At 60.8% G+C, this 218,100-nt stretch carries 227 protein-coding genes and 5 pseudogenes (1 of these 232 only partly in view); 133 read left to right on the top strand and 99 right to left on the bottom strand.

Going from position 1 to position 218,100, the window contains the following annotated elements:
* The first annotated feature begins 178 nt into the window (after positions 1 to 178).
* From AB8B33_RS11720 to AB8B33_RS11685, 8 genes are all read left to right on the top strand, one after another.
* Complete coding sequence (locus tag AB8B33_RS11720) at positions 179 to 709, top strand: dihydrofolate reductase family protein (protein WP_439015492.1); 531 nt, start codon at positions 179 to 181, stop codon at positions 707 to 709.
* A 229-nt stretch (positions 710 to 938) separates the two neighbouring features.
* Positions 939 to 2,102: an acyltransferase family protein gene (locus AB8B33_RS11715; RefSeq protein ID WP_439015491.1), complete on the top strand. Its 1,164-nt coding sequence runs from the start codon at positions 939 to 941 to the stop codon at positions 2,100 to 2,102.
* Positions 2,103 to 2,321: 219 nt separating this feature from the next.
* Positions 2,322 to 7,661 carry a DUF4082 domain-containing protein gene (locus AB8B33_RS11710; protein ID WP_439015490.1) on the top strand — a complete coding sequence of 1,780 codons (5,340 nt, stop codon included), beginning with the start codon at positions 2,322 to 2,324 and terminating at the stop codon, positions 7,659 to 7,661.
* A 47-nt stretch (positions 7,662 to 7,708) separates the two neighbouring features.
* Complete coding sequence (locus tag AB8B33_RS11705) at positions 7,709 to 8,941, top strand: GTP-binding protein (protein WP_439015489.1); 1,233 nt, start codon at positions 7,709 to 7,711, stop codon at positions 8,939 to 8,941.
* A 67-nt stretch (positions 8,942 to 9,008) separates the two neighbouring features.
* Positions 9,009 to 9,317 carry a hypothetical protein gene (locus AB8B33_RS11700; RefSeq protein WP_113325782.1) on the top strand — a complete coding sequence of 103 codons (309 nt, stop codon included), beginning with the start codon at positions 9,009 to 9,011 and terminating at the stop codon, positions 9,315 to 9,317.
* 42 nt (positions 9,318 to 9,359) lie between these two features.
* Complete coding sequence (locus AB8B33_RS11695; protein WP_310386245.1) at positions 9,360 to 11,504, top strand: peptidase domain-containing ABC transporter; 2,145 nt, start codon at positions 9,360 to 9,362, stop codon at positions 11,502 to 11,504.
* The gene (locus AB8B33_RS11690) at positions 11,501 to 12,943 is read left to right on the top strand and encodes an HlyD family type I secretion periplasmic adaptor subunit (protein WP_439015488.1); all 1,443 of its coding nucleotides are present in this window, start codon (positions 11,501 to 11,503) and stop codon (positions 12,941 to 12,943) included. Before AB8B33_RS11695 ends, AB8B33_RS11690 begins: the two co-directional genes overlap by 4 nt.
* A 228-nt stretch (positions 12,944 to 13,171) precedes the next feature.
* Entirely contained in the window at positions 13,172 to 13,531 is a 360-nt protein-coding gene (locus AB8B33_RS11685; protein WP_439015487.1) for a hypothetical protein, read from the top strand.
* Positions 13,532 to 13,710: 179 nt separating this feature from the next.
* Here the strand turns inward: AB8B33_RS11685 and AB8B33_RS11680 are convergent, their stop codons facing one another.
* Positions 13,711 to 14,403, bottom strand: a complete 693-nt coding sequence (locus tag AB8B33_RS11680) for a hypothetical protein (RefSeq protein WP_439015486.1) — start codon at positions 14,401 to 14,403, stop codon at positions 13,711 to 13,713.
* 192 nt (positions 14,404 to 14,595) lie between these two features.
* On the opposite strand from AB8B33_RS11680, the pseudogene AB8B33_RS11675 reads away from it, so the two are divergent.
* Positions 14,596 to 14,874: pseudogene (locus AB8B33_RS11675) on the top strand (TetR-like C-terminal domain-containing protein); the annotation flags it as partial.
* Between the two features lie 292 nt (positions 14,875 to 15,166).
* The gene (locus AB8B33_RS11670) at positions 15,167 to 16,084 is read left to right on the top strand and encodes a DUF1003 domain-containing protein (RefSeq protein ID WP_439015485.1); all 918 of its coding nucleotides are present in this window, start codon (positions 15,167 to 15,169) and stop codon (positions 16,082 to 16,084) included.
* A 21-nt stretch (positions 16,085 to 16,105) separates the two neighbouring features.
* On the opposite strand, the gene AB8B33_RS11665 is transcribed toward AB8B33_RS11670, so the two are convergent.
* The 3 genes from AB8B33_RS11665 to AB8B33_RS11655 all read right to left on the bottom strand — a co-directional run bounded on the left by AB8B33_RS11665 (position 16,106) and on the right by AB8B33_RS11655 (position 17,397).
* A complete protein-coding gene (locus tag AB8B33_RS11665; RefSeq protein ID WP_439015484.1) occupies positions 16,106 to 16,483 on the bottom strand; it encodes a hypothetical protein in 378 nt (125 codons plus the stop codon).
* Positions 16,484 to 16,694: 211 nt separating this feature from the next.
* A complete protein-coding gene (locus AB8B33_RS11660) occupies positions 16,695 to 17,015 on the bottom strand; it encodes a DoxX family protein (protein ID WP_439015483.1) in 321 nt (106 codons plus the stop codon).
* Position 17,016: 1 nt separating this feature from the next.
* On the bottom strand, positions 17,017 to 17,397 hold the full coding sequence (locus AB8B33_RS11655; protein WP_439015482.1) for a DUF4267 domain-containing protein: 381 nt from the start codon (positions 17,395 to 17,397) through the stop codon (positions 17,017 to 17,019).
* 118 nt (positions 17,398 to 17,515) lie between these two features.
* On the opposite strand from AB8B33_RS11655, the gene AB8B33_RS11650 reads away from it, so the two are divergent.
* Positions 17,516 to 18,127: a TetR/AcrR family transcriptional regulator gene (locus AB8B33_RS11650; RefSeq protein WP_439015481.1), complete on the top strand. Its 612-nt coding sequence runs from the start codon at positions 17,516 to 17,518 to the stop codon at positions 18,125 to 18,127.
* A 39-nt stretch (positions 18,128 to 18,166) separates the two neighbouring features.
* On the opposite strand, the gene AB8B33_RS11645 is transcribed toward AB8B33_RS11650, so the two are convergent.
* On the bottom strand, positions 18,167 to 19,765 hold the full coding sequence (locus AB8B33_RS11645; RefSeq protein ID WP_439015480.1) for a GMC oxidoreductase: 1,599 nt from the start codon (positions 19,763 to 19,765) through the stop codon (positions 18,167 to 18,169).
* 399 nt (positions 19,766 to 20,164) lie between these two features.
* Between AB8B33_RS11645 and AB8B33_RS11640 the strand changes: the two genes are divergently transcribed.
* Entirely contained in the window at positions 20,165 to 20,713 is a 549-nt protein-coding gene (locus AB8B33_RS11640; RefSeq protein WP_439015479.1) for an isochorismatase family protein, read from the top strand.
* Positions 20,714 to 20,860: 147 nt separating this feature from the next.
* Positions 20,861 to 20,944: pseudogene (locus tag AB8B33_RS11635) on the top strand (IS5/IS1182 family transposase); the annotation flags it as partial.
* A 13-nt stretch (positions 20,945 to 20,957) separates the two neighbouring features.
* On the opposite strand, the gene AB8B33_RS11630 reads toward AB8B33_RS11635, so the two are convergent.
* Positions 20,958 to 21,950, bottom strand: a complete 993-nt coding sequence (locus AB8B33_RS11630; protein WP_113321287.1) for an ornithine cyclodeaminase family protein — start codon at positions 21,948 to 21,950, stop codon at positions 20,958 to 20,960.
* Positions 21,951 to 22,087: 137 nt separating this feature from the next.
* Here AB8B33_RS11630 and AB8B33_RS11625 point away from each other — a divergent pair, with 137 nt between their 5' ends.
* On the top strand, positions 22,088 to 22,549 hold the full coding sequence (locus AB8B33_RS11625) for an Lrp/AsnC family transcriptional regulator (RefSeq protein WP_024324002.1): 462 nt from the start codon (positions 22,088 to 22,090) through the stop codon (positions 22,547 to 22,549).
* A 200-nt stretch (positions 22,550 to 22,749) separates the two neighbouring features.
* Here AB8B33_RS11625 and AB8B33_RS11620 read toward each other — a convergent pair whose 3' ends face one another.
* Positions 22,750 to 23,553, bottom strand: coding sequence for a phosphodiester glycosidase family protein (locus AB8B33_RS11620; RefSeq protein ID WP_439015478.1), 804 nt, complete (start codon positions 23,551 to 23,553; stop codon positions 22,750 to 22,752).
* Positions 23,554 to 23,651: 98 nt separating this feature from the next.
* Here AB8B33_RS11620 and AB8B33_RS11615 point away from each other — a divergent pair, with 98 nt between their 5' ends.
* Both AB8B33_RS11615 and AB8B33_RS11610 read left to right on the top strand, forming a co-directional pair.
* Positions 23,652 to 24,008, top strand: coding sequence for a hypothetical protein (locus tag AB8B33_RS11615; RefSeq protein ID WP_113321290.1), 357 nt, complete (start codon positions 23,652 to 23,654; stop codon positions 24,006 to 24,008).
* Between the two features lie 127 nt (positions 24,009 to 24,135).
* Positions 24,136 to 24,558, top strand: a complete 423-nt coding sequence (locus AB8B33_RS11610) for a cupin domain-containing protein (RefSeq protein ID WP_439015477.1) — start codon at positions 24,136 to 24,138, stop codon at positions 24,556 to 24,558.
* Positions 24,559 to 24,665: 107 nt separating this feature from the next.
* On the opposite strand, the gene AB8B33_RS11605 is transcribed toward AB8B33_RS11610, so the two are convergent.
* Positions 24,666 to 25,850, bottom strand: a complete 1,185-nt coding sequence (locus AB8B33_RS11605; RefSeq protein ID WP_439015476.1) for a serine hydrolase domain-containing protein — start codon at positions 25,848 to 25,850, stop codon at positions 24,666 to 24,668.
* A 62-nt stretch (positions 25,851 to 25,912) separates the two neighbouring features.
* On the opposite strand from AB8B33_RS11605, the gene AB8B33_RS11600 reads away from it, so the two are divergent.
* Positions 25,913 to 26,530, top strand: coding sequence for a TetR/AcrR family transcriptional regulator (locus AB8B33_RS11600; RefSeq protein ID WP_439015475.1), 618 nt, complete (start codon positions 25,913 to 25,915; stop codon positions 26,528 to 26,530).
* Positions 26,531 to 26,885: 355 nt separating this feature from the next.
* On the opposite strand, the gene AB8B33_RS11595 is transcribed toward AB8B33_RS11600, so the two are convergent.
* Positions 26,886 to 27,260 carry a hypothetical protein gene (locus AB8B33_RS11595; RefSeq protein ID WP_113321294.1) on the bottom strand — a complete coding sequence of 125 codons (375 nt, stop codon included), beginning with the start codon at positions 27,258 to 27,260 and terminating at the stop codon, positions 26,886 to 26,888.
* A gap of 287 nt (positions 27,261 to 27,547) precedes the next feature.
* On the opposite strand from AB8B33_RS11595, the gene AB8B33_RS11590 reads away from it, so the two are divergent.
* The gene (locus tag AB8B33_RS11590) at positions 27,548 to 27,853 is read left to right on the top strand and encodes a hypothetical protein (RefSeq protein WP_439015474.1); all 306 of its coding nucleotides are present in this window, start codon (positions 27,548 to 27,550) and stop codon (positions 27,851 to 27,853) included.
* A 13-nt stretch (positions 27,854 to 27,866) separates the two neighbouring features.
* On the opposite strand, the gene AB8B33_RS11585 is transcribed toward AB8B33_RS11590, so the two are convergent.
* A complete protein-coding gene (locus AB8B33_RS11585) occupies positions 27,867 to 28,379 on the bottom strand; it encodes a GNAT family N-acetyltransferase (protein ID WP_439015473.1) in 513 nt (170 codons plus the stop codon).
* 140 nt (positions 28,380 to 28,519) lie between these two features.
* On the bottom strand, positions 28,520 to 29,005 hold the full coding sequence (locus AB8B33_RS11580) for a GNAT family N-acetyltransferase (protein ID WP_439015472.1): 486 nt from the start codon (positions 29,003 to 29,005) through the stop codon (positions 28,520 to 28,522).
* A gap of 420 nt (positions 29,006 to 29,425) precedes the next feature.
* Here AB8B33_RS11580 and AB8B33_RS11575 point away from each other — a divergent pair, with 420 nt between their 5' ends.
* From AB8B33_RS11575 to AB8B33_RS11555, 5 genes are all read left to right on the top strand, one after another.
* The gene (locus AB8B33_RS11575) at positions 29,426 to 29,635 is read left to right on the top strand and encodes a cold-shock protein (protein WP_007819041.1); all 210 of its coding nucleotides are present in this window, start codon (positions 29,426 to 29,428) and stop codon (positions 29,633 to 29,635) included.
* Positions 29,636 to 29,763: 128 nt separating this feature from the next.
* A complete protein-coding gene (locus AB8B33_RS11570; protein WP_113321298.1) occupies positions 29,764 to 30,054 on the top strand; it encodes a cold-shock protein in 291 nt (96 codons plus the stop codon).
* A 28-nt stretch (positions 30,055 to 30,082) separates the two neighbouring features.
* Complete coding sequence (gene rpsU / locus AB8B33_RS11565) at positions 30,083 to 30,331, top strand: 30S ribosomal protein S21 (RefSeq protein WP_007819039.1); 249 nt, start codon at positions 30,083 to 30,085, stop codon at positions 30,329 to 30,331.
* Between the two features lie 39 nt (positions 30,332 to 30,370).
* Positions 30,371 to 30,577 (top strand): hypothetical protein, encoded by a 207-nt coding sequence (locus AB8B33_RS11560; protein WP_113321299.1) that lies wholly within the window; start codon positions 30,371 to 30,373, stop codon positions 30,575 to 30,577.
* A gap of 279 nt (positions 30,578 to 30,856) precedes the next feature.
* On the top strand, positions 30,857 to 31,252 hold the full coding sequence (locus AB8B33_RS11555) for a hypothetical protein (RefSeq protein WP_439015471.1): 396 nt from the start codon (positions 30,857 to 30,859) through the stop codon (positions 31,250 to 31,252).
* A 222-nt stretch (positions 31,253 to 31,474) separates the two neighbouring features.
* On the opposite strand, the gene AB8B33_RS11550 is transcribed toward AB8B33_RS11555, so the two are convergent.
* On the bottom strand, positions 31,475 to 32,536 hold the full coding sequence (locus AB8B33_RS11550) for a class I SAM-dependent methyltransferase (protein WP_439017238.1): 1,062 nt from the start codon (positions 32,534 to 32,536) through the stop codon (positions 31,475 to 31,477).
* A gap of 522 nt (positions 32,537 to 33,058) precedes the next feature.
* Between AB8B33_RS11550 and AB8B33_RS11545 the strand changes: the two genes are divergently transcribed.
* Entirely contained in the window at positions 33,059 to 33,553 is a 495-nt protein-coding gene (locus AB8B33_RS11545; RefSeq protein ID WP_439015470.1) for a BA14K family protein, read from the top strand.
* Positions 33,554 to 33,614: 61 nt separating this feature from the next.
* On the opposite strand, the gene AB8B33_RS11540 is transcribed toward AB8B33_RS11545, so the two are convergent.
* The gene (locus tag AB8B33_RS11540) at positions 33,615 to 33,806 is read right to left on the bottom strand and encodes a DUF6494 family protein (RefSeq protein ID WP_439015469.1); all 192 of its coding nucleotides are present in this window, start codon (positions 33,804 to 33,806) and stop codon (positions 33,615 to 33,617) included.
* Between the two features lie 153 nt (positions 33,807 to 33,959).
* On the opposite strand from AB8B33_RS11540, the gene AB8B33_RS11535 reads away from it, so the two are divergent.
* Positions 33,960 to 34,187 carry a hypothetical protein gene (locus AB8B33_RS11535; RefSeq protein WP_113295669.1) on the top strand — a complete coding sequence of 76 codons (228 nt, stop codon included), beginning with the start codon at positions 33,960 to 33,962 and terminating at the stop codon, positions 34,185 to 34,187.
* A gap of 12 nt (positions 34,188 to 34,199) precedes the next feature.
* Here AB8B33_RS11535 and AB8B33_RS11530 read toward each other — a convergent pair whose 3' ends face one another.
* On the bottom strand, positions 34,200 to 34,577 hold the full coding sequence (locus AB8B33_RS11530) for a winged helix-turn-helix transcriptional regulator (RefSeq protein ID WP_439015468.1): 378 nt from the start codon (positions 34,575 to 34,577) through the stop codon (positions 34,200 to 34,202).
* A 124-nt stretch (positions 34,578 to 34,701) separates the two neighbouring features.
* Between AB8B33_RS11530 and AB8B33_RS11525 the strand changes: the two genes are divergently transcribed.
* Positions 34,702 to 35,286 carry a glutathione binding-like protein gene (locus AB8B33_RS11525; RefSeq protein ID WP_439015467.1) on the top strand — a complete coding sequence of 195 codons (585 nt, stop codon included), beginning with the start codon at positions 34,702 to 34,704 and terminating at the stop codon, positions 35,284 to 35,286.
* A gap of 89 nt (positions 35,287 to 35,375) precedes the next feature.
* On the opposite strand, the gene AB8B33_RS11520 is transcribed toward AB8B33_RS11525, so the two are convergent.
* From AB8B33_RS11520 to AB8B33_RS11510, 3 genes are read right to left on the bottom strand one after another with little or no spacing between them, the layout of a single operon-like run.
* Complete coding sequence (locus tag AB8B33_RS11520) at positions 35,376 to 35,816, bottom strand: RidA family protein (protein WP_439015466.1); 441 nt, start codon at positions 35,814 to 35,816, stop codon at positions 35,376 to 35,378.
* 10 nt (positions 35,817 to 35,826) lie between these two features.
* The gene (locus tag AB8B33_RS11515; RefSeq protein ID WP_439015465.1) at positions 35,827 to 36,720 is read right to left on the bottom strand and encodes an NAD(P)/FAD-dependent oxidoreductase; all 894 of its coding nucleotides are present in this window, start codon (positions 36,718 to 36,720) and stop codon (positions 35,827 to 35,829) included.
* Positions 36,713 to 36,928, bottom strand: a complete 216-nt coding sequence (locus AB8B33_RS11510; RefSeq protein WP_162748203.1) for a hypothetical protein — start codon at positions 36,926 to 36,928, stop codon at positions 36,713 to 36,715. The genes AB8B33_RS11515 and AB8B33_RS11510 overlap by 8 nt, the downstream gene beginning before the upstream one ends.
* Positions 36,929 to 37,001: 73 nt before the next feature.
* On the opposite strand from AB8B33_RS11510, the gene AB8B33_RS11505 reads away from it, so the two are divergent.
* From AB8B33_RS11505 to AB8B33_RS11495, 3 genes and pseudogenes are all read left to right on the top strand, one after another.
* Entirely contained in the window at positions 37,002 to 37,649 is a 648-nt protein-coding gene (locus AB8B33_RS11505) for a TetR/AcrR family transcriptional regulator (RefSeq protein ID WP_113325720.1), read from the top strand.
* Between the two features lie 35 nt (positions 37,650 to 37,684).
* Positions 37,685 to 38,548 carry a class I SAM-dependent methyltransferase gene (locus AB8B33_RS11500; protein WP_439015464.1) on the top strand — a complete coding sequence of 288 codons (864 nt, stop codon included), beginning with the start codon at positions 37,685 to 37,687 and terminating at the stop codon, positions 38,546 to 38,548.
* A gap of 91 nt (positions 38,549 to 38,639) precedes the next feature.
* Positions 38,640 to 38,924: pseudogene (locus AB8B33_RS11495) on the top strand (helix-turn-helix domain-containing protein); the annotation flags it as partial.
* A 202-nt stretch (positions 38,925 to 39,126) separates the two neighbouring features.
* Here AB8B33_RS11495 and AB8B33_RS11490 read toward each other — a convergent pair.
* The gene (locus tag AB8B33_RS11490) at positions 39,127 to 39,558 is read right to left on the bottom strand and encodes a RidA family protein (RefSeq protein WP_439015463.1); all 432 of its coding nucleotides are present in this window, start codon (positions 39,556 to 39,558) and stop codon (positions 39,127 to 39,129) included.
* 84 nt (positions 39,559 to 39,642) lie between these two features.
* Here AB8B33_RS11490 and AB8B33_RS11485 point away from each other — a divergent pair, with 84 nt between their 5' ends.
* The 3 genes from AB8B33_RS11485 (at position 39,643) to trpS (ending at position 42,601) form a co-directional block, all read left to right on the top strand.
* Entirely contained in the window at positions 39,643 to 40,362 is a 720-nt protein-coding gene (locus tag AB8B33_RS11485) for a helix-turn-helix transcriptional regulator (protein ID WP_439015462.1), read from the top strand.
* 245 nt (positions 40,363 to 40,607) lie between these two features.
* Positions 40,608 to 41,012 (top strand): PAS domain-containing protein, encoded by a 405-nt coding sequence (locus tag AB8B33_RS11480; RefSeq protein WP_439015461.1) that lies wholly within the window; start codon positions 40,608 to 40,610, stop codon positions 41,010 to 41,012.
* Positions 41,013 to 41,584: 572 nt separating this feature from the next.
* The gene (gene trpS, locus AB8B33_RS11475) at positions 41,585 to 42,601 is read left to right on the top strand and encodes a tryptophan--tRNA ligase (protein WP_439015460.1); all 1,017 of its coding nucleotides are present in this window, start codon (positions 41,585 to 41,587) and stop codon (positions 42,599 to 42,601) included.
* A gap of 105 nt (positions 42,602 to 42,706) precedes the next feature.
* On the opposite strand, the gene AB8B33_RS11470 is transcribed toward trpS, so the two are convergent.
* Both AB8B33_RS11470 and AB8B33_RS11465 read right to left on the bottom strand, forming a co-directional pair.
* Entirely contained in the window at positions 42,707 to 43,819 is a 1,113-nt protein-coding gene (locus AB8B33_RS11470; protein ID WP_439017237.1) for an alpha-hydroxy acid oxidase, read from the bottom strand.
* A gap of 281 nt (positions 43,820 to 44,100) precedes the next feature.
* On the bottom strand, positions 44,101 to 45,042 hold the full coding sequence (locus AB8B33_RS11465; protein ID WP_439017236.1) for an NmrA family NAD(P)-binding protein: 942 nt from the start codon (positions 45,040 to 45,042) through the stop codon (positions 44,101 to 44,103).
* A gap of 73 nt (positions 45,043 to 45,115) precedes the next feature.
* Between AB8B33_RS11465 and AB8B33_RS11460 the strand changes: the two genes are divergently transcribed.
* Positions 45,116 to 45,925, top strand: a complete 810-nt coding sequence (locus tag AB8B33_RS11460) for an AraC family transcriptional regulator (protein ID WP_310388599.1) — start codon at positions 45,116 to 45,118, stop codon at positions 45,923 to 45,925.
* A gap of 9 nt (positions 45,926 to 45,934) precedes the next feature.
* Here AB8B33_RS11460 and AB8B33_RS11455 read toward each other — a convergent pair whose 3' ends face one another.
* Positions 45,935 to 46,819 carry a LysR family transcriptional regulator gene (locus tag AB8B33_RS11455; RefSeq protein ID WP_310388596.1) on the bottom strand — a complete coding sequence of 295 codons (885 nt, stop codon included), beginning with the start codon at positions 46,817 to 46,819 and terminating at the stop codon, positions 45,935 to 45,937.
* Between the two features lie 175 nt (positions 46,820 to 46,994).
* Between AB8B33_RS11455 and AB8B33_RS11450 the strand changes: the two genes are divergently transcribed.
* Complete coding sequence (locus tag AB8B33_RS11450; protein WP_310388594.1) at positions 46,995 to 47,453, top strand: DUF3237 domain-containing protein; 459 nt, start codon at positions 46,995 to 46,997, stop codon at positions 47,451 to 47,453.
* 82 nt (positions 47,454 to 47,535) lie between these two features.
* Here AB8B33_RS11450 and AB8B33_RS11445 read toward each other — a convergent pair whose 3' ends face one another.
* From AB8B33_RS11445 to AB8B33_RS11435, 3 genes are all read right to left on the bottom strand, one after another.
* Entirely contained in the window at positions 47,536 to 48,111 is a 576-nt protein-coding gene (locus AB8B33_RS11445; protein ID WP_310388592.1) for an AAA family ATPase, read from the bottom strand.
* A 194-nt stretch (positions 48,112 to 48,305) separates the two neighbouring features.
* The gene (locus tag AB8B33_RS11440; protein ID WP_439015459.1) at positions 48,306 to 49,040 is read right to left on the bottom strand and encodes a phosphotransferase; all 735 of its coding nucleotides are present in this window, start codon (positions 49,038 to 49,040) and stop codon (positions 48,306 to 48,308) included.
* Between the two features lie 132 nt (positions 49,041 to 49,172).
* On the bottom strand, positions 49,173 to 50,165 hold the full coding sequence (locus tag AB8B33_RS11435) for an NADPH:quinone oxidoreductase family protein (protein WP_439015458.1): 993 nt from the start codon (positions 50,163 to 50,165) through the stop codon (positions 49,173 to 49,175).
* Between the two features lie 63 nt (positions 50,166 to 50,228).
* On the opposite strand from AB8B33_RS11435, the gene AB8B33_RS11430 reads away from it, so the two are divergent.
* The 5 genes from AB8B33_RS11430 to AB8B33_RS11410 all read left to right on the top strand — a co-directional run bounded on the left by AB8B33_RS11430 (position 50,229) and on the right by AB8B33_RS11410 (position 54,309).
* On the top strand, positions 50,229 to 50,921 hold the full coding sequence (locus AB8B33_RS11430) for a TetR/AcrR family transcriptional regulator (protein WP_439017235.1): 693 nt from the start codon (positions 50,229 to 50,231) through the stop codon (positions 50,919 to 50,921).
* Between the two features lie 177 nt (positions 50,922 to 51,098).
* On the top strand, positions 51,099 to 51,803 hold the full coding sequence (locus AB8B33_RS11425) for a GntR family transcriptional regulator (protein ID WP_439015457.1): 705 nt from the start codon (positions 51,099 to 51,101) through the stop codon (positions 51,801 to 51,803).
* A gap of 85 nt (positions 51,804 to 51,888) precedes the next feature.
* Entirely contained in the window at positions 51,889 to 52,413 is a 525-nt protein-coding gene (locus AB8B33_RS11420; protein ID WP_439015456.1) for a flavin reductase family protein, read from the top strand.
* A 10-nt stretch (positions 52,414 to 52,423) separates the two neighbouring features.
* Entirely contained in the window at positions 52,424 to 53,905 is a 1,482-nt protein-coding gene (locus AB8B33_RS11415) for a 4-hydroxyphenylacetate 3-hydroxylase family protein (protein WP_439015455.1), read from the top strand.
* Entirely contained in the window at positions 53,902 to 54,309 is a 408-nt protein-coding gene (locus AB8B33_RS11410) for a cupin (RefSeq protein ID WP_439015454.1), read from the top strand. Before AB8B33_RS11415 ends, AB8B33_RS11410 begins: the two co-directional genes overlap by 4 nt.
* A 206-nt stretch (positions 54,310 to 54,515) precedes the next feature.
* Here the strand turns inward: AB8B33_RS11410 and AB8B33_RS11405 are convergent, their stop codons facing one another.
* Positions 54,516 to 55,493: a LysR family transcriptional regulator gene (locus AB8B33_RS11405; RefSeq protein ID WP_439015453.1), complete on the bottom strand. Its 978-nt coding sequence runs from the start codon at positions 55,491 to 55,493 to the stop codon at positions 54,516 to 54,518.
* Positions 55,494 to 55,605: 112 nt separating this feature from the next.
* Here AB8B33_RS11405 and AB8B33_RS11400 point away from each other — a divergent pair, with 112 nt between their 5' ends.
* The 3 genes from AB8B33_RS11400 to AB8B33_RS11390 all read left to right on the top strand — a co-directional run bounded on the left by AB8B33_RS11400 (position 55,606) and on the right by AB8B33_RS11390 (position 59,259).
* The gene (locus tag AB8B33_RS11400) at positions 55,606 to 56,001 is read left to right on the top strand and encodes a nuclear transport factor 2 family protein (protein ID WP_439015452.1); all 396 of its coding nucleotides are present in this window, start codon (positions 55,606 to 55,608) and stop codon (positions 55,999 to 56,001) included.
* 374 nt (positions 56,002 to 56,375) lie between these two features.
* The gene (locus AB8B33_RS11395) at positions 56,376 to 58,835 is read left to right on the top strand and encodes an arylsulfatase (protein WP_439015451.1); all 2,460 of its coding nucleotides are present in this window, start codon (positions 56,376 to 56,378) and stop codon (positions 58,833 to 58,835) included.
* Positions 58,836 to 58,845: 10 nt separating this feature from the next.
* Entirely contained in the window at positions 58,846 to 59,259 is a 414-nt protein-coding gene (locus AB8B33_RS11390) for a hypothetical protein (RefSeq protein WP_439015450.1), read from the top strand.
* Positions 59,260 to 59,404: 145 nt separating this feature from the next.
* On the opposite strand, the gene AB8B33_RS11385 is transcribed toward AB8B33_RS11390, so the two are convergent.
* From AB8B33_RS11385 to AB8B33_RS11375, 3 genes are read right to left on the bottom strand one after another with little or no spacing between them, the layout of a single operon-like run.
* The gene (locus AB8B33_RS11385) at positions 59,405 to 59,587 is read right to left on the bottom strand and encodes a hypothetical protein (protein WP_310386241.1); all 183 of its coding nucleotides are present in this window, start codon (positions 59,585 to 59,587) and stop codon (positions 59,405 to 59,407) included.
* Between the two features lie 33 nt (positions 59,588 to 59,620).
* Positions 59,621 to 61,051: a DUF1254 domain-containing protein gene (locus tag AB8B33_RS11380; RefSeq protein ID WP_439017234.1), complete on the bottom strand. Its 1,431-nt coding sequence runs from the start codon at positions 61,049 to 61,051 to the stop codon at positions 59,621 to 59,623.
* Between the two features lie 55 nt (positions 61,052 to 61,106).
* Positions 61,107 to 61,700, bottom strand: a complete 594-nt coding sequence (locus tag AB8B33_RS11375; RefSeq protein WP_439015449.1) for a hypothetical protein — start codon at positions 61,698 to 61,700, stop codon at positions 61,107 to 61,109.
* An 83-nt stretch (positions 61,701 to 61,783) separates the two neighbouring features.
* Here AB8B33_RS11375 and AB8B33_RS11370 point away from each other — a divergent pair, with 83 nt between their 5' ends.
* The 3 genes and pseudogenes from AB8B33_RS11370 (at position 61,784) to AB8B33_RS11360 (ending at position 63,153) form a co-directional block, all read left to right on the top strand.
* Entirely contained in the window at positions 61,784 to 62,797 is a 1,014-nt protein-coding gene (locus AB8B33_RS11370) for an AraC family transcriptional regulator ligand-binding domain-containing protein (protein WP_439015448.1), read from the top strand.
* A pseudogene (locus tag AB8B33_RS11365) lies at positions 62,794 to 63,059 on the top strand (integrase); the annotation flags it as partial. The gene AB8B33_RS11370 and the pseudogene AB8B33_RS11365, both read left to right, overlap by 4 nt.
* A 4-nt stretch (positions 63,060 to 63,063) precedes the next feature.
* Positions 63,064 to 63,153, top strand: coding sequence for a hypothetical protein (locus AB8B33_RS11360; RefSeq protein WP_439015447.1), 90 nt, complete (start codon positions 63,064 to 63,066; stop codon positions 63,151 to 63,153).
* A gap of 326 nt (positions 63,154 to 63,479) precedes the next feature.
* Here AB8B33_RS11360 and AB8B33_RS11355 read toward each other — a convergent pair whose 3' ends face one another.
* Entirely contained in the window at positions 63,480 to 63,926 is a 447-nt protein-coding gene (locus AB8B33_RS11355) for a MarR family transcriptional regulator (RefSeq protein ID WP_113323498.1), read from the bottom strand.
* A 68-nt stretch (positions 63,927 to 63,994) separates the two neighbouring features.
* On the opposite strand from AB8B33_RS11355, the gene AB8B33_RS11350 reads away from it, so the two are divergent.
* Together AB8B33_RS11350 and AB8B33_RS11345 are read left to right on the top strand one after the other, a co-directional pair.
* Positions 63,995 to 64,396 carry a VOC family protein gene (locus AB8B33_RS11350; protein WP_439015446.1) on the top strand — a complete coding sequence of 134 codons (402 nt, stop codon included), beginning with the start codon at positions 63,995 to 63,997 and terminating at the stop codon, positions 64,394 to 64,396.
* 304 nt (positions 64,397 to 64,700) lie between these two features.
* Positions 64,701 to 65,186 (top strand): RidA family protein, encoded by a 486-nt coding sequence (locus AB8B33_RS11345; protein WP_439015445.1) that lies wholly within the window; start codon positions 64,701 to 64,703, stop codon positions 65,184 to 65,186.
* 147 nt (positions 65,187 to 65,333) lie between these two features.
* Here the strand turns inward: AB8B33_RS11345 and AB8B33_RS11340 are convergent, their stop codons facing one another.
* Positions 65,334 to 66,329: a cupin domain-containing protein gene (locus AB8B33_RS11340; RefSeq protein ID WP_439015444.1), complete on the bottom strand. Its 996-nt coding sequence runs from the start codon at positions 66,327 to 66,329 to the stop codon at positions 65,334 to 65,336.
* Between the two features lie 201 nt (positions 66,330 to 66,530).
* Between AB8B33_RS11340 and AB8B33_RS11335 the strand changes: the two genes are divergently transcribed.
* Entirely contained in the window at positions 66,531 to 67,301 is a 771-nt protein-coding gene (locus AB8B33_RS11335) for an alpha/beta fold hydrolase (protein ID WP_439015443.1), read from the top strand.
* A gap of 117 nt (positions 67,302 to 67,418) precedes the next feature.
* Here the strand turns inward: AB8B33_RS11335 and aac(6') are convergent, their stop codons facing one another.
* The 3 genes from aac(6') to gltS form a co-directional block, all read right to left on the bottom strand.
* Positions 67,419 to 67,862: an aminoglycoside 6'-N-acetyltransferase gene (gene aac(6') / locus AB8B33_RS11330; protein WP_439017233.1), complete on the bottom strand. Its 444-nt coding sequence runs from the start codon at positions 67,860 to 67,862 to the stop codon at positions 67,419 to 67,421.
* A 50-nt stretch (positions 67,863 to 67,912) separates the two neighbouring features.
* Positions 67,913 to 68,935 carry an alpha/beta hydrolase family protein gene (locus AB8B33_RS11325; protein WP_439015442.1) on the bottom strand — a complete coding sequence of 341 codons (1,023 nt, stop codon included), beginning with the start codon at positions 68,933 to 68,935 and terminating at the stop codon, positions 67,913 to 67,915.
* 188 nt (positions 68,936 to 69,123) lie between these two features.
* Positions 69,124 to 70,329, bottom strand: a complete 1,206-nt coding sequence (gene gltS / locus AB8B33_RS11320; protein ID WP_439015441.1) for a sodium/glutamate symporter — start codon at positions 70,327 to 70,329, stop codon at positions 69,124 to 69,126.
* A 409-nt stretch (positions 70,330 to 70,738) separates the two neighbouring features.
* Here gltS and argS point away from each other — a divergent pair, with 409 nt between their 5' ends.
* Positions 70,739 to 72,442 (top strand): arginine--tRNA ligase, encoded by a 1,704-nt coding sequence (argS, locus tag AB8B33_RS11315; RefSeq protein ID WP_439015440.1) that lies wholly within the window; start codon positions 70,739 to 70,741, stop codon positions 72,440 to 72,442.
* Between the two features lie 319 nt (positions 72,443 to 72,761).
* On the opposite strand, the gene AB8B33_RS11310 is transcribed toward argS, so the two are convergent.
* A complete protein-coding gene (locus tag AB8B33_RS11310) occupies positions 72,762 to 73,133 on the bottom strand; it encodes a COG4315 family predicted lipoprotein (RefSeq protein WP_007797316.1) in 372 nt (123 codons plus the stop codon).
* A gap of 464 nt (positions 73,134 to 73,597) precedes the next feature.
* Here AB8B33_RS11310 and AB8B33_RS11305 point away from each other — a divergent pair, with 464 nt between their 5' ends.
* Positions 73,598 to 73,978, top strand: a complete 381-nt coding sequence (locus tag AB8B33_RS11305) for a pentapeptide repeat-containing protein (RefSeq protein WP_439015439.1) — start codon at positions 73,598 to 73,600, stop codon at positions 73,976 to 73,978.
* A gap of 470 nt (positions 73,979 to 74,448) precedes the next feature.
* Here AB8B33_RS11305 and AB8B33_RS11300 read toward each other — a convergent pair whose 3' ends face one another.
* Both AB8B33_RS11300 and AB8B33_RS11295 read right to left on the bottom strand, forming a co-directional pair.
* Positions 74,449 to 75,675 (bottom strand): NAD(P)-binding domain-containing protein, encoded by a 1,227-nt coding sequence (locus tag AB8B33_RS11300; RefSeq protein ID WP_439015438.1) that lies wholly within the window; start codon positions 75,673 to 75,675, stop codon positions 74,449 to 74,451.
* A 195-nt stretch (positions 75,676 to 75,870) separates the two neighbouring features.
* The gene (locus tag AB8B33_RS11295) at positions 75,871 to 76,527 is read right to left on the bottom strand and encodes a glutathione S-transferase family protein (RefSeq protein ID WP_439015437.1); all 657 of its coding nucleotides are present in this window, start codon (positions 76,525 to 76,527) and stop codon (positions 75,871 to 75,873) included.
* A 390-nt stretch (positions 76,528 to 76,917) separates the two neighbouring features.
* Between AB8B33_RS11295 and napE the strand changes: the two genes are divergently transcribed.
* The 9 genes from napE (at position 76,918) to AB8B33_RS11250 (ending at position 84,008) form a co-directional block, all read left to right on the top strand.
* The gene (gene napE / locus AB8B33_RS11290; RefSeq protein WP_029868513.1) at positions 76,918 to 77,127 is read left to right on the top strand and encodes a periplasmic nitrate reductase, NapE protein; all 210 of its coding nucleotides are present in this window, start codon (positions 76,918 to 76,920) and stop codon (positions 77,125 to 77,127) included.
* 10 nt (positions 77,128 to 77,137) lie between these two features.
* Positions 77,138 to 77,638: a ferredoxin-type protein NapF gene (locus AB8B33_RS11285; protein ID WP_439015436.1), complete on the top strand. Its 501-nt coding sequence runs from the start codon at positions 77,138 to 77,140 to the stop codon at positions 77,636 to 77,638.
* Complete coding sequence (locus AB8B33_RS11280; protein WP_310388564.1) at positions 77,631 to 77,912, top strand: chaperone NapD; 282 nt, start codon at positions 77,631 to 77,633, stop codon at positions 77,910 to 77,912. The genes AB8B33_RS11285 and AB8B33_RS11280 overlap by 8 nt, the downstream gene beginning before the upstream one ends.
* A complete protein-coding gene (gene napA, locus AB8B33_RS11275; protein WP_439015435.1) occupies positions 77,887 to 80,391 on the top strand; it encodes a periplasmic nitrate reductase subunit alpha in 2,505 nt (834 codons plus the stop codon). The genes AB8B33_RS11280 and napA overlap by 26 nt, the downstream gene beginning before the upstream one ends.
* Positions 80,361 to 80,870: a nitrate reductase cytochrome c-type subunit gene (locus AB8B33_RS11270; protein WP_439015434.1), complete on the top strand. Its 510-nt coding sequence runs from the start codon at positions 80,361 to 80,363 to the stop codon at positions 80,868 to 80,870. The genes napA and AB8B33_RS11270 overlap by 31 nt, the downstream gene beginning before the upstream one ends.
* Positions 80,867 to 81,574, top strand: coding sequence for a NapC/NirT family cytochrome c (locus AB8B33_RS11265; RefSeq protein WP_439015433.1), 708 nt, complete (start codon positions 80,867 to 80,869; stop codon positions 81,572 to 81,574). Before AB8B33_RS11270 ends, AB8B33_RS11265 begins: the two co-directional genes overlap by 4 nt.
* 309 nt (positions 81,575 to 81,883) lie before the next feature.
* A complete protein-coding gene (locus AB8B33_RS11260; RefSeq protein ID WP_439015432.1) occupies positions 81,884 to 82,246 on the top strand; it encodes a DUF2200 domain-containing protein in 363 nt (120 codons plus the stop codon).
* Positions 82,247 to 82,353: 107 nt separating this feature from the next.
* Positions 82,354 to 83,280, top strand: coding sequence for an alpha/beta fold hydrolase (locus AB8B33_RS11255; protein WP_439015431.1), 927 nt, complete (start codon positions 82,354 to 82,356; stop codon positions 83,278 to 83,280).
* 221 nt (positions 83,281 to 83,501) lie between these two features.
* Entirely contained in the window at positions 83,502 to 84,008 is a 507-nt protein-coding gene (locus AB8B33_RS11250; RefSeq protein ID WP_439015430.1) for a hypothetical protein, read from the top strand.
* Between the two features lie 249 nt (positions 84,009 to 84,257).
* Here AB8B33_RS11250 and AB8B33_RS11245 read toward each other — a convergent pair whose 3' ends face one another.
* Positions 84,258 to 84,458 carry a hypothetical protein gene (locus AB8B33_RS11245; RefSeq protein WP_439015429.1) on the bottom strand — a complete coding sequence of 67 codons (201 nt, stop codon included), beginning with the start codon at positions 84,456 to 84,458 and terminating at the stop codon, positions 84,258 to 84,260.
* 12 nt (positions 84,459 to 84,470) lie between these two features.
* On the opposite strand from AB8B33_RS11245, the gene AB8B33_RS11240 reads away from it, so the two are divergent.
* The 3 genes from AB8B33_RS11240 (at position 84,471) to AB8B33_RS11230 (ending at position 85,725) form a co-directional block, all read left to right on the top strand.
* Complete coding sequence (locus AB8B33_RS11240; RefSeq protein WP_439015428.1) at positions 84,471 to 84,674, top strand: hypothetical protein; 204 nt, start codon at positions 84,471 to 84,473, stop codon at positions 84,672 to 84,674.
* A gap of 216 nt (positions 84,675 to 84,890) precedes the next feature.
* Positions 84,891 to 85,355 (top strand): GNAT family N-acetyltransferase, encoded by a 465-nt coding sequence (locus AB8B33_RS11235; protein ID WP_439015427.1) that lies wholly within the window; start codon positions 84,891 to 84,893, stop codon positions 85,353 to 85,355.
* A 64-nt stretch (positions 85,356 to 85,419) separates the two neighbouring features.
* Positions 85,420 to 85,725, top strand: coding sequence for an MliC family protein (locus tag AB8B33_RS11230; protein WP_439015426.1), 306 nt, complete (start codon positions 85,420 to 85,422; stop codon positions 85,723 to 85,725).
* 78 nt (positions 85,726 to 85,803) lie between these two features.
* Here the strand turns inward: AB8B33_RS11230 and AB8B33_RS11225 are convergent, their stop codons facing one another.
* Entirely contained in the window at positions 85,804 to 86,664 is an 861-nt protein-coding gene (locus AB8B33_RS11225) for a LysR family transcriptional regulator (protein WP_439015425.1), read from the bottom strand.
* A gap of 82 nt (positions 86,665 to 86,746) precedes the next feature.
* Here AB8B33_RS11225 and AB8B33_RS11220 point away from each other — a divergent pair, with 82 nt between their 5' ends.
* Positions 86,747 to 87,718 (top strand): quinone oxidoreductase family protein, encoded by a 972-nt coding sequence (locus AB8B33_RS11220; protein ID WP_439015424.1) that lies wholly within the window; start codon positions 86,747 to 86,749, stop codon positions 87,716 to 87,718.
* A 60-nt stretch (positions 87,719 to 87,778) separates the two neighbouring features.
* Here the strand turns inward: AB8B33_RS11220 and AB8B33_RS11215 are convergent, their stop codons facing one another.
* On the bottom strand, positions 87,779 to 88,312 hold the full coding sequence (locus AB8B33_RS11215) for an RBBP9/YdeN family alpha/beta hydrolase (protein ID WP_439015423.1): 534 nt from the start codon (positions 88,310 to 88,312) through the stop codon (positions 87,779 to 87,781).
* A gap of 103 nt (positions 88,313 to 88,415) precedes the next feature.
* Between AB8B33_RS11215 and AB8B33_RS11210 the strand changes: the two genes are divergently transcribed.
* Positions 88,416 to 88,892, top strand: a complete 477-nt coding sequence (locus AB8B33_RS11210; RefSeq protein WP_439015422.1) for an Lrp/AsnC family transcriptional regulator — start codon at positions 88,416 to 88,418, stop codon at positions 88,890 to 88,892.
* A gap of 156 nt (positions 88,893 to 89,048) precedes the next feature.
* Here the strand turns inward: AB8B33_RS11210 and AB8B33_RS11205 are convergent, their stop codons facing one another.
* On the bottom strand, positions 89,049 to 89,249 hold the full coding sequence (locus tag AB8B33_RS11205) for a hypothetical protein (protein WP_113323520.1): 201 nt from the start codon (positions 89,247 to 89,249) through the stop codon (positions 89,049 to 89,051).
* Positions 89,250 to 89,918: 669 nt separating this feature from the next.
* Here AB8B33_RS11205 and AB8B33_RS11200 point away from each other — a divergent pair.
* Positions 89,919 to 91,067: a helix-turn-helix domain-containing protein gene (locus tag AB8B33_RS11200; RefSeq protein ID WP_439015421.1), complete on the top strand. Its 1,149-nt coding sequence runs from the start codon at positions 89,919 to 89,921 to the stop codon at positions 91,065 to 91,067.
* 300 nt (positions 91,068 to 91,367) lie between these two features.
* On the top strand, positions 91,368 to 91,817 hold the full coding sequence (locus AB8B33_RS11195; RefSeq protein WP_310388537.1) for a DUF4168 domain-containing protein: 450 nt from the start codon (positions 91,368 to 91,370) through the stop codon (positions 91,815 to 91,817).
* 193 nt (positions 91,818 to 92,010) lie between these two features.
* Here the strand turns inward: AB8B33_RS11195 and AB8B33_RS11190 are convergent, their stop codons facing one another.
* Positions 92,011 to 92,775, bottom strand: coding sequence for an alpha/beta hydrolase family protein (locus AB8B33_RS11190; RefSeq protein WP_439015420.1), 765 nt, complete (start codon positions 92,773 to 92,775; stop codon positions 92,011 to 92,013).
* A gap of 147 nt (positions 92,776 to 92,922) precedes the next feature.
* Between AB8B33_RS11190 and AB8B33_RS11185 the strand changes: the two genes are divergently transcribed.
* Positions 92,923 to 93,477 carry an NUDIX hydrolase gene (locus AB8B33_RS11185; protein ID WP_439015419.1) on the top strand — a complete coding sequence of 185 codons (555 nt, stop codon included), beginning with the start codon at positions 92,923 to 92,925 and terminating at the stop codon, positions 93,475 to 93,477.
* 213 nt (positions 93,478 to 93,690) lie between these two features.
* Here the strand turns inward: AB8B33_RS11185 and AB8B33_RS11180 are convergent, their stop codons facing one another.
* On the bottom strand, positions 93,691 to 93,939 hold the full coding sequence (locus AB8B33_RS11180; protein WP_439015418.1) for a hypothetical protein: 249 nt from the start codon (positions 93,937 to 93,939) through the stop codon (positions 93,691 to 93,693).
* A 188-nt stretch (positions 93,940 to 94,127) separates the two neighbouring features.
* The gene (locus AB8B33_RS11175) at positions 94,128 to 95,723 is read right to left on the bottom strand and encodes a serine hydrolase domain-containing protein (RefSeq protein WP_439015417.1); all 1,596 of its coding nucleotides are present in this window, start codon (positions 95,721 to 95,723) and stop codon (positions 94,128 to 94,130) included.
* A 279-nt stretch (positions 95,724 to 96,002) separates the two neighbouring features.
* Here AB8B33_RS11175 and AB8B33_RS11170 point away from each other — a divergent pair, with 279 nt between their 5' ends.
* Positions 96,003 to 96,479, top strand: coding sequence for a GNAT family N-acetyltransferase (locus tag AB8B33_RS11170; protein WP_439015416.1), 477 nt, complete (start codon positions 96,003 to 96,005; stop codon positions 96,477 to 96,479).
* 86 nt (positions 96,480 to 96,565) lie between these two features.
* On the opposite strand, the gene AB8B33_RS11165 is transcribed toward AB8B33_RS11170, so the two are convergent.
* Entirely contained in the window at positions 96,566 to 97,312 is a 747-nt protein-coding gene (locus tag AB8B33_RS11165; RefSeq protein ID WP_439015415.1) for a glucose 1-dehydrogenase, read from the bottom strand.
* A gap of 106 nt (positions 97,313 to 97,418) precedes the next feature.
* Between AB8B33_RS11165 and AB8B33_RS11160 the strand changes: the two genes are divergently transcribed.
* Entirely contained in the window at positions 97,419 to 97,763 is a 345-nt protein-coding gene (locus AB8B33_RS11160) for an ArsR/SmtB family transcription factor (protein WP_439015414.1), read from the top strand.
* A 59-nt stretch (positions 97,764 to 97,822) separates the two neighbouring features.
* Here AB8B33_RS11160 and AB8B33_RS11155 read toward each other — a convergent pair whose 3' ends face one another.
* The 5 genes from AB8B33_RS11155 to AB8B33_RS11135 all read right to left on the bottom strand — a co-directional run bounded on the left by AB8B33_RS11155 (position 97,823) and on the right by AB8B33_RS11135 (position 101,563).
* Positions 97,823 to 98,473 (bottom strand): LysE family translocator, encoded by a 651-nt coding sequence (locus tag AB8B33_RS11155; RefSeq protein ID WP_439015413.1) that lies wholly within the window; start codon positions 98,471 to 98,473, stop codon positions 97,823 to 97,825.
* Positions 98,474 to 98,599: 126 nt separating this feature from the next.
* On the bottom strand, positions 98,600 to 99,322 hold the full coding sequence (locus tag AB8B33_RS11150) for an HAD family hydrolase (RefSeq protein ID WP_439015412.1): 723 nt from the start codon (positions 99,320 to 99,322) through the stop codon (positions 98,600 to 98,602).
* Positions 99,323 to 99,422: 100 nt separating this feature from the next.
* Complete coding sequence (locus AB8B33_RS11145; protein ID WP_439015411.1) at positions 99,423 to 100,175, bottom strand: SDR family oxidoreductase; 753 nt, start codon at positions 100,173 to 100,175, stop codon at positions 99,423 to 99,425.
* A gap of 136 nt (positions 100,176 to 100,311) precedes the next feature.
* Positions 100,312 to 100,716: a cupin domain-containing protein gene (locus tag AB8B33_RS11140; protein WP_439015410.1), complete on the bottom strand. Its 405-nt coding sequence runs from the start codon at positions 100,714 to 100,716 to the stop codon at positions 100,312 to 100,314.
* Positions 100,717 to 100,816: 100 nt separating this feature from the next.
* Positions 100,817 to 101,563 carry an SDR family oxidoreductase gene (locus AB8B33_RS11135; RefSeq protein WP_439015409.1) on the bottom strand — a complete coding sequence of 249 codons (747 nt, stop codon included), beginning with the start codon at positions 101,561 to 101,563 and terminating at the stop codon, positions 100,817 to 100,819.
* Between the two features lie 281 nt (positions 101,564 to 101,844).
* Here AB8B33_RS11135 and AB8B33_RS11130 point away from each other — a divergent pair, with 281 nt between their 5' ends.
* Complete coding sequence (locus AB8B33_RS11130) at positions 101,845 to 102,198, top strand: ArsR/SmtB family transcription factor (protein WP_439015408.1); 354 nt, start codon at positions 101,845 to 101,847, stop codon at positions 102,196 to 102,198.
* Positions 102,188 to 102,685, top strand: a complete 498-nt coding sequence (locus tag AB8B33_RS11125; RefSeq protein ID WP_439015407.1) for an SRPBCC family protein — start codon at positions 102,188 to 102,190, stop codon at positions 102,683 to 102,685. Before AB8B33_RS11130 ends, AB8B33_RS11125 begins: the two co-directional genes overlap by 11 nt.
* A gap of 96 nt (positions 102,686 to 102,781) precedes the next feature.
* Here AB8B33_RS11125 and AB8B33_RS11120 read toward each other — a convergent pair whose 3' ends face one another.
* The 6 genes from AB8B33_RS11120 to AB8B33_RS11095 all read right to left on the bottom strand — a co-directional run bounded on the left by AB8B33_RS11120 (position 102,782) and on the right by AB8B33_RS11095 (position 107,346).
* Entirely contained in the window at positions 102,782 to 103,165 is a 384-nt protein-coding gene (locus AB8B33_RS11120; RefSeq protein WP_113323535.1) for a VOC family protein, read from the bottom strand.
* 320 nt (positions 103,166 to 103,485) lie between these two features.
* Entirely contained in the window at positions 103,486 to 104,205 is a 720-nt protein-coding gene (locus AB8B33_RS11115) for a hypothetical protein (RefSeq protein ID WP_310388510.1), read from the bottom strand.
* A 12-nt stretch (positions 104,206 to 104,217) separates the two neighbouring features.
* Positions 104,218 to 104,637, bottom strand: coding sequence for a GlcG/HbpS family heme-binding protein (locus AB8B33_RS11110; RefSeq protein ID WP_439015406.1), 420 nt, complete (start codon positions 104,635 to 104,637; stop codon positions 104,218 to 104,220).
* Positions 104,638 to 104,643: 6 nt separating this feature from the next.
* On the bottom strand, positions 104,644 to 105,363 hold the full coding sequence (locus AB8B33_RS11105) for a hypothetical protein (protein WP_439015405.1): 720 nt from the start codon (positions 105,361 to 105,363) through the stop codon (positions 104,644 to 104,646).
* A gap of 27 nt (positions 105,364 to 105,390) precedes the next feature.
* Positions 105,391 to 106,221: an alpha/beta fold hydrolase gene (locus tag AB8B33_RS11100; protein WP_439015404.1), complete on the bottom strand. Its 831-nt coding sequence runs from the start codon at positions 106,219 to 106,221 to the stop codon at positions 105,391 to 105,393.
* Between the two features lie 141 nt (positions 106,222 to 106,362).
* Entirely contained in the window at positions 106,363 to 107,346 is a 984-nt protein-coding gene (locus tag AB8B33_RS11095) for an MDR family oxidoreductase (protein ID WP_439015403.1), read from the bottom strand.
* Positions 107,347 to 107,467: 121 nt separating this feature from the next.
* Here AB8B33_RS11095 and AB8B33_RS11090 point away from each other — a divergent pair, with 121 nt between their 5' ends.
* The gene (locus tag AB8B33_RS11090; protein ID WP_439015402.1) at positions 107,468 to 107,878 is read left to right on the top strand and encodes a winged helix-turn-helix transcriptional regulator; all 411 of its coding nucleotides are present in this window, start codon (positions 107,468 to 107,470) and stop codon (positions 107,876 to 107,878) included.
* 195 nt (positions 107,879 to 108,073) lie between these two features.
* Positions 108,074 to 109,897, top strand: coding sequence for a TPR end-of-group domain-containing protein (locus AB8B33_RS11085; RefSeq protein ID WP_439015401.1), 1,824 nt, complete (start codon positions 108,074 to 108,076; stop codon positions 109,895 to 109,897).
* 115 nt (positions 109,898 to 110,012) lie between these two features.
* On the opposite strand, the gene AB8B33_RS11080 is transcribed toward AB8B33_RS11085, so the two are convergent.
* The 3 genes from AB8B33_RS11080 to AB8B33_RS11070 form a co-directional block, all read right to left on the bottom strand.
* Positions 110,013 to 111,281, bottom strand: coding sequence for a hypothetical protein (locus AB8B33_RS11080; RefSeq protein WP_439015400.1), 1,269 nt, complete (start codon positions 111,279 to 111,281; stop codon positions 110,013 to 110,015).
* Positions 111,282 to 111,491: 210 nt separating this feature from the next.
* Positions 111,492 to 112,559, bottom strand: coding sequence for a D-alanine--D-alanine ligase family protein (locus tag AB8B33_RS11075; RefSeq protein ID WP_439015399.1), 1,068 nt, complete (start codon positions 112,557 to 112,559; stop codon positions 111,492 to 111,494).
* 77 nt (positions 112,560 to 112,636) lie between these two features.
* Positions 112,637 to 113,257, bottom strand: a complete 621-nt coding sequence (locus AB8B33_RS11070; protein WP_439015398.1) for a C39 family peptidase — start codon at positions 113,255 to 113,257, stop codon at positions 112,637 to 112,639.
* A gap of 133 nt (positions 113,258 to 113,390) precedes the next feature.
* Here AB8B33_RS11070 and AB8B33_RS11065 point away from each other — a divergent pair, with 133 nt between their 5' ends.
* The 3 genes from AB8B33_RS11065 to AB8B33_RS11055 all read left to right on the top strand — a co-directional run bounded on the left by AB8B33_RS11065 (position 113,391) and on the right by AB8B33_RS11055 (position 115,736).
* Positions 113,391 to 114,908, top strand: a complete 1,518-nt coding sequence (locus AB8B33_RS11065; RefSeq protein ID WP_439015397.1) for a PLP-dependent aminotransferase family protein — start codon at positions 113,391 to 113,393, stop codon at positions 114,906 to 114,908.
* A gap of 181 nt (positions 114,909 to 115,089) precedes the next feature.
* A complete protein-coding gene (locus AB8B33_RS11060; RefSeq protein ID WP_113323545.1) occupies positions 115,090 to 115,344 on the top strand; it encodes a type II toxin-antitoxin system VapB family antitoxin in 255 nt (84 codons plus the stop codon).
* Entirely contained in the window at positions 115,341 to 115,736 is a 396-nt protein-coding gene (locus AB8B33_RS11055) for a type II toxin-antitoxin system VapC family toxin (RefSeq protein WP_439015396.1), read from the top strand. The genes AB8B33_RS11060 and AB8B33_RS11055 overlap by 4 nt, the downstream gene beginning before the upstream one ends.
* 123 nt (positions 115,737 to 115,859) lie before the next feature.
* On the opposite strand, the gene AB8B33_RS11050 is transcribed toward AB8B33_RS11055, so the two are convergent.
* Positions 115,860 to 118,472, bottom strand: coding sequence for an autotransporter family protein (locus tag AB8B33_RS11050; protein ID WP_439015395.1), 2,613 nt, complete (start codon positions 118,470 to 118,472; stop codon positions 115,860 to 115,862).
* A gap of 380 nt (positions 118,473 to 118,852) precedes the next feature.
* Entirely contained in the window at positions 118,853 to 119,209 is a 357-nt protein-coding gene (locus AB8B33_RS11045) for an antibiotic biosynthesis monooxygenase (protein WP_439015394.1), read from the bottom strand.
* A 115-nt stretch (positions 119,210 to 119,324) separates the two neighbouring features.
* Here AB8B33_RS11045 and AB8B33_RS11040 point away from each other — a divergent pair, with 115 nt between their 5' ends.
* Entirely contained in the window at positions 119,325 to 120,212 is an 888-nt protein-coding gene (locus AB8B33_RS11040; protein ID WP_310388489.1) for a LysR family transcriptional regulator, read from the top strand.
* 72 nt (positions 120,213 to 120,284) lie between these two features.
* Here AB8B33_RS11040 and AB8B33_RS11035 read toward each other — a convergent pair whose 3' ends face one another.
* Positions 120,285 to 120,755 (bottom strand): hypothetical protein, encoded by a 471-nt coding sequence (locus AB8B33_RS11035; RefSeq protein WP_037071742.1) that lies wholly within the window; start codon positions 120,753 to 120,755, stop codon positions 120,285 to 120,287.
* 193 nt (positions 120,756 to 120,948) lie between these two features.
* Here AB8B33_RS11035 and AB8B33_RS11030 point away from each other — a divergent pair, with 193 nt between their 5' ends.
* The 3 genes from AB8B33_RS11030 (at position 120,949) to AB8B33_RS11020 (ending at position 122,586) form a co-directional block, all read left to right on the top strand.
* Positions 120,949 to 121,146 carry a hypothetical protein gene (locus tag AB8B33_RS11030; RefSeq protein ID WP_439015393.1) on the top strand — a complete coding sequence of 66 codons (198 nt, stop codon included), beginning with the start codon at positions 120,949 to 120,951 and terminating at the stop codon, positions 121,144 to 121,146.
* Between the two features lie 140 nt (positions 121,147 to 121,286).
* Positions 121,287 to 121,937, top strand: coding sequence for a pyridoxamine 5'-phosphate oxidase family protein (locus tag AB8B33_RS11025; RefSeq protein WP_439015392.1), 651 nt, complete (start codon positions 121,287 to 121,289; stop codon positions 121,935 to 121,937).
* 79 nt (positions 121,938 to 122,016) lie between these two features.
* Positions 122,017 to 122,586 carry a GNAT family N-acetyltransferase gene (locus tag AB8B33_RS11020; protein WP_439015391.1) on the top strand — a complete coding sequence of 190 codons (570 nt, stop codon included), beginning with the start codon at positions 122,017 to 122,019 and terminating at the stop codon, positions 122,584 to 122,586.
* A 102-nt stretch (positions 122,587 to 122,688) separates the two neighbouring features.
* Here the strand turns inward: AB8B33_RS11020 and AB8B33_RS11015 are convergent, their stop codons facing one another.
* Both AB8B33_RS11015 and AB8B33_RS11010 read right to left on the bottom strand, forming a co-directional pair.
* Positions 122,689 to 123,684 carry an alpha/beta hydrolase gene (locus AB8B33_RS11015; RefSeq protein WP_439015390.1) on the bottom strand — a complete coding sequence of 332 codons (996 nt, stop codon included), beginning with the start codon at positions 123,682 to 123,684 and terminating at the stop codon, positions 122,689 to 122,691.
* 166 nt (positions 123,685 to 123,850) lie between these two features.
* On the bottom strand, positions 123,851 to 126,610 hold the full coding sequence (locus AB8B33_RS11010) for an ATP-binding protein (RefSeq protein ID WP_439015389.1): 2,760 nt from the start codon (positions 126,608 to 126,610) through the stop codon (positions 123,851 to 123,853).
* A gap of 376 nt (positions 126,611 to 126,986) precedes the next feature.
* Here AB8B33_RS11010 and AB8B33_RS11005 point away from each other — a divergent pair, with 376 nt between their 5' ends.
* A complete protein-coding gene (locus AB8B33_RS11005) occupies positions 126,987 to 128,225 on the top strand; it encodes an alpha-D-ribose 1-methylphosphonate 5-triphosphate diphosphatase (protein ID WP_439015388.1) in 1,239 nt (412 codons plus the stop codon).
* Positions 128,226 to 128,351: 126 nt separating this feature from the next.
* On the opposite strand, the gene AB8B33_RS11000 is transcribed toward AB8B33_RS11005, so the two are convergent.
* Entirely contained in the window at positions 128,352 to 130,844 is a 2,493-nt protein-coding gene (locus AB8B33_RS11000; RefSeq protein ID WP_439015387.1) for an arylsulfatase, read from the bottom strand.
* A 263-nt stretch (positions 130,845 to 131,107) separates the two neighbouring features.
* On the bottom strand, positions 131,108 to 131,710 hold the full coding sequence (locus tag AB8B33_RS10995) for a TetR/AcrR family transcriptional regulator (protein WP_439015386.1): 603 nt from the start codon (positions 131,708 to 131,710) through the stop codon (positions 131,108 to 131,110).
* Between the two features lie 77 nt (positions 131,711 to 131,787).
* Here AB8B33_RS10995 and AB8B33_RS10990 point away from each other — a divergent pair, with 77 nt between their 5' ends.
* Positions 131,788 to 132,675 (top strand): alpha/beta fold hydrolase, encoded by an 888-nt coding sequence (locus AB8B33_RS10990; RefSeq protein WP_439015385.1) that lies wholly within the window; start codon positions 131,788 to 131,790, stop codon positions 132,673 to 132,675.
* Between the two features lie 224 nt (positions 132,676 to 132,899).
* Here the strand turns inward: AB8B33_RS10990 and AB8B33_RS10985 are convergent, their stop codons facing one another.
* Positions 132,900 to 133,418, bottom strand: a complete 519-nt coding sequence (locus AB8B33_RS10985) for a YybH family protein (protein ID WP_439015384.1) — start codon at positions 133,416 to 133,418, stop codon at positions 132,900 to 132,902.
* A gap of 126 nt (positions 133,419 to 133,544) precedes the next feature.
* On the opposite strand from AB8B33_RS10985, the gene AB8B33_RS10980 reads away from it, so the two are divergent.
* On the top strand, positions 133,545 to 134,510 hold the full coding sequence (locus AB8B33_RS10980) for a LysR family transcriptional regulator (RefSeq protein ID WP_439015383.1): 966 nt from the start codon (positions 133,545 to 133,547) through the stop codon (positions 134,508 to 134,510).
* Positions 134,511 to 134,553: 43 nt separating this feature from the next.
* Here AB8B33_RS10980 and AB8B33_RS10975 read toward each other — a convergent pair whose 3' ends face one another.
* Positions 134,554 to 135,888 carry an MFS transporter gene (locus tag AB8B33_RS10975; RefSeq protein ID WP_439017232.1) on the bottom strand — a complete coding sequence of 445 codons (1,335 nt, stop codon included), beginning with the start codon at positions 135,886 to 135,888 and terminating at the stop codon, positions 134,554 to 134,556.
* A gap of 179 nt (positions 135,889 to 136,067) precedes the next feature.
* On the opposite strand from AB8B33_RS10975, the gene AB8B33_RS10970 reads away from it, so the two are divergent.
* The 3 genes from AB8B33_RS10970 (at position 136,068) to AB8B33_RS10960 (ending at position 138,563) form a co-directional block, all read left to right on the top strand.
* Positions 136,068 to 136,967 carry a LysR family transcriptional regulator gene (locus AB8B33_RS10970; RefSeq protein ID WP_439015382.1) on the top strand — a complete coding sequence of 300 codons (900 nt, stop codon included), beginning with the start codon at positions 136,068 to 136,070 and terminating at the stop codon, positions 136,965 to 136,967.
* Positions 136,968 to 137,195: 228 nt separating this feature from the next.
* A complete protein-coding gene (locus tag AB8B33_RS10965) occupies positions 137,196 to 137,591 on the top strand; it encodes a hypothetical protein (RefSeq protein WP_439015381.1) in 396 nt (131 codons plus the stop codon).
* A gap of 45 nt (positions 137,592 to 137,636) precedes the next feature.
* Complete coding sequence (locus tag AB8B33_RS10960; protein ID WP_439015380.1) at positions 137,637 to 138,563, top strand: AraC family transcriptional regulator; 927 nt, start codon at positions 137,637 to 137,639, stop codon at positions 138,561 to 138,563.
* A gap of 34 nt (positions 138,564 to 138,597) precedes the next feature.
* On the opposite strand, the gene AB8B33_RS10955 is transcribed toward AB8B33_RS10960, so the two are convergent.
* The gene (locus tag AB8B33_RS10955; protein ID WP_439015379.1) at positions 138,598 to 139,392 is read right to left on the bottom strand and encodes a metallophosphoesterase; all 795 of its coding nucleotides are present in this window, start codon (positions 139,390 to 139,392) and stop codon (positions 138,598 to 138,600) included.
* A gap of 264 nt (positions 139,393 to 139,656) precedes the next feature.
* Here AB8B33_RS10955 and AB8B33_RS10950 point away from each other — a divergent pair, with 264 nt between their 5' ends.
* A complete protein-coding gene (locus AB8B33_RS10950; RefSeq protein WP_439015378.1) occupies positions 139,657 to 140,292 on the top strand; it encodes a glutathione S-transferase family protein in 636 nt (211 codons plus the stop codon).
* A gap of 181 nt (positions 140,293 to 140,473) precedes the next feature.
* On the opposite strand, the gene AB8B33_RS10945 is transcribed toward AB8B33_RS10950, so the two are convergent.
* Both AB8B33_RS10945 and AB8B33_RS10940 read right to left on the bottom strand, forming a co-directional pair.
* The gene (locus tag AB8B33_RS10945) at positions 140,474 to 141,310 is read right to left on the bottom strand and encodes a CPBP family intramembrane glutamic endopeptidase (protein WP_439015377.1); all 837 of its coding nucleotides are present in this window, start codon (positions 141,308 to 141,310) and stop codon (positions 140,474 to 140,476) included.
* 432 nt (positions 141,311 to 141,742) lie between these two features.
* A complete protein-coding gene (locus AB8B33_RS10940; RefSeq protein ID WP_439015376.1) occupies positions 141,743 to 142,870 on the bottom strand; it encodes an alpha/beta hydrolase in 1,128 nt (375 codons plus the stop codon).
* Positions 142,871 to 143,756: 886 nt separating this feature from the next.
* On the opposite strand from AB8B33_RS10940, the gene AB8B33_RS10935 reads away from it, so the two are divergent.
* From AB8B33_RS10935 to AB8B33_RS10920, 4 genes are all read left to right on the top strand, one after another.
* Positions 143,757 to 145,376, top strand: coding sequence for a DUF1254 domain-containing protein (locus AB8B33_RS10935; protein ID WP_439015375.1), 1,620 nt, complete (start codon positions 143,757 to 143,759; stop codon positions 145,374 to 145,376).
* 130 nt (positions 145,377 to 145,506) lie between these two features.
* Positions 145,507 to 146,889: a DUF1254 domain-containing protein gene (locus AB8B33_RS10930; protein ID WP_439017231.1), complete on the top strand. Its 1,383-nt coding sequence runs from the start codon at positions 145,507 to 145,509 to the stop codon at positions 146,887 to 146,889.
* Between the two features lie 274 nt (positions 146,890 to 147,163).
* A complete protein-coding gene (locus tag AB8B33_RS10925; RefSeq protein ID WP_439015374.1) occupies positions 147,164 to 147,664 on the top strand; it encodes a GFA family protein in 501 nt (166 codons plus the stop codon).
* Positions 147,665 to 147,993: 329 nt separating this feature from the next.
* The gene (locus AB8B33_RS10920) at positions 147,994 to 149,103 is read left to right on the top strand and encodes a sulfite oxidase (protein ID WP_439015373.1); all 1,110 of its coding nucleotides are present in this window, start codon (positions 147,994 to 147,996) and stop codon (positions 149,101 to 149,103) included.
* A 67-nt stretch (positions 149,104 to 149,170) separates the two neighbouring features.
* Here the strand turns inward: AB8B33_RS10920 and AB8B33_RS10915 are convergent, their stop codons facing one another.
* Complete coding sequence (locus tag AB8B33_RS10915) at positions 149,171 to 150,067, bottom strand: LysR family transcriptional regulator ArgP (protein WP_439015372.1); 897 nt, start codon at positions 150,065 to 150,067, stop codon at positions 149,171 to 149,173.
* Between the two features lie 100 nt (positions 150,068 to 150,167).
* On the opposite strand from AB8B33_RS10915, the gene AB8B33_RS10910 reads away from it, so the two are divergent.
* From AB8B33_RS10910 to AB8B33_RS10900, 3 genes are read left to right on the top strand one after another with little or no spacing between them, the layout of a single operon-like run.
* Positions 150,168 to 150,776, top strand: coding sequence for a LysE/ArgO family amino acid transporter (locus AB8B33_RS10910; RefSeq protein WP_439015371.1), 609 nt, complete (start codon positions 150,168 to 150,170; stop codon positions 150,774 to 150,776).
* A gap of 43 nt (positions 150,777 to 150,819) precedes the next feature.
* Positions 150,820 to 151,455, top strand: coding sequence for a LysE family translocator (locus AB8B33_RS10905; protein WP_439015370.1), 636 nt, complete (start codon positions 150,820 to 150,822; stop codon positions 151,453 to 151,455).
* A 14-nt stretch (positions 151,456 to 151,469) separates the two neighbouring features.
* Positions 151,470 to 152,372 carry a dihydrodipicolinate synthase family protein gene (locus AB8B33_RS10900; protein ID WP_439015369.1) on the top strand — a complete coding sequence of 301 codons (903 nt, stop codon included), beginning with the start codon at positions 151,470 to 151,472 and terminating at the stop codon, positions 152,370 to 152,372.
* Positions 152,373 to 152,572: 200 nt separating this feature from the next.
* Here AB8B33_RS10900 and AB8B33_RS10895 read toward each other — a convergent pair whose 3' ends face one another.
* A complete protein-coding gene (locus tag AB8B33_RS10895; protein ID WP_439015368.1) occupies positions 152,573 to 153,496 on the bottom strand; it encodes an NADP-dependent oxidoreductase in 924 nt (307 codons plus the stop codon).
* Positions 153,493 to 153,960: an ester cyclase gene (locus tag AB8B33_RS10890; protein ID WP_113322116.1), complete on the bottom strand. Its 468-nt coding sequence runs from the start codon at positions 153,958 to 153,960 to the stop codon at positions 153,493 to 153,495. The genes AB8B33_RS10895 and AB8B33_RS10890 overlap by 4 nt, the downstream gene beginning before the upstream one ends.
* Positions 153,961 to 154,056: 96 nt before the next feature.
* On the opposite strand from AB8B33_RS10890, the gene AB8B33_RS10885 reads away from it, so the two are divergent.
* From AB8B33_RS10885 to AB8B33_RS10875, 3 genes and pseudogenes are all read left to right on the top strand, one after another.
* Entirely contained in the window at positions 154,057 to 154,995 is a 939-nt protein-coding gene (locus AB8B33_RS10885) for a LysR family transcriptional regulator (protein WP_439015367.1), read from the top strand.
* Positions 154,996 to 155,285: 290 nt separating this feature from the next.
* Positions 155,286 to 156,293, top strand: a complete 1,008-nt coding sequence (locus AB8B33_RS10880) for an MBL fold metallo-hydrolase (RefSeq protein ID WP_310388438.1) — start codon at positions 155,286 to 155,288, stop codon at positions 156,291 to 156,293.
* A gap of 239 nt (positions 156,294 to 156,532) precedes the next feature.
* Positions 156,533 to 156,640 (top strand): annotated as a pseudogene (locus AB8B33_RS10875) (LysR family transcriptional regulator); the annotation flags it as partial.
* Between the two features lie 87 nt (positions 156,641 to 156,727).
* On the opposite strand, the gene AB8B33_RS10870 reads toward AB8B33_RS10875, so the two are convergent.
* Genes AB8B33_RS10870 through AB8B33_RS10860 form a run of 3 tightly spaced genes read right to left on the bottom strand, consistent with a single transcriptional unit; the run spans position 156,728 to position 161,925 of the window.
* Positions 156,728 to 159,769 carry an efflux RND transporter permease subunit gene (locus AB8B33_RS10870; RefSeq protein WP_439015366.1) on the bottom strand — a complete coding sequence of 1,014 codons (3,042 nt, stop codon included), beginning with the start codon at positions 159,767 to 159,769 and terminating at the stop codon, positions 156,728 to 156,730.
* A 12-nt stretch (positions 159,770 to 159,781) separates the two neighbouring features.
* Positions 159,782 to 160,852 (bottom strand): efflux RND transporter periplasmic adaptor subunit, encoded by a 1,071-nt coding sequence (locus AB8B33_RS10865; RefSeq protein WP_439015365.1) that lies wholly within the window; start codon positions 160,850 to 160,852, stop codon positions 159,782 to 159,784.
* Positions 160,849 to 161,925 carry an efflux RND transporter periplasmic adaptor subunit gene (locus tag AB8B33_RS10860; protein WP_439015364.1) on the bottom strand — a complete coding sequence of 359 codons (1,077 nt, stop codon included), beginning with the start codon at positions 161,923 to 161,925 and terminating at the stop codon, positions 160,849 to 160,851. Before AB8B33_RS10860 ends, AB8B33_RS10865 begins: the two co-directional genes overlap by 4 nt.
* A 103-nt stretch (positions 161,926 to 162,028) precedes the next feature.
* Between AB8B33_RS10860 and AB8B33_RS10855 the strand changes: the two genes are divergently transcribed.
* The gene (locus tag AB8B33_RS10855) at positions 162,029 to 162,646 is read left to right on the top strand and encodes a TetR/AcrR family transcriptional regulator (protein ID WP_439015363.1); all 618 of its coding nucleotides are present in this window, start codon (positions 162,029 to 162,031) and stop codon (positions 162,644 to 162,646) included.
* Between the two features lie 89 nt (positions 162,647 to 162,735).
* On the opposite strand, the gene AB8B33_RS10850 is transcribed toward AB8B33_RS10855, so the two are convergent.
* Entirely contained in the window at positions 162,736 to 163,086 is a 351-nt protein-coding gene (locus tag AB8B33_RS10850) for a DUF2200 domain-containing protein (RefSeq protein ID WP_113322109.1), read from the bottom strand.
* A 61-nt stretch (positions 163,087 to 163,147) separates the two neighbouring features.
* Positions 163,148 to 164,113 (bottom strand): MBL fold metallo-hydrolase, encoded by a 966-nt coding sequence (locus AB8B33_RS10845; RefSeq protein ID WP_310388425.1) that lies wholly within the window; start codon positions 164,111 to 164,113, stop codon positions 163,148 to 163,150.
* 537 nt (positions 164,114 to 164,650) lie between these two features.
* Between AB8B33_RS10845 and AB8B33_RS10840 the strand changes: the two genes are divergently transcribed.
* Together AB8B33_RS10840 and AB8B33_RS10835 are read left to right on the top strand one after the other, a co-directional pair.
* Entirely contained in the window at positions 164,651 to 165,394 is a 744-nt protein-coding gene (locus AB8B33_RS10840; protein ID WP_439015362.1) for an SDR family NAD(P)-dependent oxidoreductase, read from the top strand.
* Positions 165,391 to 166,299 (top strand): RNA polymerase sigma factor, encoded by a 909-nt coding sequence (locus AB8B33_RS10835; protein ID WP_439015361.1) that lies wholly within the window; start codon positions 165,391 to 165,393, stop codon positions 166,297 to 166,299. The genes AB8B33_RS10840 and AB8B33_RS10835 overlap by 4 nt, the downstream gene beginning before the upstream one ends.
* A gap of 170 nt (positions 166,300 to 166,469) precedes the next feature.
* On the opposite strand, the gene AB8B33_RS10830 is transcribed toward AB8B33_RS10835, so the two are convergent.
* Positions 166,470 to 168,176, bottom strand: a complete 1,707-nt coding sequence (locus AB8B33_RS10830) for an adenylate/guanylate cyclase domain-containing protein (protein ID WP_439015360.1) — start codon at positions 168,174 to 168,176, stop codon at positions 166,470 to 166,472.
* Positions 168,177 to 168,587: 411 nt separating this feature from the next.
* Between AB8B33_RS10830 and AB8B33_RS10825 the strand changes: the two genes are divergently transcribed.
* The 3 genes from AB8B33_RS10825 to AB8B33_RS10815 all read left to right on the top strand — a co-directional run bounded on the left by AB8B33_RS10825 (position 168,588) and on the right by AB8B33_RS10815 (position 171,612).
* Positions 168,588 to 168,926, top strand: a complete 339-nt coding sequence (locus AB8B33_RS10825) for a hypothetical protein (RefSeq protein WP_439015359.1) — start codon at positions 168,588 to 168,590, stop codon at positions 168,924 to 168,926.
* A 158-nt stretch (positions 168,927 to 169,084) separates the two neighbouring features.
* Positions 169,085 to 169,438, top strand: coding sequence for an antibiotic biosynthesis monooxygenase family protein (locus AB8B33_RS10820; protein WP_113322103.1), 354 nt, complete (start codon positions 169,085 to 169,087; stop codon positions 169,436 to 169,438).
* A 167-nt stretch (positions 169,439 to 169,605) separates the two neighbouring features.
* Positions 169,606 to 171,612, top strand: a complete 2,007-nt coding sequence (locus AB8B33_RS10815; RefSeq protein WP_439015358.1) for an ABC transporter ATP-binding protein/permease — start codon at positions 169,606 to 169,608, stop codon at positions 171,610 to 171,612.
* Positions 171,613 to 171,678: 66 nt separating this feature from the next.
* Here AB8B33_RS10815 and AB8B33_RS10810 read toward each other — a convergent pair whose 3' ends face one another.
* Together AB8B33_RS10810 and AB8B33_RS10805 are read right to left on the bottom strand one after the other, a co-directional pair.
* Complete coding sequence (locus tag AB8B33_RS10810) at positions 171,679 to 172,305, bottom strand: cysteine hydrolase (RefSeq protein WP_439015357.1); 627 nt, start codon at positions 172,303 to 172,305, stop codon at positions 171,679 to 171,681.
* 350 nt (positions 172,306 to 172,655) lie between these two features.
* Positions 172,656 to 172,802 carry a hypothetical protein gene (locus AB8B33_RS10805; RefSeq protein WP_162748123.1) on the bottom strand — a complete coding sequence of 49 codons (147 nt, stop codon included), beginning with the start codon at positions 172,800 to 172,802 and terminating at the stop codon, positions 172,656 to 172,658.
* 444 nt (positions 172,803 to 173,246) lie between these two features.
* On the opposite strand from AB8B33_RS10805, the gene AB8B33_RS10800 reads away from it, so the two are divergent.
* On the top strand, positions 173,247 to 173,684 hold the full coding sequence (locus tag AB8B33_RS10800; RefSeq protein ID WP_439015356.1) for a VOC family protein: 438 nt from the start codon (positions 173,247 to 173,249) through the stop codon (positions 173,682 to 173,684).
* Positions 173,685 to 173,763: 79 nt separating this feature from the next.
* Here the strand turns inward: AB8B33_RS10800 and AB8B33_RS10795 are convergent, their stop codons facing one another.
* The gene (locus AB8B33_RS10795; protein ID WP_439015355.1) at positions 173,764 to 174,648 is read right to left on the bottom strand and encodes an AraC family transcriptional regulator; all 885 of its coding nucleotides are present in this window, start codon (positions 174,646 to 174,648) and stop codon (positions 173,764 to 173,766) included.
* Between the two features lie 301 nt (positions 174,649 to 174,949).
* Here AB8B33_RS10795 and AB8B33_RS10790 point away from each other — a divergent pair, with 301 nt between their 5' ends.
* Positions 174,950 to 175,420, top strand: coding sequence for a nucleoside deaminase (locus tag AB8B33_RS10790; RefSeq protein WP_113324838.1), 471 nt, complete (start codon positions 174,950 to 174,952; stop codon positions 175,418 to 175,420).
* A gap of 14 nt (positions 175,421 to 175,434) precedes the next feature.
* Here AB8B33_RS10790 and AB8B33_RS10785 read toward each other — a convergent pair whose 3' ends face one another.
* Positions 175,435 to 177,255, bottom strand: a complete 1,821-nt coding sequence (locus AB8B33_RS10785) for a heavy metal translocating P-type ATPase (RefSeq protein WP_439017230.1) — start codon at positions 177,253 to 177,255, stop codon at positions 175,435 to 175,437.
* A 518-nt stretch (positions 177,256 to 177,773) separates the two neighbouring features.
* On the opposite strand from AB8B33_RS10785, the gene AB8B33_RS10780 reads away from it, so the two are divergent.
* The 3 genes from AB8B33_RS10780 (at position 177,774) to AB8B33_RS10770 (ending at position 182,904) form a co-directional block, all read left to right on the top strand.
* Positions 177,774 to 179,006 carry an HlyD family secretion protein gene (locus AB8B33_RS10780; RefSeq protein ID WP_439015354.1) on the top strand — a complete coding sequence of 411 codons (1,233 nt, stop codon included), beginning with the start codon at positions 177,774 to 177,776 and terminating at the stop codon, positions 179,004 to 179,006.
* Complete coding sequence (locus tag AB8B33_RS10775; RefSeq protein WP_439015353.1) at positions 178,988 to 180,982, top strand: glycosyltransferase; 1,995 nt, start codon at positions 178,988 to 178,990, stop codon at positions 180,980 to 180,982. The genes AB8B33_RS10780 and AB8B33_RS10775 overlap by 19 nt, the downstream gene beginning before the upstream one ends.
* 161 nt (positions 180,983 to 181,143) lie before the next feature.
* Positions 181,144 to 182,904, top strand: a complete 1,761-nt coding sequence (locus AB8B33_RS10770; protein WP_439015352.1) for an adenylate/guanylate cyclase domain-containing protein — start codon at positions 181,144 to 181,146, stop codon at positions 182,902 to 182,904.
* Between the two features lie 85 nt (positions 182,905 to 182,989).
* On the opposite strand, the gene AB8B33_RS10765 is transcribed toward AB8B33_RS10770, so the two are convergent.
* Positions 182,990 to 183,562 (bottom strand): TetR/AcrR family transcriptional regulator, encoded by a 573-nt coding sequence (locus AB8B33_RS10765; RefSeq protein ID WP_439015351.1) that lies wholly within the window; start codon positions 183,560 to 183,562, stop codon positions 182,990 to 182,992.
* A 155-nt stretch (positions 183,563 to 183,717) separates the two neighbouring features.
* Between AB8B33_RS10765 and AB8B33_RS10760 the strand changes: the two genes are divergently transcribed.
* Positions 183,718 to 184,287, top strand: a complete 570-nt coding sequence (locus AB8B33_RS10760) for a DUF308 domain-containing protein (protein ID WP_439015350.1) — start codon at positions 183,718 to 183,720, stop codon at positions 184,285 to 184,287.
* A gap of 180 nt (positions 184,288 to 184,467) precedes the next feature.
* Here AB8B33_RS10760 and AB8B33_RS10755 read toward each other — a convergent pair whose 3' ends face one another.
* Together AB8B33_RS10755 and AB8B33_RS10750 are read right to left on the bottom strand one after the other, a co-directional pair.
* Complete coding sequence (locus AB8B33_RS10755) at positions 184,468 to 185,436, bottom strand: ornithine cyclodeaminase family protein (protein WP_439015349.1); 969 nt, start codon at positions 185,434 to 185,436, stop codon at positions 184,468 to 184,470.
* 258 nt (positions 185,437 to 185,694) lie between these two features.
* The gene (locus AB8B33_RS10750; RefSeq protein ID WP_439015348.1) at positions 185,695 to 185,910 is read right to left on the bottom strand and encodes a hypothetical protein; all 216 of its coding nucleotides are present in this window, start codon (positions 185,908 to 185,910) and stop codon (positions 185,695 to 185,697) included.
* 264 nt (positions 185,911 to 186,174) lie between these two features.
* On the opposite strand from AB8B33_RS10750, the gene AB8B33_RS10745 reads away from it, so the two are divergent.
* The 4 genes from AB8B33_RS10745 (at position 186,175) to AB8B33_RS10730 (ending at position 189,526) form a co-directional block, all read left to right on the top strand.
* Positions 186,175 to 187,338: a M20 aminoacylase family protein gene (locus AB8B33_RS10745; RefSeq protein WP_439015347.1), complete on the top strand. Its 1,164-nt coding sequence runs from the start codon at positions 186,175 to 186,177 to the stop codon at positions 187,336 to 187,338.
* Positions 187,339 to 187,549: 211 nt separating this feature from the next.
* Positions 187,550 to 187,723: a hypothetical protein gene (locus tag AB8B33_RS10740; RefSeq protein WP_439015346.1), complete on the top strand. Its 174-nt coding sequence runs from the start codon at positions 187,550 to 187,552 to the stop codon at positions 187,721 to 187,723.
* 366 nt (positions 187,724 to 188,089) lie between these two features.
* A complete protein-coding gene (locus AB8B33_RS10735) occupies positions 188,090 to 189,016 on the top strand; it encodes a PhnA-like protein (protein ID WP_439017229.1) in 927 nt (308 codons plus the stop codon).
* 24 nt (positions 189,017 to 189,040) lie between these two features.
* Positions 189,041 to 189,526 carry a YciE/YciF ferroxidase family protein gene (locus AB8B33_RS10730; protein ID WP_113184288.1) on the top strand — a complete coding sequence of 162 codons (486 nt, stop codon included), beginning with the start codon at positions 189,041 to 189,043 and terminating at the stop codon, positions 189,524 to 189,526.
* 83 nt (positions 189,527 to 189,609) lie between these two features.
* On the opposite strand, the gene AB8B33_RS10725 is transcribed toward AB8B33_RS10730, so the two are convergent.
* Both AB8B33_RS10725 and AB8B33_RS10720 read right to left on the bottom strand, forming a co-directional pair.
* Positions 189,610 to 190,188 carry a TIGR00730 family Rossman fold protein gene (locus AB8B33_RS10725; protein WP_310388379.1) on the bottom strand — a complete coding sequence of 193 codons (579 nt, stop codon included), beginning with the start codon at positions 190,186 to 190,188 and terminating at the stop codon, positions 189,610 to 189,612.
* A 123-nt stretch (positions 190,189 to 190,311) separates the two neighbouring features.
* On the bottom strand, positions 190,312 to 191,607 hold the full coding sequence (locus AB8B33_RS10720; protein WP_439015345.1) for a sensor histidine kinase: 1,296 nt from the start codon (positions 191,605 to 191,607) through the stop codon (positions 190,312 to 190,314).
* A 260-nt stretch (positions 191,608 to 191,867) separates the two neighbouring features.
* Between AB8B33_RS10720 and AB8B33_RS10715 the strand changes: the two genes are divergently transcribed.
* Both AB8B33_RS10715 and AB8B33_RS10710 read left to right on the top strand, forming a co-directional pair.
* Positions 191,868 to 192,794, top strand: coding sequence for a LysR family transcriptional regulator (locus tag AB8B33_RS10715; RefSeq protein ID WP_439015344.1), 927 nt, complete (start codon positions 191,868 to 191,870; stop codon positions 192,792 to 192,794).
* A 125-nt stretch (positions 192,795 to 192,919) separates the two neighbouring features.
* The gene (locus AB8B33_RS10710) at positions 192,920 to 193,492 is read left to right on the top strand and encodes an EF-hand domain-containing protein (protein ID WP_439015343.1); all 573 of its coding nucleotides are present in this window, start codon (positions 192,920 to 192,922) and stop codon (positions 193,490 to 193,492) included.
* Between the two features lie 60 nt (positions 193,493 to 193,552).
* Here AB8B33_RS10710 and AB8B33_RS10705 read toward each other — a convergent pair whose 3' ends face one another.
* The 4 genes from AB8B33_RS10705 to AB8B33_RS10690 all read right to left on the bottom strand — a co-directional run bounded on the left by AB8B33_RS10705 (position 193,553) and on the right by AB8B33_RS10690 (position 198,099).
* Positions 193,553 to 195,937 carry a calcium-binding protein gene (locus tag AB8B33_RS10705; RefSeq protein ID WP_439015342.1) on the bottom strand — a complete coding sequence of 795 codons (2,385 nt, stop codon included), beginning with the start codon at positions 195,935 to 195,937 and terminating at the stop codon, positions 193,553 to 193,555.
* A 234-nt stretch (positions 195,938 to 196,171) separates the two neighbouring features.
* Complete coding sequence (locus tag AB8B33_RS10700) at positions 196,172 to 196,486, bottom strand: hypothetical protein (RefSeq protein WP_439015341.1); 315 nt, start codon at positions 196,484 to 196,486, stop codon at positions 196,172 to 196,174.
* A 15-nt stretch (positions 196,487 to 196,501) separates the two neighbouring features.
* A complete protein-coding gene (locus tag AB8B33_RS10695; protein ID WP_162748055.1) occupies positions 196,502 to 197,161 on the bottom strand; it encodes a L,D-transpeptidase in 660 nt (219 codons plus the stop codon).
* Positions 197,158 to 198,099, bottom strand: coding sequence for an ABC transporter substrate-binding protein (locus AB8B33_RS10690; RefSeq protein ID WP_439017228.1), 942 nt, complete (start codon positions 198,097 to 198,099; stop codon positions 197,158 to 197,160). The genes AB8B33_RS10695 and AB8B33_RS10690 overlap by 4 nt, the downstream gene beginning before the upstream one ends.
* A gap of 465 nt (positions 198,100 to 198,564) precedes the next feature.
* Here AB8B33_RS10690 and AB8B33_RS10685 point away from each other — a divergent pair, with 465 nt between their 5' ends.
* The gene (locus AB8B33_RS10685; protein WP_439015340.1) at positions 198,565 to 199,350 is read left to right on the top strand and encodes a YdcF family protein; all 786 of its coding nucleotides are present in this window, start codon (positions 198,565 to 198,567) and stop codon (positions 199,348 to 199,350) included.
* Between the two features lie 44 nt (positions 199,351 to 199,394).
* Here AB8B33_RS10685 and AB8B33_RS10680 read toward each other — a convergent pair whose 3' ends face one another.
* Entirely contained in the window at positions 199,395 to 201,323 is a 1,929-nt protein-coding gene (locus tag AB8B33_RS10680; protein WP_439017227.1) for an adenylate/guanylate cyclase domain-containing protein, read from the bottom strand.
* A gap of 223 nt (positions 201,324 to 201,546) precedes the next feature.
* Here AB8B33_RS10680 and AB8B33_RS10675 point away from each other — a divergent pair, with 223 nt between their 5' ends.
* The 4 genes from AB8B33_RS10675 to AB8B33_RS10660 all read left to right on the top strand — a co-directional run bounded on the left by AB8B33_RS10675 (position 201,547) and on the right by AB8B33_RS10660 (position 204,966).
* Positions 201,547 to 202,344 (top strand): glycosyltransferase family 25 protein, encoded by a 798-nt coding sequence (locus AB8B33_RS10675; RefSeq protein ID WP_439015339.1) that lies wholly within the window; start codon positions 201,547 to 201,549, stop codon positions 202,342 to 202,344.
* 111 nt (positions 202,345 to 202,455) lie between these two features.
* Positions 202,456 to 202,986, top strand: a complete 531-nt coding sequence (locus AB8B33_RS10670; protein WP_113323846.1) for a GNAT family N-acetyltransferase — start codon at positions 202,456 to 202,458, stop codon at positions 202,984 to 202,986.
* A 32-nt stretch (positions 202,987 to 203,018) separates the two neighbouring features.
* Positions 203,019 to 203,567 carry a GNAT family N-acetyltransferase gene (locus AB8B33_RS10665; RefSeq protein WP_162748054.1) on the top strand — a complete coding sequence of 183 codons (549 nt, stop codon included), beginning with the start codon at positions 203,019 to 203,021 and terminating at the stop codon, positions 203,565 to 203,567.
* Positions 203,568 to 203,778: 211 nt separating this feature from the next.
* Entirely contained in the window at positions 203,779 to 204,966 is a 1,188-nt protein-coding gene (locus AB8B33_RS10660) for an arabinose transporter (protein WP_439015338.1), read from the top strand.
* A 289-nt stretch (positions 204,967 to 205,255) separates the two neighbouring features.
* On the opposite strand, the gene AB8B33_RS10655 is transcribed toward AB8B33_RS10660, so the two are convergent.
* Positions 205,256 to 205,720 carry a hypothetical protein gene (locus AB8B33_RS10655; protein ID WP_439015337.1) on the bottom strand — a complete coding sequence of 155 codons (465 nt, stop codon included), beginning with the start codon at positions 205,718 to 205,720 and terminating at the stop codon, positions 205,256 to 205,258.
* On the opposite strand from AB8B33_RS10655, the gene AB8B33_RS10650 reads away from it, so the two are divergent.
* The 4 genes from AB8B33_RS10650 to AB8B33_RS10635 all read left to right on the top strand — a co-directional run bounded on the left by AB8B33_RS10650 (position 205,719) and on the right by AB8B33_RS10635 (position 207,741).
* Complete coding sequence (locus AB8B33_RS10650) at positions 205,719 to 206,273, top strand: alpha/beta hydrolase (RefSeq protein WP_439015336.1); 555 nt, start codon at positions 205,719 to 205,721, stop codon at positions 206,271 to 206,273. The two genes, AB8B33_RS10655 and AB8B33_RS10650, sit on opposite strands and share 2 nt — an antisense overlap.
* Positions 206,274 to 206,358: 85 nt before the next feature.
* A complete protein-coding gene (locus AB8B33_RS10645) occupies positions 206,359 to 206,568 on the top strand; it encodes a hypothetical protein (RefSeq protein ID WP_439015335.1) in 210 nt (69 codons plus the stop codon).
* Positions 206,565 to 206,882: a hypothetical protein gene (locus AB8B33_RS10640; protein WP_310388348.1), complete on the top strand. Its 318-nt coding sequence runs from the start codon at positions 206,565 to 206,567 to the stop codon at positions 206,880 to 206,882. Before AB8B33_RS10645 ends, AB8B33_RS10640 begins: the two co-directional genes overlap by 4 nt.
* A 358-nt stretch (positions 206,883 to 207,240) precedes the next feature.
* A complete protein-coding gene (locus tag AB8B33_RS10635) occupies positions 207,241 to 207,741 on the top strand; it encodes a hypothetical protein (RefSeq protein WP_439015334.1) in 501 nt (166 codons plus the stop codon).
* Between the two features lie 116 nt (positions 207,742 to 207,857).
* On the opposite strand, the gene AB8B33_RS10630 is transcribed toward AB8B33_RS10635, so the two are convergent.
* Positions 207,858 to 208,511, bottom strand: a complete 654-nt coding sequence (locus tag AB8B33_RS10630) for a hydrolase (protein WP_439015333.1) — start codon at positions 208,509 to 208,511, stop codon at positions 207,858 to 207,860.
* A gap of 154 nt (positions 208,512 to 208,665) precedes the next feature.
* Here AB8B33_RS10630 and AB8B33_RS10625 point away from each other — a divergent pair, with 154 nt between their 5' ends.
* Both AB8B33_RS10625 and AB8B33_RS10620 read left to right on the top strand, forming a co-directional pair.
* Positions 208,666 to 209,559 carry a LysR family transcriptional regulator gene (locus AB8B33_RS10625; RefSeq protein ID WP_439015332.1) on the top strand — a complete coding sequence of 298 codons (894 nt, stop codon included), beginning with the start codon at positions 208,666 to 208,668 and terminating at the stop codon, positions 209,557 to 209,559.
* A 147-nt stretch (positions 209,560 to 209,706) separates the two neighbouring features.
* On the top strand, positions 209,707 to 210,123 hold the full coding sequence (locus AB8B33_RS10620) for an ASCH domain-containing protein (protein WP_439015331.1): 417 nt from the start codon (positions 209,707 to 209,709) through the stop codon (positions 210,121 to 210,123).
* 99 nt (positions 210,124 to 210,222) lie between these two features.
* On the opposite strand, the gene AB8B33_RS10615 is transcribed toward AB8B33_RS10620, so the two are convergent.
* Positions 210,223 to 211,032 carry an SDR family NAD(P)-dependent oxidoreductase gene (locus AB8B33_RS10615; RefSeq protein WP_439015330.1) on the bottom strand — a complete coding sequence of 270 codons (810 nt, stop codon included), beginning with the start codon at positions 211,030 to 211,032 and terminating at the stop codon, positions 210,223 to 210,225.
* 48 nt (positions 211,033 to 211,080) lie between these two features.
* Here AB8B33_RS10615 and AB8B33_RS10610 point away from each other — a divergent pair, with 48 nt between their 5' ends.
* Positions 211,081 to 211,512 carry a winged helix-turn-helix transcriptional regulator gene (locus AB8B33_RS10610; protein WP_439015329.1) on the top strand — a complete coding sequence of 144 codons (432 nt, stop codon included), beginning with the start codon at positions 211,081 to 211,083 and terminating at the stop codon, positions 211,510 to 211,512.
* Positions 211,513 to 211,724: 212 nt separating this feature from the next.
* Here the strand turns inward: AB8B33_RS10610 and AB8B33_RS10605 are convergent, their stop codons facing one another.
* Entirely contained in the window at positions 211,725 to 211,937 is a 213-nt protein-coding gene (locus AB8B33_RS10605; protein ID WP_007818490.1) for a cold-shock protein, read from the bottom strand.
* Positions 211,938 to 212,847: 910 nt separating this feature from the next.
* Here AB8B33_RS10605 and AB8B33_RS10600 point away from each other — a divergent pair.
* The 3 genes from AB8B33_RS10600 to AB8B33_RS10590 all read left to right on the top strand — a co-directional run bounded on the left by AB8B33_RS10600 (position 212,848) and on the right by AB8B33_RS10590 (position 215,753).
* Entirely contained in the window at positions 212,848 to 214,530 is a 1,683-nt protein-coding gene (locus AB8B33_RS10600) for an arylsulfatase (RefSeq protein WP_439015328.1), read from the top strand.
* A 263-nt stretch (positions 214,531 to 214,793) separates the two neighbouring features.
* Entirely contained in the window at positions 214,794 to 215,393 is a 600-nt protein-coding gene (locus tag AB8B33_RS10595) for a J domain-containing protein (RefSeq protein WP_244430578.1), read from the top strand.
* 144 nt (positions 215,394 to 215,537) lie between these two features.
* Positions 215,538 to 215,753: a hypothetical protein gene (locus tag AB8B33_RS10590; protein ID WP_113325484.1), complete on the top strand. Its 216-nt coding sequence runs from the start codon at positions 215,538 to 215,540 to the stop codon at positions 215,751 to 215,753.
* Positions 215,754 to 215,762: 9 nt separating this feature from the next.
* Here the strand turns inward: AB8B33_RS10590 and AB8B33_RS10585 are convergent, their stop codons facing one another.
* Positions 215,763 to 216,041 carry a hypothetical protein gene (locus AB8B33_RS10585; RefSeq protein WP_439015327.1) on the bottom strand — a complete coding sequence of 93 codons (279 nt, stop codon included), beginning with the start codon at positions 216,039 to 216,041 and terminating at the stop codon, positions 215,763 to 215,765.
* A 367-nt stretch (positions 216,042 to 216,408) separates the two neighbouring features.
* Positions 216,409 to 216,759: a hypothetical protein gene (locus tag AB8B33_RS10580; protein ID WP_007818485.1), complete on the bottom strand. Its 351-nt coding sequence runs from the start codon at positions 216,757 to 216,759 to the stop codon at positions 216,409 to 216,411.
* A 362-nt stretch (positions 216,760 to 217,121) separates the two neighbouring features.
* Here AB8B33_RS10580 and AB8B33_RS10575 point away from each other — a divergent pair, with 362 nt between their 5' ends.
* From AB8B33_RS10575 to AB8B33_RS10565, 3 genes are all read left to right on the top strand, one after another.
* Positions 217,122 to 217,415: a hypothetical protein gene (locus tag AB8B33_RS10575; protein ID WP_439015326.1), complete on the top strand. Its 294-nt coding sequence runs from the start codon at positions 217,122 to 217,124 to the stop codon at positions 217,413 to 217,415.
* Complete coding sequence (locus AB8B33_RS10570) at positions 217,412 to 217,726, top strand: ATPase inhibitor subunit zeta (protein ID WP_439015325.1); 315 nt, start codon at positions 217,412 to 217,414, stop codon at positions 217,724 to 217,726. The genes AB8B33_RS10575 and AB8B33_RS10570 overlap by 4 nt, the downstream gene beginning before the upstream one ends.
* Positions 217,727 to 217,958: 232 nt before the next feature.
* Positions 217,959 to 218,100: the 5' portion of a dienelactone hydrolase family protein gene (locus tag AB8B33_RS10565; RefSeq protein ID WP_439015324.1), read on the top strand. 695 nt of this gene lie beyond the right edge of the window; 142 of the gene's 837 nt are visible here — the first part of the coding sequence; its start codon is at positions 217,959 to 217,961; the stop codon falls past the right edge of the window.

Below are 218,100 nucleotides of genomic sequence, written 5' to 3'. Positions count from 1 at the left end.
AATATATGCGATTCGCATACATATTGCAAGATGCCGTTTGATCGCGCCGCCCGCACGACGGGTTTCATTCGCATTCCCGAAACCGATTGCGATTTAAAACCGGTCGAGTTATCCTGCAGCTGATTGCATGACGCAACCAGAATGGCGCCGGCGCGGCGCCCGTGAGGAGGAAGAGGACATGGCCAAGCTTGTTTACGGAAAGAACGTGTCACTGGACGGCTACATCGACCATCAGGCGTTTGCGCCCGGTCCCGTGCTCTTCCGTCACTTCGTCGAGAGCGTGCGGGGCGCGGCAGCCATCGTTTACGGTCGCCGCATGTACGAGATCATGCGTTATTGGGATGACGACCACGCTGAGTGGGACGAGGCGGCACGCGATTTCGCGGCGGCGTGGCGGGGCCAGCAGAAGTGGGTCGTGTCGCGCTCGCTGAGCTCGGTCGGCCCCAATGCCACGCTTGTCGGGGAGGGGCTCGAAACGGTCCTACGCGGGTTGAAGGACCGGCTTGCCGGGGTGGTCGGCATTGGTGGATCGGTCCTGGCGCGAAGCCTGACCGAGCTGGGTCTTATCGATGAATATCAGCTCTACTTCCATCCCGTCGTGCTCGGCCACGGCACGCCATTCTTCGCCGCCCCCCGGCCGCGGCTGCGCCTTGTGGCCAGCGATCGCATCGACGAGGACGTGATCAGGCTGACCTACGTTCCGGCCTGAGGGCAGGGCGCGAGCCGGACGAAAAAAGCGAAGATTGCTCGCCTCGATACGCCCGAAGCGCGGCAGACTGTCTGAAAATATACCGCACAAGGTGTGTTTTTAGGCGGGTCTTGCTAACTTTTCGTTGAAAAAATCATGTTTAGGATGCATCCGGAATTATTACTCCATCGCCGTGGTTGTGCTTCACCGGCTGGCTGGAGGGCGTAAGGCTCGGTTTTCCGGAGGGGCGATGAAGAGCTTTGGCGAGGTGCTGGCGGGCTATCAGGGCCTTGCTCCAGGTTTCAATTTCCTGCGCCTCGCGCTGGCGCTTACCATCGTTTTCTATCATGTCGTCATTGCTGACGGCTACTGGGATGCCGGCACCGGCCCTTTCCTGTGGTTCTTCGAATACAGTCTGGTGCCGATGTTTTTCGCCTTGAGCGGCTTCCTGATCACGGCCAGCGCCCAGCGGCTCGACCTCGCAAATTTCCTGCTCAATCGCGCGCTCCGCATCGTCCCCGCGCTCGCGGTCGATATCCTGATCTGTGCCTTCATCATCGGCCCGGCCGTCACCACGCTGCCGCTTGGCGAATACTTCACTGATGCAGGCTTCTTTGCCTATCTCATGAACATCATCGGCGCGATCCATACCGAACTGCCCGGCGTCTTCACAGGCAACCCGACCCCGCAGGTCAACGGTGCGCTCTGGACCATTCCCTGGGAGATCATCTGCTACACCATCATGTCGGTCATGATGATCACAGGTGTGGTGCGGCGGCCGGCGGCGACTTTCCTGCTGCTTGCGGGTTACGTCTTTACCGGCCTTGCAGTCGAGCATTTCATGCCCGCCGGGGCTCAGAACGGTTCGACCCTTCATGCGCTGTTCGTCAGCCGCGGCGCCCAACTCGTCACGGCCTTCCTCAGCGGCATCCTTGCCTATCAGCTGCGCGACCGGATCCCGATGAGCAGGATGGCGCTTTATGCCTGCATCGCCATTGCGCTGACCGCCATGATCGTGCTCGACACGAGGGCGACCCACAGCGTCGCCAACCGGCTGATCCTGATCCCCGTTCTAACCTACATCACCATCCATGCCGGCCTGTCGCGCCTGCCGCTGCCGAAAAGTCTTGAGCGCGGCGATTATTCCTACGGCGTCTATCTTTACCATGTGCCGTTCATCCAGCTCGCGATCTTCCTGGCGCCGTCGGTCTTCGTCGGCACAGTTCCTGGCGTCGTCATGCTGACGGCGGTAACGGTCGCCGTCGTTCTCTGCGTCGCCGCAGTCTCCTGGCACCTCATCGAAAAGCCCGTCCTGTCGCTGAGGCGCTTTGCGCTGACGGGCAGGGTGACCGGCGCCGGAGAAAGCCGGGCGGCGATGGCGCCTGCCGCGGCCTTGGAAGGGTCGAGCCGGTAACGGCAACCCGAATTCCCCTCAACCTTCACAGGCAAACCTGCTGCCATGCCAACCCGCCATGCCGAGGGGTCATCATATGGGCGTAGGGGGCACCACCCGCATACCCCTGATTGCTGTCGTTCGTTCCCATGCGAAAGCTGCCAGAATGCATATCTTGAAATGCTGCTTCATGGGGCCGGTTGAGGGGCAGGTCCAGGAGGCGGGTGGACGGGAAGGGGGATGCCGCTTATGCGGAGAATTCGCGTTAGTAACCTTGAGTATCTGAGTACATTTGGTGGAGCGTTGAGTATCTGTCGTGCACCCTCAGCCTGGAGCGCAGTGCTGGGAACCGCGACGGTTGTGTCATCAGCGAGTACCGATGGTTCCCTAAGCTTTGCCAGTCAGCGCAGCTTCGCCACTCCCGACGGCGCCGCCGTCCCGTCCTCCTTCGCAAGTCCGTCTTCCTTTCTCGGGAATATCATGCAGCCTGCCGCGCTGATCTCATCGGGCGGCGTGCAGACTGCCTCGATACCGCCGACGGCGATATCAGCGCCTTCGGGCGACGGCGGCACGCAGGATACGTCCACCAAGACGGCGTCGATCCTCCCGGCGCTGCAGACGACGACCACGACAAAAGAGCGGACCGTGCTCGGCCCGGACCCGTACCAGGAGGCTGCTACGCTGCCGTCGGCGCCCGTGCTGACGGGCATTACCAGCGATGCCGGCACGGCAGGCCCTACCACGTCTCCGACCGATCCTGCCGCCGGTTCCGGCACGACGTCGTTACTCCTTCAGACCTCGATAGCCTCCATCTCGGTGCAGCCGAGCGAGAGCGTTTCCGCCGAGACCCCCGTGGGATCGGTGGCGCTCGCAGCGCCGGCCGCTGCGGCTGCTGCTGCGCCGACGCTCAACAAGATCGCGCTCGAGAACATGAAGCAGGGCAACCCCATCAGCGAATGGGGACTGGAGGGCGATGGCAACGGCACCATCCAGGGCTTTGCCACCGAAATCAGCACCAATATCGGCCAGACGGTCGATTTCAAGATCGCCACGGATTCCACCCATTACCGCATCGATATCTATCGCATGGGCTATTATGGCGGGGCCGGCGCGCGCAAGGTGGACTCGATCGAGAAATCGCTGACCACGGCGCAGATCCAGCCGCACCCGATCGTCGACATGTCGCTCGGTCTCATCGATTGCGGCAACTGGTCGGTATCGGCCAGCTGGCAGATCCCTGGCGATGCCGTCTCGGGCGTCTATTTCGCCAAGCTGGTGCGCGAGGACGGCACCGAGGATGCAAGCATCATCCCGTTCGTCGTGCGCGACGATGCCTCGACCAGCAATATCGTCTTCCAGACCTCGGATACGACATGGCAGGCCTATAATGCCTGGGGCGGCGCCAGCCTCTATTATGGCGAAGTGCCGGTCGATCCCGCCGACATGATCGGCTACCTGCCGCCAAACTGCAGCTGCGGCCTGCAGGCCATCGGCCGCGCCTCGGCGGTCAGCTATAACAGGCCGATCATCACCAATACGAGCCCGATCGGCGGTTCGCACGATTACATTTTCGGCGTCGAATCCTCCGCCATCTCGTGGCTGGAGCAGAACGGCTACGACGTGTCCTATATCTCGGGCGTCGATGCGACGCGCAACGGCGCGCTGCTGCTCAACCACGATGCCTATCTCTCCGTCGGCCATGACGAATACTGGTCTGCCGAACAGCGCGCCAATGTCGAGGCAGCCCGCGATTCCGGCGTCAACCTCGCCTTCTGGAGCGGCAACGAATGCTACTGGAAGGTTCGCTGGGAGAGCAGCATCGACGGCAGCGGCCAAGCCTACCGCACCATGGTCTGCTACAAGGAAACCTGGGGCACGAGCTCGGATCCGAGCGGTGTCGGCACCGGTACCTGGCGCGATCCGCGCTATGCCGATCCGGGGCAGAAGCCGGAGAATGCGCTGACGGGCACGATGTTCCAGGTGGACAGCTACCGCCAGGATACGATCTCCATCCCCTACGACTATTCGAACCTGCGCTTCTGGCGCAATACCGATGTTTCCCAGCTGAATGAAGGCGATACCTACAATCTGGTGCAGAACCTGCTCGGCTACGAGTGGGATTCCGATGTCGAGAACGGCTTCCGGCCGGATGGTCTCGTCAACCTGTCGCTCTCGTCCATCTCGGTAGAAACCTATCTGCGCGATTACGGCGCGACGGTCGGTTCCGCCGTCGCCACCCACAGCCTCACCATGTACCGGGCCGCAAGCGGCGCGCTCGTCTTCGGCGCAGGCACCGTCTTCTGGTCCTGGGGGCTCAGTGATAACCACCAGGGCCCGACGACATCGACCGATCGCAACGTCCAGCAGGCGATGGTCAACATGTTCGCGGACATGGGCATCCAGCCGACGACGCTCGATGCGAGCCTGATCCTTGCGACCCAATCGACCGACACGCTGAAGCCGACCTCGTCGATCTCGTCGCCCATCATCGGAGCAAGCTTCCTCGAAGGCCAGCACGTCACGATCACGGGCACGGCGCAGGATTTCGGCGGCGGCATCATTGCCGGCGTGGAAGTCTCCACCGATGGCGGCCAGCACTGGTTCAAGGCCACCGGCCGCGAGAGCTGGAGCTATAACTGGGTCGTCCAGGCAAGCGGCACTTACACCGTCATGTCACGCGCTGTCGATGACAGCGTCAATCTGGAGGCGCCATCGACCGGCAAGCAGGTCACCGTCACGCTGCCCGGCACGCAGGGCCTATGGACGCTTGCGGAAAAGCCGGCGACCGAAGTGGCGATCGATCGCGATCCGGTCGAACTCGGCCTGCGCTTCCAGGCGACGACCGCAGGTTCCGTGCAGGGCATCCGCTTCTACAAGGGCTTCTACAATATCGGCGATCATGTCGTCAGCCTCTGGTCCAGCGACGGGACGCTGCTGGCAACGGGCGTATCGACGAATGAATCGCTCTCCGGCTGGCAGACGGTGATGTTCTCCTCGCCGATCCAGATTGCGGCCGGCACGACCTATGTGGCCTCCTATCACAGCAACGGCTTCTACTCCGTCACCGACAATTATTTCGGTAGCGGCAGCACCTATGCCAGCGGCGCGCTGAAGGCCGTCGATGGCGGCGGGGCCTATGCCTATAGCGACAATGCCGGCACATTCCCCGGCCTCAGCCCCGGCGGGTCCAACTATTGGGTGGACGTGGTCTTCGATGCCGGACCCAACAGCGTGCCAGTTGCCGGCGACGACAGCGGCCTGACGATTTCCCGCAACGGCACGCTGACGATCTCCATCGCCACGCTTCTGGCAAACGATACGGATGCCAATGGCGATGCGATGACGATCAGCGCCGTCGGCAATGCGCTCAACGGCACTGTTACCCTCAACAAGCAGAACGGCACGATCATCTTCACGCCGGCTGCCAATTATTCCGGTCCGGCAAGCTTCAGCTATACACTGTCGGATGGACGCGGCGGCACGGATCAGGCCAATGTCAGCCTCACCGTCGATCCGGGTCCGGCCGGCCAGTCGCTGTTTGCCGCCAATGAAGGGCCGACGGGCGGCAGCATCCAGGAAAATTCGCCGCTCGAACTCGGCATGAAATTCACGGCCTCGGTGAGCGGCACAATCACCGGTATCCGCTTCTACAAGGCTGCCGGCGATACCGGGCCGCATACCGGCTCGATCTGGTCGGCGAGCGGCACTCTGCTTGCGACGATCAGCTTTGCGGATGAATCGGCCTCCGGCTGGCAGACCGCGGCATTCTCCAACCCGCTGCAGATCACGGCTGGCACGACCTATGTCGCCTCCTACCACACGACCGGCAGCTATGTGGCGACATCGGGCTATTTCAACTCGGCCCATACGAACGGCGCGCTGACGGGCCTTGCAGGCGCCAACGGCGTCTATTCCTACGGATCGGGCACGACATTCCCGACGTCCAGCTACCAGTCGTCGAACTATTGGGTGGATGTCGTCTTCAATCAGTCGACGACCAACACGGCGCCGGTCGCCGCCAATGACAATGGCTATACGACCTATTCCAACACCGCGCTTTCGATTGCCGCAGCAAGCCTGCTTGCAAACGACCATGATGCCGATGGCGATCCGCTCAGCATCACCGGCGCCAATGGCGCGGTCAACGGCACGGTGACGTTCAACAGCCAGACGAACAGCGTCACCTTCACGCCTGTTACCGGCTATACGGGCGTCGCAAGCTTCACCTATTCGGTTTCGGACGGGCATGGCGGCACATCGTCGGCAACTGTCAGCCTGACCGTCAATTCGCAGCCCGGCGGCGGCACGACATCAAGCCTGTTCACCAGCGCCGACACGTCGGGCGTTACCGCCGCCAATGACGCCAACTCGGTCGAGCTCGGCGTCAAGTTCATCGCTTCCGCCAATGGCCAGATCACCGGGCTCACCTATTACAAGAGCGCCCAGGATACCGGCACGCATGTCGGCTCGCTCTGGACGGCGAGCGGCCAACTCCTTGGGCAGGCAACCTTCATCAACGAGACGGCGAGCGGCTGGCAGACGGTTTCCTTCACGCAGCCGATCAACATCACCGCCGGCACCACCTATGTGGCGAGCTACCATTCCAACGGCTTCTATTCGGCAACGGCAAACTACTTCACGACAGACTATACGAGCGGTGCGCTGACGGCGCCGGCAAGCACGGTCAGCGGCGGCAACGGCGTCTATGCCTATGGCACGGGCAGCCTGTTCCCGAACTCTTCCTACAATGCCAGCAATTACTGGGTCGACGTGCTCTATAAGCAGGGCGCGCAGAATACGGCTCCGGTCGCCGCCAATGACAGCGGCTTTACGACAAACACAGGCACGCCTGTTACCATCCAGGCCTCGGCACTCACTGCCAATGACAGCGATGCCGATGGCAATACGATCTCGATCACCGGGGTCAGCGGTGCGGTCAACGGCACGGTTTCCTTCGACAGCCAGGCGCAGACCGTCACTTTCACGCCGACGGCGGGATATTCGGGGCCGGCGAGCTTCAGCTATGCCATTGCCGACGGGCAGGGCGGCACGGCATCAGCTGAAGTTTCGCTCGCCGTCAACAACCCGGCTGCAGGACCGGAGCAGAACCTCTTTGCCGCCAATGCGACACCCTCGGTCATCTCTGTCAACGACAACCAGCCGGTCAATCTCGGCATGAAATTCCAGGCCGATACGGCAGGCTGGATCACCGGCATCCGCTTCTACAAGGGGGCCGACAATACAGGCCCGCACAACGGCTATCTGTGGACGGCTTCGGGCACTCTGCTCGGCAGCGTCACCTTCAACAACGAGACGGCCAGCGGCTGGCAGACCGCGCAGCTTACCCAGCAGGTCGCGATCCAGGCGGATACTACCTACGTCGTTTCCTACTCGACCAACGGCAACTACTCGGCAACAGGCAATTACTTCGGCAGCGAGGTGACGAACGGCGACCTCAAGGCGCTTGCCGGCAATAACGGCGTCTATGCCTACGGATCGGGCGGGCTGTTCCCGACGAGCAGTTACAACAGCACAAACTACTATGTGGACGTGGCGTTCAAACCGCAGCTCGCGGCGTAAAGCCTGCGAGGATGTAAGGCCAAGCATCGTAAAGGATGATCATATCGATGATGCGTGCAGACAACAGATTGCCGGTTACGGTTCTCGCCGGGTTTCTCGGCGCCGGCAAGACGACTGTCCTCAATCATGTACTGAGTAATCGTGAGGGTCGTCGGGTTGCTGTCATCGTCAACGATATGAGCGAGGTCAACATCGATGCGGACCTCGTGCGCGAGGGGGGTGCAGACCTCTCGCGCACGGACGAGACGCTGGTGGAGCTCACCAATGGATGCATCTGTTGCACCCTGCGCGACGATCTCCTGAGCGAGGTACGCCGGCTCTCCGCTGCCGACCGTTTCGATTATCTGCTGATCGAGGGCACCGGCATTGCCGAGCCGCTGCCGGTCGCAGCCACCTTCTCCTTCCGCAACGAGAGCGGCGCGGCACTCTGCGACGTGGCAAGGCTCGACACGATGGTCTGCGTCGTCGATGCGGTCAATCTTCTCGCCGATTACCAGAGCGCCGAGTTTCTTGCCGATCGCGGCGAAAGGCGTGACGGGGACGATGAGCGCAAGCTCGTCGAACTTCTCGTCGAGCAGATCGAATTTTCCGACGTCGTCATCATCAACAAGGCAGGCGAGGTGCCGCCCGCAATGCTCGCCGAGGTTCGCCAGGTCGTGGCGGCGCTCAATCCGGATGCCCGCGTCATCGAGGCGGTCTTCGGCCAGGTGCCGCTTGGCGCGATCATGGATACCGGCCTCTTCAGCGAGGCGAAGGCCGCTCGCCATCCTCTCTGGCACAAGGAGCTCTTCGGCTGGGGCGACCATGTGCCGGAGACCGAGGAATACGGCATTGCAAGCTTCGTCTATCGCAGCCGCCGGCCTTTCGATCCCGCGCGGCTCAGCGATTTCCTCGACAGGAAATGGCCGGGCCTCATTCGCGCAAAGGGCCATTTCTGGCTGGCGACAAGGCCTGATGAGATCGGCCTGCTGTCCATTGCCGGCACGCAATGCCGCATCGATACCAGGGGTTTCTGGTGGGCATCCGTGCCGAGGGCGCAATGGCCGCGTTATCCGCAGTTCCGCCAGCTGATCGACAGGCACTGGGACGATGTCTGGGGCGACCGCCGCCAGGAGCTCGTCTTCATCGGTTCCGGCTTCGACAGGCACGCCATCTGCAGTGCGCTCGACGATTGCCTTGCCGGGGAGGAAACGGGCTTCGATCCGGAGATTGCCACCGGACTTCGGGATCCGTTTCCGCCATGGCAGCACGCACATATGCATGCGCATTCAAAGAGTTAGAGCGTCCTAATGGACGTAAGACGCCCTAAGGTGAACGTGTTTTGATTATCAACCAGAGGAGAGAACAATGAGCAGCGAACTTTATGCAGACGGTATCGGCGAAATCACCATCACGGGCACGATCGTGCGCATCGACCTGATGTCGCTGTCGGCGACCGACCGCGATGCCAACAACAATCCGAAGCCGGTCTTCCGCCAGCGCATCATCATGCCGGTCGACGCCTTCGCCAATGCGGTCGATCTCATGCAGAAGGCGCTTGGCGGCCTGGTCGAGGCGGGTGCGGTTCGCCGGATCGGCGATATGTCGGCTGCCGCTGCCGCCGATATCCAGGCGGCGCAGGCCGGCGGGTCGAACGCTTCGCCGAACTTCAACTGATCAACAACTATCGCCTCGGTCTCGTATTGTTTCGGGTGGGCCATGAGTGGTTTTCTGCATACCAACCTGCATTGTCTTGCGCTCGTCGCACGTCATCACGGCGTCGATCTTTCTCCTGAGCGGCTGCAGCACGATTATGCTGTCGGCAACGATCCCGTTGCCGTGCGGCAGCTCTTGCGCATGGCAAAGGACGCTGGCCTGAGGGCCAAGCATCTCGATCTCAACTGGCGAAGCCTGTTCCAGCTCGGCGAGGCCTTCCCGGTGCTGGCCGAACTCAACAACGGCAACTGGGTGGTCATCGCCGGCGCTGTCGGGGAGGGCGAGGAGGAGAGAATCCGGGTTCTCGACCCACTTTCCTCGCGCGCCGAGGTGATCATGCTCAGCGAAGAGCAATTCGCCAGGGCCTGGCTCGGATCGGCGATCCTGCTGAAGCGTAATTATCGCATGTCCGATGAGGACCGGCCCTTCGGCTTCCGCTGGTTCGTCCCTGAGATCATCAAGCAGCGAAGCTTCTTCCGCGATGTCGCGCTCGCCGCCTTCGTGCTCTACGGCCTGGGGCTGATGACGCCGATCTTCTTCCAGCTCGTCATCGACAAGGTGCTCGTGCACCAGAGCTATGCGACGCTGACGGTTCTGACCGTCGGTATCGGGATCGCGCTGATCTTCGATGCGACCTTCAGCTTCCTGCGCCGCTATCTGCTGCTCTACGCCACGAACAGGATCGACATCCGCGTCGCCACCCGCACTTTCGGCCATCTGCTCAACCTGCCGATCGCGCTCTTCGAGCAGGCCTCGGCCGGCGTTCTCGTCAAGCATATGCAGCAGACGGGGCGCATCCGCGAATTCCTGACCGGCCGGCTGTTCTTGACGCTTCTCGACGGTGTCTCGCTCTTCGTCTTCGTGCCGATCCTGCTTCTCTACAGCGTCAAGCTGACGCTCGTGGTGCTCGGTTTCGCAGCCCTTGTCGGCATCGTGGTGATGATGCTCGTCGGGCCGTTCCAGCGCCGCCTGAAGGCGCTCTACCAGGCCGAAGGCGACCGGCAGGCCCTGCTGGTGGAAACCGTGCATGGCATGCGCACCGTCAAGTCGTTGGCGCTGGAGCCGCGCCAGCGCAAGGTATGGGACGATTATTCGGCCCAGTCGATCTCCGTGCGTTTCCGCGTCGAGAAGATCTCGACCATCGCCCAGTCGCTTACGGGACTTCTGGAAAAGCTGATGAGCGTTGCGATCATCGGTCTTGGCGCGCTCGATGTCTTCAGCGGCGCGATGACGATCGGTGCGCTGGTTGCCTTCAACATGCTCGCCGGCCGCGTCTCGGGGCCGCTCGTGCAGATCGTCACCATGGTGCATGAATATCAGGAAGTGGCTCTCTCCGTGCGCATGCTCGGCGAGATCATGAACCAGCGGCCGGAGCAGGCGGGCCGCGGGCGTGGCGTCCGGCCGCATCTGCATGGCCGCATCGAATTCGACAGGGTCAGCTTCCGCTATGCGCCTGATGCGGCGCCGGCGCTCGACAATGTCTCCTTCGCCATTCCGGCAGGCTGCGTCTTCGGCGTGGTCGGCAAGAGCGGCTCGGGCAAGACGACGATCACAAGGCTCATCCAGGGGCTCTACCAGAGCCAGGAGGGGCTGGTGCGCATGGACGGCTATGACAGCCGCGAGATCGACCTCGTGCATCTTCGAACCAGCATCGGCGTCGTGCTGCAGGATAATTTCCTGTTCCGCGGCTCGGTACGCGACAATATTGCCGCCGCCAAGCCCGATGCCAGCATCGAGGAGATCATGGAGGTCGCCCGCATTGCCGGCGCCGAAGAGTTCATCGAGCGCCTGCCGCGCGGCTTCGACACGATGCTGGAGGAAAATGGCTCCAACCTCTCGGGCGGCCAGAAGCAGCGGCTTGCCATTGCCCGCGCGCTGATCACCGATCCGAGGCTGCTGATCTTCGATGAGGCCACAAGCGCGCTCGACCCGGACAGCGAGGCGATCATCCGCGACAATCTCAGCCGCATCGCTGCCGGCCGCACTGTTATCATCGTCTCGCACCGGCTTTCGACGCTCGTCGATGCCGATGCCATTCTCGTCATCGATCGCGGCAAGGTCGCCGATATCGGCCGGCACGATCAGCTCGTGTCGCGCTGCATGACCTACCGCCACCTCTGGGCACAGCAGATGAGGCAGGTCGCATGAACGCGCACGTCAGAAAATCCGACGAAAACATGCCAGTTCCTTCAGGCAAGGGGCCATCAGCCAAGGGCCCGGAGAAGGGCAGGGAACTCACCGCCCGCCCGCCGCTGCCGCCGGCAATTGCCGAATTCCAGTCGGACGCCGTCGAACTCGAGGAACGCGCGCCGCCGCGCGTTGCCCGCATGACGCTCTACTGCGTGACCGCGCTGCTTGCCGCGGCGATCACCTGGGCCTCGGTCTCTTCCATTGACGAGGTGGTGATTGCGCCGGGCAAGCTCGTCACCACCCAGCCGACCATCGTCGTCCAGCCGCTCGAAACCTCGATCATCCGCACGATCGACGTGAAGGCCGGCGAGGTGGTGCGGGCCGGCCAGACACTGGCGACGCTCGACGCCACCTTCAGCCAGGCCGATGTCGGACAGCTGAGGGCGAAGTTTTCGGCCCTCGACGCCCAGGTGAAGCGCCTGGAGGCCGAGCTTGCCGGCGAGGATTATTCGAAGATTGCCGGCAACACGAAGGATGAGCAGCTGCAAGTGCAGCTCTTCGGCCAGCGGCGGGCCTTCTACATGGCGCAGCTGCAGAATTTCGAACAGCAGATCGCCGGCCAGTCGTCCGTGCTTGCGGCAAACCGCAATCAGGAGGCCGTGCTGAACGACCGGCGCGACAATCTCTCGCAGATCGAGGCGACGCGAAAGAAACTCTATGACAAGGAAAGCGGCTCGCTTCTCACCATGCTCGGCTCGCGCGACGCCCGCCTCGATGTCGAGGCTGATATCACCGCGGTGCGCGGCAAGGCCGACGAGGCAGTCCACGCCTATGCGAAACTGCGCGCCGATCGCCAGGCCTTCATCGAGGATTTCCGCCGCGCCGCGATGGAGCAGCTCGTCGACCTGCGCGGCCAGCGTGACATGGCGGGCGAAGAACAGAAGAAGATGGAGCTGCGCCGCAACATGGTGGCGCTGACCGCACCGGCAGACGCAGTCGTGCTCGATCTCGCCCAGCGCTCGGTCGGTTCCGTCGTGCGCGAGGCCGAGCCTGTGGTGACCCTGGTGCCGATCAACGTGCCGCTCGAAGCCGAAGTCTCGATCAACACCCGCGACATCGGCCGCATCGCCGTCGGCAAGGAAGCCCGCATCAAGCTCGACGCCTATCCCTTCCAGAAATACGGCACGGCGACAGGCGAAGTGCGAACGATCAGCGAGGACACTTTCCTCACCGGCCAACCGGAACAGACCGCCACCCCGAGCCAGCCATCCGCCCCCTTCTTCAAGGCGCGCATTCTGCTTGCGGATACAAGGCTGAATGCTGCCGGAGCGCCGGTAAGATTGCTGCCGGGCATGACAGTGTCGACGGAGATCAAGGTCGGCCAACGGACGGTGATCTCCTATTTCCTCTATCCGCTGCTGCGCGGGCTGGATGATGCGATACGCGAACCGAATTGAGGGGTCCGCCGGCGAGGTGTAGGCGAGGGGCCACCTACACGAGCCAGGGAATGGGGGTGGCGCTGTCGCTGATGGCGCTGCCCCCAGACCTGTCGGAATCGCCGGGGGGATTCTGTTCTGGTGGACCTGGGCGCTCGTGTCTTGCTTTGTAATCCGCAACGGATTCTCGTTCAGAGGTAAAAAAGCAGACCAGTCGACCTTACCTGGTTGGCTTTCAGGGAGCGCCCAATGACATTCAGTTCTACCGCTGTCGTGACAGTCGCGGCGATTTTAACTGGAGCGGCGACTGGTTATATCATGCCCATGAAGCGTCCCGCGCCATGCCCAAACGATATCGCTCCACGCTCAGCGTTAGGAGGAAAGCCCGCGATCGCTGCTTTCTACAATCGTGGAACAGCGCCGGTTCTGATCTCTTGGATGGCACCGGAAGGCTACGAAGTAATGTACGGGGAGGTTGCCCCCGGAAAATCGGTCGCCTATAGCACGTTTGATTCCTATAAGTGGTTGTTACGCAACAAAGACGGAAGTTGCATTGCGGCCGTGAAGCCGATCGACCGGTATTACAGTGTCGCTGGCCGCGATCCGTAATTGGCGCCGGTCTTCGCCAATCTCACGACCATACGGCACGCCGCTTGGCTTGAACGTGGATTGGATCGGCGGAAGCGAGATGATCAAACGGGGCACACCCAACTTCACGAAATTAGCTTCCTGAATTTCCGTGCGGTTGTGTTTCCGAAGGGAGGAGGGGCGGCCATCAATGCCGCTAATCATCCCGCATAAGCGAAAAAAACTTTGCCGCGACCTGGATCGACTATCGTGACGCTGCCGCCTGTTCCGTATGAGTAGAATGATCCGGTTGACTGGATCGCTTTGTCCGCTTCACCGTCGCGCCCGTCTTTAATCGAGATATCGAAGCCGTACTTTCCCAGGTATTCAGAGATCGTCGGCGGATGGCCCTCTGGAAGCTCCACGGACATCATATCTGGATCGTCGTCGTAAGGATGCCACCTGTCCAAGGCTGCTTCGTCGCTACGGTCGTCGACCGGTGTTGCGTGCCAGACTCCCTGTCCTCCTGAAAGCATGTCCTTCAGGTGGCTTCCCTGTTTTCGTGCCCAGTCTGCGCTCGTATCGGTCAGCCGATAGACAACGAACCCGGTCTCATTGTCGCCGGGCATGAAACCGACGCCCCAGGATTCCTCCAGGCGATACTCGATCTCTGCTACTTCAAGTGGTTCGGGAACGCGTGCGAGAACAAAGTTTCGCTCCCAGATTTTCATCCCAACGAAGAGCGATACGATCGCCCCCAGACCAAAAGCGACAATCAGACTTCTTCGGACGGACTGGTCGGGTCGCGTTCGTCGCCAGAGACGGCGTAGCCAAAGAAAGAAAATTGCAATTGTGGCGACGAAAAACAGAATCAAAATGGCGAACACGCACAGCATGAAAACGACGAAGTTCATACGGACCTATCGGAGATGAATGGAATTTTCCAAACGCGCAGACATCAATATTTTGCATGCCTGGCGATGCTCTGCAATTGAGGGTCTTAAGTCTCGTCCGCGATCCATGCGAGCGAAGCTCCATGCGGGTCGGTCCAGGCGACAGGAGAGCGGTTCACAGACAGGAGGAAGCGCCCGGGTGGCCAGCTTGTTCCTGCGCGCGTGGCGGCCATATTCATCCTGCCGACCCAGTTGCGGTTCGCGCAGGCTGATACGAGACCGGAGCTTCGGGCCGGTTTCGAGGCGCTGGCGGCAGCGGTATCCCCGTTCTGCGCCGATGCTGACATCGTGACCGAGACTTTCTGGGCAGCGCTTCACGGGCTTGTCGAGTTCGAACGTTCCGGCCGCATCAGGCCCGGCATGCGTGACCAGCGGATCGCGCTCGTCGTTCGGGCGATCGTGGAGGCGGGGCGCAATCCGCAGGGCCGTGGCTCGCATTATCCGGTCGCGAACCGCTCGTCCCTTGTGCGAGCCTCAGAGGCAAAAACCTCACCCTACGGCACCTCATCCGACCCTTCGGGCCACCTGACCAGGGTCGAGCCGCGTGTCTCGACCCGTCCTTCGGACCCCCGCGGGGGAGAAGGGAAATACCGCGCCGTCTCTACATTCTCAAATGCGTCACTGCCTGAAACGCTCAGTCCCCTCAATTTACGATGAAATTCATGTCACAATCCTGTTCGAATTGATCGCTAGACGGGCGAAAATTGCGAGCGAGGATCAGCAGATGGCAGAAGAGAAGCCCCTGGATTTAACGGGCGAAATCGTCGACTTCGATGCCGGGCACGGGGAGGCCGCCACCGTCGAGATGGACGACTATTCCAAGAGCCTGGCGCAGGCGAAGGCAAAGTCGGTCAAGCTGGTGGACGCGATCACGGGCCACACACTGAAGAAGAAGGACGCCTTCCATTTTGACGATCTGCGTCCCGCGCTCGCCGATTTCGTGCGGCAGAAACACCCTGGCATCCGCTCGGACGACTATATCAGCCGCAAGATGGTCGATGACTATCGCGGCCAGTACATTGCCGAATTGCTGCGCGACGAACGCGGCGAGCTCTCCAACCTCGAGGACGAGGTCGTCGAGAGCCTGAAGACCCATGACACGCTCGCCGAAAACATCGAAGAGGATTACGAGGAACACCGTTCGCTCGGCGATCGTGTCGCCGATGTCGTCGCGACCTTCGGCGGAAGCTGGACCTTCATCATCTCCTTCTGCTTCTTCCTCGCCGTCTGGATGGGGATCAACCTGCTGCTTGGCGAGAAGGCTGCCTTCGACGTCTATCCCTTCATCCTGCTGAACCTCATCCTTTCGACCATCGCCGCCCTGCAGGCGCCGATCATCATGATGAGCCAGCGCCGCCAGGAAGCGAAGGACCGGTTGCGGGCGCTCAACGACTACAAGGTCAATCTCAAGGCCGAGCTGGAAATCCGCCACCTGCATGAAAAGGTCGACCACCTGCTGAACCGGCAGTGGGAACGGCTGACGGAGATCCAGCAGATCCAGATCGAAATGATGCTGGAACAGGCCAAGGCCGCCAATCGGGCGCTGAAGTTGAGCAAGGCGCAAAAATCCAAGACCAATGCGCTCAAGAGCCTTTTCAGCACCAAGCCTGCGGCGGACGAGACCGACGAAAAGGGGGAATAGCCGGTCCAGCCGGTTCGGCGATCACCATGAGTTGAGGCCGAGATCGCGCTTGGCGTTCATGACGCGCACGGAGTTCGGGCCGGTCTTGTTCCAGGTCTCGCAGATTTCCTTTCCGGCGTCCCGGCCGCCTTTCCAGGTTCGGCAAAACTTGTTGCCGGCGATGTGCCATTTGCCTTCGATCAGGATCACGTCACCGTTGTCGAGCTTGACCTGACCCTTGGCGGTCCCGTCCTTCGATATGGACAGCGTGCCGCTATATCCTTCCTTCGGTCCACCAAGGGTGAGTTCCTTGCCGTTTGACAACAGGGCCGTCAGTTCCTTGCCGGTCATCGCGGTCGCGGCGATTGCGGGGAATGCGCCGAAAACAAGGATCGTTGCGAGAGCTGCGATGCGCTTCATGGTTCTTCCTCCACCTGGATGTTGATGATCTTCGACTGCGTCTTCCCAACCTGCCGGGGAAATGATGCACTCCAGGTCCCGATAACAACAATTAGCCATTGCTGATTATGGTATGAAAGATCATTGGCGCCCGGAAAATGTTCTAACAGATGTTGTGCTATCGTGAATTGTGCAACCTCTTGAATCCCGTCAGGGTATATGCTCACGGTGCTCAGGATGAGATCGTGGCAAGGGCGATCAGGCTGACGAAGACACTCAGCGGCGGAAGGTGCTGAGTGTCGCGGTGGCGCAGAACAGTGAAAATCGCGGCTGCGATGACGACCGCCCCAAGCGCCAGGCCGGGAATGCGGCTGACGGGAAGCGCAATCAGGGCGGCGCTCGATATTTCAAGTCCGCCCGTCAAAATACCCCACCAGCGCGGATAGCCCCACCGGGCAAAATCGCTTCGCGTCGCTGATGTGCCGATCGCATTGACGATCCCCGCGCCTGAGAATGCGACAACAAGGAACCAGAGTGAGAGAGCATGAACCATCTCAGTGCGCACCTGTGATCATGGGAATGGCAGCCAGGAGCATGATTGCAGCCGTGAGGCCATGAATGCCGAAGGCGCTTTTCGTGGAGCCTTTCGCCGCGAGAATGACCAGCATGTCGCCGACAGGGATCATTGCCTCGATCAGCAGGACGATGCCGATCTCCCGTTGGACACCCCACAGCAGGAAGGCAAGCACGAGCAATCCCGCCACGATGTCGCGAACGCCCTTGAGGCGAAGCCACGAGGGGATATCAGGGTCATTTCCAGGAAGCGGCAGGCCAAAACTGCGCACCATGGTCGTCGGGCTCGCAATATAGCCGGTGCCGATCGCGATAATTGCGAGGGCCACAAGCAGGCCGATCCCATTCAGAAGCCAATCCATCATGCCATCCTTCTAGCGATTTGAAATAATCTAGCAGTGCTAGATATAAGCTAGCGTTGCTAGATATTCAAGCCGTGATATGATCCTAATGTCAGCGGGCAGGGCATGGAGGTTGGGAATGGGTATCGCAGAGCGAAAAAGCCGGGAACGCGCCGATCGCGAAGATCGTATCGTCGCGGCAGCCCGTGCAATTGCGGAGACCGAGGGATGGGACGCCGTCACGATCCGCCGCCTGGCCAAGGAGATCGAATACAGCCAGCCGGTCCTCTATTCACATTTCGAGAACAGGGACGCGATCGTAGCGGCAGTCGCAGTCGAGGGCTTCAGGGAGCTCACGGCCGTTCTTCGGGCGGCGGTGGACGGGGCGCACGACCGACGAGATGTCCTCACGGATGTCGCCATGGCCTATTTTGCCTTCGCGCATAGCCGCCCGTCGCTCTATCAGGCGATGTTTATCCTCCCGACCCAATTGCGGTTCGCCGAAGCCGACACGCGAGCGGAACTTCGGGCCGGTTTCGAGGTGCTGGCAGCAGCGGTCTCTCCGTTTTGCGCCGATGCGGAGATCGTGACCGAAACCTTCTGGGCGGCCCTTCACGGGCTTGCCGAGCTCGAACGGTCGGGCCGCATTCGGCCCGGCATGCGTGACGAACGTATCGCGCTCGTCGTCCGGGCGATCGTGGATGGAGGAGGCAACCCGCCGAGCCGTGGCCCACATCATCAGGGCGAATGACTGCTGGTGCCGGGCAGGGCGGAGGAGGCATGGCCTGCACTACCCCCGCAACTCCCCCTTCAGATGATCCGCCAATCGCAGCGCCAGCGCCACCGCCGGCAGGGTCGGATTGGCCTGTCCTGATACCGGGAAGACCGAGCTGCCGGCGACATAGAGGTTTTCGAGGTCGTGGCAGCGGCAGTTGCCATCGACAACGCTCGAGCGGGGCGAGGCGCCCATTCTGGTGAGCCCGATCTGGTGGTAGCCGTCGAGCGCCTGGCGGCGGACGGCGGTTTGCAGGCCGTCTTCGGGATGGAGCCATTCGAAGGTGCCGATCCGCCGTTTGCCGATCCATTCCGCCAGCGCATGGTGGCACCTGATCAGCGAGGCGAGATCTTCCTCGTCGAAGTCGAAACTGACGGCCAGCCGCTTCAGGCCGGTTTCATCGACCTCGGAGCTCAGCCGCACGCGGTTGGAAGCGACCGGTCGCTGTTCGCCATGATAGGCGAGCCAGTAGAGATGTTCGCCGTTCTTCACGAAGAAATTCGGCTGCCGCTCGGATTTCAGCGCTGCCGTCGTCAGCTGCAGGGCGGCGTTGAAGCTCTGCATGGGGTTTGCGACCATAGCGGACAGCGAGGTGGTGTCGGAGACGCTCGCCTTGAAGGACAGCCGGCGCATCTTGCGCCTGCCGGTGATCGCCCTGAACATGTTCAGCGTGGCGCGGGCGCCCGCCGTCGCATAGACCTCTTCCAGCGGCGGGCTGCGCAGCCAGAAGACGCTGTTTAAAAGATCGTGCTCGTTCTGCAGGGCGATGCTCGGTATCAGCCGCGAGCGGAACCAGGCGCCGGTGCCGTTTCGCCGGAAGAACATCTTTTCCATGAAGCTGCGATCGGTGAAGCGGATGCGGGCGAGCTCGCCGGCCAGATGTCCCATGTAATAGCGCCCGAGCGGGCCATCGACGCCGCCGAAAAGCCGCGGCGCGATTTCCTGCGCTGCGAGCAGCAGGCGGGCATTTTCGCGCCCGCCGCAGGCCAGCACGAAGATCGTTGCCCCCACGGAATGCAGCTTGCCGCGATGCCACACCATGAGCCGTTTCGTGCGGGCGCCTTCGCGATCGAGATCGAGCCCGATCACGGTTGCCTGGGTGACGAGGTGCAGGTTCGGCAGGCTTTCGATCAGAGCCCCATGCGCCTTGGCCATATCCGGCTCGCGGGCCCAGCTCTCGATCGAGGGTTCGAACTCACCTTCCATGTCAGGCATCTCGACGTCAGGCAGTTCGGCGCCGAGAAAGGTGCGGGCATCGTCATAATAGGCCCTGAAGGCGCTGTGCTCGATCGGCCAGCGGGCATCGCCGCGCGCCGGCCTGCCATCGAAATCGCTGTCGTCGAACTCCACGCACCGGCCGCCCCAGGCCTTCGAGGTGCCGCCGACTGCACGGCGGATCGTCAGGCTCGCTTCGGCATGGTGGGCGGTGCTGATGGAAGCCGCAGACGCCAGCCGGTTCGTCTTTTCCGAGATCGCCTTGCCGCCGGATTCCAGGAGCGCGACCGAAAGCCCCGACCGGGCAAGCGCGATGCCCAGCGCCAGACCGACAGGCCCAGAGCCGACGACGCAAACATCGACGCGCCCCGCGAGCAGGTTTTGAAGCGACGAAATCATTTCACCACCCCTGGCTATGATGGCGGGATCATAGCGGTATTTTGCGGTGTGGTGTAATGTAATTTTGGAGAATTCAGCCTTTGGTTGTCGCGGGGAACCATGAAGGCTCGCGGCATCGACAATGCGGATTGCAGCTTCGTCCTTTGGAGCAAACTTCGATCGGGTCACGTCGCTGTTGCCGTTTCGATCGAGGGGAGGCGGGGAATGCGAGGTGGGAGGCGCACGGCGGCTGACGCCCTTGCAGCCCAAGTCCACGAGGCTTCGGCCTCTTCCTACTTCTCGCTGGCGCAGAAGTGATGACCTGTTGACCCCGTTGCCCTGTTTTGCGAGCGACTTGGCCAGCCGCAAATGCTAGAGCTTTCCCAGAGCCCTTCAAGCGCGGAAAAGGACCAGGGAACCATGACCACCGCACTCCTCATTATCGATATGCAGATGGTCATGCAGGAGCGGCTCAATGCCGGGCGCGAGCGTGTGAACGGCGAAGCGGGAGAAAAGATCGCAGAGCTCGCCGCCACCTTCCGCGCCGCGCACAAGCCGGTCATCCATATCCGCCATCGCGACGCCGACGAGAGTTCGGCGCTGCATGAGACGGCGCCCGGCTACCAGCCGATGCCCTGCGCCGTGGCGCGGGAGAATGAACCTGTTTTCATCAAGTGCACGTCGTCTGGCTTCGCCTCGACCGAGCTCGAAGGCTATCTGCACGAGGTTGGCATCACGCATCTTGTCGTGGCAGGGGCGGTTGCCGGTTTCTGCGTCAATACCACCGCGCGCGCTGGCTCCGATCTCGGCTTCAAGATGAGCGTCGTCAGCGACGCCGTGCTCGGCTTCGACCTGCCGGATGCGCATCTGTCGGCCCGAGCGATCTTCGACGTGACGATGGCGCATCTGAAATCCGATTTCGCCGAGATCGTCGAGACGCGGCAGCTGACGGCCATGCAGCCTGCTTGATAGGGCCGGCCTGAGTTCAGCGCCCAGGTCGTGCGGACTCTTGGGATCCCCAAGGCTGAGCAAATCAGATTCAAGACTGTCTTCTGGAGGCAGTCATGGGTGTTTTGGATCGTCTGATTTTGCGTGATGTGCAATGGGAGCGGATATCGCCGCATAACGCGCTTCGAGAAAACGGCGAGAAACTACCTCGCCGTCGTCACCATCGCAGCAATCGTCCTATGGATCAGATAACAGTCCAGGCCGTCTAGAGAGAAATAGCTTGGCCCACACCCAGGCGTTTGGCCTCGCGGTAAGCGAGGTCGGCTGCCACCATATCCTCCATGGCGACGCCCATGGCCTTGTAGATCGTGATCTGCTGATCAGACGTCCGGCCTGATCGCTGCCCCAGCAACATCGCACCAAGATCGGTGCCTGCCTCGGGATCAATATTTGCGAGTTCGCAGCAGCCCACGGGTGTTGGCGCGAACGAATCCCGCGTCTCAACAAAGAGGGTGCCGCGAGCGATCAAATCGATCGGAAGTTCGCCGCCGGGCGGCGCGACACCAACCGAGGACACGTGCGTTCCTGGTCGAACCCATTCTGCGGATATTGCGGGGACATAGGAGTGCGTCGCGAGGCACACAACATCTGAAGAGCGTATCGCCGCCTCGAGGTCCTCGACGGCAGTGATGCCTTGATGACGTGAAGCCAGCGCCTGCGCATCAGCAAAATCTTTAGAGAACACTCGAATTTCCTGGAAATCGCGAACGAGCGGCAACAGGTGAAGGTGCTGGCTAGCTTGAACGCCCGCGCCCACGACGGTTGCGACCTTGGCATTGCGCCTGGCGAGCTCTCGCACCGAGAGGACCGCTGAGCCAGACGTGCGTACGGCCGTGATGTAGGTACCATCCATAATGCAAACAGGCATTCCTGTTTCTGGATCGAAGAGATGTATTGTTGCGAGGTGACTGGGGATGCCCCGGGCGATATTGCCTTCGAACACGTTGACCAGTTTTACGGTCAAATGCATTCCCTTCATCCAGGCCGGCATCGCCAACGAATAGCCCGCATTCGGAATATCGAGTTGTGGCCGCGCTGGATTGACGACACGACCGTCGGAGAGCGCTTTGAACCCGTCCGCTAGCGCGTCGAGCAGCTTGCGCAGGTCGATGCATGTTTTGACCTCCGCTTCGCTCAGCGAGAGAATCTTGATCTCACCTTTGGTGTGAGTGCTTAAGGCAGGTTGGGTTCTGTCCATGATGTTGCTTGCCTTCGTCTGGTTGGGGTTTGGTTACTTTCCAACCGTATTGCGGCAAACGGCGCGACGAAATATAGTAATTTCGACTTATTTGCGTGATTGTCGCGCATTCTAACCCAAGAAAGTGTGAATCAGAAATGAGTGACTTGGACCGTGTCGATCGGATGCTGCTCGGGCTATTGCAAGAAGATGGTCGCCGGACTGTTCTTGACCTCGCCGAACGCGTTGGATTGTCACCCACCGGCGCATCGCAGCGCATCAAGCGGCTTTTCAGTGAAGGCTTTATCCGCGCTGTGCGGGCTGTGCTCGAGCCTTCAAAGATCGGACGCGGCACGCTCGTCTTTATCGAGGTAAGGCTCGATCACACCGCGCCGCACGTCTTCGACCGCTTTGCAGAGGCTGTTGCGAAGGCACCCGAAATCATCGAATGTCATATGGTGATTGGTGGCTTCGACTACCTGGTCAAAGCACGAATAGCTGATATGGCGACGTTTCAGGAATTCCTGCAGCGGGTCATTCTGCCGCTTCCTGGCGTCAGAGAAACCCACAGTTACGCATCAATCGGTGATGTGAAGCCTGACGCATTGTTGCCGCTTTGACACCTCCGATTTTCCGGACCGGTTGAGACTGGAAATTCCAGTCCAGACCGAGTTTTCGGCATGAAAAAAGTCGAAGTTCACGGAGGTGCAGATCGCTTTCATTCTACGGCAAACCGGGGAGCGAACGCCGGTTCCCGTGGTCTGTCGGTAGTCGCGCGTCGCCGCCATCGTCTTATCGATCAGACAAGTGTCCACGCCACCTAGCCCTGCTTCTCGCCCACAAGCCCGAGGATCGGCCCGTAGCCGCCGTGCCAGGATGTATCGTTGCGGCCGAGCGCCGGATTATAGAGCCCGGTGCCGTTTCCGCCGTCGAGGAAGAGCGCGTCGGGGCATTTGAGTTCGTCGCGGAAGAAGCTTGCGAAATCGTGGAAATTCACGTCGCCTTCACTGATGACGAAGCGGAGCGTGCCGTCGGCTGAGAGCCCGACACCGTTGCGGCGCGTGCGGTCGCTCGAGCCTGGTATGAAGATCGGATTGATCTTGCCCGCGATGACGAGCATCGGGCCGGATTGCGTGGCGAGGCGCGTTTTCAGCCGCTGCTTCAGGAAATCCCCGGTAGGGATGATGTGGGCGCCGGTCTCATCGAGATAGAAGATGCCGTTCGGCTGCTTGAAGAAATTCGGCACCGGGCCGGAAACCTTGGGCGGCGCCTCCGTATTGGCCGGGATCAGCTCCCTGCCATCCTCGACATAAAGCCCCATCGGCGTGAAATCCTCGCGGTACATACCGGCATTCATGGCAAAGAGGAGCCGATGTCCTTCACTGGTGACAGTATCGGCAACGCCCGAAAACCTGCGATAGGGTTTGCCCCCGGCATCCTTCCAGAACAGGCGCAGATCCGCCTTTGCGGGATCGACATCGCAGACGATATAGACGGCGCCTTCGAAGCTTTGGCGCGTGCAGGGGTCAGCAGGGGCCGGCGTGCCGCCCGCATCGGGAGTCTCGGCCCTGGCAGCAAACGCGCCGGCAAGGAACAGGGCAAAGGCGAACATGGTGCGAAGCATCGGCATCTCCTGACTCGTAACCCGTGACTCGTAGCTGATGATGGGGAAAGAAGGCGAGAGCGAGGATCAAATTAACGTCTGCCTGCGAAGCTTGCCGCATGCACACTCTGACCGACCTGCTGCCATGGATATTGGCCCTGCCGCCCGCCCTTTGGGAGACCGGACGGGTCCGGAAGACCTATGGCGCAGCGCTCGGCGCAGTTGCCGGTATCATCGTCTTCGGCGGTATTTTCCTCTGGGTGGTGGCACTGGCATTGGTCATCTCCGACCTCGATATGCGGTTGGGTCCTGTCGTGGTGCTGCAGGCGCTGTGCCTGCTGGTCGCACCGCCGGCGGTCACCTGGTGGGTCGGGCGGAAGTCGAGCCTTGCCGCCGGCATATTCGCAGGCATCGCCGCGGGCTTTTGCCTCCTCTTCGTCACGAGCGTCATCTGGCTTGCCGTGGAGGGCGTCTGAGCAGTGGCGCGGAAGAGGCCGGTTGGTCAGCGCCAAACCCAGCGGTCAATTCAAGCCCCATTTGACCAGCCGCTTCTGTGGTATATCCTGCCCACCAGCCAGTGACATAACCGCAAAGGGTGCGCTCATGGAGACGATCAGGATCGGCGGTTTGGCGCTGGAATTCCTGCACAGCAAGGATGATACGGCCGGCAGCCTCGATCTTTTCCGCATGACGGTCGCGCCGCAGGCAAAAGTGCCGGCGCCGCATTATCATGAGAGCTGGGATGAGGTGGTCTATGGTCTCTCGGGCACGCTCACCTTCCGCATCGACGGCGCCGATCATGTGATCGGTCCGGGCGGGTCAGCCTTCATTGGCCGCGGCGTGGTGCATTCCTTCCGCAATGACAGCCAAGAGCCGGCAACCGTCTTGAACGTCCTGACCCCCGGCGTGCTCGGCCCTGCCTATTTCCGTGAAATTGCCGATCTCATGGCCGCCGGCGGGCCGCCCGATCTGGAGAAGGTGAAGGCGATCATGAGCCGCTACGGGCTGGTGCCGGCAGCGGCGTAGGCGGCGGCCACAGCATCGGCCCGAAAATCGGAATCGATTTTCGGAAAGCCTGATGCGTCGGTTCAAAGGTCAGGGCGTCCTCCAGCGAGGATGGCCACCGCAGTCCGTCATGCCGCGAGCGTTCCCACGATATCCGCATAGGCTGCCTTGCGGATATCGGTCTTGAACTGGCCCCACATGCCCTCCAGGGCCGTGTTGGTCAGCGTCAGCACGGTCAGCCCGTTGGCGGGGTCGATGAACCAGTTATGGCCATAGGCGCCGCCCCATTGCAGCGTGCCCGGCGCCTGCGGCGAGGCATCGGCGGCCGGATCTGCGAGCACTGCCCAGCCGAGGCCGAAACCCCAGCCGGGGCCGTCCGACTGGGCGGACGCGCCAATGCGGTCGCGCCGCATTTCGGCAAGGGTCTCCGGTTTCAGGATGCCGCCGCCATCGGTGCGCATCGCCTCGAAGAAGCGCAGCATGTCGTCTGCCGTGCCGACCATGCCCGCACCACCCGAGGGATAGGCGGAAGGCGCAAGCGCGCGCGACGGCGAGAAGATGGCGTTGCCCGTGGTGCTGCCATCGCGCATGGCCTCCGGCTCCGGGGTGCCGTCCAGATAGGGTTTGACCAGACGTTCCGGCGCGCGGGCCAGAAAGCCGGTGTCGGCCATGCCGAGCGGGCCGGTGACATGCCTTGCGACGATCTCCTGCAGCGGCGCACCCGCCACGCGCTCCAGAACCGCGCCGATCACATCGATGCCGAGCGAATAGCGCCAGGCGCTGCCGGGCGCAAAGGCGAGCGGGGCTTCACCCAGCCGACGGATATTCTCGTCCAGGTCGAAATCCACGAGGTCGAGCCCGTCGGAAATGCCGAGCCGGCGATAGGCGCCCTCCGGCCCCTCGATGAAGCCGTAGCCGAGGCCGGATGTGTGGGTCAGCAGATGTTCCAGCGTGATGACCGACCGGCTGCCATCGGCAAGCGCCGGGCGGAAATCCGGCAGGGTGGCCGTGACGGGATCGGAGAGCTTGATCGCGCCCGTCTCGACGAAATGCATGGCGGCAGCGGTGACGACCGGCTTGGTGAGCGAAGCGAGCCGGAAGACCAGCGAGGCTTCCATCGGACGGCCGGCTTCGCGGTCGGCAAGGCCGGCGGCACGGCGATAGACCATCTCGCCATCCTTCAGCACGGTCACGACGGTGCCGACGATGCGCCGCTCTGCGATGGCGCTGTCGATCGCCCGATCAAGCGCTGGCGATGTTTTTTCTGGCCCCGATCTTTGCTCTGGGCCCGATCTTTGCTCTGGAATAGACATCACGATCCTCCTATTATCACAATGACCACTCCAGAATAACGGAGCGTCAGAGGAATTCAAGAGTGATCACTGTGATAAATGAAGAAAAGCGCCGCCGCGGCCGTCCACCAGCTTTCAACCGCGCCGAGGTGCTGGGCAGGGCGGCCATCCTCTTCTGGCAGCGCGGTTATGAGGGCACCTCGATTTCGGACCTGACGGAGGCCATGGGCATCACGCCGCAAAGCCTCTATGCCGCCTTCGGCTCCAAGGCCGAGCTCTACCGCGATGCGGTGAGCTGGTATCTGCACAATGTCGGCGAAAGCGGCTGGCAGGAGGCGGAAGACGTGGTCGATGCCTTCCGCGCGCTGCTCGAGGACACGGCCGTCAATTTCACCCGACCCGGCTATCCGCCCGGCTGCATGATCTCGACTGCGGTGCTGACGGCCGCCGTCGAGAATATCGATGTCGCCGCCCATATGAGCCAGCTGCGCGAGGCCAATGTCGGCCGCTTCGTGGAGCGTTTGCGGCGCGCCATCAGTGAAGGGCAATTGCGCCCGGATGCCGATGTGACCGCGCTCGCCCGCTTCCTCGGCGCGATCATCCAGGGCATGGCGGTGCAGGCGCGCGATGGCGCGGATACGGCGACCTTGCGAGACATTGCCGACATGGCGATTGCGCAACTGGAGCGCTGGCGGGTGTGATGGTGGAGGAGGCGGCGGGTTGGCGCCTGTCTGAAGAGTGAGGAGGGGCGTGCCGCGTGGGCGGTGCTGCCGTCCCGCTATCGTCGACCGCAGCTTACCTAAGGAGAGCGGTAGGACGAATTCCACCCAGACGAGCCTCACGTAACGGAATACACCTTTGAATCCGTTCAGTTTTCTCGAAAATCTTCGCAATCCCGCAAAACATCACCCGATTGGGGGTGGCGATTGCCCGGCTAACGGCTAGGGTGAGATCGGCCTTGTGGAGCTGGGCCGACTTGACGCAAATTGGAGGCCGTCCTTCCCGACGAGCCTCCTTTTTTATGTGCCACCCCCGGCCGTGCGCCGGCGCACAAAACTACCGGGCGTGGACGCCCAGCAGCTCGAACTCGTCGATCAGGCCAACCACCTTCTCGCCATCGAATGTCTCAGCGCCGATGATGCTTTGCCCGTCATATTTCTCGGCCTGCAGGATGATGACGTATTTGTCCTGTTCGCGGAAATAGCCGTATTGCGGGATTTCGATATCGAGCGGCTTTCCATCGCTGCTGCCATCATGACCGGCTGCGAAGATCGCCGTTCCGTTATCGACATCTTCGGGTGCAGCACCCCGGCCGATCAAAAAGCCCGAGTTCGGCAAGGCCGGCCACTTGGCGGCGCCGCTGAAAAGCAGGGCGGCGCTGAGTGCTACGGCGAGCGCCCTGATGGTCTTGAACTCAGTTGCCTTTGCCATGGTCCACTCCTGCCATGCGAAGAAGGGCGAGGGGGCTTCATTCTATGAATTCTCCCTGCAGCCAGAAGTTCCCAAAAACCGCCAACCGGAGGCAGGCGCAAGACAGGAGAGCCGCACTGCACAATTTTATTCGCGATGGCGCATATAGGGCACAGGATATCCGGTAGCCGGATACCGGTGGAGGGTGCCAAAGCTCACTCCGGCTGTGGTGTCGGGGTTTTCATGTAGTCGCAGATCCCAGAGAAATAGAAGGTCTGCCCGCCCTGTTCGGCTTTCGATGAACAGTGATGACGGGCGTGCGGTCGAAGCTCGGTCAGCACTGGCACATCAAGAATAACTGCAGGCTGGCAGATGTGCCGGTCACCCGTATCGTCGAGGCTCCGAAGCATGGACGTGTCGAGATTGCGCGTGAGCGGGTCTTTCCCGATGCGAGCGGACAGTATGCCCGCTGCCGGAATGTCGAGGTACCGGGTCTCGTTCTCTATTATACCGCCAGGGGCGGATATACGGGCAAAGACAAGTTCGTCCTGCGCGCTCCCCACGGTGACGGGTTGATCAGGGACACCACGTTCAATGTACTGGTGCTGAACTAGGCTTCTACGCCGGTCAGCCGACGTCCTGATCCGCTTCGCGCGTCATCTCGACCATCGTCGGGCGAAAGCCCATGGCGGCGAACAGGCTGCGCGCGGTCTCGTTGCGGTAGGCGGTCGACAGCACGAAGCGTTCGGCGCCGAGGGATTTCAGGCCGGCCATCGTCGCTTCCAGCAGCATGCGGCCAACGCCTTCGCGCCGCCGCGCCGGATCGACGAAGAGATCGTGGATGACGCCTGCCGGCCCGCGCAGGGACATATAGTCGAAGCCTTCGAGCGCGGCATAGGCATAGCCGACCAGCGCGCCCTCATCTTCGGCGACGAGGAGCACCGTCTCCGGCAGAGCGAGCTCGCTTTCGAGGAACTGCGCATAGCGCGCCGGCGTGCTTTTTGCCGCTTCGATGAAGCGCTTGGCGTCCAGTTCGTGATGCAGCGTGACGAGCAGGGCTCCGAAGCCGCCGAGGGTTTCCATGTCGGCGGGCCTGGCGAGGCGGATCCTTACAGCATGTTCAACCGGCTTCGTCGCCATATGTCGTTCCCGTGGGCTTTTAATCGAGGCGCTGCTTTTAATCGAAGCGCTGGGGTTGCGCCGAGATCCTTCCTACATCGAGGCTGGTCCCAAGGCCATATCTTACATGCGTGATGACGCCTCCGGCCGCGAGACGCCGGCTATCCAGCGACGGGTGGGCCGGGCACATATTCCGGAAATTCGGCCGCGCCCCGGCTCAGTGCCTTCACCATCAGCAGCCCGTCGTCGAAATATCCGTTTCTCTGATAGAACTGATGCGTGCGCTCGCGGCCGAGGATCATGGCGATGCGGATGACGGCGCATTCCGTGCGCTCTGCTTCCGCCTCCATCCAGGCCATCATCGCCGCACCGATGCCGCGGCTGCGCAGTTCCTCGTCGACGGAGAAATTGTCCACCTCCATATATTTGCCGCACCAGAGCTGCGTGCCGATCCAGAAGCCTGAGATGCCCACCATGCGCTCGCCCATATAGGCGGCGATGCAGCGGTAATTGCCCTGCGCGATCATCGCCGACATGCGATCGCGGAACACGGCCTCGCTCAAGTGGCCGACCTGGCTGTTGAGCGGAAAGATCGTTGCGATCTCATCCATGCCGAAAAGCTCGCGGATGATGATGTCCCCGGACATGACACGCCCCCTTGTCACTGTCGTCAGACTGCATCCGATCGGTGTCGTCGTCCAGAGCGGAGCCGGTGTTCCCAGCGAATCTCCACCACCTGTGGGGGAGGTGGCCGGCAGGGCAGAGGGATGGCCACACGGCATACGGTCAGCTTTTTCGACGTTCCGCAGCCCTCCAGCAGCAAGAACGCGAGCAAATATTCCGGCGCTAAATCAGCCGTTTACAGCCGGAACTTGCCAGCGATTTTAAGTTTTTCTGCTGATTTCTGTTGCCAAATTTAAATTTGACCTTATATTGCCTTCATCGACCATTGCTTGTGACGTCGTTGAAGAGCCTATGCGCTCTCGTCAGATTTCCTTCCAAATAATCGACCCAATCCCGCAGGGTATCGCGGGGAACTTCAACGGTTGCTTTGAAAGGAGATCGTTATGAATACAGGTACAGTCAAGTGGTTCAACGCCACCAAGGGTTTCGGTTTTATCCAGCCGGATAACGGCGGCACCGACGTTTTCGTCCACATTTCTGCAGTTGAACGCGCAGGTCTGCGCTCGCTCGCAGATGGACAGAAGGTCACCTACGACATCGTGCAGGACCGTCGCTCGGGCAAGAGCTCTGCTGACAACCTCCGCGCTGCCTAAGAATTTGTCACGACTTCGCGCGACCACGGATGTACTGGCGCGCGGAGACGAAGACAGAGGCCAGAAACTGGCCGGGGAAGGTCGGGAGTAGTCCCGGCCTTTTATTTTGATTTCATGTGGAGAACGATATGGTAAGCCGTCGTTACCGGCCGGGTGACACCATCATGCTCAAGCATGGCGTTCTCGGCAGCGTCCAGCCCTCGGGCTCGGGCAACATTCTATCCGTCCTGCCGGCCGCGCAGGGCTTCGTCCATTATCGCGTCCGGTTCCAGAGTGAGAATTTCGAGCGCAGCATCCGCCAGGATGATATAGACGTCGCGGCATCGCCCTCGGCGCCCCTGCCTACCGAAGTGCGGGCGGCTTCCGAAAGTTCTAAATCGAGCTGGATCAATTCGAATTCGATCCGCATCAGGAAATAACAGCAGCAAAGCTGATTAAGGAGAAATCTTGCAGGTACTCGTCCGAGACAACAATGTCGATCAGGCCCTCCGTGTGCTCAAGAAGAAGCTGCAGCGCGAAGGTGTGTTCCGTGAAATGAAGGAACGCAGCGCCTATGAAAAGCCGTCGGAAAAGCGCGCCCGCGAAAAGGGCGAAGCAATCCGCCGCGCCCGCAAGCTCGCCCGCAAACAGGCGCAGCGCGAAGGCCTGCTGCCGGCACCGAAGAAGAAGGTGATGCCCGCCCGCGGCGGTCGCTGATCTTTTCCCGGTCTCCCGATCCATCGAGAAGGAGGAAGCATGACCGAGACGAAGGACACGTTCTTCAAGCCCGAAAAGCTTTCGCCGCAGGCGAAGGCCGAGCAGACGACGTCTGTCGCCAGGGACATCCTTGAAAGCGAAGCTGCCGCCCGGCAGAAGAAAACGGAAAAGCTGCGCGCGCTGAGGCTCGCCCAGCCAGCCCCCGAGGCGCCGGCAAAGAAGACCAGGGCGCCGAAGAAGGGCTAGGGGTTTTCGAGCCTCGCCTTGCTACGGCTTGGTATGATTGATGATTTTGAAGCGGTGCTCTTTGGGCGCCGCTTTTTGCGTTTGGTGATGGCGCTATACCGATTCGGCTCGCCGTGAGGCCGAAGGGAGCTTAGACGGACTCCATCGCCCCAAAGCCAACCGCGCTACTGCCCTAACAGTTCATTTACCACGGCACCAACTTCGCGGCTCGATGCTCGCATAAATTGATATCTCCATGCGATACCATCAAAACAATAAGCGAGCTTCGGGGGGCACGTTGTGCTGTGGAAACTATTTGCGGGAGCGCTTTGCCTCTGGCTCCTGGATTGCGTCTATATTCTCTATAGCAATGAGCCCACGGTCGAGATGTTTGTCGACGGCGTCATGCAGCTTTTTGGCGTTGCGGCCGTACTCAGCTATGGGTTCGACCTTGAGATAATCGACCGTCGATATTGGAGCACCTTTTCCAAGATCTATGCAGCCTACATCGCCTATCGCGTCGTCCGGCCGCTGTGGACTCTTTGGGGCATCTCGACATCCCACGACGACTCCGCAACCCTATCATTGATGTGGATGGGCCTTGGAGCGGTACTCTTGCTCATTGCTACGCTCGGCTATTTCCAGTGGCTCGCCATGTTGCGTTGTTCGCGGGGAGAAGCCGCAGGCCGGCGGTAATTGCACCCGCCGGCACCCCAACTTCCCTCATTCCTGTGCCTGTCACAGAAATCCAGCCACCGCGCGTCGGCGCGGTGAATGACTCATGGATTGAGAAGAAAAGTCTCTCCTGCCCAAGGACTTGGGCAGGCTGGATTCCTGTGACATCCCTCGTGCCGGCACGAGGAGGGAACGAGGGGCGGTGGTGGGTGACCGCGCCGTACTAGCTCAATCCAACCCCACTCAATTCCGCACCTCGAAGATCATGTTGAACGGCGTTTCACTCGAGCGGCGGAAGTGGTGATATCCCGCATCCAGCGCCACCTTGCGCAGTTTCATCTCGCCCGCCTGCGCGCCAAGCCCGAGGCCGACTTCCTGGGCCATGGAGGCTGGCGTGCAGATCATCGTCGAGGCGCCGTAATAGACGCGGCCGACGGGGTTGAGGTTGTCCTTCAGGCCGTCATGGGCGAAGGGTTCGACGATCATCCAGGTGCCGTCCTTTTTCATCGTCTCGCGGATGTGGCGGCCGGCGCCGACAGGGTCGCCCATGTCGTGCAGGCAGTCGAACATGGCCACCAGATCATAGTCGCCGGCCGGAAAATCCTTGGCGGATGCCTTGCTGAAGGTGACCCGGTCGGCCACACCTGCTTCCTTCGCAGCGCGCTTTGCCCGCTCGATCGACGGACCGTGATAATCGAAGCCGTGGAAATGCGATTTCGGGAATGCCTGGGCCATCAGGATCGTCGAGGCGCCGTGGCCGCAGCCGACATCGGCGACTTCGGCCCCGCGTTCCAGCTTTTCCTTCATGCCCTTCAGCGCCGGAATCCACTCGGTCACGAGATGGCTGTTATAGCCCGGCCGGAAGAAGCGCTCGGTGCCCCGGAAGAGGCAGGTGCTGTGCTCATGCCAGCCAAGACCGCGCCCCGTTTTGAAGGCTTCCTCCACCTTCGGCTCGTCCATCCACATGGACTGCACGATCTCGAAGGCGCCTCCGAAGAAAGCGGGGCTGTCCTCATTGGCAAAGACCAGCGCCTGCTCGGGCGTCATGGCGAACTTGTTGGACGCTTCGTGATAGGTGATGTAATCGGAGGCCGCCATGGCGGCCAGCCATTCGCGCACGTTGCGCTCCGTGAGGCTGGTCGTTTCCGCAAGCTCCATCGAGGAGCGCGGCCGCCCATCCATCATCGCCTTGAACAGACCGAGATGATCACCGAGCACGACGAGAACGCCTGACACCCCAGCCCCGAGATCGCCTACGAGGCGACCGACGAGGGCGTCGACTTTCTGCATGTCAGGTTGCTTGATGCCGTTCGGCATATCGGCTTTTGGCTTGGCCTGTTTTGATTTTTCAGCTTTCGGCAGATCAGTATTAGGCATGGCACCCTCCTCAAGATGCGTTAACCCCAGCCCGATGGATCGACCTTGTGGAGATTCTAGGTCGAGGCGCGGGTCAGTCAATGCTGCATTCGGGTGACAAGGGCGGGTGACACGGGCGGGTGACAAGGGTGGGTGACGGAGCGGGCGAGGGCGACGTGGAAAGCTTGGAGGCGATCCGATCGTGTCAACGGCCACAGGTTGAAGCGTTGCAGCAACATGGCCTGTCCTTCGCATGTGATAGCGACAAGCGCAGAGATCTGGAGGGAGCGAGCGGTTTGCGGAATTCGGCAGCAGATGCCGCCAGCGGTGGCGCAAGACGGATCGACCGCCGCGGGAGAAATGGCGACTAAAGTCAGCCCGGGAACACCGTCCCCGCTTGGAAATTAAGTGCCACGCCGTCCTTTCCGCGTTATAATGATCGGCTGCGATTTAGACGGAAAGGTGAAGCCAATGAAGAGGCTCGCAATCATTGCCCTGTCGCTCACGGCGGCGCTGACGAGCGCCCTGCCGGCCGAGGCATTTCCCACCATTGTCGCCCCTGATGTCGAGGCGCTACAGACGCAACCGGTGCGCTACCGTGGCGGCTATGGCGGCTACTATGGCGGATATCATGGCGGATACTATCGCCACCATGGTGGCAACGATTGGGGTTGGGCGCTCGGCGGCCTGGCCGCAGGCGCGATCATCGGCGGAATGCTGGCGCAGCCTAGATATTATGGCCCCAGCTACTACGATCAGGGCTATTACGGCTCGACCTATGAAGGTCCGTACTACTACGGCTCGACGCGATATTACGCGCCACGCTATTATTATCGCCAGACCTATTATGGCGGCAATGGACATGTGCGCTGGTGCTTTGCACGTTACCGGTCCTACAGAGCTTACGACAACACGTTCCAGCCCTATCACGGTCCACGACAGGCGTGCGTCTCGCCTTACTATTGATGGGCGCGTAGAGCGGCCGGCTCACACTCATCGCCTTGCCTTGATCGCGTCGTTCGCCTGCCTACGGAAGTTCGATTTCGCCTGCTACCACGTGGTTGAGGGCGGTGCCTTCCGCCGTCAGCGTCATGCGGACCTTCAGCTTTTTGCCGCCGATCTGGTGGTCACGCACCGTCTCCTCGATCTTGCGCTGTGAGGTCACGCCGACTTCCTTCAGGAACTTGCGGATCGACATGTTGAAGGCGTCTTCGCTCATGGTGGAGTCCTCTGTGTCCGGAAGGGATTGTAAGGGAAGGCGAGCGATCAGGAAAGCTGGATGGGAGGTGCGGTGTCAATAATGCAGCCGCCGGCGCATCCTAGAGCCTTTCCTGGTCAGATTGCAGCATTCTGTTGGCTCAAACGGAGTCGGATGGTCGACCGGCCGGCGCGCGTCGTAGCCCAGATCTACGGCCAAGCCGGCCGATCGATCAGGCGACCCGTTTCAGCCAACCCCGGTGGTTTGCTTGCAAACCAGCTAGGGCCGGGCATCTTTCCGCCAGGATCAAAGGCGATCGGCTCGGACGTACCGAGGGGTATGCCCTTCGCCAATCGCCTTTGCCCTGACGAAAACCTGCTCCGGCAGAATGCTGCAATCTGACCAGGAAAGGCTCTAGACTTCCTCCTCCCGACTGGTGTCGTAGCTCAGGCGGTTATCCTCGATATTTTGCCTGTTTTCGGCCGCCCAGTCGGCGAGCTGCCGCACGGTTTCCGACAGGGAGTGCCCGAGCGGCGTCAGCGTGTATTCGACCTGCGGCGGGGTGCTGGGGTGAACGGTTCTTTTGATCATGCCGTCGCGTTCCAGCGTCTTTAGCGTCCGCGTCAGCATCTGCTGCGAAATGCCGCCAACCTCGCGCTTCAGCCCATTGAACCGTCGCGCACCCAGCCGAAGTGCGACGACGACCTGGATCGTCCATTTGTCGCCGACCCGGCTGAGGATCTCGCTGACACCTCTGCAGTCGGCTCCTGCCGGCCTGGCAGTCACATCCATCTGACCAGCTCCCAAAGATATGCTTTTGACGGATAATTTTAGGTCTCATAAATGGCCGTGGTCAACATTGTAGACCTTATCTCCCGGCGGAAAAGCGGAGAGGGGTCACCACCAGGAGACCATTATGAACCTCTTCTACTATCCCGGCGCCTGCAGCCTGGCCGATCATATCGCGCTCATCGAGACCGGGCTTTCCTACAGGCTCATCAGCATCAAGCATGACAAGAAGACGGAGGACGGCCGCGATTTCCTTTCGATCAATCCGAAGGGTTATATTCCCACGCTCGAACTCGAGAACGGAACGATCCTGACCGAGAACCAGGTCATCCTGAACTATATCGCCGAGAAGAGCGGCAAGCTCCTGCCGGGAGATCCCATCCTTCGGTGGCGGGCGCTCGAGGCGCTCGCCTTCATGTCCTCCGAGATCCATTCAAGGTACCAGCCCTTCTTCAGGAATTTCCCCGAGCTGGAAAAGGAGCGTGCTCGCGAAAAGCTCGCGCAGGCCTTTGCAATCCTGGCCGAGCAGATGGGCGACAAGACGTTCCTTGTCAGCGACGAGATGACGGTTGCCGATTGCTACCTGTTCTGGGTGCTGATGGTCGCGCCCAGGAGCGGCGTCGAACTGCCGGAGGCGCTCAGCAGGTCCTTCGATCACATGCGGGCGCTGCCTTCGGTGATCCGGGCGTTTGCGGAGGAGGGGCTGGGCTGACGTTCCCCGGCCGCGCGTCGCTCGACAGGCGGTCCGGCTGGCCGGGAAAGGCGCGCAGCCGGCCAGCCATTATTTGCACGGGTGGGCGCTCAATCCAGGAGAACCACAGCCTCAACCTCGAAGAGCATGGGATCGATGGCGAGCTTCGGCACTGGAACCAGCGTCTGTGCCGGAAGCGTATCGCCGAACATCCGCGTTACATTCTCCGTCAGTACGCCCAACTTCGACATATCGTGGTCGACCACGTAAACCGTCAGTTTCACCACCTGGCCCAGGCGGGCGCCAAGCGCGTCGAGCACGGCGGCGAGGTTCGCATAGGCCTGTCCCACCTGTGTGGCGAAGTCCGGCGAGAGAGCGCCGGTCTGGTCCTGACCGCCACGGCGGCCGAGCTCGGCAAGGAAGGGCTTCGCGGTCGGCGGATGGTCCGGGAAGCCGTGCAAGACGATCGTCGGTTGACCATCGGGATCATCACCCTGCAGCGCGTGAAAGGTGCCGTGTGGTAGGTCGAAAGTGACGTGTTCGAACTCCACGTGTGTCTTCTCAAACCAGCATCGACTGCTGGGCGGAGATACCCGCCGTCGCGCCGTACGATGTTGCCGTGGTGACCGAGGCCATGGCTGGGTTGGCGAGGTCGCCGGCGGCGTAGATGCCGGGCGCGCTGGTTTCGCGGCGCTCGTCGACCTTGAGGGCGATGCCGAGGGGCGTATCGACCGTGGCGAGTCCCAGTGATTCATGCAGGCTTGCGGACGGCTTGTTGCGCGGATGCGCGAACAAAATATCGACTGCGACATTGGGGGCGGTATCGAGCTTGACGGTGGCATTATGGCCCCCGTGACGGGCGATTTCGGTGATCCGGCCATCAACGACAGGTATGTTGCGGCGCGCGAGATCGGCCCGGATATCGGGTGCAATGTCGTGACCATCGGCGAAGACGGTCAATGTGTCGGTCCAATCGTGGTACAGCCTGACATAATTGTGCGACGGCGGGCCGGACCAGACGAGGCCCCAATGTTGGCCGGCGACTTCAAAGCCATCGCAATAGGGGCAGGGCACGATGGATGTGCCCCAGCTTTCGGCAAAGCCCGGAACGTCAGGCATCTGGTCGGCAACGCCATAGCTCAGGATCAGGCGGCGCGCCCCAAGGCTTTCGCCATCGCCAGTGAGGACGGAGAAATCGTCGATGGTGCCGGAGATGCTGTCGGCCCGGGCATTGACCAGCTTGACCGTGGGATAACGCGCCAGCTGCTGCCGCGCCTCGGCCAGGATGTCCAGCGGTGGCTTGTGATCGTGGCCGAGCAGGCCATGCGAGTGGCCGGCGAAGCGGTTGCGCGGCAGGCCGGTATCGAGAACGGTGACCTTGCGGCGGGCGCGGCCGAGCTGCAGGGCGGCGGCGAGACCGGCAAAGCTGCCGCCGATGATGATGACGTCATCCATGGTGATGAGCTCCGTGGTGTGGATGGAAGGGGTTGGGCTGGGCCTGGCGCGAAATATCGTCCAGCGATACGCGCTCGAGACGGGCAGCGAGCAGGGCTTCGGCATCGACGAGAAAGTCGCCCATCACTGTGTTGACCGGCCGGACGATGCCGCATTCGATATCGCCGGGCGGCCCAAGGGAAGCTTGATTTGGAGGGCACCTACGCATTGGCTTGCACCTTTTAGATACTATATGGTATCGTAAGTCAAGAATTAGGATACTGTCAAGGACTGGATTTGTCGTGACCGAAAACAGCCAGGGCCGGCGCGGCCGGCCCGCCAACGAGGCGCTTGGCCAAACGATAGTCGACGCCGCGTGCGAACTCTTTGTGGAATTGGGTTTCCAAGCGACGACATTGGACAAGGTCGCCCAGCGAGCGAGGATATCCAAGCTCAGCATCTATCGGCACTTCGAGAACAAGGAGGCGCTGTTCAGTGCGGCCATCGCGGCCCACTGCCATCAGTTTGCACCACAGGCTCTTATTGAAGGCGTCGACGGTTCGGCAGAAGATCAGCTCATGGCGGTGGGAACATCCCTGCTTCGCACGCTGTTGAGCCCGGACGTCCGCAGTGTCGAAGCCATGATCATGGCCGACAAGACGAATCAAAAGTCGTTAAGCAAGCTCCACTACGAAGCCGGCCCCGCCTATGTCATCGCCCAAATCGAGGCCCTGTTGCGTCAGTTGCACGCGAAGGCGGTTCTGAACGTGCCCGATCCTCTCCGGTCCGCCCGCTTGTTTGCCGCGCTTATCAAAGGATCCGATCTCTTGATTATCGCACGCTTCGATCAGGCGAGAGCAGAGGACGACAACGAAATCGAATCCTATTGCCGGTCCGCCGTCGCCATGTTCGTCGCCGCACACGGTGGGAACGACCACGCGGGCGGATAGCCTGGTTAAGAACGGATAAGAACAAAGGATATGGCATGACGGAGAAAAATGTTTATCAGGTGGCCGACTGGAAAGGCCAAAGCGGGGAGCGCTGGGTCACTTACCAGGCCCGGCTCGATGCCATGATGGCGGTGTTCGGCCAGGCCGCGATAGAAGCCGCCGCGCCCGCCATGGGCGAACGCGTGCTGGACGTCGGCTGCGGCGCGGGGGCGTCTAGTCTGGATCTGGCCGCCCGCGTCGGCGCGGGGGGCCATGTGCTGGGCGTGGACATATCCGAACCGCTGATCGGCAGAGCGCGCGCGCGAGCGCCGCAGGATACGCCGGCCGTGTTCCAGGTGGCCGACGCCAGCAGCACCGAATTGCCCCAGGGCGCGTTCGACATCCTGTTCTCGCGCTTCGGAGTGATGTTCTTTGACGATCCTACGGCGGCCTTCACTCATATGCGCCGTGCGCTCAAGCCGGGCGCGCGGGTCGCTTTCGTCTGCTGGCGCGGCATGGCCGAGAACGATTGGGTGCGCTTGCCGATGGGCGCGATGAAGGGCATCCTCCCGCCGATGACGCCGCCCGGTCCCGAAGCCCCCGGCCCGTTCTCGTTTGGCGACCAGGGGCGGGTGGCGCGTATTCTAACGGTGGCTGGCTTCACCGATGTCGCTATCGCGCCATTCGATGCCTCCATCCCGTTCGGCAAGGGGGAGACGCGGGACGCGGCGCTCGACGACGCGGTGAAGATGACACTCGAGGTCGGCCCGCTGGCGCGCTCTCTCGCTGATCAGCCCGACGATATCCGCGCCCGCGCCTCGGCTGCGGTTCGTGCCGTCTTCGCGGGCTGCCCCGGTGAGCGGTCGGTGATGATCGACGGTGCGGCGTGGATCGTCACGGCGCGCAATCCGGCAAGCTGACACGGATTAATACGCCCTCTTGCTGAGTTAGACACTTGAGTTTCCCAAATGACGATGAATCAGAATCTCTGTTGCAAACGGGAGGTTTGCGATGGGAGCAGCGATTTCATTGCGGGCGGATTTTGACGCGGAAGGTCTTCGGCGTCTGGCCCGCAAGAGCAAGCATGCGGCGCAGGCGCGTTGTCTTTTGGCGCTTGCCTTGATCTATGGCGGAGGCTCGCGCTCGGATGCAGCGCGTCTTGGTAATGTCACCCTTCAGATCGTGCGTGACTGGGTCTTGCGGTTCAATGCGAATGCCCCCGACGGGCTGATCGATGGCAAGGTTCCCGGACCCAAGTCACGCTTGAACGATGCGCAGCGGACGGCGCTGGGTGCTGATGGTCGCGCCCAGGAGCGGCGTCGAACTGCCGGAGGCGCTCAGCAGGTCCTTCGATCACATGCGGGCGCTGCCTTCGGTGATCCGGGCGTTTGCGGAGGAGGGGCTCGGCTGACGTTCTCCGGCCGCGCGTCGCTCGACAGGCGGTCCGGCTGGCCGGGAAAGGCGCAGCCGGCCAGCCATTATTTGCACGGGCGGGCGCTCAATCCAGGAGAACCACAGCCTCAACCTCGAAGAGCATGGGATCGATGGCGAGCTTCGGCACCGGAACCAGCGTCTGTGCCGGAAGCGTATCGCGGAACATCCGCGTTACGCTCTCCGTCAGTATGCCCAACTTCGACATATCGTGGTCGACCACGTAAACCGTCAGTTTCACGACCTGGTCCAGGCGTGCGCCAAGCGCTTCGAGCACGGCGGCGAGGTTCGTATAGGCCTGTCCCACCTGTGTGGCGAAGTCTGGCGAGAGAGCGCCGGTCTGGTCCTGCCCGCCTTGCCCCGAGATAAAGGCCAGCCGGCCGGCAGCAGGAGTGATGACCGCTGTGCTGTAGCCATTCGGTGTCGGGTCGTGCAGGTGGGAAGGGTTCACGATGATCGGCTTTGCAGCGGTCGTGCGTGTTTGATCTAGGGAGGTCATGGTCTGTCTCCTTGTGGGGTTGCCATGACCTGCCTAGGGCAAATCGGTGCCAAATTTTGGCACCGAATGTGTTAGGCTACGCAAATGAACATCCGCCTCAGACACGACGCCATCGTGCGTATCCTCCGGCGCAACGGAACCTCGACGGTCAACGATCTGGCGGAGGAAGTTGGTGCTTCCAGGCGAACGGTGCTGCGCGACATCGGAGCGCTGCGTAACCAGGGCTTCCTCATCCATTCCGAATCCGGCCGAGGTGGCGGGCTGCAGCTTGACCCGGAGTCGGTGCAGACCACCACCCGGCTCTCCGTGACCGAGGTATTCGCGCTCCTGATCAGCGTTGCGGCCGTGCGCGCGGGCCGCTCCCTTCCTTTCTCCGATCTCGCCGATGCGGGGCTCGCGAAGATCGAAAGGGCACTTTCGGCAGACAAGGTGCGAGACCTGCGCCGGCTTCTGGACTGCCTGTATGTCGGGCAATTGTCGCCCAAGCAGGACATTTCGGACATAGGTTCGATCGACTCCGGGCTGCTGCCAGCCTTCGAGACGAGTTTTCTCCAGCGGCTGCATCTTCGGTTCCGCTACCGTGATGCCAAGGGGATGGAAACACTGCGCGAGGTTGAACCGCAGGCCATGCTCATCCTGCCGCCACTTTGGTATCTCGTCGCCTGGGATGCCGCCCGCGAGGATTTCCGCCACTTTCGCATGGACCGGATCAGCAAGCCGGAGATTGTGGAGGGCACGCAGTTTCGTCGAAGGCACGTGCCTTTCGAAGATGATGTTTGCCCTTTCAGCGAAATGGCGCGCTGAGTATCAGCGAGGTCGAAACATTTTATACGTAGCGCGCAAAGGGCCTTTTCCGAGGTTCTAAGGGCGCAGAGAAAAACGTAGTCATCCAGCAGGCCGATCCGTGCAGTCTCGGCGGCACGGGCATCATCTCAAGGTCGCCGGCCTGAATGCGCCGGCGCCCTGCACCGTATTGCGGTCAATCCTACCTTGAAGTTGTCCGGCAAACCTTTAGTTTCTACTAAAACAGTCGGGGGAACATGCAGGCAATGACTGGGCAATCCGTTCACTCGGTCGGGATATTCGAGGAAGTAGCCTGCGATGCGGGGATCTATACCTGGGATATCGTCAAGAACCTCGTCTTTGCAGACAGCGCGCTCGCCGAACTTTTCGGCCTCGATGCTGCCGCCACCGTGCGCGGCCTGCCGCTGGAAGACTACCTTGCACGCGTCCATCCCGATGACCGGCCGGAACTGGCAAAGAAGATCTCAGAAGTGCTCGTTGCCGATATCGCACAGCAGAATACCTACCGTGTCTGGGGCAGGGACGGGCGGTACCGGATGGTCGCCGCCTTCGGCCGGGCCTTTCGCGATCAGAGCGGATCACCCATTCTCTATTCCGGCATCGTCGTGCCGGTGGCCGAGCGCGAGCAGGATGGATCGCTGGCGCATTAGCCGCCTTTGCCGTCAATCCACGCTTGACCGATCCCGCGGTTTTGTCACGGGTCGCGGACGAAGCAGATCGTTTCATGCGGCGATGTGGTCGAATTGCCCGTTTCCCGACCTTGCCGGCGGTCACGCGTGCCGCAAATGAACCGATGACCGCTCTCGACGCATGTTTCAGCGCATTCCGGAGTGGATAAACGGCAGTACTCGGCCCGTGGCGTGTCACCAAAGTCGTTCGCGAAGCGCCAACTTCTGCGCAGGGATATTTGCGACAGTTAGAAGTTGTCTGAACCGACAGCTTTGCCGATTTGTCGCGAAACTCAGGCAGACTGTCCCAAAACCCTTGAGGGCAGGCTACCTGCCGCAAGAGTTTTGCAGCGGCTCTTGCCAGAATAGGCCAAGTTGTGGCATCTGCAGGAGCCATGATCGACCTCGCCAACACCTGCCGTAATATCTGGTGGCGCTCCTTATAGGAGCGGCAGTCGTCATCTTGAGCTTGACCCTTGCCGCCGTGACGCGGCAAGGCATGGACAAATCCCATCATTGTTCCGATCGCGGCGGCTCCCCTTACGGAGCACGTTATGTCCAATTCGGAAACTGAAAAGCCGATCATTCTTACAGGCGATCGCACCACCGGTCCTCTCCACCTCGGTCACTATGCCGGGTCACTGAAAAACCGAACTACATTGCAACACACGCACCGGCAGTTCCTGCTTCTTGCAGATACGCAAGCATTGACCGACAACGCACACGATCCGGACAAAGTGCGGCGCAACGTGCTTGAAGTTGCCTTCGATTATTTTGCCGTGGGAATAGACCCCAATCTGACGACGATCTGCGTTCAATCGGCCCTGCCTGCCTTGGCTGAACTAACGATGCTCTATATGAATTTCGTCACGGTCGCGCGGCTCGAACGGAATCCCACCATCAAGACGGAAATCCAGCTTCGGGGCTTCGATCGCGATGTCCCGGCAGGTTTTCTCTGCTATCCCGTATCTCAGGCCGCTGACATTACGGCGTTCAAGGCGTGTTTGGTTCCGGTTGGCGAGGACCAGGCGCCTCTTATCGAGCAGACCAACGAGATCGTCCGCCGCCTCAATCGCCAGATCGGCCACGATCTTTTGCCCGAGGCTGAGGCGATGATTTCGAAGGTCGGCCGCCTACCGGGTATCGACGGTAAGGCTAAGATGAGCAAATCCTTGGGTAATGCGATCCCCCTTTCGGCGTCCTCCAACGAAATACGGGCCGCCGTACGTCAAATGTACACCGATCCCAACCATCTTCGGGCTTCCGACCCTGGCATGGTCGAGGGCAATGTCGTGTTCACCTATCTCGACGCTTTTTGTGACGATCTCTTCGTTGTTGAAGACTTGAAGGTGCGTTACCGTCGAGGAGGCCTTGGCGACGTGGCGGTGAAACGCCAACTGGAAGAGGTTCTTCAGGCATTGATAGCGCCAATCCGGCAACGCCGAAAGGAGGTTGCCTCCGACCCTGCCTTTGTCCTGAACGTGCTGAAGGAAGGAACTCGGAAGGCGCGAGAGCCTACGGAGCGGACGCTTGAAGAGGTGAAGGCTGCCCTTGGACTGTTCGCCCTCTGAATTGTCGCAGATATCAGTCGCGAAACTTTGACTTTTGCAAGCGAGTTTTGCGACAGGATTTTCCCTGAAAATTCAGCGCCGGCGATTTTGTCGCGAAAGTTAGGGTCAGGAAGTTCGCGACAGATCTATCAGCGGAAAGGCGCTCAAGGCGCTTGGTATGGCGACCGGGGCTGCCGGGTGCAGATACGATCGACCCAGTTCCCCAATGGTCGGGACGCCAAGCAAAGCCATCGAACGAAGCATTTCGTCTTCCAACAGCTCGAGCATGCGAATGATTGCCGCTTCGCCTCCCGCAGCGAGGGCATAGCACTGCATGCGGCCAAGACCGACCAAGTCAGCGCCTATCGCGAGGGCTTTGATGATATCCGATCCGCGACAGAAACCTCCATCGACCATCACCCTTGCCCGGCCGGCTATGGCGTCGATAATTTCAGGCAGGATGTCAACTGTTCCACGCCCATGATCGAGCTGGCGGCCCCCGTGGTTCGAGACATAAATCCAATCCACTCCATGATCGACCGCAATACGAGCATCTTCTGCCGTAGCAATACCTTTGAGCGCGAGCGGTATGTGGTAGGTGTCCTTGATCAACTTGACGGTTCGCCAATCAAGGGCGGCCTGGTGGGACTGATCGGGCCGCTTTCCTAATCCGGCCGTGCGATAACGGTTGGCAATGTCTCGATCGCGGCGAGCGAGAACGGCGCTATCGACAGTCAGGCAGATCGCAGCGTAGCCATGCGCAAGAACCCGGCCAATATATTCATGCACGAAGCCATCGTCGCCTCTGACATAGAGCTGCGCCATTCGCAGGGCCGATGGAGCGGCCTCGGCGACAGTCTCAAGCGGCGTGCAGCCTGAGCTGAGCATGTGGCCTATGTCGAAAGCTTGAGCGGCTTTTGCAACGGTTGCGCCGCCGCCATCGCCAAATAGGTTCAATGGGCCGGTTGGCGCGAGAAATACTGGCAGTCGCAGCTTGCGGCCGAAGTACTCGACTGAGAGGTCGACGGTGCTGACGTTGCGCAACACGCGCGGTTTGAAAGCGATGGAATCGATGGCCAGACGGTTACGTTTGAGCGTCGTCTCCGTTTCCGCGCCTCCTGTGAGGCTGTCCCACTTTTCCTTGGGCAGAACCTGGTGTGCTTTTACGACGATCTCGTGCAAGCTCTCGAATTCGTCAGAAATGGAGACAGCTCCTGCAACCTCATTTCCTGCACTCATCGCGCCTCCTAGACGGTGGTTTTCGCAAAAGTCCCGATTAGAGCGATACTTGTTTTCCTGATTTCTGCGGCATCCCAGAGTAAGCCGTTTAGGAACAACCGCAATGACTGCTTGCCGCGCCAAGCGGTTGAGGCTTTCGTCGGTCTTCATGCCGCCCCTTGGAGCACCGTGCGTCCATTCGGACGCACGGTACCCGCATGTTCCTTTGCCAAGCGTCGCTCGACAGGCGGGTCCGCCTGGCCAGGGAAACGTTACTGATGGGCCGATACTGGGCTTCCCAACTATTCCTTTGCGCTCCACATATGAAATGTCTCGGGTTCGTGTCCGTCCGCAACCGACTCCAGGTAACGCGGCTTCCAGACGTCTCTGATGAACGTTTCCATCTTGGTGGGCAGAGAAGGGCGAACCTCACGCTCACCATGGAACCGCACCAGGCCATCGTTCAAAGCGTCAGCGGTCAGGGTGTCATAGTGCCATCTCTCTGAAGTCCCGAAGCGCTTGAGAAATTCAGCTTCCACGTCCTTGCGCGTTCTTTCGATGTACCGGTACTCCACCGGCCGGCCGATCTCTCTGCCGATGATCGCGGCCAATTCATTCATCGAGATATCTTCCGAGCCGACCTCGCGGATCACCCGGTGCTTGCCCGTCGGATTTGTCAGTTCCCTGGCCGCAAGCCATGCGATGTCATCCGTCGCCACCCAGGGCATCTTCAGATCGGGCTTACAGGACCAGGCGATCCGACCATATCTGGCGACTGGCGCCGTCCACGCCAGCACATCCTCCATGAACCAGGCGGCGCGCAGATGGACCAGGTCGATATTGGTAAGTTCGTTCAGCTTCTCATCAAGATGGTAGAAACATTCAAAATGGCCGGTCTCGCCTTTCACGTCCGATCCCATGGCCGACAGGCTCACCGCCAGTTTGACGGAGGAATTGCCAAGCGCATCGACGAAGCGTTGGGCAACCACGGGATAGTGGCCTTGCAGGTTGTTCCAGTCGGTCTTGACCATCAGGAAGGCGGCATCGGCATCCTGAAAGAATTTGTCGAGCTCTCCCGCACCCGTGTCAAAACTTCCGAGGAATGGCTCCGCGCCTATTTCGGCCAGTGCCTCTAGGGCTGGACCGCCCCTCGACAGGGCCTTTACCTGATGTCCTGCGCTCAGCAGCTTTCGGGTGAGTTGGGCGCCGACTCTGCCGGTTGCGCCGACGACAGCAATTCTCATGATAGTCTCCATCGCGTTGTTGATGTCCGCTTGTAGCGAATTGCACTGCACGCGAATTTGGAGATAATGCCATATGATCTCCAAATCAGGCCAATCCGCTAGGACGCTGCGCCCCTGCAGCGTGGACTTCGATCCCGACCCCGACCGGTTGGGTCGCCCGGCGGTCGCCCTGCATGTCGACTTCAGCGACTACCAAGCCGAGGTGCCGCAGCACCAGCACCGGCAGGGGCAGCTCATCCTTGCCTTGCACGGGGCCGTCACCTGCAGGGCCGCAAACGGCCTTTGGATTGTCCCGCCGGACTGCGGGATCTGGATCCCGGGCGGCGTGCCGCACAGCAATCAGGTCACGTCCAACGCTCGCCTGTCCTACCTGTTTGTCGAACCGGATGCTGCGGCCCTGCCGCAGGAATGCTGCACGCTGTCCGTTTCGCCGATGCTGCGCGAGATGATCCTGCGCCTGGCGGATGTACAGGGCAGCTATGCTCCTGATGACCATGTCGGCCGTCTCGTGCGTGTCTTGCTGGACGAACTGGCGCTCATGCCGAAAGAGGGGCTGGAGCTGCCGGTGTCCAGCCACCCGAAGATCGCCATGATCGCCGCTGCCCTGACGGCAGAGCCGAGCGACCGCCGCACCCTGGCGGAATGGGCCGCCCATGTCGCCATGAGCGAGCGATCCCTGAAGCGGCTGATGGTTCAGGAAACGGGGCTGACCTTCGGCCGGTGGCGGCGGCAGCTGCACCTGGTCATCGCGCTGCGCGAACTCGCCAGCGGCGCGACGGTCCAGAGGGTGTCGAGCGACCTCGGCTACGAGTCCGTCACCGCCTTCATCGTGATGTTCAAGAAGGCACTCGGGACAACACCAACGCGCTATTTCGCAACGTGACCGACGGGCCTAGCTCGGCAGGCGGTCAGTCTGGCTCAAGAGCGGCGCGTAAGCCTCCTCGTGAAGCCAGGCGCAGAGCTGGCGAGGCGCGAGACGGGGGTCGTCGGCACGCATCAACGCAAAATGCCAGGCCGGCCCGCTCAGGACATAGGGGAAAGGGGCGATGAGGAGGCCCTTTTCCAGGAGCGGGCGAAACAACAAGGGCGACAGAAGCGCGACACCTGCGCCTGCCACCGCTGCATTGGCGTCAAGCTCGTGCGTGGGGTAATCGACTGCCGCAAACCGCAGAGCCTGCGGAATCTCGCTTTGAGCGGCCCTGAACCATGCCTGCCAATCCGGATGCGGCAACAGCTCGAAATCGGCGAGCGCCTCCGGCCTGTCCAGGGTCCGCGTTCCGAGCAGAAAGGGGGCCAGCATGGGCGTCACTTCAACCGGCGCGAGCCGGTATTCGTCAAACCCTTCCCAGCCGCCACGACCCGTCCTGATGGCGACGTCAAACGCGCTCGGGTCGCGAATATCGGCGGAGACGTCGACCTCGATCGGCGATCCGCCTGCCGAGGGATAACGCGCCAGCCTAGGTGCCAGCCAGCGAGAGGCGAATGTCGGAGGCGCCGTCAATCTGAGTGGCGGCGTCGCAGCCTGAAATTCATCGAGCGCGCCGGCAATGCCATCCAGTGCGTGGCGAATTCGGCCCGCCAGTTGAGCGGCCGCAGCCGTCGGCACGACGCGTCGCCCCGCGCGCACGAACAATGGCTGGCCAAGCTCGGCCTCCAGTGTGCGGATACGGAGACTGACGGCCGCAGGTGTCAGACACAGCCTTTCGGCGGCGCGGGCAAAGCTGGAGGCGGAAACGCATGCTTCCAGAATTCGCAGAGACTCCAACGGCGGCCGCATGATCTCTTCTCTCTTGATGAGTTTTGCTTGTGAAGGTGCCAAGCAAAGCGCGTTTTGGGAGCAGGGCGCCTTCAGCTAGAGCTTGTCGCGCAAACCCGAAGACCTGAGGCGCGGCGAGCGGATCTGAAGGATCGCGACACGCTCCAGGGCTCAAACAAACAATAGGCGATCCGATATGGCCCTGCAATCTCGGCACTTAATGACACTCTTCATGACACTTCATCCGGCGCTTGAGCTCGGCCAGACGCCAGCCGGTAGCCGGCGTATATTTCCCGTCTCCGGTGGACATTTCCGGGGTGAGCGACTGAAAGGAGAGGTATCGCCGCTGATCGGCTCCGATCTCCTGCTCGGCCGCGGGGACGGCACATTTCAGCAGGATGTCAGGCTCCTGCTCGCCGCTGACGACGGCGGTCTGATCCTTATGACCTATCGCGGCGTCAGGCGCTCCTCCCAGAGCGTCGACGAGCGTCTTGCGAATGGCGAGGCGGTCGACCCCTCGGAATATTATCTGCGAACAACACCCTATTTCGAGACGGCCGCACCACGGCACGCGTGGCTCAACCAAATTGTCGCGGTTGCGCAAGGCGGCCGGCACGCGGGTGGTGTCGAGTACGATATATTCGAGATTCTATGAATTCAGCCGTCCGCTTCCGGCGCATTTCCCGTGCATTCCGGAATGGGTAGACGACAGCTCTCGGGCCGTCGCGGTCATTGCGTTATCGAGCGATAGGTCTGCCCGAGAGTTGAAGGAGCCGGTCCATCTCGCGATGAGAGTTGAGCACGGCTACCGGAACGTCCGGCCCGTAACGCTCGATTTGCATCACAAAAAGCGGGGCGTATTTTTTCTCGAAGTTCCAGATGTATGACAGGAAGTCTCGATCCGGCAGTGGCTCGGGGCACCCTTCAGCCATCGCCGGGCGAACTGAACCATAGAAACGAGATACGCGCTTCAACAGACCAATCAGTGCAACCCATCTCGGCAATCGAACCCACAGAACCAGATCAGTTCGCGGCAATCTCAGGTCGAAGGAAGACGCTCCACTGCCGTCCATGACCCATCGGTCACGTTGGACCATATCCGATATGATTGCTCTTTGCTCGCTACGATCACGCTCTATCCAGCCTGGCAGCCACCGCACATCCCGGTCGAGTGACTGGAATTCCAGGCGGTGCAAATCCGCGATCTTTGCAGAGAAGGTTGTCTTGCCGCCTCCCGAACATCCAATAACGAGAACACGCTCGACTGTCGCCAAAAGGCTGGCCGCATCCATCAAAGAAACATATCGAGGCATCGAAGCGTCATCTTGCCGAACTTGGACCAATATGTTGGGGATGCCAGTATCCCAGCGACGTAAACCCGCAGAATCGCAGTGGTGCAAGCGCAAAGGTTGCACTCCGCTGAGCCCGGCGTAAAGGCTGCTTGTGGTGCAATGCCGTAGCCCGCGAGGTTCCGGCATGGATACGACCCGTCGATCCGCCGAACTGCTCAGACCGCTCGAACTTCGGCAAGCCGCTTGACTGCGTACTCGTCCTGCCAGCAGACGGCGGCTTCCCATGCGGCTGACGCTTGCGCGGCGATGTCATGCGCGCCGTCGTCGAGATCGGCAGCGTTGCCGGGCAGTACCAGGTCAAGGTCGGGGACGTCGACGTGTGACTCATCCCAGTCGATCAACGCGACCCGATCTGCGCTCATGCGGACGTTGCCAGGGTTGTTCGGGTTGCCGTGGACGACGCATGTCTGACGCCCGATTAGCCGCGCCCAGGCTGCTCGGCATCTGACAACACCCTCAGGCGGCATCGCGGAAAGGTTGATCCTCGTTCCGGTTTCGGCATGCAGGAGATCGGTCGACGATCGCCAGCATGGGCGCTGCGGCCAGCCCTGCGTCAAGCGATGCAGCTCGCGGAGCGTATCGGCCACGCGACGCCAGTCGGACTCCGTCTCGGGCGGTCCGCCCTCCACGTATTTCATCACCACCAGACCGTCCACGAACAGCCGGCCGTCAGCCGTCGGGATCGGCACTGGAACGGTCATGCCTTCACGGTCGAGGTGTTGGAGTAGCTCGGTTTCCCATGCGAGATCAGCGTCGGTCCTGGAGCCGAGACGACCGACTGCGATCTGCCCGTGGACGCGAACGCTCCACACGTCGTTGGCAACTCCACCCGTAAGTGGTTCGATGCGAACCGCATCTTCACCCCATTGGCCGAGCGCTTCCCATCCCATTGGCAGTATCCTTGGCGGCCACAATGAAATTGACGGAAGAAATAGGGAAGGTTTGCGACGCCACGATGTCCTCTGGTGGCGCAAAGCGGTCGAAGCTTGAGGGACCACGATGCCCCACGTCACGAAGTGGGTTCAGAGCCGCAGTGCCAACTTGCCGACGCTGGAGCGGCCCTCCAATGCCGCGAGCGCCTTTGGCCCGTCGGCAAGTTCGTAGACGGTTGGCTGGACGGGGGACAGTACGCCTGCACCGATAAGCGCGAACAGTTCGCCCATGACTGCACCGAAGATCTGCGGCGCGGCGCCGATCAGCACCCCCATGTTGAAGCCGATAATGTGGACCTGATGTTTATAGACGAGGTCCCAATTGGTGAGCGGTGCTTCGCCGGCGGGCAATCCTGTCACGACGACACGGCCGGTGATGCGTCGCGCTGATGCCAGGCTGGCCTCGAAGGTCTCGCCGCCGACCGACTCGATGACCAGATCAGCGCCGGCGTTGCCGGTCAGACGAAGCACTTCGGCGGCGATATCGGCGGTGCGGGAGTCGAGGACGTGATCGGCTCCCAGGGATTGCACGATCTCGTGCTTCTCCGATGAGGCCGTCGCAATCACCGTTGCGCCGTAGTGCCTGGCGATCTTGACTGCAGCTTGGCCGGTAGCGCCTGCCGCTGCATGGATCAGCACGGTCTCACCCTTCTCGATCTGCCCGAGCAGCTTTAGCGCTGCCACTGCCGTTGGCAAGTTCACGACCAGGCCAAGCGCCTGCTCGTCCGACCATCCCTTGGGTACTGGTACTGCGGCCATCGCTGGAAGCGCCATGTAGTCGGCAAAGGCACCATATCCGACCCCGATGACATGAGCGCCAGGCGCCACTGTCCTCACGCCTTCACCCAGAGCCACGACTTCACCCACCCCCTCGAAACCCGCAATATATGGAGGCTGCGGGCCAGCGCGAAACTTGCCGTAGGCCTGGGAGATGTCGGCCATGTTGATACCACCGGCGGAGACGCGGATGAGGATTTCGCCGCGACCGGGAACCGGCACCGGCGCATCGGTGATCATCCGCAGATCCTGCGGGCCATTTAGGGACGTCTGCTGTAACGCACGCATGAAGGCGGGGACGCTCATGGGACTGGTCCTTGCTCAAGGTGGTTGCGAGAATTGTTTGTCGATCGACAAATAAATAAATGCATGGCGGTTCGACATCCGTCAAGTTATAGTTTGTCGATCGACAAACAAATCGGAGAAGAGATGGCGACGCCTGGCAGGCCACTGACATTTGACCGGGACGTCGCTTTGCGCAGCGCAATGGATCTGTTTTGGGAGCGCGGCTACGAAGGAACCTCCATGAAGGACCTGAGCGAAGCCATGGGAATTGCTTCGGCCAGCATCTATGCGTCCTTCGGAAGCAAGGAAGCCTTGTTCCGCGAAGCCGTGGCCCTCAATGCCGCGACCCAGGGGCAGCCCCCGAGGGTAGCACTTCGCGAGCAGACCACGGCCCATGAGGCGATACACGCCATGCTGCGCGCCGTGGCCGATACAATCACCATTCCCGGCTCGCCGCGTGGATGCATGCTGGTCCTTGCGGCGCCGACCGGCACGATAGAAAACCACCCGGTACGCGAATTCCTCGCCGACATTCGCAGGGCGCAATTCGAGGAGATCAGGGAGCGGCTGGTCAGAGGGGTCCACGATGGCGACCTCGCTGCCTCGACCGAGAGCCTGACGGCCATCGCTCGCTACTATACCACCGTGATGCACGGTCTCTCGGTGCAGGCGCGCGACGGCGCAAGCCGTGCCGAACTTGAGACAGTCATCACCATGGCCATGGCCGCCTGGAAGACGCTGGCACCGGATGCTCTAGAACGTCAACAACCGAATTAGGCCGCGGGCACAGCAAGGGCACCGGGGAGGGTAGGCACGCCCGCTTTTGGCGCGTTCCGGCCGATATACTCGTCTGGTGTCGACCCGAAGCAGACATCTCCATCAGCGTACACGGCCAGTGAGAGTAACCGGTGAAAAAGACCATCTTGACTCTGTTATACACATATTGTATACAACATGTCTATGTCACCCAAACCAGCCAGCGGCTTTGCCGCACTCCAGCGAGGTGATGCAGCGCAGGATGTCGTTTATGCCTGGCTGAAGCAGCACGTGCTGACACTGCCCCGCAATGAGGCGACTTTCTTGACGGAAGCGCAGGTCTGTCGAGAAACAGGCGTTTCACGTACCCCGGTAAGGGAGGCGTTCCTGCGACTGGAAGCCGACGGGTTGTTGACGATTTTGCCCAAGAAGGGCGCGTATATCGCTCCGATCACGGAATCCGAGGTCGACGCGATCATGCAGGCGCGCGGCTTGGTCGAGGAATGGTGCTCCCGGGAGGCAAGCCGGTTTGGAAGTTCGCTGGCCGATGAACTGGATCGGCTGATCGTCCAGCAGGAGCAGGTTCGAAGCGATCGCGTGGCGTTCATTGAAAGTGACCGGGAATTCCACCGGACAATCGTGAGAGCCGCCGGCAATCCGGTTCTCGCGACGTTTTACGAAAGCCTTCGCGATCGGCAAGTCAGAATGGGCGTGCATGCAATCTCCGTCGGCAGTCGGATCGACGACGTCTTGGCCGAGCATCGGGCGATAGCGGATGCGATCCGCGCCTCGCAGGCGGAGCAGGTCGTTGCGGCGGTTGGCGAGCATCTGGCTCGGACCTTGGCCGCGTTACGGGCACCCATGACCCGTCATTGGTCGCAAGACACGCGGACGGTCATCTAGGCTCGCAACATCCTGGAGAGCGAATATGATCACTGAGATCACGCGATCGGCTATCGAATAGACCGGTCGACATCGGGGGGCGGGCATGGAACCAGACTTTGATGTGACTGCATTCAAGCTGGCCTTGGGACAGTTCCCGACCGGGGTTTGCGTGGTCACCAGCGTGAACGGCCCGGAAAGGCTGGGTGTCACGGTCAGCTCTTTCAACTCGCTTTCCTTCAACCCGCCGCTGATCCTTTTCTCCATGGATCGCCGCGCCGCGAGCATCTCCCAATGGATGAAGGTGAGCGGTTACTCGATCAATGTGCTGTCCGAGAACCAGGCGAATTTGTCGAAGCGGTTTTCCAAACCGTTGACCAACAAGTGGGAAGGCATCGCCTGCGAGACTGAAGCGGGGCACGGCATCATCCTTGCTGGAACCGCTGCCGTTTTTCATTGCGCGCCTTGGGCTGCCAATGACGGCGGCGACCATCTGCTGTTCATCGGCAAAGTGACAGCATTCCAATCGTTTCGCGACCGTCGGCCGCTTGTCTACAGCAAGGGTCGATATGCCGCGCTGGAACGTGAAGTACGCATGGAAGCGTCCTGGCCTTTGCCAATGCACTATTGAGGGTGATGACATGTTGAAAACAGGCTCACAGCATATCGAAACCCTGCGCGACGGCCGACAGGTGTTCCTCGAAGGAAAGCTTGCAGATGACGTTACCGTCCACCCGGCCTTCAGCCGGACTATTGGTTCGATTGCGCGGCTCTATGATTTTCAATGCGCGGAACAGAACCGCTCCCTCATGACCTATCAGACGGACAGCAACACTCCTGCAAGCCGAATCTGGCAGATGCCGGGTAACTACACCGAATTGGTGGAGCGGCGCCGGGCGATTGAGACCTGGGCATCGTTGCATTGCGGTTTCCTCGGCCGCGCGCCGGACCACGTGGCCTCCTGTCTGGCGGGTATGATGATGGGGATCGAGGTCTTTCAGGCCTACAATCCCAAGCGCGCCGCTGCTCTGGCGGAGTATTACCGCTATGCCTGCAAAAGCGATCTCTACCTGACATATGTAATCATCAATCCGCAGGCGGACCGGTCAAAGAGCGCGGGTCAGCAACAGGACCGCACCTTGACGGCGGGTGTTGTCGACCAGGACGGAGAAGGTCTGACGATCCGTGGCGCAAAGATGCTGGCCACGGGTGGCATCATGGCTAACGAGGTCTTCGTCACTTGCATTCAGCCGCTTTCGGAAGGCGACGAATCCTATGCTGTTTCCTTCGTGGTCCCCATGAACGCGCGTGGGCTTACGATAATGTCCCGCAAGTCCTACGAAGGGCACGCAACCAGCGCTTTCGACAGCCCGCTTGCCAGCCGCTTTGACGAGAATGATGCAATCCTCTACTTCGATGATGTCAAGGTGCCGTGGGATCGGGTTTTCATCAATCAGGACATCCGCATGTGTCAGGAGCAATTTCATGCCACACCTGCCCATGTCCTGCAGAACTATCAGGCACAAGTTCGCCTGATGGTAAAATTGCGCTTTCTGGTCGGGCTGGCGCATCGGATGGCCGAGGCTAACGGCATTGTCGGCTTTCCCCAGGTGCGCGAGACGCTCGGCACACTGGCGGCGCAGTGCGCGATGGTCGACGCCCTGGTGCATGCCATGGAGGTCAAGGGCCAAAACCGCGGCGACTATTTCGTTCCAGACCGGCACACGCTCTATTCGGCACAGGTGCTCACCCAGAAGCTCTATCCGGAAGTGATTTCGGCGCTGCGCGAGCTCGCCGGTGGCGGACTGATCATGCTGCCGTCGAGCATCGCGGACTTCGCCGATCCCCAGCTCAAAACCTTGATCGAAAAGACCCAGCAATCGCCTGTTACAAGTGCCGAGGGGCGGGTGAAACTCTTCAAGCTGGCCTGGGACGCAATAGGCTCCGAGTTCGGCTCCAGGCATACCCAATACGAGATGTTTTACGCGGGGGCGAATTTCGTTACCAGGAATCACAGCTACCGCACGTTCGACTGGCATTCGGGCACCCGATTGGTCGACGAGATGCTCGATTCCTACTCACTCGAAAGCGAACTTCGCGCACACACGGCGGTGGAAGTATGACATCGCCCTTGGCTCCATTGAAGGAACATAAGGAATTCCACCAGGTGAACATGGGGGAGGGCTGGCACAGCCCACCCGGATATCCAGCCGGAATCGAGCAAAAGATATTGGCCGGATGGCTCGATGAAGAGAACGGCAGGGGTAATCGCACGCGATTGCTCCGCTTCCTGCCGAAGGCGCGGACCGAGAAACCCTTCGTGCACACCTATTGGGAAGAGGTCTATCTTCTCGAAGGCGACCTCATCGTTGGCGATCCGTCGTCTGGAACCGTGTCTTACCCTGCACACACTTACGCATGCCGTCCTCCAGGGGTCTTTCATGGGCCCTTCAAATCAGAGATGGGCTGCCTGCTACTTGAGATTCACTATTACGAGACAGCATCTGACGGGATGCCGCGAGTGTGAAGCACCGTGGATGGCGACGGGCGCAATGACCGCTCTCGGCCCTAAGCGGACGTCGCGGTTCGCCAACGCAAGCCTTCTCGGAAAGGCGCTCCAACCGTCAGCGGCATGACACGCCCCCGGCGGTCACGCTACTGGGAAAAGCTATTCGTCCCGGCGCGGTTTCGGAAAACTCTTGTTGATGCGCTTGGCGGCGATACTCCCCGGCGTCACTGGTGCAGACGCAGACCTCGAGGAACAGCCGCGCCGATCGCCGCCGCCTCGACGCCGTTACTCTGGCGCGGGCCGGCGCGGATGGCGTCGATCACGGCGCGAAGCGGCGGCGCCATTTGCCGTTGGGCCGGATAGCAGAGGTAGTAGCCGGGGAAGGGGGCGGACCAGGTCTCGAGCAGCGCGACAAGGCGGCCTTCAGCGATGTGGCGCGCGATCAGCTGCTGGCTGGCGAATGCAACACCCACTCCGTCGACCGCCGCCTGCACCCCGAAGTCCTTCATGTTGGAGATCAGTGGGCCGTCGATTGCGACTTCGAACCATTTGCCGTTTTCCATGAACTCCCATTTGTAGGGCGTCTTCTGCGCCGGCCATCGCCAGGCGATGCAGCGATGGGCGAGAAGGTCGCGCGGATGAGCCGGCGTCCCGTGCCGGGCGAGATAGTCGGGCGAGGCGACCACGGTCTGGCGCAGGTCCGGGCCGAGTTTCACCGCGATGAGGTCCTTGTCGATCACCTCCCCGAGGCGGATGGCGACGTCATAGCCTTCGGCCACGATGTTGACGACGGCGTCGTCGAGCGTGACGTCGAGCACGACCTGCGGATAGGCGTCGCTGAAGTCACGGAGGATCGGTGTCAGGTAGAGGTCCGCGGCTGCCCGGAAGCAGTGCACCCGCACGGTCCCGGCGGGATGGGCGCGGCGCTCGCGGGTCTCGCCCAGCGCCTCCGCCAGCTCCTCGACGGCGGGCTGTACCCGTTCGAACAGCTTGGCCCCCGCCTCGGTCAGGGAGACGCTGCGGGTGGTGCGGTTGAACAAGCTGACTCCGACCCGCTCCTCGAGCCCTCGGACCATCTGGCTGAGCGCCGAGGATGACACGCCGAGGTTCTCGGCCGCCCGGCTGAAGTTCAGCGAACCGGCAACGGCCACGAAGGCGCGGAGCTGGTTGTAGTCTCCGGCAGACGGAAGGGAAGGTTTCATGATCGCCCTCAATTGCTTAGCTCAGCTTACAAGGCTGATTAGTGCGCGCGGACTAAACCTTGCCGCGCCCGTCCTTATACTCAGCTGGACACGAAAGTTGAAGGGAACCACAATGACGTTGCAGAACACGCCCCCGACGGGAAACATAGATGAATTGGTCGCCTTGGCGAAAACCTACTTCGATGCCGCCTACGCGATGGACGCCGACACGTTCGCGACCATCTTCGACCCCGCGGCCTTGGTCACCAGGCGCGGCGATGGCGACAGCGTGGTGGTTACGCCTGTTGCCGCCTGGCTCGATGCGGTCCGGAGCCTGACCTCACCGCAGGATGCCGGCAGCGTGCGCGCCGACCAGATCCTCTCCATCGCCATTGTCAGTGACATGGCGCTGCTCAAGCTCCGCCTGCGGATCCCGCCCCGGGAGGTGACCGACCTGCTGTCGTGCTTTTACCTCAACGGGCGCTGGCAGATCGTCCAGAAGGTGTTCGCCGCCGAGATCCTGGCCTGAAGGATCTGCCATCGATCCTCAACGGTCACAAGCAGAGCCGGATTGGGAAACTCTTACCGTGGAATTGTGCGGTGACAGAGCGCGGGCCCAAAGACCACAGTCGGCCGACATGTTCGTCCGGGTTCGGTTCGAAGCGGACTTAGTGCCCCTGCGGGGCACGCGGCATCAACCGGTGTTTTTGCTGTACACTGGGCCGGCAATCATGCATTCTTATCTAGGGTTGCATGCGTCTTGGGATGGAAGCGCTGCCAACGATTGCTCCTGTTGATTCTGGCCAGACCGATCCAGGTTCCGACCTCTGTGCTCCTACGAGCGAATATTGGTTCTGTACTTCTTGGTAGACGCTGCTCCGCTTAGCCAAGAGGAGGGGTTCCATGCGTCGCTACAGTGTACTGCACATCTCTCGCGGCGTGCTCGCAGCGCTGGGTTTTACAGCGTTGACCGGGTTTGGCTGTCCGGCGGCATTCGCACAGGCGGCATCGGGCGCACAGGCGGCAACGGGGGCTCCGGGAGCCACAATCACCCTCGACGGCAAGCAGCTTCCGCCACCCACGCCGAATTTCGGCGGGGTGATCAAGGAAAAAGCGTCTGAATCACAGCCCTGGTGGGCTCCGCGTGTCACGCCGCCAAAGGGTGCGCCGAACGTGCTGCTGATCATGACCGATGACCAGGGATTTGGTGCCCCAAGCACCTTCGGCGGCGTCATTCCCACCCCGGCCATGGATCGCATTGCAAACCAGGGGCTGCGCTTTACCAATTTCCACTCGACGTCGCTCTGTTCGCCGACGCGGGCCGCGTTGATTACCGGCCGAAACCATCATTCGGTCGGTTCCGGGGTGGTCGGCGAAATTGCGACGGGCTATCCGGGCTACGATTCCATCATCCCGGTCGAGAAAGGCACCATAGGCACGATCCTCAAGGAGAACGGCTATGCGACATCGTGGTTCGGCAAGAACCACAATACCCCGTCCTATCAGTCGAGCCAGGCAGGGCCGTTCAATCAATGGCCGACGGGAATGGGCTTTGAATATTTCTACGGCTTCGTCGGCGGCGACGCCAGCCAGTGGCAGCCGAATCTCTACCGCAACACGACGGCCATCTACCCGTTCGAAGGCAATCCCGGATGGAACATGGAAACGGCGATGGCCGACGAGGCCATCCAATATATGAAGCAGTTGAAGGAGATCGCGCCGGACAAGCCCTGGCTCGTCTATTACGTGCCGGGCGCCACGCATGCGCCGCATCATCCCACACCGGAATGGATCAAGAAGATCAGCGACATGCATCTCTTCGACGACGGCTGGAACAAGCTGCGCGAGACGATCTTCGCCAACCAGAAACGGCTCGGCATCATGCCCGAGAATGCGCAACTGACGCCGTGGCCGAAGGAACTGCCGCAATGGGATACGCTGAGCCTGGAAGAGAGAAAACTCTTCATCAAGCAGGCGGATATCTACGGCGCCTACCTTGCTTACGCTGACAATGAGATCGGCCGGGTCATTCAGGCCGTCGACGATCTCGGCGAACTCGACAATACGCTGATCATCTATATCGGCGGCGACAACGGCGCGAGTGCCGAAGGCATGCTCAACGGTACGCCGAACGAGTTCACCACCTTCAACGGCATCCCGGTGCCGGTGAAGGACCAGTTGCTGTGGTATCCGTTCTGGGGATCGGAGCGGACATTCCCGCATTTTGCGGCAGCCTGGGCCTGGGCGATGGACACGCCGTTCAAGTGGGTGAAGCAGGTGCCGTCGCATTTCGGCGGAACCTCGCAAGGGGTGGCGATGTCCTGGCCCGGCCACATCACTGATGTGGGCGGCATCCGCCGCCAGTTCTCGCACGTGATCGACATCGTGCCGACCATCCTCGAAGCCACCGGCATCCCGGCACCCGAGACGATCAACGGCATCGCTCAGAAGCCGGTCGAAGGGGTGAGCATGGCCTACACATGGGACAAGGCAAATGCCGATGTCCCCACCCGGCATACGACGCAATATTTCGAGATGCTCGGCAATCGCGCCATCTACGACAATGGCTGGGTGGCAGCGACGACGCCGGCAACCCGGCCGTGGGAGCTGAGCACCGCCACGCCGCCCGACGTCATCACCGGCTATAACTGGGAACTCTACAACGTTGACGATGACCCGACCCAGTTCAGCGACCTGGCCGCCAAGATGCCCGACAAGCTCAAGCAGATGCAGGACCTCTTCTATTCCGAGGCGAAGAAGTACGATGTGCTGCCGCTCGACAATTCGACGCTTTCCCGTTGGAACACGCCGCGCCCCAACCTGACGGCCGGGCGAACCGAGTTCACCTATTCGGGGGCACTGAGCGGTGTGCCGCCGAGCGCTGCACCGAGTGTCCTCAACAGGTCCTATACGATCACGGCCGAGGTCGAGATACCCGAAGGCGGTGCGGACGGCATGATCGTGACCGAGGGCGGACGGTTCGGCGGCTACGGCCTGTTTCTCAGCAAAGGCGACTTCGGCGTCGGGCGGGGCAGGGTCGTGTTTCTCTACAACCTTCTCGACCTGAAGCGCACGATGTGGGAGGGGCCGGAACTGGAACCCGGCAAGCACCAAATCGCCTTCGAGTTCAAGTCCGATGGTCCGGGCCTCGGCAAGGGCGGTAGCGGCGTCCTGTCGGTGGACGGCAAGCAGGTGGCGACAAACTCGGTCGAACACACGACGCCCGTCACCTTTCCGGAGGACGAAAGCTTCGACGTCGGTCAGGATACGCGCACAGGGGTCGCTCTGGTCGAGTATCGCTACGACGCTCCGTTCAAGTTCTCCGGCAAGATCGACAAGCTGACGTTCAAGCTCGGGCAATAGTGGGGGCGGCATGTTTGGAACGATGGCTGCAAATGCCAGGCTGCTGTTTTCGGTAACAGGCGTGGTCGAAGCCGCGACGGGACTGGCATTGCTGATTGCACCAGCGCTCCTGGTTCAAATGCTGCTCGGGGCCGCGCCGGACACGCCTGCCGGCATGACGGCCGCCCGTGTCGCCGGAGCGGCCGTGCTGAGTCTGGCCGTCGCCTGCTGGCTTGCGCGGGACGACCTGGCAGGCAAGGCTGCCAAGGGATTGGTGACAGCGATGCTGTTCTATAACTTCGCCGTGGTCGCAATACTCATTCTTGGATGGATTCGCCACGGCATCGCCGGCATCGCTTTCTGGCCTGTTGTCGCGGCCCATATCGCGCTGGGCGTCTGGTGCGCGGCGTGCGGCTTGGCATCGAGCCGCATTGCTGACCGTTAGCAATCGTCCGGCGCGACGTCAGCTATGGGCGCGAAGCGGCCGTTTGGCGATCTCGGCGTAGACGACCGCTTTGCGCCCCCAGAGTGTCATAGGGAGCTAGCTAGCCCAGCCCCGAAAGCGGACAAGCAGATCATCGCATGGGGCTTTATGCATCAGCAAACAGATCAATCTTGTCCGACACGGCGACGCCCGGTGAGAAGGGCGTCGTCATCTCATAGGTCTGTGCGGAAGCCGTCGTATCGGCGGATAAGATGACCAAGCCTGGCAATACCGCGGCGGTGGCGCAAAGTAGTTTCGTCGTGGTGGTCGTCGCTCTCTTCTCATTCACATCCGGTACCGCGCACCAGCATGGTCGGGACAATTACTGCGCCACGACGGCCGGCGGCTGCCACGTTCCTTCGCCGGCCGGCAATATGGACGGCGCTTCGGTCTTCGGCCAATACAGGCGCATGACGAGATAGATCGTGTCATTGGGCGCAGGCAGCCAGTTTGCTTCCTTGTCCGCGCCGGGGTTGTCCTTCTGGATATAAAGTGTGAGCGAACCATCCTCGTTCTTTTTCATGCCCGGCAACATTGGCGAGTTGATGAGGTAGCGATCGATCGGATTCTTGATCAGGAGCTGGCTCTTGCCGTCATACATCGTGACCGACCAGAAGGAGTTCACCGGCGGCAGTTGGCCGGAGGGGAAGGTCAGTATGTAATTGTGCTTGCTTCCGTCGAGCGTCTGGCCTTGGCTATCGACGCGCGTGAACGGATAGGTCGCTTCCTCCGGGTCATTGCCATAGATGCCGGCCTGAGCAGCGACGGCGCGTTTCAACCAGTCACCATTGTAGTGGGCACTGTCTCCTGGAAGACCGCTAACCCGCCAGCCATTGATCGCCTTGCCGGCATTGTCGACGGCCTCGTCGACCTTCCGCTGGCCCTCCTTCATGCCGAGGCCAATCTCCAGCTTGTGCTCCAGTGGCAGATCCTTGAAGTCAAAGGACTTACCCGGCCCGATGCCGAGGCGTGCCAGCTTGGCCCTTATCTCCTTCTCATTGCCCTGCGCCGGCGCGAATTGCAGAGCGAAGTCGAGATAGTCGAAGAAGTTGGTCTTCGCGAGTTCTTTGTCGATCTTGGGGAAGTCGATGGTTGGCGCGGCCGCTGGGGGCGTCTGCTTCAGAAAGGCCGACAGCATCTGCACCTTGTAGCCAGCCTGCACCTTCTTGACGTTGTCGAGATCATCCGGGCCAAAAAGCTGGGTGCGATAACCTGCGAGGGAAAACTGCGTGCTCGAACGAAAAACCTGCTTGATGCCCGCCGGGGTGTCACCCTCCCAGTCAGGTCCGACCACCATGTAGTCGCCGGCATCGCTCCCCGTGGCTCGGGTGCCGATATAGCCGTAATTGTAGGTATTGCCGTCACAGAGCATGACAGAGTAGTAGCGCTTCGGGTCGATCGCCGGCACCGAAAGCACCACCGGTTCAGCTCGCAAATCCAGCCAGACGAAGGAATACGGCGTGTCGCTGTTGGGCGTGACGATTGCCGTGTCCTTGTAAGTGTAAACGTTGGGCTCGTTCTTGATTTGGTTGAACGGCGCCTTGAACTGCCCTGAATTGCGGTCTACCGCGTACTCGTACATGATGGCATAGTTCATCACGAGCGGCAGGCCGTAGATCAAGCCTTCCTCGGCAATGTCCTTGGCCTCGACAATATCTGGATAGCTTTGCGCCATCAGCAGGCTTGGCTTCACAATCGCGGCACCAGCAGCGATCACCGCGGCCGAGCGAAGTAGATCTCGCTTCGTCAACATTTGCCTTACTCCTCTTAGGTCGTGTCGAAGTCGGTTGCCTCGCTTCAGGCTGAGGCTAGTAAAGAACAGCGCGTCGGAAGCCACGCCTTGCCACGCCCGCATATGAAAGCGGCGTCAGCGGCATGCCGATGATGTCGATGAACACGGAAACCTTCGAGCCCTTCTCCGGCATCTCGCCGCCAACCACCTTCAACGTGTAGGTCAAGTTCTGGCCGTTCAGTTCCGGATTCTCCAGGGCGACGACGACCTGTTGGAGCTTGTTTGCTTCGAGGATGGACAGGTCTGCATTCGGCGGATCAGAGAGGAAGCTATCCTTGCCCTTGCTCCAGAAAGGCACAAACGCTGTCGTACCCATATTCCCGGCAATGCGCTCGGGGCGGTCAGAGAAAAACAATGTTGTAGCGCCAATGCCTTCGAGCGTCAGCTTGTTCGCCGCTTTGTCGAAGGTCATCGCGCTTGCGGTCTGGACGAACAGGAAGTCAGCTACGTCATCGGCTGCTCCCGCCAGTCGAGGCCTAAGCGGCACCGCTGTCGCCGCAACAGCTGTGGCTGCGATCAGCAAGTTTCGTCTGGTCGTCATGGTCTTCCCTCCGGTTGATACAGCAGAAATTCTCTCGGAAGCAGGCTTCTTTGCTTGCGCGACACGCACGTTTTACTGCAATAATCACTATTCCTAATTTTGAAACCACTCATTTTACGCCACGGTTGCAATATTTCTGGAGCAATGCATGCATGGCTGAGATTCCCGTTATCTCCAACCGCATATTGCATGGCATGCCGGCCTTCATACGCCGTGAAATGGGACCAAAGGCACTACTCCAGGCCAATCGCGCCGTAGGCTTTGATCTCGAACTGATTGAGGGCGAGAACTGCTTCATCCCGCACGCGGCGGTGATCGGCTTTGTCGAAGCGGCTGCACGCGCTGCCGGTGAGGCCAACTTTGGGGTTCTGATTGCCCCGATGATGAACGTCGCTAACTACGGCAGCTACGGACGCTACGTGATGGGTGCCGGCACCCTGGGGAAGGCCATCGAGCGCGCCATCTCCGGTCTTTGCTTTCATAGTACGGATGACAGGATGTCGGTCGCGATCGTCGGCAACGAGGTACGATACAGCTATGTCTTTGCGCTAGCCGGCCGTACCGGGTGGGGCAACACCGCGTGCGCGGCGGCGGGCGTCCTGCTTAGCCTCTTCAGGGCTTATTTGCCCCCTGACTGGCGACCGCTGCGCGTCGAGCTTGATACCGATAGGCCAAGCCAGACGAGACTTTTTGAAGACGTCTTCCATTGCCCGGTCCATTTCAACGCACCCGCGGTGACCATCGTCACGGAACGCCATCATCTGTCCGCTATGGCGAGGAGCACTTCATGGCCGATCGTCACCATCGAGGATGTGGCGCGAGAGCGGCGGGGCGGTGCTCCAAGGGATTTGCTCAACGTGATCTTGGAGCAGATCCGGACCCAGGTTCTCACCGGCAGCATATCGATCGATAGCACGGCACTATTGATGGACACCAGTGTCCGAACACTGCAACGTGAGCTGAATCGGGCCGGCACCGATTTTCGCAGCTTGGCGAACGTAGTCAGGGCACAGCGAGCCACGGAATTACTCCGGCATACAAACGATTCGATCACGCGCGTATCGGCGGAACTGGGATATTCGTCCCCAGCCAATTTCGCTCGCGCTTTCCGAAGGGCAACCGGCAATGGGCCGAGGGAATTTCGCTCCGAAGGAGAACTCAAATAGGTATTGCACAACACGATCCTGCAGTTACTGGGCCGTCCTGCATGGAACGCTGGCCGAAAGGTCAGCGTCAAGAAACCACTGAAGCAGCGCGAGATCTGGGCGATCCGCTTCTTCCTCGACCGAGAGGCGCCTGAGAGATCGCGCGCTGTTTGATCTCGCGATCGACAGTAAGCTCCGAGGCTGCGGTCTTGTTAAGGTCAAGATCGGAACCCTCGTCACAGGTCAAGAAATTCGAATCCGCGCCATGGTCGTCCAGCAAAAGGCTCATGTACTCTGATCCTCAGGGACTAAACCTGTGGAACTCGATTGCACACGGCACTGTTGAGCGCGGAATGATCAATGCAGTGATCTCGTGATCCATTCTCTGCTTGTACTTGGCCTGTGGGGATCAACTGGCCGGCCACCGGAAGAAGAAGGCGGCTGGAGGCTGAGGGAGGTGGGAACCTGCCCAACTGTCGTACGCGTTGTCGTCGAAGCTCCGTGACCAGTTGAAGGCGGCTTTTCCAGCGTGACTTCCCAGAGCCCGCCAGTCCGCTTCCGGCCCCAATTCCGTCACTTACTCAGTCCCGCTTGACGTCCGCTTCTGGCGCGTTCCGGCCGACGTACTCGTCTGGTGTCGGCCCGAAGCGGACGAAACAGGCTCGACCGTGAAGCCTCTTCGGCCGTTTGTCGGCGGAGAAGCTCATGGGATGGCCTCTGCTATCCGTAACAGGGCTGAATATATGATCTCGGGATCATCGGGTGCAACGGCATTTCGGACGAGGCTTTCGGCGTTGGCGACAATCTCGTGTGCGGCACGCAAGGCCGACCGGCCGTCCGGCGTAAGTTCGGTCGTAAGGACCCGCCCATGTACCGGGTGGGCCATTCGCTTGATGAGGCCGTCCCGTTCGAGTGTCGCTATGATGGACTGCATCGTCTGCGGTGTTACGAAGGCCCGCCGCGCGAGCTCCGCACTTGACAGGCCCGCGCTGACCTCAAGCCCCGCCAGCACCGAGTATTGCGGGGTCGTCAATCCGATGTTTCTAAGTTCGGTGTCGAGATGGCCCCGCAGCGCTTGCTGCGCCCGCTTCAGCGCATATCCGAGCGAGCGGTAGGTGTCATCAACAGGCGGATCAATCAGGCTGGACATATCAGTACCCTTATATTATATCAGGGCCCTGACGATACTGCGTCAGGTATAAAAAGGAAAGATAGCTCATGCCTCGCCTCATTGGACCGGATTTCATTGGGATACAGACAAAGGATCTGGACGCCGCACGGACCTTCTATCGGGACATTGTCGGGCTTACGCCATCGGCAAAGGCTCCTCCGGGCGCGATTGTTTTCGAAACGCACCCCATCCCATTCGCCGTCCGCACGCCGATCGAGGACTTTGACGATACGCAGAAGCTGGGGGTTGGCATCGCGATCTGGTTTGGCTGCGACGACGCTGACGAATTGCACGCTCATCTGTGCGAGCGCGACGTGCGGATAGCTTTCCCGCCGAAGGACGGTCCGTTCGGACGCTATTTCGCCTTCGTCGATCCATTTGGCTATACGATAACCGCGCATACCTTCCGACAAGTGACTGAAACGGCCCCGCAGACGCGCAGCCCCTAACTCAAATGTGAATACTTTCTCTCGCGGAATTCCGGAATTCTGCGGCAAATGCGACCAACGGTCGCTTTCGGCCCAAAGCGGCCTCTCACTAGATGAAGTTATCGCTACACCTGATCGGGGACTGCTGGGTTCGAGCAGACCTCTTTTCGTTGCGGCGGCGGGGACCCGTATCTCCTCGACTATGGCAGCCGAGTGCGCTGTTACTGTCGGGCGACAGCATCTAACTTGCCTAGCATCAGCGGATGCGGCGCCACTGACCGCGTCTCGTTGGAACTTCCCAAGCAATAACAGGAGTCGATCACCAATGTCGCATATCGAAAGCCAGCTACAACGGTTGGGACTAGAACTTCCGGCGCCGATCCTGCTTCCGCCTAACGTGAAACTCTCCTTTCCCTGGGTCCGCATTTCAGGGTCAAGGGCTTATATTTCCGGACACGGGCCGCTCAATTTAGACGGCTCGATTGCTGGACCGCTCGGAAAGGTCGGGAAAGGTCTGTCTTTGGAAGAAGGCTACCATGCCGCTCGCCTGACCGCACTGGCAATGTTGGCCAGCCTGAAAGTTGCTTTGGGTGATCTGGACCGGGTGGACAGCTGGCTTCGCGTCTTTGGCATGGTGAATACAGATCCCTCCTTCAACTCATATCCACTCGTTATCAATGGCTTCAGCGACCTTATCGCAGAGGTTTACGGCGGCGAACGCGGATCCCACGCCCGCTCCGCGATAGGCGTGGCAGGCCTGCCATTTGATCTTCCCGTCGAGATTGAAGCCGAGGTTCTTATACGGCCTTAGCGACCCGGTACGGCACGAGTTTGGGACGGCCGCATTTAGGTCACGCAGGTCCACAGACCTGGTCAGGATAGGAGCGTCGGCAGGCGCTCGCGCCGACGACCATGCTCTTCAGTGGCTGTAATTCCAAAGCTTCCGCCCAGCCAGCGATTATGACAGGACGGTCTCGACGTCAGCTTGGTCAAGATCAGTCGGCGCCTCCTGATCAGGAAATTCCCCTGGCCTTGGGCGGCCGTCAGTGCGCCGAGCTGCTCGATAGCGGCCGGGTGAGAGGCCGTGGTGCCGATGGAACAACTTCGAGAACGCCGCGACGGTTTCGTAGCCAACGCGGCTTGCGATCCGGGCAATTCCCTCATCGCTTGTTTCCAGTAGGAACGCAGCCTCCGACATCCGGCGTGCGATCAGATAGCGCTGCATGGACTGGCCGACGAGCTTGGTGAAGCGAGCCGAAAACACCGAGCGGCCGAGCCCCACGCGATGTGCGAGGTCGCGAAGCGTCCAGGGCCCATCCGGTCGTTCGTGGATCAACTCAAGCGCTCGCCCAATATAGGGGTCCGCCATCGCCCCAAGCCATCCGCCTTCTCCTGGCCGGAGAGATTTGATCCAGCTTCGCAACACCTCGACGAAGAGCACCTCTGTCATTCGCGAGAGCGCGACGCGTTGGCCGGGACGTTCAAGCGCCGACTCGCTCACCATGCGGCGCAGAATTGCCTCAAGCCAGTCACCGTCCATTGCCGGCTTCAGGAGAAGTACGGGCGGAAGCAGCTCCATCACGCTACCGCGCGCGGGCCACGAGAGAATGAAATTGCCACAGATCATCGTCGAGAGCGGCTGCGCGCTGCCTCCGTGACGCACGACGCCAAGATGTGCGGGTCGATCGAGGTCCGTAACCAGGAATGGCTTCGTCCGACTATCCGAGTAAATCAAATGGGGCTCGCCGCGTGTGATGACGACGAGATCGCCCTCCGCCATGCGGAGCTCTTGCCCATGTTCGAGCGCGAGGGTGGCTGTGCCACGACTGAGATAATGGAACAGGGCGTAGGGGCGCTCCGGCAAGGCCAGGTTCCAGGGATGGCCGAGCTCGAAGTGAAAGAGCAGGGTGCCGCTCAGTCGAACGCGATCGAGCACTTCGGCGAGGATGTCCATGCCTGATGTTAGTCCGCCGTACGGTCGGACACAATATCCGGACGATCGGGGCCTAACGTCCCGGAACCCTTCGTATTATTTCGTGTCGACGTGAGCCAACAGGTCACCCAGCAAGCAATCTGGCTAACTGCCGCAACACGTACCGAAGTGCCTGTCCCTTTTCGTGGGTCGGGGTTGTCGGCATCCAAACAGGAGCAAGCAATGCGAAATATACTACTCTTAGCCACCACAGTTCTCGTCGCCGGGGCAGCGTTTGCCGCACCCGCCCAATCGGCTGGTCTACCCAAGGGGGCGGCGCACAACATCGTGCTCGTCCATGGCGCTTTCGTCGACCAGACAAGCTGGAAGCCCGTTGCCGACATCCTCACGAAGAAGGGCTATAAAGTAACGCTGGTCGAAAATCCGCTCACGTCGCTGGCTGCGGATGTCGATGCCACCAAGCAGGCACTGGCGAAGCAGGATGGCAAGACAGTCCTCGTTGGCCACTCCTGGGGCGGCGTGGTCATTACGCAAGCCGGTGACGATCCCAAGGTCTCCGCGCTCGTCTATGTCTCCGCCTTCGCACCTGACGTCGGAGAATCTCTGGCGGCCCTGGCCAAGGGCGGCCCGGCAACCGAAGGCACCAAGGCAATTCATCCCGACGAAAAGGGCAACCTCTATATCGATCCCAAGGTGTTTCCCTCGGCGGTCGCCGCGGACCTTCCACTGAAGGTCGCCGAATCCCTGGCAAACTCGCAGCTTCCGCTAAACCACACAGCCTACGAGGCTCCGGTCGATAGGGCGGCTTGGCGCGACAAACCGACCTTCTATGTGATCAGCACGAAGGACAAGGTAATCGCACCGGAGACCCAGAAACTGTTCGCGGCCAGGATGAAGGCCAAGATCACAGAGGTGGCTGGCAGCCATGCCTCCCTCGTCGTTCATGCGAATGAAGTCGCTGCGGCCATTGAAAAGGCCGCGCTCACGAAGTGACGATACTGCTCCCGGTGCCACCGTGCCGGGAGTACCTCTCTGCGTTGGAAACACGCAGCGCTCCGACTTTTGCGAGTGAGTTTCGCGACAAGCCATCCCGTGGAAGGGCAATACGGACTACAGGGTTTTTCGGAAGAACACGACGCGCTGGGTCTCCGCAAATCCTAATGCAGCATGGAGCGCATGGCTGGCTGCGTTCTCAAGCGGCGCGTCGGAGCCAAATTCGACGCATCCAAGCGACTTTCCCCATTCGGCAACCGCGTTGCACAGCAACCGCGCAATACCCCTTCGCCTGTCAGCGGGCCGGACATAAATCCCTTCAAGGAACAGGACAGGTGAGCTAGTGCATCCGTTCACGTAATCATGACGTAAAGTGGCCTCTGCAAGCCCGATAGCTTCATCCGCATCATTTCGAGCGATGAACGCGGCTGCTTTTCCATTTCCTGAAAGAAACGACCGGGCCAGCTCGGCACAATGGTCTTCAAGCGAGTGATGCGGCCATAGCGCAATGCGAAGCTGCGCCCATGGCTCAACATCTTTTATGGTCCCAATCTCAATAATCGATCCCATATGGCGGCTCCTTCCTTGTCGCAAGAACCCCGCAGAGCGTGTCAAAAGTCGGACGCGGTTTTCGAGAACAGCTCGATCGCCAATGCTGCTGTCCGATCATGAATCCACCGGCGATCAACGCCAGGCGCATCAGCGCATATTTCGGTTTCATGGACCTTACCCCATTCGGAGCATTCGCACAGGAAGGCGTAGTGACCAGCCATTGGATCGAGCAAATCCATCGTGCTGTTTGGTAGTTGTTCGTGCACCCATGCAGCGCACAGGTCGGAAGGGGCTTCGATATCAGCGGCTACAGCCGCAATGGCAACCGGCACAGGAATCTTGCTCAGGCTTTCGCCTGTCAGGCCCCGCACCGTGGGCGCCGGTGCGCAAAGAAGAGCGGCTTTGATCCTTGAATCCTTATAGGACGATGATTGCCGGTTCCATGAGGCGCGGAACACGGCACTGGTTTCCAGCAGTGGGGTAACCTGCTCCCCAATGTCCGGAAACTCTCTCGGACCATTGCCCCAAGGCTTGTTCTGAGCCCAGTCGAGAAACAGCGTCATGTCGGTGATGGCACCCAGCAACGACAGTACCGTGTAACCGCCCAGAGAAAACCCTGCCGCAAAGGTGCGATCGAGATCAAGCTGCCCTGCAAATTGCCCCTCGGCAGTATGATAATCCAGCAAAACGGTCAGGTCCCGAGCGCGTTCCCACCAGCACAGGAAGCCCTCCGGACGATATTGTTCCGAAGCGGTGTTACCATGATGATCGATGCCGATTGCAACGAAGCCTGCTTTGGCCAGGCGTTGACCGAGCCAACCAAGACCGGCTGCTGTTCCCCCGGTTCCATGCGAGAGCAGTACAAGGGGATAGGCCTCTTGTCGGCTTGCCAGGCGTGCATCGTCCACCGATTCCTCAGTGAGGAAAAAGGATCGAACTGGCTCCTCAGGAACAGCGGTTTTTCTTAAGGGATCTTCAGTCGGATACCATGCTGACCAGGCCAAGGGCCGGGAGCCGTCACCAGCCCAATTCGATCGGCTGCTGTCTTCTACGTTACCTCTGGTGAAGCCAACCTTGAACATGATCTCCATCCATCGCCAGTTTTATCCTCTGACAGGAGGGGAAAATTACTTAAAATTGTCAACGTGGATCGTCGCTTTCTGTTCAAACTTCCATTGGGCTGGATTCCGTATTTCGACGTGCCGTAGCGACAGTTTTTGCGACAAGTGAGTGCGCAGAACGATTCACGAAAATATCTCCGCGGGACCAATCACCGAACAAGGAACCCAAGCACTGCCGCGTTTGCAAGATCGATGAAGAATGCGGAGACGAGCGGCAGGATGATGAACGCGATGGTTGCTGCTCCGTGGATCTTGGTGACCGCCGTCATGTTGGCTATCGCCGTCGGGGTAGCTCCGAGCGAAATCCCGCAGAAGCCGGCGGAAATGACCGCCGCATTGTAGTTGCGCCCCATGGCCGGGAACACGACCAGGATGATGTATACGACGGCCACAAGCGTCTGCACCGCAAGCACGATCGCGAGCGAAAGGCCGAGCCCGCTCAGGCCCCACAACTGCATGCTCATCAAGGACATCGCCAGGAATATGTTCAGCGAGAGATCGGATATGAGCGCCAGACCGCGGGTATGCGTCGGCCAGGGCAGGCGCGGCGCCAGGATCGGAATGCTGTTCGTCATCACGATGGCGCTCAGCAGACAGACGACGAACAGCGGAAGATTGATCCCGGCTTCAAGGATAATCTCGTGCAGGGCGTAGCCAATGATGATCGCGACATTTGTCACCAGCAATGTGCGCAACAGGCTGATGTAACTGACATCGTCTTCGTGGCCATCGGCAGCATCCCGCGGCACCCCGATCGTCAACTCCTCGTCCTTGGGGCCGCTCAAGCCATTCCGGGTGATCAGATACTGTGCGATTGGTCCCCCGACGAGGCTGGCGACGACCAGGCCGAGCGTAGCGCTGGCAATGCCGATTTCGAGAGCGTTTGTGAGACCGAAACGGCTCGACACGATCGGAGCCCAGGCAATCGTCGTGCCGTGTCCGCCGATCAGCGAGGTCGACCCGAGAAGGATTGCCATGCCTTCTGGAAGACCGAGCACCTCGCTGGCCCCCATGGAAACGAGGTTCTGGATCACAAGAAACGCAAGCGTGACGGCCAGCAGGATGAGAAACGGCTTGCCTCCGGCAAGGAGATCGGAGAGCCGCGCGTTCAGGCCAACGCCGGTGAAAAAGTAAAGCAGCAACAGGTCGCGTGCGCCGAGCGCGAAGCTGATCTCGATGCCAAGGAACTCATAGGCGACGAGCGTCACGAACGCTGCCAGGAGCCCGCCGGTGACTGCCTCCGGAATGCTCCAGCGGGTGAGGGCGGGGATGAGCCGATTGAGGTTCGCGCCAGCGAAGAACACGAGGATCGCTATGGTGAACGACAGCAGTCCTGGGACCTCTATTGTCGACATGTGCCACCTTCACCGCCAGACCCGCCTTGTCGGTTGCAAAACACTGACACACGCGCTTTGACTGAACCAGTGAAAATATTGGTTCGCCCCCTCGCTGCTCCCAGGACACCATCTTGCACTTGGTATCTCGACAGCCAATTTGACGCTGCCTGCGCTGACCTTGCTGGTCATAGAAACACGGATCGCGCAGTCAGCCACCAATCGCCAGTAGATTTTAGTGAGACGCTTCCAATCGTTACGGTTGCAAAATTCAGTCGATCACATGATTGCCAGCGGTCATCGGACGGTCTATTGAAAAATCGAACTTAGAGGCCCGACATGAACATGGCTCCGAAGATTGCAGAACGGCGACGCTGAAGCTCTTAACGCTTCCGTGCTCCTTTACTCATGCAATTTCAGGAAATGATCCATGTCCGTAAAATCGGCCGCGCTCGCCGCGCTTGCTTCCGCATATGAACTGAACGGCCTTGAAGCCGCCCCCTCCATCGTCCGGTCGACCAGACCCGAGTTCGGCGATGTCCAATGCAACGACATGATGCGGCTGGCGAAATCCGCGGGCAAGAACCCGCGCGTGCTTGCGGCGGAAGTCGCAGAGGCAGCCCGGAGTGCTCTTTTCGAGGACGTGTCCGTCGCCGGCCCAGGTTTCGTGAACTTCCGGCTGGCCGATGCAGCCGTTGCCGCGGAAGCAAGCGCCATGCTTGCCGATCCATCGCTCGCCGCAGAGAAGGTGGAGCCGATGCGGACGATCATTGACTTTGGCGGACCCAACGTCGCCAAGGCACTGCATGTCGGCCATCTGCGTTCCTTCGTCATCGGGGAGAGCCTGCGACGCATCCTCGTGGAGATCGGTCACGACGTTCTGTCTGACATTCACCTTGGCGACTGGGGCCTGCAAATGGGCAAGCTTCTTCTGGGTGCAGCTCAGGCCGCGGGATGGAAGGCAGGTGACCCCACATACTTCATCGATCCATCGGCATTTGATGCCATGACCGTCGAGGAGCTTGGCGCCCTTTACAAGTCAGGCAATGCTGCCTGCGAGGACGAGGCTTCGCTTGCGCTCGCGCGGATGCTGACCACGAAGCTGCAGGACGGAGACCCGCTTCTGGCGGAGGCCTGGGCGCGCATGCGGGCCATTTCCCTTGCATCGATCTCCGCCACGGCGAAGATGCTCGGCGCGCATTTCGATCTATTCAAAGGCGAAAGCGATGCTCATGCGGAAGTCGCGCCCATGCTCCACGATCTCACCACCCGCGGGCTGGCGCGGGAGAGCGATGGGGCTCTTGTCATCGACGTCTACGGCGACGGGCTTCCGGACAATGTGCCACCTCTGCTTCTCCAGAAGAGAGACGGAGCGGCCCTTTACGGTACCACCGATCTCGCAACACTCCGGCAGCGGGTGCGTGACATCGGCGCGCAGCAGATCGTTTACTGCACTGACGATCGGCAGGCACTCCATATCGCCAGCGTGTTTTCGGCGGCGCGTGCGGCAGGTTATGCCGATGGCGTCGAATTACGGCACGTGACCTTCGGTACAGTCCGCGGCAATGACGGCAAGCCCTTCAAGACCCGTGACGGGTCGGCAGCCTCGCTCGGTGACATGATCGATCTTGCGCTCGCCAAGTCGTCTGAAATGGTCGCCGACAGCCAAGCAGCCACGGTTGTGGGCCTCGGCGCGTTGAAGTTCGCCGACCTCTCCACACCAAGAAAGACAGGTTACATCTTCGATATCGACAGGATGACCTCCTTCGAGGGACGGACCGGACCGTACCTTCAATACGCCTACGCCCGGATCTGCTCGATCCTCGACAAAGCTGCGGAGGCCAGCATCGTTCCAGGCGAGACAATCTCGATCAGCCATCCATCGGAACGTGCCGTCCTGATGGAATGCCTCTGGTATCCGCACGCCCTTTCGGAGGCAGCGCGACAGTTCGAGTCTTTCGAAATCGCTGATCGGGCCTATCAGGTGGCGGATGCGTTCAGCCGGTTCTACACGGATTGCCCGGTGCTGAAGGCGGACGATCCGTCGGGACGGCTCGCCACGTGCAAGCTGGTCGCAAGGGTTATCGGAAAGTGTCTTGAGCTTCTTGGAATGGAAGCTGTGCGGCGTATGTAAGGTCCATTGGTTTGACTGCTTCCGGCCCTTAGCATGTGTAATCGGGCGGTCCCACAAGGGGCAGGCTCCCATTACAGTCTCGATGCAACCGAGATGACGGGAGACGACGATGTTTTATGCTGCCTTGGCGTGTCGCTGCGGTCAGTGGCGATCTGTATTATCGACGAGGCTGGGAAAGTCAGGCTTGAGCGGTCGGTTCCATCGGACGGGCCGGGCGGGCCGGGTTTGTCGGCGAAACCACAGACAGAGATAGGTCGTTCCAGAAGTCTTGGGGTTCAGGGCGATCCGACGACCGCCCATTCGAACCGTCGCCGGTGAGCTATTTGGCCACGTGCCACACTCCTCCAACGCCATCGCCGTTGGCTTCACCGGCTTTCTTATCCTCGACATAGGTGTAAAGCGGCTTACCCTCATAGGCCCACATCTCTTTGCCATCCGCAGCTTTGACTAGAGACCATTCGCCTTCCGCCTTGGCCTTGGCTCCAGCGTGGAACGCCGGCCACTTCTTCAGGCAATCGCTATCGCAGTTGGATTTGCCTTTTGTATCTTTGTCGAATGTGTAAAGCACCATGCCTTTTTCAGTGGCCAGGACCTTGCCCATTTTCGTCTCGACCATCTTGGCCGGCTCGGCCGCAAAAGCAGACCCGGTTAAAGCAGTTAACGCACCTATCGCGATTAATATCGTTCTCATGATTTTTCTCCCATTCGGCAGTGCCGGCCGAATGCCAGCAGTACCCGATCTAACTGACAAAAACGCCCAACTATGAAAGCGGTTCCGCCCATGGGGGACGAACAAGACAGGCCAGCAATAGTTACAAGGTCCACGAAGCGCCAACTGCGGACCCTTGGCAATGATGGCAGAAGGGTCACGTCTCGACCCCAAAGCGGTCATTTGAGTCATCGTCGGTCATGAGCATTGCAATGTTGGGCTTCTTGTCCTGTGCTTGCGCTGGAGCGAAGACACGCAAAAATCCCAAAACCTGCGACACATTTTGCAACTAAAACCTTCGACGTAGCAAGCTTTAGGAATTGCGCGACAAACGACACGGCCAGAATTGGCGTGGGCTCGTTTCTATTTCAGATTCGACGGTCGTAAATGATTGCACAATCTGGCATTCTTTGGGTCAAAATCATGATTGACCCGAGGAAACGACAATGAGCGACCACCAAGAACACAACCAGTTTGATGGCCCTCAGATGCAGGGAGTTCATTACGAGCGGGCCGATATGTCAGGTGCGAATTTTGACGGCGTGAACCTTGCAGATGCCCGGTTTTACGCTGTTTTGACCAAGGCAAAATTCACCGACACCAATTTAAGCGAAGCGTTTTTTGACGATATCAGCCTTGCGGATGCGCGCTTTAACAACGTCAATCTGTCTGGAGCCGCCATCACGAATGCAAACCTGTCGCGGTTGACCATAAGCGGCGTCACGTTGGCAGATTCAGACATCAAAGACGCCGATTTGACTGGGATGCGCATCAATGGCGTTCTCGTAACCGATCTATTCCTGGCCTATGAAAACGCGAAAACCTGATGGCCGTGGATGACTTCGTGCACATCGAGAAACAGCGTAGATTGGCGTCCTGAAATTCACCACCTTGAGCAGAACGGCCATGGCAGCAGGAAACAAATCGTCGCAAGCGGGAGCGTCACCGAAACGTCGCCACAAATTCAATCCCAAGCGAGAACCCAGGCCACAGGTACTCGCTCAGGCGAATCGAACCGTCTTACGGATGGCTTCTGCGGTGGTGGTTGCCTTTCTCGCCGTCCTCGCCGTTCAGGTATTCTGGTAACTGCAAGCGCGATTAGCGATTTTTTGTCGAGTTGGAAGACCGCTCTTGGGGCCAAGCGGTCACCGGCGGATAGAGTAAATGATCTGGTCGGAGCCAAACCGACTTAACGCCCAAAGCGGACCCGTCCACAAACAGCCGGGTCGCCCTTTCTCTCCTGGAAACGCGGATTATTTCACACTGCTGCGCACATCCCGGCGCGGTCCTCGTTGAATTACCCGGCTTCGGCCATGTGATCCGCAATATACGCAGCGTCTTCACCAACGCCAAAGAGCAGGCCGGACTTGAATGTGTGCATCCAATGCAGCCCAAGGAAATACAAATTCGGGCAGTTGGTGACGCCGCGTTCCTGAATAGGTGCTCCGCCTTCGTCGAACACCGGAATGTCCAGCCAACCAAAATCGAAGGTGTATCCGGTGCACCAGACGACGGAACCGATGTTTGCAGTCTTCAAATCCAGGTTTGGAATGGGCTGAACTGGAACGGGCCGTCCCGGCGTGTCCTTCGCATCTTCAACGGGCAGGTCGAGTGATTTCGCCTTCGCGCACTCATCCGCAGCATGCTTGAAGTCGCTATAGGCTCGGTCTGCCTCCGTCAAAACATACTCGGCATCATCATTGAAGTAGAGTTTGCCGCCCGCGCCGCCCTCGAGCCGCCCGAGAACGACGCCCCCCTTTAGAATGAAGCGACGCACGTCAACGTCATACCCACCGTTGACCCCTGTGATCACCGTAGTGGTCGGATATTTGCGCCCTGGGAAGCTATTGATCGGTACATCAAAACGGCCCATGGACATGAACCACCAGAAGTTGTCGCGATCGCGGTATCGGCGCGGCACACGGCGATGGGCGCTCACGCTAAAATAGACTACACGGCCATCGACATTGAGTTCATCAGCAATCTGACAACCAGAAGCACCGCTACCGACCACGAGGACCGCGCCCGGTGGGAGCTGCTCGGGGTTTCGGTAATCGCTTGCATGCACTTGATAGACATGCGGCGGCAGGTCGCGCGACCATGCCGGCAGCGACGGTCGTTGAAACGGGCCCGTCGCGACGACGACCCGCGATGCGCTGAACAGACTGTCATTCGTCTCAATGAGAAAGCGGTCGGAGTGGCGATCGCGACGCAGCAACGAGACTTCCGTGCCACAGCGAACCGGCGCATCTATGAACTTTGCGTAGTCCTCGACAAACTTGCCAACGTCGCGATGATGCGCGAATGCGTCCGGGCTATCGCCAGCGTATTCGAATCCGGGCAGCCTCAACGACCAATTCGGGAATTGGAAGCGGAGCGAGTCCCATCGCTCGCCCAACCAACGCTCCGCGACGCGCTTGCGTTCAAGAACAACATGTTCTCGGTTGCATTTGCGCAAATGGTAGCTCATGGCCATGCCACTTTGGCCGCCGCCGATAACTACAGTGTCGTGTCGGTTCTGCACTCCTGCGTCTCCAGGCCGGCTAGAGCTGCAGGAGCCTAACAAAGCCGACCTGGAAGGACAACGCCGACCTAACAGGTCGTGGTCAGCGCAATGCCGGCAAGTACGGCGGAGACCGGCCGAATGCGTTGCGCCAATTTTGTGATAATGACCGGAATGGGGGCGCAAAGCGGTCGAGGCTTTCGGCCCTAATCAGACTTATTGCCCGCCAGCCGATGCGGCCAGGAACACCGCCTTCTGCGCCTCGAAGGCGCGCTTATATGCGGGGCGCGCTTGCCCGCGTGCGATGTAGGCGCAGAGGTTGGGATATTCGTCCAGCAGGGCCGATCCCTCCAGCCTCAGCAGCACCGAGACCATCTCGAGGTCGCCAGCGGTGAATGTGCCGTCCAGCCAGTCGGCATCGCCAAGCCGGGCGGAGAGTTCGCCGAGCCGCTTGCGGATGCGGTCGTTGACGTAGGCCAGACGCTCTTCGTACCAGCTCTCCTTGCCCTCCAGATATCTGGCGGTTTCGCGGTCGACGATGACGGGTTCCATCGTGGAGACGGCGGCGAAGATCCAGGCGATGGCGCGGGCGCGGGCTTTGGCATCATCGGGCAGCAGGCCCGGATGGCGCTCGGCGATATGCAGGATGATGGCGCCGGATTCGAAGAGGGTGAGATCGCCTTCCTCATAGGTCGGAATCTGCCCGAAAGGCTGAAGCGCAAGATGGGTCGCCTGCTTCATCGCCTTGAACGAGACAAGGCGAACCTCATAGGGCTGGCCGACTTCCTCGAGCGCCCAGCGAACGCGCATGTCACGCGCAAGGCCCTTGCCGCGATCGGGCGAGCGTTCAAAGGCGGTTATGGTAATCGTCATGATCGTTCTCCTTCCTGTCCGTCTGGAAGACGAGCGGGCGGACGGGAAGCCGACAGGCGATGTCGGAAATAATCCCCGCGCGCGGGCCAAGCTTAGCCCGGCCTTGCGCCATCAGTCACCCATGGAACGATAGCGTGCCGGTCACAAAGAACGAGGCCTGGCAGGGTGCGTTGGTCCGGCAAGGCCGGGTCGGCCGCTCGGTGGATTCAATCCGTCGACTGCCTGCTTTGATCTCTGTCAAGGACTGCCGGGCGGGCGTGCGATACACCGTTCTCGCATAGCCGATTTCCCGATCGCGAAGCGCTGGCGCAAGTCGCAATAACAGATGGAGATTGGCTGGACACGCTTAAGGGGTTATACCAGTAGCGTCGGCAACTCTGGGGAGGCGTTGTGGCTCAAATCACGGATACTGGCGGAGAGTTCAGGAAGAAGCGCCGGCGCGAGCTGTTGACCTTCGCCGTGCTCGCTTTCGGGATCTGGCCCGTTGTCGCTGTCGGGGTCGTCGGCGGCTACGGCTTCCTGGTCTGGATGTACCAGATCGTCAATGGGCCGCCGGGACCTCATGAGGTCAAGCCCGCGCCTTCGGCCTCGGTAGAGTGAGGATCGGTTCATGGTTCTCGCAACGCGCACCCGACGTGGCTTTCTGACCGGCAGGTCCCCGGAGGATCTGGATAGGATCTTGCCTCCCGGAGCGAGTGAGACATCCGTTCAAAACTGTTCGGGCTGCGGCGCCTGCGTCGATGCCTGTCCCACGAAGATCATTTCGATCCGTTCGGGCATTCCGGCCGTGGATTTTCGGCAGGGAGAATGCACCTTTTGCGGCAAGTGCGCGGAACGATGTCCCGAGAATGTTTTTTCGGCCGGTTCTGCAGGCGGCTTTGCCCATTATGCGGCAATTGGCGACGGGTGCCTGGCCAATAATTACGTCGACTGTCAGGCCTGCCGTGATTGTTGTCCGGCCGGCGCGATCCGGTTTCGGCCGCGGCTCGGCGGACCGTTCGTTCCCGAACTCGATGCGGCGGCATGTACGGGATGCGGCGCCTGCATTTCGGTCTGCCCGGCCGATGCAATCACGATGAAGCCCCATCATCCGGAGGCTGCTCATGTCTAACAGCCGGCATCACGTCTCCAGTGCCGTCGTCATCACGCGCCCGGAACTGACCGAAGATGTCGCAGCGCGTCTCGCTGCAATCGAAGGGGTCGAGGTTCACGCGACGGGACCGGGCAAGATCGTCGTCGTGATCGAGGGGCCGCATTCCGGCGTGCTCGGGGAAACGCTCATCGGCATCTCGGGGATGGACGGCGTGCTCGCCGCCCACATGGTTTTCGAACAGGCATTGGAAATAGAGGAGACGATCGATGACGACCGAACTCACGCGGCGTGATCTCCTGAAGGCGCAGGCGGCGGCAATCGCCGCTGCGACCGCAGGCCTTGCCGCGCCCGCCTCGGCACAGTCGGTGCCCGGCGGAGTGGCGGCACTCGAGATCAAATGGTCGAAAGCGCCTTGCCGCTTCTGCGGCACCGGCTGCGGCGTCATGGTGGGCGTGAAGGAGAACCAGGTCGTCGCGACCCATGGCGACATGGAGGCCGAGGTCAATCGCGGCCTCAACTGCGTCAAGGGCTACTTCCTCTCCAAGATCATGTACGGCAAGGACAGGCTTACGAGCCCGCTCCTGCGCAAGCGGGACGGCGTCTACGCCAAGGACGGCGAGTTCGAACCCGTTACCTGGGAAGAGGCCTTCGACGTGATGGCGGCGCAGGCCAAGCGCGTGCTGAAGGAAAAGGGGCCTACGGCGCTCGGCATGTTCGGCTCCGGCCAATGGACCATCTTCGAAGGATATGCCGCGACCAAGCTGATGCGGGCGGGCTTCCGCTCCAATAACCTCGATCCCAATGCGCGTCACTGCATGGCTTCGGCAGCGGTGGCTTTCATGCGCACCTTCGGCATGGACGAGCCGATGGGATGCTACGACGATTTCGAGAACGCAGACGCCTTCGTGCTCTGGGGTTCGAACATGGCCGAGATGCATCCGATCCTCTGGACGCGCGTCGCCGACCGGCGGCTCGGGCACGAGCATGTGAAGGTCGCGGTTTTGTCCACCTTCACGCATCGCAGCATGGACCTTGCCGATATCCCGTTGATCTTCAAGCCGGGTACGGATCTCGCGATCCTGAACTATATTGCCAACCACATCATCCAGACCGGCCGCGTCAACCAGGATTTCGTCGACAAGCATACCAAGTTCATGAAGGGGACGACCGACATCGGCTACGGCCTGCGGCCCGATAACCCGCTTGAAATGAAGGCCAAGGGCGTGGCCGACGCCGCCAAGATGGAGCCGATCGATTTCCAGGCGTTCAAGGAGATGGTCTCCGAATATACGCTCGAAAAGGCGGTCGAGCTTTCGGGCGTCGACAGCGCCTTCCTGGAACAGCTCGCCGAACTCTACGCCGATCCCAAGACCAAGGTCATGTCGCTGTGGACCATGGGCTTCAACCAGCATGTCCGGGGCGTGTGGGCCAACCAGATGGTCTATAACCTGCATCTGCTCACGGGCAAGATTTCCGAGCCGGGAAACAGTCCGTTTTCGCTGACGGGACAGCCGTCCGCCTGCGGTACGGCCCGCGAGGTCGGCACCTTTGCCCACCGCCTGCCGGCCGACATGGTCGTCACCAATCCGGAGCATCGCAAGCATGCCGAGGAAATATGGAAGGTGCCGGACGGGCTGATCCCGGAGAAGCCCGGTTATCACGCCGTCGAGCAGGATCGCATGCTCCATGACGGGAAGCTGAATTTCTACTGGGTGCAGGTCAACAACAACGTCCAGGCCGCGCCGAACACCAGCAACGAGACCTATAAGGGATATCGCAATCCGGACAATTTCATCGTCGTCTCGGACGCCTATCCGACAGTGACCGCCATGAGCGCCGATCTGGTGCTGCCGGCGGCCATGTGGGTGGAGAAGGAGGGCGCTTACGGCAATGCCGAACGGCGCACGCATGTCTGGCACCAGCTGGTCAATGCTCCGGGCGAGGCCCGCTCCGACCTCTGGCAGCTGGTGGAATTTTCCAAGCGCTTCACCACCGACGAGGTCTGGCCTGCCGAGATCCTCGCGAAGAACCCGGAATACAAGGGTAAGACGCTCTACCAGGTGCTCTACCAGAACGGAAAGGTGGACGAATTTCCCCTGTCGGACGTCTCGCCCGAATACGAGAACCGGGAGGCCAAGGCCTTCGGTTTTTACATCCAGAAGGGGCTGTTCGAGGAATATGCCGAGTTCGGTCGCGGGCATGGACACGATCTCGCGCCCTACGACATGTACCATCAGGTGCGCGGCATGCGCTGGCCGGTCGTCGACGGCAAGGAGACGCGCTGGCGCTACCGCGAAGGCTACGACCCCTACGTCAAGCCAGGCGAGGGGCTGAAGTTCTACGGGCAGAAGGACGGCCGTGCGGTCATCCTGGCGGTGCCCTACGAACCGCCCGCCGAGTCGCCTGATGACGAGTTCAATTTCTGGCTCGTGACGGGCCGTGTTCTCGAACACTGGCATTCAGGCTCGATGACGATGCGTGTTCCCGAGCTCTACAGGGCGTTTCCCGGCGCGCGCTGTTTCATGAACGGAGACGACGCCAGGAAAATGGGCATCAATCAGGGGGCGGAGGTCCGGATCCGGTCGCGGCGCGGCGAGATCATCAGCCGCGTGGAAATTCGCGGGCGCAATCGAATGCCGCATGGCGTGATCTTTGTCCCGTGGTTCGACGCCAGCCAGTTGATCAACAAGGTCACGCTCGACGCCACCGACCCCATCTCCAAGCAAGCGGATTTCAAAAAATGCGCAGTCAAGATTCTTCCCGTCGCCTGATCACGAGGCGCGTGGTCCAGAAGCGTGTCTGGGCGATCGCGGCCGTCGCCCTTCTCCTGTTCACAGGCACCGTCACCGTGGCGCAGATGGTGCCCTCGTTGTCGGGCAACGACAACCCGATGGAGAACAAGGAGGCGAAGCCGGTTCCCAAATGGGTCGTCGATGACGTCAGGAAGATGCGGAATTATCCGGACCAGCCTCCCATCATCCCGCATTCGATCGAGGGCTACCAGCTGACGGTGAACGCCAATCGCTGTCTTTCCTGCCATCGCCGCGAGCTGACCGAAGGCTCCGGCGCGCCGATGATCAGTGTTACGCACTTCATGACCCGCGAAGGGCAGATGCTGGCCGACGTCTCGCCCCGGCGATACTTCTGCACCGCCTGCCACGTGCCTCAGGCGGATGCGAAGCCCCTGGTGCCGAACACCTTCAAGGACATGAGCGAGCTGGGCTTCAAACCTGCGGGAAGCGAGCAATGATCGGCAATATAAAGGCCATAGTACTCTGGTGCTGGCGCTTGTTGAGCTCGCCGGCAACGACACTCAGTCTGGCTTTCCTGACGCTTGGCGGCTTCGTCGGCGGCGTCATGTTCTGGGGCGCATTCAACACCGCGCTGGAGACCACCAATACCGAGGCCTTCTGCACGAGCTGCCATGAAATGAAAACGAATGTCTACGAGGAGTTGAGCCGCACGGTTCACTTCTCCAACCGCTCGGGCGTTCGCGCCACATGCCCGGACTGCCATGTGCCGCACCAGTGGACCGACAAGATCGCCCGCAAGATGCAGGCGTCGAAGGAAGTCTGGGGCAAGATATTCGGGACGATCAACACGCGCGAAAAGTTCCTCGACAAGCGGCTGGAACTCGCCCAGCACGAATGGGCGCGGCTGAAAGCCAATGACAGCCTGGAATGCCGGAACTGCCACTCGATGGGCGCCATGGACCTGACGAAACAGACCGTGCGCGCCGCTGACATCCACACGCGATACCTGCTCCCGGGCAAGGCGACCTGCATCGATTGCCACAAGGGCATCGCGCATGAACTTCCTGACATGCAAGGCATCGATCCGGGCTGGAAGGTTCCGGCGGAGCTGATGGGCAGGAATGCCGATCCTGGTTGGCATGAGCGGGCCAAACTCGCGGCCTATCTCGGCACAGCGGATGCGGTGGCCGTCGATTACTGACAGCTGCCGCCTTTGCCGGAATATCCTGAGGAGGGCGAAGATACCGTCGTGCTCTGCGTGCTGCGGCAGTATCGCCGAGGAGGTAGTGATGCCGTTCGGCCAGCGGCCTCAACAACATCGGGTCCGGCCTGCCACTCATGCATTCCTCCCTGCGCCGATCTCAGCTATCTTCGGCCGGACGATCTCTGGAGCGCGTAGAGCGCCGTGCGTCCATTCGGACGCACTAAGGACGCTCTAACTCTTTGAATCGACGCATCAGGCTTTCCGAAAATCGATTCCGATTTTCGGGCCGATGCTGTTGGAGGGCCCATGACGAAGCATCGCATCTATTCCATCAGCGTCGCCAGCGTTTATCCCCACTATCTCGCCAAGGCCGAGAAGAAGGGGCGCAGCAAGGCGGAAGTCGACGAAATCATCTGCTGGCTGACGGGGCACAGCGCGGAAAGCCTTGACGGGGAGCTGGAGCAAAAGACCAGTTTCGAGGATTTCTTTGCGCAGGCGCCGCAAATGAATCCATCCCGCGCTCTGATCACGGGCGTGATCTGCGGGGTGCGCGTGGAAAATATCGAAGAGCCGACCATGCGGGAAATCCGCTACCTGGACAAGCTCGTCGACGAACTCGCTCGGGGAAAGGCGATGGAGAAGATCCTCCGGAAATTGCCCGTCGCCTGAATTGCCCGCTATCGGCACGACGCCTCGCCGAAAGCACTAACCATCTGAAGGCGGCGCGATTTTCTGGGGCGGGGGAACATTTCCCCGATGTTCACGTTTTGCCCGGCATGATCTACGTCCAGCCTCTCCCTCCACCGGCCGTCTCCCCGCAGGTTGGCAAAATCATTCAAACCGGTCGCGAGCAGATCCACATGCTCGAAAGCGGAAGCGCAGGTGAAAATCCCGTCGTGCTGCTGCATGGCTGCGGCAGTATCGCCGAGGAGGTGATGATGCCGTTTTCGGGCAGCGGCCTCAACATCATCGCGCCTGACAGGCCGGGTTATGGTTTCAGCCCGGCACTGCCTGCCGGGGAGCGCGGCCCGCGTGGCCAGTCCTTCTGGCTGGAGCGTTTCCTTGAGGCGCTGGAGCTCGACAAGGTCGTGGTGGCCGCCCATTCGATCGGTTGTGCGGCAGCACTGCATCTGGCCGCTCGCCGGCCGGATCTCCTGAAGGGCCTGTTTCTCATCTCGCCCTGCTGTCGGCCCGTTCCCTTCAAGCCGTTCATCGTGCTGCGCAGTGCCGTGGCACCCTTCGTCGGCCCAGTCATCCGCCAGCATGTGATTGCCCGCTGGTCGTCCTATTTCCTCGAGCGTGGCTTGCGCGCCTCGTCCTATCCCAATCCGGTGACATCAGAGCTTTCCACCCTGCCGGCCATGCATATGGTCAATGCCGCGTCGATCGCCACCATGGCCGAGGAGCTCTGGGCCTTCAACGGCGACATGCAGCCGCCCGAGGGCCTGCCGGCCGATCTGCCGGTCTCCGTTCTCTTCGGGCGGGAAGACCGGATCATCGACCCAGGCTGGCATCTCGACTGGCTCCATGAGAGGCATCCGGCCGTCCGCGTCGAACTGCTCGATGGCGTCGGCCACATGCCGCACCATGTCGCGCCCGATCTGGCGGTGACCATGCTGGGTGATCTTGTCGGCAAGGTCGCTCCGGTTCCAGCGCCTGCCGAAACCGGTGAGGCCAGCCAGCCGATAATTACGGTGGCCTAGCTCAGAGGGCAGCGCAAAAAAAAGGGAATTAGGCAGCAAAAACCACAGAACACATCGTCGAACATCCGGAAAATATTGCAAAATATCCAAAGATTTAAAAAGATGTTCTTGAGTTAGAGTCAAACTGATCGCGCGATAGATGGCTTGACAGTGTGATCAGCATATAGTTGGCACACTACCACCACATGGTCGTTTTGCTTTTTCACATTTGAGGGCCACGAATGGATGTGCAAGCCGAAGTCGACCTTCCAACTCAGAGACAAAAGTGGGCATCGGCGGCGTTGCTTTGTGTTCTCGCATCGCCAGCCTTCCTCGTTCTGAAAACACTCGCTTTTATGAATGGCCTGAATCTGTTCCTGTTTTTATTCGGGGCATTCATCGTCGTCGCTGTCGTGGGGTTTCTTCTTGGCCCAGTGTCGGTGGTTTGGAGTGCGTATATAGCGCTGACCGAGGTCATTCTTGGGCTTTCGGAAGACCACAAACACTTCTTGTGCTGTTTGTCGAAAGACCGATTTGAAGCAGAAATTGTTTCGTGGGTGCCAGTTTTGATGTTTCCGGCAGGAATGACGAGCTGCCTACTTCTAGCTCGGTTTATGTTTTGGAAATCCCTCACGCTCCGACAGATGATATTGGTTGTCGCGGTCTCGACTGTTATCGCGCAAGCTCTGTTGTGGTACTACGAATGGCAAGAGGTGATTGTGGAATGTTCGGCCGTTCAGTGTTTCTGAAATGATTTGCGAATTGATTGAGATAGACCAACTCTCACGGCGACTAACCTGAGCTCCAGGCATTAACCAGCCCCAACCTTCCCGATCGACTCTCATCTGCTTGATCCACTGCCGCTCCATCTGCTTTGGATCAAGGCTACGGTATGCAGGAATTCAAATCTGGTGGTTTTTGCTACCTAATCCCGCAAAAAAAAGACCCGCCTGGCTAAGGCGAGCCCAAACTGTCTGCCCTGATCGGGCATGGGGATGTCAAACGGAGGAAAGAGCCTCGCTGCTCCAGGCCTCCGGAGCCGCAGGCTGGGGAGGAACGCTTTCGCCGGCGCGGCGGGCCTGCCGACGGCTGGCGGTATCGAGCAGGGTGGCGAAGGACGCAAGGCTGATCCTGTCGGCGCGCAGCATCTGGCGGATCAGCGGATCCCTCAGCATGTCCGATGCGGTCATCTCATTCATCGCAGGTCCTCCATGTCCGAACCTATGGTAGGCGTTATTTGTAAAGAATGCATGTCAGGGTGGTGGCAAAAACATGGCAAGAGCGGCGTGCGTTCAAAGGCGGTAATGGAAATCGTCATGGCTGTTCTCCTTGACCTCTCTGTCAAGAAGACGCGCGAGCGGGCGCGAATTCGACAGCCGGTGCCATTTTTCGCCATCGCTTACGCAGCAAAATAACCGTCAGCCCTGGGCGCCGAGCCAGGTCGCAGCGCGCCATAGCTCTGGCCAGATGGCTCCATCGTCAATGGCCAGAAGCAGAGTCTGGTCGACGAGCTAATGCCGTGGAATTGCTCGGAGCGAACACACGGCTGAAGTCTGCTGTTGCGCCCGAAGCGGACAAGCCCAACATCTGCCTGCTATGGAAGTTTGGTTCAGGACATGGCGAGGCGGTGGATGCAAGTTCAGATCAGCTTGGCACAGCAAGATGATGTAGCACCTTGGCTTCGGCTGGCTGAGGAAGTGGTGCCGTTGTTCGGTCCCATGCCCGGTTTCGATAATGTTCTTATCCGGAAGATCGCGCAGCGGCAGGCCTACTGCGCAAGAACCGATGCTGGAGATGGCTGCTTTTTAGGAGGCGTTATCATAGGCGGTAGCGGTACGGAGTATGCCATCCGTTGGCTCGCGGTCTCTTCCAACTTTCACCGGCTCGGCATTGGCAAGTTACTTGTCGAGGCTGCCATTTCAACCACACCTCCCGAGTCTACTATTCATGTGGATACCTTCGTCGCAGGTAGTCCGGGAGCGGGTGCCGCCAGGCGGCTGTATGAGTGCTGCGGCTTCATTCCAGCAGACATCTGGAGAGAGGGTGAAGTAGTCCGCCAACGGTATGTGCGTCGGCCGTATAACGTCCTGCGTTGACGACCGCTCATGCGGTCATCATCTGCTGCTAACGTCCCACACTTTCCAACCGAGGGAGACAGGCATGAGGATGAAGAGTGGTGTGTTTGGATTGTCGGGTATCGTGCTTTTGATGAGCCTTGCGCCGGCCTTTGCCGAGGACAAGGCGGACGTCATCTATCGCTGCGATGACGGCAAGGGTGTCACCGCAAGCTTCGTGACTGCACCGAACGAGGTGTTGCTCACCACCGACGGGCAGAGCTTCCGCCTGCCGCAGGGCATGTCCGGCTCCGGCGCGCGCTATACCGATGGGACCGTTCTGTTCTGGATCAAGGGCAACGATGCGCAGCTGGAAGCGCCTGGAAGGTCGACCAGCTGCCACGTGCAGTGATCCGATGTGATGGGCAAACCGGTCGTGGTATTGCCGCTCGATTGAGAGTTGGAGAGGCCTGCATCCGCCCGCCGCATCTCAAAAGGCGCTCTTCAGCGCCTCCATGACTACCCGGACGGCCGGCACATCCTTGATCTCCGCGTGGACCACCAGCCACACCTCCCGCGTCAGAGGATATTCATCCTCGATCCGCTGCAAACCATCCGTGCCCGAAACCGCGAAATCCGGCAGCAGGACGACACCGCCGCCAAGCCTTGCGGCGGCGGCCTGAAACTCCAGAACCGTTGAACGGATCGCGATCGGCCGGCCGGCGGCGAGTTCGAAGAGGCGCAATTGCTGCGGCGAGGCATTCATGCCCTCGTCATAGCCGATGAAGGTCCATTGCGCCTCCGGCACGGTTTCGAGATAGGCCTTCGATGCATAGAGGTGGAAGGCCATGTCGCCGAGCTTGGTGATAGCATAATCGCCATCTTCCGGCCGCGACATGCGCACCGCGATATCGGCCTCGCGGCGGTTCAGCGAGGCGAGGCGCTTTTCGCCCACAAGCGTGATCTCCACACCCGGATGCGCTTGCCTGAGGGCGGCGACGGGCTTTGCGAGAAGCACGCTCGAGAGCGCTGGCGGGGCGCTGATCCTTACATGGCCGCGCGTCTCCGTGGCGCTCGCCCGGCCGAGCTGTTCGATGGCCGCCATCTGCTGGGCGACGAGGGCGGCGTGCCTGGCAATCTGCTCGCCATCCGCGGTCAGGATGATGCGGCGCCCGCGGCGGTCGACGAGCTTGCGGCCGAGGCCTTTCTCAAGGGCTGTGACGCGGCGGCTGATCGTCGCGTGCTCCACGCCGATCTGTCTTGCTGCGCCGAGAAGGGTTCCTGCCTGCGCCAGCGCCAGGAAATGCCTCAGGTCGTCCCAGTCTAATTGTGTGAATTCTTTCCCAATCATTGTGCGACAATAGGGAATTTTCACACATAATGCTATCGGCTAGTTTGCTTGCATCAAGTTGCTCCTAAGAGGAAAACGACCGATGCCCGACCAGATCGTCCTGCTTGACGCCCCCGGCGATGTCACCCAGTTCCGGCTGCAGGATCAGCCGTCAGAGTCCGCCGGTCCCGGCGAGATCAAGATCCGCCATCAAGCGGTCGGTACCAATTTCCTCGATATCTATCACCGCAAGGGGCTCTACGCGCTGCCCTCCTATCCCGCCGTCATCGGCGTGGAGGCCGCAGGCGGGGTCGAAGAGATCGGCGCCGATGTCTCTGGTTTCAAACCGGGTGACCGCGTCGCCTATGGCGGGCCGCCGGCCGGCGCCTATGCCTCGACCCGCATCATCGCGGCCGAAAGGGTGATTGCGCTTCCCGATGCGGTATCGGCCAAGGTGGCCGCAAGCTCGCTGCTCAAGGGCATGACGGCCTATATGCTCCTGAGGAAAGTCACCAATGTCGGGCAGGGCAGCACCGTGCTGATCCACGCCGCCGCCGGCGGGCTCGGCAGCATTCTCGTGCGCTGGGCGAAATCGCTCGAAGCCACCGTCATCGGCACGGTCAGTTCGCCCGAAAAGGCGGCCCTTGCCACCTCCTATGGCGCCGATCACCTGATCATCGGGCGAGGGGCCGATATCGTCGCCGAGGTGAAGCGGCTGACGAGCGGAAACGGCGTCGATGTCGCCTATGACGGGATCGGCGGCGACATGCTGTTGAAGAGCATCCGCGCCGTGCGCCCCTTCGGAACCGCCATCACCATCGGCCAGGCCGCCGGCCCCATCCCGCCCATTGCCGTGGAAGAACTTCGGCCCGGCAAGTCGCTCTCGCATCCGAGCATCATGGCCTGGTGCGCCGATGTCGGCCGATACCGCGATGCCGCAGAGGCGGCGATCGCCGCGATGGAGCGGGGCATCGTCTGCGAGATCGCTGCGGAATACGGCTTGGCGGAGGTTGCGAAAGCGCATGAGGAGATGGAGTCGGGGCGGTCGGCCGGCAGCATATTGCTCATACCGTGACGGTTGCCGTGGGTTGGTGGCGGGCGTCATCACGTCAGTCCTCGGTGGAGGCGAGGCGGGCTACAAGCGGCTTGCGAAGTTTCTCAGGAGCGCCAGGCCTTCCGGCCAATCGCCGAGTTCGCTTTGGCCATTGATGTGGCCAGCCGCACCGATCACCTCCAACGCGCTTCCCCATTGCCCAGCCCGTGTCTCGACATAGGGCAGCGAACCATAGGGATCATCGGTGCTTGCCACGATGAGGGAAGGAAATCGAAAGCGCTTCCGGGGTACCTCTGCGAAGCTTGCCGCCTGTGCGGGAAAGGCCGGAGATGCCAGATCCGGCACGGCGACCAGCATCGCCCCTTTGATCGCCAGATCGGAAACTTCATGCCAATGTGCGACGAGCAGGCAGGCTAGGCTATGAGCCACGAGAACGGGCGGCGTTCGCGCGGCACGCACGGCCTGCTCCAGCGCCGCGATCCAGTCGGAAAGATCCGGCTCGTCCCAGTTCGAAGGGGCGAAACGGCGGATGGAGGGATCGGCGCTCTCCCAACGGCTTTGCCAATGGAACTCGCCGGAATTGCCGATGCCCGGCAGATGGATGATTTCGGTCATGTCTGGCCTCTCGTGATTATCGCGCCAACATGACCGTTTACTCAGAGAGGATAAATTGGCATTCATCGGAGAAGTTCGCCGCAAACCGATGGATTCAAAGTCAATGGTGAGACATTTCGATAGTCGTTCCGAGCTCGATCCAACCGACATTGCCATGATCGAAACCTTGCAGGGCGACGGGCGCATCAGCGTTTCCGAACTTGGGAGAAGAGTAGGCCTCTCGCAGCCGGCAGCGTCGGAACGCCTGAAGCGGCTTGAAGAACGCGGCATCATCAGCGGCTACAGGGCTGTCATCGATCCTGCTTCGGTCGGGCTTGGAATGATGGCGATCATCCGCCTGCGCACCACGCACGAATATATCAAGACTTGCTTGAAGCAATTTTCGGAAATGCCTGAAGTCATTGAGGTTCTCAGGCTGACGGGAGAAGACTGTTTTCACCTGAAAGTCATCGTGCCGTCGCCGGCGGAGCTGGAAAGCATCGTCGATGCCGTTGCCCGCTACGGCTCGGTCAACACTGCGATCGTTTTACGCAGCGAGCCCACCAAACGGATCGGGCGCGAGCTCATGATGAAGGGCTGATTTCGCGGTAATCGCGATAGAGGTGCCGTAGCGAAAGCTGGGGCGATGGCGCGACGAGAGCTTCTTTGCCAAGCTCAAACAGCGGCGTCGTATCGCAACGCGATACGACAAACTCGCCGTTAGATCTGTCTGACATGACGAATTCGTCACGACAGCCTAATTCGATCTCACCGTTTTGCTGGCGATCAGCATGACGAGCTCTTCGGAGGCATCCGCAAGCGCCAGTGCCAATTCCGCTGCTGACCATCCGTGTTTCTGCAGATTGGTGAGCATTCCCATCATTGCGATTTCGACGTCCCTTCTGCAGTTCGAAGTCTGTTTCAATTCGATGTGGTTCTGGTCTTCCGTCGTGATCATCTTAGCCTCCGTTTGCCCATGAGAGGGCAGTTCGCATCAGAATTCTCCAGGTTCGATAGAATGGGGTTGCGCGTCAGCATCAGGCTCATACGCATCGACTCAATGGCGCCTGAATTTGCGCGCAACCCCTCGCTTCGTCCCACTTGGCCTTGCTAACGATCGCCTCAATCCTCCCCCAGTTGAGTGATCAAGGAAGCCTCCGTAGCCGGTTATAAGTATTCTTTTTGGCGGCTGCAGGTTGTGTGACGAAGAGTCTCTGCAATGGGCCGAAGCTTATGCAGAAAGCGCACGAATATTTCCCGGGTAGTTCACGACTACCTTCTCGTACTCTCGTGTTTTTTCTTGAGTTCTTGTCGTTTCACCTGGAATTGCTCCGTCTCTATGGGGCGCTGGCAGGTGAAGTATTCTGGTCTATTCCGTTCTCATTCGGGAATTAACCGTGCTTATTTAAATACAGCCATGGGACGCAATTGTCGTTATCCGCGCGTCCTGAAAATTATCGTTGCGTACATTTCTGATCCAAAGGGATTATGATAAACAACTTATGGAGGTGGCTGCTTGCCGATTCCCGGCTGGGGCGGTTTCTGGCGGCGATTTTGCCGCAAAAACGATTGTTCACTCTCAATTTCAACGGCCCGGTCGGATCGATTGGCACGCTGGAGGGATTGGATGGCTACGGGTTCTGGATCTGGAGATGACCCCGCTGCGGGGCAGGCATGGCCGGCCCATCTGGAGCGGCGGCGCTGGCCGCGCGAGCCGGCCACGGAGAAGGAGCGACTTCAGGATGTCGCGCCTGCGCTGGTGCCCCTGCGTTTCTCGACGAGGGATTTGCCGGCGAAAGACCAGTTCCAGGCCTGGCGTGCGCATATGGCGCCGCTCGTGGATGTCCATCTGCCGGATGGAAAATCACCCGACGACGGGTTTCTTGCCGAACAGATCGGCTGGCATCTCGGCAGCGTGCTCATCGTCCAGCAGCACACACAGGCGCATAGCTATATTCGCGATCAATCCATGCTCCGTTCGAGCCCGATAGACCATTGGAACGTCGGCCTGCTTCGCAGCGGCCGGATCTGGACCGAGGTCAGCCGTCACGTTACGGAAACCGGTGCCGGCGAGGTATTTTTCAGATCTCTCAGCTATCCCTATCGCGGGCGGATGACCGATTGCGTCGCCGTGCTTGTCTTCCTGCCCTATGAATTGCTGGCCGTGGATGCAAGCCTTCTCCAGGGTGCCAACAATACGCTTCTGTCCGGTAGCCTGGCTGAATTGCTCGTCAGCTATATCGCCGGTCTGGAAACGAAGCTGGGCAACCTGACGGCTGGGGAGGTGCCGCGGATCATACAAACAATCGCCGACATGGTCGTTGCAAGTGCTGCCTCATCCATAAGGTCGGATATGGGTCAAGTCCAAGGCAGTATGGGAATGATGGAGCGGGCGCATCGCTACATTCACCTCAACCTGCAATCAGACAATGTGACGCCCGACTCCATCTGCCGCGCCCTGGGCATCTCGCGCACGCGGCTCTACCAGCTGTTCGAAGCGAGCGGGGGAGTGCTGAATTATATCCGCAAGCGGCGACTGCTGCAGGCCTATGCGGATCTCAGCAACCCGGCCGATAACAGGCCAATCTCCGAGATCGCGGAGGCCGCCGGTTTCGCCGTCGCTGCCAATTTTACGCGCGCTTTCAGCCACGAATTCGGATTGAGCCCACGTGAAATCCGAAGAACCGTGGCAACCGAGCGCCCGGCTGTTCCGGCTGCGCGTTCCACACGGCATCACGGGACAACGATCGGCGATTGGCTGACGCTTGCAGGCTGATCCGATGTCATGGTGGAGGCCTTGGCTCAGCCAAGTCTGAGATCCACCTCCGGATGCTACTTCCCGGCGGGAGACCTCCAAGAACGCCAGCCTCGTCAACTAGCACCGGATTTATCCGCGCCGGGCCGGCATGTCGATGGTCACAAAGCTGCCGCTCAATCGTCAGCAAATTGCCCCGCCACCGCCGCACCGTGCCCTCTTAACGGTCCATCGTTGCGACCTCGCCAGCCTCAAGCGGCTGAGCGATCGACCGAGGCGGTCCTGCTGCCGATCAAATCATGCACGTGAAAAGGAATGACTATGATCACTCGTTACACACCCGTCGCAACGATGACCGCTGCGGTCTTCAGCCTGCTTGCTCTCAGCCCGGCATCCGCCGTGGACCTGGCCCAGGCGCAACAGCAGCCGCCGGCGCAGGGCCAGGCGCCGATGCAGGGGCAGACCGGAGACAATGGTGCAGCCGCCCCTGTCAGCGATCAGAAAATCGAGGCCTTTGCCGTTGCCTATCAGCAGGTCGACAAGGTCAGGCAGGAATATTCGGCCAAAATCGGCGCGACGAAGGACGAGGCTGCGAAGCAAAAGCTGCAGGAAGAAGCCAAAAAGCAGATGGTCGACACCGTCGAAGCCTCTAACGGCATCTCTGTCGAGGAATACTCGTCGATTCTGACGGCAGCACAGAGCGACCCGGCTCTCGCCAAGAAGGTTCTGGAAAAGATCGGCACCCCGCCGCCGGCGCAGCAGCAGCAATAGGGCTGCGCGCTTCTGCATAATCCTTGAATCGGAGAGGACTACGTCGAGGAGTACACCTCGATCACTGGGTCAAGGTCAGCACCATCCTGGCCTGGCTCCCCCCGATCGCCGCTGAGTATCGCTTTGCGCCTTTGGTACAGCGCGTCAACAAAGGGAGGAGCTACATCCCTGCTTGGCGGCCTAAGAACAGCGGTTACAAACTATCCAGGTAGTGATCGAGATGGTTCGACCACAATGCCGGCTTGTACATCAGGGCATGGCCCGCGGCCGCCGCAATGAACTTCCCCTGTCCGCCCGCCGAGCGGAACCTTTCGAAATTTCCCCGGCAGTGCTCAATCCGATAGTACTGGTCATGCGTGCCGTGCAGCCAGAGCGTCGAAATCCCGGCTGCTGCTCCGCGTTCGAAGATGGCCGGGTTGACGATTTCATGGTTGGCGCAACCTCTGCCAAGCCAGCCACCGTTGAAATTGACAGCGCCTTGGAAGATAGCCGGGCGCATGCCTGCATATGCGATCGACAGGATGCCGCCGCGCGAGACGCCCGCGATGACAAGTCGGCTCTGATCCACATCCGACCGCTCGCGCAGATGGCGCACGACAGCATCCACATCCTCAACGGCCCGCTCGAAGCCCGCAATCGCAATCTCGACATTGCAGGAATAGCCGGAACCATCAGGAGCAAGTCCCTCGCCATAGTCTCCGCCTGATTTGCCTCTACCCCGGCGTTGCGGAAAGAGGATCATCCAGCCCCGTTCGACGAAATGGTTTGCCACGACAGCCGGGCTCGCGGTTCTCGTATAGAAGGACTTGTTGTGGCCGCGCCCGGTGGAGCCATGGTTGAAGACGATGGTCGGATATGGTCCTTCGTGCCGGGGCCTGGCCGCAACAATTTCCAGTCGGGCATCTGGCTCTCCGGAGGGGATGAAATATTTCTCAAGCCTGGTGAGAGCTGTCGCCATCTGGATTCGCGCCCGATTTCCGCTGACGCAAACTCCCACAGGCCATTCGAAAACTGCAATGAATTTCGCAAGGCATGTGCCATGGCCGACGGGCGCGCATTGAACTAGTCTTCGGGATCGGAGAGTTCGAAACGGGAGAATTTTCGAATGGACGATGGCTGGAAGGTGGTTGAATCCAGGACGATCCTGCAGGATCGGTGGCTGAATTTGCGGGCCGACGATTGCCTGACTTCAGGTGGAGTGACGATCTCTCCCTATTACGTGATGTCCTATCCCGACTGGATCAATATCGTTGCGATCACCCCTGATGATCGCCTTTTGCTGGTTCGCCAATATCGACATGCGGCCGGCAAGTTCTTCCTGGAAATACCGGGAGGTGGCCTCGACGAGCGGGACGCGGATAGTGAAAAGGCAGCCCGTCGCGAACTGGAGGAGGAAACCGGCTACATTGCCCAGAACTGGCAATTGATCAGCACGCTTTACCCGAATCCGGCCTCTCACACGAACCGTCTTCACACCTATCTCGCAACCGGCGCCGAGCAAAAATATCAGCAACGCCTCGATGCGGGCGAGGAGGGCCTGACCGTTCATGCCCTTCCCATTGCGGAGGTGCTGGATGGGCTGCAGGCCGGCTTGATCGGCCAAGCGCTTCACGTGTCGTCCATCCTCCTGGCGCTCCGGGCTGCCGGACGGTTGGGATAATAGCCGACATGCTGGCGCGACATGGCAAGGTCGGGGAACGGGTCTTGCGATGGTCATGGAAGTCAGGCAGGCCGTGTGGAAACTCCGGTATGCCGTGTCTGGGTTTCACTCCGATCCGTAGCAAACCGGCTGCAATTTGTTGCCGTCGGGGTTACGTACATACGCGGCATGGCAACTAGGCGCCAGCGGTGGACATCAGCTTTAGAGCTTGTCTTACGGTTCGGTTGATGTCGAGATGAGGTGGTCCGCTAAGATCGCTTGAACAACTGCTTTCGCCCTGACTAGCGTGTCGGGCCTTTCTCCAAGGCTCATGCGGTCGATTTCAACATTTGCCAAGTAATTCACGACTTCGGCTTCCGGCACTCCTTCGCGAAGCTGTGCCGCAGCGTTTTTCAGATAACTATCATATTCATCTTCGAAGCCGGTTACATTATCGTCACGCCAGCTCCATCCTTCGGGCATCAATCCTATGGGGTCCCAAAGCGACCACCCGATGTCCCTCAGTCTCGATAGATTAGCCTTTGAAGACTGGGATGACGGCATACCTAACACTATCCATGTATTGATCGAGATGGTTCTTCCACAATGCCGGGCCCGCGGCGGCGGCAACGAATTTCCCCTGCTTACGTTGTATGTCACGAGCGAGCAGATCAAAGCCGGTCGAAGCGGAAATTGCGGATGCGACCGCTGTTCATCAGCAGGCCGTTCACCCGGCCGTCTCCGTCGCGGGTGAAGGTGAACCGGTCGCCATCACCGAGAAAATGGTCCGGAGCGACGGCTGTCAGTGTGATTTCTCGGGACTTCACTGATTTGAACATCAGACCCGCCTCCGTGACGTTCACCTCGTAGGGCATGTCGTTTTCGACCGGACGATAGGAGCCGGCCAAATCGGCAAGCTCTGTTGGCGAAGGCGTATATGCCGGCAATCGCCGGTATTGATATCCGCGCTTGCCGTCGAAATAGGACGTCAGTTCGGTCGCCGGCTCACCTTTCTCTTGCTCCAACTCGATCTCACTGTTGGGGAAATCGCTGAAACGGAAGCGACGATCATCGACTGCTTCAAGGGCATAGCCGTCATACTCGATGTCATAGCCGCCCAGCAACTTTCCATCATGCTCCGCGAGGCGGGCGACCCCGCCGCCTAGCCGCGCCTCGGCGTAATAGCCGGTCAGCAGTTCCAATGCATTCGCGTCGGGTTGCGGAAACGGGTTCGGCACAGGCGTTGATACCGGCTGCAACACATCCGCGAGATAGATATCGGCGATCTGTCGAACGAGATCGCTGGGTACGATCGACCCGAAATTCGCGAGGATCGCCACGGAGAAATGCTGCTCGGGAAAACGGATGATATCGGAGCGGAAGCCGGCATCACCGCCGGTATGTTCGACGATCGTTATGCCGCGATAGGTACCGATGCCGAGGCCCGAGGCATAGCCGATTTCACTGCCATCGTTCAGCCGGCCGCGTTTGAGCATCTCTGCGATGACATCCGGCCCTCCCACGCGCGCATGGTAGAAATTTTCGTCCCAAAGCGCGAGATCTTCGACTGTCGTCAGCAGGCTGGTCGCGCCCACAGTGTCGAAATTGGTGTTCGAGATCTCCACCCCGAACTCTGTCTTCACATAACCGTCGGCGACATTCCTGACGACCTCGGCATAGTTGTCGCGAAAGAACGTATTGCGCATGCCGAGGGGTTCGAAAATCCGGGCCGAGGTAAAGGCACGCAGGGACTGGCCGCTGACCGCCTTCACGACTTGTGCCAGCAAGGCATAACCCGTGTTGCAATAGAGATGTTCGTCGCCTGGCTGGAAATTCAGATCTTGCTGGCGGGAGACGACGGCGAGGATGTCGTCGTCGGTGATCAGGTCCTTGGAGTAACGCCAGCCTGCAAGGGCCAGCAATTCCCAATGATCGCGGATGCCGCTGGTATGGTGGAGCAGATGTCGTAGCGTGATCGGCGCGCCGAAATCAGGTAGGTCGGGCACGTATTTCCGCACGGCATCATCGAGCGACAATTTTCCTTCTGATGACAGCAGCAGGATTGCAAATGCCGTGAACTGTTTGGAGACGGATGCCGAATGGAAGACAGTGGACGGCCCGATCGCGATGCCATAAGCCAGATTGGCCATGCCGAAGCCGCGCTTATAGACAACATCCCCATCGCGTATGACCGCGACCGCGCAGCCGGGCGAATCTTGATTGTTCCAGGCCTCGAATAGTTGATCGACGCGTTCGGCTTCCGTCATCCGTCTCTCCCAAATCATTTTCATATGGCAAGGAAGCGGAGAGCTGAATCTTTCGATCGTAAGTTTGTCGAAGCATCACTATCCATCTTCGCACTAAACGCAACTATGGAGGGTCAATTCGATCCTTGCAATGGACGATCGTACATAGCGATGTGATTGCGACACCGCTCACGCTTCTTCTCCGCAGGCCATGTGAGACGTCGATTTCATGAACCGGGTCTGCTATCGATCGGCAGTTGTTGAGTCCCCGCATCCATGGTCCGTCTTCTCGTCACATATATGGAACAGCTTGCGCCCCCGCAGGGCGGTGCATTGTCGTCTCCGCTTGCGGCCGCCGGCATCGCGGAGGAGCGTCCTGATGCGGACGACTATCTCAGCCTCTATCAATCCATAGGGATGCCCCTGCAATGGGACGAGCGTCTCCGGATGACAAGGGAAGGGCTTCTGGCGTTTCTGCGCAGCCGTTCCACAGCGCTCTACATTTTGCGGCACGACGGACAATCGGTCGGGCTCTGCGAATTCGCAGGCGTGGGCAAAAGGGATGTGGAGCTGAAGCATTTTGGCCTCGTTCCCGAGGTCCAGGGCCGTCGTCTCGGACCCTATCTGTTGGATTGGTCCCTCAGGGCGATATGGGCTCATCGGCCTGATCGCGTGTGGCTCCACACCGACACCTGGGATCATCCTAAAGCCAAAGCCACTTACGAGCGCATCGGCTTCAAGACCTATGCCGAAGTCTGGGAAGAGTTTCCGGACTGATCCCGCCTCGCAAGCCAGCGCATGCACCGGCAACCGGGGCAGGCTGCGTGCTCCCTGAAAGAGCACGCAGCAGCATCAATCGTCAATCAGCGGAAACCGCCGGCGGCGACCAGTCGTTCGCCAGTCAGCCAACCGGCATCGTCAGAAGCGAGGAAGGTCGCGACCGTGGCGATATCGTTGGGCTGGCCGATGCGCGCGAGCGGGGTCTGTGCCACCGCGTTGTGCTCGAAATCCGATCCCATGACGCCTGCGGTGTGCGTACCTTCGGTCTCGACGATGCCGGGGAGGATGGCGTTGACGCGGATCTTGCGCGGGCCAAGCTCCTTGGCGAGCACGCCGGTGATGGCGTCCACGGCTCCCTTGGTGCCGGTATAGACGGCCGAGGCGGGGGGAGTGAGGCTCGTTACCACGGACGAGATGTTGATGACGCTGCCACCCTCGCCAATGTGTTTGACGGCGGCCTGGGTGGTCAGCAGCAGGCCCAGAACGTTCACGTTGAACTGGCGGTGATAGTGTTCCTCGGTGATCTCTTCGATCGCCCCGAATTCGTAGACGCCGGAATTATTGACCAGCACGTCCAGACGGCCGTATTCCCTGACTGCGGCGTCGATCAACCCTTGCGCCTGTGCCGCCTTGGAAACATCGCCCTGTACCGCGACGGCCTTGCCGCCGGCGGCAGTGATCGTCTCGACGACAGCGTCTGCACCCGCCTTGCTCGACGCGTAGTTCACCACCACCTTTGCACCTTCAGCGGCGAACGCCTTGGCAATCGCAGCGCCGATCCCCTTGGAGGCCCCTGTCACGACGGCGACTTTTCCAGCAAGCTTAGACATATCAATTCCTTTCGACCTGGATTGCCGCCGGGGTTGACGGCATTGTTCCATAGTTCAGAAATTCGGAACTGTTGATCTCGATTTCAAGTAGCCCTATATAAAATTCATGAGACCGCTTTTTCATCCAGCCGTCGAGGATTTGAAGCCGGAAGCGATCCTCTACGCGCTCTCCGATCCGGAGCGTGTGGCGATCTTCGCGCAAATCGCAGGCCTCGGCTCCAGCGGCACATGCACTGCGCTTTCCAATCTCGGGGGCCGAATCATCCCCAAATCATCGCTGTCGCAGCATATGAAAGTGCTGCGCGAGGCCGGGCTTATCCGGGGCGAGCGTCAAGGCGTGGAGATGCGCAACCATTCGCGCTGCCAGGAGGTGGATAGCCGTTTCCCCGGTCTCATCGGGGCCATCCTGAGCGCCTACGGACGGCCACCGGCAGCAACGAACGCAGGCTGATCACCTGATGACATCGCGGTCTGGCCGCCGCCAGCGACTTTCAAGGGAAGCCAGACGGGCTATTTTTTCTGATTGCCCGCAAAAGCGGCCGTCAAGCCAAGGCCGATGTAGACGAAGCCACTAACCCAGCGTTCAGCCTTGAGATAGACGGGACTGCGCTTTAGCCAGTTGCCGGCGGTGCCGGCAGCAAGGGCATAGGAGCTATCCGTCAGAACGCCGATCGCCGTGTAGAGAATCCCGAGAAAAGCGACCTGCATTGCCACATGGCCACGGTCGACCTCAACGAACTGCGGCAGGAAAGCCAGAAAGAACAGCGCTGTCTTCGGATTGAGGAGGTTGACTACAAAGCCCTCACGAAAGATGCGCATACGGCTGCGCGTCGGTAAACCTCCCTCGACGTCGGGAATGCCCGACGGGCCGAAGAGCTTCTTGAGGCCAAGCCAAATCAGGTAGGCCGCGCCGGCATATTTCACGACGCTGAAGGCGAGCGCAGACGATGCCAGGAGAGCCGACAACCCCACAGCGGCGGCGACGACATGAACAAGTGTGGCCGTGTGGATGCCAAGGATGGAAACGAGGCCGGCAGAACGGCCCTGCTCGACCGAGCGCGCGAAGATGTAAAGGACTGCGGGTCCAGGTACGAGAAGCAGCACGAGCGTGGCGCTGACGAACAGGCTGAGATTGGTTGCGCTGGGAATTGCCAAATCCATGATTGTCTTGCTCCGTTTCCTATGACAGTAACGATAGCATTGGGCTGCGTGCAAGGCGAGATATGCATATCCGACAGCGCGCCGCGCTGTGGTTCAGCTCGCCTCAATGCGGCTTTGGCTCCGCGCTTATGAGTCTGCGGCCCAGCCGACGAGGTCAATCAAACTGTTCGAGATCAATTCCCGTACAACATGAAGATCGGCCACTATGCATTCGCACAGGCCGGAAATATCTCGACCAGGCTGAACGAGGTCCGGCACCATGATGGTCATGGCTCCCGCACTCGACGCAGAAAGAACCCCGTTGCGGGAGTCCTCAAGTGCAACGCAATCACCAATGGGCAAGCCTAGCCGCTCAGCGGCCAGCAGATACGGGGCGGGGTGTGGTTTTCCCGCGATGTAGTCGCCATACGCAACAATGCTTTTGAAGCGACCTTGCAGGCCGGCTGCGGAGAGGTGCGCCTCTACAAGAGCCCGATTTGAAGGGGTGACAATGGCTGAAGGTATCTCTTCTGTTTCGAGGAGAGAGAGAGAGAGAGAGAGAGAGAGAGAGAGAATTTCCGGCAAGCCTGGCTTTGTTCGCAAATCCGTTTGAGCCATCTGTTCAAACAGCTCCGAAGCATGCCTCCAAAAATCCTCTAAAGGAGCGTCCTTTCCGAATTGCGCCAGCAAAAGTTCGCGAACAGCGGGAGCGGGTAAACCAATTGTTTCAAGATAGACGGATTGAGGCAATTGAAAACCGGCGTGTCGAGCAGCCGCTATCGTCGCATCGCGATACAGAGTTTCGGTGTCAAAAATCACCCCGTCCATGTCGAACAAGACGGCTGGGGGGATACGGGGCAGGCGCTTCATCTATGGATCTGACAAGAGCGAGGTTTCCTTGGTCGCATCCGTATTGCCATGACTGCCATGAAAACACAAAAGCGCTGTCAGCCTCGGGCCGGAATTGCCCCTAACTGGCCATGGACTGGTTCAGCCAGTCTTCGAACCTGACAGGACCGACATGGGCGAGGTGAAGCGGCAGCAATGTGTCGTCGTTCAGTTCGACGCCATAGTAGCGCGCGGTCTCGTCGGTGATTACCGGGCGCATGTCTTCGTTGGCTGCCACAAGCATGCGGGCGATCTCATCGAGGGCGAACTGCTCCGGTCCCGCTATTTCCACCGTATCGTTCACCGGAGGTTCCAACGCCAACCGGGTGAGCACCTCCGCGACGTCATCGGCAGCTATCGGCCGCACGGAGGCGGAAGGAAGCCGGATACCGTCATCACCTGCCGCCATGTCGATCACGCCGCTGATGAACTCGAAGAATTGTGTCGAGTGGATAAGCGTATAGGGGCGCCGGGCCGCCTTGATCAGGTTCTCCTGCACCATCTTTGCGCGGAAGTAGTCACTCTCGACAAGGCGAGGGGTCCCGACGATCGACAGGGCGAGATAGTGGCCGACCCCTGCATCTGCGGAGGCGGCCAGCAGATTTCGCGTGGAGGTCCTGAAGAACTCCAATGCGGAATTGTCTCCGAAGGATGCCGCGTTCGTGACGTCGATGACGGCGTCCGCTCCCGTGAGCGAGGTCCTCAGGCCTTCCCTCGTCACGCTGTTCACTCCGAAAGTAGGGGATGCCAGGACGACTTCGGCTCCCGCCTGTCGGAGGCTTTCAACGAGGCGCGTTCCGATGCGCCCGCTCGCTCCCATGACCGTTACTTTCATCGATCCCCTCCGTGTTTTCGCCCCTAACCTCGATCGCAACGATCAAAAGCTGGGACGATGCCGGCACTGGTTCGGCCGGCACCGCAAAATTCGAAACAAGCATACCGGTTCATCATCGGCGCTTGGGGCTGGGTGGTCATTTTACCGGCATCACCACCGGAGCGCCCTTTTTCTTGACCAGCACGACGATGAACTTCGCCGGTTTCGTCTTGCTCGCGTTACGGCTGATCAGGTGAATGTCGGAAGGGCCCTCGTAGAACGTCTCGCCTGGAGACAAGGTGACTTCCTTTCCTCCTTTGACCTGCATCACGATCGAGCCCTCAAGAACGTAGACGAACGCGTCCGCCTCATGCTTGTGAACCGGCGAGGAGCCTCCCGGCCCGTAATCGACCGAGATCATGAGCCCCTCCTTGCCCGGATAGTCCGGAAGGTCCTTGCTCATGAGCGATGTTACTTTTGCGGTGTCCTCGGCGGCGACAGCCAAAGTGCCGGAGAGACAGATGCTGGCTGACACCAGCAATGCGGATAGGGCAAAATTCATTGTCGTAACCCTCTTCGTTGCCGTGCGAAAATGCGTTTCGAGCCCGCAAGCCATTGAAAGATCGCGTTGCTCGGTTGCCGGGGGCCTCAAGCTATCTCGGCTATTGGGACCGGCGGAACCAATCTGCAAAGCCGATTTTGCCGAGCCTGGCACCCTCGCCGGGCACGAGCGAGCGATCATCCAGCTCGGCGCCGAAATAGCGCGCGTGAACATCCGCCTCGACTGTCCGCGGATCATTGATTGCCTTCAGGTAACGGCCGATGATCTCATTCATGCGGAAGCGCTCCGGACCTGCAATTTCGATCATCCCATTGATCGGCCTTGCAAGGGCAACATCCGCCACGATGTCGGCAACGTCGTCTGACGCTATGGGTTGGAACGCCGCAGGAGAGAGCCGGGCAACAGTCCCGACGGTCGCTTCATCGGCGATGCCCTTCAGGAACTCCATGAACTGGGTCGAATGGATGATCGTGTACGGGATCGGCGATCCCTTGACGAGCCTCTCCTGGGCCAGCTTGGCCCGGAAATAGCCGTTCTCCGGCAGCCGTTCCGATCCGACGATGGAGAGCGCGATATGGTGTTTCACGCCGGCGTCGCGTTCTGCGGCGAGCAGATTGCGGCCCGATGTCTCGAAGAAGTCCAGGACTGCCTGGTCTTCCCAGGACGGCGCGTTTGCGAGATCGACGACCACGTCGGCGCCGGCGAGCGCGCTCGCCAGTCCTTCCCCGGTGATGGTGTTGACCCCGGTTTTCGGGGATGCGGCCAGCACCTCGTGGCCCTTGTCGCGCAGGCGCGCTGCGGTCTTCGATCCGATGAGGCCGGTGCCTCCGATAAGTACGATTTTCATAACGGGTTCTCCTCCCGCGACCCTCTTGGGCCGGAGTTCCAGGTTACGATCGCGAAAGCCGACACAGCCGCGAGAAATTCCATGCTTGGATTAAGTGAAACACATCGACTGTCGTCGCCACGGTCGGCTTAGGCCGAGGGGCGATCTCGCATCGCGCGGGTATATTGTTCTCATATGAGATCGGGGGCAACCATAATTGGCGAAAGGCAGAGGCGCTCGATCAGGCAAGATCGCCCGGTCCCCTTGCGCGCCGATCGTCCCTGCGCTATACACTGAACCAAATGGTTCAGTATTCGAAAGCCCGCCTCGATGCCTCGTTTGCTGCGCTCTCGGACGCCACACGACGCGGCGTTCTGGAGCAGCTCGGACGTGCCGACGCGTCGATCACGGACCTTGCCGAGAAGTTCCAGATGACGCTGACGGGCATGAAGAAGCATGTCGGCGTGCTGGAACAGGCGGGGCTCGTCACCACGCAGAAGGTCGGGCGCGTGAGGACCTGCAGGCTCGGCTTGCGCCGGCTGGAGGAAGAGGCGGCATGGATCGAGAGTTACCGCCAGCTCTGGGACGCACGCTTCGACGAATTGGACAAGGTTATCGAGGAACTGAAACGGAAGGAGAAGGACGATGGAGAGTAAGCCTACCCCCATGAAGAACCCCACGACGGTGGAACGGACGTCCGAGCGTGAGCTCGTCGTTGTCAGAACCTTCAACGGCCCGGCACATATCGTGTTTGCGGCGTGGACCACGCCCGAGCTGTTCATGCGGTGGTGGGCGCCGAAGTCGATGGGCGTGCCCATGCTTTCCTGCGATATGGATGTTCGCGTCGGAGGTGGCTACCGTGTTGCGTTTGGCCACGATGCCTCGAGCGCCATGGAATTCTTCGGCAAGTATCTCGAAGTGATACCGAACGCTCGCCTGGTGTGGACGAATGAGGAAAGTGATGACGCTGCCATCACCACGGTGACCTTCGAGGAAAAAGGCGGCAAGACGCTGCTGGTGCTGCACGAACTCTATCCCTCGAAGGAAGCGTTCGACGCCAATTCCGGGGCGGAGGGCGGGATGCCCGAGCAGTTCGAGCAACTGGACGAGCTTCTCGTTGCTCTCGGCGCAGGAGGACCCTGACGTCGCCGATCTCGCGGACGGCGCGGCGAAGGCTGAGACAGTGCAGTCCGGCCTGAAGACCGACGCCCAATAAATTTCAGGGCCGCCGCTGCGCAGCTACTTTTTCGGCGGCTCGAACAATTCGATGGCATTGCCCGAGGGGTCGTCGACGAGGACCTGCTTGCCGCCAAACCCGGTGACGATATCGTTGCGAAATCTGGCGCCTGATGTCTTCAGGCGTTGGACCTCGTCTTCGATATTTTCGACCTCTATCTGGATGCGGTTCCATCCGCCGGGTTCGGGCCGGCGACCATCCGGCATCGGCTGGGAGGCGCCGCCTGGCCCCGTCGTGCCGTTCACGAGCAGGCGAAGATCGCCTCTGGTGAGCATGGCGAAGCTCGGAGCCGGATGCATGGTGAGCGCGAAGCCGAGCGACTGCGTATAGAATGCAATCGCTGCATCGACGTCGTCGACGATATAACGAACGCTGACGGTAGCCATATCAATTCCTCCTTCGGACAAAGTAGGGTGGTGGCAGCGGCAGCAAAGAGTTCGGCAGGAGTTTGGCCTGCAACCGCCAAGCGGATCGTCGGTTCATCGAAACATCGACCCATGGGAGAATATCTCTCGTCAGTGCAGTCGATCATGATCCGCGCCGCCATACTCAGAAGATACAGACGCGCTTCACGACATCATGGACCATTTGCGGGGAGACATCGAGAAGGTCGATGCGCCGCAACTGAAGGCCATGCTCGACGCTTGCCTTGAAATTTGCAGCCTCAAGCGCGCAGCGCGCGCGAACACGCGCTGCGGAATTTTTGTTACTCGAAACGGAAGTCGGACAGGTCGACGGAGACGATCAACGGTTCGGTCAGCGCGATGCCGTCGCTTCCACGCGGAAAGATGCGCATCTTCCCGGGCAGGAGAATTCCTTCGACAGAAACGTAATCGCTCAGGTACCGGGCCGCTGCATTCCTGCCCTGGATGTCCACTTCGTAGTCATGCCGGACCAGAATCCCGGCGTCGTCGAAATAGAAGATCTGCTCGGCACTGTGGGTCGCGATCTCGTCCGGAAAGGTGACATGCAGCCGCCGCCAAGTCTTTCCGTTCTCATGCCACGGCTCGATCTCCCTCGATGTAACCCCTGAGCGCTTCAGGATGAAGGGCGACGTCAGGTAGGTCCACATCGTGTAGCCAGCAAAATAGGCCACCTGGGGATCGCTCCACGGCGTCTCCATCAGATAGCCTTCAAAAGACTGCCGTGGGTTGATCAGTTCTTCGACGACGGTTCCATCAGCCGTTTCAATCGCCACGCGATCAGGCGTGAATGCAGACCGGTGCTGCGTGGGGGCGAAAGGCCAGTGCGAGACCCGCTCGCGCTTGAGGTCCACCTTGACGTTGCAGTTCTCCAGGACCGTCGGCTTCCCCTTCAGGCCCCATAGCACGCCGCCCTGATACAGCCTGGCCGTCAGGGAGGAGAACTGGTTGAAACGGTTCAGGCCGCCATGCGCTTCGATCGCCAGATTGACGAGATCGGTCATTATGTACTCCAGTCACTTGCTGAGATTGAAGGCGGCGAGCGCCGCCTCGGCGATTGCGATGTCCTGTTCGACCGAGCCGCCGCTCACGCCGATGGCGCCGATGACATTGCCGTCAAGTTCGACAGGAAACCCGCCGCCGAGGATCACGTATCGTCCGCCTCCCACGCTGCTTACCGAAAACAGCGGCTGGCCGGGCTGGATCAGCGGAACGAAGGCGGAGGAGGGCGCGTGGAAGGATCGGGCGGTCGTGGCCTTTCCGAGGGCGAGGTCGAACCCGCCAGGCCATGCGCCGTCCATCCTGATCATGGCGAGGAGATCGCCCCCGCCGTCGAGGATGGCGATGGTCGCCCTGACGCCGGTCTCCCCGGCACGGGCTTCCGCGGCCGCAATCATCCTGCGTGCGGCCGCCAGATCGAGTTTTGGATGTCGCATGACGTGTCAGGCCAGACTTATATCTGAGAGGTCGATGGAGACGACCAGCGGTTCGGACAGGCTGGAACCATCCGGCAGGCGCGGATAGATCCGGCGTTCGGTCGGGAACATCAGGCCCTGAACATTGACGTAACCGCCGATATAGTGGGCGCCCGGCGTGTTGCCGGCGATCTCGACGTCGTAGTCATGGCGCTTGAGAAGCCCGGCCTCGTCGACATAGAGGGTCTGCACCGTGCTATGGGTCGCGATGCTCTTGGGGAAGGTCACCCTGAGACGCTGCCACGTTTCGCCATTCTCATGCCAGTCCGCAATCTCTTCGCTTTCCACGCCCGGTGCGGCAAGAAGGAAAGGCATGTTGAGGTAGGTCCACATGGCAATGCCGGCAAAATAGGCGAGCTGAAGCTCCGTCCACGGTGTTTCGAGTGCATGGCCCGCAAAGGAGCTGCGCGGGTCGGAAAGCGTGTCGAGATCGCTGCCAGCGGAATCCCTGAGAACGACCCTGCCGGGCTCGAAGCGGCTGACCTTGCCCTCGGGGCCGAACGGAGCGTGCGATGCCCATTCTTCCCGCAGGCCAACCGTGACATCAGTCTCGTCGAGCTTCCCGGCATGACCCTTCAACCCCCAGAGCGCGCCGCCCTGCCTGAGGTGGGCCGTCAGAGAAGAGAACCTGTTCCAGATCTCGAGACCGCCGTGGGCGTCGATGATCTTCTGCGCCAATGCATTCATTTTGGTACTCCTTAAAAGAGATGACGCTCAGGCGTCGAGGAAGGTCTTGACGTGCGAGACGAATGTTTCCGGGTACTGGAAAAGCGCGCCGTGGCCGGAATCCGGGTAGATGATCAGCGTTGCGTTGCTCATCGCCTTGAACAGCTCGTAGGCGTTGACCGATGGAAACATCGTGTCGTCGCTGCCGTGGACGATGAGCGTCGGCTGCCCGATCGCCTTTAGCGAGGCGTGATGCGGGTCGCGCTCAGAGCACCATGCGATGATTGACGCGGCTTGCGGATCGCTGACGGAGTCTGCGCTATCGGGATCGCGGTCCTGCCTCCGGGCGAGGGCGCGGTCCACGAAGGCCTCGCCGGCTCGCTGGCTTTGTGCCGACGGTGTGAAGAACAGCGGAAGCCTTACGTCCCGCGCATCTTTTGCGAAAGCCTCCCCGACCACCTGCAGCAGATGTTCCTCGCCACCTTTCGGCGCGGTGCCGGCCAGGATGATCCTGCGAACCTTGACCTTCGGCCGGACTGCCATCAGCTGGGCAAGGAAGCCACCGAGGGAAAAACCGAGCAGATCGACCTCGTCGAAGCCGAGCGCGGCTATGAAGGATTCCGCGTCCGCCGTCTGTTGCTCGACATTGTCAGGCGTGGCGCCTGACGATCTGCCGACGCCCGCATTGTCGAAGACGATGACGGTGCGCTCCGCCGCCAGCGCATCGATCACTGCAGGATCCCAGGAATCCATCGTGCCGGTGAAGTGCTGCAGAAGGATCAGCGGCGTGCCTGCATCAGGGCCGAGGCGGCGGTAAGCGAAGCGGATTCCATCCGCTTCGAGATACTGCGTGGGCGCAGTCTGCAGTGAATCGGTCATGTCAGTTCCTTTCGGGGGAGGTTTTCAAGTATCGGGGCGCGCGTCATCGCCGTCCGGTTCCGGGGGAGCCATCCGCCATGCTGCGCGAATTGTTGGGGCCGACTCGGAGCGGTTCGGCGGTTGAGGGGATTGCGGAACCGCTCAGCTGTTCACGTCGACCAGCGTGCGGCCGCGGACACGGCCTTCCAGCATTTCTGCCGCAATCCTCGGCACATCGGAGAGACCGACCTGCGTGATCGTGGATGCAAGCTTGTCGAGGTCGAGATCCGTCGCAAGCCTTGCCCATGCCTTCTGGCGGATCGCCATCGGCGCGTTCACGGAATCGATGCCGGCGAGCGTGACGCCTCGCAGGATGAACGGAAGGACGCTGGCCGGAAGGTCGCGTCCGCCCACGAAGCCGCAGTTCGTCACCACGCCTGCGTATTTCGTCTGGGCAAGCACGTTTGCGAGCGTCCGGCCGCCGACGGCGTCGACCGCTCCCGCCCACCGCTCGGCAGCGATCGGCGCACCCTCCTGCGTAAGCATTGCCCGGTCGATCACTTCGCCGGCGCCGAGCCGCTGGAGATAATCGGCCTCGTTCCTCTTGCCGGTGGAGGCGACGACGCGGTAGCCGAGCCTGGACAGAATGGCGATCGCGATGGAGCCGACGCCGCCGGACGCGCCCGTGACGAGGACTTCTCCTCGTTCAGGCCCCACATCTCCATGCTCCAGGGCAAGCACGCTCAGCATCGCGGTGAAGCCGGCCGTGCCGATCGCCATGGCGTCCCGCGTCGAGATCGAGGCCGGAAGCTTGATCAGCCAGTCCGCCGGCACGCGCGCTTTCTGCGCGAACCCGCCATGATGCGTCTGGCTCAGTCCCCAACCTGTCGCGACGACCTTGTCACCAGGGGCGAAGCGGGTGTCGCGCGAGCTTTCGACGGTTCCCGAAAAGTCGATGCCTGATATCAGCGGAAAGGTCTGGATGATCCTCTGCCCGGCGAGAGCGAAGGCATCCTTGTAGTTTACCGTCGACCAGTCGATCGCGACCGTGACGCTGCCCTCCATCAGGATATCGTCCTCAACCGTCTCGACGGTTGCCGTTACGCCGTCTGCCGATTGCCTTGCGAGGATTGCTTGAAAAGACACGAAATCGTTCCTTCTTGAAATGATTTCGCTGTTGTATGTGCACTCGGAAGTCATTGAAAGAACGCACAATTACAGCCTATACTATCAATTATGTGCGTGAGGATCGAAGAGGACACCGTCGATGCGACCTAAGCGACTCCAGCCCAAGAGCGGATGTTCCGTCGAACTCACCGTCTCCGTCATCGGCGGAATCTGGAAGCCGACGATCCTGGTCAACCTTCTGATGGGCAGGAAGCGTTTCATGGAACTGAACCGTCTCATGCCGGACGCGACCCACCGGGTTCTGACGCTCCAGCTCAGGGAGCTGGAGGCTGATGGCCTGATAACGCGCCACGTCTTTCCGGAGGTCCCGCCGCGCGTCGAGTACGAGGCGACGCCGCTTGCGCGCTCGCTGGCCCCGATCCTCGGCAGCCTCAGGGACTGGGGGGATCGGTATCGCGAGGAACAGCAGAACCTTCCAGAACTGGATCCGCACTGTCCGGCCGATGAAGCGCCGGTTTCCGCTGGTCGCAGAGCCGCGGCAGCCCGCTAGATCAGGAGCAAAAGTCGGGAGACGTTCAGGCAATCCGCAGCTTTGTGCGCGGTAGTCTGCAAACGCCTGTTGCCGGTTGCTCCGAAAACGGCGCGCAGCTTCGCTCGCTTGTCTCCAATGCCGGAATGTGATGCACTGCTTGAGGGGAAAACCCGGGGCTTTTGCCGCGAGCACCCAACTCACAGGTACGGTTCTATGCGCAAACTGGCTGCCGTTCTCTGTATCGATGTCGCCGGCTACAGCAAGCTGATGGGGCGCGACGAGGCTGGCACGCTTTCGCGCGTCAAGGCAGCGTTTGCGGCGTTTGATCCTGCATTGGCGCGCCACCATGGTCGCATCGTCAAGCTGATGGGCGACGGCGCCCTCATCGAGTTCGCGAGCGCAGTCGATGCGGCAGTCTGCGCCATTGCGCTTCAAGGCACGGCTTCGGCAACCGATCCGACGCTTCGTTTCCGCATGGGGCTCAATCTCGGAGACGTGATCGTCGATGACGGCGATCTCTTCGGGGAGGGGGTCAATATCGCAGCGCGGCTGCAGGCGCTCGCCCAGCCGGGCGGTATCGTGCTTTCCGAAACGGTGCGCGAACACGTGGCGGGAAAATTGAATGTCGCTCTTGAAGACCTCGGGACGATCTCGCTCAAGAATATCGAGCGCCCCGTCCGTGCCTTCGCCATCCAGGGTGAGGCGCCGGCACAAGCCTCCGCCAGCCGCGAGCGGATCGGGATCTGCGTCCTGCCTTTCGCTAATATCGGCGGCGATCCGGAGCAGGACTATTTTAGCGCAGGCGTTACCGAGGACATCATCATCGATCTCAGCAAGCTCTCGTCGCTGACGGTCGTTTCCCGCGCGACATCGTTCAGCATCAAGGCTCAGAGCGCACGCGCAATCGCCCAGCAGCTCAATGTGGCCTATATACTCGAAGGCAATGTGCGCAAGGCCGGTGAACGCATCCGCCTCTCCGCCCAGCTGATCGACGGAGCGAACGAAACAACCGTCTGGGCCGAGCGCTTCGACCGGGACATCAAGGACGTGCTGGTGCTGCAGTCGGACCTTGCCAAATCCGTCGTCGAGGCGCTGAGGCTGCGCCTGTTGCCTTCGGAGCGCCAGGCGCTGGAGCGCGCGGGGCCGACCGACCCGGAGGCGTACAAGCTTTTCCTTCTGGCACGGGAATTCAATATCAGCGGCTCGGAGCGGCACCTGCCGCTGATCATCCGCCTCTGCCGCCGCGTATGCGAATTGGAACCGGGCAATGCACGCGCCTGGGCTCTTCTCGGCGAAACGCTCAATCGCCAGAGGCGCAGTGTCGGCGGCACCGAGACGGGTGAGCTCGAAATCGATCGCGCCCTCGAACTCGATCCCGAACTCGCCAGTGCGCACGCCGGAAAGGCCTTGCTGTTTCTCTACAGGGGACAGTTCGAAGAGGCCGAGCGCCAATGTGCAATCGCTCTGCGGCTCGATCCCGATGATTACGCCGCCAACCTTGCCGCCGGGCGCACCTTCATCATGCAGCACCGGTTCGATGATGCCATCCGCCATTTCGAGCGGGCCGCCTCACTCGCCCCCGGAGACTACAATGCCGCCGCCATGGTCATCCAGTGCTACCAGGGCAAGGGCGACGAGCAAGCGGCGCTCGACGCCTGCCGGCGTGCGCTGGTGCGGATCGAGCGCATCGTGGCTGCCGAGCCCGACCACAGCGGCGCGATCGGGCATGGGGCCGGCATCCTGGCGCTCCTCGGCGATCGCGAGCGAGCCCGCGAATGGGCCTCGCGTGCCAGCCTGCTCGAGCCTGATAATATCCAGCTCCAATCAAACCTCGTCTGCGCCTGGGCGATCAGCGGCGATGCGGAAGCCGCGCTCGATGTGCTCGAGCGCATAGCACCGAAGATGAGCCCGGAATTGCTGGTATGGATGGAAAACGACAACGACCTTGACGGCTTGCGCTCGCTGCCACGTTTTTGTGAGATCATGCTCGCGGCGAGGGCGCATCTTCGGGATCAGGCTTCGCCAACTGCGAAATGACCGAAGACTCCGCCCATCCTGTCGGATGCCAGCGTAAGCCGCTTCCAACAAGGGGGCTTAACCTACCGTTCCGGCTTGCCTGATCTTTGACGTTCAAGGCGACGGTTGCAGCAGGTTAGTTTTCAGGGCATCGCAACCAATAGCGTTTGAAGGCCGCAGGCCCACTGCCGTAGCTGGGAGCCTGGCTCCATGGGTTCTTCGGAGTTTCGATAAACGTGTCGTCGTCGATCGAGACAAGCGTAACCGGCAATGCGTAGGACAATGCCGCCTGGCGGTAGCGCGCAACTGCTGCCTGTTGGCGGCGTTTGGCAACGAGGTCGTCTTTCGCAGCGGGTGGAGCGCGAAAGCATTCGGGATCCTGTTTCATCTCGGTAAGCGGATCATGCAGCGCCACGCGCAACAATTCACCATCACCGGCGAGCCGCAATTCGAATTCATCCTGTGACGCCGGCACCGGGCGATCCTGCTCGGAAGAGGTGTCGGCGACATGCGCGGTCAGGATCGGCAAAGGCTGATGGTCCGGCCGCATTTCGACGCGGCGGATACGACACAGGTCAGCGAGTGTTTTGTTTCGTACCTCGGGTCGGGCGGGTTCATCGAGCAATGTCCAGCTGCCCTGCATCTTGCTGACGAAGGGAACAGACCCGTCCGAGCCATATGACAAAAACGCGGCACGTTGCGCTATCGTCTCTGCGATCCCGCTCACGGTCTGGATATTTCGCTCGGTCCTTGCTGCATCCTCGGGCTCACCCGGGCATCGCACAAGAAAAGTTGGTGTGGTGGAAGTGGCTGGATTGATAAGACCGACCACATCATCGTTTACCGGAAAGGCATAGCCCTGCCGAACGCTGTCTTGTATGATCAGGTTGCGCCGGATGCCGGCTATTTCAGTGGCTTCTGGCTTGTCATAGCCCGCCACATGCATCTCGTCCTGAACATTGGAGACCCAATAGACAGATCCTCCGACAGACAGACGCAATTCAAATCGCCTGGCGATGCCCTCCGGCCCCCTCAGACCGTCAAAGATCGGATAGCGTGAATCGGGTTGCTTGAGATTGATGCGATTGAACTTGCACCACGTCTTCAGTTTGTTTGCGGGCAGGCCGTGATCCGGCGGCAATATCGCCCAGTCGCCAGGCAAGGTCTTGATGAGCGTTTTCGGGCTTAAATCCGCACCGAAATCGAACATCTGCACCAGTGTCTCGGTCGCGGCCTGCACCCGTTCGCCGACGGTTCCGGCGTTAGCCGTGATTGGCGCAGGGGCTGTATCCTGCGCCCGAAGCGGCGATGATCCGACCGCGAAGAAGGCGAGTCCCGCCAATATGCCAAGCGTCGTGCAACCCAGCTTTGGACCTGGAGATTTGCAATCAGTTTTCAGCCGCATGCGTTCGTCCATCATTGTAGTGATGGCGGGTTTTAGCGGCCCGGCATTAACAATTCGCCAGTTGGCTCGTTAAAGTTGCGCATGGTCGCAATACTCACGGCCATAGGCTCTCGTTGGACGTTGGCGGAGCGATGCGGCGACAGCCCGCGGCGATGGATCGAATGAAGGCCCCTCCACCTGTGGGGAGGGGTCTTTTCTTATAGTCGGAGCTCACGCCCCTCTGGCGAGCCCATGCTCCACCAGCCGGTCGATGACCTCGGCGTAAGCGACGCCACTGGCGGCCATCGCTTTGGAATACATGCTGATATCGGTAAAGCCCGGAATGGTGTTCACCTCGTTGACGACGAAGCGCATGTCTTCCATCACGAAGAAATCGACGCGGGCCATGCCGTCGCAGCCGAGCGCGCGGAAGGCGCGGGCGGCCATGTCGCGGATCCTGGCTTCGACATCGTCGGGAAGCTCGGCGGGCACTTTCAGGGCTGCGCCATTCTCGTCGAGATATTTGGCGGTGTAGCTGTAGAAGCCGTGGCTTTCGGCGGGTGCGATCTCGCCGGGGCGGGAGACGAAGAGACCGCCTTTGACATCTTCCAGCACGCTGCATTCGATCTCGCGCCCTGCAATGAATTCTTCGGCGATGAGCTTTCGGTCGTGGCTGAAGGCTTCGGCAAGGGCGGGGGCAAATTCCTGGCTGCCCGAGACTTTTCGCACGCCGACCGAAGAGCCCTGGCGGGCCGGCTTGATGAAGAGCGGCAGGCCGAGCGCGCCTTCGAGCGCCTCAAGCGCGGGCGGTGCGGCCTGATCGAGCGTCACCGAGCGGGCAACGGGCAGGCCAGCGGCCTTCAGCAGCTGCTTGGCGATATCCTTGTCGAGCGCCGTTGCCGAGCCGAGGATGCCGCAGCCGGCAAGCGGTATACGCGCCACCTGGCATAGGCCCTGGACCGCGCCGTCTTCCCCATGCAGACCATGCAGCACCGGGAAGACGATGTCGATCCTGCCGGCTTCTGCCGCCTTTCCATCGGGCGCGATCGCGAGCAACCGTCCACGCCCGCCGGGCACGAGGCAAAGCTCGGTGCCGGAGGAGGGCTTGTCGAGTTCTCCATCGGCGAAGCGGCTTTGCAGCCAGCGCCCGTCCTTGCTCACATAGACGGGCAGCGCGTCATAACGTTCCGGGTCGAGGGCGCGCATGACATTGGTCGCTGACATGACGGATACGTCGTGCTCGCTGGAGCGGCCGCCGAAAAGCACGGCAATGCGCAGCCTGGATGGGGAAGGGCTCATCAAAATCTCCTTGGTCAAAGCAATTCGAGCAAAAGTGTGCAGCGGTATTGCGTCCGGAATTGCGCGGAAAAAACGTTTCAGAAGCCGACGGCGATGCCTCTGTTGGCGAAGAAGCGATCGAAGGTGGCGAGCGGCAGGATGACATCGGCCTGGCTGGCGCGGTCATGCCCGGAGGGATTGTGGAAGCGCACGCTCTCTTCATCGGCCGCCGTCACCAGCACCAGATGGCCGCCTTTGCCCGGCGGCTCGCGCTCCGGCCAGTGGATGGCGCTGCTGACCGAGGCGATGAAGAAGCTGTTCTCTGCGAGGATCTCGGGAATGGTTTCCGCTTGCACCTGTGTCCTCACATCGGCGACAAGCCCAAAGCGTTCACGCACGAAGGTCACGAAGGGCGCATAGATCAGTCCCTTGATCGAGGCATCGGCCTCATTGACGACATAGCCGCCATAGCTGGTGCAGGCCCTTGCGAGCGACAGGATCGGATGCGCCTCGCCGCGGGCCGCCAGGATCATCTTCAGGCAGGCCATGCCGCAGACATTCACCGCCCAGCGCGCATATTCCTCAATCGTCTCGGCGCCGGAATTCTTCCACCTGACATCGCGATGCAGGGCGGCAGCACCTTCGGCCAGCACCGGCAGGGTCATCTCGGGTGTCTCCCACTGGCTGAAATAGGGCACGTCGAGGCTCAGTTGGTTCATGTCGTCTCCGTCAGGCACTGCATTTGCGAATCCGCTTGAAAGTGGCTCAATCTAAATGCAGTTTGGCGTATCTTTGAAGATCCACTTTGCTCATCACGCGTGGGCCACTTGAACCAGCCATTGGGGAGCTTTGATGACGCTGAAGAGGAGACGCGAAGGGCCATCGGCTTCTTTCCGGCCAACGATCAATCCATCGTCATCGGCGCCTTTGCCGCGCCAGCTTTATCTCTCGCTGCGCAACGCCGTCGCCGAAGGGCGGTTGACCGGCGGGCAGCGGCTGCCCTCGACGCGGCTCGCCTCGGCGGAATGGGCGATCTCGCGCGGCGTCATTGCCGAGGCCTATGAAATCCTGATGTCAGAGGGTTTTGCGGTCGCCCGCCACGGCTCCGGCACCTATATCGCCTCGTCCATTCCCGAGGGTGCGGCGCGCATCGATCCATCAGGTGCAGGCAGCGCGCAGGCGATCCGCCGCGGCGTCTCGGCCGCAGCGACAGCGATCCTCACGCGCGGGCCGAGCCTCGAGCCGCAGAAGGCGCTGCCATTCGTCACCGGCCGCATCGCCCATGACGAACGCACGGCGCGGCTGCTCAACCGCATTGCCGTCAGGCATATGAACTATGCTTTCGAAGGCTATGGCGATATCCAGGGGGAGAGGGCGCTGAGGGCGGCGATCAGCGCGCATCTCGCGGTGTCGCGCGGCGTGCGCTGCAGCCCCGACCAGATCTTCATCACGGCGGGAACGCAGCAGGCACTCGACCTTGCATTCCGCGTGCTGATGACGCCGGGCGATACCGCCGTCGTCGAAGACCCGTGCTATCCACCGGCCCGGCAATGCCTGGCGCTGAACGGCATCGAGGTCGTCGGCCTGCCGGTCGATCGTGATGGCATCGACATCAACAGGCTGCTCGACGGCACGCTGCCGCCGCCCGCCGCCTTCTATGTGACGCCCTCGAACCAATATCCGGTCGGTTCCGTTCTCTCGCTCTCGCGCCGTCTCGGGCTTCTCTCTTATGCCGAAGAGAACGACTGCTGGATCATCGAGGATGATTACGACAGCGAATTCCGCTACCAGGGCCACCCGATCGCCTCGCTGCACGGCCTCGATAAGGCGGGCCGCGTTCTCTACACCGGCACGTTCAGCAAGGCGCTGCTGCCGAGCCTGCGCATCGGCTATCTCGTCGTCCCCGCCGACCTCGTGCCCGCCTTCCGCGCCGTGCGCCCCGCCGTCGACCGCTGTCCGCCGAGCTTCCAGCAGCGGGTGATTGCCGATTTTCTGGAGGAGGGGTATTTTCCGGCGCATCTGCGGCGACTGAGGGAGAGGCTGCGGGCGTCGCGCGATATGCTGGCCGGGTTTCTGGGGGAGCGGTTGGCGGAGCATGTGGCGGTGCTGCTGCCGGATCAGGGGATCAATCTCACGGTTCGGAGTACCGGCAGCTGGGATGATGACACGGCTGTTTCCGCTGCGGCGCTGAGGAAGGGCGTCGTAGTCATGCCGCTTTCGCGGATGAATGTGGTTTCGACGGATCGGTCGCGATTGCTGCTTGGGTTTTCCGGGCTTTCGGAGGAGGAGGCGGATATGGGGACACGGGTGCTTGCAGAGGTTTTCGAGGATGGGACGTTTCTGCAGGGTAAGGCCGAGTTAGGAGGGTAACCGGCGGCGGCTCGCGCGGGCTCGATAACCATATCGCGTCCTCAGCTTCCGCGAGTGCTGCGCGAATAAATCCATCGGCGCATGCAGCGCGCAGCCGATGTCGAACCCGATCTCTCAATACTGTCGCTTGTTTACATCTCTCAGAATATGATACTTAACGTCGAGTTTTTAGAGAAAGATCATGCTGCACCTTACCCACGATACGGAACAGCTCGCCCGCAGGCTTGCGGCCCGCATCGGCCGCAAGCCTGAAGACCTGATCCGCGCCGCGCTCGAACGCGAGGCTAAGGCGCTCGGCGTATCCGACGAGCCGCAGACCAAGCGCCGCCGGATGACCGTGGAACAAATGCTCGCTGTCGGCGAAAAGATCACGGCCCTACCGCTGCTCGATCCGCGCTCTCCACAAGAGATCGCTGACGATCTCAACCAACCATGATCGTCGTCGACTCGTCGGCAATCCTCGCAATCCTCGAAAAGGAGAGCGACGCTACCCTTTACGCTCGCGCGATCCGCGAGGCCGATAATCTCGTGATCTCGGCCGTCAACGCACATGAAACCGCCATTGTCTTACGCAGTCGCAGAGGGCCGGAAGGTGAGGCAATGCTGTGGGCTTTCCTTGCGGCCAATGAGATAGCCGTCGCACCTTTTGATGAGGATCAGGCGCGAGGAGCTTCCGAAACCTTCGGGCGGTACGGCAAGGGCATTCACTCGAAAGCTAGGCTCAATCTTGCGGACTGCGCCGCCTACGCTCTCGCCAAGAGCCTTTCGGCTCCTCTGCTCTTCAAGGGCGACGACTTCGTACACACGGATATCGAGCAATGGCGCTGATTGGTTACGCCCGTGTCTCGAAGCGGGATCAGGCCACCGTTGCGCAGCTCTCCGCCGCTGGACTACATGCGCGAGGGCGATACGCTTAGCCCTCGTTACGTTTAGCGCTGCGCGCTTCCGCCCTCACCACTTCACGCGCAATCCGGCGGTTCCACTGACGGCATAGCTGTCGCCGAAGTCTTTCAGCGAGGATTTTGCAGCGACTTCGCCATAGAGCGAGAAACGTTCGTCACCCCAGATGTAGGAGCTGCCGAGGGTCAGGCCTGCCCAGACCGGATCGTTCCTGGTTTCGAAACCGGTTCCGGAGACATCGACTGCCGTGCCATCCAGGAACTCGCCGTAGAGATTGGCGATGCCGTAGATTTTTGCCCGCGCCGTCTGGCCATCGGCCCGCTGCCAGCTCTCCTCGCGGTCGAGCGCCATCCCGAGCCGGCCGACCAGACTATCGCCGTCATCAAGCGAAACCCGTGCGCCGAACCGGTCGTCGAAACTGTCGAAATCGACGGAGGAATAGACGAGTTGCGCCTGGGGCGTGATCGACCAGGACCCGGAGGTTGCGAAGCGCCTGCCAGCTTCGAGGCTGAGCGCATAGCCGAAGCCATTGTTGCCGTTCTCCATGGCGCCATCGACGAGATCGGATTTCAGGTCGCTGTCATACCAGGTGAGCTGGCTCTGGGCGTCGACGTAGAAACCGTTTTCGCCATACCAGGTGAGCGTCGCGCCCACCCCATAGCCTCTCGTGTCGATATCGCCATCGCCGTAGACCGAGCCAATATCGCCGGAAACCGTGCCGTAATGGACGGTCAGGCCGCCGATCAGCCGGCCGTTCTGGTTCTGGTAGAGCTCCGCATCCAGACCGCCCTCCAGCTTGAACAGATCGTAGTCATAGGTGGTGCCGCTCGTGCTTGTGTCCGGCTCGAGGCCGGCATGGGTCCCCTCGGTGCGAAGCCAGATATTGTCAGGACCGCTCGTCGGCGTCGCCTTGCCGCCGTCCGGCCAGGTGCGGTCGCCGATGCGCTGCTGCAGCGTGGAAAGTCCGTTCAGGGCGAGCAGGAGTTGCGGATAGGCTTCGTAAAGCGGAACGCCGGGCTGATAGAGTGGCGCTGCGGATGCGCCCGGCGCGGCCGGATTGACCAGTGCGGAGCGAAGATACCAGTCGCCGTCAGCCGGGGTTGCGATGCCGTTCTGGTAGAGCCGATAGGCGTATGCACCGCCGACAACGGCCTGATCTCCCTGAAAAACATAGTCGCCGAGCAGCGAAAAACTTCCGGCCGAGCTGCCGCCGACATCGACGATCTTGATGCCCTCGACGGTTTGTGCCCCGCCGCCGCCGAGATTGGTGACCTTGACGCTGGTCGTGCCCGAGGTGTTGCCCGTGACGACGAGGCGGTCGGTCGGCGAGGCATCGCCGCCGAGCACGCTTTCGATAAAAAGCGTGCCGCCATTGCCGATATAGTTGCCCGATATAGTCAGCGTACCGATCGAATTGCCGGGGGAGACCGTGCCCGAATTCGTGACGTCACCGAAGATGGTACCGCTGCCGCCCAGCGTGCCGAAGTTGGTGATGTCGCCGATGATGCTCGAAGCGGCGCTGTGGTCGCCGATCAGCAGTGTTCCGTCATAGATCGTCCAGTCCGTCGCGGTGGTGCCGACGCCCGTCAGCAGCCAGGTGCTGGTGCCGGTTTTTTCGAACGTGTCAAAGTTCCGGTATTGCGCGGCCGCGCCAATCGCGGACACGTCGAATGTGTCGCTGCCCGTGCCGCCAAGCCGCAGCACGTCTGTCGTCGGCACGGCACCCGCGACGACGTTGCCCTCGATCACCGAGCCCGGCTGCAGCTCGAGCTTCAGTGTGCCCGTCGTTGCCGCCGCGCCGCGCCCGATCGCGTCCGTCTGGCCGGCGCCTGCGCGGATCGTGCCGCTATTGACGATATCGAGGTTCACTATTCCGTTCGAGGCCACGATGGCGATGGCACCCGTTCCGCCCTCGATCGTGCCGAAATTGACGATCTGGCCCGCCGTTGTTCCTTGCGCGAGAATGCCGGCACCCGCCGTTCCGTTGGTCGGCCCGTTTCCTCCGCGGATCGTTCCCATGTTGAGGATGGTATTGGGACCTCCCACCGCATTGCCGTAGGCGACGCCTTGTCCACCGCCAGCCGACGTGCTGTCGCCACCCACGATGGTGCCGTTATTGGTGAGAGACGAGCCTGTCAGCGCACGTACGCCAATGCCGCCTGAAGCTGCGGCACCGCCGCCGCCGCCATTTCCGCCGCGGATCGATCCATCATTCGTGAATGCGGTGGCAGTAACGACGGCACCGATTTGCCCTGATGTCGTGGCGGCGGCACCGGCGCTTGCTGCCACCAGAGTGCCCGAGAACGTGACGGGGACGAGAGCTCCGACCGATTGCTGGATCGTGAGCGTGCCCCTGCTCGCGCCGGCTGCGGGATCATAGGTATTCGTCAAGACGAAGCCGTTGGTATCGATCGTGATCGGCTTCGTCGGGACTGGCAGTATCGCCGTTGAAATGGAGAAGCTGCCGGTCATGACGATCGTCGAGCTGGCGTCGCCATCCCCATTCGCGGTGGTGATGGTGTTGCGCAATTCCGTTTCGTTGCTGACCCGGTATTCCCTCGCGGTCGCCGCCGATGAGGGCCAGCAATAGAACGCCAGCACAGCGAGGCTCACGCTCGCAAAAAGTCTTGCCTTATCAAAAGTCCCGACAACGCCGAAGCTCATGCTGCCTCTTATGAAGTTGTTGCTAATATAAATACGATTAAAGGGTGTGCTTTTTGTGCGCCGGTTCGGCCTGTCCCGCAAGATCAGCTTATCACAAAGCGACCCGTACTGCGCCAAAGGCGACAGGCCGTTGCCGGGCGGCAACAGAATATTCAAATGCGACAGCTCTATAAATCAACATGTTAGGGTTTTGGTAACTTCCGGCTGTCGCCGTCGCAAAACGGGCAAGCAGGCTCTGCGGTTCCCCGGAGGCGATTCGGTCAGGATTTTGACAAACCGGAGGGCGCGAGCGTGGTCAGCACCGGCAAAGGGAAGGTCCCTCCGCCGGATTTCTGTCGGCCGGGCGCGTTCCGTTCGGAAATGGATCCGGTCATTGTGGATCACCCGGCCATTTCGCGCTTCGGGAGCACGAGGTCCGCGACCGTATAGGTGTGGAATTCGCTGCTGGAGACCGTGTCCAGCCGCTTGAACTTCTCGGCGAAATCAGGATCGGAAAAGAACTCGCCGACATTGCCGGCTTCCTGGATCGCCTCGATGTTGACGACCGTCAGGCCATCGCTGCTCTTCGCCAGGCTGCTCCAGAGAAAACCTTCCTTCCGCTCGGCGACGTAATGCACCACGTCCTGGATGATCTCGAAGGCTTCCTCCTGCTTTCCGGGATGGGCATGAATGACGTTGACGATAAAGGTCGTGGGAACGGGAGCGTCTGCAAAGGCGGCGATCGCTTTGGTGTTCATGAAGATCTCCATTTGAAGCGCACGGACGAAATGGCCGCGGCAAGGTCTGGATATCGGACGGCAAATATCGGAGAAATGGGCCGGTATTCTCAACAGATCGGATATTTTTTCCGCAATGGACAGGCTCGGCACATCAGGCATTTTCGTTCAAGTCGCGGAGGCCGGGAGTTTCGTGGCTGCCGGCCATCGCTTGGGCATCTCGGGCTCGGCGGTCGGCAAGGCGATCGCGCGGCTGGAGGAAGAGCTCGGCGTGCGCCTGTTCAACCGCTCGACCCGCAGCATGGCCCTGACGGAGGAGGGCAGCTTCTTCCTCGAAACATGCAGGCGCATTCAGGCCGAATATGAAGAGGCACGGGCGAGGCTTTCGAGATCGCATTCTGTGCCGCGGGGCCAGCTGCGTGTCAGCCTGCCGCTCGCCGGCATGCTTCTCATGCCGACCATATCGTCCTTCATGGCAGCCTATCCGGAGATCAATCTCGATCTCGATTTCACCGACCGCCTCGTCGATGTCATCGAGGAGGGATTCGACGCGGTTATCCGGACCGGAGAGGTCAGGGATACGCGACTGATGAGCCGCAAGCTCGGCACATTCCGGCACGTGATCGTGGCCTCGCCCGAATATCTCGCGACCTACAGTCGTCCTGATGTGCCTGAGGATCTGCTCGATCACCGGTGCCTGCACCATCGCTTCGCCAATTCCGGCAGGCTGGAACCCTGGCCGCTGGTGCGCGACGGCATTGCGCTCAAGCTCGATCTGCCGGTGACCACGGTGGCGAGCACGCTGGAGCCGCTGATCTATCTTGCCGAACGCTCATTCGGCATCACATGCCTTCCGCCCTTCGCCGTGGCGTCGGAGATCGCCGAAGGCAAGCTCGTCCGGCTGCTGGACGATCATCTTGACGATACGGGAACCTTCAGGGTTCTCTGGCCGAGCAGCCGGTATCTGTCACCCAAGGTCAGGGCCTTCGTCGATTATATGGCCGCCAACCTGTTCAGCGCATGAGGTGTTCATGGGCGCTTTGATCCATTCGGCAGGCTGCTATGCAGCTCTTGCAGGAGCAGTTGCCGCCGAACCTCAGGACTGTCTGCCCATGCTCTGCGACATGCGACGGCTATGTACGGATTGCGCATGCCAGATGGCCGCTCCAACCCAAAAGATCGAGAACAACGCCAATGGCAGCAATGACCGGAGAGATAACCAGGCCGCCGTGTCCAGGAACGGCGCTGTCGTGCCGATGATTATCACGCTGACGAACGAGCACAGGGATAATCCGAGATAGGTCTGTCGCCATTGCGACGATGACAGCAACGATCGGCGCTCGAACAAGAGGTTTTGAACGAGGCTGGATTGCGCAGCCAAGGCTGCAAATATGATGGCAGCCGGCAGGAGCGATAGCGACAGCCGAAACTTGACGGAAAATTCAGTTTGTACAAACAGGGAATATGCCGATGCGTATATTCCGTAGGTGATGCCGGCATTCAGCGCCAGAACAACAATCGAGCGCCAGAAGATGTTCCAGAAAACGCGAACAAGAACGATCGGCATTCTTTCATTCCTTTTGTCGTAAATTTCCGGCTGAAACGAGACCTGTTTTCCTGACTCTGCAACTTCGCAGAATAGGGAACTTGGCGGCGACCGCAATGACGCTCCCGTCACTCGACTGCCGCAGAAGGCTGCTTTTGCTTGCTGCGCAGGAAGAGCGCACTTACTTTCCCTCGGGCAGACGAAGGAGCCCGCAATGACCCGAGGCAAGCCGAGCATAGAGGCCGGGCAATATGCCGTACCCGGCAAGCCGGGAGCGGACGGCAAGCTGGCACTTCATTCCTTTCGTTATGAGGTCTTTGATCTGCCTGCACTGGTGGGGCACACCGAACAATGTCACGATGCGGGAGAAATCATGACGGTTGCCGTTAGCGCTGCGAGAGACGGGGACTGAGGGCAGGGCAGATACCTGCATTCACGAACCCACTTCGCTCCCCAGGATACCGCGGCTTGACGAACGCCTCAAATCTGAGGTACGTACATCATTACCTCGGACGCGATCCGTGCGACAGGGGGCTGCGGGAGGAAAATGGAATGAAGGAGTTCAGTGTCGATCCAAAATTTGTCGTGAGGGATGAGCAGGCTCTTCGAGAATTGTTTCAACCGGCGCATGCTCTGGCAGCTCAGAAATGCATGGGCGCGCTCGACAGGCACGCACAGGAGTTTATCAGGCGATCGCCATTCCTGTGCATCGGCACCCAGAACCGGAATGGCAAAGCCGATGTCAGCCCTCGCGGCGACCCGGTCGGCTTCGTGAAAATCCTCGATCCGCAGACGCTGGCGATCCCGGACAGGCCGGGCAACAATCGCCTCGATACGCTGGCCAATATTCTCAGCAATCCGAGCGTTGGACTGCTCTTCATCATTCCGGGATTTGACGACACGCTTCGCGTGAATGGCGAGGCCAGGCTGGTGACCGATCCTGATATCCTCGCGGATATGGGTGTCGGCGAACGCGTGCCCAAGCTCGCGATACTGGTCAAGGTGGGTGAGGTCTTCCTGCATTGCGCCAAGGCGTTCAGGCGCTCGCATCTGTGGGATCCGGATCACTTTCAGGATCGTAGCGAGATGCCCTCGCTTTCAAAGATCATCCTGGATCAGACGACGGGCGCTCCGACCGATGATATCGAAATGCGCAAGATAGATGACGCACTCGAAGACGCCTACAGGAAGTCGCTCTATTGACGGCTCCTGACTGGACTGTCGGTATCGGCTGAACCGCGGCTGCGATCTGGCCGGTCTATTCGAGTTGGTTGGAATTTGGATGTTGGACGGACGCCCAATCCTGGTCATACCTGACCTTGAGAAGCTCTCGGGGTATGAAGCGGCGCTGGCGAAGGGCTGGTCGCCCGACCCGCGGCGCATTGGAGATACTGGCTTCATCGAAGCCGAACTTCAGGACCTTCGTAATGATCCCGCGGCATATCTCGACAAGCTGATGGGGCGACATGCTTCGGCCAAACCGCAGATCAGCGATACGGCCATGGCGCTCACCAATCACACGTTCTGGATTTGGGATGGGGAGTTCTGCGGCAAGATCGACCTGCGCTATCTGCCCGTTACCTGGACAGTTCCCGACAGCATTCCGGGACATGTCGGATACGCGGTGGTGCCCTGGAAACAAGGCCGGGGCTACGCCACAGCCGCGCTCGATGCGCTGCTCCAGTTCGCAAAATCCCGGGGGCTGAGTGAACTCGATATTCTCTGCAACGAGGAGAACCTCATTTCCCGGGCCGTCATAGAGCGAGTTGGCGGTAAGCTGGTGCGACGCGCGCCCCATCCTTCAGACAGGCCGGAGCAGCAGAAGCTGTTTTTTAAGGTTCCACTGGTCTAGAGCCTTCCGTCTTTCTTCGAACTACCGGGACCGTCACCTGGGACAGGCAAGGATGCAAGTCAGCGACGCGGCGCGCTGATGGCCGCCGCGTCGCCGCATCGATCAATGCGTTGCGGGTTCGAGATAGCGGCGCAGATTGTCGCTGATCTGTTCGATCGCGGCTTCCGTGGAAGGCACATTGCGGATCGCGTTCAACAGCACGAAGTCATGGATCGTGCCGTTGTAGCGGGCCGCAGCCACGGTCACGCCGGCTTCCTTCAGTTTGCGGGCATAGGCCTCGCCCTCGTCGCGCAGCGGATCGTTCTCGGCAGTGATGACGAGTGCCGGCGGCAGGCCCTTGAGCTGATCGATGCTGGCGCGCAGCGGCGATACATAGGGGTTGTCGCGGGTCTTTGCGTCGGGCGCGTAGAGGTCCCAGCCGTATTTCATGAATGCGCGCGCCAGGAAGCGCTGCTCTCCATATTCGTGATAGGAGCCCGTATCGACGCTGGCATCGGTTGCGGGGATGAGAAGGGCCTGGAAGCTGATCTTCGGGCCGTTGCGGTCCTTGGCCATCAGCGTCAGGGCAGCGGTCATGTTGCCGCCGACCGAATTGCCGGCAACCGCGATCCTGCTGCCATCCGCGCCGAATTCACCGGCGTGAGCCGCCACCCATTTCAGCACGGCATAGGATTGATCGAGCTGAGTGGGAAAGCGTGCTTCTGGCAGGGACGTATATTCGACGAAGACGCCGACCTGGCCGGAGCCGACCACAAGATCACGCAGCAGGCGCTGGTGGTTTTCAAAATTGCCGACGATCCAGACGCCGCCGTGAATGAAGAGCAGCACGCCGGGTTTGCCGGTGATGTGCTCGGGCTTCATGATGTAGATCTTCACGCTCAGACCATCCTGGGTGATGGTCTGCTCGGTCGTGGTCACGCCTGACATGTCGACCGGCGTCATGTTCTGAAGCCCGGTCAGGATCTCCTGGGGCTTGGGCTGCGGCAGTTTCCAGAACGGGCTCGGATCCTTGTTGATCTCGGCAAGGAAGGCGCGGACCTGGGGGTCGATCCGCGGGTCGGTCGCGACGTCGGGCGCCGCTTGAGCGGGCTGAATCATGAGAGTTACTCCGAGGCTGAGGGTTGCGAGTAGGGGCAAGAATTTCACGGTCTTTCTCTCCGGGAAGGTTGCACGCAGCCGCATTGGTAGCCCCCGGCCGGAAGCTTCCGCTTCTGTCAAATGACCAGTCTGGCGACTGGTGACCACTCCGGTGACAGGTCGGTGGTCAGCTTTCAGGCGTGATGGCGTCAGTCAGAATGGGACGCAGCCCCGAGCGCGACGTGACGCCGGTCTTCGCAAAGATGCGATGAAGGTGGTAGCCGACCGTCCGGTGCGACAGATAGAGCCTGGCGCCGATTTCCTTGTTCGACAGACCCTCGGCGGCAAGCTGGGCAATATGAAGCTCCTGTGGGGTCAGCGTCTCCCAGACATATTCGGTTCGCTTGCGGCTTGCTTCTCCCGAAGCGCGCAGTTCCTCGCGCGCACGCTCGCTCCAGGGCAGGGCGCTCAGCGCATCGAAGATGTCACGGGCCTCGCGTAGCGGCGCTCTCGCATCGGCGGACCGACGCTGGCGGCGCAGCCATATGCCATAGGCGAGCAGAAGACGTCCCCTCAGGAAAGGCCATTTGCTTGCGCACGGCCCGAGACCCTGCAGATAGAACCGCTCGGCTTCCGCAGGTGCTGCGAGCAGTGCCTTGCCGTAGGAGAGCATCGTTTCGACCCACGGCACTGGCGACGGACCGGCGACACGCTGCATCTCCTCTATCACCTCCTCGGCCGTTTCGGCATGTCCGGAGAAGACTGCGGCCTCCACGAAATCAGCGAGACCGAAGAATTGCAGGCCGGAATTGAATGCCGGATCGGCAGGGATAAAAAGACGCCGCAGATGCTCATAGGCCTCCCAATGCCGGCCTGCGCCGATGGCGGCCGTGCCGCGTGCAATCTGCAGCATTGCCAGCAGGAAACTCGCGCCGACCGAGACGACCAGGCGTTCTGCCTGGGCCGCATAGGCCTGTGACTGGTCCAGATTGCCCATCATGCCCGCAAGCCTCGCCTTGACGATCGTGGCCGCGGCAATCCAGAGCGTTCCTCCCGTTTCTTCGGCGAAGCGAACGGATTCCTCGGCCTCCCGCATCGCGCCCGTCCAGTCGCCGACTTCCATCTCTGCCCAGGCTTGAGCAAAAAGCACGCGCGCGAGGTCGCTGAGCCGCCCCTGATCGCGCAGGGCGGCAGCCGAATAGGTGAGCAAACCGACGCCAAGGTCGAAGGCGCCGATGACATTGGCCGTACTGCCGAGAATGCGCGCCGCGACCGGGTTGCCGCCGCTCGTGCCGGCAAGCTGCTGGAGCTTGCCTGATATCTCGCCCCCGAGGTGAAGCGGCTCGACGTAAGCGGATATGGCGATCAGGCGTGGATCGGTGTCGGGCAATTCGAGCCTGTTTGCCGCCATCAGGATGGTTTTGCGAAGATCCCCGTCAGCATTGCTCCACCAGCAGCGTTGCGCGGCGCGCCAGAGCAGGTTGCTTGCCAGATCCGTGGCGCCAGCAGCATTGGCCTCAGCGGCGAGGCCAACCAGACTGGGGATTTTCGCGGGGTCGTTGACCATCGGAGGCTGACCCATCTCGCGGCACCAGCCGATCCGCGCCGATGCAACAGGATCGGGCTCGCTGACATTGGCCTGGCGCAGCAGTCGCTCCAGCAAGTCCGGCTGGCCGAGATCGGCGGCAAGCTCGGCGGCGCGCAGGAAACGGTCGCTCTTGGCTCGCGGCGTGCTGCTCAGCGCCGCCGCTTTTTCGAGAACCTCGATTGCCATGGCGACCGCACCTTTGCGCAGGGCCCGGCCGGCCATGGCATCATATTCACCCGCCAGTTCCTCATCCGGTCCGATCGTTGCCGCCGCACGATGCCATAAATGCCGGTCCAGCTCTTCATGGACGATCTCGGAAAGGGCGGCATGGATCCGGTGCCGCGTCGCCAGATCTGCCGCCTGGTGCATTGCCGAACGCACCAGCGGATGCCGGAACCGCACCTCCGTTTCGTCAAGGTCGATCAGCCTGGCGGCAATGGCCGGCGTCAGAGCGCTGACATCCACTTCTCCGCCCAACACGGCTTTGCCGGCGCGCAGGATTTCGTGGAGCGATGTCCCGTCGTTTTCCGCCGCTACGAACAGCAGCATCCGGGTTGCAGCGGGAAGATCGGTCAGACGGGACGAGAAGGCGCGTTCCAGGCGCTCCGTCAGTGGAAGCCATGTCGTATCCTTGATACCAGCCGCTCGCCTGTCGCGCGGCAGTTCCAGGAGGGCGAGGGGATTGCCCGCGGACTCCTGGAGGAAGCGGCTGCGCAGGTCGGCCGAAAGATCGGGCGCATGGGCGTCCAGCAGGTGCTCGGCATCGGCTTCGCCGAGCCCCGAAAGCCGAAGCCGCAGGTGGGAGGGATCGTCGAACAGGCGGTCGAAGCCATCGCGCATGGCCACGAACAGAACGATAGGGTCCGAACTCAGCCTGCGTGAGATGAAGGCCAGCACCTCATAAGTCGCCTCGTCCAGCCACTGGACGTCGTCGGCGATGAGCAGGATGGGCCTGCGTGCCGCACTTTCCGTCAGAAGGGACAGTGCTGCGAGCGCCACCAGAAAGATGTCGGGTGCGCCCATGTCATCATGCATGCCGAAAGCGGAGAACAAGGCAGATCGCTGACGGGGGACCAGGTTGACGGCCTCCTTCATCAGCGGGCGGAGCGCCTGCTCTAGCGCTGCGAAGGGCAGATGAACCTCGGCCAGAACGCCGGTCATGCTCAATACCGTTAGGTCGCGCTCGCGGGCCCGATGCCTGGCCTGCTCGAGGAGCGCGGATTTTCCAATCCCGGCCTCGCCGCTGATCACGAGCGTCGATCCGCCCTGATCGATCCGCGCGATCATCTTGTCGATCAGGGCAATGTCCCGATCCCGGCCTTGCAGGAATTCAGGCCGGGAGACGAGTGTAGACCGCACGGGGGCGCCCTTGCGTTGTCTGCGCCGCGGCGACCCGATCTTTCCCGACTGCTTGGCCATTAATTTAACGCCGCTTGCTCTGATCCGCGCGGAGGAATGCAAACGGATCGAATCCCGGACTATGGTTCAGCAACTGCCGAAGCGTTGCCTTGTCATCGAGCGTGCCATTCACAGACATATCCGTAAAGCAGCTTCCACCCGGCAAGAGGAGCCCGGATTGAGGCGAGGAGGAATGAGCGCTGCCGCATGCGATCAAATAGTGCCAACGCACAGCGACGTTCGCAAATTTGTCATATCCGCTGGTTAGAAGCGGCGGCCTGCGCGCAGCCTGTCGAGGGACTCAGCTGCTGCGCCTCTTTTTTTCGGAATGAGACCCATGCAAAACAATCCGGCAGTGATTATCGAGGGCGCAACCGTGGTTTTCGGCGACCGTCTGGAGACCGCCTCCGTGCGTGTCGAAGACGGCCGGATCACTGATATCGACGGTGCGCGCGACGGGGCGGATCCTATCGATGGACGCGGCCATCTGCTCGGTCCCGCTTTCGTGGACATTCACGGCGATGCCTTCGAGCGGCAGGTCATGCCGCGACCCGGCACCATGCTGCCGGTCGCTGCCGCGCTGCTCGAAACCGACCGCCAGCTTGCTGCCAACGGCATCGCCACGGCCTATCACGCGCTGACGCTCAGCTGGGAGCCTGGGCTGCGGTCGGTCGAAACCGGCTATGCCATCGTGCGTGCGCTCGACGCGCTCACGCCCCGGCTGACGGTGGACAATCGCGTGCAGCTGCGCTGGGAGACCTTCTGCTTCGAGGCGATCGACCTCATTCGCGAGGCGCTTGCCGGTCCGCGCCTGCCGTCGATTGCCTTCAACGACCACACGTCGATGGCGATGCTGCATCCTTCGACGCCGCTGCAGGAACGGCCCTTCGACCTCGATCCGGCCTTCCCGACAGTGGATCCCGAAACGCCCGGCTTTGTCGAGAAGATGGGGGAGCGCGCCAAGCGGGCGAAAATCCCGGTGGCGGACATGGTGGCGCTCGTGCGCAGCATGTGGGAGCGCCGGCCGCAGGTGCCTGATGCAATCGAGGAAGTGGCAGCGCTCGGCCAGGCCGCGGGCGCACCGATGCTGTCGCATGACGACAGCCAGATCGAAACGCGCGATTTCTTCCGTCTCCGCGGTGCCAGGATCTGCGAATTCCCGATGAACCGGCGGGTGGCGCGGGCCGCCCGCGATGCCGGCGACTTCATCGTCTTCGGCGCACCGAACGCGACGCGCGGCGGCAGCCATCTCGCCTCGATCGGCGCGGCCGACATGATCCGCGAAGGGCTCTGCGATATTCTCGCCTCGGACTATTACTACCCGGCGATGCTGCTCGGCCTTGCAAGGCTCAAGGCCGATGGCGTGGCACCGCTCCATGCGCTCTGGCCGCTCGTGTCAGGCAATCCGGCGCGCGCCTCCGGTCTTACCGATCGTGGTGTCATCGAAGTCGGCAAGCGGGCGGATCTCGTGCTGGTCGATTGGCCTGATGGTGCTGCACCCGCCGTTCGCCGCACCTGGGTCGGCGGCCGGGAAGCCTATCGCGCAGCGCCTGCGGGTGAACTGGCGATCGCCTGACCGCGGCGATATCGGTCATCAATGACTGAGAGACGGGGATCGAGAGGCGGTCCGAAGCGGTATCAAGGCCCGTCCAAACCGTAAAGCGGCACCGAGGGCCAAGCGGCCCTCGGCGATGGACGCAGACTATTTCGCGTCCTGTCCGCTTCGATAGGCTTCCATAAGTTTCTTCTCGTCGTCCGGTGTCAGCTTAGGAGGCTCGACGGAGATCGTCAGCTTCTCGAGCTTGCTGGTGAACGGGAATGGAACCTGATAGTCGCGGTCATCGATCGGGGTGCCGGTCTTCGAGCCGATGTCGAAAGTCTCATCGACCGGCAGGATCAGCGGTACGGTACGCTGTACCGCCTGCGTTGCGACCGTCTTGCCGTCGACCGTCAGCGTTCCCGTGCCGCCACGACCGATGCCGCTGAGGTTGTTGAAGGCAAGCGTTGCGAAGCCAAGACCGTCGTATTTGAAGTCAAATTCGACGGTGTGCTTGCCGGGCGAGAGCGCTTCGGGGCCTTCCCAACGAATTCTGTCAAGACCGAGAAGGTTCCAGGTCACGACCGGCTTGCCTCCCAGCAGGTACATCCCGTATCCGCCAAACCGTCCACCTTGGGAAACAATGGCGCCATCGCCACCTCCTTGCGGCACATCGATGTCCGCGGTGATCGTGTAGGAGGTATTGAGAAGATTGGGCGCCACACTTTCCGGCAGGCCCGTCACCGGTTGCTTATAGGTGAACACGTTTCTTCCTGCCGTGACCGACGGGCGCGGAGAAGCGAGGCGCGTCGCAGCGGAAGCGTCCAGCGGCAGGACTTGGTACTTCGCAAACTCGCCGAACATCAGGTCCTTCATCTCCTGGACCTTCGCAGGATTGGCGGCAGCCAAGTCGTTGTTCTGGGTCCAGTCGTGCTGGACGTCATAGAGTTCCATCTTGAACGCGGTGGCGGGATCATCGATCGCCTTGCCAGCCAACTCCCAGGGCGCACGGATGGGGACTGCGCTCAGCATCCAACCGTCATCGTATAGACCCTGCGCTCCCATCATCTCGAAATACTGCGTGCGGTGTCGCGAGGGAGCCTCGGCATTGGTTTTGTCGAAGGTGTAGGCCATGCTCACGCCCTCGATCGGCTTTTGCGCTATGCCGTCGACCATGATCGGTGCGGGAACGCCAGTCGCTTCAAGGATTGTCGGCACGACGTCGATCACATGATGGAATTGCGACCGAATTCCGCCCTTGTCGGAAATGCGCGCGGGCCAGGAGATGGCCATGCCGTTGCGGGTGCCTCCGAAGAAGGACGGGATCTGCTTCGTCCATTTGAAGGGCGTATCCAGTGCCCAAGCCCACGGAACGGCATAGTGGGGATAGGTCTCGTTGCTGCCCCACTGGTCGTAAAACTTCAAGTTCTGGGCAACGGTCGGATTGATGCCATTGAACGGAACCAATTCTGCGAAGGTGCCGTTCATCGTGCCTTCGGCGCTCGCGCCATTGTCGCCACTGATGAAGATGATCAGGGTGTTGTCGAGCTTGCCCATGTCCGCGACGGCCTGGACCACACGGCCGATCTCGTGATCGGTGTACATCAGGTAGGCGGCGTAGACGTCCGCCTGGCGAATGAACAGCTTCTTTTCGTCGGCCGACAAACTATCCCACTTCTTCAACATATCCGGCCATGGCGTGAGCTGGGCGTCCGTCGGGACAACGCCAAGCCTTTTCTGGTTGGCGAAGATCTGATCGCGAACGTCGTTCCAGCCTTTGTCGAACAAATGAAGGTCGCTGGCCTTCTCGATCCACTCCGGCGTCGGGTGGTGTGGCGCGTGTGTGCCCCCCGGCGCGTAGTAGAGCAGGAACGGCATCGCCGGATCGATCGAATTCAACTGGTTCAGCCAGCCGACGGCGTCGTCGGCCATGGCGGTGATCAGGTTCCATTGCGGATTGCCGACAAAGGGAGCGATCTGCGTGGTGTTGCGAAACAGCATGGGCGACCACTGGCTGCTGTCCCCACCCATGAAGCCATAGAAATATTCAAACCCCATGCCGGTCGGCCATTGATTGAACGGGCCTGCCTGGCTGGTCTGATAGGTCGGCGTGTTGTGATCCTTGCCGAACCATGAGGTACGGAAGCCATTCTCAAGCAGAATGCGGCCGATTGTGGCGGTGTCCCTGGGAAGAACACTGTCATAGCCGGGGAAGCCGGTGGCCTGCTCCGAGATCACTCCGAAGCCTTCTGAGTGGTGATTGCGTCCTGTGATGAGACACGCACGCGTCGGCGAGCAGAGCGATGTTGTGTGAAAGTTCGTGAAACGCAGGCCATCCGCGGCGATGCGATCCAGAGTGGGTGTCGGAATGACGCCTCCGAACGTCGAAGGAGCGCCAAAGCCAACGTCATCGGTGATAATCAAGAGCACATTTGGCGCGCCCCTTGGCGGCACGACACGCGCTGGCCATGCCTGTTTGGACTGCAAGGCGTTGAGATTGATGGTGCCCTCAAACGGCTGCGGCGGCGGCGGGAGATAACGCCCGTCGATCGTCGTCGTGGCGTTGGGCGAGCCGAGCGTCCCGGTAACCTGCTGAGCGTTTGCAGGCACGGCTGCAAAAAGGGCCGCGGAGGCGGCCAGAAGCGCTGCACGTATCATTAGACATCCTCCCGAGTTGTGGTGTAGGCATGTCAGCGCCGCCGATTGCGGTTTCCACGAGTACAATGCTGCTCGAGATCGGTCTCCCCCTCCTTTCGCCCTGGCCATCGACGCAACGAAATCAACTCGAGATGGAGGCCACAGCAGATACGCCTTGGTTGTAACATAGCATGTCCGATGGGTTTCATCACTACGGCGAAGGGCGACGAGCGAACTCTATTCCGTCCCGGCACCCGCGCTAGCGGATGTGGGCGAAAGCCCCGCTAGATGCCCTTCAACGCCCTGGCCTGCACACCCGCGATGACTTCGTCCGAGACCTGCCGCAGTTCCTGCCGCGAGGCGCCGTCATATGCCTGGACGGACAATCCCTGCAGGACGGCCACGAGATAGCGGGCGAGCGAGACGGCGCGTTCCTGGTCCAGCCACCGCTCGAGCGTCTCCGCGATCATCTCCCGCATCGTGTTTCGCCGCTCTGCCGTTTCGCGCGCCAGGTCCGCATGATCAGGCCCGCACTGGATCAAGCCGCTTGATATCATGCAGCCGCGCTCCCCGGCTGGGTCGGTAACGGCGTCGATCGCCTTGTGCAGCAGCGTCTCGATCGTCTCCTGAAGGGTCGTGGCCGTTCTGATATCCCACACCGGCCCCCGCAGGCCGAAATAGCGATCGAGCGCCTCGCGGTAGAGCCCAGCCTTGCTGCCGAAAGCCGCATAGAGACTTGGGGGCGCGACGCCGATTGCGGCCGTCAGGTCGTTCAGCGAGACACCTTCATATCCATGCCTCCAGAAGAGGCGCATGGCGATATCGATCGCCTGATCCCTGTCGAAGGTTCGCGGGCCGCTGCGGCGTGTTTTCACAACCTTATCCATAGTGATCACTAAAGACTGCTTGACAGCAAAAAGCAAGCCGTTAGTTTGTAGTGATCACTAAACATAAGGATTTTGGCATGATACGAATAATGCGCGGAATTTGGGTGGTGGTCCTGCTGATGGGCCTGTCTTCCATGGCGATGGCCGCGGAGAAGAATTACACGGTGAAGGCGCCTGATGGCGTCGAGATCGCGGTTCAGGAATCGGGCGATCCCGCCGGGCCGGCGATCGTTTTCATCCACGGCTTGCTCGGCAGCCATCTGAACTGGGACATGCAGGTAGGCAGCGCCAATCTGCAGAAGTATCGGTTGATCACCTATGACCTGCGCGGCCACGGCCTGTCGGGCAAGCCCGATGATGCAGAGGCCTATCATGACGGGCGCCGCTGGGCCGACGATCTCTCGGCCGTCCTCAAGGAGACAGGCGCGAAAAATCCGGTTCTGGTCGGCTGGTCGCTCGGCGGTGTCGTTCTCTCCAACTATCTTGCCGCATATGGAGACGATGGCCTTGGCGGCATCGTCTATGTCGACGGCGTCATCGAACTCAACGCCGCGCTGATCACATCGCATCCTGATGTCTATGCGGGCATGGCTTCGGATGACCTGACGGTGCACCTTGATGCTGTCAGGACGTTCCTTGGCCTGTGTTTCGAGACGAAGCCGGATACGGCGACGTTCGAACGGCTGCTGTCAAATGCCGCGATGGCCTCGTGGATCATGACGCGGACCATCCCGTCGATGACCGTTTCCGCCGGTTTGCCTAAAGCACGCGTGCCGGTTCTGTTGCTCTATGGCGGCAAGGACGTTCTGGTCAATGTCGAGCCGAGCATCGCAAGGGCGCGGGAGCTCAATCCGGCCGTCCAGACCAAGATCTATCCAAAGTCGGGGCATGCGCCATTCCTGGAAGAGGCGCAGCGCTTCAACGGTGATCTGGCGAAGTTCAGAGATGCGATTGCCAGCGAGTGAATTTGGAGAGAGGGGGCAGGGCTGGTGGCGCGGCCCACCCCAACCTCCTCATTCCTGTGCCCTCGTGCTAGCACAAGGGATGTCACAGGAATCCAGTCTGCCCAAGTCCTTGGGCAGGAGAGACTTTTTTCTTTTGAGGCGTATGAGTCATTCGCCGCGCAGACGCTCGGCGGCTGGATTCCGGTGACAAGCACAGGAATGAGGGAGGTGGGGGTATCGCTCCCCTATGCCCCACGCCCGAGTGCCGCCGATTGCTGCAGAGTGATTGCATGGCCGAGCGGATCGGCGTGGCGATGGGCAAGCCGCCACTCTCCGCCCTCGCGCCGGTAGACGAGCGTTACGCGCAGCGCCCAGTCCTGCGCGGGCAGGCCACCGACTTCGACATGGGCGCGCTCGATGACGGCGAGCACGATCATATCGGTGCCGGCATAGGTCTCGACAACTTCCTGTTTCAGCGTGCCGTTCCTGAAGAACTGCCGCATGCCATCCCAGGTCTTTTCGGTGAAGCCGGCCTCCCGCGATGGCGTGCCGCCGAAGGGCGACATCAGCGTGAAGTCCTGCGTGCGCGGCACAAGCGCCCGGTAGGTATCGACATCGCCGCGCATCAGCGCGGCATTGGCCTCTTCCGATATCCGGGCAAGATTTGCTGCCGGCATATCCGCGTTGCCGTCGCCGACATTACCGGCAAGGGAGGCAAGGCCGGCGGTGCCGGCAACGAGAAGGGATCGTCGAGACGGTGACATGATATTTTCCTTTGCTAGCTTGGTCCTTTGCTAGCCTGGAGTTCGGAAGCGCGGCTGCGGAGCCGCCTGCATGCTTCAGAAATGCCAGTTTGCCGGTGCTGAAGCCAATGATATGATTTCAGCGATATGCTGAATGAAACTGATCTCTCGCGCGCCGATCTCAATCTCCTCGTGCTTTTCGAAGCCGTTATCGAGGAGGGCCATGTCGGCCGCGCCGCCGACCGGCTGAACATCTCAGCGTCAGCCGTCAGCCACGGGCTTGGGCGCCTGCGGCGAATGCTCAACGATCCGCTGTTCGTGAGGACGCCCAGAGGCGTGGTCGCAACGGCTCGCGCGATGGAGCTTGCCGCGCCGGTTGCCGAGATCCTTGCCAGGGTGCGAAGCGTGATTGCGACGGCCGAGCCGTTCGATCCGGCAAGGTCGAGCCGCCGGTTCACGCTCGGGGCGCCGGATGGCGTTTCCGCGGTCTTCCTGTCGGCGCTGCTTGCCGGATTGGCAAAGTCGGCGCCTGAGGTCGACATCAGCATACGCCAGCTGCTACCGGAGCAGGGCGAAAGCGCGCCTGCGCGGGCCTGGCGCAATGCTTTTGGCGATCTGGAAGCCCGCGCCATGGATATCGCGGTGGTGCCCGCCGATGATATCCCGGCGCGCTTTCACAGTCTCACGCTCTACGAAGAGGATTTCGTCATTGCCATGCGCGCCGGCCATCCTTTCGCGCAGGCGGCGACGCTCAAGCGCTATCTAGGGATGCGCCACCTCGTCGTTTCGCTTGGTGGTGATCCGCACGGCTTCGTCGACACGGCGCTTGAACAGCGGGGCTTGAACAGGCGGATGGCGCTGACGGTGCCGAATTTCATGTTCGCGCTCGCCATCGCCGGCGAGAGCGACATGCTTGCTGCCGTCCCCCGTCGCTTCGCCGCACTCTACGCGCCGCGCTTCGGCCTGGTGACGGTGGATGCGCCTTTGCCGCTGCCGCGTTTCCGGCTGAGTGCCGTTGCCCCGCGCGCGGCGATGATGGATGCCGGCCTGAGCTGGTTGTTTGGGATGCTGCTATCGGCGTGTGAGGTCGGGCGTTCTGCGGGATCGGTCTGACCAGGAACGAACGAATGCTTTCGGCCCCTGGCGAACAGAATGCTCATCGACTGCTCTCTCCAGATTGTCCCGCCAGTTCGTAGCGGGCGCGGCTCAGGCTGACCAGGCTGGCAATTGCCGCGCAGCCAGCCGACAGGACGACCGCAAACTCGAGCGCGGCGGAGAGCGGCAATGTCGCGAAGATGAGCGACATGAAGATTCCGCCCAGGGTCTGGCCGAGAAGCCGTGCGGTGCCCTGCATGGCACCTGCCGCGCCGCTTCTGGATTTCGGAGCCGAGAGAAGCAGAATGCGGTTGTTCGGCGTCTGGAACAGGCCGAAACCCAGGCCGGCAATCACCGTGCCGACCAGAAACGCAATGCCTCTCGGATCGGGTGGGCAGAGAGCTGCCACAAGGAGGCCGACACCCAGCAGTGCGCCGCCTGTCGCGCAAAGCCATGCGGTCTTGACGCGGTTTGCCAGACGTCCCGAAAATGGCGCGATGATCGCGGTCGCAACCGGCCAGGGCATCATGTAGAGACCGGCCAGAACCGGAGTCATGTGCAACCTGTGCTGGAGATAAAAGGGTAGCGCGATGTAGCTCAGCATCTGGCCGCAGAAGCAGGATATCGAGGCGATGACCGCCACGCGGAATGCGGGTGCCGCCAGGAGATCCGTTGGAATGATCGGGGCGTCGCTGTTGCGTTCCAGGCGCAGCAGTATGACAAGGCAAGCTACCGAGGCGGCAATGAGGACCGCGCCACTTGCCGGCGCAGTCGCTATCCGGTCGGTGCCGCAGAAGAAGAGGATGAACATCGATGTGTTGGCCAGCAAGGCCTTGGTGTTCAGCTTTCGGTTCGTGCCCTGCATCCTGCCCAGCAGACCGCCGCTGAGAAGTACAATGATGCCGAGCGGTATGTTGACCGCAAAGAGCCAGGGCCAGGTCGTGACGGAAAGAATGGCGCCGGCAATGCCTGGACCGGCAGCGGAAGAAATTGCGATGACCATGGCATTGATTCCGATGATCGGACCCAGCATGTGCTGCGGCAGGGCCGAGCGCAGGTTCATCATGGCAAGCGCCATGATCGCGCCCGCGCCAAGCCCCTGCGCGAAACGGGCAAGGATCAGCAAGGAAAGGTCACCGGCGAAGGCGCAGGCAGCCGAAGCCGCGGTGAACAGCGCGACGCCGATCAGGAAGACCCGCCGCGCGCCATAGATTTCCCCGAGTGCGCCACACGGAAGAAGGGCGACCAGCACGGCCAGCTGATAGGCTGAGACGACCCATACGGTGCTGCCCGCTTCCACGTGCAGCGAGAGCGCGATCGAGGGCAAGGCAACGTTGGCAATGGCGCCGTCCAGAACGACAAGAACAGCTGAGAGAAGGATGAGTGCGATGGCCATGTACTGTCGAGGCGATGCCGGGCCATCCTGAGAAATCGGTACGGTGGAGGCGAGGGACATTGAGAAACTCCCAATCGTTATCGGATGGACGACTAGTTAGGCCTAGCCGACTGCGAGCGCCAGACGCAACGAAATCAAACAACTGTTGCATGAAACGCCATGCCTGAGTAAATGGAGTCATGCCCGATCTCGACCTCAACCTCCTGGTGGCACTGGATGCGCTGTTGCGCGAGAGAAGCGTATCGGCCGCCGCGCGTCGGCTTGGCCTCAGTACATCAGCCATGAGCCGGACGCTGTCACGCTTGAGGACTGCGCTCGGCGATCCGATCCTTGTGCCGGCCGGGCGCGGCATGGTCGCAACGCCCCATGCCCTGGCGATTGCCGAAGACGTGCATTCGTTGAAAGAAGCTGTGAAAGCGGTGCTCAGTCCGCCGTCGACCGTGGAAATCCGCGAGGTGCGCCGCGATTTCACCATCCGTGCCAATGAGGCGTTCGTGCTTATTTTTGCCGCGGGCCTGAGCGCTGCTGTGGCGAACGCGGCACCAGGGATAAGGCTTCGGTTTGCGCCGCGATCGGACAAGGACGTTCAATCCTTGAGAGACGCGGCCGTGGATCTGGATATCGGCGTCCTGCCGACGGAGAGCGGGGAACTGCGTTGCCAGACCCTTTTCGAAGACCGGTATGTGGGTCTTGCAAGGACAGGACACCCGATTTTCGATACAGATCCGATCACGGTCGAGAGCTATGCCGACTGGGGCCACGTACTTTTCTCACCGCACGCGGATTTTGCCGGTCCGGTCGACAGGGCGCTCGCCGAACTCGGCGTCCACCGCGATGTCAGACTGATCGTGCCAAGCTTTCCAGCGGTGATCGCAGTTGCGGCGGCATCCGATTTGATCGGCGCGATTCCGAATTCTTATCGCAAATCCGCCGCAACAAGCCAGATCAGGACGTTTGACCTGCCGGTAGCCGTGCCGGGATTCGACATCGTCCAGGCGTGGCACCCGCGGATGGATGCAGATCCCGTTCATCGTTGGCTGAGAGCGCTGATCTTTGAGACGTTCAAGTCAATGAACTGAGTGCGCATTCGATAATTGAAGAAGGCCGGGTATCTGCGCAAGGCAGACGCTGTCAGTCGCCATGTGCGCCTTGCTCTCCACGGGCTCATGCGTCAGGGCAAGCTTCGCCCATCGCACTTGCCCAAAACTTGGCCGATCCCCGGCATTTGTTGGCAGCTTCGCGAAATCCGGCTCCCGCCCGGAATGCTAGTCTGGCCTCACTTGCTTCCATTTCGAAAGACCGCTGCCGTGCTTCTGGATCGTTCCCGCCTGCCTGTCGTCTTCATCCGCACCAATGCCGATGCAGAAACCTCCATCAATGACCAGATCGAGGCTCTCTTGGAGGAGCGGCGGCCGTTCGTGCTGGTCACGGATCACGCGCCTGACGATCACGAGGAGGAGACGCAGGAGGAGCGCAAGGAGCGGGCGCTGTTTTTCAAGAGGATCAAGGATCGGATGAGGGCCTATTGCCGGGGCATGATCGTCATCGATGGCGGCAGGCCGACATCGGCCGCGATCAAGATTGCGGCGTCGACTGCCGGAAAGGCTTTTGGTTTTGCGATCGTCTTTGCGGCAAACGAAGAGGAGGCGGAGCGCAAGGGGCGGAGCCTGCTCGGCAGCAGGGACGATGCGTGGCTTCTGTGATAGAGCGAGGTGCCTTCGGTGTGAATTTACCGACGAGGATCGACAATGGATATTCCAGAGACATTTGACCCGTCGGCGATCGATGAGGTGTCGCGCCCGGCTTTCAGCTTCATCACCGAGGCGACATTCGTCGGCGAGACGGAGCCGCATCGCCATGGCAAGGCGCAGCTGCTTTACGTGATGAGCGGCGTTCTGACGATGAGGGCGGCCGGCGGTGTCTGGACGGTGCCGCCGAATTGCGCGCTGTGGATTCCGGGCGGCACTTCCCACAGCGGGCGTGCCTGCGGCCATATCAAGATCGGCAATCTCTATGTCGACGCGAAACTGACCGGTGACCTGAAGGACGAATGCGGCATTCTCTTCGTCCAGCCTTTCCTGCGCGAGCTGATTTTTCGCCTGGAGCCGCGCCCGGATAGTCCGGATATGGCGCAAGACCGTCTTCACCGTCTGGTCGGCGTGCTTCTCGATGAGCTGAGGGCAGCACCGCTCGAGCCGATCCATCTGCCGATGCCCACCGATCGCAGGCTGCAGCGGCTGGCCGAAGCAATGGTCGCCGAGCCCGGCCTGCGCTTCACCATAGACGAATGGGGTGCGCGGGTCGGAGCAAGCAACCGGACGCTCAGCCGCCTGTTCCAGCGGGAGACGGGAATGTCCTTCCTGCGCTGGCGACAGCAGCTGCATATCGGCGTCGCCCTTCAGCGGCTGGCGGCAGGGCAGCTCGTGACCGTCATTGCCGGCGATCTCGGCTACGAGAGCGTCAGCGCCTTCATTGCCATGTTCCGCCGCATGCTCGGAACGACGCCGACGCGCTATTTCAGTGACCAGTTGCTGGCAAGCCCGCACAGGCTGGAAATCACGGCGGATTGGCGTGCGGGAACGGGCGACGGGGATGGCCGGAATGAAGAGACGGGCCGGGATCTTGCGAAGGGTTCCACGTCCAATCTGGTGCCGTTCAGACGAGAGCGGAATTGATCCGTTCAGCCCGTCCTTGTCGCTCTGCCCAATCCTAGAAAAGCATATCCGCATCATCATGAGACCGGTTGAGGGGCCGGCCTTCCTGAAAACGGCACGGACCGGGGCGGACTTCCGTTGCCTGCAGCACCGCCACATCGCCGGATGGGCCGATGTGGAGCGCAGACAGGATATTCGTCGCGAAGGCGCCGGTATCGATGGCAATCCGGTTCGGGAAGATCTCGACGCGTTCGCTTGCGGTAATCGTGTGCCCATGGACGACGATCTTGCCGAATGAGGTGCTGGCATTCAGGAATTCGCCGCGAATCCACATCAGCGTATGCGCGTCCTGCTCGGCCAGGGGAATGCCGGGTTTCAGGCCGGCATGGACGAGGATGTGGTGGTCGAGTTCGACATAGCGCTCCGCCGCGCGCAGGCATTGCAGGCGCTCGTCTCCAAACCTGCCGCGGATCTCATCTGCGGTGATGGCTGCCTCAAGGGGCAGGCCGTAGGACAGCATCGTCTCGCTGCCTCCGAGGTCTCGCCAGTGGTTTACGAGATCTGCCTGAACGGCCGGGTCCGTCTCGTCGAGGATCTGAAGAGGGAGGGCGTCGTGGTTGCCGCGTATCAGCTTCGAGCCCGGTCTGTCGCGCAGCGTGCGGATGACGAGATCCATCGCTTTGCGGCTCTCCGGCCCACGGTCCATGATGTCGCCGAGGAAGACGATCCGGTAGTCGATCGTCTCGTCGCGCGCCTTGCCGGCAATGCCTGACAGCATCTCCTCCAGCAGGTCGGCACGCCCGTGGACATCGCCGATGGCGAATGTGTGAAGAGAAGCGGTCCCGGTCATCGATGGCTCCCTTGTCGCACTCGGTATGGCATTGTTTATGAGCTGCGCCCAGCCCCCAACTGAAATGTGTAATCCAACTCGATACTGGCGCAGAATCGCCCGCGGTGTGGGTGCATTTTGGGCGATTTATCTTGATGGAGAAATCTTGGCGAAGCACTCTGCGCACTCATTGGTCGCAAAACGCTGATTTTTACGACGTCGCGGAATTCATCTGTAAAACTGTCGCTTTCATTGGGACTTTCACCGCATTTATTCGAGGATCAGATGCTATACACCCTACATGCCGCACCGGGCTCATGCTCTTTCGCGCCTCACATCGTACTGGAGGAAATCGGCGAACCCTACTCACTTGCTTTGATGTCCCCGGGGCATCCAGAAACTAAAACTGATCAATTCCGCCGACTAAACCCGAAAGGCCGCATTCCCGTCCTCACCGCTGACAATTTTATCCTGACGGAAGCGCCGGCAATCCTCGTCCATCTCGGGCTAACCAACCCTGGTGCCAAGCTCTTGAGCACTGACCCGGAAGCAATTGTTCGATCGATCGAATGGTTTAACTGGCTGTCAGGCACGGTGCATGCCGTCGCTGTTCGAATGATTTGGCGACCGGACTATTTCACCGACGATGGCGAGCATGATTCGTTGATCGCCAAGGGCAAGCAGCATCTTTCTTCAGCCTTCGCGCTTATCGAAAGCAGAATGCAAGAGCGTCTCTGGGTCGTGGGAGACCACTATTCCGTGGTCGATCCATATCTGCTGGTGTTCTATCGATGGGGAAATCGGATGCACATGGACATGCAAAATAGCTATCCAGCGTGGACCAAACATGCCCGCCGTCTTGAAGACAGACCGGCCGTTCAAAACGCGCTTTCTCAGGAAGGTATCTCACTATGGGAATGAGGTACCTTCCCGGAACTTGTTTGTCGCGCGTCGCCTGACTTTCGCGATAAAATCGTGATCGCCGATTTATAGGGGAAGTCTGTCGCAAAAGTCAGAACTTCGCGAGGGATATTTGCGGTGGTAGCAAATTCCACCAGCGCCTCCGGAAGGGGAAGAGTGGCCGGAATGCGCCAGGAACGGACTACGCTCCAGGTTGATTTCCGGGGTACGTGGGTATTGGTTTGCGGGTAAGCGTCGGCCCATAGAGGACAACAACGACCAGCGCAGTCACACACCACGTCGCGACCAGCAGCATGATGTGGCGTTCGCTGTCGATCGTATTCAGGCCGAGATTGCCGGTGATGACAAGGCCGTCTGCGGCGTGGGCGATCAAGGTGATGAGCACGCTGCCCTTGGCGTTGTTGAAGAGCCAGCCGAACACGATCGTGAAGGCGAAGGTGCCAAACAGCGCATAAGATGGCAGCATGTCGAGGAGGACCAGCGGCAAGTGCCAGATGACAACCAGCACGCCGAGGATGGCGTTCGCGACGAGCGGCAAGTGCCGTTCCTGCAGACGCGGGAGGGCGAAGCCACGCCAGCCGAGTTCTTCCTGCATCGGTCCGTCGAGGGGATTGACGAGGCGAATGGCGAACATCATCAGAATGGTAGGCGCTGAAGCGATCAACGCCGCCGTGGGGTTCGGCCCGCCGAAGACCATGTTCAGATAAGCGGGCGTCACGCCGATCACCGGTGCCGTGAGCAGAGCGACCGCAATCCATCCCCAGCCCACCCGCCAGATGGTGAACTTCTTAAGGAGCGCGACGACGCCGGGCTTGCCTCCGGTGATCGCGGTCACGATCAGAGCCGCGTAAAGCGGACCGGGCACCATGAGGAGGAAAGGCAAGGCGAACGCGCCGGAGAGGAGCGTGCCGGCATAGATCCGCTCCGGCAGGGTCCAGCCGAGCCAGGTCAGGATGTAAGCGATGGCGAAAAACGCAATGAGCGGGTAGCGGCTGATAAGCTGGCGGATGGAGGTCATGTCGGTTCCTCTGCGGCAGCACTCGGAATTAACGGCCCAGCCGCAGAAAGCGATGTCGACCAGTTGGTGGAGCGCGGCGTGGCTCTCGGTGCAGAGCGAATGGAAGTTTACCAGCACCCGACCAATCCGCAGCATCAATCTCAGATCAGCCCCCGCATAGGGACTGCATGATCCATACCGACCCGCCAATCAGAGGGGATCGATCGATCCTGACACAGCCTTGGCCGTCGCGGGGTTTTGATCGTTGTGGATCTCTGTTGGGTGGGACCATCCACACGGGGCCAAAGCGTAATGTCGGCGTTGGGCCACGAGCGGCCCCCCGGCCTTCGACACGGCCGCTAGTGGCTGATGGTTGGGGAGGGGTTTTTGATCGGACAGAAGCTCCGCCAGAACGCCGGCGCCAGGTTCAAAACCCGGCCGAATTGATCCCGTTCACCCGTTTCTCCCGGCCCTCCTGACGATCCGCCACCTGGATTGCCCGATTGCCTGGCGATTGGCGATCTTTTCGGGCGGGGTGCCGGTGAGGACCGCCTTTATGTCGTCGCGCATCTGCGGGAAGACGCGGTAATATTGGTGGTTCTCCGGCTCTGAGAGCTCGAGTATGGCGCTGACGTCGACCGCCGATACCTTGTCGCTGATCGTGCCCATATTGTCGGGGCCGTCTGCGCCGAGGCGCGGTCCGTTGAATTTGGTGCCGCTGCTGAGCGTGCTGAGGATCCAGTCCTTCTCGGAATAATAGACGGCGATCGACCGGCAGATCCGCGGCAGGAACTTGAATTTCTGGGGATCGTCGAAGGCATCGGCATCCTCGTCTGCGGCCGCCAGGATCACCTTGTCGAAATAGCGGCGCAGGGGGGATGACGATGTGCCATCGAGCGAGGTCATGGCATTGACGGTCGAGAGCATCGCGGAGGGCGGTTCGGGCAGTTTCATCAGCGCCTGTAGCGCATTTCGCATCACATAATTGCCCATGCTGTGGCAGATCAGGTGAATGGCCTGGTTGCAGCGCTCTTCCTCGCTGAGCTTGTCGACGAAATCGCTGAGGCGACGCAGGGTTCGGGCGATCGCGATGCCCGATGCCGCCGCGGTCCTGCGATCATGGGCGTAATCGCCAAACGGTGTGGGTATGGGCAGGAGCGAGGCAATCGACGGCCAGGAGAAAACGAACATGTTGACGTCGAGCCCATAGAAGGCGCTCAGCCAGCCGGCGCGCTCGATAGAATCGACGAAACTGTTGCTGAAGCCATGGATGAAGGCGATGGTCGGCTTGTCATCGGCCTTCATCGAGGCGCGGATGGCATCGAAGATCGTGTCGCTGCCGAGCGTCGGCGCCTCTCCTTCGGCAAAGAGAAGCTGCTGGTTGGCGACGGCGAGCGAGCCCGGCACGAGCACGTTCGTCTTCCTCGACAGATTGACGTTGACCTTGGCGCTGCCGTAGCGGACATCGATGCCGCTGGTCGGGCCGAGTTCGGAACCGAAGCCGATGATCCGCTGATGCTGCGGATCTGTTGGATCGAGGAGCGGCTGACGATTGGTTGCGAAGTAAACCGTCTGAATCATGATCCTCTCCGCCTCCAGATGGCGAGACCGCCTCAGAGATCGCTGCCGACAGGGTAATTCATGCGTCCGCTCCCGTTGCACGATAGCAAGCGGACAGTAAATCCCGCCAGGCCAAGCGTATTGATTGCGTCAGGCCAGGTGGATTTTGCAATTTCCAAGTTTTACGTGAATATTTCCTCAAGGATTAGCTAATACAATTTAGTGGCGATTGCAACTGGAATCAGGTTCTCCCAATGTCCGTCCGAGAATTCACGAGGGGCCGGTTGATCGATGCGAGAGCCGTTCAACGATCCACCGGGAGGCTGGAAAATATTCTCCAGCTGCCCCGCGCAATCAGCCAATACTGATCGGTCGTCAACCCGCCGTGGGAGCGTCCGGTGCAATGCCGCTCATCGCGCCCGATATATGAGCCGTGCTCGTATGCGCGGACTGGATGAGGTAGCACGCACCGGCCTGTCGTAACATTCTCCACCTTTGGTGTCTTAGGTCATGCTTAGCGAACGATGGCTCACATATTCGCTAATGTTACCGTTACGCACTTGTAGTGTTGGTGATATTATGTGCCGCTAATATTCTTAAAGCGGTTGCAGGCGTCTATCAGTTTTACCGACGCGATCTGAGAGGCCAGCGTTGCCCTCTCTCAGTAATCGAGCCGTTCCGCGATCCTCTAGTTCGCCCAATACATTCAACATCAGCACTATGGGGGATCTAGTTATGCCAGCCACTATACGAAGACTCTTTGCCTCCGGAATTGCCCTGTTGCCGACGTTCCGTTTCGGCGCGGCGTGAGCCCAGGACGCCACACCCGAGGAAGGCAAGGAAGCCTGCGATGGCGTCCCGAAGAAATGAGACCGACTTTGTGTCGGCAAAGTGAGGAGTATATCCAATGGCTAAGAGACACAGCAGGCTATCCGGACTGGTGGTTTCGCTCGCCACATCCACTTTCCTCGCAGGCACGATTGCAGCCACCGCCCATGAGGCCATCTCGCCGGCAATCTCCACGCCGGACAAAGTCGAGACGCGCATCGGCACGCTCGACTTCAAGGATGGCGTGCCGAGCAAGGAGACCATCGCCAAGGTCTATGACAATCTTGACTTCATGCACGCCTTCGAGGCGTTCGTGAACACCTTTCAGGGGGTCAGCATACACGCTCTCCACAAGGGCTTTCTGAGCATTGGGGTCAAGGACAACGAGGTCCTCATTTTTTCCGAGCTGATGGACGCCAAGTCGCTGTACCTGACTGCCAATGCCGACACCGTCTATTACATGGGCATGCTCGACCTGACCAAGGGTCCCATCGTGCTCGAGGTGCCACCCAAGGCGCTTGGCGCCATCGATGACTATTGGTTTCGCTGGGTCATCGACATCGGGCTGCCTGGGGCTGATCGCGGCGAGGGCGGGAAATACCTCATTCTGCCGCCCGGCTACGATGGTCCGCTGCCCGATGGATTCACTATCGCCCGCGCCCGGACCAGCATCGTCGTATGGTTCGCTCGCTCGTTCCTGGAGAACAACGATCCCAAGCCCGTTGCCGAAACGGTCAGAAAATTCACCAAGGTCTATCCATACGAGGCCGGCGGCGTCGGCACCCCCATCGCCGACTTTCTGAGCGGCAAGGCTAAGTTCGGAAAAGTCACGCCACCGCCGCCGACCGTGTTCCACGAAGGTACCGGCAAGGTATTCAGCACGATCCCGCCCAACGACTTCAGCTACTACGAGATGCTCAATGAGGTCGTGCAGCAGGAGCCCGCAGGGTCGCTCGACCCCGAGCTGATGGGCCCGGTCGCGGCGATCGGCATCATCAAGGGCAAACCGTTCGCACCGGATGCGCGGATGAAGAAGATTCTTACCGAAGCGCTGGCGCTCGCCAATGCCACTTCGCGCACGCTGTTTATGGCTCCTCGCGCGGCGGACTGGTTCTACTACCCCGGTTCGGGATGGGTGAATCAACTGTTTGTCAGCGGCTACGAATTCGAGACGCCGATCCCGGAAATCACGGCGGATGGTGCCAAGCCCTTTCCGCCCACAGGGTACCGGTTGCTGGACTCGCGAACGTCCTTCTTCTACGGCGTGACCGGGATTACGCCTGGAATGGCCATGCGCGTACCCGGCATTGGCTCGCAGTATCTGTGGACGATGGTCGATGCAAACAAAGACCCCTTCGATGGCGCCAGGACCTACAAGGTGACGCTGCCGAAGGACATCCCACAGGCGAATTTCTGGTCGTTCACGCTTTATGACAACATGTCGCGCTCGATGCTCGACACGCCGCAACGTTTTCCGCGCGCGGGCAGCCAGAGCTTCCCGTCACCGGCCGCGGAAGCGGGCGCCGACGGCACGACGACGGTCTACTTCGGCCCGACCCAGCCGGAAGGCGTGAAGCGGGGCAACTGGATCCAGACCATGCCCGGCAAGGGCTTTATCCCCATGCTGCGGCTCTACAGCCCGCTCGAACCGTTCTTCACGAAGGAATGGCGGCCGAGTGAAGTCGAACTGGTCCAGTAGGGAAAGCAGATGGGCGCGGCCCTGAAGCCGAAACAGCGTCGCGAGACTGGGAACTGACTGGCGATTTCAAACGCCGGGCGGGCGGCCCACGCGCAGACAACGGAGGAGAATCCCCATGTTACGATCAGCAATGACAGCCTTGGCCGTTGCCGTTGGTCTGGCTTCAGCCTCTACCGGCGTCCAGGCCCAAGACGCCACGCCTGAGGAAACCCGAGCCATAGCCAGAGAGGCCTATATCTACGGCTTCCCGATGGTCGACAGCTACCGCATCCAGCATGCCTACTTCGTCGACTCCAAGAATCCCGAATACAAGGGGCCGTGGAACCAGATCGTCAACACCCCTCGTGTCTATACGCCGGCCGACACGGCGATCCAGACGCCCAACTCGGATACACCCTATTCCTGGCTCGGCCTCGATTTGCGTGCCGAGCCGATGGTCGTCACCATGCCAATGATCGAGAAGGATCGCTATTTCGCCGTCCAGCTCATCGATTGGTACACCTTCAACTTCGACTACATCGGCAGCCGCGCGACCGGCAATGATGGCGGCAGCTTCCTCATCGCCGGGCCAGGCTGGAAAGGCGAAACGCCCAAAGGCGTGAACAAGGTGTTCCGCTCGGAGACCGAGTTTGTTTTCGCGGCCTATCGCACGCAGCTTTTCAGCCCCGACGACATCGACAATGTCAAGAAAGTCCAGGCCGGCTATAAGGCAGAGCCGCTATCGGCGTTCCTCGGCCAGCCCGCGCCGGCCGCCACGCCGGCGGTCGATTTCATCAAGCCGCTGACGCTGGACGAGGAGAGGAAGTCGCTCGAATTCTTCAACATCTTGAACTTCATCCTGCAGTTCTGCCCGACGGTACCTTCCGAGACCGACCTGATGGCGCGTTTCGCCAAAATCGGGATCGGCGCAGGAAAAACCTTCGACGCGAGCAAGCTCACACCTGAAATGACCGCGGCATTCGAGCAAGGCAGAGCCGACGCTTGGGCGGACTTCGACAATTTGCGGAAGCAAATTGACGCGGGGAAGGTGACCTCCGGCGACGTGTTCGGCACGCGTGCCTATCTGAAGAACAATTACCTTTACCGAATGGTGGCGACCATCGGCATTTACGGAAATTCGAAGCAGGAAGCGATCTATCCGGTTTATGCCGTCGATGCCGCGGGTCAGAGGCTCGACGGCGCCAACCGATACACTGTCCATTTCACGCCGGGCGGGCTGCCGCCGGTCAACGCATTCTGGTCGATGACGATGTATGATCTGCCTCAGAGCCTGCTCGTCGCCAATCCGATCAACCGGTACCTGATCAACTCGCCGATGTTGCCGCAGCTCGTGAAGGACGCCGATGGCGGCCTGACGCTCTATTTCCAGAACGAGTCGCCCGGCAAGGACAAGGAGCCTAACTGGCTGCCGGCGCCCAAGGGCCCGTTTGTCGTTTACATGCGCCTCTACTGGCCGAAGGAGGCGGCGCTCGACGGCTCCTGGACGCAGCCGCCGATGACGAAGACCCAGTGAGGGGGCAGGCGCCGCGGCGCGCCAATCACGTTCGCGGTGCATGAACTCGAAGCCTTCCGCCGAGCACGTGATAACATTGGCCGAATAGTTGGGCCTGTTACACCAGCGATCGCCTCGCCATCTCGATTGCCTTCTGCGTCAGGGCGGCAAGCCGGTTGAACTGCCAGTAGAGCACGACATCGAGCGGCGTGATCGGGTCCATTCTTCTGCTGGACGATCAAAAGACGGAAACCTAAAAGAAATTACGCCCAACCGGCCTCTTGAAGGAGAAAAAATGAAACGCATCGAGATGGAGGTGAGCGGCGGCTGCCAGTGCGGTGCCGTGCGCTACCACGCAACCGCTATGCACGACAATTCGCATCTCTGCCATTGCCGCATGTGCCAGAAAGCCTCGGGCAACATCTTTGCCGCGCTTGTCGCTGCGCCTGATGATGCACTCACCTGGACACGCGGCAAGCCTGATGTCTGGAAGAGCTCGGAGCTTGTCGAGCGCGGCTTCTGCGCTAATTGCGGCACGCCATTGTTTTTCCACCACCTCGAAAACGGTCGCACCAACCTGATGATCGGTTCGCTTGACGATCCGCACGCCTTCTCGCCGCGTGCCAATACCTGCACCGAGAACATGGTGAAATGGTTCGATACGATCACGGGCATAGAAAATGCCGGTGCGACCGAAAACAACGGCGCCGACTGGGCCGCGGCAATCAAGGAGAGCAGCAACCAGCACCCCGATCACGATACCACCGCATGGGCGGTGAGGGGGCATGATGGCTGAGTCCTATTCCGGCTGCTGCCAGTGCGGCGCTGTCCGTTGCCGCTATTCAGGCTGAGCGCGGTTTGATGATAGATGGCGGGCTGGGCCGGCTGTTGGCATTCTGCTCCGGCATGCGAAGTCTGGCGTTCTGCTGGACTGATCTGACTTGGAGCGAATGACTGCTTTCTGCCCTTTGCTGCCGTTCGAGGTCGATCCGAGAAACGTACGGTATGTGCTAGAATGCGGCCCGAAGGCGGAATGCGACAGACGCACTGCGAGGGGCGGTGTGATCGAACCGGTATTCGCGCGATCGAGAGCCGACGTTGTGCTCTTAAGGAGAGACGAGGACGATGCCGACACCACAGCAACCCAGTCTAATAGTTCGACAGAAATCCCCAGAGAATATCGAGTTTCCGTTTGCGTCGCTCTCCGATTGGCTGATCCCAACCGAGCTGTTTTTCGTGCGAAACCATTTCCCGTCGCCGGACCTCGATGCGCGAGACTGGAGATTGCGGGTTAGCGGGGCGGTGGAGCGCCCGATCGAACTTGACCTCGACAGCATCAAGGCGATGCGGAGCACGAGTTTCACCGCCGTCGTCGAGTGCGCAGGGAACGGGCGCGTCTACTATGAGCCGCCGAAGGAGGGATTGCAGTGGCAGAATGGAGCCGTCGGCAATGCTGCCTGGACAGGTGTTCTTCTGCGCGAGATTTTGGAAATGGCGGGCGTCAAGCGGACCGCATGTGAGGTTCTGCTCGCAGGCGCCGACAGCGGCGTCGTCGACGCGAACAAGAAAACGGCTTCTCCCGGCCCCATCGCTTTTGCGCGCAGTTTACCGCTTGAGAAGGCCATCGCTGACAGCACGATCCTTGCCTATTCGATGAACGAGGAGCCGTTGACGCGCGATCACGGCTACCCGCTACGTGCAGTCGTGGGTGGCTGGTTCGGCATGGCTTGGGTCAAGTGGATCACTGATATCACGGTTGTGGAGCAACCGTTCCTTGGCTACTGGCAGGCGCGCGACTATTTCCGTTGGGAGCGCAGCCTCGGGGAACCCAGGCTGGTCCCCCTTGCGGAGATGGAGGTCAAAGCGCAGATCGCGCGTCCCGTACAGGGGGCGCGTCTCATCGTCGGCCAACCGTACCGGATTTTCGGAGCCGCCTGGAGCGGAGAGGCTGCTGTCCGGCAGGTGCAGGTCTGCACCGGGGATGGCAGGGGCTGGCGCGAGGGAAGGCTTCTCGAGACAGAACGTCCCTTTGCGTGGCGCTTGTGGGAGTACATGTGGACCCCTGAAGAAGTGGGGCGATATATACTGCGATGTCGCGCGATCGATGGGGCCGGGTGCGTGCAGCCCGACCTCCAGCGTTCCGACTGCGAGAGCTACGCGGCCAATTGGATCATTCCGGTGGAGGTCACGGTCGTTCCCGAGCCACAGACGTACGAGGCGGAATTCGTGATCTAATCACCCGCATGGGGCGGAATGGCGGCTTTTGGCGCAAAGCAGACGCTGTTGTCCCCACGCGTCACCCTCACACCAGCGACCGCCTCGCCACATCGATCACTTTTTGCGTTAGGCCCGCAAGCCGGTCTGCGGCAAGCCGGCTGATCTGCCAGTAGAGCACGACATCAAGCGGTGTGTCGGGGATAAGCTCGACGAGCCGGCCGGCTTTGATGTGGTCCTCAGTCAGCTGGATCGGGCTCATGCCCCAGCCCATGCCGAGCAGGCTGGCATCGAGAAAGCCCTGGGTGGCCGGCAGCCAGTGCGTCGGCACGTTGACGTCGGTCGCCAGTGTGCGGCGGATCCATTGCGCCTGCAGGCGGTCCTTCTGGTTAAAGGTGAAGGAAGGGGCGCGGGCAAGCGCTTCAGGAGTGACTCCATCAGGGAAATAGCGGCGGACGAATTCGGGGCTCGCGGTCGCATGGTAGCGCAGCGCGCCGAGCGAGTAGCGACGGCAGCCGGAGACCGGCTTTTCCATGCTTGTGACGGCGGCGATGACGCGGCCTCGCTCCAGCCATTCGGCCGTGTGATCCTGATCTTCGATGGAAATGTTCAGGAGGTAGTTCGAGCTTTTCGAGAAATCCGCCATGGCCTCCAGGAACCAGGTGCCGAGGCTGTCGGCGCTAGTGGCGATCCGCAGCGTGACGCGCTGTTCGGGACTGTCGCGGTCGCTCAGCGCCGGCAGGTGTTCGAGCAACTCGCTTTCCAGCATGCCGACATTTTCCATGTGCCGGCAGAGCCAGTCGCCCTTTTCCGTCGGCGTGCATGGCGTTCCGCGCACGACGAGGGCGGCACCCAGCCGCTCTTCCAGCTGCTTGATGCGCTGCGAGACTGCCGATGGCGTGACGTTCAGGACGGCGGCGGCCTTTTCGAAACTGCCGGTCTGGACCACGGCAAGCAGCACGCGAAGGGCGGGATAATCGATCATGGATAAGCTGCGCTTAATTGACGTAAGGATGATTAATTAGCTTAATGTGGCCGATCCGTCTATGGAGCGTGTCAACAACGCGGCGGAACCCACTGATCTCATGGACATCTCGACTTATTTCACCGGCATGGCCGCCGGTCTCAGCCTGATCGTGGCGATCGGCGCGCAGAATGCCTTCATCCTGCGCCAGGGGCTGCGCAATGAATATATTTTCGCCGTCTGCCTTGCCTGCGCTCTATCCGATGCGATCCTGATCGTCGTCGGCGTCACCAGCCTGGCGCAGGTGGTGAACCTCATGCCCTGGCTCGATCCGGTCATGCGGTATGGCGGGGCGGCATTCCTCATCTGGTATGGGGCAAAAAGCCTCTATTCGGCAGTGTGGTCCCCGGGCGCGCTGCAGGTTTCGAACGGGGCGGGGGCAAGCTTCGGCAGGACCATGGCCATGTGCCTGGCGCTCACCTGGCTCAATCCGCATGTCTATCTCGATACGGTGATCCTGCTCGGCACGATCTCGACGCGCTTTGCCGGCCATCAGGCGGCTTTTGCCGCGGGGGCCGTGAGCGGCTCCTTCCTGTTCTTTTTTTCGCTGGGATATGGTGCGGCCTGGCTTCGTCCCATCTTTTCACGGCCGGTTTCCTGGCGCATTCTCGAAACCATCATCGCTTGCGTGATGTGGCTGATCGCGTTCAAGCTCCTGAACGGCATGTGACGGCTGCATACGCCCCAAGCGCATTCGAATTTGGGAAATCAGAATGTCCGTCGATCCGCATCATCTCGCCCTTGTCTTCACCGCCTATATCATCGCCGCAGCCAGCCCAGGCCCCAGCAATATGCGCATCATGGGTGTGGCCATGCATCAGGGGCGCCAGTCCGCATTGATGATTGCCGCCGGTGTGGTCAGCGGCTCGCTCTTCTGGGGCTCGATGGCGGCGACCGGCGTTTCCGCCATTCTGGCGCAATATGCGCAGGCCCTGATTATCCTGAAGATAGCAGGCGGTTTGTACCTGCTGTTTCTCGCCTACAAGGCCGGCAAATCCGCCATGACCTCCGATGAGAAGCAGGGCAGGCCGCTCGATGCCATCAGGCCGGCTTCGGGCTTCAGCCTCTATCGCCGTGGCCTCCTGATGCATCTGACCAACCCGAAGGCGCTGCTCGGCTGGATCGCCACCATGACGCTCGGCCTTGGCCCCGGTGCGACGCCGACGACGGTCGCCGTCATCCTTGCGGGCTGCGCCATTCTCAGCATCACGATCTTCTGCGGTTATGCGCTGGTTTTCTCCACCGCGCCGATGATCCGCATGTATCGCCATGCGCGGCGCTGGATCGAGGGCACACTGGCGCTCGTCTTCGGGGCGGCCGGCATGAAGCTCCTGCTGTCGCGCGCATAAAGAGGACGTTCCCAATGCCGCTTTTTCACGGTCTTTCCGCCTTTCCGATCACGCCATCAGATGCCTCGGGCATTGTTGATACCGGCGCGCTCGCCACCTTGCTTGCCCGCATTCAGGCCGCGGGTGCCGATTCCATCGGGTTGCTCGGCAGCACCGGTGGTTACGCCTTCCTGTCGCGCGATCAGCGACGCCGGGCGGTGGAAACGGCAATGTCCGCCGTCGGCGGCAAGATCCCGGTCATCGTCGGCGTCGGAGCGCTTCGCACAGATGAGGCGCAGACGCTCGCAAAAGATGCGCGGGAGCTCGGGGCGGATGGCCTGCTGCTGGCGCCGGTCTCCTACACGCCGCTCGCCGATGACGAGGTCTACGAGCATTTCGCGGCCGTGGCCGATGCCGGGCGGCTGCCGCTCTGCATCTACAACAATCCGGGCACGACGAAATTTACCTTCAGCGTCGAGCTGATCGCCCGGCTCGCCCGGCTCGGTACTGTCAAAGCAGTGAAGATGCCGTTGCCCGCCACCGGCGATTTCGCCGCGGAGATCACAAGTCTTCGTTCGGTGACGCCTGATAATTTCGCGGTCGGCTATAGCGGCGACTGGGGTGCTGCGGATGCGCTGCTGGCGGGTGCCGATGGCTGGTATAGCGTGGTTGCTGGCCTGCTGCCTGCCGAGGCGCTGAGACTGACGAGGGCGGCGCAGGCAGGCGATGCGGGAGAGACGGGGCGCATCAACGATGCCTTCGCGCCGTTCTGGGCGCTGTTTAGGGAATTCGGCAGTTTCCGTGTCATGTACACCATTGCCGATCTCATCGGCCTCGGTCGGTTTGCGCCACCGCGCCCGGTGCTCGGCCTTCCGGAGGCGGCGCGTGAGCGGGTGCGCGAGGCGCTTGAGAGCCTTGGCTCCGCAGTCGGCCGCTAGGGTCCCGTACCCAACAGGCTTGCGTGCTTGGCGAAGAGTCGCGACAAGATATGACAGCTCGACCGAAGCTTTCTTGCTGCCGCGTCATCAGCAACAATCAGCGGTTCTTGAAGCGCCGGCCGCCGGTCTGGGCGAGGGACTTGATCGTTGATAGTGCACTGAGGGAAACGCCACCGCGGTATGCAGTGGCGTTGCTGTGTCTAGTCGAATGCGACGATGATCTTGCCGCGAGCGCGACCTGATGCCTGATGCTCAAAGGCTTGGGCAAGGTCGAGCGACGACACTTTCTGATCGACGAGAACCTTCAGCGAACTCGCGTCAATAGCTTCGACGATCTTTTCAAGACGGCTTCGGTCGGAAGCATGGAAAACGAAACTCGCCGCTACATTATGCGCCTTCGCGAGCGCTTCATCGGGTGGCGCGGAGGTGGCCAGGAGATATCCGCCCGAGCGCAGGACGTTGAACGATCGCTGCTGGGTTTCACCGCCGATCGTGTCGAGCACCACATCGATGTCAGACACCTTGTTCACAAAGTTCTCCGACCGATAATCGATCACCTGATCCGCGCCGAGCCGGCGGGCGATGTCGATCCCCGTTCCCGATGCTGTCGCAATCACGTGTGCGCCGACAGAACGGGCAAACTGAATGGCAAAACTACCGACGCCACCGGCACCCGCATGCACCAGGACGCGTTGACCGCGTTTCAGATCCGCGACTTCGAACAGTGCCTGCCACGCGGTGCCCGCCGCTGTCGGAATGCCTGCTGCTTCTTCGAACGATACCTTTTTCGGCACGCTGACCAAATAGTCATCTCTGACGACAGCGAATTCGGCAAAGGCGCCGCCGCTTGTCGGGTCGAGGCGAGCCAGGACTTCGTCGCCTTTGCGCCAACGGGTGACGTCGCTTCCTGCGTATTCGACGGTGCCCACAAGGTCGGTGCCCAAGATGTAGGGGAATGCCAGCGGGAAGAACGCATGCATAAACCCACGCTGCAGTTTTACATCGAGCGGATTGAGGCTTGCCGCCTTGATACGCACGAGAACCTCGCCCGGGCTGATATCTGGCGTCGGTACGTCCTCGACGACCGGCGCAGCGTTATAATTGCAAATGCGGAGGGCTTTCATCGGGTCGTCTCCTCCGCTTGGACAGGCCATGCGCCAACCTGAAACAGCCAGCCGAACCAGTCCTCGAGATGCCAAGTGTGCGTAAGCATGCCGTTGTCGATGTGGTGGAATTCGTGAATGGGCATCCGAAAGGATCTACCGGTTGGAGCGATGCCGAACCATTCGCCGGTATGGGTCCCAGTAATGACTGCACGGACGGCAGCGCGACCTGGTGCGCCGATGATCTCCAGGATCTGGATCCTGATGTCCGGAAAGGCCGCGACAAATTCTCGGATAAGGGGTTTCATGCCATCGCGACCCGGCTGCTGGTGCGGTGCAAGAGGGATATCCTGCCAGTCCGCCGTAACGGCTTCGTCGAGAAGGTCCGGGTTCCCTTCGCTGAAGGCCCGGTAGAGCGTCTCCACGGCTCGCAGTTCTTCCGGCGAAATGCCGAAAACACTCGGTTTATTTTCGGTAGTTTCCATAGTTGCTTCCCTTGCTGAGGATGTGGCGTGGGAAGACGTTATCCGACGGCGCGTCATGCTTGAAATCGATATTGAGTATGTGTAATTATCCATTATATGGATTTGCACGGTATCGATCTTAACCTGCTCGTTGCCTTCGACGCTCTGATGGCCGAGCGAAGCGTCACCCGCGCTGGCACACGGATCGGGCGCACACAGCCGGCCATGAGCGCGGCCCTTTCAAGGCTACGAACCTTATTGAAAGACGAGTTGTTTGTTCGCGGGCCGAACGGGCTGCAGCCGACGCCGCGCGCCCTCGATTTAGCCGAGCCGCTGAGTCATGCACTGGCCGAGATTCAGCGGACGCTTGAATTCACCCAAGGCTTCGACCCATCCACCTCGACGGTCAGTTTTTCTCTGGGTCTATCCGATCACCCAACCTTCGTCCTGCTGCCAAGTCTTCTTGAAGCCCTGCGCGAACAGGCGCCAGGGATTACATTGCGCATCCGCAACTTCACGGCGCGTGACGACGCCATCAGCATGCTCGATTCCGGGGAGGTCGATCTCACCATCGGCGTGCCGCCTTCGCCGACGGGCAGAATTCTCAATCGACCTCTGTTTCAGGAAGGGTTCGTCTGCATCGTTCGAAAAGGGCACGCCGTCGCGTCGGCGCCGTTCGACCTCAAGACGTTCCTCGGACTTTCTCACCTGCTGGTCTCGCCGGAGAACGACCGATTTGGACTAGTCGATGCGGCCCTGGCGAAGCAAGGCCTGAAGCGGCGCCTTGCGCTGACGCTCCCGCATATGTACGCAGCGCCCCTGTTGATTGCTCGTTCCGATATGATCGCGACGCTAATGGGAGGCGTGGTTCTCGCATCTGGACACTCGCACGAACTCTCGATCCTGCCACTACCGCTCGAGCTGGAGCCTGTCCAGTTCGTCCTGTCATGGCATCGGCGCAACGATGTTCATCCTGCCCAACGATGGTTCAGGGACTGCATCGCATCCCTCTCGATGTCACTGCCTGCCCTCGGTGACCGTTCAACGGCTGACTGACGGTCGACCCATAATTCGGGGCGTTACGTCTGGCATTTAGGGCGCGCTCCAGCCCGCTACAGGACCACGCTCGGCATCTTGCAAGCGTCAATTTTCTCAATTCATTCAATCCTGTAGTTCAGGAGTAGGGCATCGACGCCACGCACTCATCATAAAGGCCGTGGATGTCAATAAATACAGGAAATCAATTTGCCGAATGGCTGGGTGCTGCTCATCCTGCAAAATGTGCAGACGCGGCTGTTCTCCGATTTGGAGAGGTGGCGCGATTGGAACATAGATGAGGAAAATCGATGGAACCCGCAGACCCTAAAACAAGCAGCCTGGTTGATAGACGGCTCTTGCTGAAGCTCTCCATGGCCGGTGGCTTGGCCGCCGTCGTTTCGCCGCCTGGCGGGGCGCAGGCGCAAGACGCGCAGCCGCTTCTGGCCGCGCGGCCTATGCCGATCGTCGATACACGCTTCCCCGCTGAGATGGCGCCTGGCGTGTTTGTCCTGCCTGACAAACGGATACCACTCGTCCCAAATATCGGCATCATCGTCGGTCGCGAAAAGGTGCTCGTCGTCGATTGTGGGATGGGCGTCGAAAACGCAGAGAAGGTGATGCGACTCGCGGGGCAACTTGCTCCAGGCCGGCAGATCGTCCTGACGGTCACGCACGCACATCCCGAGCACGGTTTCGGAGCGCAGGTGTTCAAACCGGACGGACGAATCTACTACAACGCCACCCAGCGCGATTACCTCCAGCGCTCCGGTGCGACACTGCTTGATGGCTTTCGTACCGGCGTTCTTCCGCCTACGCAGAAGCACCTGCTGGACGGCGTCGTGCTTACCCCTCCCGATGAAACTTATGACGGCGCCCAGGCAGTATTGGACCTTGGCGGTCGGATGGTCGAATTCCGCACCTGGGGCACAGCGCATACTCCCGGTGACCAGATCATATACCTTCCCCAGGAAGGCATCGTCTTTGCTGGCGACCTACTTGAGGAAAGGATGTTTCCGATCGTTCCTCTATTCCCGCCAATGATCACCTCAGGCGACATCGATGTCGCGCGGTGGGAGATTGTCCTGAATGATATTCGGCGCCTCGAACCACGGCTGATCGTGCCCGGTCATGGCAATCTGGGCGGCGTGGAAATCGCCGAGGATGTGCTCGCCTACTTCTCGGCGATGCGCAGCCTCGTTCGGGCTGGTGGGCGTTCCGTCAGCGATCTCCAAAGCGAGATCCGCGCGAAGTATCCGACTTGGGAAAACAGCGAGTTCATCTCTCCGGCCTTGCAGTATTTCCAACAGGGCGCCTGACAGCCAAACGCATCATACGCCGAGCCATGTCGGATCAGACCGAATACCATGTGGCTTATTGGTCGCCGCCGCCACTCGTGCGGCGGCACATCATCGGCGAAGCGGCATGCTCGTCGCAATCCGCCGCCGCTTCATCCCCGTGTCTTCTTGCGGACATCAGGGACGAGGCGGATATGTGCCAGCGCCTGGGTGACGATCAGACGGCCGGTGGGGCCGGTTGCGCCGAGGATCAGGATCTTCCATCGCGGCGGCTGCTGAGCACCCGCGTATCGGCCTTTCCCGATTATCTGAAGGAAGCCTTTCCGATGGGAACGTCCGACGAACTGGCGGCCTATATTGGAGGATGAAAGGGAGGCGTTAACGAGATGGATTGCAACGCGTTTTAGTCAGCGGGAGGGGGCCCGTCCGGAGTGATCCGGACGGGCCTTATGTTGTCAGGCCTCGCGGGGTATTCGAAACCAGGCAACATACAGAGCGGGCAGGAAGAGCAGCGTCAGGACCGTGCCGACGACAATGCCGCCCATCATCGCGTAGGCCATCGGCCCCCAGAATATTTCCCTGGAGATCGGGATCAGCGCGAGCGTGGCTGCGGCCGCTGTCAGCATGATCGGGCGCATTCGATGCTCCGTCGCTTCGATAACGGCTTGCCAGGGTGGCATGCCCTCGCTTCGAAGATGCTCTATCTGCACGACAAGGATGACGGAGTTGCGGATCAGAATGCCGATCAGCGCCAGGACGCCGAGGATTGCGACGAACCCCATGGGCGAATTGCTGAACAGCAGCGCTGCAACAACGCCGATCAGCGCGGTGGGGGCAACGGCGAACACCAGGAAGAGCCTGCTGAAACTCTGCAGCTGGATCATCAGGATCGTCGCCATGATGAACAGCATCAGCGGCGCGACAGCCACGATCGGCCCCTGCGCTTTGGCACTTTCCTCGACCGAACCGCCGTCGACGATCCGATAGCCGCTCGGAAGGCCCTTGCGGAACTCATCGACTTTCGGCTGCAGTTCGGTGACGATCGTTGCCGGCTGGGTCGGTCCCACCACCGCGGCCTTGATGGTGATGGTCGGCGTGCGTGTGCGCCGCCAAATCGTCGGCTGCTCCAGTTCGTAGTGGAAATTCGCAACGGCAGACAGCGGCACGGAATTGCCATTGGAGCCGGCAAGCAGAAGGTTCTGCAGCGTCTCGATCGAACCTCGCTCCGAGGTCTGGGCCCGGCCGATCACATCGACGAGATAGATATCATCGCGGATCTGCGTGGCCGCCGATCCCTCGACGATGCTGTTGAGCGCCGTTGCAATATCCTGCGACGAGACGCCGAGCTGGCGTGCCTTGTCCTGGAGCACATCGACCTTGACCACGCGCGAAGGCTCGTTCCAGTCGAAGGTCATGTTGGACAGCAGCGGATGCTGGCCGACGATGCCGGCAAGCTGATGAGAGAGATCACGGACCTTCTGGATATCAGGCCCGCTGACGCGATATTGCACGGGCTTGCCGACCGGCGGGCCGATGTCGAGAAGCTTTACGAAGGCATCGGTTCCGGGGAAGGTTTTCGTCAGATAATCCTGCAGCTCGCTTTTCACCTTGTCGCGAACGTCGAGCCCCTTGGTGACGATCACCGTCTGGCCGAAGGAGACGTCGGGCGTTTGCACATCGAAGGACAGGATGAAGCGGGGAGCCCCCTGGCCGACATAGCTCGTCCAGTGGTCGATATCCTTGTTGTTGGCCAGCATCTCGCTTTCGAACCTGGCCATCTGCTTGTTCGTTTCCGAAATCGAGCTGTTCTGCGGCAGGTTCCAGTCGACGATCAGTTCGGGCCGGTCGGAGGAGGGGAAGAACTGCTGCTGCACGAGGCTCATGCCGCCGATCGAGAGGGCAAACACTGCCAGCGTTGCGCCAATGGTTATCCAGCGCCAGCGCAGGGCCAGGCCGAGGAGCCATGCGAAGATGCGTGCAAAACGGCCTTTCTGCTCATGATGCGATTTCATGGTCTTCGGAAGGATGGTCACGCCGAGCAAGGGTGTGAACAGGACCGCGACGACCCATGAAACCAGGAGCGAGACAGCAATCACCACGAAAAGGGTGAACGTAAACTCGCCGGCGGCGCTGGTATTGAGGCCGACGGGGATAAAGCCCGCGACCGTCACCAGCGTGCCTGTCAGCATCGGGAAGGCGGTCGAGGTGTAGACGTGTGTCGCCGCCTTTCTGAGATCATCACCCACCTCCAGGCGGGCCACCATCATCTCCACGGCAATCATCGCATCGTCGACCAGAAGGCCAAGGGCGATGATCAGCGCGCCGAGCGAAATACGCTGCATCGAAATGCCGGTATAGGCCATGACGAGGAAGGTGATCGCCAGCACGAGCGGAATGGAGATGGCAACCACGAGCCCTGCGCGAACGCCGAGGCTGATGAAGCTGATCGCCAGCACGATGACGATCGCCTCGAACAGCGCACGCGTGAAGCCCGACACGGCCTCGTCCACGACGGCGGGCTGATCGGAAACGCGCTCGACTTCGACGCCGATGGGAAGATCGGCCGTGACCTGCTCGATCTCCTTGTCGAGCGCTTCGCCGAATTCAAGCAGGTTTGCGCCAGATTTCATGCCGATGGCGAGCCCGATCGCCGGCTGGCCGTTATAGCGAAACAGCGCGGAGGGCGGATCGACATAACCGCGCTTGATCGTGGCGACATCGGTCAGCGGAAAGAAGCGGTCGTTGACCCGAAGATTGATTGCCTTGAGGCTTTCCTCGGAGGTGAACTGGCCGCTGACCCGCAAGGCGATGCGCTCGGGACCGGCGTCGACGAAGCCCGACTGCGTCACGGCATTCTGCGCCTGCAGCGTCTCGATCACCGCTTGCTGGTTGAGCCCGAGAGCGGCGATCTTTCGCGTGGAGAATTCGAGATAGATGGCCTCGTCCTGCGCGCCGATAATGTCTACCTTGCCGACATTGGGAACGGTCAGAACTTTTGCGCGCGCGTCCTCGACGAGATCGCGAAGCTGGCGCTGTGTCAGCCCATCGCTGGTAAAGGCGTAGATATTGCCGAAGACATCGCCGAAGCGATCGTTGAAAAACGGCCCGATAACGCCGCTCGGGAAATCTCCCTTGATGTCGCCGATCATGTTGCGTACGCGCATCCAGATGGCATTCACATCCTTGGCCTTGGTCGTCGGCAGCAATTCCACGAAGATCGTCGTCTGCCCGGCAACCGTCTCGCTGCGGGTGAAATCGAGCGATTCCAGTTCCTCGAGTTTCTTTTCGACGCGGTCGGTGACTTGTTTGGTCACTTCCTCGGCTGACGCACCAGGCCACTGCACCTGGATGATCATGGTCTTGATGGTGAAGTTGGGATCTTCCTCGCGGCCGAGACCGATATAGGAAAACGCGCCAGCCAGAATGAAGACGATCATGAAGTACCAGACGAGCGAACGATGTTCGAGCGCCCAGTCGGACAGGTTGAATTTTTTCACGGGGATTTTTCCTCAGTCTACTCTGACGGCCTGGCCATCGACTAGTTTGTGAACACCGGCAATGACGACGCGTTCGCCCGGGCTGACGCCCTCGGCGATGCGAACGGAGCCTCCCTCGACGACGTCTCCGTCGATCCCGATCGCGCGGATGGAAACCTTGGCGGAAGCGGGATCGACCACCCAGACGTTCGGCTTTCCATCCTTGATCAGGATGGAGGAGGAGGGGAGCAGGATCGTCGGCTGAGCGTCGACGGTGGCGGTTGCGGTTACGACCGAGCCCAGGCGAAACGCGGCGGGAGGATCGATGAGCGTTATTTTCGTGCGTCGTGTGCGGGTCGTCGCTTCGGCTTCCGGTGCGATCTCCCTGACGGCGCCGCTCGCACGGATGGTCGGGTCCAACTGGAGAGCAATCTCGAAGGGCGATCCCACCTTGAGGCCGTCGAAGCTTGCGACCGGTATGTCGATCACCGCATCGCTCTGTTCAGGGCGGGCGATGGTGGCAATGCTCTGGCCCGCGGCCACGACCTGGCCGACTTCGGCCGAAGTCGCCGTCACGACGCCGTCGAATTCCGCCCTGAGTTGCGCGTATCCGAGCTGCTCCTCGGCCTTGTCCAGATTGGCTTGGGCCTTGGCGACCGCGGCAGCGGCACTCTTGCGCCCAAGTTCGGCCTCTTCGTAGGCCGCCTCGCTTCCCGATCTGCTCTGGAGCAGGGACCGCTGGCGTTCCTCGGTGGATGCGGCATTCGCGAGCTGCGCCTGCGCATTGGAAAGCTCGGATTGCGAACTTCTGACCGCAAGTTCCAGCGCCAGCGGATCGATGGCAGCAACGACATCACCCTTCTTCACGACGTCGCCGACGCTGACCTTGCGGGCGATGACCCGTCCGAGGACCCGAAATGCCAGCTGGGTCTCGATCCTGGCCTGGACCGTGCCTGGCAGGGTCAGTGCGGAGGCTGCGGTCGACTTGACGACAACGGAAAGGACGGGACGCGGCGGCTGCTCATGTGCTTCTTCCTGCTTCTGGCAGGAGGTCAGCAGCAGTGATCCGACGATCGCAAGGCCGGCTGTGATACGGATATTCATTCTGCGGCTCCCTTGCCATATGCGACGACCTCGCCTGGTCGCAGGAACTTCGTGCCGTCGACGACGACGATGTCTCCCGGGGAGACACCCGCGCGCACCGCAAAGCGGCCGGTCTCATAGTTGGAGACATCGATCGGGTGGAGCGACACGCTCGATGAGGCGGGGTCGACGATCCAGACGGCCGGCTGGCCGCTCTTCGAGGCCATGGCCGACCACGGCAATTCGATTGCATCCTGCGCTACGGAGCGGAAGGAGCCGACAACAGGTGCGCCAAGCTGCATGTCCGGCGTCCCTTCGAGACCCACCTTGACCCTGATCGTGCCGGTCGAGGGGTCTATCGTGGGCGAGATTTCGCGCACGGAGGCTTCTATTTTGTGAGATGGCGCCGAAAGGGTGCTGACGGCGACCGTGTTTTCAAGGTTGCGGCCCAAATAGAGGGACTCGAAGACGTTGAAGACGGCGTCGCGCGGTCCATCATGCGCAAGCGTGAAGATGAGTTGCGCCGCCTGAGCGACCTGGCCAACCTCGGCATTTCTGGCGGTGATGACGCCATCGGCATCGGCGCGCAGTTCCGTATAGGAGAGCGCGTCTTGTGCCGTATCGAATTGCGCCTGCGCCAGTTTCACGCCGCCCTCAGCCGTCAACAGCGCTTCCTGGGCCTGATCGAGTGCGGCGCGGGTCGCGACCTGCGTCTTGAAGAGGTTCTGCTGCCGGTCGAACGCGAGCTGGGCCTGCGTCTGCTGGGCAGTCGCCGATTGCAGGTTGGCGGTGGCGACGCCGAGATCGGCTTTCTGCTCTTCGGCGTCCATGCGCGCGAGCACCTGTCCCGCCTTCACCGATGAGCCGACATCGACGAGACGCTCGACAATGCGCCCGCTGACCCTGAAGGAAAGGTCGCTTTCGACGCGTGCGCTGACTTCGCCTGTTATGGCGTTGTTTTCGACTGTTGGCGTGACCTTGGCCACGACAGCCTCCACATTCTTTGGCTTTGCCTCACTCGCGCTTTGCTTTTCGCATGAGGCAAGCGCGACTGCGCTGACGCCCAGCCAGGCGGCAACAAGAACGGTTTTCATGATTTACCTCTTGCATCGGTTCGGCAGACGAATAATATTGACTAACCAATCAGTCAATGAAAATTTCTTGACGCCCGACCATAAAAAACGCTCAAGGTGAGCCATGCCTGATACGAAGAAATTGACGCGTGCCGAGCAGAAGGCCCGCAGGCCCGCAGAGATCCTGGATGCGGCCTTTGAAGAGTTCGTCGACAGCGGCTATGTGGCGACGCGTGTCGAGGACATAGCCAGCAGGGTCGGGGTAACGAAGGGAACTGTCTATGTTTACTTCGAGACCAAGGAGCAGCTTTTCGAAGCGATGATCGGGCATATTTCGGAGCCGCTGGAAGGTCTGCTTGCGAGCGCGAACGAACTGAAGGGAACCGCCACGGAGCGGCTTCAGAAGACGATCGAGCTGATCTACGATCTCGTGGTCAGGGACCGCAGGTTACGCGAACTGATGCGGTTCATCATCGCCGAAGGTTCGCGCTTCCCCCAGATCGTCGACAGGCACCACGAGGCCTTCATCGATCCTCTCGACTGGCAAATGCAGTCCCTTATCGATGACGGCGTAAGGCTTGGCGAGTTCCGCTCGGCGCCAGCTGCGTTTTCCGACGCAGTCGTGGCTCCCGCCATCACCTTCCTGTTCTTCAAGCTCCTCTTCGACGAGCGGCGGCCCCTGGACAGAGATGCCTACGTGAAGGCGCATATCGATCTTGTCCTGCACGGACTGTTGGCCTGATCGGCTTGCGACCGTCGTCGGACTTAAAGCCCGCCATTATCCTTCTGTGATGCGGAGTTATCGGCTGAAGCCGCGGCCGGGACGGCCCGCTATGCCCGCAGGATCTTCTCCATCGCCTTTCCCTTGGCGAGCTCGTCGACCAGCTTGTCCAGGTAGCGGATCTCCCGCATGGTCGGCTCCTCGATCTCCTCGACGCGCACGCCGCAGACGACACCTGTTATCAGCGACCGGGAAGGGTTCATCGCCGGCGCCTGCGCAAAGAAATCCTCGAAACTGGTTTTCTGCGACAGCTCATCGTCCAGGCTCTCCGGGCTGTGCCCCGTCAGCCAGCAGATAATCTCATCGACCTCCGCTTTGGTGCGGCCCTTCTTCTCGGCCTTGGCGATATAATGGGGGTAAACGCTTGCGACGCTGATCGAATAGATACGATGCTTCGTCATGCCTCCTCCCAGACGTTGCGCATCTCGCGACGGCGCGGACAGCTCCCGTTGCGCGATCTTTTCAGACGCCATGATAGACGAGGCGCGTGAACAATTCGGGGGTAACGAGGAACTGCCCCCATTTCGCATCGAACTCGGCCGTAGGCTTTGCGGCAATGACCTCGTCGATCGGCTTTCCGGCGGCTTTCAGTTTGGCGACGTTCCCACGGATATCGACCAGCATCGTCCTGTACTCGACCAACTCCGGCTTGTTGCTGACGGGATGACCGTGACCGGGGATGACGATCGTGTCGTTGGCGACATTGGCCAGGATGTCCTCGACCGCCTTGATCATTCCGTCGATCCCGCCGCCGGTCGAATAGTCGATGAACGGATAGATGCCGTACCAATAGAGGTCTCCGGCGTGGACGATGTTTGCTTCGCCGAAGGTGACGGAGATGTCGCCATCGGTGTGAGCATTCGGATGATGCTTCAGCATCAGGGTGGATTTGTCGAGCTTGAGGGACATCTCGTCGGTGACGGTTTCCGACGGCACGGCGGCGAGCGGCGGTCGCGGGAACTCGTAATCCCAGTCTTCGACCCTCACGACTGACATCAGGTGTTTGCAAGTGTTTTCATGCGCCAGAATGGCCGCGCCCTCGGCGTTCAGCCATGCGTTTCCATCCGTATGATCGAAATGCCAGTGCGTGTTGATGAGATGACTGATCGGCTGTTTGCCAAGTCGGGCCAGGGCCTCGAGTATCCGGGGCCGGGACGCGGTGATGCCGCCATCGATGAGGACCTTTCCGTCCGCCCCCGTCAGGACGGCGATGTTTCCGCCCGATCCTTCAAGGATCGATACGCCGGCCCTTGCCTTATGTACCTTGATCGGGTCCTTGGCGGCGGAGTCGCGGATCAGGTCGACAATGCCCTGAGCCTTCGCGAATACCTGTCTTGGGGTGAGCCAGCCTCCCGATGCAGCGAATGTCGAGGCGGCCATGCAGCAGAGACAAAACCCGCGACGGGAAAGTCTGAAATCCTGGGTCATCTGGCAGGTCCTTTCCGGAATGGCGGCGGGGCTGCAGGGGGCAGGATGAAGACGCTTCCCCGCCTGGGGTGATGATTTCGGGATGCGTGGAGCACATGCCGTAGAGCAGGCGATTGCACGGTTTGAGCGTGCTGTTTTTCTTGATCAGCTTGATAGACGAAAAAGCGGAGCCGGCGATGGGAACGCTCTGGTCGTCATCGTCCCGCCTGGGGGCCGCAGATGCCCCATCGGATCGTTGTTCCCCCTCGCATGATAAACCCCGGACGGAAGCTCTCAATGCAGTTGCGCGAATGTACAATATCAGAAAATTGCGCGCAATCATCCGCGCCTTCGCGGATGCCGTTGTTTCGGGAGAGCGAAATCCATGGCCGCTTCCGTTCCAGGCCGATATCGATCACCGCCGAATTTCGGTCGAGCCAGATCTTTAAACGCCGGCCGCCACAAATCGCAGATGGCAGTGACTCTTTTTGCCTCGCTGGAACGTCGTAGTTGCGACCGTCGTCGAACGGTTGGACCGACCCGAATGAGGACTGAGAGATGAATCTGGACGGAAAGCGAATTGTGGTCGTCGGCGGGAGCCGCGGCTTGGGGAGGGGACTCGCCGAGGCGTTCGTGGCTCGCGCGGCCGAAGTCACCGTGGTAGCCCGAAACGCGGCTGCCGTGCAGGGGCCAGGCGAGCAACCGGCTGTCGCCGCCATATCGGCCGATGCAACCGATGTCGACGCGGCATGGCGGATCATGGAGCAGGCGCGACCTGATCTCGTCATCATGAATGCCGGTGCGGAACCGCCCATGGAACGCATCGACCGGATTGGCTGGGAGGCATTCACGACCAACTGGAATGTGGACGTCAAGGCCGCGCTGCACTGGGTACAGGCTGCTCTGACCTTGCCGATGACGCCGGGCGGGCTTGTCGTGCTGGTCTCCAGCGGAGCCGCCGTGCAGGGGTCGCCGCTATCGGGCGGTTATGCGGGAGCCAAGCGCGCGCAGTGGTTCATTGCAAAATATGCCGAGAGCCTGTCTGCGCAACTCGGCCTGGGTCTGCGGTTCCGGGTCATCGTTCCCCGGCAGATGTTTGCCGGAACCGGCGTGGGAGATACCGGCATCGGGGCCTATGCCGCGGCGGCGGGTCGGACATTTGCCGAACAGGCCACCACCTGGCCGGACATGACGCCGCGGGCTTTTGGCGATATGGTCGCCGACCTGATCGGCAGGACGGGTCTTACCGAGGCCATGGTCTACGCGGTGCGTGGGGATACGGGCGTGACGGTCATCGAATGACAGAAGACGCTGCTCTCGAAGACGAAGAGAGGAAAACTCTGCTCGCAGCGCTCGCGAGCGAAGCGGATGCGCTTCGCCCCGAACTGCACCGCTATGCTGCCCGTCTGGTGGGTTCGGTGATCGACGGCGAGGATGTGATTCAGGACGCGTTTGCCAGGGTATTTGCGAGGGCTGGCTCGATCCCGCCGGGCACGCCGTTGCGACCCTGGCTATTTCGCATTGTCCATAACAGAGCCATAGATGCCCTGCGCCAGCGCAGTACGCTCCGGTCGGAGCCCCTTGAGATGGCTTTCGATCTGGCCGATATCAGCGCCGTCGGCCCGGAGGACGCGCTGATCCGGCAGGACGCGGTGCGGGTGGCCCTCGGCCACTTTGCAGAATTGCCGGTGCCGCAACGCAGCGCTGTCATCCTCAAGGATGTGTTGGGAGAGTCACTTGCGGACATCGCAGCGCTCCTGGAACTGAGTGTCGATGCCGTCAAGGCCCATCTGTCGCGCGGTCGGGCGAGATTGCGCGCCATCTCCGACGTGCGCTCCGAGGTTCCGCCACCGCCGAGTCCCGAGGTCCTGAACTTTGCAGCGCTCTTCAACGCCCGGGACTGGGACGCTTTGCGCCGCATGCTGGCGCAGGATGTTCGGCTTCGTCAGGCGCGACGGCCGGAAATTTCCGGTGCCGCCGATGTCGGTCGGTTTTTCACCTATTATGCCGAATATCCACCGGTCAGGATCGAACCGGCCTGGCTGGAGGGTCGGGAAATATTGCTGGTATCAGCCGAACCGTCTGATGGTCCTTCCTATTTCATGCTGCTCGAATGGCGGGAACAAAAGATAAGCCTGATCCGCGATCATCGCTATGCGACCTATGTCATTGAAGGTGCTGATGTCATGCTGGCCGCATCGCGGTGACCGACCTTGGTCAAGGCGGTCCAGCGGAAAAGTCATGCGAGACTCGGGCTGGTTGACGCGTTTTGTGGAGCGTCTGAAGAAGCTTGGCACTGCGATCCAGACCGCCGTTCTCGCGCAGCGCATATCCGTTGATCAAGTCCTCGAACGCGTCGGATTGGCCGCACCCGCTGTCACATCTCCGGCAGGCCTGCCTTTCGGAAACCGTCGACAAAGTGATCTCGTACGGATGCATCGCGCAGCGGCTGGGAGCTGAGCCAATGGGCGATCGTGAAATGAGGGTGGGCGATCAGGAACAATTCTGCTTCTCGCCGCGCCTCCTCACGGTGGCCCAATTGCGCAAGCGTAGCAGCCAGAAATTTGCGTGAGTTGGTGCGATACGTGTCTTCCCTGCGGAGTGTCGCGGCTGCGGCCTCATAGTCACGCGCGGCGTATTGCGCCTGGCCAAGATGACAAAGATACCAGCAGGCTGGATAGGGGTTGAGCCGCAGGGCTTTTTCGATCTGCGCCAGTCCGTCGGCAACCCTGCCGTCCAGCACGGAAATGTCCGACATGGCGGCCCAGGTGTCGGCGTGGTTGGGGTCCAGCTCGAGGGCTTTGGTGAAGGCGGCCTCCGATTCCTCCCATCGCCGCTCATAAGCCAAAATGGTCCCCAGAACGTAACGGCAGCCGGCATCGTTGGGATCCAGGTCGACCGCCTTCTGCGCTGATGTCACCGCCATCCGACGGTTGGGATCTTCGGGCTCGCCGAAATGAGTCCAGGCCAGCCAACGGTTATAGGCGAGCAGACCGAGCGCCTCGGCATAGGATGGCTCGAGCTTGACCGCGCGCTGGAGCAGCATATAGGCCTCACGCTCAGTTTGCGGCGACTCTTCCGTCAAGAGGCGGGCGCGCACACACAGGTCGTAGGCCTCAAAGTTCTTCGGCCGATTGCGCTGCGGCGGGATGGTCAGCCGGCCGACGAGGGCTTCAACAATCTTGGCGTTAACTTCATCCTGTAATTCGAAAACATCTTCCAGCGTCCTGTCAAACCTCTCGGCCCACAAGTGCCGGCCGCCAAGCGTGTCGACCAATTGGGCATTGATGCGGACACGGCCCATTGCGCGTCTGGCGCTGCCCTCCAGGACGTAGCGGACGCCGAGTTCCTGGGCGACCAGCTTTACGTTGACCGGCTTGCCCTTGTAGCCGTAGACGGAATTGCGCGCGATGACGAACAGGCCAGCCGTACGGGAAAGGTCGGTGATCAGGTCTTCAGTCAAGCCGTCGACGAAAGGCGCGTCCGCTTCATCCCCACTCATGTTCGTGAACGGCAATACGGCGATCGAGGGAATTTCTGGTAGCGGCAATATGCTCTGCAGCGCATCCGGCCAATGCCACACGTGGACCGGGCGAGTGAGGTTCTTCAGGTAGCGTTCGCCTGCATCAAAGAACCGGTCGTCGATCTTGCCGACGATCTCGCCGTAAACGCTGGCTGAAATGCAGATGCCTCCCGGCGCGGCCTGTCTCTCGAGGCGCGCCGCGACATTGACCCCGTCGCCGAGGACGTCTGAACCCTCGTCAATGACATCTCCCAGATTGACGCCTATACGCAAGAGCAGGCGCCGGTCTCCGGAAGCCTCGACAGCAGCGGTGGCCCGTTGCATTTCCAACGCTGCTGCGACCGCTTCCACCGCGCTACCGAATTCGATCAGGAATCCGTCGCCCATGACCTTGAAGATGCGACCTTTGTGGCGCATCACAGCCGGCTCGATGGTGCCAGAACGGAGTTCCCTGAGGTTCTCCAGCGTTGCGACTTCATCTGCCTCCATCAGGCGCGAATATCCCACCACATCGGCAACGACGATGGCGGCAAGGCGACGCTGAAGAGATTGATCCGTCATGTGAGGACAAGCCTAACGACTGAGTTAGCAAGTTATTGTTCAACCGCGGGTGAGTCAACAAGTGGTAAGAGGTAATGTCCAGGCGATCTCCACCTCCATCGAGCCGTCATCCTTCTTTGTGACCGACGGCGTCGAGGCGGACGACACGGAAATGAGTATCCACGGAAAGCGGACGGTTCTTGAACGCCTGGTGATGGGCGGCGAGCGGGGCTTCGGCCGAAGTGCCCAGTTCTGTTCGCGAAATGGCGTTCCGGGGGAGACCCGAACTGCAACGGCGCTAAGTCTGCATTTCTGGCTAACTCTCCAGATGCGGCTTCGCCCTCGAAGCCGCCATTTTTATAGGGCTACGCGGATGATTTCCGACGAGTGGCGTGTAAGCTGACAAACCATTGAGCATAGGAGGTAGCGCCAATGCCGCGTTTTCTTGCCGTTTACACCATGAAGCCGGAAGACCTTGCGTCCTTCCGAAGCCTGCCCAAAGCCGAGCAGGATGCTATCGACACCGTTGGCATAGCGCAGTGGGCGGCGTGGGAGGAAAGACATGCTGCGTCCATCCTTGATCGGGGTGGCATGGTGGGCAAGACGACGCGCATAACCAGGGATGGCGTCGCCGTAGCCGTGAATCCATTCTGCGGCTATCTCGTGGTCGAGGCGGAAACCGCTGATGCAGCCGCACGAATGTTCGAGGACCATCCGCACATCACCGTGTTTCCTGGTGACGGAGTGGATATCATGCCCTTTTTAACCTGAACTCTTGCGGGCAAGCATCACCCACTTCCGATCATCTCTCCAGGGGCGGAGGCAGCGGATATCTGCTTCGGGCCCGAAAGCGGACTTAGCGGTCCTGCCGAAATGGATGGAGAATGGATTGCGCAAGTAGCTTCTGCCTCGAAAACAGAGGAAATCACATGCAGATAGCCGTCCTACCAGAACCACCATACTATATGGTTAGCTTCACCTCACAGCGAACAAACCTGGACGATGGTTATGGCGAGATTGGTTACGCAATGACCAAACTTGCTAGTCAACAACCGGGGTATCTCGGCTTCGAAAGCGCTCGCGGCGCAGATGGCTTCGGAATACTGGTATCGTTCTGGAAAGACGAAGACAGTATCCGCGCATGGAAGGCCGTCGTCGATCATGTTGAAGCACAACGAAGAGGCCGCAAAGACTGGTACTCGAAATACGAAATTCGCGTCGCTCTCGTGCAGCGAGCCTACGGGTTTGACAGCGGGAGCCAACAGATGGCGAGTGCCACATAATGGAAGCGCCGAATAGCGGATTTTCGCGTGCCGATTGTGTCCTGGTTCGGGTTTCTCCCCGACATATCGGTCCGGTCGAAGCCTTCGGTCCACCTTCCGGTTTCCGGCAAGCATTAAGGTTGGCCCCGCTCGTGAAACCTTTCGATCGGTAATCCGTTTTCGCTGGCATGACCGACGCAAAATTGAAGCCGAAATCGGTCGACGGCGCCAAGCCTGATGGTGCCGAGGAGACACCCCAGGGGAAGGCATCGACTGTCGAGGTCGCGCCGCCGCCAGATGTTATCGAACCCGATCCGGACCTGACACCGGAGGAGGCCGAGCAGGCGCGCAAGAAATATCTGCTGAAGCGTTTCTGGATCAGCGCCCGCGGCTATTGGGGCGGCAGCGGCGATGGCTTTGCTTGGCCGTGTTCCATCGGGCTGCTGGTCATGATCGGCATGAATGTCGGGTTCCAGTATGGGATCAACAGGTGGAACCGCGGCATATTCGACGCCATAGAACGGCACGATGCCGGCACCGTCTATTATCTCAGCGCCGTCTTCCTGCCGCTCGTGGCCGGCAGTGTCGTTCTCGTGACGTCGCAAGTCTATGTCCGCATGATGATCCAGCGACACTGGCGCCGCTGGCTGGCGACTGCACTGATTGCGCGCTGGCTTGCCAACGGTCGTTACTATCAGCTGAACCTCATCGGCGGCGATCACAAGAACCCAGAGGCGCGTATTTCCGAGGATCTGCGGATCGCGACGGAATCGCCCGTCGATTTCACCGCCGGCGTCATCTCGGCCTTTCTCTCGGCCTCGACCTTCATCGTGGTTCTGTGGACGATCGGCGGTGCCCTGACCCTTCCGATCGGCGGGATGTCGATCACCATTCCCGGCTTTCTCGTCGTCACGGCGGTGCTCTACGCTGCGATCACCTCCACGACGATCGCCGTCATCGGCCGGCATTTCGTCAAGGTCTCCGAGGTCAAGAACCAGGTGGAAGCCGAGTTTCGTTATACGCTGACGCATGTGCGCGAAAACGGCGAGAGCATCGCGCTTCTCGGCGGCGAGGAGGAGGAGCGCAACGACCTCGACAAGACGTTTACCAATGTGCTCCGCCAATGGGCGCAGCTTGCCCACCAGTACATGCGCACGACCTTCGTGTCGCATGGGTCCATGCTGATTGCGCCTGTCGTTCCGGTGCTGCTCTGCGCGCCGAAATTTCTCGAAGGCAGCATGACGCTGGGTGAGGTGATGCAGGCTGCGTCAGCCTTCGCCATCGTCCAGACCGCCTTCGGATGGCTCGTCGACAACTATCCGCGGCTTGCCGACTGGAACGCCTGCGCGCGTCGTGTCGCCTCGCTGATGATGTCGCTCGACGGGCTGGAGCGGGCCGAACAGAGCGACGCGCTCGGGCGCATCCAGCATGGCGAAACGGAAGGCGAGGCGATGCTGAGCCTCAACGATCTCGCCGTATCGCTGGACGACGGCACCGCCGTGGTCACGGAAACGCAGGTCGAGATCGAGCCGGGCGAGCGGGTGCTGGTTGCGGGCGAATCCGGTTCGGGCAAGAGCACGCTGGTACGCGCCATTTCAGGTCTCTGGCCCTGGGGTCGCGGCAGCGTCAATTTCCATGCCGACAGGCAATTGTTCATGCTGCCGCAGCGGCCCTATATCCCCTCGGGCACGCTGCGCCGCGCCGTCGCCTATCCCAAGGCCGCCGACGGCTGGCCGCTGGATGAGATCAAAACGGCCCTTCAGAAGGTCGGGCTCGACTATCTGAACGAGAAGCTCGAAGAAGAGGCGCCGTGGGACCAGATCCTGTCAGGCGGCGAGAAGCAGCGGCTGGCCTTCGCGCGTCTGCTGCTCCACAACCCCGACATCATCGTGCTCGATGAGGCGACCTCGGCGCTCGACGAGGAGAGCCAGGACAGGATGATGGAGATGGTGATCGAAGAATTGCCCAAGGTCACCATCGTCAGTGTCGCGCATCGCGCCGAGCTCGAGGTCTTCCATAGCCGCAAGATCACCCTGGAGCGGCGCGAGGGTGGCGCGAAGCTCGTGAGCGACATCGATCTCATCCCGCGCAAGAGAAAACGGAATGTGCTCGCGCGCTTTCTGGATAATCCACGCTCCCTGGCGAAAGGCAGCACGGGTTCGGGCAAGGAGGAATTGTCCGGGAAGAAAAAGTGATATTCGCCTTGTCGGCAAATCGAGGCCTTCGCGCAGATGGCCCGCAGGAGTTCCGTGCCCGGGCCGCTATTGCGGACGAGCGACGGCTGACAGGAATTCCTGTGTATTCGACAGAATGGTGTCGCCCATGAAGCGGAGGGAGTCGACGGATCGTCTGGCGGCTTCCGCGTCCCCATATCCGCATGCGTCTTCGATCAGGATCGGGACGATGCCGAGGTCGGCGGCGTGGCGGCAGGTCGGCTCTATGCCGATCTCCATCGCAATTCCGCAGATCGCCAATGCCGAAAGGCCGGCATCCCGCATGGCGATTTCGAGTGGCGTTCCCTCGAAAGCCGACATTCCGAGCTTGTCGAACACGAAATCCTGCTCCTGCGGATGGAGTTCCGGAATGATCTGAACCGCTTCGCTGTCCCTCAGGAACCAGGGTTTTACGGCCTCTGGGTCATCGGTGCGTTGCCATGCCATTGCCATGCGCGTTGCAAACAGCCCCATCCAAGGCTTGGGCAGGGAAAGATGGCGGCAGAAGGCAATTCTCATCCCGGCGCGTCTGGCTGCCGCGACGATATCGGCGATGCGACGGCTCGTTTCTTTCGATCCCGGGACCTGCCGGGCAATGCCGACCTGCATATCGTAGACCAGCAATGCGGTTCGATCGGGAGAAAGCCAGTCTACAAGTGCCGTGGGTATCGTCATTGGCGCGTTCCCTGACAATGGTGACGGCCCTTAAGTAGGGCATGGATGTCCATTTGAACAGCGATCCAACGCTCGCGCGGTCCAGTTGCCGCAATCGGCGAAAGGAAAATGCTCTGGCGCTCCTGATGCCATCAGGGTCTCTGCTGTCGGTAGAGTTCGAAGACAGGCGCATTTCCGCCTGCCGTATATTGAATTATAGCAATGTATTGAGTACAAATTATTATTAACTGCTAATAATAAAGCATTCACCGATTTACTTTATAAAAAGGGATAAGCGAAAGAGGGAGGGACCTCTGTTTATTGTATCGGTATTGGATGAAGGCGAAGAGAGAAACTTCGTTGCCGTCGGCTTACACATTAGCGGCAACCAGATTCACATCGACGTTGGCGGCTGCGAGCACCATTTCAAACTCGCCGACCTGATCGACATTCTCTCGGTCGAACATCATCGCGCCCATGACATCGAAGGGCGCGTGCGCGCTCTTGCGCTGTGCCACTGACCGCTGTCCTGCCCGGCATCGATTGGCTGCCGGGCCTTCGCCGCGCCGCTTGCCGGGGCGGGCATTGATCGCGTTCGCAGTCTGCTGCCGTGCGCCGTTGCGCATCGACTGACGTCAAAACTTATCTGTGATGAGCGGAACCTGAGGCGGATGCCCCAAGTTGTGACTGATGACCCGTGAAGCGCGATGGAGGTTTTTGGCGGCGTTGCGTGAAACAAGAGAGCAATTCCAGTAGAAGTGCGCAGCCGTTTGTGTCCGGAATCGCTCCAAGAGACCTTTTGGAAACGGAGTAGCGGTTTCAGGCAGTCCAATATTCAAGCTTCTGATGTCGACAGCAGCGAATTCGCCTGGACGGCTGTCGGTGTTGATGCACCTCAAACGTCCTATGTTCGACGAGGCGACACCTTGTCGATTGAAACGACAGTTTGGAGATTGGAAAACATGGCGCTCAAGCGGATGGACAATGTAGGAATCGTCGTCGAAGACCTTGGAGGGGCGATTGATTTCTTTGGCGAACTCGGCCTTGAGCTCGAAGGGCGGGCCATGGTTGAAGGAGAATGGGCCGGGCGTATCACTGGACTGGGCGATCAGCATGTCGAGATTGCCATGATGCGCACACCTGATGGCCACAGCCGGCTCGAGCTCTCCCGCTTCCTCAAGCCTGATGTTGTCGCAGATCACCGGAATGCCCCGGTCAACGCGCTGGGCTACCTCCGTGTCATGTTCGCCGTCGATGACATCGACGAGACGCTTGAGAGGCTCAGCACGCGCGGCGCGCAGCTCGTCGGCGAAGTCGTCCAGTATAAAGACGCGTATCGGCTCTGCTACATCCGTGGGCCTGAAGGGATTCTCATCGGAATCGCCCAGGAACTCGGCTGAGCGCATCCTCCACGGTCGGCTGGATCGCGGCCTGCCCATTTCCCTGCGATCGGAAGGGACAGGCCGCTGTCGCAGGGCGTTACTTCAACGGCAGAAACAATTCCACGACGACCTCATGGACCGGCACATTCGGAGGGAAGGAAAAATGCCGCTGGCAATAGATCGGGAAGTCGCGCGCCTCCTCGCCGCTGGCCGGAAGCCAGTCACGATAAAGGTAGAGTGCGGCGGGCTCCAGATTGTGGGTATCGTGGACGACGCGGATGACCGCGCAGCGTCCGCCTGGGATCACGCCGGCCTTCATCACCTCATCATCGGCATCGATCGGCCGGTCGGTCCCGACACACAGGTCCATGCTATATTCGGCGGGAATCGCGGGGGTTCTCGGCGATCGGAAGATGTTGAAGGTAGGGCTTGTCTCCGGTGACAGGCCGGCGGCTTTGCGCCAGGCGATGAACCGCTCAATGCTGGCGCCGAGGGTCGCCCGGTCGCCCCGGTGCTCCAGGATCGCCACCGGCGTGGGCGGCACATCGCGGATCGTCACATCGTCTTCTTCATAGGTTATCTGCATGAGCTTGCTCCTTGCGTTTTCGAGGGGCCTGAAGGCGGCAAGCCACGGAGCCCAGTCGGGAGACTTCCGGAACGACGAAGGCGATTGCCCGAGCCGTTGCCGAAAGGCGCGGGCGAAGGCATCAGGCGCACAGTAACCGGCGTCCATCGCTATGTCGGTGACGCTCTGATCGTCCTTTGCGGCCAGCTTGTGTGAGGCGCGCTTCAAACGGGCGAGCTGGACATAGCGATGCACCGACAAGCCGAAGGTTGCCGAGAACTGCCGGTGAAAGTGAAACTTCGAGAAGGCTGCGACGCTGCTCAGCGCGTCCAGGTCCAGATCGTCGTCCAGATGCCGGTCGATGTGATCCAGCACCCGCTGCATCCGGGCATGGTAGGCTTGAAGCGCCGCCTTCATCGTTCCGTCCTCCGTGGCCGCACCAACTAAGCGCAGGCAGACATGACGCGCTCGACCGATCTTGCGGTTTTGTCACGGGTCGCAGACCGTCGACAATGGCGAAAAGGGGGAAGCCATCCGAGATCCGGTTGACGGCGACGTCGTCTGTCCTCGGTAACCCAGGCTCAGGACTCATTGACTGGAGCCGGACGATGACGGCGCGGCGATACGGATCGGCGCCTTGTACCCCATTTGTAGCCCTTGGAAATCTCTCCGATCCAAGAGAAGATCATCCCGCTCTAGCTTTAGAGGGGAGGCGCTGATGGAAAACCACGAGCCGTTTTTACGTGAGGCGATTGCGCTCTCGAAATCCGCGGTGGAACAGGGAGACGAACCGTTCGGCTCCGTGCTGGTGAAGGACGGCAAAGTCATCCTGCGCGCCGAAAACAGCGTCTTCACCGGCCACGATATGACGAACCACGCCGAGATGAACCTGATCAAACTGGCGGCACAGCATTACGACACGGCATATCTTGCCGACTGCACGCTCTACACCAGCACGGAGCCGTGCGCGATGTGCTCCGGGGCGATTTATTGGTCGGGCATCGGCCGTATGGTGTTTGCGTGCTCCGAAGCGCGGCTTGGTGAGATTGCCGGGATCGGGTTGAACGTGCCGAGCCGGGCGGTGCTGCAGACCGGCGCGCGCATTGTCACCGTCGACGGCCCGAACATCGAAGAAGAAGCCGCCGAGGTACATAAAGCATTCTGGCCGAAGCATCTGGGCAAGGCCTAGGACTCGTTGATTGACTAGCGCAGCGCCCGCAGCGCATTCAGGATCACGGCCACATCGATTACCTCCTGCAGCATGGCCCCCGTGACCGGCGGCAGGAAGCCGGCGCCGGCGAAGATCATGGCGACGAGCGAGAGGCCGATGCCCGCGAAAATGCTCTGGACCGCGATGGCGCGGGAGCGTCTGGCTATTTCGATGGCCGAGGCGATCCTACCCAGATCGTTGCGGATCAGGACGATGTCAGCGGCTTCGGCTGCGGCCGCAAGATTGGTGGCGCCGACGGCGATGCCGACATCGGCGGCTGCGAGTGCTGGAGCATCGTTGACGCCATCGCCGACCATGAGAACCTTTCCGCCCAGGCGTTTACTCGCCGCGCGTTCCCTGGCGATGACCTCGACCTTCTCGACGGGGGACAATCGCGCCTCGACGGCATCCAGCGACAGGGAGCCGGCAATGGCGGCAGCGACGCTGCGCTCATCGCCGCTCGCAAGCACGATCCTGCCAAAACCCAACTTGCGGAGTTTGGCCACAAGTTCGACGGCATCGCCGCGCAGGCGATCCTCGAAGCCGATTTCGCCTGCAAGCCGGCCATTGATGAAGACGCTTGCCTGCATTGTGCCTTTTTTCTCGGGGGCACGGGGCGGCTTGCCCTCGGGCGTGAAATAGGTATCGCCGCCAACGCTCACCCTGATACCGTCGACAAGCCCGGAGATGCCGGCGCCCGGAAGTTCCGTCACCTCCACAGGGCGTGACAGGACCAACTGGCGTCTCTGCGCCTCCCTGACGATCGCGCGGCCGACGACATGCGAGGATGCCTGGTCCAGCGAGGCGGCAAGCCGCAAGATCCTGTCTGGGCCTTCCGGCCCATCGATGGATACGACCTCGGGATCGCCCGCCGTCAGCGTGCCGGTCTTGTCAAAGACCGCGACGGAGGCGTCGGCCAGGATCTCCAGCGGCCCTGCGCCCTTCACCAGCACGCCCGCCTTTGCTGCCTTCGAGGTTCCGGCCGCAAGGGCGACGGGAACGGCCAGGATCAGCGGGCAGGGGGTCGCAACGACGAGAACCGCGACGATGCGCGCCATGTCACCGGACAGGATGGCGGCGCCGAGCGCGATTGCCAGCGTCAGCAGAAGAAAGGTGATCGCATATCGATCGGCCAGCCGCGCTATCTGCGCCTTGGAACGCTTCGATGCCTCGACCAGTTTGACGATGCCGGAATAGGTGCTGTCCTCGGCGCGGCTTTCCACCCTGATCTCGACCGCGTCCCCGGCATTGGTGGCGCCGCTCGAAATCCGCTCGCCACTGGAGACGGCGACCGGAAAGGCCTCGCCGGTCAGGACGGATTGATCGATCGATGCATGGCCTGTCATCAGCGTGCCGTCTGCGGGGATGACGTCGCCTCTGCGGATCATCAGCACATCACCCACAGCAAGTTCCGGAATGGGGACTTCCTCGATACCATTCTGGCGCAGGCGAAGTGCCGTTCGCGGCACCTGCGCCAACAGGGCCGTCATGCCTTCGTCGGCACGCCGATGCGCATAGGCTTCCAGAAACTGGCCGCCGGCATACATGAGGGCGACGATCGCTCCGGCAAGATATTCGCCGAACCAGAGGGTCGCGGCCATTGCGAGCGCGGCGATCAGGTCGAGACCGAGATCGCCGTTTCTGAGTTTGGCAAAGATGTCGATCAACAGGAATGCGAGAGCAGTGCAGGTGCTTGCCGCCAGCACGAACCGGCTTGCAGAACCGTAGCCCAGCAGGAAGAGACAGAGAGCCACCAACAGACCGATGAGCGATGCCGACGCCATGATCGTCGATCTCACGCCGATGCTGGGCATCCATGTTGGCAATTCCCCGAAAATGCGAATTCGGGGGTGAGCCTTCGTCTCGTCCAGAACGCTCATGGTCGCACGCCTCCCATTTTCCTTTCGGGTGCGCAGGATCGATGCTTTGAAATCGTTGCCCGACACCTGTTACGCGCCCGGGAATTTGGCACAGTAACAGGATTTTTCCTTGATCTCTCTCAAGCTGCGCCTGCCTGGCCGGAGAGGGCCGGCAACCGAGGCACAAGTGCGCATCTGCAGTGGCGCGCAAGCGCCATAAAGAGCCGGCGTAAACGTGTGCCGTTGCAGGTTGACAGAAAACCTGGATTCGGCGCCGAGTTCCGGAGCCCTTAATGGGCGCTGCAGGCTTTCAATGCGGCGCTTCTTCCATGGCTGACCTGTTTCTGCCGAACGTATACGACCATCACTTGTCTATTAGGTTTCGCTGCGTTAAATTATGCAAGATTTAGTTGCATTCATTGTACCAGATCGATAGGTCAATGGATGGCGAAGCGATACCTTCGGATGACACCATGATCTGGAACAATCGCATCACACGCATCACCGTTGGTCTGCTGCTGCTGGCAATCATCGCCGTCGTCTCATTGCCAGCGATTACCGGCTTTACGAGCCTTGATGGCACCGTCAATGCGCGGTTCGCTTTTGTCAATGCTCCTATCGACGGCACGATTGCGGAAGAACCCCTCAAGGTCGGCAGCCCGGTCAGAGCGGGACAATCCCTCGCAGAAATCAAAAATACGCGCGTCAATCGCGCAATCCTCGCTTCGCTCGAGGCAGATCGCAACACCGCACTCGACCGCGTCGCAGCACTAAAAAAGGAACGGGAGGAGCTTTCCGCGCTTCGCGGAGAATTATCTGCCAGATTGGAAGTCTACAAGCAGACTACCATTGCCAATCTCGAACGCGAAGTCGAAATCCTGCGGAAGAAAGTCGAGGTGTCGCAAGCGCAGGATCTGGTCGCGCAAGTCGACCTGAACCGTCGGATGGAGCTCGAGTCAAAAGGCATACTCACGCAGAAGCTGGTTGAGGCCGCGCGCGCCGCGGGAGCTGCAACCGGCGGCGAAGTCGAAATCAGCAATCTAACCGTCGATCAATTGCAACAAAGGCTCAATGCGGTCCGCCAGGGAATCTTTGTCTTCGGCGACGGACAGAATGACGTGCCTTATTCGCGACAGCGCGAGGACGAGGTTGTCGTTCGCATCAACGACTTGAACTCACGCATAGCGGAAAATGAGACAAAAGCCACTGAAGTTCAAAAGCAGTTGGTCGAAGAGGGAAACCGTGTCGGCAGCCTTGAATCCGCAACCGCGATAGCGCCGTTCGACGGCGTTGTTTGGAGCAGGAGTATCGTCAACGGTTCGAACGTCGTGCTGAACGACGAACTGATGCGCCTCCTCGACTGTCGAGAGCTGTTTGTGGATATCCTTGTTCCCGAGGTCAATTATGACGAGATCTATCCTGGTCTTGTCGCGCAGGTGCGCTTATTCGGCCGCAGCGATGTCTTCAAGGGCACGGTCATTTCCGTCAGAGGCAACTCGGCTTCGTTCGAGACCGATTCCTTTGCCGCCAGTTTGCCGCCGTCGACACAGCGCAATGCCCGTATTTTGGTTCGCCTTGATCCATCCGTCATGAACGACGATTTTGCGAATTCCTGCCAAGTGGGGCGCACAGTGCAGGTACGGTTTTCCAAGCACGGCATCGACGTGTCCAACTGGGTCAAAAGCCTGTGGTTCAGTATCTTGTAGCGCTGGCTCCGACCTTTCTCGTTTTAGCCTTCTTTTTCCTGGGGCCGTTCAATTGGTCGCGCCATCACACCTGGACACGGGCGGTGACCTGCGCGTTTGTCGCAGCAGTCGCATTGCGATACATGTTCTGGCGCTTGACGGAGACAGTGCTTCCCTATCCCAACGACGGTGCGAATTTCTACTGGGTTTGGATCCTCTTCGTCGTGGAGATTCTCGCGTGCGTCGAGGTCATCCTTTTTCTGGTATTGATGAGCCGCTACGTCGACCGGAGCGCAGAAGCGGACAGGCTGGCTCGCGTTTTCTTTGCGCGAGAGCAACGTGAACTTCCGACTGTCGATGTTTTCATTCCCACCTATAATGAGCCGCTCGACGTGCTCGAGCGAACCATCGTCGGCGCTCTGTCGCTGGATTATCCTTCCGACAAATTGAATGTGTATGTGCTTGACGATCAACGCCGAGACTGGCTGAAGGCCTATTGCGAGGAGAAGAACGCCATCCACGTCACTCGCGGCGACAACAGCCATGCCAAAGCAGGCAATATGAACAATGGGCTGAAGGTCAGCTCGGGCGAGTTTATTGCAGTCTTCGACGCCGATTTTGTTCCCTATCGACATTTTCTTCGCCGGACTCTGCCCTTCTTCAGCGATGAAAGCATCGGCATCGTCCAGACACCTCAACATTTCTTCAATGTCGATCCGGTGCAATCGAACCTGGGTTTGGAGAATATCTGGCCGGACGAGCAGCGCTTGTTCTTCGACGAGATCGCGCCCAGCAGAGACGCCTGGGACGTCAGCTTCTGCTGCGGGTCATGCTCGATTGCCCGCCGCAAGTCCGTCGACGCAATAGGCGGTTTTCCGACGGAGTCGATCACAGAAGACCTGCTGACCACTCTTTCGATGCTCAACAAAGGCTACAAGACCCGCTACCTGAATGAGCGGCTGTCGATGGGACTGGCTGCCGAAAACCTGACCGGCTATTTTGTGCAGCGCGAACGGTGGTGTCAGGGAGGAATTCAAACCCTTTACCTTTATAATGGCCCGTTGCGCGGCCCGGGATTGACGCTCTTTCAACGGATCATGTTCCTGCCAGCATCATGGCTCGTGCAATATCTGGTCCGCTTCATGATATTGCTCGTTCCCATCGTCTATCTCTGGCTCGGCCTGATCCCGCTTTATTTCACTGATATAGCCGACTATGTGGCTCATCAGGTGCCCCTGCTGGCGGCGTATTTTATGCTTATGCTGTGGATCACCCCGACGCGCTATCTGCCTGTGATTTCCAGTGCCGTCGGGACCTTTGCGACATTTCGCATGTTGCCTACCGTGGTCTCCAGCCTGGTGCGACCATTTGGCAAGCCGTTCAGGGTGACGCCAAAGGGCAGTGGCAACGAGTCAAACCAGTTCGACCGCTACAGCTTCGCCTGGATCGCAAGCATGATTACGGTCACCGTCTCTGGTCTGCTGGTCAACATCGTACCGGAAACGTCGCACGTGCATGGCCAGTTTTCACCGGTCGCGGCCTGGTGGTCAGGTATCAATATCGTCGTCTTGCTCATCGCGTCACTCATCTGCTTTGAGAAACCCCGGCGCCTGTTTCATGCGTTCAAGCTCGATGAACCCGCGATCGTAGACGATGTCCCTGGCCAAATCGTAAGTCTGGCACTGGACAAGGCGGTCGTTGCAGTCCCTACCATGGCCCGATTTCAATCCAAATCCGTCGTGCTTAAACTGCCCGGCTTTGCTCCGTTCAAATCAGAACTCAGACAGGTCACCCAACGACGCAGGACCATAAGTCGCAGCGGTGACAAGCAATCTTACTACCTGCACCTGCATTTCGAACTCGGTGACTCTGCTCGCGACAGCATGATTGTGAAACTCTACACTGGTCAATATTCGCAGGACATTCGCGACATCGATAAAGTCGCGGTCTCTCTTAATCTTCTTCTGCGGTCGTTCGGGCGAACGCGCACGTTGTAGTCGACCGTCAAAGCGCGGATCGTCCGCGACCATGTGCCGGAAGCGGCCAACGGCCCACCGGCTTGCCACCGCGTCGCCACCGTTGCCAATCGCAAAACATCCGCGCCCGCGAATGTGCTACATTGCGTCATCGCGTGCTTCTGTTGCGGGAGGGATCGAGAATGCAGCGCAAGCTGGCTACGATCATGGTCGGGGATTTCGTCGGCTCCACCACCGCAATGGAATCGGATGAGGAAGGCGCGATTGCCCGGATTGACACTATCCTCGAGACTGTTCGCATGGTCGTCCAGCGCCATGACGGCCGTGTCTTCGGCACGGCGGGTGACGCGCTGCTTGCCGAGTTCGGGAGCCCCGTCAATGCGCTCAGGTCCGCCATCGAGGCGCGCGCCGAGATCGCTGCCCTTCCTGGGGCGAGCGGCGGCGACATGCGGTTCGGCCTCCATCTCGCCGACGTCGTCGTCGTAGGCTCGGACCTGCGCGGCGATGGGGTGAACATCGCCGCGCGCATCGAGGCGTCTGCGCCACCTGGCGCAATCGAGGTTTCAGGGCTGCTTTACGACCAGGTCCGGCGGGTCTCGCCTTGCGGATTCGAAGACATCGGCGAAAGGCAGCTGAAGGGAATTTTGGAGCCGATCCGGATCTATCGGGTCACCGAACTGGTGGACCGTCACGTCTTCCAGTTCGCTCCGACGCGATCCGCCCCCAATGCTGCCCAATCCCCACGGACCAACTCGATTGCAGTGGCGCGGTTCGACGTGGCACCCGGCGCTATCGCAGATCAATGTTTCCTGGCGGAGGGCATTACCGACGATCTAACGCTCGAACTCAGCCGCCTGAGGGGCCTGTTTGTCAGTTCGCGCTCGGCGGCAACCGCGCTGACGACGAAAGATCCCGTCGAAATCGGCCGCCTTCTCGGCGTCGGCTACGTTATCAGCGGCTCGATCCGGCAGGTGGGCGACGACCTGCGGGTCAACATCGCGCTTACCGAGACGGGAGAGGGGCTCGTCATCTGGTCGGATCGTATCAGGCGTCCGTTTCGCGAGTTGCTCGATGTGCTGGACGAGATCATCGCTCGTGTTGCAGCAACGGTGTCCGGACGGATCGAGCAGTCGGAACTTGCGGCAGCACGGCTGAAGCGCCCGGAGAATATGACGGCCTATGAGTATTATCTGCGTGGTCTCGACCATCACCGCCTGGTTGGCGTGTCGGATATTCACGTCCACGAAGCCATGGCCTGGTTTGAGCGATCAATGGCGGCTGACCCCGGTTTCGGCCGTCCCTTCGCAATGCATGTCTGCTCGTGGAGCAACCTGCCAAGCTTTGACCTCAATAGGGCCGAACAGCAGGTCGCGCACGCACTCGCCCTCGACCCGTCCGACCCGGAAGCCCATCGCATCATGGGTGCGATCAAGATGAAATCGGGCGACTTCGTTTCGTCGCGTTACCATCACATTCGTGCCCACGAACTCGCTCCGAACGACGCCTATATTCTCGGCCGCAGCGCGGCGTTCTATGTCTATGCCGGGGAGGCCGAGCACGCCCTCGAAATGCTTGATCGTGCCGAGACGCTTGATCCGTTCCTGCCGGTCTGGATCACCGAAGAACGGGTGGCGGCCCTCTACGCGTTGAGCCGTTTCGAAGAGATGATGCGCGTCGCCCTGACGCTGCCCTTCCAGACCAGGCGCAAGTCGCTCTACCAGGTTGCCGCGAGCATGGCCTGCGGCGACGCTGGAAAGGCTGAATTCCTGGTTCGGCAAGCGCTTTCCCTCGATCCGAGCCTGTCGGCGGTCTATATCCGGACGCAGGAGACCTATGCAGACGAGTCCGTCACCGACACCCTTGTTAAGCGGAATTGCGATGCCGGCCTGCCGCTGACGCCGCGCAAGCCCGTAGCCCGGAAGAAATCAATCTTGCTGAGATGATGATCGCCATCGCGCAGATGCCATCAGGCTTTACGCATGTGGTCCATCGGGATGGCGCGGCTGCCGCTTCTATACCTGAGTGTTTCTACGCCTTAAGTCTGGCGATCTGCGGGCCGACAATCGCGGCAAAGAGGCTGGGCTCGCCAAGCGCGCGGGCCGATAGCATTGCGCCATGAACTGACGCCATCAGGATCTGCGCTTCTTCCTCGGGCGATCTGGCGAGCCGGAAGAGCTTCTTCTCCACACCGGCCTTCAGCACCGATGTCAGCCAGGCTGCCAGGTTCTCGAAATGCCGGCGCACATGGGCTGCGACCGGCTCCGGCAGCATCTGTATTTCGGCCGCGAGCATGGCGCAGACGCAGAAGGGCTCCGACGCGTCGAGGATGCATTTCTGCCAGTAGTTCAGATAGGCCTGCAGCTGCTCGACAGGGCCGGGGACGTGCTCGCGCAGCGACTTCAGGCCAGATTCGGCGCGCTGCGTATAGCGGTCAACCAGGACCTGCACGAGCTCGGCCTTGGTGGGGAAATGGTGGTGGATGCTCGCCTTGCGGATGCCGACCGCATCGGAAATATCGGCATAGCTGAAGCCGTTATAGCCTCCCGCCACGACGAGGGACTGCGCTACATCAAGGATCTTTTCCGAGGTCGTCTGTTCCATGCAGCTTGCCTATCTGCGGGTAGGAAGGCTGTCAAGTTTGGCACAGCGGGCTCGCTCACGCGCATGTGTTCCAGCCGGCAGAGGGCAGCGGCGTTTGACGGTTGACTCTTTAAGTCTAGCTACCTACTAGTAGGAAGACAAACAAGGAGCCTGTCATGCAAAACCAATCTTCCCCGCAATCGAGCTGGTTGCGATCCTATTATTTCGTCCGTGCGCTGTTCTCGATCGGCTGGATCATCGCCGCCATTCTTTCAGGCGGACAGTCGGCGCTCGCTTCCCTGCTGCTCGTCATCTACCCGGCCTGGGATGCGGCGGCAAACCTCGTGGACGCCCGCTCGAACGGTGGCTTGAAGGCCAATCCCGCCCAGACGTTCAACGTCGCCGTCAGCACGATCACCACGCTTGCCGTCATCATAGCCGTCCTGAACAGCACCTATGCCGTGCTCGCAGTCTTCGGCGTCTGGGCCATCCTTTCCGGCCTCCTGCAGCTTTCGGCAGGCGCGCGGCGCTGGCGCATCTACGGCGCGCAATGGGCGATGGTCCTCAGCGGTGCGCAATCCACGCTCGCCGGCGGTTTCATGATCAGCCAGTCGTTCGGCACCACGCCGCCGAGCATCCTCGACATTGCGCCCTATGCCGGGTTCGGTGCCTTCTATTTCCTGCTGTCGGCTGTGTGGATGACGGTTGCTGCGTATCGGAAAGGCAGCCATGAAGTTCTGCCTTGAGCATAGCATTGAGCCCAATCTTGTCTCGAGGCCACGCGCCGGACGCGCGCGTGGCCTCGAGAGCTTAGTCAAAATTACATCGTTCGCTTCGGCATATCCCGGCGCGGTGGGATGAATGCTGCCGGGGAGGCCCCCATATACCTCCTTGATTCCTGTGTGCCCGCACCAGCGCGAGGGATGTCACGGGAATCCAGCCACCGCGCGCACGCCGAAGGAATATCTATGAGGTCGAAATGCGTCGAGCAGAACAAATGCCAGCAATACTTCGGTTCCGGCGAGCCCAACAGAGCAGAATAGAGTTATGTCCTCTGACGAGGACCGGGTCTTTCCGGGCATAGAAACCAACTCGGCCAGATCGACCATTCGATTTTCGTGTTGCGTGCCAGCGAGAAAAAAAGGCGACGCGTAGGATTGCACTTGTTCAGGCGCATCGGTGGCTATGATCTCGGCAGTATCGGCGACGTCGAGCCCAATTTCATGCCCTCCAACAAGCTTGGGGCCAACGGTATTGACGTGAGCGCCTGGCGCTAGATCTGCAGCATGTAGGATTGGGGTCCTACTCGAGGTCGCGCAGATAACGATGTCGGCATCCATCGTCGCCTTGGCAACAGTTTCGACGGGCGTGACCTCTACACTGAGATTGCGTTGCATCTCTTCGGCGAAAGCTTTTCTGTTGACCACATCCCGGCTGTACACACGAACAGAGGATATAGTTCTGACTGCTACGGCCGCAGCAAGCTGAGTTCGTGCTTGGACGCCACTACCGATTACGGCGACAGACTTCGCATTCTGTGAGCTCAGATGCCGTATCGCAACGCCGCCAATTGCGCCGGTCCTGATGGCACCGAGACGTTCCCCGAGAACCAGGCCTTTCAGTGTCCCCTCGTTCGTCGACCAGACGGCGACGATTTGAGACTGCTTCGAATTCTGAAACGTATCGTACACACGGAATCCAGCCAGTGGAGCTTCGCCAAGGATCCCTCCCACCGTGAAGACCAGATCGCCATGCTCTCCGAAGGAGACGTGATGCCTTGGTGGCGATACGATCTTGTTATCGAGCCTCGCTCGAAAGGCCAACTCCAGGACATCGATTGCCTTAGCCATCATATTGTAACCGATGAGGTCGCGATCGCCGAGCAGTTTGACCATTACTGCGCCTTCCGATGATCGAGAGAAGTTGCCTTGATGTCACGCATTGGCGGCTATCTAGATACAAGCATCACCGCACCCTTGGAAAAGCAGGGGGCGTGAAGAAGCGCCATCGAAATGCTACCGCGGTCAATAGCCCGGCGCCTGCGCCAGCTATGATTTGGGCAAGCCACTGGTCTTGGGGCTCTGGAGAAACCGCCCAGTAGAACGCTGCGAGCGCAACTGCTGCGACAGAAACGAGGACGGCTTGTCGAACCGTTAGCGGCCACGCAAATACAGCGTAGAAAAACCCGTTTCAAAACCGACGATCGCTGTCACAAATTCTGAGATGGCATCAGTTGATGCTTCGCTATAGGCGCTGATCGCGCGAAACGTAAGCACGAGGAACGCAACTGCAAAGGTTTGCGAGGCCATAGCCGCGATCGCCGTGCGTCCCCTGGAGTTCCGAATTTTTGAATATCTGAAGAAAGCCATCCGTCATCCTGACCGCGGCCCAACTGCGAGAATCACGTATCTTGTCTTGCCGCGATAAGTTCCCTACAACCTTAAGTGCACTTGAGGTCAAGGAGTTTTGCCTTGGGACGCGCATGGCCGGCGACGATCGATAAGTCCGGCTCTCTCCTATTCCCGATCCATTCCCCGGTTGGCAAATTGCCGCCGCAGCGGCTAATCTCGTGCCAACCTACCTTCGGCCGCCGCTCCCCACGGCCAGGCTAGCCACATCGCGAGGATACCACCATGAGCATTATCGAAGCTGTCGCCGAAGAGGCCAAGGGCTGGCGCCGGCATATTCATCAGAATCCGGAGCTGCTCTTCGATCTGCCGGAGACGGCGGCGTTCGTGGCGGGCAAGCTTGCGGAATTCGGCTGCGAGAATGTCACGACCGGGCTTGCCAAGACCGGCGTCGTCGCCGTCATCGAGGGGGCGAAAGGTTCCGGCAAGACGATAGCGCTGCGCTGCGACATGGATGCGCTGCCGATGTCGGAGCAGACCAATCTTCCCTATGCCTCCAGAAATGCCAACCGCATGCATGCCTGCGGCCATGACGGGCACACGGCCATGTTGCTTGCCACCGCCAAGTGCCTTGTCGAAAACCGGGATTTCTCCGGCAAGGTCGTGCTGATCTTCCAGCCGGCGGAGGAGGGCGGCGGCGGAGCGCGGGTGATGATCGAGGAAGGGTTGCTCGAAAGTTTCGGCATCGACGAGGTCTATGGCATGCATAACGAGCCGGGCCTTGAGATCGGTTCCTTTGCCACACGCGCCGGCCCGTTCATGGCGGGTGCCGACCGTTTCGTCATCACCATCAACGGCAAGGGCGGGCATGCGGCTGCGCCGAACATGACGCGCGATCCCGTTCTCGTCAGCGCCCATATGGTGACCGCGCTGCAATCGATCGCCTCGCGCTTCACCGATCCCTTCGATCCGGTCGTCGTGTCCATCACCTTCTCGGAGGCCGGCAACGACAAGGCGTTGAACGTCATCCCGGCCTCCGTGCGCCTCGGCGGTACGATCCGCACCATGCAGGCGGATACGAGGAAGGCCGTCGAGCAGCGGTTCCGCGAGATCGTGCATGGCACGGCGAAGCTGTTCGAGACGGAAGCCGAGATCGACTGGCGGCCGGGTTATCCTGTCACGGTCAACGATGCCGGGAGGACGTCAGCCATCGTTGCGGCGGCTGCAAGGGTGGCCGGCGAGAGCCAGGTGGATCCGGCTTACGAGCAGTCGATGGGGGCGGAGGATTTCTCTTACATGCTGGAGAGGCGGCCTGGCGCGATGATCCTGATCGGCAACGGGGATAGCGCGGGTCTGCATCACCCGGCCTATGATTTCAACGACAAGGCGATTGCGCATGGGGTGCGCTATTGGCTGTCGCTGGTCGGGCAGGAGCTTGGGGGAAAGTAGAGCATGCTGGCAGTGGGGCCGCGGAGCATCCCGGTCTGCTGCCCACGCAATGGACAGCAGCTTTCCAGTCACTCGCTTTCCGGCTCAAGCCCAAATGCGTCACGAATGCCGATCCCGGTCGCCGATTGCCTTAATTGATTATGGAACAGAGCTGCGTCCCGGGGGTTGAGGTGCGAGGCCGATCCCGGCTTCAACCCTTAAGGAGAATATCATGCCGAACCAAAGCGCCTCCAACGACAGCGGCAAATCCGGCCAGTCGAGCAAGAGCAGCGACGTCAAGTCCACCAAGAAGGCTGCGGACACGAAGGGCAGCTCGAGCACACGCGGCGGCACTCACGAGCAGCACGTCAAGGCCGGCGAGCAGAGCCATAAAAACAGCAAGTAGATCGGAAACGATCAGGGAAGGGCCCGCTGCAAGCGGGCTTTTTTTGTGGCCACGCCATGCCGGTTGCGGAAATTGCGCAACCTTCATTTCTCCATCCGATCAATAAGACGCGCCCGGCGCGGAACTATTCGGCTCCGCTTCTGTTAGGGATTCACCCACCGACCCATCAGATCCTCGGCAGGTCGTGAGAGACCCTCTCTCTGAAACATCTCGGGGCTTTCCGTGCTCTCCACCGCCCATCCCAGGATGGCGCGCGAATGCCGGCAGGCCACCACGCAAACACCCGAGCGGAATCTGTAGTCAGCACGCTGCATCGATGCAGGCGTGAACCAAAGGAATATGCCTATGCCCACCTCCCAGCCAACGATGGCCCAGCCATCGATCTCCCGGCCGCGCGGCGATGCCGTGACCGCCGATACCAGGGTCTTCGATCCCTCGCTTACCGGCGCCCTCAACAAGATCTCGTGGGGAGCGGTGTTTGCCGGCGTTGTTCTCGCGCTTGCCGCCCAGTTTCTTCTGAACCTGCTTGGTGTCGGTATCGGCGCTGCCGTGCTTGATCCCGTCAGATCGGACAATCCGGCCGCCAGCACCTTTTCCATCATCGGCGGCCTCTGGTTCGTCGTTGCCGGCATTATCGCCGCCTTCATCGGCGCCTATGTCGCGAGCCGCCTCTCGGGCCGTCCCAGCCAATCCACGGGCGGTTTTCACGGCATCACCTCCTGGGCGGTGACGACGCTCGTCATTCTCTATCTTCTGACAACCTCCGTCGGTGCTCTTGTCGGCGGTGCATTCAGCGGCCTTTCGGGCGTGGTCAGCGGCGTCGGCAACAGTGCGGCGACTGCTGTGACCGCTGCCGTACCGGCAATTGCCTCGACCACCGATCCGATGGGCGATATCGAACGCCAGATCCGCGATGCGAGCGGTGGCAACGAGCCGCAGGCCCTGCAGACTGCCGCAGTCTCCGCCATGCGGGCCGTGGCAACAGGCAACCAGGCCGGCGTCGATGATGCCAAGGCCCATGCTGCCGATGCTCTGGCCAAGGCCCAGAACATCCCCGTCGATCAGGCGCGCACCAAGGTCGATCAATATGAAGCCAACTACAAGGCTACGGTCGAGGCTGCCCGCCAGCAGGCGCTCGTTGCAGCGCAGGCCACGACCACGGCCGTTTCCAGAGGTGCACTCCTCGGCTTCCTCGCGCTCGTGCTCGGCGTCGTTGCAGCCTGGTTCGGCGGTGTTGCCGGCACCAAGCCTGCCGTCGTCGTCGAAGAATACACGTTTGGCAGAAATACCTGATCCAACCCCTGAAGGGACAAGACCATGCCAAAGAATCTCAACGATCTTCTCTATGAAACGCTCAAGGATATCTACTTCGCAGAAAAGCAGATCCTGACAGCCCTGCCGAGACTGGCGGAAGCGGCCCAGGCGACCGAGCTGAGAGAGGCCTTCCAAACCCATGCCACCCAGACCGCCACCCATGTGGAGCGTCTGGAACAGATCTTCGACATCATCGACAAGCCCGCCGAGCAGAAGCCCTGCAAGGCAATTCTCGGCATCATCGAGGAAGGCAAGGAAGTGATGTCGGAATTCGAGGGAACGGCTGCACTCGATGCCGGCCTGCTCGCCGGCGCCCAGGCCGTCGAACACTACGAGATCAGCCGCTATGGCACGATGCTCGCCTGGGCCGAACGTCTCGGCCTCGATGAGGTCGCAGCCCTGCTTGCCGAAACCCTCGACGAGGAGGAGGCAACCGACGAGTTGCTGTCCGAGATCGCCGAGACGACGGTGAATGCCGAAGCTGCCTGATACTGGTCGTCATTGGCCGGCGTGCTTTTAACAGAGCACGCCGGCTTTCGTTTGCCCGGTGAACATCCGGTTGGGAGCGCGCCTTACAGCCACTTCGGCACTTCAACCCGCTGAAACGCGCGTAGCTCCTCGATCAACCCATCCGCATCCGCATTGACCGAAATCGAATATCGATGGGCCGGCGGCAGGAATTTCGTTTCCACCATATGGTCGATGAATTGCAGAAACGCGTCGAAAAATCCGGCGGAGTTCAGCAGGCCGACCGGTTTGTCGATTTCGGAGAGCTGGTTCATCGTCCAGACCTCCATCAGTTCCTCCATGGTGCCGATGCCGCCTGGCAGCGCGATGAAGGCATCGGCAAGTTCGGCCATACGCTGTTTGCGCAGGCGCAGGGTCGGCGTGATTTCGTCTGTCGTCAGGCGCGGGTGGGAATGGCCGCGCTGGTGCAGGCTTTCGGTGATGACGCCATGCGCCGTGCCGCCGGCTTCGAGCACGGCATCGGCGACGACGCCCATCAGGCCCTTTGTCGTGCCGCCATAGACGAGGCCGATGCCCTCACGGGCCATGGCCCGGCCGAGCGCCCGGGCGCCATCGGCGAAATCTTCCGTTGCGCCGAAGTTCGATCCGCAGAATACCGCGATGGACTTGATGGAACGTGTCATGATCGGGCGCGCCTTTCCTATGCTTTTGCTCACACGCATTAGCGGCCGGCTGCCGCAAAGGAAAGCTGTCGGGAGGCTCTGTGCGGCGTCAGTCCCGATATGCACAACGCCGATCACGCAATGTCAGCCCGCCGGCAGCGAGACGCGGAAGAGGGCGCCGCCATCGCCGGCATTGGCGGCGCTGATATCGCCGCCGTGGTTGAGGACGATGGACTGGCAGATGGAGAGGCCGACGCCGACGCCGTCCTGCTTCGTCGTATAGAAGCAATCGAAGATGCGGCCGAGATCGGCAGCTGAGATGCCGTCACCGCTGTCGCGGATGGAGAATTGGACCCTCCCGTCCGCCTCGCTGGTGGCAATCTCGATGCGTCGCGGCCGCTTGCCACTGCTGACGACGGCTTCGATGGCATTGACGAGCAGGTTGACGACGACCTGCTGCATCTGGATGCGGTCTCCGAGGAAGGCAGGCAGGCCGGGCCCGCACGCAACCGAAAGGCGGATCGCGTGCATATCGGTCTCATGGCCGACGAAGGACAGCGCGTCCTTGACGATGTCGTTGAGATCGAGCGGCATCCGCGTGTTCGTCTGGCCGCTCGCCATGCCCCGGACGCGCTTGACGATTTCGCTTGCCCTATGGGCGCTCGCCGCCATGCGCGCGGCAAGCTCGCCGAGTTTGGCAAGGTTCGGCTCGTCGCGCGAGAGGTGCCGCATGGTGGTTTCGCAATCCGTGACGATAGCGGCAAGCGGCTGGTTCACCTCGTGGGCGATCGAGGTCGCAAGCCTGCCGAGCATGGAAAGACGCGCCGTATGCAGCGGGTCGACCTCGTGTTCGTGTGGCTGTCTCCGCCCGGTGATATCCTCCAGCACGACGAGCAATGTGTCGAGACTTTCGGCCGAGGGGAAGGTAACCGACAGTTTGACATCGAGGACGGCGCCCTTGAAGCTGCGCATCTTCATTGGCTCCGAGAAGAGCTTGGTTCCGTCAAACCAGGCGCGCATCAGCCTTTTGATGGTCTCGGGCGAAGCCGCAAACAGGTAGCTCGCCGGCCCCACGAGATCGTCTGACGAAGAGGCCTTTAAAAGAGAAACAGCCATCTCGTTGGCATCGGCGATGAAAAGGCCGGCCTGCGCGATACCACCCTGCCATAGGCCCTTCGACAACAGGTGCTCGGCATCACCCCTGGCTTTCAATCCGGCGAAGAGCGCCCTGAGACCCATGGCATCGAGCTGCAGGACCGGAACCGGGAGGTGATGGATGGAGACCGTATGGTGCGCCTCGCCGCGCGGGCGCTTTGCCGGCAGGTCGCTTCCGGCACCGCCCTTGATGACGACGATCGGCGCCTGTTCGGCAGATCGCTCGCTGCGTCTGGCGTCATTCCATCGAGCAGCGATGTTTCTCGCTATCGGCGTGTCGGCCATGCGCTCTTCCTATGTGTTCAGCCAATATATTTCGGCCCATATGTTTCAGCGGGGGCAATAGTTTGCTTGAGACAATAGTTTCCCGTTGTGGGCGCGCGCCGTTTTTGAGCGCGCATCCACCTCGCGGCCGCCATTGGCGACACCACATCCGTCATGATAGTAGCCATCAGGCTGAATAGAGTCGTGGCAGGTTAGAGCGGGGGCAAGGGCGGCACAATGCCCGCTTCCGTCAACAGGGTGTTGCGCTCAGTGGAACGCAGATGATCGACCTGGATGATATCAGAAGCTTCGTGGCGGTGGTCGAAAGCGGCGGCTTCAACCGCGCCGCCCAGCAGCTCGGCGTCTCGAAGTCGATCGTCAGCCGGCGCATCGCGCGCATGGAAACGGATCTCGGCGCGCAGCTGATCAACCGCAGCACGCGCGGCATCAGCGCAACGGAGGCCGGGCTTGAATTCAAGCTGCGCTGCGGGCGCATCCTGGCCGAACTCGAGGAAGCGCGGGATGCGGTCGCCACCTATGCCGGCGGCGATGTCACCGGGCGTCTGAGGCTTGCCGCACCGCTTGCTTTTGGCCAGCGCTATCTCGGCCCGATCCTGACCGAGCTCGCCGGCCGCCATCCGCGCCTCGAGCTCGACGTGTCCTTTTCCGACCGCGCCGTCGATCTCATCGGCGAGCATTACGATGCGGCGATCCGGCTCTTCGAGCTGCGCGACCCCTCGCTGATTGCGCGCCGCATCGCGCCGGTCAGGCCCTTCATCGTCGCCAGCTCCGATTATATCGCCCGCCATGGCCGCCCGGGGAGGCCCGAAGACCTGCTTTCGCATGACTGCATCATCTATTCCGGGCGCCATATTCCGGAATGGAAGTTCCGTGTCGGCGAGCGCATGGTGTCGATCCGCCCGAACGGGCGGCTTCTGACCGATAATGCCGAGGTGCATCTGAGCTGGACGCTCGCGGGGCTCGGCGTGGCGGAGCTGCCGTCTTTCATCGTCGCCGATGAGATCCGCAAGGGCACGCTCGTGCCGGTGCTTGTCGATTATTATCTGGATGAGGGCGCGATCTACGTCGTGCGCCCGCCGGGGCCGCATGTTCCGGCCAAGGTGCGGGCGCTGATCGATATCATGCTGGAGCGGCTTGGCGGGGAGGGCAGTGCTGCCTATCCCTCGGTCCTGCGGGCAGGAGAATAGCCCCTCTCCGGGAATTTCGTTACAGTTGTAACACAAGGCGCAGATACCCGCTTTCGGCCAGTTTCAAGCAAGTTCTGCTTTCCAGTTTGCGCGCATCCACACGCCAAACAAAAGGATGAAACACCGTGATCGTCGGCTCCGATAATTCAACCCGCAACCTGTTCAGCTATATGCCCAGAGTCTCCGTCAGTGTTTTTGGCGAGGGGAAATACGAAAAGACAACCGGGGAGCTGGTGAATACGGTTCCGGCAAAAACGGATGATCAGCTACTGGCCGAACTTTACGATCGCACCGCCCAGCAGACGCTCGACGATGCCGATATCGATGGCGACGGGCTGATGAGCAAGGACGAGTACATGGCCGCTCAAAAACGGCTGGCCGATGCCGACAACAGGATCTTCGATATCGATGCCGCCGAAGAACGCTGGTCGACCTTCGATCCGACCGGCAAGGGGGCGGTCGACAAGAATGAGATCATCGAGGGCCTGAAGATCCTTCTGCCGCTCAAGGTCGGCCATCTCGATGCCGACATGGCCGAGCGTATCCAGAAGCAGGCACTGGAGGCTTCCAAGGAAGCCCTGCAGAATTTCCAGGAGGCGATGGACGCGGAGAGCAAGAAGCCGGCAATGGCGGAAACGATCAAGACGACGATTGCCGAGCAGGCCTCGCTTCTCTCGCTCTATGACGAGTTCAAATAGGAGAGCAGAGCCGGCGGGGCCACGAATGTTGCGTCGGCGCCTGATCAAACAAACAGGAAGTCAGGCGAACAGGAAGTCGCCGGACTGCAGGACATAGGCTCCGTTGAATGTGGCAACTCTGACGGCGCTGTCTCCTCCGGTGCCGTCATCGTCCCAGTAGAGCGTGCGGTCGGAGGTGTTGAAGTAGAACTGGGCGTCTGTGCCAATGGCGGTTTTGCCGACATGGAAATCCAGGGTGGACGTGGTCATGCCCTGGAAATCGCTGGACTGGAACGCCAGGAAATCGTCCGCGCCAAAATCGTTGATGAAAGCGAAGTTCGATGCGCTGGGTGCGGCGAGGACGAAAATATCAGCGCCGCCGCCGCCGGCCAGGCCATCACTGCCGCCGCCGCTGACGAGCGTATTGGCTGCAGAATTGCCTGATATCTGGTTGTTGCCGCTATCGCCGATCCCGGTCACGGCGCCCGCCTGAAGGATCAGTGTTTCAGCGCCGGTTCCCGCGAGCGAATAGGTTTCGGCCGTGGAATAGATGATATCGTTCCAATCCCAGATGCTGTCACCGGTATCGTGGACGACGTCGCCGGCGCTGTCGACCTTGTATTTGTCGTTTCCATCCCCGCCATCCATGGTGTCGTCGCCGGTACCGCCGGCGAGTATGTCATCGCCGGAGCCGCCGTCCAGCTTGTCATTGTCTGCCCCGCCATCGAGATAATCGTTGCCATCGAGACCGGAAAGCGTATCGCTTCCGGCAGCGCCGCCGAGCGTATTGTTGCCGCTATTGCCCGTGATGACGTTAGCGAGCGCGTTGCCGCTCGCATACAGGTTACCCTCCGCGACAAAGGCGAGGTTCTCGACATTGGCCCCCAGCGAATAGCTCACCTGGGCGAGGATCGTATCGGTACCCTGTCCTGCCAGCTCCACGACCCTGTCGGCCGAGGTATCGACAATGTAGGTATCGTCGCCCAGGCCGCCCGTCATCCGGTCGTGGCCGTATCCTCCGTCCAGATGGTCATTGCCCGCAAGGCCTGTCAGCGTATCGTTGCCGGAGCTTGCATATATGGCGTCGTCGCCGGCCGTGCCAACGAGGTTCTTGTCGGGATAGGTGCCGTAGATGCGGTTGCTCGGAAGTTCCACCGCATGGGCGTCGGTATCGAAGCGGACCTGAAAGATGCCGGAGTCATATCCCTGGACATCGGTATAATCACTGTCGGACGCCCAGCTGACGACCCAGCCGCCGTCATCGAGCGCCGCCACCTGGGGTATATCCTTATAGCTGTGGGTCAGCGCGTTGATGAGCGCCTCATCGCCGTTTTTCGTCCCGTCGGCGTTAAACGCCTGCTGGTAGACGTGGTAGAAGGTGTCGGTGAATCCCATCACCGTCCAGGTCACCACCCAGCCGCCGTCGGCCAGAGCCGTCACCTTCTGGTTCGATGCATATATCCCGTCGGTATCGACCTGGGCCTCGCCGCCTTGCGGCGTCCCGTTCGCGTTGTAGGCCTGCTGCATGATATGGCCGTCGTCGCCCGAAAGCCAAATCACCACCCAGCCGCCGTCGCCCAATGCTGCGGAGCCGTGATAGGCTTGGTTGCCGTCCGTCGTGGTATTGACGCGTGTCTCCGTGCCGAGCCGTGTTCCGTCGGCATTATAGGCCTGCTGATAGATCCCGCCGCTCGAACCGTCCTGGCCATTCGATTCCCAGATGACGACCCAACCGCCGTCGCGTGCCAGCACGGTCGGGCTGTCCTGATAGGAATTGGTGTAGGTATTGACGAGGGTTTCCCCGCCGTGCGGCGTGCCGTCGGCATTGTAGATCTGCTGGAATACGCCGGTTTCGGAACCGTCCTGCCCGGGCGATGACCAGGTGGCGACCCAGCCGCCACCATCGAGTGGCGCCATCGAGCCCAGCCACTGGTTTCCATCGGTGTGGGTGTTGACCCGGGTTTCTCCGGCGATCTTGGAGCCGTCGGCAGCGAAGGCCTGCTGGTAGATCCCGTATCCGGAACCGTCCTGGCCTACCGACAGCCAGCTGACGACCCAGCCTCCATCGGCTAGCCCCATGACCGACCGCGACCCCTGTCCGGCGCCTTCAAAAGTGTTGACGTGGGTCTCGCTGCCGCGCGGCGTGCCGTCCGCGTTGAATGCCTGCTGATAGACCCCGGGCGTGGAGATCCCCTGGTCTCCCCAGGTGATCACCCAGCCGCCATCGGCAAGGGCCGCGATGGCCGGCATTTCCTGATTGCCCTCGACGAAGGTGTTGACGCGGGTTTCAGGACCGGAGGGGGCGCCTGTGGCGTCGAAGACCTGCTGGTAGACGCCGGTGCCGCTGCCATCCTCCAGAGTGGAGGCCCATGTGATCACCCATCCGCCGCCCGGCAGCTGTGTGGTCACAGTACTGTACTGGGAATTGATCGTGAACGTGTTGACCTGAGATTCTACAAACGGCATTTACCTTCCTCCTCAGATAGACAGTCCCGAGAAAATGAACGCGCTGCAGACCCGATGCGTATTGCTACCATACCGTTCTTTTTTGACGATTGCCCGACAGTCCCGACAATCTTCAAAAGAGAACGGTATGGACATGCAACCCGTCGATCGCCCGCAATATCAAATCGACGAGCAGGCATCGGGGCTCTCACCTTTCGGCGGGATAAAATAGCGGGCGCTGGGAGCGGCCCGCGCTTACGCGGGCTGAACGCTCCTCACCACGCCCGTGCGGTCGATGACGCAGGCGAACTTGCGGCCCGAGGCGTCGAGATCGACGGTGAAGCCGCCGGCTTCGACCGGGCGCGAACTCGTCGGCAGGACTTTCGCCCTGTCGAGACCGGCCTGTTTGGCGGCGGCATCGGCGCAGAGCAGCTGCAGGTCGGCAGGAGCGGTCTCGACCGCCGTGCGCGACATCTGGTCGGGCGGCGGGGCCGACTGGCAGGCGGCAAGTGCCGATAGCGAGCAAAGGAACAGGGCCGGGAGCGGCCGGCTCTTCAAGGACATGCGCATACTAATTCCCCCGTTTCAGACGCCTTTATAGAGGGCCGCGCCCTGCATCAGGACGATGACCTTGGCGCCGACCTTTATCCGCGAGTGCAGATCGATGATGTCGTCATTGTTCATGCGAATGCAGCCCGAGGATACGTCGAGCCCGATCGACCAGGATTCCGGCGTGCCGTGGATGCGGTAGATCGTGTCGGCATCACCGGCATAGAGATAGAGCGCGCGGGCTCCGAGCGGGTTGTCGGGGCCGCCCGGCTGGCCGGCCGCCCATTTGGCGGCATTCGGGTCACGGGCCACCATCTCGGCGGGCGGGGTCCAGGTCGGCCATTCGGCGGTACGCCCCACGCGCACGATGCCGGCCCAGCCGAAGCCTTCGCGACCGACCCCGATGCCGTAGCGGATCGCCTGGCCGCCCGGCTGCACGAGGTAGAGAAAATGCTGGTTGCCGTCGATGATGATCGTGCCAGGCTCCTCCGCCGTGCGGAAGGTCACGACCTGCCGGCGGAAGGCATCCGGAACCTGCTTGTTACGGGCGAAATATTTGCGCGCCGTATTCTTGTCGTAATCGACCCACTGGCGCGTCTTGGGATCGTAGATCTGCGTGCCGGCCGCAAGGGCGACATAGGCGGCGAGGCTAAGCGCCAGCGCGGTCAGCGCAGCTTTCTGCAATGTCCGGTTCATGGTTTTGCCCATCCCTTGATGCGGGCGGCATTCTCGGCCACCCATTTTTCCGCGTAATCGGCGGGCGGCGTCCGTTCCACCTGCAGCGCGTAGGTCATGGCAGTCACTTCCTCAGGCGTCAGATCGACCTTCTCCAGGAAGGCGGCGACGTCAGCATGTTTGGCACCGAAAGACGTCGACCAGGCGATGTGGAATTCCGATGGCGGCCAGGCGACATCGGCCTTCGAATGCTCGATCCAGAGCGGATCGCTGCCGGGCGCGATCTTCCATCGTGCGGGATCGTAAGCCGGCTCTTCCAGCCGCGTCACCTTGTGCAGTTCGAAGACATTGTGCGGCGCATAGCAGGCAAAGACCATTGGCCGGCCGGTGGCGACAGCTGCATCGACGGCTGCCATGCCGACATCCTCTTCCGCCTCCACCAGCGTGAGGTTGCTGGCGTAACCGTAGCTCAAGGCGCGCACCCGCTCGATGCTCGCCGAGGTCCAGGTTGCCGCTCCGATCCAGAGCTCGCCGCGGCCATCGCCATCGGTATCGAGCAGGGCGCCCTTTTCAGGATCCGAGAGATCCTTGACGCTCTTGATGCCAGCCTTTTCGGCGTCCTCGGTGGCGCAGAGGCCCTGCCAGGCGGCAACGGCGCGTTTGGCCAGAACCACCGCCTTCTTCTCATCGACATATTTTTCGATTGCCGCATCGAGGTTCGGCCGCCAGACCTCCGGGTGGATATCGAGCTCGCCGGATTCCAGCCCCGAGAAGGCATTGAGTTCTCCCATCTCGCGCAGGTCGGCCTCGAGGCCGAAGTTCTTGCCGATCGCGACCTTCAGGATATTGGCCGTCGCCTGTCCCGACGGCCAGTTCGGCACGGCGATCACGAGATCGGCGGCCTGGAGGTTGCCAAGGGATGCCGAGGCGATGAAAAGCGATACCGTAGCGGCAAGCATGGCCGCAGGTCGCTTGAAACTTTGCGGCGGTCCGGCGGGCGTGCGCCTCGCATGTTTCGGACTGTCTTCGTGATGATGTCTCACAGAAACCCCTCCGTTTCCGATCCTCGATGGCGCCGAGGAGCCGCGCGACGAACCCGATACCACCTATCATGGCACTCGCCATGGCGGGGGCTCCGGCGCATATACGATGCCGAACGCCGGCGGGCGCAATGTCTGCGCTCCTCTGCTGCACACGTCCTAAACACACCACGCGCATGCCGGGGAAGTACGTTACTGTAAATGCGGCCGTAAATTCGTGCGGCGAGCGGCGAAGCGGAAATGAGGAGTGGGACTTACGCGCCACTCGCCTCATCAATTGACCTGATCGGCTGGAGAAGGCAGAACGTCTCCCAAAAACCAGACTTGCCCCGAATCCACGAATAGGCTTTCGTGGCCGCATTTCAGTAGGATACCGGCACGCCCATGTTTTTCTTCGCGAAGGTTTTCTGGCTCACGTCCCAACCCGTCACGATCGGCTTCCTGCTGATCGCGCTCAGCGTCGTCTTGATGATCTTCCGTATCCGGCGGCTCGCTATCGCGGCCGGGCTCCTGTCGCTCACGCTCATCTTCGTGAGCTTTTACACCACATCGGGTGCGCTGATCGTGCAGGAGCTGGAGGATCGTTTTCCGCGGCCGGCCGCACCTGCCGATGTCGCCTGCATTGTCCTGCTCGGCGGCGGGATCGCGACAAAGGTCGATGGCGTGCGCGGTGGCTACAACCTGGATGACGCGGCTGATCGCTATATCGAAACGGTACGGCTGGCCGGCGTCTATCCCAATGCCAGGATCATCATGTCGGGCGGCGATGGCAGTCTCACCGGCGGCTACGTCAAGGAAGCGGATATCATCCGCAGGATGTTCGACGATTTCCATATCGACCCGGCCCGTGTCGAATATGACGCGGAGTCGCGCGATACCTATGAGAACGCCATCAATACCAGGGCGATCCTGCAGCGGCTGAACCTCGACAACTGCCTGCTCGTGACATCGGGTTTCCACATGCCGCGGGCGGTGGCAATCTTCCGCAATCTGGGCATGAACGTCACGCCCTGGGTCGCCGATTACCGTACGACTGGAAAACAGGGCCTGACGCTGTCGGCCGGCCATCCGATCGACAATGCCGACCTGTTGACAACGGGCCTGCGGGAATGGATCGGCATCGTCGCCTATTATTTCGCCGGGCGCGTTTCGACCCTTTATCCGCAGTGAGGGCAGGCGGCTTGCGCCTCGCAAGCGCATTGCAGAGGGCTGTTCTATGGCTGCCCGGCAGGGTCCGCTTTCGCCGCCTCGCATTCCGGCAGCCGCACAGGTCTGGCGAGTTTCGCCAGCACCTCGGGCTTGGCGCATGCCGGGAAGCCGGCTAACGGCATCGTCTCTATGAACCGGCTGCGTTCTATTGAGCTTAGGCCGGGTTCATTGATCATGCCCTCCACAGTCAGGTCCGGGTGCTGCTTGAGGGCTTCGCTTGCCGAAGCATTCGCCTCGTCGGTTCGACCGAGTGCCGCAAGCGAGCTGCTGCGCACCACCCAGGTCCACTTTTGGTAGCTGTCAGGCGTCATGCGTTCGAGCATCTTCACGGCGTCCTCATATCGGCCCGCCATGAAATAGGCGGGTGAGAAGAAGTTGGATGTCCACATCGGATAGTTCGGGTCGAGCCGCTTTACCTGGTCGACCATTTGAGCGCCGCGTTCGGGTTCGCCGAAGCGTGCTGCATAGCCGGTATAGAAAGTCAGGATTTCGGACGAACCCGGCGCCAGGCGAAGGGCCGTGTCCAGCTCAGACTTGGCGCGGCCCATGTCGCCTTTGTTGGCAAGGCTCATGCCAAACACCGCATGTGCTTCGGCGTCGCTCGGATCAAGCCGCACCGCGCGTTCGGCCACATCGTCGGCCGCCTTGCGGTTGCTCTCGGGATCGACGCCAAACAAACTCAATATTTCATGCGCATGGTAAAGTTCTACCCAGGCCCGTGCCAGCCCTGGGTCCAGCTCGATGGCGCGGTTGAGAAACGTGATGGCCTCGTCCTCATCGGCTTTGGTGAGCTTTTCAATTTTCTCGGACCCGAGCAGATAATAATCATAGGCATTCAGGTTTTCAGGCCGTTTGCGTTTGGCTGCGGCGCGCCCGGCCTCTTGAATCAGTCCCACGCCGCCGCCGAGGCGGTTGGCGACCTGCTCTGCGATTTCGGTCTGAACGGCGAACACGTCCTCGGCGGGCCGGTCCCAATTCTCCGACCAGAGATGGTGGCCGGTGTTTGCATCGATCAACTGTGCTGTGATCCGGACCCGGCCACTCTGCCGCTGGATCGAGCCTTCCAGCACAAAGCCGACATGGAGTGCAGTTGCTACCTGGCGGGCATCCACCGGCTTGCCTTTAAAAACTTCCGTCGAATTGCGCGCCACCACCTCGAATTCGGGAAACCGCGCGAGGTCGGTGATGATGTCCTCCGTCAGGCCATCGGCCAGACGCCCGCTCGCCTCGTCGCCGCCAAAATTGTCGAAGGGCAGCACCGCCACCGACGGCTTGCCGCTCAAAGGTTCGGGCTGCAGGAACCACCAGGCCGCACCGCCCGCCAGAGCAACCGCAATGATTGCCGCCGCAGCCGTTCCGGCCCAGTGCGGTATCATTCCGAGAACCAGGCGGCGCGCCCGTTTGCCGTCGAGCCTCAGCCGATACATCCGCACCGGGCGGCTGATGTTCTTGACCTGCTGCTCGCCGGCGAAATCGAGCGGCCAGTCGAGTTTGCCCTGGAGATGATCGTATGCCGTCCCCGACACCATCACGCCGCCCGGCTCGGCCAAATGCTCCAGCCGCGCGGCGACATTCACCCCATCCCCGTAGAGGTCGCCATCCACCAAGGCCACATCGCCCAGATTGATCCCGACGCGGAAGATGATGCGCTCTGGCTCCGGCAGGTCGGCGTTGCGCGCTGCCACGCTATTCTGGAACTCCGCGGCGCAGGCAACCGCATCGACCACGCTGTCGAAGGCGACAAGCGTGCCGTCGCCCATCAGCTTGATAACGGTGCCATGGCGCTCAGAAATTGCGGGATTGATCAGGTCGGCGCGGATGGCCTTCAGTCGCCTGATGGTGCCGGCCTCATCGGCCTCCATCGCCTTCGAGTAGCCTACCATATCCGCCGCCAGGATCGCGAGCAGCTTCCGGTCGAGTGCGGGGGTACTCATCATCGTTGCCTTGCATGAACATGCAACAGTGCCGGCAGTTTACACCCGCGGAAGCACCGCAACCAGCACACCGCCAAAACGGCATCTCTGCTTGTCGCGCGAAGCGGCCACGAACTCGCTTCGGCCGGTGCCATCTGCTCGCGAATTCCGCGCTTTTGCTTGCATCGGAACACGGTTATATGCTTGCGCTGACGGGGCAGGCATCGGGCGCCAGGGAGTTCACTTGAGAATATTGATCATCAGCCGCAAGGCGGAGGAGGTTCGGCGGAGCTTCCAGATCCGGCAGCTGGCCGCACTCGGCCTGTCCTTCGAGTTTCTCGACGCATTCGAAGCTGCCGATCTCACGGCCGAAGAATGCCAGACGGCTGCCAGCAACTGGCCGAGCCCGACGCGGCGGCAGGACATTGGTTGCTTCCTGTCCCACCGCAAGGCCTGGCAGGCGGTGATCGCGCATGGCGCGAAGATGCTCATCCTCGAAGACGATGCGGTGCTGTCAGACGATATCGCCGCCGTCCTCGCCAATATCGAAGCCCGCAACGATGCGTGGAACAGCGTCTACGATCTCGAATTCGCGCCGCGGCGCCATATCCTCAACCGCAAGCCCGCATGGCAGGACGAGGCCGGCCGTTTTGGCGCGACCCGCGTCTATCAGAACCGCGTGGGGCTGGCCGGTTATGTCATCGGCCCCGAGGCGGCAAAACGCATGCTTGCAGAAACCACCACCTATTCGTTGATCGATGCGCATTTCTGGCACCGCTCTTGGCTTGCCGCCTACCAGATCGAGCCGGCGCCCGTCATCCAGCAGCGGTTTCTGGAGGACGAAGCCGAGAGCGCCGACTTCGTGCGCCCGGAAAAGGACCTGGTCTTCCTGCCGCTCAGCAAGGTGCGCAAGCAGTTGCGCCGGCTGGAGCTCGAAAGCATCAAGGCGAGAAACCTCGTTGCCGGCCTGTTGTGGGGGCAGAAGAGGGATGTTCTCGTCGATCGCTCCAGGTTCAATGCAGGTACGGTGAAATCCGGTTAGGTGGGGTTGTTGCCGGCGCTGGTGTAGGTGATCGGGTAGGGGCTGCCTGGAATAGTGGCGCCGGTATGCGGTCACGATCGGGCGGATTGTCCGGCAAGGATAAGGCGGGAAATGTATGATATTTCGATCAGAGTCGCAGGCATCGCCGACGCTCAGTCGATTGCCGAGTTCCATGCGAAGGTCTGGCGGCATACTTACGCAACCCTTGCGCCGGCTTTGGCCCACGCGACGCTCGACGAAGCCTATCGCGGTCAGCGCTGGCGAGAGAAGCTCGCGTCTGCCGACGCCGACCAGATGGTGCTGATTGCCGAAGCGAACGGGCAGATCGTCGGAATCGGCGCCGCCGGCCGACCTTCGGAGCCGATCTTTGGGGATCGCGGCGAAATCAAATTTCTCTATGTCGATCCGGACAGCCAGCGCCGCGGCATAGGCCGGGCGCTGCTTGCGCGGCTGGCGCAGCATCTCAAGGCGAGGGAGTTTCGGGGAGCTGCGCTCGGCGTCGTGAAGGGGAATGTGGCGGCGATTGCGTTTTATCGGGCGCTGGATGGCGATCTTGCCGGCGAATTCATCGATCCCGGCCCGGTCTGGCGATCGGAAAACCTCGTCTTCGTCTGGGATGATGTGACGCCGCTCATGGCCTGATAGGGGCGGCGTTTCAGCTCTGGGTATCGAGCTTGTTGACAAGCTACGGCAGCCGTATTCACCTGCGCTTGTGTGATGTTGACGAGGTGAGTGCTGGCGTGATGTCTGAAGTTGCCGTCAATATCGAACCTGCGCTGCAGCACGAAGTCTCGGCGCTTCTGTCGCAGTCGGATTCTGTCGCCGCGGCGCTCTATCCGGGTGAATACCGTCGGCCGATCACCGCGGAGTCGCTGGCAAAACCGGGCACGTATGTCCTCATCGCGCGTCTTGCTGACAGAGCAGTCGGACTTTGCGTGCTGTTTGAGCGAGGTGACGGCACTACGGAGCTGAAGCGCATGATTGTGGATGCCGGTGTGCGGGGTGCCGGTATTGGTATGGCACTGCTTCGGCGAGCGGAAGTTCAGGCGCTGACGCTCGGAGCGCAGGCCATGCTGCTCGAAGTTGGAACACGCAACATCGAAGCACAACAGCTATATCGCCGCGGCGGGTACAAGCCATGTGAGCCTTTTGCACCCTATACGGCGACACCCATAAGCCTCTTCATGAGGCGGGCGCTGATAGAGGCCGTATCAGGACGATAGCGGGGTACCGCCGTCCGACATAGGAGAGGACGAAGCGGGTGGTGTGGCGGCACAGCCATCGTTGACACCCGCCCGCATATCCCGTATCTGGCAACCCATGCCAGTCCTCTGGCCGTAAGCGTTTGACGTCAAGCAACGCACTTATCGATCCTCGCCGGTCGGAGTGCGTTTTTTTGTGCCCGTCAGACGAGGGAATAGCCAGGAGGTTTTCATGGCTTTCCGTCTTACTGATGATCGCGAGCAGGCCCGGCTTTACCTGCTGACCGCGATCCTCTTCATCTCCTATCTCTGCGTTGCGATTGCCCTTCCGGTCGTGCCCGTATTCGTGACCGGCGCGCTTGGTCTCGGCAATGGCTGGGCCGGCCTTGGCGTCGGCATTGCCTTTCTCGCCACCATCCTCACCCGCAGCTATGCCGGCGGGCTTGCAGATGGCAGGGGCGCCAAGCTTGCCGTGCAGCGCGGCCTGCTTTTCTATGTGGCGGGCGCGCTGATCTCGCTCGCCGCGGGGCTCTCGCTGCAGGCGCCGACCGTGGCCTTCGCCATCCTCGTTGCCGGGCGGTTGTTGATCGGGCTTGGCGAAAGCCTCGTCGCCGTCGGCATCATTGCCTGGGGTATCGGGCTTGTCGGGCCGCAGCGTTCCGGCCGGGTGCTGGCGCTCATCGGTGCGGCGATCTACGGTGCGCTCGGCCTCGGCGGGCCTGTTGGGCTGCTGCTGCTCGACCATCTCGGCTTTGCCGGCACGATGGCCGTCAGCGCCGTGCTGCCCTTGCTGGGGCTTGCCGCAATCCGTAGCGTGCCCGCCGTTGCCGCCCATCCGGGCAGGGAGCGTCCGCCGCTTGCCGCCGTCATCGGCCGCATCTGGGTGCATGGGCTGATCGTCTGCCTGCAGGGCATGGGCTTTGCCGCGATCGGCTCCTTCTTCACCCTCTATTTCCGCGATCTCGGCTGGGATCATGCAGGCCTTGGCCTGACCGCCTTCGGCTGCGGCTTCGTGCTGGTGCGCCTGCTCTTCGGCCACCTGCCGGATCGCTACGGCGGGCTAGCGGTCGCCGTCGTCTCGCTTGCGGTCGAGGCCATCGGCCAGTTGCTGATCTGGAGTGCCGGCGATCCCACCGTCGCCCTGATCGGCGCCTTCATGACCGGCCTCGGCTGCTCGATGATCTTTCCCGCCATGGGGCGTGAAGTCGTGCATCTCGTGGCACCGCATCTGCGCGGCACGGCACTCGGCGGATTTTCGGCCTTTCAGGATCTGGCTTACGGGCTCACCGGACCGCTGGCGGGTGTGCTGGCGGATCGGGCGGGTTACGGGAGCGTGTTTCTCGTAGGTGGGGTGACGGCGGTTTGCGGGTTTGTGATCGCTGTCGTGTTGAGGCGAGGGAAGGTGGTTGCGGCGAGGTGAGGGTGCATGGATGAGTAGGGGGTGTGTCGGAAGCCCCCTCCGTTCGACCAGGGTCGAGCCGCGGGTCTCGACCCGTCCTGGCCGGTCCTCAACATGCCTGTGGTTAACCGAATGGGGAGCGGAGACGGCTCGTCCTGACGCGACCCTCTATCGCTCCTATCCCCACGGTTGTATAATTCCGCTGGCAAACGAGCATGGTGTATTCAGACCCCGTTATCCAAGGGAGGATGCCTTGTCCAGATCATCGTTGTTTCTGTCACTCGCGCTGGCTGTCGGCCTGTCGGTCTCATCAATATCCGTGCCGACCGAAGCAAGCGCGCAGACCCAGATCTCCATCAGCGTCGGCACCAATCTCAACAGTGGCAGAGGGATTACCTGCAGTCAGGGCGAGAGGCTGCTCCGCAGCCGCGGTTTCAGGGACGTCAGGCGGATCGACTGCCGTGGTCGTTTCTTCGTTTATCGGGCCCGCAGAGGCAACAGCCGGTTCGAGATTTCCATACGGCAGCGTGATGGCCGCGTTGTGGATATGCGCCGCGTCGGTGGAAGGCGGTAGCGCCCGGAAAGTGAGGCACGCGCTTGTCCGGTTCTGGCGCCAGCTGTCTTCGACGACACCGCCGAGGCCAGTGGCATCTGCTGGCGAATCCCATGCCCGTCGATCTCCCTCCTCGTGGGCCGAAGGACGGGTGGTCGAGGCCCTTGCCCTGTTCCCGTAACGACCCATCTCCCTGACGGTCACAACGGGAACATTACCCATGCCAACACAGATCCTCTTCATCCAGGGCGCCGGCGAAACAACCCACGACCAGTGGGACAACAAGCTCGTCGACAGCCTCGCACGCGAACTCGGCGAGGCCTATGCCATCCGCTATCCCCGCATGCCCGATGAAGCGGACCCGCATTATCAGGCCTGGAAAGCCGCAGTCGTCGCCGAGTTCCAGACCCTCGAAGACGGCGCCATCCTGATCGGCCATTCCTTCGGCGGCACGGTGCTTCTCCACACACTTGCCGAAGAGTGGCCGGCATTCGAGCCCGGCGCCGTCATCCTCATCGCGCCGCCCTTCATGGGGAGCGGCGGATGGGAGAGCAATGAGATCACCGGGCGCGACGACTTTTCCGAAAGCCTGCCGGAGGGGCTGCCCGTGCTCATCTATCACGGCAGCGAGGATGACACCGTGCCGTTTGCCCATATTGAGGCTTACGCCAGGGCGATCCCGGATGCCGTCCTCTGCTCGCTGCCGGGGCGCGATCACCAGCTCGACAATGATCTCGCCGACGTGGCCAAGGATATACGCTCGCTGGCCGTATAGGCCCGCCGACCCCGTTCCATCACTCAACCATTGGCATCGCATCCTCCCGCATCGCTGAAATCAAAGCCGATGCAGGAGCTGCCGCATGATATCTGACTATTTTGAAGCAAGAGGCGAGGCGCCTTTACGCGCGCCTGCGCTGACGCCGGGCGTTCGCCGCCTCGATACCGTCGACGTGCTCCAGCCGCTTGCCTGCTTGCTCCTTGCCGCCGGCTTCGTGATCTTGCTCGCGGGCCGCTATGAGGCCCAGCTCATCCGTGCGGAGCGCCTCCAGCAGGAGGTCATCGGCCGATGAACACCTTCAGCCTGCGGTTCGATTTCGACGAACTCGTCATCCCCATCCTCGGCCGGAACGATAACGGCCTGCTGCTATATGGATCGGCAGAGCTCTCGGGAGATCATGAGGGCTTCGGCGTCGAGATGATCCATCTTGCCGAGGGCACGGTACTGCGCCCGGCCGGCAATGCCGAATCCGGCAGGCCCGCGCCCTTTGCCGACGAACTCTTCCGGCGCATCGCCGCCGTCATCGGGAACGACAAGACGGTGCTCGGCCGCCACGCGGCAATGGAATGGGCCGAGCTCGTCGAGCGCCACAGCGAGGCGGCCTGAGCGCCGCCTGCCGGTGCGGAACATAAACCTATCTTTGTTTGCTTTCGCGCGTTCTGGGTTCCCGAAAAGTCTCGCCTGATATGGATCGTGATCGAATATAGGAATAATTTCCTTGATTGTTGCCGGCATTGGCGGGTACAACCCTATGACGGCAGCGATATCCAACAGGAGAGTTTTGCATGCATGCCTGCCCGCTCGAAAGGAGCGACATCACCATCATCAAGGCATTCGGGCACGGTGCGCCATCACGGCGGATCGCAGCATTGTCGGCGGTGTCTGACGGCGTCTCTCACCGTTCGGTGATATGCTCCCGGCCGGCAGAAACGCCAGCCATACTTGCGCCCAATGGGTGGCATTCTTGAAAGATATTCCGGAAGACCTGATGGTGCTGGTGCGGGCCGTGCAGCTTTCGGGCGGCTTCTGTCAGGGAAGGGCAATTGCTTCGGCGATCGGCCGGGAACGTGCGCGGTGCAGGCAGGCGGTTGAGGCATGGCGGACTCGGCTAACGGCCGGTGAAGATCCGGGCCGCAGTATCGAGCTGTTGCTTGCGCGGATCGAGGCGGGTGGCGGCACGATGGAGCAAACACTGGCCGACGATGGCGATGCGGTGCTTATTGCGCTCAGGTGCAAGCTGCATGAGGCCGCAAGGGTGGCGGAGCGGCAACTGCTGGCGATGTCTGATTACACTGATATCGCGCAGGAGGCAGCCGCCATCGAGGCGATCCTGCAGCCGGGGGAGGTGATTGCCGACTGCATGCTGTGTCTTAGCCCGGTGACATCCGGGGGTGTCGAGGCCCGGCTGCGCGCCGAGCTCTGGAAGCGGGGGGAGTATATCGGGACCTATCTGGGTGGGGAATGAATGCGAAGGTGGTCAATCTACAAATGACGCCTTCCGGCCCAAACGAAATACCGAACCCTCGCATCCAAATGATGGGGATGACGAGCCTAGATAAGCGCTCGTCATCCCCGCCCAGATCAGCCCGCGGTGCCTGGCACCGGCGTGTTGAGCAGCTGCTGTTCCCACAGATAGGCGATGCCGCTGCCGGCCGCGTGCTGCGCGAGCACGTCCGTCATCTTGCCCGCAGTTTCGAGACGGGCCCAGTCGCGCTGCCATTCGGCGGCCAGCGCCAGCCAGGTCATCATGTTCGCGCCGGCCGCGATCATGCGCTGGATGGCGACCGCGTGGGCTTCGACCGAAACGGCGCCCGATGCATCGGTGATGACAGTTACATCCCAGCCTTCGCCGAGAGCCTGTATTACCGGCATCGCGACGCAGATCTCGGTCCATAGACCAGCGATGATCAGCTGCTTGCGGCCCGTCGCCTTGACCGCATCCACAACCTTCTGGTCCTCCCAGGTGTTGATGAACGTTCGGTCGATCACCTCCTGGTCGGGAAACACATCGGTAATCTGCGGGAAGATGAGACCGCCACGCGCAGCGACCACGCTGGTCAGGATGGTGGGGACGCCGAAAGCCTTGGCGGCCTTCGCCAGAGCCGTCGCATTGTTGACGACCATCTGAGGTTCGTGACTGTTCAGGTTCGCAAGCTGGTAAGGCTGGTGGTCGATCAGCACGAGTACCGAATCTTCGGGACGAAGAAGCGAAGCAAGGCCATTACGAAAGGTCATGAAGGGATCCTCTGCTGCCGTCTGTTTGAGTTTGGTTCGTCGAAAGACTTGCGCTGACAGCCGCGCCGCCTCCGCGCCGGACATTGTCATTCCCCTTTGCGATACGGTAGTGCTCGCTTCTGCCATGCTGTGTCGCGCAACGGGGAACGCTAAAATGGACATCGAAGAGCTCAGGACATTCGTCGAGGTCGCGGATGCCGGGGGTGTTTCGCCCGCTGCGCGCCGGCTCGGCGTCACCAAGTCGATCGTCAGCCGGCGGCTCGCCCGGCTCGAAGCGGACCTCGGCGTCCAGCTTCTGGCACGTACGACCCGAGGCGCGGCCCTGACGGAGGCTGGGATAACGTTTCGGGATCATGCGGCGAGGGTCTGTGCCGAGATCGACATCGCCAGGGAAACGATCCTGCCCACCGGCGATCTTCGTGGCCGCCTGAGAGTGGCCGTTCCGCTGTCCTTCGGCCCGACCCACTTCGCGCCCGTGCTCGCGGACATGGCCCAACGCCACCCGCAGCTCCAGCTCCAAACCGTCTACAGCGATCGTTTCGTCGATCTCATCGCCGAGGGCTTCGATTGCGCAATCCGTGTCGGCTATCTGCAGGATTCCAACCTGATCGCAAGGCGCGTCGGGCCGATCTATGGGAAGCTGGTCGCAAGCCCCGATTATATCAGGACGCATGGGTCTCCCGAAAAGCCGGAGGATCTCGCCAACCACGAGGCCCTGATGCAGGGAACGGAAGCCTGGCAATTCATGGATGGCGAGGAGATTGTCACGGTTTACCCGCGGGGACGCTTCAAGGCCGACATCGCCATGGCTCTGCTTGCGGCGGCTTTGAAAGGGCTAGGCATCGCCTGGATTCCCGATGGGGTCATCGATGATCATGTCGCCTCCGGCGCGCTTGTTCCGGTCATGACACGCCATCCGCCACCTCCGGCAGGCGTTTATGTCATTCGCCCTCCGGGTCAGTATCCCGCGCGGAAGGTGCGTGTGCTGACCGACATGCTGATCGACTGTTTCCAACAGGCGCGTGACCCTGCGGACGAAGGTCGCTGAGGCCCGGGTGGCGGGAAGCCCCGACCGGTCTCGCTCGATGTCAGGGCGCCGGGGTGACCGCTTTTGGCGCCAACAGCAGACATGCGGTCTTCGCAAGCTCAAGATATAGGTTCGGGCATTGAACATGGAACGGGCTGGAGCCGCGATATGATTGCTGACGAACCATATACAGAAGGGTCTTGGGAAAAGTTGGACCGCTTCTCCTTCGGTGATGAGCCAAAGCTTGCTGATCAGTTGCTTAATTTAGTTCTATGCGGCCTGAAGACTGCCACATGCTGGCCGATTGAAGAGGGCCAACAGACTGAAGTCGGTCGGCGATCTGTGGCTTGTGATGGCGCAGGCCGCCCGAGAGCGGTGTTGGAAACCGTCCTGATTGAGCAGATGGCATTCGATGAAATTGGCCAGGAGTTTGCTGCCAAGGAGGGAGAAGGCGATGCTAGTCTTCATCAATGGCGTACTTCGCACCGAGAATATTTTGAACGAGCAGGCATCTTTAGGCCCGACTTGTTGCTGTGGTGCGAAACCTTTCGATTGGTATCGGTCATTGAGGCGGAGCGACAATAGAGCCTTCCTGATGACCGCAATTGGCGGGCGCGAAGCGGCCACCAACTCCCTTCGACTGGTGGCGCTGCTACCGAATTCCGGTCTTCTGCCGCATCCACGCTAAATCGCCGGCAGCATCCCGCCATCGACCCTGAGATTCACGCCCGTAATATAACCGGCACGCGGGCTGACGAGGAAGGAGACGGCGTCGGCGATTTCGTCCAGCGTTCCCACCCGGCCAAGCGGCACCTCGGCGAAGAGCGGCAGCACCGCCTGTTCGATCGTCTCCCATGCGGCATCCGCAGCCACGCCGCGCTCACCCGCCACCTCGCGGAAGCGGGCGTCCAGGCGGGCGCTGCGGATCGTGCCCGGCGAAATCGTATTGACGGTCACGCCTTCGGCCGCCACCGCCTTGGCCATGGAAGAGGTCATGGCGTTCATGGCGGCCTTGCAGGCGGAGTAATCAGGCCTGCCGGCAGGCGGCATCAGGCCGGCGAGGCTGGAAATATTGATGACGCGGCCAAAGCCTGCCTCGCGCATGTCAGGCAGCAGCCTTGTGGTTACCCGGACTGCGGCCAGGACATTGCGGTCGTAGGCTGCGGCCCAGGAGGCGGGGCGGCTGTTTGCCCAGTCCTCCGGCTCGCCCGAGCCGCCGGCATTGTTGACGAGGATGTCGATTCGGCCGGCAAGCGCCTGTGCCTCGTCGATCAGGCGCTCCACCTCGTCATCGATGGTGAGGTCGCCGGTCACCGCATGGGCGCGGCCGCCTTCGGCAATGATCTCATGGGCCACGCACTCCGTTTCGGCCCTGTTGCGGCCGTGGACGATGACCGTGGCCTTCTCGCGGGCGAGCCCTCTGGCGATCGCTTCGCCTATGCCCTTGCTGCTGCCGGTGACGAGCGCCGTCTTGCCGTCGAGTTTCAAATCCATCGCGGTGTTCCTATCTTGGAGTGGAGGAAAGCACAGAAGAACAGGACGATGCTTGACACAATTACGCACTTAAAAGTGCCTGTAGGACAGGAAGAACGCTCCGTCTGCCTCGGGCCTGACGGCTCCGTCGCGCATGTGACGCGGGTGCTCAAAATGATCAGCGGGCGCAGGAAGCTGCCGATCCTGTTCCGGCTCTTTGCCGAGCCTTCGATGCGCACCCTGCAATTGAAACGGGACATGCCGGGCATTTCGCAGAAGATGCTGACCCAGCATCTGCGGGAACTGGAACAGGACGGGCTTGTCGAACGGCGGGATTTCGGCGAGCAGCCGCCGCGTGTGGAATATCAGCTGACGGAGGCGGGCAGGGCGCTGATGCCGGTGCTGATGGCGGCGCGGGAATTTTCGCGGGGGCATGGGGCGAGGGTTGACGGTACGGTGAAAACCCCTCCCCAACCCCTCCCCACAAGGGGGAGGGACTAACCCCGAGGTGCCGCCTCACTCCTGTAGATACGTAGAAGATTTGGAAGGCGGGCGCAGCTCGTTAAGCCCCTCCCACCTGTGGGGAGGGGTTGGGGAGGGGACTTCCTTCGGGGATACAGACCGGATCCGCATCTTCCGCACCATCCCGAAACAAAAACGGCGCCCCTTACGGAGCGCCGTCGCCTGCTTGACGCAGAAAGACCTGAATCAGATCAGAAGGCCTGGATGTTAACAGCCTTCGGGCCCTTGCCCATGCGATCCGGCTCGGTGTCGAAAGAAACCTGCTGACCTTCGCGGAGCGACTGGATGCCAGAAGCCTGGAGAGCGGAGATGTGGACGAAAACGTCCTTCGCGCCGCCTTCCGGCGTGATGAAACCAAAACCCTTGTCCTGGTTGAAGAATTTTACGGTGCCCTTAGTGGCCATGGGGGATAGTCCTTTTCCCATTGGTAGTTAGTTTATCCGCACCCCCGGCGGTGGGGAGGCGGACGGCTTTAGCTTTCGCGTTTCGGCCCTGGAGCCCGGCGCGAAGGGTCAGTCGAGACGTCACGTACGGGGAAAGAACATCTACGCGCATGGGTGTCACCCATACCGCCCTACCGGAGTTGGCGCTCCGAAAGGGCATTACCACTTCAGTCCAGTCACCGGCATGCGAAATGCCCGAGTGTTGCAGTTCGTGCCAGCATTTCGGGCAAAAAGCAAGCGGCAATATTGTGGCATGTCTTTCGCGGTTGCGAGAATGGGTGATGATTCAAATGGTTGGCGAAAGATTAGCAGAGCCTTGCAAGGTTGTGCCATTACGGGACGAGGCGAGATTTACAACCTGAAGGCGGCGGCCTGCATCTTCCGGCTGACGGACTCCCGGTTCCCTTGGAATCCCTTTTATCAGCCTGCGGAGAGAAGGGTGGAGAAAGGCAGTATGATGTGGCAAATGCCGCACGCCGCTTCACAGCGGTTCCAGCGGTCATTTTGCGCGCAAAACGGCCATGACGTGGCGGGTCCCGACCATCGGAGTGTGGCGACGAGAGTCTTCAATCTGGTGGTGAAGGCAAAGATGTGCGATTATCCGCCAAGGCGGCGGCTGACACCTAGGCAGACGCCAGGGCAAGCATTTCATTACTGGCCATCGACGCTTCGATAGCGGGTACGCCTGTCGCCACTCTATGGCGAATGATCAGCGCGGCATTCATCTGGCCAACAACCCGACTTCCCACAACATCATGCCGCGAACTGTCACGACATCAGATCGTCTTCGGCCGAGAGGATGGCATCCTTTTACTCTGAGAGGCCGTGCCAATGGGGCCGAGCAACGAGCAAACTCAACGGAGGATATGCCATGAGTGCCATGAGAAACCTTTGCTTTGGTCTGCTGGCTTCCGCATGCGCAACCGCGCTCGGCGCACCGGCAGTCGCACAGCAGCAGTCGAAACCCAACATCCTTGTCATCATGGGCGACGATGTTGGTTGGTTCAACATCGGTGCCTATCACCGGGGCATCATGTCCGGGAAGACGCCGAACCTCGATAAGCTGGCGTCCGATGGCATGATGTTCACCGATTATTATGCCGAGGCGAGTTGCACGGCTGGCCGGGCGAGTTTCATCACCGGTGAAATCCCATTGCGCACTGGCCTGACGACTGTGGGTCAGGCGGGCGCAGATGTGGGCATGCCGGACAAGGCCGCAACCATCGCCGCCGTCCTCAAGACCGAGGGCTACGCCACGGGCCAGTTCGGCAAGAACCACCTCGGCGATTTGAACAAGTTCCTGCCAACTCTGCATGGCTTTGATGAGTTCTTCGGCTACTTGTACCACCTCGATGCGATGTCGGATCCCTACTGGTATTCGTTCCCGGATGACCAGTCGTACCGTGACAAGGTCGGGCCGCGCAATCTGGTGCACAGCTTTGCTACGGATACGGACGACGCGACCCAGCAGCCGCGCTGGGGCAAGATCGGCAAGCAGCGGATCATCGACGAAGGCCCGCTGGCGCCATACCCTGATATGTCCAACGTGCCGAACATGCATGACATAACGCCCAAGGCCAAGTACGACATGGGAACGTTCGACGAAGTGCTGGTCAAGGCTTCCTGCGACTTCATGGACAAGGCCAAGACCGAGGGCAAGCCGTTCTTCGTCTGGCACAACACGACGCGCATGCACGTCTGGACGTTCCTGTCTCCCAAGTACCAGGCTTTGATGAACAGCCAGACCAATTATGGTCTCGAAGAAGCCGGCATGGCGCAATTGGACGATAGCGTCGGTGCCATCCTGAAATGCGTGGAGGACGCCGACGAGACCGACAACACCATCGTCGTCTTCACGACCGACAATGGCGCAGAAGTATTTACCTGGCCTGACGGTGGCATGACCCCGTTCAAGGGCACCAAGGGTACTGTGATGGAGGGCGGCTTCCGCGCACCCGCAATCATCCGCTGGCCGGGCAGGGTCAAGCCGGGCACCGTCGAGAACGGTATTTTCTCCGCCCTGGACTGGTTCCCCACGCTGGTGGCTGCGGCTGGCAATCCCAATATCACCGACCAGTTGCTCAAGGGGGTGAAGCTGGGTGACGTGACCTACAAGAACCACCTCGATGGCTACAACCAGCTGGACCTGCTGGAAGGCAATTCGCCGTCCGCACGTCATGAGTTTTTCTACTTCGGCGGCCCTGCTCTGGGTGCTGTACGCCTCGACAATTTCAAGTTTCAGTTCTTTCAGCAGCCGCAGGGTTGGCCCGGCGCAAAGGTAACGACGGATATGCCCACGATGGTCAATATCCGTCAGGATCCCTTCGAGCGGACACCGTCGATTGGCGAGCAAAGCCTCAATGATCTGGGTGGAGGCTACATGAATGACTTCTTTGCTCGCGAGTTCTGGCGCTTCGTGAGCGTTCAGGAGCAAGTCGCCAAACTCGCTCTTACGGCGGTTGACTACCCGCCAATGCAGGATCCGGCCTCCTTCAACCTGGATGCTGTGAAGAGGCAGATAGACGCGGCGATCAAGAACAAGCCAGGCAACTGATCGAGAACGGGTCGAGACGACGGGTGGCCCGGAAGGGCTGCCCGTTTGTTCTTTTGCCTGGGTTTAGCCAACCAGCGCAGCAGAAATCGCACCCCGTTAACCCCTTGCCTGTGGGAAAATCCGCCCCGTTCCACAATTTCGTCCCGAGCGGCCGCAATTATGGCAGGGTGTTTCGGGGCTTGATGCGGCGCGAGCCAGCCGGTAGGTCTCGGAGGGACGAAGCAGTGAATGAAGGAAGTGCCGGCGTGATCGATCCTTATGCCATGCTTGGACTGGAGCGTGACGCCAATGGCGAGGCGATCAGGCTTGCCTGGCGCAAGGCCGCCAAGGGCGCACATCCGGATGCCGGCGGCGACACCGATCATTTCAACAGGCTGCAGATCGCCTACGAACTCCTGCAGGATCCCGTGCGCCGGCGCGTCTATGACGATACCGGCTACGATCCGCAACTGGCCGACCCCAAGGATCTCGAAGGCGTGTTGATGCTGGAATCGCTCGTCAACGAGGTGATCCTCGACGAGCGCGAACCCGGCAGCTTCGACCCGGTCGCCGCCATGCGCCGCAAACTGTCGGACGATATCGTCAAGAGCCGATTCCACATCCTGGAGCTCGAACGCCACCGCGCCCGCGTGCGCAAACACATAGACCGCCTCGGCCGGCGCCCGGAAACCGACGTGCTCGGCTCCATGCTGCGCGCCCGCAGCGAAGCCATCGCCGACGCCATCCGCAAGACGGAAAAGCAGATCCAGACGATCGAGCACACCTATACGATGCTCGAGGGCTACTCGTATGAGGTGGAGGTTCTGGCGCCGCTGGAAGAGGTGGATGCGGTGGAGCCGCAGCGCGGAGAGGCTGCGGAATAGGGCAACCATCGCCGCAGGAGATCATCCGGCCTTGCTCGCGCGCATGATTCCGATTTTCGGGCCGATGTTGTAGCCACTCGGATGGCAGGCGCCTGAGCCCAACGGATTTCCGTACAGCATGTCCGGCATGTGATATGATTGTCCATGACCTATTCCCTGAAGGACCTGGACGTTGCGCGCCGGCAAGTGGTTGCCGACCGGCAGATGATTTCGGCGCAGGAGATCCTGATCGACGGGATGCTGACGCGGGGAGAGCCGGCGGGGCTGGCGCGGGAAAGGCTGGTCACGATGACCGAGGATCTGCGCAACCATCGCTTCCATCAGGATCTGATCCAGGCGGCGATCCGGCTGCAGCGCTGAGCCTGCCGTTCATGCCGCGGGCTTCCACCGGGCGCGGATTGCTCGCGTCTCGGTTTCTTCTTTGGATTTTTGGTCTTTCCCATCAGCCGCGCGGGCTTTCTTGTAGGCTTCGCGTGCTCTCCCGTCGGCTTCTCTCTCGGTGGCGATCTTCTTTTTGTGGTCGCCGCGCGCTTCCTCGAGTTCTTTGATTGTCGGAAGATCATTGCCGGCCGGAGCCTTGTCTGACGGTCCGGGCTGGTGGCCGTTCAGGGTGGCGCGGGCAGCGGTGGCCTGGGCGATCAGTTCCACGGCCGAGGGGCTCCTTGCCGGGCGCTTCGCATTGGCGTTGTGATGCCTTCCATCCCTATGAGAGGCGGGGTTGTCGGGTGTGTTTCCAGGCATGTTGCATGCCTCCTGTTCGTGTCTTGAAGCCGCCACCCTTCATCGCGCCGGCGCCGGATGGAGTGCCGTATCGCTGTCGAAGGCGGGGTCTCCCCATAGTTTCAGCGGTCTGCCGCTGCCGGCCGGGAATTGGCGGTCATGGCGCAGGCGAATTTCTGTCTGCGCATGATCATCCTCCGGGAAGGATGGGCGAGCGGTTGGCTTGAGTGAGCGGTCGGTGGGGCAAGCGGCCGGGGATTTCTCGCCGGCCTCGTTTTTGCGGGGGGCGAAACGCTCAGCTCGGCTTTCCAAGAGCGATCTGGCAGGCCTGCGCAAGGTCCGCGTTCGGTTCGGTGGTGCCGAGCGGCGTAGCCCAGCCGGCCTTCTTGATGATGTCACTGCGTCCATAGGTGCCGGCCGCGTTCAGCTCGGCCATGATCTGCGCCGAGGCCGGATCGCTCTTGGCGCGGTCGAGACAGTAGGGTGTCAGCGCGGCGGCGATCGCCGAGGTGCGCTCGATGCCGGCGGCTTTCTGGGCGCTGCCGCTGGTCACCCAGCCTCCCCAGCTGAAGCCCACGATCGCCAATGCGGCCGCGCCGCACACGGCGCCCCACAGGCCGGGGCGAAGCCATGTTATATTTTGCATCACGAATTCCAATCTTTAAAAAAGCACGCGATTTCGCGTACTTAAATAATAACACAATAAAAAATCTTCGCTTTGTTTATTATTTTGTTCGATATTTCTGTTGTAATCGTTCAATTATATTAAAAAAATTCTTGTGATGTGAATATGAAAACCCAATAAAACTATTGTTTTATCTTTTCGTCCTAATCGCGACTCAATTGGAGCGCAATGATATCCGGTCGTCGTTTGGCCATATGGCTCTCGCCGGTGTCAGAGACTTGAAGGCAGCCACGCTTCCGAATTCCGATTGCCAGACCGATGCCGTAGCCCGATGAGGCTTTCACCCGGCTGCGGTCAACCGCCTTCACCTGGAGCCTGTCACCATGTCAGCCTACGAATCGACAACACGCACGACCAACACCATCGTCCATTTCTCCGCCTCCTTCACGCTGCCCGATCTCGTTGGTGAGATCCATCCGGCCGGCGACTACAAGATCGTGCAGGATGAGGAGCCGATCGAGGGGCTTTCGCGCATCGCCTACCGGCGCGTCGGAACCTTCATTCATCTGCCCTCGATTGCGGAAGGCAGCCGCTTGCGCCGGATCGTGAGGATCGAGCCTGCATTTCTCCACCATCTGCTGGAGACCACGAATGCGACAGGGGAACTTTCCTCATGACCGTATTCGAAGATCGCGAGAAGGCGCTGGAGCAGATGTATTTCCTGGATTCCGACATGGCATTCAGGGTGCGATCGCGCCGCGACCGACTACTCGCCCGCTGGGTCTGCGGCATGACGGGCGCAGACAGCGAGGCCTATATCGGCGAGATCATCGCTCTCAGGGTGACCGGAGCCGATGATGAAGGCTTGATCGCCAAGATGGTTGCGGATATCCGCGCCGCCGGCAAGGATGTGGACGAGAAGGCGCTCAGGGCGCGGATGGAAACGCTGACGGCCGACGCCATGCGGGATCTCGCTCGACCTCTGTGATTTTCTCGGTGATCGGGCTGTCATCCACGCCAAACCCGGCAGTCGCCACGATCCGAGCAGCGAAGGCGTGGAACTGAACCGCAATCACTGTCACCCACCGTGACACCGCTCTGCACCAGCAGCGGTCGCCGGACGGTGCGCCTCTCCGCCGCATTGCCTTGACCGTCGCTTCACCCAAATTGCGTGGTGAAAGTGTCAACGTCGTGCCATCCATCCGGCAAGAGGTCGTTCAGTGAAAATCGCGCGATTCTTCTTCTGCTTCGTCGTCTCCCTGAGCTTCATGCCGCAGGCCTATGCAGACGAGCTGGTTCACTTTGACAGCGCCACGGTCAAGCCAAGTCCGTTTCTTGAACGCAAGGCGAAAGAACAGGGCG

The organism is Rhizobium sp. 768_B6_N1_8, assembly GCF_051811225.1.
Classification (GTDB): domain Bacteria; phylum Pseudomonadota; class Alphaproteobacteria; order Rhizobiales; family Rhizobiaceae; genus Rhizobium.
This window is presented reverse-complemented; position numbering and strand designations above follow the sequence as displayed.

What these genes read in the sequence shown, in the direction of transcription:
- AB8B33_RS11065 (WP_439015397.1), top strand. Translation starts at nt 113,391, where the DNA reads ATGACGCTGAAGAGGAGACGCGAAGGGCCATCGGCTTCTTTCCGGCCA.
- AB8B33_RS11245 (WP_439015429.1), bottom strand. Translation starts at nt 84,458, where the DNA reads ATGAATGAGATGACCGCATCGGACATGCTGAGGGATCCGCTGATCCGC.
- AB8B33_RS11400 (WP_439015452.1), top strand. Translation starts at nt 55,606, where the DNA reads ATGACGTTGCAGAACACGCCCCCGACGGGAAACATAGATGAATTGGTC.
- AB8B33_RS11005 (WP_439015388.1), top strand. Translation starts at nt 126,987, where the DNA reads ATGCAAAACAATCCGGCAGTGATTATCGAGGGCGCAACCGTGGTTTTC.
- AB8B33_RS11435 (WP_439015458.1), bottom strand. Translation starts at nt 50,165, where the DNA reads ATGAGCGTCCCCGCCTTCATGCGTGCGTTACAGCAGACGTCCCTAAAT.
- AB8B33_RS10815 (WP_439015358.1), top strand. Translation starts at nt 169,606, where the DNA reads ATGACCGACGCAAAATTGAAGCCGAAATCGGTCGACGGCGCCAAGCCT.
- AB8B33_RS11075 (WP_439015399.1), bottom strand. Translation starts at nt 112,559, where the DNA reads ATGAGCCCTTCCCCATCCAGGCTGCGCATTGCCGTGCTTTTCGGCGGC.
- AB8B33_RS11455 (WP_310388596.1), bottom strand. Translation starts at nt 46,819, where the DNA reads ATGCGGCCGCCGTTGGAGTCTCTGCGAATTCTGGAAGCATGCGTTTCC.
- AB8B33_RS11715 (WP_439015491.1), top strand. Translation starts at nt 939, where the DNA reads ATGAAGAGCTTTGGCGAGGTGCTGGCGGGCTATCAGGGCCTTGCTCCA.
- AB8B33_RS10885 (WP_439015367.1), top strand. Translation starts at nt 154,057, where the DNA reads ATGGATTTGCACGGTATCGATCTTAACCTGCTCGTTGCCTTCGACGCT.
- AB8B33_RS10690 (WP_439017228.1), bottom strand. Translation starts at nt 198,099, where the DNA reads ATGCTTGCCGCTACGGTATCGCTTTTCATCGCCTCGGCATCCCTTGGC.
- AB8B33_RS11370 (WP_439015448.1), top strand. Translation starts at nt 61,784, where the DNA reads ATGGCTGAGATTCCCGTTATCTCCAACCGCATATTGCATGGCATGCCG.
- AB8B33_RS11595 (WP_113321294.1), bottom strand. Translation starts at nt 27,260, where the DNA reads ATGGCAAAGGCAACTGAGTTCAAGACCATCAGGGCGCTCGCCGTAGCA.
- AB8B33_RS10950 (WP_439015378.1), top strand. Translation starts at nt 139,657, where the DNA reads ATGCTATACACCCTACATGCCGCACCGGGCTCATGCTCTTTCGCGCCT.
- AB8B33_RS11670 (WP_439015485.1), top strand. Translation starts at nt 15,167, where the DNA reads ATGGCAGAAGAGAAGCCCCTGGATTTAACGGGCGAAATCGTCGACTTC.
- AB8B33_RS10790 (WP_113324838.1), top strand. Translation starts at nt 174,950, where the DNA reads ATGGAAAACCACGAGCCGTTTTTACGTGAGGCGATTGCGCTCTCGAAA.
- AB8B33_RS11175 (WP_439015417.1), bottom strand. Translation starts at nt 95,723, where the DNA reads ATGACGGAAGCCGAACGCGTCGATCAACTATTCGAGGCCTGGAACAAT.
- AB8B33_RS11165 (WP_439015415.1), bottom strand. Translation starts at nt 97,312, where the DNA reads ATGTCTAAGCTTGCTGGAAAAGTCGCCGTCGTGACAGGGGCCTCCAAG.
- AB8B33_RS11185 (WP_439015419.1), top strand. Translation starts at nt 92,923, where the DNA reads ATGGACGATGGCTGGAAGGTGGTTGAATCCAGGACGATCCTGCAGGAT.
- AB8B33_RS11525 (WP_439015467.1), top strand. Translation starts at nt 34,702, where the DNA reads ATGAACCTCTTCTACTATCCCGGCGCCTGCAGCCTGGCCGATCATATC.
- AB8B33_RS10680 (WP_439017227.1), bottom strand. Translation starts at nt 201,323, where the DNA reads ATGAGTACCCCCGCACTCGACCGGAAGCTGCTCGCGATCCTGGCGGCG.
- AB8B33_RS11230 (WP_439015426.1), top strand. Translation starts at nt 85,420, where the DNA reads ATGAGGATGAAGAGTGGTGTGTTTGGATTGTCGGGTATCGTGCTTTTG.
- AB8B33_RS11265 (WP_439015433.1), top strand. Translation starts at nt 80,867, where the DNA reads ATGATCGGCAATATAAAGGCCATAGTACTCTGGTGCTGGCGCTTGTTG.
- AB8B33_RS10650 (WP_439015336.1), top strand. Translation starts at nt 205,719, where the DNA reads ATGCCAACACAGATCCTCTTCATCCAGGGCGCCGGCGAAACAACCCAC.
- AB8B33_RS11305 (WP_439015439.1), top strand. Translation starts at nt 73,598, where the DNA reads ATGAGCGACCACCAAGAACACAACCAGTTTGATGGCCCTCAGATGCAG.
- AB8B33_RS11210 (WP_439015422.1), top strand. Translation starts at nt 88,416, where the DNA reads ATGGTGAGACATTTCGATAGTCGTTCCGAGCTCGATCCAACCGACATT.
- AB8B33_RS10820 (WP_113322103.1), top strand. Translation starts at nt 169,085, where the DNA reads ATGCAGATAGCCGTCCTACCAGAACCACCATACTATATGGTTAGCTTC.
- AB8B33_RS10760 (WP_439015350.1), top strand. Translation starts at nt 183,718, where the DNA reads ATGCAAAACCAATCTTCCCCGCAATCGAGCTGGTTGCGATCCTATTAT.
- AB8B33_RS10755 (WP_439015349.1), bottom strand. Translation starts at nt 185,436, where the DNA reads ATGGTCAAACTGCTCGGCGATCGCGACCTCATCGGTTACAATATGATG.
- AB8B33_RS11720 (WP_439015492.1), top strand. Translation starts at nt 179, where the DNA reads ATGGCCAAGCTTGTTTACGGAAAGAACGTGTCACTGGACGGCTACATC.
- AB8B33_RS11405 (WP_439015453.1), bottom strand. Translation starts at nt 55,493, where the DNA reads ATGAAACCTTCCCTTCCGTCTGCCGGAGACTACAACCAGCTCCGCGCC.
- AB8B33_RS11220 (WP_439015424.1), top strand. Translation starts at nt 86,747, where the DNA reads ATGCCCGACCAGATCGTCCTGCTTGACGCCCCCGGCGATGTCACCCAG.
- AB8B33_RS10800 (WP_439015356.1), top strand. Translation starts at nt 173,247, where the DNA reads ATGGCGCTCAAGCGGATGGACAATGTAGGAATCGTCGTCGAAGACCTT.
- AB8B33_RS10915 (WP_439015372.1), bottom strand. Translation starts at nt 150,067, where the DNA reads ATGATCGATTATCCCGCCCTTCGCGTGCTGCTTGCCGTGGTCCAGACC.
- AB8B33_RS11125 (WP_439015407.1), top strand. Translation starts at nt 102,188, where the DNA reads ATGGAGAGTAAGCCTACCCCCATGAAGAACCCCACGACGGTGGAACGG.
- AB8B33_RS11295 (WP_439015437.1), bottom strand. Translation starts at nt 76,527, where the DNA reads ATGACGATTACCATAACCGCCTTTGAACGCTCGCCCGATCGCGGCAAG.
- AB8B33_RS11310 (WP_007797316.1), bottom strand. Translation starts at nt 73,133, where the DNA reads ATGAGAACGATATTAATCGCGATAGGTGCGTTAACTGCTTTAACCGGG.
- AB8B33_RS10695 (WP_162748055.1), bottom strand. Translation starts at nt 197,161, where the DNA reads ATGAACCGGACATTGCAGAAAGCTGCGCTGACCGCGCTGGCGCTTAGC.
- AB8B33_RS10725 (WP_310388379.1), bottom strand. Translation starts at nt 190,188, where the DNA reads ATGACACGTTCCATCAAGTCCATCGCGGTATTCTGCGGATCGAACTTC.
- AB8B33_RS10925 (WP_439015374.1), top strand. Translation starts at nt 147,164, where the DNA reads ATGAAACGCATCGAGATGGAGGTGAGCGGCGGCTGCCAGTGCGGTGCC.
- AB8B33_RS11440 (WP_439015459.1), bottom strand. Translation starts at nt 49,040, where the DNA reads ATGGGATGGGAAGCGCTCGGCCAATGGGGTGAAGATGCGGTTCGCATC.
- AB8B33_RS10830 (WP_439015360.1), bottom strand. Translation starts at nt 168,176, where the DNA reads ATGACGGATCAATCTCTTCAGCGTCGCCTTGCCGCCATCGTCGTTGCC.
- AB8B33_RS11470 (WP_439017237.1), bottom strand. Translation starts at nt 43,819, where the DNA reads ATGAGTGCAGGAAATGAGGTTGCAGGAGCTGTCTCCATTTCTGACGAA.
- AB8B33_RS11575 (WP_007819041.1), top strand. Translation starts at nt 29,426, where the DNA reads ATGAATACAGGTACAGTCAAGTGGTTCAACGCCACCAAGGGTTTCGGT.
- AB8B33_RS10740 (WP_439015346.1), top strand. Translation starts at nt 187,550, where the DNA reads ATGCCGAACCAAAGCGCCTCCAACGACAGCGGCAAATCCGGCCAGTCG.
- AB8B33_RS11515 (WP_439015465.1), bottom strand. Translation starts at nt 36,720, where the DNA reads ATGGATGACGTCATCATCATCGGCGGCAGCTTTGCCGGTCTCGCCGCC.
- AB8B33_RS10595 (WP_244430578.1), top strand. Translation starts at nt 214,794, where the DNA reads ATGCTTGGACTGGAGCGTGACGCCAATGGCGAGGCGATCAGGCTTGCC.
- AB8B33_RS11205 (WP_113323520.1), bottom strand. Translation starts at nt 89,249, where the DNA reads ATGATCACGACGGAAGACCAGAACCACATCGAATTGAAACAGACTTCG.
- AB8B33_RS11180 (WP_439015418.1), bottom strand. Translation starts at nt 93,939, where the DNA reads ATGCCCGAAGGATGGAGCTGGCGTGACGATAATGTAACCGGCTTCGAA.
- gltS (WP_439015441.1), bottom strand. Translation starts at nt 70,329, where the DNA reads ATGTCGACAATAGAGGTCCCAGGACTGCTGTCGTTCACCATAGCGATC.
- AB8B33_RS11250 (WP_439015430.1), top strand. Translation starts at nt 83,502, where the DNA reads ATGGATGTGCAAGCCGAAGTCGACCTTCCAACTCAGAGACAAAAGTGG.
- AB8B33_RS10590 (WP_113325484.1), top strand. Translation starts at nt 215,538, where the DNA reads ATGACCTATTCCCTGAAGGACCTGGACGTTGCGCGCCGGCAAGTGGTT.
- AB8B33_RS10575 (WP_439015326.1), top strand. Translation starts at nt 217,122, where the DNA reads ATGTCAGCCTACGAATCGACAACACGCACGACCAACACCATCGTCCAT.
- AB8B33_RS11150 (WP_439015412.1), bottom strand. Translation starts at nt 99,322, where the DNA reads ATGAAGCGCCTGCCCCGTATCCCCCCAGCCGTCTTGTTCGACATGGAC.
- AB8B33_RS10715 (WP_439015344.1), top strand. Translation starts at nt 191,868, where the DNA reads ATGATCGACCTGGATGATATCAGAAGCTTCGTGGCGGTGGTCGAAAGC.
- AB8B33_RS10945 (WP_439015377.1), bottom strand. Translation starts at nt 141,310, where the DNA reads ATGACCTCCATCCGCCAGCTTATCAGCCGCTACCCGCTCATTGCGTTT.
- AB8B33_RS11650 (WP_439015481.1), top strand. Translation starts at nt 17,516, where the DNA reads ATGGGTATCGCAGAGCGAAAAAGCCGGGAACGCGCCGATCGCGAAGAT.
- AB8B33_RS11030 (WP_439015393.1), top strand. Translation starts at nt 120,949, where the DNA reads ATGACCCGAGGCAAGCCGAGCATAGAGGCCGGGCAATATGCCGTACCC.
- AB8B33_RS11155 (WP_439015413.1), bottom strand. Translation starts at nt 98,473, where the DNA reads ATGGATTTGGCAATTCCCAGCGCAACCAATCTCAGCCTGTTCGTCAGC.
- AB8B33_RS11630 (WP_113321287.1), bottom strand. Translation starts at nt 21,950, where the DNA reads ATGGACAGAACCCAACCTGCCTTAAGCACTCACACCAAAGGTGAGATC.
- AB8B33_RS10640 (WP_310388348.1), top strand. Translation starts at nt 206,565, where the DNA reads ATGAACACCTTCAGCCTGCGGTTCGATTTCGACGAACTCGTCATCCCC.
- AB8B33_RS10860 (WP_439015364.1), bottom strand. Translation starts at nt 161,925, where the DNA reads ATGAAAACCGTTCTTGTTGCCGCCTGGCTGGGCGTCAGCGCAGTCGCG.
- AB8B33_RS11705 (WP_439015489.1), top strand. Translation starts at nt 7,709, where the DNA reads ATGATGCGTGCAGACAACAGATTGCCGGTTACGGTTCTCGCCGGGTTT.
- AB8B33_RS10985 (WP_439015384.1), bottom strand. Translation starts at nt 133,418, where the DNA reads ATGTCACCGTCTCGACGATCCCTTCTCGTTGCCGGCACCGCCGGCCTT.
- AB8B33_RS11235 (WP_439015427.1), top strand. Translation starts at nt 84,891, where the DNA reads ATGCAAGTTCAGATCAGCTTGGCACAGCAAGATGATGTAGCACCTTGG.
- AB8B33_RS11535 (WP_113295669.1), top strand. Translation starts at nt 33,960, where the DNA reads ATGGTCGACCGGCCGGCGCGCGTCGTAGCCCAGATCTACGGCCAAGCC.
- AB8B33_RS10600 (WP_439015328.1), top strand. Translation starts at nt 212,848, where the DNA reads ATGAGTGCCATGAGAAACCTTTGCTTTGGTCTGCTGGCTTCCGCATGC.
- AB8B33_RS10795 (WP_439015355.1), bottom strand. Translation starts at nt 174,648, where the DNA reads ATGAAGGCGGCGCTTCAAGCCTACCATGCCCGGATGCAGCGGGTGCTG.
- AB8B33_RS11035 (WP_037071742.1), bottom strand. Translation starts at nt 120,755, where the DNA reads ATGCCGATCGTTCTTGTTCGCGTTTTCTGGAACATCTTCTGGCGCTCG.
- AB8B33_RS11085 (WP_439015401.1), top strand. Translation starts at nt 108,074, where the DNA reads ATGCGCAAACTGGCTGCCGTTCTCTGTATCGATGTCGCCGGCTACAGC.
- AB8B33_RS11570 (WP_113321298.1), top strand. Translation starts at nt 29,764, where the DNA reads ATGGTAAGCCGTCGTTACCGGCCGGGTGACACCATCATGCTCAAGCAT.
- AB8B33_RS11140 (WP_439015410.1), bottom strand. Translation starts at nt 100,716, where the DNA reads ATGAATTTTGCCCTATCCGCATTGCTGGTGTCAGCCAGCATCTGTCTC.
- AB8B33_RS10780 (WP_439015354.1), top strand. Translation starts at nt 177,774, where the DNA reads ATGATCTGGAACAATCGCATCACACGCATCACCGTTGGTCTGCTGCTG.
- AB8B33_RS11500 (WP_439015464.1), top strand. Translation starts at nt 37,685, where the DNA reads ATGACGGAGAAAAATGTTTATCAGGTGGCCGACTGGAAAGGCCAAAGC.
- AB8B33_RS11390 (WP_439015450.1), top strand. Translation starts at nt 58,846, where the DNA reads ATGTTTGGAACGATGGCTGCAAATGCCAGGCTGCTGTTTTCGGTAACA.
- AB8B33_RS10880 (WP_310388438.1), top strand. Translation starts at nt 155,286, where the DNA reads ATGGAACCCGCAGACCCTAAAACAAGCAGCCTGGTTGATAGACGGCTC.
- AB8B33_RS11360 (WP_439015447.1), top strand. Translation starts at nt 63,064, where the DNA reads ATGTACTCTGATCCTCAGGGACTAAACCTGTGGAACTCGATTGCACAC.
- AB8B33_RS11665 (WP_439015484.1), bottom strand. Translation starts at nt 16,483, where the DNA reads ATGAAGCGCATCGCAGCTCTCGCAACGATCCTTGTTTTCGGCGCATTC.
- AB8B33_RS10625 (WP_439015332.1), top strand. Translation starts at nt 208,666, where the DNA reads ATGGACATCGAAGAGCTCAGGACATTCGTCGAGGTCGCGGATGCCGGG.
- AB8B33_RS11285 (WP_439015436.1), top strand. Translation starts at nt 77,138, where the DNA reads ATGGTTCTCGCAACGCGCACCCGACGTGGCTTTCTGACCGGCAGGTCC.
- AB8B33_RS11625 (WP_024324002.1), top strand. Translation starts at nt 22,088, where the DNA reads ATGAGTGACTTGGACCGTGTCGATCGGATGCTGCTCGGGCTATTGCAA.
- AB8B33_RS11355 (WP_113323498.1), bottom strand. Translation starts at nt 63,926, where the DNA reads ATGTCCAGCCTGATTGATCCGCCTGTTGATGACACCTACCGCTCGCTC.
- AB8B33_RS10960 (WP_439015380.1), top strand. Translation starts at nt 137,637, where the DNA reads ATGGATATTCCAGAGACATTTGACCCGTCGGCGATCGATGAGGTGTCG.
- AB8B33_RS11225 (WP_439015425.1), bottom strand. Translation starts at nt 86,664, where the DNA reads ATGATTGGGAAAGAATTCACACAATTAGACTGGGACGACCTGAGGCAT.
- AB8B33_RS10785 (WP_439017230.1), bottom strand. Translation starts at nt 177,255, where the DNA reads ATGCCCAGCATCGGCGTGAGATCGACGATCATGGCGTCGGCATCGCTC.
- AB8B33_RS11060 (WP_113323545.1), top strand. Translation starts at nt 115,090, where the DNA reads ATGCTGCACCTTACCCACGATACGGAACAGCTCGCCCGCAGGCTTGCG.
- AB8B33_RS11380 (WP_439017234.1), bottom strand. Translation starts at nt 61,051, where the DNA reads ATGTTGACGAAGCGAGATCTACTTCGCTCGGCCGCGGTGATCGCTGCT.
- AB8B33_RS11110 (WP_439015406.1), bottom strand. Translation starts at nt 104,637, where the DNA reads ATGCGACATCCAAAACTCGATCTGGCGGCCGCACGCAGGATGATTGCG.
- AB8B33_RS10745 (WP_439015347.1), top strand. Translation starts at nt 186,175, where the DNA reads ATGAGCATTATCGAAGCTGTCGCCGAAGAGGCCAAGGGCTGGCGCCGG.
- AB8B33_RS11585 (WP_439015473.1), bottom strand. Translation starts at nt 28,379, where the DNA reads ATGGCGACGAAGCCGGTTGAACATGCTGTAAGGATCCGCCTCGCCAGG.
- AB8B33_RS11195 (WP_310388537.1), top strand. Translation starts at nt 91,368, where the DNA reads ATGATCACTCGTTACACACCCGTCGCAACGATGACCGCTGCGGTCTTC.
- AB8B33_RS10570 (WP_439015325.1), top strand. Translation starts at nt 217,412, where the DNA reads ATGACCGTATTCGAAGATCGCGAGAAGGCGCTGGAGCAGATGTATTTC.
- AB8B33_RS10670 (WP_113323846.1), top strand. Translation starts at nt 202,456, where the DNA reads ATGTATGATATTTCGATCAGAGTCGCAGGCATCGCCGACGCTCAGTCG.
- AB8B33_RS10850 (WP_113322109.1), bottom strand. Translation starts at nt 163,086, where the DNA reads ATGACGAAGCATCGTATCTATTCGATCAGCGTCGCAAGCGTTTACCCC.
- AB8B33_RS11530 (WP_439015468.1), bottom strand. Translation starts at nt 34,577, where the DNA reads ATGGATGTGACTGCCAGGCCGGCAGGAGCCGACTGCAGAGGTGTCAGC.
- AB8B33_RS11145 (WP_439015411.1), bottom strand. Translation starts at nt 100,175, where the DNA reads ATGAAAGTAACGGTCATGGGAGCGAGCGGGCGCATCGGAACGCGCCTC.
- AB8B33_RS11040 (WP_310388489.1), top strand. Translation starts at nt 119,325, where the DNA reads ATGGACAGGCTCGGCACATCAGGCATTTTCGTTCAAGTCGCGGAGGCC.
- AB8B33_RS10920 (WP_439015373.1), top strand. Translation starts at nt 147,994, where the DNA reads ATGCCGACACCACAGCAACCCAGTCTAATAGTTCGACAGAAATCCCCA.
- AB8B33_RS11640 (WP_439015479.1), top strand. Translation starts at nt 20,165, where the DNA reads ATGACCACCGCACTCCTCATTATCGATATGCAGATGGTCATGCAGGAG.
- AB8B33_RS11200 (WP_439015421.1), top strand. Translation starts at nt 89,919, where the DNA reads ATGGCTACGGGTTCTGGATCTGGAGATGACCCCGCTGCGGGGCAGGCA.
- AB8B33_RS11590 (WP_439015474.1), top strand. Translation starts at nt 27,548, where the DNA reads ATGACGGGCGTGCGGTCGAAGCTCGGTCAGCACTGGCACATCAAGAAT.
- AB8B33_RS11090 (WP_439015402.1), top strand. Translation starts at nt 107,468, where the DNA reads ATGCGACCTAAGCGACTCCAGCCCAAGAGCGGATGTTCCGTCGAACTC.
- AB8B33_RS11700 (WP_113325782.1), top strand. Translation starts at nt 9,009, where the DNA reads ATGAGCAGCGAACTTTATGCAGACGGTATCGGCGAAATCACCATCACG.
- AB8B33_RS11120 (WP_113323535.1), bottom strand. Translation starts at nt 103,165, where the DNA reads ATGGCTACCGTCAGCGTTCGTTATATCGTCGACGACGTCGATGCAGCG.
- AB8B33_RS11395 (WP_439015451.1), top strand. Translation starts at nt 56,376, where the DNA reads ATGCGTCGCTACAGTGTACTGCACATCTCTCGCGGCGTGCTCGCAGCG.
- AB8B33_RS10840 (WP_439015362.1), top strand. Translation starts at nt 164,651, where the DNA reads ATGAATCTGGACGGAAAGCGAATTGTGGTCGTCGGCGGGAGCCGCGGC.
- AB8B33_RS10610 (WP_439015329.1), top strand. Translation starts at nt 211,081, where the DNA reads ATGCTTGACACAATTACGCACTTAAAAGTGCCTGTAGGACAGGAAGAA.
- AB8B33_RS11170 (WP_439015416.1), top strand. Translation starts at nt 96,003, where the DNA reads ATGGAACAGCTTGCGCCCCCGCAGGGCGGTGCATTGTCGTCTCCGCTT.
- AB8B33_RS11710 (WP_439015490.1), top strand. Translation starts at nt 2,322, where the DNA reads ATGCCGCTTATGCGGAGAATTCGCGTTAGTAACCTTGAGTATCTGAGT.
- AB8B33_RS10750 (WP_439015348.1), bottom strand. Translation starts at nt 185,910, where the DNA reads ATGGCTTTCTTCAGATATTCAAAAATTCGGAACTCCAGGGGACGCACG.
- AB8B33_RS11540 (WP_439015469.1), bottom strand. Translation starts at nt 33,806, where the DNA reads ATGAGCGAAGACGCCTTCAACATGTCGATCCGCAAGTTCCTGAAGGAA.
- AB8B33_RS10990 (WP_439015385.1), top strand. Translation starts at nt 131,788, where the DNA reads ATGATACGAATAATGCGCGGAATTTGGGTGGTGGTCCTGCTGATGGGC.
- AB8B33_RS11240 (WP_439015428.1), top strand. Translation starts at nt 84,471, where the DNA reads ATGTCCGAACCTATGGTAGGCGTTATTTGTAAAGAATGCATGTCAGGG.
- AB8B33_RS11610 (WP_439015477.1), top strand. Translation starts at nt 24,136, where the DNA reads ATGGAGACGATCAGGATCGGCGGTTTGGCGCTGGAATTCCTGCACAGC.
- AB8B33_RS11615 (WP_113321290.1), top strand. Translation starts at nt 23,652, where the DNA reads ATGCACACTCTGACCGACCTGCTGCCATGGATATTGGCCCTGCCGCCC.
- AB8B33_RS10605 (WP_007818490.1), bottom strand. Translation starts at nt 211,937, where the DNA reads ATGGCCACTAAGGGCACCGTAAAATTCTTCAACCAGGACAAGGGTTTT.
- AB8B33_RS11485 (WP_439015462.1), top strand. Translation starts at nt 39,643, where the DNA reads ATGAACATCCGCCTCAGACACGACGCCATCGTGCGTATCCTCCGGCGC.
- AB8B33_RS11655 (WP_439015482.1), bottom strand. Translation starts at nt 17,397, where the DNA reads ATGGATTGGCTTCTGAATGGGATCGGCCTGCTTGTGGCCCTCGCAATT.
- AB8B33_RS10770 (WP_439015352.1), top strand. Translation starts at nt 181,144, where the DNA reads ATGCAGCGCAAGCTGGCTACGATCATGGTCGGGGATTTCGTCGGCTCC.
- AB8B33_RS10645 (WP_439015335.1), top strand. Translation starts at nt 206,359, where the DNA reads ATGATATCTGACTATTTTGAAGCAAGAGGCGAGGCGCCTTTACGCGCG.
- AB8B33_RS11345 (WP_439015445.1), top strand. Translation starts at nt 64,701, where the DNA reads ATGTCGCATATCGAAAGCCAGCTACAACGGTTGGGACTAGAACTTCCG.
- AB8B33_RS10810 (WP_439015357.1), bottom strand. Translation starts at nt 172,305, where the DNA reads ATGACGATACCCACGGCACTTGTAGACTGGCTTTCTCCCGATCGAACC.
- AB8B33_RS11255 (WP_439015431.1), top strand. Translation starts at nt 82,354, where the DNA reads ATGATCTACGTCCAGCCTCTCCCTCCACCGGCCGTCTCCCCGCAGGTT.
- AB8B33_RS11055 (WP_439015396.1), top strand. Translation starts at nt 115,341, where the DNA reads ATGATCGTCGTCGACTCGTCGGCAATCCTCGCAATCCTCGAAAAGGAG.
- AB8B33_RS11350 (WP_439015446.1), top strand. Translation starts at nt 63,995, where the DNA reads ATGCCTCGCCTCATTGGACCGGATTTCATTGGGATACAGACAAAGGAT.
- AB8B33_RS10685 (WP_439015340.1), top strand. Translation starts at nt 198,565, where the DNA reads ATGTTTTTCTTCGCGAAGGTTTTCTGGCTCACGTCCCAACCCGTCACG.
- AB8B33_RS10660 (WP_439015338.1), top strand. Translation starts at nt 203,779, where the DNA reads ATGGCTTTCCGTCTTACTGATGATCGCGAGCAGGCCCGGCTTTACCTG.
- AB8B33_RS11015 (WP_439015390.1), bottom strand. Translation starts at nt 123,684, where the DNA reads ATGATTCAGCCCGCTCAAGCGGCGCCCGACGTCGCGACCGACCCGCGG.
- AB8B33_RS11410 (WP_439015454.1), top strand. Translation starts at nt 53,902, where the DNA reads ATGACATCGCCCTTGGCTCCATTGAAGGAACATAAGGAATTCCACCAG.
- AB8B33_RS11685 (WP_439015487.1), top strand. Translation starts at nt 13,172, where the DNA reads ATGACATTCAGTTCTACCGCTGTCGTGACAGTCGCGGCGATTTTAACT.
- AB8B33_RS10630 (WP_439015333.1), bottom strand. Translation starts at nt 208,511, where the DNA reads ATGACCTTTCGTAATGGCCTTGCTTCGCTTCTTCGTCCCGAAGATTCG.
- AB8B33_RS11190 (WP_439015420.1), bottom strand. Translation starts at nt 92,775, where the DNA reads ATGGCGACAGCTCTCACCAGGCTTGAGAAATATTTCATCCCCTCCGGA.
- AB8B33_RS10835 (WP_439015361.1), top strand. Translation starts at nt 165,391, where the DNA reads ATGACAGAAGACGCTGCTCTCGAAGACGAAGAGAGGAAAACTCTGCTC.
- trpS (WP_439015460.1), top strand. Translation starts at nt 41,585, where the DNA reads ATGTCCAATTCGGAAACTGAAAAGCCGATCATTCTTACAGGCGATCGC.
- AB8B33_RS11000 (WP_439015387.1), bottom strand. Translation starts at nt 130,844, where the DNA reads ATGATACGTGCAGCGCTTCTGGCCGCCTCCGCGGCCCTTTTTGCAGCC.
- AB8B33_RS11545 (WP_439015470.1), top strand. Translation starts at nt 33,059, where the DNA reads ATGAAGAGGCTCGCAATCATTGCCCTGTCGCTCACGGCGGCGCTGACG.
- AB8B33_RS10765 (WP_439015351.1), bottom strand. Translation starts at nt 183,562, where the DNA reads ATGGAACAGACGACCTCGGAAAAGATCCTTGATGTAGCGCAGTCCCTC.
- AB8B33_RS11115 (WP_310388510.1), bottom strand. Translation starts at nt 104,205, where the DNA reads ATGACCGATCTCGTCAATCTGGCGATCGAAGCGCATGGCGGCCTGAAC.
- AB8B33_RS10975 (WP_439017232.1), bottom strand. Translation starts at nt 135,888, where the DNA reads ATGGCCATCGCACTCATCCTTCTCTCAGCTGTTCTTGTCGTTCTGGAC.
- AB8B33_RS11270 (WP_439015434.1), top strand. Translation starts at nt 80,361, where the DNA reads ATGCGCAGTCAAGATTCTTCCCGTCGCCTGATCACGAGGCGCGTGGTC.
- AB8B33_RS11660 (WP_439015483.1), bottom strand. Translation starts at nt 17,015, where the DNA reads ATGGTTCATGCTCTCTCACTCTGGTTCCTTGTTGTCGCATTCTCAGGC.
- AB8B33_RS11425 (WP_439015457.1), top strand. Translation starts at nt 51,099, where the DNA reads ATGTCTATGTCACCCAAACCAGCCAGCGGCTTTGCCGCACTCCAGCGA.
- AB8B33_RS11280 (WP_310388564.1), top strand. Translation starts at nt 77,631, where the DNA reads ATGTCTAACAGCCGGCATCACGTCTCCAGTGCCGTCGTCATCACGCGC.
- AB8B33_RS10980 (WP_439015383.1), top strand. Translation starts at nt 133,545, where the DNA reads ATGCTGAATGAAACTGATCTCTCGCGCGCCGATCTCAATCTCCTCGTG.
- AB8B33_RS10655 (WP_439015337.1), bottom strand. Translation starts at nt 205,720, where the DNA reads ATGGGTAATGTTCCCGTTGTGACCGTCAGGGAGATGGGTCGTTACGGG.
- AB8B33_RS10890 (WP_113322116.1), bottom strand. Translation starts at nt 153,960, where the DNA reads ATGGAAACTACCGAAAATAAACCGAGTGTTTTCGGCATTTCGCCGGAA.
- AB8B33_RS11325 (WP_439015442.1), bottom strand. Translation starts at nt 68,935, where the DNA reads ATGTTCAAGGTTGGCTTCACCAGAGGTAACGTAGAAGACAGCAGCCGA.
- AB8B33_RS11510 (WP_162748203.1), bottom strand. Translation starts at nt 36,928, where the DNA reads ATGCGTAGGTGCCCTCCAAATCAAGCTTCCCTTGGGCCGCCCGGCGAT.
- AB8B33_RS11580 (WP_439015472.1), bottom strand. Translation starts at nt 29,005, where the DNA reads ATGTCCGGGGACATCATCATCCGCGAGCTTTTCGGCATGGATGAGATC.
- AB8B33_RS10730 (WP_113184288.1), top strand. Translation starts at nt 189,041, where the DNA reads ATGCCAAAGAATCTCAACGATCTTCTCTATGAAACGCTCAAGGATATC.
- AB8B33_RS10580 (WP_007818485.1), bottom strand. Translation starts at nt 216,759, where the DNA reads ATGCAAAATATAACATGGCTTCGCCCCGGCCTGTGGGGCGCCGTGTGC.
- AB8B33_RS11050 (WP_439015395.1), bottom strand. Translation starts at nt 118,472, where the DNA reads ATGAGCTTCGGCGTTGTCGGGACTTTTGATAAGGCAAGACTTTTTGCG.
- AB8B33_RS11100 (WP_439015404.1), bottom strand. Translation starts at nt 106,221, where the DNA reads ATGACCGATTCACTGCAGACTGCGCCCACGCAGTATCTCGAAGCGGAT.
- AB8B33_RS11480 (WP_439015461.1), top strand. Translation starts at nt 40,608, where the DNA reads ATGACTGGGCAATCCGTTCACTCGGTCGGGATATTCGAGGAAGTAGCC.
- AB8B33_RS10720 (WP_439015345.1), bottom strand. Translation starts at nt 191,607, where the DNA reads ATGGCCGACACGCCGATAGCGAGAAACATCGCTGCTCGATGGAATGAC.
- AB8B33_RS10970 (WP_439015382.1), top strand. Translation starts at nt 136,068, where the DNA reads ATGCCCGATCTCGACCTCAACCTCCTGGTGGCACTGGATGCGCTGTTG.
- AB8B33_RS10995 (WP_439015386.1), bottom strand. Translation starts at nt 131,710, where the DNA reads ATGGATAAGGTTGTGAAAACACGCCGCAGCGGCCCGCGAACCTTCGAC.
- AB8B33_RS10910 (WP_439015371.1), top strand. Translation starts at nt 150,168, where the DNA reads ATGGACATCTCGACTTATTTCACCGGCATGGCCGCCGGTCTCAGCCTG.
- argS (WP_439015440.1), top strand. Translation starts at nt 70,739, where the DNA reads ATGTCCGTAAAATCGGCCGCGCTCGCCGCGCTTGCTTCCGCATATGAA.
- AB8B33_RS11690 (WP_439015488.1), top strand. Translation starts at nt 11,501, where the DNA reads ATGAACGCGCACGTCAGAAAATCCGACGAAAACATGCCAGTTCCTTCA.
- AB8B33_RS11020 (WP_439015391.1), top strand. Translation starts at nt 122,017, where the DNA reads ATGTTGGACGGACGCCCAATCCTGGTCATACCTGACCTTGAGAAGCTC.
- AB8B33_RS10955 (WP_439015379.1), bottom strand. Translation starts at nt 139,392, where the DNA reads ATGACCGGGACCGCTTCTCTTCACACATTCGCCATCGGCGATGTCCAC.
- AB8B33_RS10700 (WP_439015341.1), bottom strand. Translation starts at nt 196,486, where the DNA reads ATGCGCATGTCCTTGAAGAGCCGGCCGCTCCCGGCCCTGTTCCTTTGC.
- AB8B33_RS10825 (WP_439015359.1), top strand. Translation starts at nt 168,588, where the DNA reads ATGCCGCGTTTTCTTGCCGTTTACACCATGAAGCCGGAAGACCTTGCG.
- AB8B33_RS10845 (WP_310388425.1), bottom strand. Translation starts at nt 164,113, where the DNA reads ATGACCCAGGATTTCAGACTTTCCCGTCGCGGGTTTTGTCTCTGCTGC.
- AB8B33_RS11430 (WP_439017235.1), top strand. Translation starts at nt 50,229, where the DNA reads ATGGCGGTTCGACATCCGTCAAGTTATAGTTTGTCGATCGACAAACAA.
- AB8B33_RS10855 (WP_439015363.1), top strand. Translation starts at nt 162,029, where the DNA reads ATGCCTGATACGAAGAAATTGACGCGTGCCGAGCAGAAGGCCCGCAGG.
- AB8B33_RS11445 (WP_310388592.1), bottom strand. Translation starts at nt 48,111, where the DNA reads ATGCCTCGATATGTTTCTTTGATGGATGCGGCCAGCCTTTTGGCGACA.
- AB8B33_RS11045 (WP_439015394.1), bottom strand. Translation starts at nt 119,209, where the DNA reads ATGAACACCAAAGCGATCGCCGCCTTTGCAGACGCTCCCGTTCCCACG.
- AB8B33_RS10735 (WP_439017229.1), top strand. Translation starts at nt 188,090, where the DNA reads ATGGCCCAGCCATCGATCTCCCGGCCGCGCGGCGATGCCGTGACCGCC.
- AB8B33_RS11135 (WP_439015409.1), bottom strand. Translation starts at nt 101,563, where the DNA reads ATGAAAATCGTACTTATCGGAGGCACCGGCCTCATCGGATCGAAGACC.
- AB8B33_RS10935 (WP_439015375.1), top strand. Translation starts at nt 143,757, where the DNA reads ATGGCTAAGAGACACAGCAGGCTATCCGGACTGGTGGTTTCGCTCGCC.
- AB8B33_RS11620 (WP_439015478.1), bottom strand. Translation starts at nt 23,553, where the DNA reads ATGCTTCGCACCATGTTCGCCTTTGCCCTGTTCCTTGCCGGCGCGTTT.
- AB8B33_RS10705 (WP_439015342.1), bottom strand. Translation starts at nt 195,937, where the DNA reads ATGCCGTTTGTAGAATCTCAGGTCAACACGTTCACGATCAATTCCCAG.
- AB8B33_RS10865 (WP_439015365.1), bottom strand. Translation starts at nt 160,852, where the DNA reads ATGAATATCCGTATCACAGCCGGCCTTGCGATCGTCGGATCACTGCTG.
- AB8B33_RS11415 (WP_439015455.1), top strand. Translation starts at nt 52,424, where the DNA reads ATGTTGAAAACAGGCTCACAGCATATCGAAACCCTGCGCGACGGCCGA.
- AB8B33_RS11160 (WP_439015414.1), top strand. Translation starts at nt 97,419, where the DNA reads ATGAGACCGCTTTTTCATCCAGCCGTCGAGGATTTGAAGCCGGAAGCG.
- AB8B33_RS10905 (WP_439015370.1), top strand. Translation starts at nt 150,820, where the DNA reads ATGTCCGTCGATCCGCATCATCTCGCCCTTGTCTTCACCGCCTATATC.
- AB8B33_RS10615 (WP_439015330.1), bottom strand. Translation starts at nt 211,032, where the DNA reads ATGGATTTGAAACTCGACGGCAAGACGGCGCTCGTCACCGGCAGCAGC.
- AB8B33_RS11465 (WP_439017236.1), bottom strand. Translation starts at nt 45,042, where the DNA reads ATGAGAATTGCTGTCGTCGGCGCAACCGGCAGAGTCGGCGCCCAACTC.
- AB8B33_RS11645 (WP_439015480.1), bottom strand. Translation starts at nt 19,765, where the DNA reads ATGATTTCGTCGCTTCAAAACCTGCTCGCGGGGCGCGTCGATGTTTGC.
- AB8B33_RS11335 (WP_439015443.1), top strand. Translation starts at nt 66,531, where the DNA reads ATGCGAAATATACTACTCTTAGCCACCACAGTTCTCGTCGCCGGGGCA.
- AB8B33_RS11215 (WP_439015423.1), bottom strand. Translation starts at nt 88,312, where the DNA reads ATGACCGAAATCATCCATCTGCCGGGCATCGGCAATTCCGGCGAGTTC.
- AB8B33_RS11695 (WP_310386245.1), top strand. Translation starts at nt 9,360, where the DNA reads ATGAGTGGTTTTCTGCATACCAACCTGCATTGTCTTGCGCTCGTCGCA.
- AB8B33_RS10900 (WP_439015369.1), top strand. Translation starts at nt 151,470, where the DNA reads ATGCCGCTTTTTCACGGTCTTTCCGCCTTTCCGATCACGCCATCAGAT.
- AB8B33_RS11560 (WP_113321299.1), top strand. Translation starts at nt 30,371, where the DNA reads ATGACCGAGACGAAGGACACGTTCTTCAAGCCCGAAAAGCTTTCGCCG.
- AB8B33_RS11070 (WP_439015398.1), bottom strand. Translation starts at nt 113,257, where the DNA reads ATGAACCAACTGAGCCTCGACGTGCCCTATTTCAGCCAGTGGGAGACA.
- AB8B33_RS11605 (WP_439015476.1), bottom strand. Translation starts at nt 25,850, where the DNA reads ATGTCTATTCCAGAGCAAAGATCGGGCCCAGAGCAAAGATCGGGGCCA.
- AB8B33_RS11450 (WP_310388594.1), top strand. Translation starts at nt 46,995, where the DNA reads ATGGCCCTGCAATCTCGGCACTTAATGACACTCTTCATGACACTTCAT.
- AB8B33_RS11490 (WP_439015463.1), bottom strand. Translation starts at nt 39,558, where the DNA reads ATGACCTCCCTAGATCAAACACGCACGACCGCTGCAAAGCCGATCATC.
- AB8B33_RS11025 (WP_439015392.1), top strand. Translation starts at nt 121,287, where the DNA reads ATGAAGGAGTTCAGTGTCGATCCAAAATTTGTCGTGAGGGATGAGCAG.
- AB8B33_RS11420 (WP_439015456.1), top strand. Translation starts at nt 51,889, where the DNA reads ATGGAACCAGACTTTGATGTGACTGCATTCAAGCTGGCCTTGGGACAG.
- AB8B33_RS11080 (WP_439015400.1), bottom strand. Translation starts at nt 111,281, where the DNA reads ATGCGGCTGAAAACTGATTGCAAATCTCCAGGTCCAAAGCTGGGTTGC.
- AB8B33_RS10620 (WP_439015331.1), top strand. Translation starts at nt 209,707, where the DNA reads ATGATTGCTGACGAACCATATACAGAAGGGTCTTGGGAAAAGTTGGAC.
- AB8B33_RS11130 (WP_439015408.1), top strand. Translation starts at nt 101,845, where the DNA reads ATGGTTCAGTATTCGAAAGCCCGCCTCGATGCCTCGTTTGCTGCGCTC.
- napA (WP_439015435.1), top strand. Translation starts at nt 77,887, where the DNA reads ATGACGACCGAACTCACGCGGCGTGATCTCCTGAAGGCGCAGGCGGCG.
- AB8B33_RS10930 (WP_439017231.1), top strand. Translation starts at nt 145,507, where the DNA reads ATGACAGCCTTGGCCGTTGCCGTTGGTCTGGCTTCAGCCTCTACCGGC.
- AB8B33_RS11105 (WP_439015405.1), bottom strand. Translation starts at nt 105,363, where the DNA reads ATGAATGCATTGGCGCAGAAGATCATCGACGCCCACGGCGGTCTCGAG.
- AB8B33_RS11460 (WP_310388599.1), top strand. Translation starts at nt 45,116, where the DNA reads ATGATCTCCAAATCAGGCCAATCCGCTAGGACGCTGCGCCCCTGCAGC.
- AB8B33_RS10940 (WP_439015376.1), bottom strand. Translation starts at nt 142,870, where the DNA reads ATGATTCAGACGGTTTACTTCGCAACCAATCGTCAGCCGCTCCTCGAT.
- AB8B33_RS11340 (WP_439015444.1), bottom strand. Translation starts at nt 66,329, where the DNA reads ATGGACATCCTCGCCGAAGTGCTCGATCGCGTTCGACTGAGCGGCACC.
- AB8B33_RS11260 (WP_439015432.1), top strand. Translation starts at nt 81,884, where the DNA reads ATGACGAAGCATCGCATCTATTCCATCAGCGTCGCCAGCGTTTATCCC.
- AB8B33_RS11680 (WP_439015486.1), bottom strand. Translation starts at nt 14,403, where the DNA reads ATGAACTTCGTCGTTTTCATGCTGTGCGTGTTCGCCATTTTGATTCTG.
- AB8B33_RS10895 (WP_439015368.1), bottom strand. Translation starts at nt 153,496, where the DNA reads ATGAAAGCCCTCCGCATTTGCAATTATAACGCTGCGCCGGTCGTCGAG.